This window comes from Cupriavidus sp. 2TAF22 (assembly GCF_052115045.1).
Taxonomy (GTDB): Bacteria; Pseudomonadota; Gammaproteobacteria; order Burkholderiales; family Burkholderiaceae; genus Cupriavidus.
In genome coordinates this window covers 228,515-411,237 of sequence record NZ_JBFRFX010000013.1, presented here as the reverse complement: position 1 = coordinate 411,237, position 182,723 = coordinate 228,515, and the positions used below count along the sequence as shown (strand labels likewise).

Sequence of the window (182,723 nt, the reverse complement as noted above, 5' to 3'; positions counted from 1 at the left end):
TGGCTTTTGATGGTCATGCGGGTCTTGTGGTGCGGAAGTTCGTAGGGCGGCAGCTGGTTCGATCTGTACGTGCGGCCGGTGATGACCGGCTGGTCCGGGTCGCCGTCCCAGAAGTCGACGATCACCTCCTGGCCGATGCGCGGGATGGCGATGTGGCCCCAGGTGGCGCCGGCCCAGTTCTGCGCCACGCGGATCCAGCAGGAGCTGTGTTCGTCGTGCCTGCCCAGGCGGTCCCACGGGAACTGCACCTTGACCCGGCCCCATTCGTCGCAGTAGATCTCTTCGCCGGCCGGGCCGACCACGGTGGCCGATTGCGGCCCCTCGATGCACGGCCTGGGCAACGGTTCGGCGCGCCATTCGGTCCGGTCGGGGACCAGTTCGGCGGTGTAGTTGTAGCGAGTACCTTGTTCGCTGCCGGCGCTCTCTTCGGCCTGGCTGGTGTGCTGCACGCCGTGGTGGCGCATGCGTATGGGGCGCCAGCCGTGGTTCATGTCGTCGCGGGGGTGGCCGGTGAGCTCGAAGGACAGGCCTGGCACGAGGCGCGGGTCGTCGCCCTCCACGCGGGCAAGGCGGGCGTCGCGGCGGTGGCCGCGCAGGCGCGCTTCGGTGAAGGGCTTGCCGGCTTCGTCGCGCTTGTAGCGACCGGGATAGTCGTAACGCGCGTAGGCGGACGCCTGGTGATCTAGGTCGGAGCCGAGGCGAGAATGCTCCTGGTCGTACTGTGGATGGGTGAACGTGTAATCGCGCTGGGTCTGGCGTGCCGTACGCACGTTCTCGGTGTAGGTGAAGCGGTGCAGGGCGGGCTCGGGCTGGTCGCCGCCGGGGGTGGGGTTGTAGCGCACGGGTCCGCCGGCGATGCGGCCCTGCACGAACAGGCGGTCGCTGTGGATCATGCGGTGGCCGTCGGCGTCATGGCGGAAGGCAAAGTAGAAGGCTTCCTCGCGGGCAATGCGTTCGAGGAAATGCAGGTCGGTGTCGCCGGCCTGCACGCAGTATTCGCGGGGCAGGTGCTCGGTGGTGACGATCTGCTCGTAGTGGGTGGTCAGGCCGTGGTCCTTGAGCACGTGCTGGAGGATCTCGGGCACGGACAGGGTCTGGAAGATGCGCCAGTCGGAGGACAGGCGCAGGCGGGCGAGGGCGGGCTCGACCACGGCGCGGTAGCGCGTGCGGCGAAAGCCGGTGTCGCCTTGCTCGAAGCGGCTGACCAGCCCATGGACATGGCGCACCGGTTCGTCGCCACGCCAGAGGGTGAGCAGGGCGGGCTGGTCGAGGATGGTGGCGAAGTCGAGGTCGGGGTCGGCATGGGCCAACTGCACGTCGAGGCGGAAGGTCTCGGAGAGGGCTTCGTCGAGATCGAACTCGATGACCTCGAAGTCCACCCCGCCGACGACGGCGAAGCTGAAGCGCAGGTCGGACTGGCGTGCCATGGTGTGCTCCTTGCCGATCGGGGCGCGAGCACCGATCGTTTACTGGCCAGAGGAAAACGCGGCCGGCGCGTGCCGCCGGCTGCATGGGTTCGCCCGGGCTGTCAGGCTTCCTGCGGCTTGCGCCAGTCGTCGGAGGCTTCGGTGCCTGCGATGGCATGCGTCCAGGTGATCTTGCGGTAGGCCATGGCGACCTTGACCAACTGGGTGTACTCCGCCTTGCTCGGGTCCTGCGCATGCGGCAGCACCTGGTTGATGTCGACGATGGTGGCGTCTTCGAGCTTGGTGGTGAAGAAGTGCTCCTGCTTGCCTTCGGTGGAGGTGCGGTACCACTTGATTTCCACGGTCGGCAGCATCTCGCCGGTGGCCAGGGCCTGGTACAGCAGCGGCGTGGACTTGTTCAGCGGGCTGGTGAAGGTGAAGGGCTTGTGCACGCGCTGGCCCGAGGGCTGGCCGCTCTGCGGATCGGTCGGGGTGGCGATGCGGTGTTCGATTTCCTGGACCAGGATCTGGTCCTCGTGGCCTTCGACGTAGACGTTGCCGACCGAGTCGGCGGTGAAGGCGCCCTGGGTGATGTTGCCCTGGGTCTTGCCCTGGATGCTGATATAGGCGGGTGTAGGCATGACAGACTCCGTTGTCGTGAAAATGGCCTGATGGGCCGGGATGCCATCGCTGATGACAGAGGGTCTATCGCAAACGCCATGCCAATCTCCTTAGTGGCTTAAAGACACTTTAAGAAACAACGAGTTATGTAGTAATTTCGGAATTGGCCGAGCGGCCCAGGGTTCCCGCAGGCTCCGCCATCCGCGGTTTTCGGGGAGGATTGAGCCAGGATTGGCTTGATGACTCATATTTTTTGGGGGAATTGAGCCAAGGTTGACCCGGTTGTCTTCTAACGTGCTGATTTTACGAATAAAAAATCCAGCCAGAAATGGCCCGCACGCCCTTGTCGGTGATGCGGTAGGCGTCGCATGAGCGCATGCGATAACCCACGAAAAAAAGAGGTTCATCTAGGCGATCGCAGCCGTCGCGGCTTCGGTACCGACAGTCTTCCAGGACATGGAAACGAACGCCCCGTCATTCTCGCTGACCTTTCCAACAAGCGCTGAAGCAATGATCTGAAATGAAAAGGCCGCGATCAAGTTGGCACGGGCTGCCGTCAGCGGCGGAAGAATTGAGCCAAGGGAGGCGCGATATTGAAGGTAGATATGCCGTCGACCGAGAGTGCCTATCTGGCTCAATGCCGCGGATTTCACGCGAGGATCGGACAAGACCTTATGCAACGGTTCATCACGGCAAAACCCTTTCACCAATGCATCGACAAGCGCGAGCACCAGGCCTCGGATATCGGTGAACTGTTCGTTTTGCAGTCTTTCGATGACGGCCCGCTCGATCCGGTCGGTTACTTCCTGCTTGATGGCCGCCAGGATGTCTTCCTTGGCGCGAAAGCGGCGGTAGATATTGGCTACCGGCAAGCCCGATCCTGCTGCGACGGCGGCAATCGAGAAGCCGTCGATTCCTTCGGTTCGCAAGCGGGCTGGCGCATGGCCTGGCCGGCACGGTGGACATTGGCGCGACGGAGCTGGTGACGCACTGCCGGGCAGTACGGGCGGCCCGCGAGCAAGGCGAGGTCACGCTGGCGCACATTGCCCCGTCCAACAGGCGCTGGCGCAGTTCCAGGCGCAATTGCGCCAGTGGCTGGCTGTGGCGCAGGCCTGGGGACTTGCAGCCGGAATGCAATTCATGAGAGTCTCGCCCCGGCGCCGGGCCGTGTTCCGGTGCCTGGGCCGCCGCGCTCATCCAATTATCGGCGGTACAGCAGAGAAGGCAGTTCAGTTTTCCGGCATTCCCGTATTCCCGTATTCCAGGATTTCATCGTGACCATCCGCAGCTTCCAGGGCAAAGCCCCCCAACTCGGCGACCGCGTGTTCGTCGATGCCAGTGCCGTGCTGATCGGCGACATCGAGATCGGCGCCGACAGTTCCGTCTGGCCGCTGGTGACCATCCGCGGCGACATGCACCGCATCCGCATCGGCGCGCGCACCAGCGTGCAGGATGGCAGCGTACTGCATATCACGCATGCGGGGCCGTTCAATCCGGATGGTTTCCCGCTCACGATCGGCGACGATGTCACCATCGGCCACAAGGCGCTGCTGCATGGCTGCACGGTCGGCAGCCGCATCCTGATCGGCATGGGCGCCATCGTGATGGACGGCGCGGTGATCGAGGACGAGGTGATTCTCGGCGCCGGCACCCTGGTGCCGCCGGGCAAGGTGCTCAAAGGCGGCCATCTCTACGTCGGCAGCCCGGCGCGGCAGGCGCGGCAGCTCACCGGGAAGGAGCGCGCCTTCTTCAGCTACACGGCGGCCAACTACGTGAAACTGAAGGACCAGCATATCGCGGAGCAGGGCGACGCCTGAAGCGCGCCCTGTCCGCGGTGCGGCTTAGATGACCTTGCCGGGATTCATCAGGCCTTGCGGGTCCAGCGCTTGCTTGATGGCCCGCATCATGGCCAGTTCCACCTCGCTCTTGTAGCGGCGGTTTTCCTCGCGCTTGAGCTGGCCCAGGCCATGCTCGGCGGAGATCGAACCGCGGTGGGCGTGCACGCTGTCGTGCACGATCGCGTTGATGGCCTTGCTGTTGTCGAGGAAGGCGTCGTGGTTTTCGCCCACCGGTGGCGACACGTTGTAGTGCAGGTTGCCGTCGCCGAGATGGCCGAAGGTGACCATGCGCGCGCCCGGAAAGGCCTGCTGGATGAGCGCGTCGGTGGTGTCGATGAAATCGGCGACGCGCGAGATCGGCACGGCGATATCGTGCTTGATGTTCTTGCCTTCCTCCACCTGCGCCAGCGGAATGTGCTCGCGCAGGTTCCAGAAGTCGCGCGACTGCTGCACGGATTCGGCGACCACCGCATCCGCGGCCACGCCGGCTTCGAAAGCGGTCTCCATCATCGCCTCGAAGATGGCGCGCGCGTGGTCCTCGCTTTCGCTGTCGGACAGCTCCAGCAATACGACCTGCGGGTGCGGCCGGTCGAACGGGTAGCGCAGTTGCGGGAAGTGCGTGGTGACGAGCGACAGGCATGTCTGCGACATCAGCTCGAAGCCGGTCAGCAAGGCGCCGCCGCGCTGCTGGGCGATGGCCAGCAGGGCCAGCGCGGCGCGCGGGCTGGCCACCGCGGCCAGCGCGGTCACGCGCGCACGCGGCAGCGGATAGAGCTTCATCACGGCGGCGGTGATGATGCCTAGCGTGCCTTCGGCGCCGATGAAGAGGTCGCGCAGGTCATAGCCGGTATTGTCCTTGCGCAGGCCGCGCAGGCCGTCCCAGATCTCGCCGGCGGGCGTCACCACTTCCAGCCCCAGGCATAGCTCGCGCGTATTGCCATAGCGCAGCACCCCGGTGCCGCCCGCGTTGGTGCCGAGGTTGCCGCCGATGGTGCAGCTGCCTTCGGCCGCCAGGCTGAGCGGGAACAGGCGGCCGTGCTCGCGCGCGGCATCCTGCAGCTGCTGCAGGATCACGCCGGCTTCCACGGTGACCGTGTTGTTGAGCGGGTCGAGCTGGCGCACGCGGTTCAGCCGCTGCAGCGAGATCACCACCGATTCCGTGCCCGCCGCCGGCGTGGCGCCGCCGCACAACCCGGTATTGCCGCCCTGCGGCACCATGGCGAGCTTGTGCGCGTGGCAGGCGTGCACGGCGGCGGCCACCTCTTCGGTGTTGCCGGGGCGCAGCACCGCGACTGCTTCGCCGGTATAGCGCTTGCGCCAGTCGGTCAGGTAGGGAGCCTTGTCGGCGTCTTCGGTCAGCACATGCTGGCTGCCCAGCGCGGCGCGGCAGAGCGCAAGGAAGGATTCGAGCTGCGTGGCGTTCATGGCGGTGGGTCCGGTGCGGCTACTTGCGAGCCTGTTTGCGCGGCTTGCCCGGCTGCAGCGCCTTGGCGCGGCGCTTGTACGGGCGCAGGTAAAGGATGGTGGCGAAGAAGAACAGCAGCGACAGCGCCACCTCGATCCACGCGAGCGTGGAGGAGGGCGAGCGGTCGCTGGTGGCGCGCACGATGCCTTCGGTAAAGAACAGCAGGATCAGCATCGACGACCACTGCATGGTGTAGCGGTTGCGGGCGAGTACGCCACGCAGCGGCAGCAGCAGCGGCAGGAATTTCAGGATCAGCCACGAGCCGCCTGGGCGCAGCGGGGCAAGAAACCATTCCCAGCCGATGCACAACAGGATCAGCGCGATCAGGCTGCCGGCGCTCAGGCGGAACAGCGCGGCGCTGTGCAGCGCGCCGTCGGCGCCCCCGGCGCCGGCCGTCTCGGCGGCGCTCATGCGCGGCTCCCGGCGGCCAGCCGCACGGCAGTCTCGGCCAGGCGGCGGCCCATGGCGCGCGCCAGCACGGCTTCGTCCTCGGAGACCGGTGCGCTGTTGTCCACGCGTGCATGGTGGCTCGGGCCATAAGGCGTGCCGCCGCTGGTGGTGGTCATCAGCGCGCTCTCCGAATAGGGCAGGCCCATCAGCAGCATGCCGTGATGCAGCAGGGGGAGCATCATCGACAGCAGGGTGGTTTCCTGGCCGCCGTGCAGGCTGCCGGTGGCGGTGAACACGCAGGCGGGCTTGCCGCTGAGCGCGCCCGACAGCCATTGCGCCACGGTGCCGTCGAGGAAGTACTTCATCGGCGCGGCCATGTTGCCGAAGCGGGTGGGGCTGCCCAGCGCCAGGCCCTGGCACTCTTCCAGGTCGCGCAGTTCGGCATAGGGCGGGCCTTCGCCGGGAATGTCGGGGGCGGTAGCCTCGCTGACGGTGGAAACCGGCGGTACCGTGCGCAGCCGGGCATGGGCCCCGGGTACGCTGTCGATGCCGTTGGCGATCAGTTCGGCCAGCTTGCGGGTGCTGCCGTGGCGGCTGTAGTAGAGGACGAGGATTTCGGTCATTGACGAGGCTGCGGCGTGCCGCGCCGGGCGGCGGCGGCTCTGGTGCCGGGTTGGTGCCCGGCGCGGCGCGCAGGGCAATGCGCGTATTATAGTTGTGGCCCCGGCGTGGCCCGTCCAGGGGTGCCGCCAGGGCTGCCGCCGCAGTGTGCCGGCGCGCTTTCACTGAATCAGGTAAGGAGTTAGTCCCCGCATGTTCGCCGCCCGCATCGTTCGCCTGCGCAGGGAATGGAATCTGCAGAAACTGCGCGCGCTCACCCGCTACGCGCTGCGTCGCGCGGGCGAGGACCGGCTGCCGCAGGTATCGGCCAGCCTCACCTTCACCACCGTGCTGGCGGTGGTGCCGGTGCTGACGGTGGCATTTGCGCTGCTGGCGGCGTTCCCGGTGTTCCGCGAGTTCCGCAGCGCCATCGAGACCTTCCTGTTCCAGAACCTGATTCCCGGCAACGTCAGCAATTCCATCACCAGCTATCTGGGCCAGTTTGCCAAGAACGCCAAGGGCCTGACCGCGGTCGGCCTGGGCGGCCTGATGGTGACCTCGGTGCTGACCATGCTGACGGTCGAAGACGCGCTCAACGCGATCTGGCGCGTCAAGCAGCGGCGCCCGCTGGCGCAGCGGGTGCTGGTGTTCTGGGCGGTGCTGACGCTGGGGCCGGTGCTGATCGGCGCGAGCCTGTCGATCAGTTCCTACCTGATTTCTGTCTCGGCCGGCTACGTGGGCACCATGCCGCTGGGGCTCGGCCTGATGGTGAGCCTGACGCCGGTGGTGCTGTCCGCGCTCGCCTTCGCCCTCCTGTACATTGCCGTGCCCAATGCCAGCGTGGAATGGCGCGACGCCATCACCGCCGGCCTGGTCGCCGCCCTGGCCTTCGAATGCGCCAAGCGTGGCTTTGGCTATTTCGTCATGCATATCCCGACCTACACGGCGGTCTATGGCACTTTTGCGGCACTCCCCACCTTCTTGCTGTGGATCTACCTGAGCTGGCTCGTCACGCTGCTGGGCGCCACCATCGCAGCCAACCTGCCGGTGATCCGCCAGGGCTACTGGCGGCGCCGCACCTTTGCCGGCAGCGAGTTCTTCGACGCGCTTGGCGTGCTCTACCTGCTGTATCGCGCGCGCGAGGACGTGCCACGCTGCATCGGGGAACTGGATCTCGGGCGCAAGCTGAGGGTGGAAGCCGACTATCTGGCTGGCCTGCTGGGCAAGCTCAAGGCGATGCACCTGGTCGGCAAGCTGGCGCAGGATGGCGGGCAGGCCCATTGGGCGCTGTTGTGCGATCCCGCCCAGGTGACGCTGAGGTCGCTGCACGACAGGCTGGTGCTGAACCTGCCGCGCCTGCCGCGCACGGCGCTGGCGCAGCAACTGGAGGGTGCCGACGTGCTCAAGCAGGTGCTGGACAACCCGCGCCTGGACCAGCCACTGGAGGCCGTGTTCGGGCGCCGGCAGGCGGAGCAAGCTCAGCAAGTGCAGCAGGAAGTGCAGGAAGCGCGGGAGGCGCGGGAAGATGCGTCCGCCTCATCGCCGGCAGCGGGCGCGCGCCGCACGCTGGAGGTGGTGCCGCCGGGCTGGCACGGCCAGATCTGATGGCCTGCGCCGATGGCCTGCGCCGATGGCTGGCGTCGGCTAGAGCGGGATCCTGCCGCGCCAGATGTCGGCGTACATCACCCAGTCCCCCATGAGGCTGTAGAGCGGATGGCGGAACGTGGCGGGGCGGTTCTTCTCGAAGACGAAGTGGCCGACCCAGGCAAAGGCGTAGCCGGAGACCGCCGCCGCGGCCAGCCACCACCAGTTGCCGCTGAGCACCAGCGCCAGCAGGCACAGCAGCGCCACCGTCGACCCCGCGAAATGCAGCCGGCGGCAAGTGAGGTTGCGATGCTCGTTCAGGTAGAACGGGTAGAAGGCGGCGAAGTTCTCGAACTCGCGGGCATGCGCCTGGGACATATCAGGCTCCTTGCTGGGATTCTCGGGTGCTTCCAGTCTAGCCGGGGCGCGGGAAGTGTCCAGAGAGGATCTTCCCGGTCCCCGCGCCCAGGCCGCGGCCCGCTCAGGCCGCCGCCACGACCTTGCGCGCGAACGCAGCCAGCGCGTCCAGCACCTCGTCGGGCCGCTCGCCCATCAGCGCGTGCCCGCACGGCACCGTGACGGTGCTCGCCGACGCCATCCTTGCCGCCAGCGCCTGCGCAGCCTTGGGCGAGGTCATCATGTCCTTGCTGCCGCTGACGAACAGCGCCGGGCAACGCACCGCGGTGGCCGCGGCATCGCCGTTGGCGTAGGCGTTGCAGGCCGAGAAGTCATTGTGGAAGACATGGCCCTGCGGGTTGCGCTGCGCCACGCGCTCCATCAGGCGCTGGCTGCCGCCCTGCATCCACGAGCCCGGCCCTGGCGATGACGGCTTGTTGGCGAGGCTGGAGTGCGACCAGTCGTTGACCATGGCGATGGCCTGGTCCACCTGCTTGAGCGACGCTTCGAGCAGCGCGTCGGACACCTTCATCGGAAAAGCCGTGGCGAGCAGGGCGATGCCGCGCACCGCATCCGGGTGGCGCGCCGCGGTTTCGAGCGCGATCAGCGATCCCATGCTGTGGCCGAACACCAGGGCCGGCGCGGTTACGCCGGCGGCGCGCACCAGCTCCGCCACCCAGTCAGCCATGGCCTCGATGGTCTTGAGCGGCTCGCCTTCGCTGCGGTTGTGGCCAGGCAGGTCTACCGCCAGCACGCCGAAGCCGTGGTGGGCGAACCAGCGCGTCTGCAGGGCCCACACGCTGTGGTCGTTCTGCGCGCCGTGCACGAACACGGCGCACGGCAGGGCCGGGTTGAAGGGTTTGCCGCCGGTATAGGCGTAGGCCTTGCGGCCCGCGATCGTCAGTTCCATCAGGCTTGCCCTCCCTTGCCGCTCATGGCGCGCTCGGCGGCCTTGAGGCCGCGCTTGAGATCGTCGATCAGGTCGTCCGGGTCTTCCAGGCCGACCGACAGGCGGATGGTGCCTTCGCCGATGCCCGCGGCCTGCAGCGCCGCGGCGTCCATGCGGAAGTGCGTGGTCGAGGCGGGATGGATCACCAGCGAGCGGGCGTCGCCCACATTGGCCAGGTGCGAGAACAGCGCGAGGCTTTCGATGAAGCGCTGGCCCGCGGCGCGGTTGCCCTTGAGGTTGAAGCTGAACACGGCGCCCGCGCCACGCGGCAGCAGGCGCTTGGCGAGTTCGTAGTCGGGGTGGGACTCGAGTTCGGGGTAGGCCACTGACTCGACCATCGGGTGCGAGACCAGGAACTGCACCACGCGCCGGGCGTTTTCCACGTGGCGGGCCATGCGCAGCGGCAGGGTCTCGATGCCCTGCAGCAACTGCCAGGCGGCCATCGGGTTGAGGCAGGCGCCGAAATCGCGCAGGCCTTCGCGGCGGGCGCGCAGCAGGAAGGGCGCCACCGTGCTTTCCTCGGTAAACACCATGTTGTGGAAGCCGGCATAGGGCTCGGACAGCTCGGGGAAGCGCCCGGACGCCTCGAAGTCGAAGGTGCCGCCTTCGGCCAGCACGCCGCCGATGGTGGTGCCGTGGCCGCCCAGGAACTTCGTGGCCGAGTGATAGAGCAGGCCGGCGCCGTGGTCGAATGGCTTGAGCAGGTAGGGCGTGGTGAAGGTGGAATCGACCAGCAGCGGGATGCCGTTGTCCCGGCCGAGCTCGGCCAGGGTCGGGATGTCGAGCACGTCGAGGCCGGGATTGCCCAGCGTCTCGCCGAACAGCAGCTTGGTCTCGGGCCGGATGGCCGCGCGCCAGGCGTCGATGTCGCGCGCCTGCACGAAGGTGGTCTCGATGCCGAAGCGGCGCAGCGTGTAGTGCAGCAGGTTGTGCGAGCCGCCGTACAGCGCGCTGGACGCCACCACGTGCGAGCCGGCCCCCATCAGGGTGGCCACCGCCAGGTGCAGCGCGGCCTGGCCCGAGGCCACGCCGATCGCGCCGGCACCGTTCTCCAGCGCCGCGACGCGCTCCTCGAACACCGCCACGGTGGGGTTCGAGATGCGCGAGTAGACATGGCCGGCGCGTTCCATATTGAACAGCGAGGCGGCATGCTCGCTGTCGCGGAAGACGAAGGACGTGGTCAGGTGGATGGGCGTGGCCCGCGCGCCGGTGGCGGGGTCGGGGGCGGCGCCGGCGTGCAGCGCCAGGGTGTCGAAACGGGTACCGGACATGGCTTCCAGGGCAAGAGTTGTCTCCGGTGCGCATCGTAGCATCCGCTGCCGCGCCCCGGGGCGCGGCAAACGAAGCGCCGGGGCGGGTTTCGAGGCCCGCGCGCTTTACTTGGGCGGCCGGTTTCGGCTAGCATCGGCCCATCCGGCGGTGCCGCTCCACGTCCGTGCCGCGCCCGTGCGGGTCGCGGCCGGCAGCGAACCGGCAGCGAACCGGCACGATAGCGGCAGTACACCAGCATATACATACAGTAGATTCAGCAAGCGGAGACCACCATGAAAGTCAGCGACATCCTGCAGATCAAGGGCAATACGCTCTTTACCGTGACGCCTGACACCTCACTGCTGCTGGCGGTCAAGACCATGGCCGAGCACGACATCGGCTCGCTGGTGGTGATGGAGTACGGCGAGCTGGTCGGCATGCTGACCTTCCGCGAAATCATCAATACGCTGGCCGCCAACAACGGTTCGGTGGGTACCTTCAGCCTGCGCAAGGTGATGGACGACGCGCCGCTCACCTGCACCATGGAGACCGACGTCAACGAAGTGCGCCGCATGATGCTGGAGCGCCACACCCGCTACCTGCCGGTGCTGGACAACCGCACCCTGATGGGCGTGATTTCCTTCTACGACGTGGCCAAGGCCGTGGTCGAGGAGCAGAGTTTCGAGAACCGCATGCTCAAGGCCTATATCCGCGACTGGCCGGAAGAAAAGACGGATTGAGATCGGGGGCTGGTGCGCGGCCGCAGTACCGCGGGGCGCCGGACGGGCGGCGCCGCGGCGAAACAAGCGCAAGCAAGCGCCGCGGGCATGCCCGCGGCGGCAGGGCATTGCCAGCAGTGTCGCGGGGGCCTTACCCGGGCTTCCGGTTCGCCGGGGTCACCTTTTTCCTGTCTACATGAGCCAACAAAACCAATTTCGACTGCTCCGCTCGCGCCGTTTCGCCCCGTTCTTCTGGACCCAGTTCCTCGGGGCCATGAACGACAACCTGTTCAAGGTTGCCTTCACTTCCCTCGTCACCTACCACACGGCCCTGTTCGAGGGCGTCGACGCCAAGAGCGCGGCGTTCCTGATCTCCGCCATCTTCATCGCGCCCTTCGTGCTGTTCTCCGCCACCAGCGGGCAGATCGCCGACAAGATCGAGAAGTCCAGGCTGATCCGGCTGGTGAAGACGCTGGAGATCGGCATCATGGCGCTGGGGCTGGCCGGCTTCGCCTGGCACAGCGCGCCGCTGCTCTACCTCGGCACCTTCCTGATGGGCCTGCATTCGACGGTGTTCGGTCCGGTCAAGTTCGCCTACCTGCCGCAGCACCTGGACGAAACGGAGCTGGTGGGCGGCAACGGACTGGTGGAAATGGGCACCTTCGTCGCCATCCTGCTCGGCACCCTGCTGGGCGGCGAGCTGGCCGGCCTCGCGCATGACGGCAAGGTGGTGGGGCCGATCTACGTGGGCGCTGCCTGCGTGCTGCTGGCCCTGGCCGGGCGCATGGTGTCCGCGCGCGTGCCGGATTCGCCGGCGCCGCAGCCGGACCTGCGCATCAACTGGAACCCCTTTACCGAGACCTGGCGCAACCTCGGGCTGGCGCGCACCGACCGCACGGTGTTCCTGAGCCTGCTGGGCATCTCCTGGCTGTGGTTCCTGGGCGCGACCTTCCTGACCTCGTTCTTCAGCTTTGCCAAGGACGTGCTGGGCGGCGACCAGAACGTGGTGACGCTGCTGCTGGCGGTGTTTTCGCTGGGCATCGGCACCGGCTCGCTGCTGTGCGAGCGCCTGTCCGGGCGTCACGTGGAGATCGGGCTGGTGCCGTTCGGCTCGATCGGCATGACGGTGTTCGCGCTGGACCTGTTCTTCGGCAGCCGCGGCGAGCACCATGCCGAGCTTTCCGGGCTGGCCGGCTTCGTCGCCGATCCGGGCCACTGGCGCGTGCTGGTCGACCTGTTCCTGCTGGCAATGTTCGGCGGCTTCTACAGCGTGCCGCTGTACGCGCTGATCCAGAGCCGTTGCGCGCCCACGCACCGCGCCCGCATCATCGCGGCCAACAACATCCTCAACAGCTTTTTCATGATTGCCTCGTCGCTGCTGGCGGTGGTCATGACCCAGGCTGGCTACAGCATCCCGCAGCTGTTCCTGGTGGTGGGGCTGCTCAACGCGGTGGTCGCCATCTACATCTACAGCCTGGTGCCGGAATTCCTGCTGCGCTTCGTCGCCTGGATACTCGTGCACACGGTGTACCGCCTGCAGCAGGTCAACGCCGAGCGCATCCCGGCCGAAGGGCCCGCGGTGCTGGTCTGCAACCATGTCAGCTTTGCCGATGCGGTGGTGCTGATGGCTGGCAGTCCGCGTCCGGTGCGCTTCGTCATGGACTACCGCATCTTCAAGGTGCCGCTGCTGTCGTGGTTCTTCCGCCAGGCCAAGGCGATCCCGATCGCGCCCGCGCACGAAGATCCGCAGATGCTCGAGCGCGCCTACGACGAGGTGGCGCGCGCGTTGGGCGAGGGCGACCTGGTCTGCATCTTCCCTGAAGGCAAGATCACCGCCGACGGCGAGATCAATCCCTTCAAGCAGGGCGTGCAGCAGATCATCCGCCGTACCCCGGTGCCGGTGGTGCCGATGGCGCTGCGCGGGCTGTGGGGCAGCTTTTTCTCGCGCAAGGGCGGTGCGGCCATGTCCAGGCCGTTCCGGCGCGGCATCCTCAACCGGCTCGAACTGGTGGTGGGCGACCCGATCGCGCCGGAGCAGGCCACGCCGGAAAGCCTGCAGCAGGTGGTGCAGGGCCTGCGCGGCGAGTGGCGCTAGGCCGTCGCCAGCCTCCCGCTCAATCCGCCGAAAGGAATCACCAATCGTGATTACGCTCTATACCTTCGGGCCGGCGTTCGGCCTGCCCGACGCCAGTCCCTTTGTCACCAAGGCCGAGATGCTGCTCAAGCTGGCCGGGCTGCCCTACCGCACCGCCCAGGGCGGCCTGCGGCGCGCGCCCAAGGGCAAGCTGCCCTTTCTCGACGACGAGGGCAGGGTGGTGGCGGATTCCACGCTGATCCGCTGGCATCTCGAAAAGACCTACCACGTCGACTTCGACGATGGCCTCTCGCCGGCCGACCGCGGCACGGCCTGGGCCGTGGAAAAGATGCTCGAAGACAACTTCTACTGGGCGGTTGCCGATGCGCGCTGGAACCACGACGGCAATTTCGCCAAGGGTCCGGCCATGTTCTTCCGCGCGGTGCCCTGGCCCCTGCGCGGGCTGGCGATGCGCTTCGTGCGGGCCCGTATTCGCCGCATCCTGTGGGCACAGGGCCTGGGCCGCCATAGCGCGGCCGACCTGGCGGCCATTGCCGCGCGCGACGTGGCCGCCGTGTCCGACCTGCTGGGCGACAAGCCCTTCCTGCTGGGCGAGCGGCCCTGCGGCGCGGATGCCACCGTCTTTGCCTTCATCGCCGGCGCCTTGTGCCCGGTATTCGACACGCCGATCCGCGCGGCGGCGGAGTCGCATCCCAACCTGGTGGCCTACGTGGCACGGATGCGCGGGCGCTACTACCCGGAAGCCGCGTCCGCATAGCGGAATCGGAGGCGCCAGGCAGGGGCGGGGCCGGATGGGCGGCAAAGGCCTTACAATGTAGCCCGTCCTCCAATTTTCACGCGCTGTCGCGGATCTCCATCATGTCCGGCAATACCCTCGGCCTGCTCTTCACAGTCACCACGTTCGGCGAATCGCACGGCCCGGCCATCGGCGCGGTCGTGGACGGCTGCCCGCCGGGCATGGCCCTGACGGAGGCCGACATCCAGATCGACCTGGACCGCCGCAAGCCGGGCACGTCGCGTCACGTCACGCAGCGCCAGGAGGCCGACCAGGTCGAGATCCTGTCCGGCGTGTTCGAAGGCAAGACCACCGGCACGCCGATCTGCCTGCTGATCCGCAACACCGACCAGCGCAGCAAGGACTACGGCAATATCGTCGAGACCTTCCGCCCGGGCCACGCCGACTACACCTACTGGCAGAAGTACGGCATCCGCGACCATCGCGGCGGCGGCCGCTCGTCGGCACGCCTGACCGCGCCGGTGGTGGCGGCGGGCGCGGTGGCCAAGAAGTGGCTGCGCGAGCAGTACGGCACCGAGATCCGGGGCTATATGTCGCAACTTGGCGAGATCCGCGTGCCGTTCACGGACTGGGCCGAGGTGCCGCAGAATCCGTTCTTCGCGGCCAATGCCGAGATCGTGCCGGAGCTGGAAACCTATATGGACGCGCTGCGCCGCGACGGCGACTCCGTCGGCGCGCGCATCGAAGTCGTGGCCAGCGGCGTGCCGGTCGGGCTGGGCGAACCCCTGTTCGACCGCCTCGACGCCGATATCGCGCACGCCATGATGGGCATCAATGCCGTCAAGGGCGTGGAGATCGGCGCCGGTTTCGACAGCGTCAGCCAGCGCGGCAGCGTGCATGGCGACGAACTGACCGCCGAGGGCTTTCGCACCAATAACTCCGGCGGCGTGCTGGGCGGCATCTCGACCGGCCAGGACGTGACCGTCTCGCTGGCGATCAAGCCCACTTCCAGCATCCGCACCCCGCGCGAGTCGATCGACAAGACCGGCCAGCCGGCCACCGTGGAAACCTTCGGCCGCCACGATCCCTGCGTGGGCATCCGCGCCACGCCGATCGCCGAAGCCATGCTGGCGCTGGTGCTGATCGACCATGCGCTGCGCCAGCGCGCCCAGTGCGGCGACGTCAAGGTCGACACGCCGCGCATCCCCGCCCAGGCGCCGCAGTCCGGCCAGCCGCGCTGAGTTGGCGCAGGCCCGGCCGCAGGCCAAGGAGAAGGCCGGTAGCGCGCAGGCCGCGCGCGTCTCCGAGACGCGCTTCGGCTTGTTCTATCTTGGCTACTATGGCTATGTCGGCGTTATCTCGCCCTATGTAAGCCTGTTCTTCGCCGGGCGTGGCTTCACGCCCGTGCAGATCGGCGTGCTGATGGCATGCTTCCAGGTCAGCCGCATCGTCGGACCGTACTTCTGGGGCTGGCTGTCCGATGTCATGCATACCCGGGTGCGGCTGCTGCGCCTGGCCGGCGTCACCGCCTTGCTTGCCTTCCTGATGGTGCCCGGCATTACCAGCTATGGCGGCATGATGGCGATGATGATCGGGCTCAACCTGATCACCAGTGCCATGTCGCCGCTGGGCGACGCGCTCACCATTTCCACGCTGCGCCGCTACGGCGCCTTCGATCACCGCTACGGGCGCATCCGCATGTTCGGTTCGGCCGGCTTTATCGCGGCCGTGCTGCTGGGCGGGGCACTGTTCGAGCGGCTCGGCATGGAAGCCTTCCCGTGGCTGGCGAGCGCCATGCTGGCGCTGTTCCTGGTGGTGGTATTCGGCATGCGCGACGCCGTCGAGGAGGGCCCGCGCGTGAAGCCGCCGCCGGCGCTGCCGCTGCTGCGGCGTGCCGATGTGCGCTGGTTCTTCGGCTCGGCCTTCCTGATGATGTTCGCCCATGCCGCGCTATACGTGTTCTATTCGCTCTACCTGGAGCAGCTCGGCTACAGCAAGTTCGCCATCGGGGTGATGTGGACCATCGGAGTGGTGGCGGAGATCGTGTTTTTCTTCTACCAGGGCCGGCTGTTCGCCGCGCTGCCGCTGCGCGCCATCCTCGCCGGCACCTTCGTGCTGGCCGCGCTGCGTTTCGGGCTGACCGGCTACCTGGCCCGGCTGGCGTGGCTGATGGCGCTGGTGCAGGTGCTGCACGCGGCCACCTTCGGCGCGCATCACAGCGCCAGCCTCAAGCGCCTGCAGCGCTGGTTCGGCGGTCCCTTGCAGGGGCGCGGCCAGGCGCTCTACACCGGGATCTCCTACGGCCTGGGCGGTACCTTGGGCGGCCTGGCGATGGGCTGGACCTGGAAGGCGCTGGGGCCCTCCCATACCTTCGGCCTCGCCGCGCTGGCGGCCGCCGGCGGCGCGTTGTGCGCGCTGATGACTTTCCGGGCCGAGGCCGCCGAGGCTGCCGAGAGCGCCGGCGCCGGAAGCTAGGCGCTCAAAGCAGGCTCGCCACGCGCTCGGCCAGCGCCAGCGATGAGGTGAGCCCCGGCGACTCGATGCCGAACAGGTTGACCAGCCCCGGCACGCCATGGGTGGCCGGGCCGTCGATGCGGAAGTCGGCGGCCGGCTCGCCGGGGCCGCTGATCTTGGGGCGGATGCCGGCATAGCCCGGCTGCAGCGCGCCATCGGCCAGCGCGGGCCAGTAGCGCCGCACTTCGTCGTAGAAGCTGTCCGCGTCGGACGGATCCACGCCGTACTCGATTTCGTCGATCCAGCGCACATTGGGGCCGAAGCGCGCCTGGCCGCCCAGGTCGATGGTCAGGTGCACGCCCAGGCCGGCGGCTTCCGGTACCGGGTAGATCAGCCGCGAGAACGGCGCGCGCCCGGCCAGCGTGAAATAGCAGCCCTTGGCGTAGTACTGCGGAGGAATGTGCGCGGGCGGCATGCCTTCGATGCTGCGCGCCAGCGCCGGTGCCGTGAGCCCGGCGCAATTGATGACAGTACGGGCCAGCAGCGTGGTGTCGGCCGCGCCGTCCGCGCCGCCGACCTCCAGCCGGATGCCGTCCGGCGTGATCGCGCCGCGCGCCACCGGCGACTGTACCGCCAGCATCGCGCCGGCATTCTCGGCGTCGCCCAGCAGGGCCAGCATCAGGCCATGGCTGTCGACGATGCCGGTGGAGGGCGAGAGCAGGGCGGCGTGGCAATGCAGGTTGGGCTCCAGCGCCTGCGCCTCGGCCTGGCTGATCAGCTGCAGGTCGTGCACGCCGTTGGCGGCGGCCTTGGCGCGGATTCCTTCCAGCGTGGCGACCTGGCCCTGCGTGGTCGCCACGATCAGCTTGCCGCAGCGCTGGTGGCTGACGTGGTGCGAGGCGCAATAGTCATAAAGCATCGCCTTGCCACGCACGCACATTTCCGCCTTCAGCGAGCCCGCCGGATAGTAGATGCCGGCGTGGATCACTTCGCTGTTGCGCGCGCTGGTGATGGTGCCGAAGGCATTCTCGGCTTCCAGCACGATTACCTCGCGGCCCTGCATGGCCAGCGCCCTGGCGATCGCCAGGCCCACCACGCCCGCGCCGATCACCACGCAATCTACCTTTTCCATCGTCCTCCCCTTGTGTCGTTGCTTGTGCCGCCGTGCATCGCGCGCCTGGCGGCGGATTCTCTGTCGTCTCGCGGTCGCGTCAGGACTGGCCGAGCTCCAGCCCCATGCGTTTTGCCGCCGCAGCCAGGTGCCGGCGCGCGGCCTGGCGTGCGGCGCTGGCGCTGCCGGCGGCGATGGCTTCGACCAGCGCCGCGTGTTCTCCGTCGGCACCCAGCGAGCCGCCACGAAAGCGCGCGGCGTTTTCCCACGCGGTTTGCCGCGCCGACAGCAGATGCTGGCCGACGAAGTCCGTCAGGCCGGTAAAGCAGGGGTTGTGCGCGGCCTGGGCGATGGCATGGTGGAAGGCTACGTCGGCCGCCGCGGCGCTGGCGAAGTCCTGCCCGTGCTCGCGCATGGCGGCCAGGGCCGCGCGGATGGCTTGCAGGTCGCTCTCCGAGCGGCGCAGGGCAGCCATTTCGGCGCAGGCGCACTCCACCACCATGCGCAGTTCGAACAATTGCACGAGCGTCGGGCCGCCCTGTGGCGCGCTGGGCATGCGCCATACCTGGCCGCCAGGGGTCTGCGAGACATAGGCGCCGGAGCCTTTGCGGGTGACCAGCACGCCGTCCGCCTTCAACTGCGCGATGGCTTCGCGCACGATGGGGCGGCTCACGCCGAAGGTCTCGCCCAGCGCGGCCTCGGCCGGCAGGCGGGCGCCGGCGGCGAAGCGGCCGGTGGCGATGTCGGCGCGCAGGGCATCGGCAATGCGGGAGGCCAGCGATTCGGGGCGGTTCAGGATTGTCATGGTTATCTGTAAGGCTGTCAGACAGCTTTACGGCATTCTCGGCGGAAAGCCGGCCGGCGTCAAGGCGCAAGGCTGATGCGGTGCAAGCCGGTGCTCAAGGTTTTCCGGCGGCGGCCGATAGCAAGTCAGATGAGATGCGCTATTCACCTGGGACATCGCGGACGCCTGCATGGCGGTCCGCCCGCGCGGTTTGGCGGCGGCCCCGGGCAGCCGCATCACGCGCTGAGCGCTTCGCTAGGTGGCGGCCGGGGGGCATGCGTCCCGCCGGCTTGCCGTTGGATCTGTCACGTCCCACAGATGGGCGTCTACCGCTGCTTCCCATGATTGCACTTACTCCTGACGATCTCCCGGTTGGCCAGCCGTTGCCCTGGTCCTTGCTGGACGAAAGCGGAAACCTCGTGCTCGGCAGCGGCAGCGTGATCCCCGAGGATCGCGACGTCGCGCTGGTGTTCCGCCACGGCGCGGTCTGCCGGCCCGCGGACGAACCCGGCGAACCCGCCGACAACGAGCGCCAGGCCAGCGCCGGGCCCTTTGGCCTGCAGGTCGGCACGCTGCTGCAGATCAAGACCCAGGGCCATGTCGGCCGCGCGGCGGCCAGCCGCCTGATCGGCTTTGTCGACCAGGGCATGTTCGTGACCTGGCCGCAGCTGGGCGGCAAGGAGCTGCAGATGAAGCCGGGGGAAACCGTGCTGCTGCGTGGCTTCTCCGGCCACGCCATTCTCAGCTTCGAATGCACGGTGACCGCGATCTGCCGCAGTCCGTTCCGCTATCTGGTCTTGTCCGCGCCGGCGCAGATGCAGCAGTTGCCGGTGCGCAAGGCAACCCGCGTGCCGACACGGCTGGCTGCCTATATGGTGGACCCGGGGAGCGCAGAGGAGGGCGCCGCTGAAGAGGCCGGCGCGCCGCACGAGCGCAAGGCGTCGCGGCTGGTGATGCTGACCGACCTCAGCACCGGCGGCGCGCAGATCGAGGCCGCCGATGCCGTGCCCGCGCCCGGCACGCCGGTGCGGCTGTGCTTCCACTTGCGGACCGCCGCGCTCGACAGCGAGATCATGGTCGATGGCGTGGCGCGCAACGCGACCCCGATCTCCGCCGCTTCCGGCTTCCCGGTGTTCGGCGTGGCCTTCGACGTGCTGGGCGAGCGCGAGCTGACCCTGCTGCAGTGCTATATCTACGAGCAGTTGCTGACCAGCGCCAGCATGCAGGTCCCGGCCTGATGGCGCAGTGCCGCCGGCCCGTTCATGCCGGCGTTTGGAGTCAACCGCCTAACGCGCCATCTTGCCGCCAACGCGCGCTTCGTCTTTACTGCTCGCAGCAGAAAAACAGGGGCGCGGACGGGCCTGCCGGCCTTGGTCGTCGCCGCGCCCGACAGGAGACCGTATGAAGCGCAATATTCGTTGCGGCGCGCGCCTGTGCGCGCTTGCCGCGGCTTGCCTGTTTGCCGTTGCCATGCCGGCGGCCGGTGGCGTGATTGCCATGTCGCCGGACGAGGTGGCGACGCGTACCGCGATCGGCGCGCAAGGCCGTGGTGGTGTGGCCGAGGCGGTGCTGGAGTTGATCGACGGCATCGGCCAGGTGCCGCTGGCCGGCCCGGCTCTGGTGAGCCTGATCGCCGGCGTGGCGGATGTGATCGGGTGGATGGGGGAAGCCTCCGAGGACAGGCCGCTCTTCCACGATTCACTGACGTTGCCGCAGACGCAGGCATCGAGGGCCTGAGGCGGCCGGGCCAGTTATCCCGCCAACAAAAAACGGCACCGGGTTACGGTGCCGTTTTTTTGTTGCCGCGCCCCGGGGCCCGAAGGCAAGGGGGCGCCGCGCTGGCTTACATGCCCACGTAGTTCGGGCCGCCGCCGCCTTCCGGCGTCACCCACACGATGTTCTGCGTGGGGTCCTTGATGTCGCAGGTCTTGCAGTGCACGCAGTTCTGCGCATTGATCTGCAGGCGTTCCTTGCCGTCGTCGTTCTTGACGAACTCGTACACGCCGGCCGGGCAGTAGCGGCTCTCAGGGCCGGCGAACTTGTCCCAGTTGACGTTGACCGGCACGCTGGCGTCCTTCAGCGTCAGGTGGGCCGGCTGGTTTTCCTCGTGGTTGGTGTTGCTGATGAACACCGAGCTGAGGCGGTCGAAGGTCAGCTTGCCATCCGGCTTCGGATAGGCGATCTGCTCGCATTCGGCGGCTGGCTTGAGGTAGACGTGGTCCGGCTTGGTGCGGTGGATGGTCCAGGGCGGGTTGCGGATGCCAAGCTTGGGCAGCAGCCATTGCTCGATGCCGGTCATCAGCGTGGCGGTGGTGCGGCCCTTCTTGAACCACTGCTTGAAGTTCTTGGCCTGCAGCAGTTCCTTGTGCAGCCAGCTGTTCTCGAACGCCACCGGGTAGGCTGTCAGCTCGTCGTGCTGGCGGCCGGCCTGCAGGGCGTCGTAGGCGGCTTCGGCGGCCATCATGCCGGTCTTGATGGCGGCGTGGCTGCCCTTGATGCGCGACGCGTTCAGGTAGCCGGCGTCGCAGCCGACCAGCGCGCCGCCCGGGAACACGGTCTTGGGCAGCGACAGCAGGCCGCCGGCGGTGATGGCGCGCGCGCCGTAGCCGATGCGCTTGCCGCCTTCGAAGTACTTGCGGATCTCCGGGTGGGTCTTGAAGCGCTGGAATTCCTCGAACGGCGACAGCCAGGGATTGGTGTAGTCCAGGCCGACCACGAAGCCGACCGCCACCTTGTTGTCTTCCATGTGGTAGAGGAAGGAGCCGCCGTAGGTGGCCGGGTCCAGCGGCCAGCCGGCGGTGTGCACCACCAGGCCGGGCTGGTGCTTGGCGGGATCGATCTCCCACAGCTCCTTCAGGCCGATGCCGTAGCTCTGCGGGTCCTTGCCGTCGTCGAGCTTGAAGTGGGCGATCAATTGCTTGCCGAGGTGGCCGCGCGCGCCTTCGGCGAAGATGGTGTACTTGGCGTGCAGCTCCATGCCGAGCTGGAAGTTCTCGGTGGGCTCGCCGTCCTTGTCGATCCCCATGTTGCCGGTGGCCACGCCCTTGACCGAGCCGTCCTCGTTGTAGAGCACTTCGGCGGCCGGGAAGCCCGGGAAAATCTCGATGCCGAGCGCTTCGGCCTGCTGGCCGAGCCAGCGCACGAAGTTCGACAGGCTGACGATATAGTTGCCGTGGTTCTGGAAGCAGTCGGGCAGCAGCGGGGCGCCCTTGGCGCCGGTTTCATCGAGGAACAGGAACTTGTCCTCGGTCACGGGCTGGTTCAGCGGCGCGCCCAGTTCCTTCCAGTTGGGGAACAACTCGTTCAGCGCGCGCGGGTCCATGATGGCGCCGGACAGGATATGGGCGCCGGGCTCGGAGCCTTTTTCCAGCACGCATACGTTGACGTCGTTGCCTTTCTCCTGGGCGAGTTGCTTCAGGCGGATGGCGGTTGCCAGGCCGGCGGGACCGCCGCCGACGATGACAACGTCGTATTCCATGGCCTCGCGGGGGCCGTATTGCTCCAGGAGCTGCTGCTGATTCATTGTCTCTAACCCTCTATTCTTGGCAACTTGCGCGCAATTGTGGGAAATCCGTGTGCGGTGATTCGGGGAATGCGGTGGCCGGGCCGGTCAAGGCGACGCGGAAAGTGGTGGCGCAGAGCCAATCGCGGCCATCTGCGCGTTTTTCCTCTTTCCCTTTGAGGCCCGAGTTCTTAGAATCTCCGGCATTGTCCGGGACTCGCCATGGTCAGGCAAGATTTTTTTTGGAACGACCGTTCTTTTTTTTGATATGCTGCCTTTCGTTTTGCCAGGCAGTTTTCGTGAGGAGCGCCCCCCGGCCCGGGCCATGGCAGGTGACGGCGGGGGCTCCGAATATAGAGGTCATCATGGGTTTGTCGATCAATCTGGAAGGCAAGGTTGCGCTGGTAACGGGCGCTTCGAGCGGTCTGGGCACGCGCTTTGCCCACGTCATGGCGGCCGCGGGCGCCAAGGTGATACTGGCATCGCGCCGTACCGAGCGTCTCAAGGAGCTGCGCGCCGCGATCGAGGCCGAAGGCGGCAGCGCCCATGTGGTGCGGCTTGACGTGACCGATCCGGACAGCATCCGCGCCGCGGTGGCGCACGCCGAGACCGAGGCCGGCGCGATCGATATCCTGGTCAACAATTCGGGCGTCTCCACCACGCAGAAGCTGACTGATGTGACGCCGGACGACTTCGATTTCGTCTTCGACACCAACACGCGCGGCGCTTTCTTCGTGGCGCAGGAAGTGGCAAAGCGCATGATCGCGCGCGCCAAGGGCGCCGAGAAGAACGGCAATCCGCTGCCGCAGTCGCGCATCGTGAACATCGCCTCGGTGGCGGGGCTCAAGGTGCTGTCGCAGATCGGCGTGTACTGCATGAGCAAGGCGTCGGTGGTGCACATGACCAAGGCCATGGCGCTCGAATGGGCGCGCCACGGCATCAACGTCAATGCGATCTGCCCGGGCTATATCGATACCGACATCAATCACCATCACTGGGATACCGATGCCGGCCAGAAGCTGATCCAGATGCTGCCGCGCAAGCGCGTGGGCAAGCCGGAAGATCTCGATGGCCTGCTGCTGCTGCTGGCCTCCGACCAGTCGCAGTTCATCAACGGCGCGGTGATCACCGCCGACGACGGCATGGTGTAAGCGGACGCGGGCGGCTTCGCCCGCGTCCTGCCAGGCCGGTCCCGCTGCGCGCCAGAAGTGCGGGCGGGACGCGCGTTTTCCCGGCCCAGGGCTTATCCGGTCCCCTTGGGCGCGAGGCGCGAATGGCCTGGCGGCAGCCCGGCCTGCGGTCGCTGGCGGGCGTAAAAATTCCCCCATGTTGCGCAGACTTGGCATAATCCGCCATGTCTTGAGATTAAGTCTTTACATAATTCAGAAGAAAATCCGCAAGCGGCCGGCGTGCCGCGCGGACCGGACCGGAGGCCGGGGAGATGCAAGCAGACAGGGAGGGGCGGCGCGATGCCGGCCCGCAACACGTCACGGCCGTGCCGGACGAAGCTGGTGCCAGCCAGCCACTGGAAAACACCACGGACGGCGGCGACATCGGTTTCAGGGTCCCGCCGCGCATCGAGGACTGGATCGGCGTGATCGTCATGGCGCTGCTGGTGTGCATCACGTTCGCCAATGTGGTGGTGCGCTATTTCACCGACGAATCGTTTGCCTGGACCGAGGAATTCTCGGTCTTCCTGATGATCGTGCTGGCCCTGGTGGCCGGCAGCGCGGCGGTGGCGCGCGACCGCAATATCCGCATCGAGTTCTTCTTCGAGCGCGGCAGCGCGGCGCGGCAACGGCGCCTTGGCGTGTTCTCGGCACTGATGGTGGCGGTCATGTTCGTCGCGCTGGCGGTGCTGGGCGCGCGCGTGACGTGGGACGAGTACGCCTTCGGCGAAACGTCGCCCGGCATCGGCATCCCGAGCTGGTGGTACTCGGTCTGGCTGCCGGTGCTGTCGGGGGCCATCGCATTGCGGGCGTTGGGCCTGGCGGCGCGCAACCTGCGCGCGCTCAGGGCGCTGCATGCGCAGCGCGTCAATGGCGCGCCGGCGTCGGAGTCCGCGCCATGACTCTCGTTGCGATTACCTTGTTCGTGGTGTTCCTCGGGCTGATGATGCTCGGGGTGCCGATCGGCGTCTCGCTGGGCCTTGGCGGCCTGGTGGCGATCGGCCTGTCCAACCTCGACACGCAGATGTTCGGCCTGCTGGCCGTGCCGCAGAATTTCTACGCCGGGCTGGCCAAGTATCCCTTGCTGGCCATCCCGATGTTCGTGCTGGTCGGCTCGATCTTCGACCGCTCCGGCGTGGCGCAGCGGCTGGTCACCTTCGCCATTGCCATCGTCGGCCGCGGCCCCGGCATGCTGCCGCTGGTGGCGATCCTGGTGGCGATGTTCCTGGGCGGCATCTCGGGCTCCGGCCCGGCCAACGCGGCGGCGGTGGGCGGCGTGATGATCGCGGCGATGTCGCGCGCGGGCTATCCCGGCGCGTACAGCGCGGCCGTGGTCGGCGCGGCCGCCGCTACCGACATCCTGATCCCGCCCTCGGTGGCCTTCATCATCTACAGCGTGCTGGTGCCCGGCGCCTCGGTGCCGGCACTGTTTGCCGCCGGCATGATCCCCGGCATCCTGGCCGGCTTGGCGCTGATCGTGCCGGCGGTGTGGCTGGCGCGCAAGCACAATATGGGCGCCATCGAGGCCGGCTTGCCGCGCCCGCCGTTCTGGAAGAGCCTGCGCGAGGCGGCCTGGGGCCTGGTCGCGCCGTTCCTGATCCTGGGCGGCATGCGCGCGGGCTGGTTCACGCCGACCGAGGCCGCCGTGGTGGCGGTGGTGTACGGCCTGTTCGTCGGCATGGTGATCTACCGCAGCATCGGCATGCGCGACCTCTTCGTGATCTTCCAGGAGGCGGCGGAGACCTCCGCGGTGATCTTGCTGGTGGTGGCGCTGGCCGGCATCTTCGCCTATGCGCTGTCCACGCTCGGCGTGATCGATCCGCTGGCCAATGCCATCGCGCATTCCGGCCTGGGCGAGTACGGCGTGCTGGCGCTGATCGTGGCCTTGCTGATGACGGTGGGGATGTTCCTCGACGGCATCTCGATCTTCCTGATCTTCGTGCCGCTGCTGCTGCCGATCGCCAACGCCTTCCACTGGAACCCGGTGTGGTTCGGCGTGGTGCTCACGCTCAAGGTGGCGCTGGGGCAGTTCACGCCGCCGCTGGCGGTGAACCTGATGGTCTCGTGCCGGATCGCGCGCGTGCGCATGGAAGAGACCGTGCCCTGGGTGGTCTGGATGCTGCTGGCCATGTTCATCGCCATGCTGATGGTGCTGGCCTATCCGCCGCTGGCGACCTGGCTGCCGGACCGTCTCGGTTATTGAGCGGCATTGACCGTGTTGCGACGGGGCGGCGATGCTGCCCCGGCCGCCATCCGCGGGCAGTGCTGGAGCAGTACATAAGAAACGCACAACACATCCTGAGAGGAGAGAACAGATGAAACGTCGTGCCCTGATGCTGTCGCTGGCAGCCACCATCGCCGCCGCTGCCCTCGCGCCCGCTGGCGCCATGGCGCAGAGCTACAAGTCCGAATACAAGATGTCGCTGGTGCTCGGTCCCGCGTTCCCGTGGGGCAAGGGCGGCGAGATCTGGGCCGACCTGGTGCGCCAGCGCACCAGCGGCCGCATCAATATCAAGCTCTACCCGGGTACTTCGCTGGTGGCCGGCGACCAGACCCGCGAGTTCTCGGCGATCCGCCAGGGCGTGATCGACATGGCGGTAGGCTCGACCATCAACTGGTCGCCCCAGGTCAGGGAACTGAACCTGTTCTCGCTGCCGTTCCTGATGCCGGACTACAAGGCGCTGGACGCGCTCACGCAAGGCGATGTCGGCAAGTCGATCTTCGCCACGCTGGACAAGGCCGGCGTGGTGCCGCTGGCCTGGGGCGAGAACGGCTTCCGCGAAGTCTCCAACTCCAAGCATGAGATCCGCAAGCCGGAAGATCTCAAGGGCATGAAGCTGCGCGTGGTGGGCTCGCCGCTGTACATCGAGACCTTCAACGCACTGGGCGCCAACCCGACGCAGATGAGCTGGGCCGATGCGCAGCCGGCCATGGCTTCGGGCGCGGTGGACGGCCAGGAGAACCCGCAGTCGGTGTTCGCCGCCGCCAAGCTCTACACCGTGGGCCAGAAATTCGTCACCACCTGGGGCTACGTGGCCGACCCGCTGATCTTCGTGGTCAACAAGCAGATCTGGGAAAGCTGGACCCCGGCCGACCGCGAGATCGTCAGGCTTGCTGCCATCGACGCCGGCAAGCAGGAGACGGCACTGGCGCGCAAGGGCCTGGTGGAAGCCGGCGCCCCGGCCTGGAAGGACATGGAGACCCATGGCGTGAAGGTGACCCAGCTGACGCCGGCCGAGCACGACGCTTTCCGCAAGGCGACCGCCAAGGTCTACGACAAGTGGAAGAAGCAGATCGGTACCGACCTGGTGGCCAAGGCGGAAGCCTCGATCGCCAAGCGCTGAGCGCAACGGTCGTTCATGCTTGGTCCAAAGGTTTGGTCCAAAGGGGGGGAGGCTGACGCTTCCCCCCTTTTTTGTTGCGAGGTAAGGCTGCATTTGCTATCAAGCGTGACAAAACGCGGCCGTTAATACACATGCTTGCTAGAATTCGCCGGTGACCGTGTGCGCGTGGCGCATCATCGCGGTCGCGACGGTGTCCTTGGCATGCTGCCGTGGCTTTGCCGCCATGGTTATGTCCCAGAACCCGAACCCTCGCCCAGTCCAAGCCGGAACGCCATGTTGAACAACTCCCGCCGCGCCCCCTTGCTAGCCAGCCTGATCGGCCTGGCGTTGTCGATGTCCGCCGCTGGCGTGCTGGCGGCCGTCGAGCCCGTAACGGCATCGGCAGCGTCGCTGGGCGCGGGTGCGGCACCGGCCGACAACCTGCAGGCGTCGTCTGCCTCGCTGGGGCTGGTGTCCGAACTGCAGCAGCGCTTGCGCGACCGCACCGTGCGCGAGCTGCGCACCAGCTACAACGGCGACTACGGCACCACCCTGATGCTGGCCGACGATCAGGTGGTGTGCTACGTGGCGCTGTTCTATCAGAAGAATCTGTGGCGGGTCTTCCGCTTCGAGTCGATCGGCGCCGCCGAGCAGGCTTACCGCCAGGTGACCAGGCAGAGCGCGGCCTGGGCCAGCGATGATATCCGGCGCCAGGTGCTGGCATCGCAGAAGCGTGCCTATGACCGTGCCTTGCAGGACACCGAGGCGCGTGCCAACGCCCTCAATGAAGACCTGCGGGTGATGCAGGCCCAGCGCCAGCGCATTGCCGAAGAGCAGCAGGCCAACCGTGCCGAAGTGCAGAGCGCCGAAGTCGAGAGCCGTGCTTCGCGCGTCCGTCTGGATCAGTTGCAGCAGCAGATCCGCCGCATGGAGTCTTCGCTGGTGGATTCTGGCCTGGCCTCGCCGCCGGCGCACGGCAGCCGCCAGCCGCGCCACTGAGCGGCCGGGCCGCCCGCCACCTGTGGCGCGGGCTGCCGGCAGTTCGTCCCGATCCGCCGGACTTGCCGCCGGTGGCGCCGCGGGTGGAGCCCATCCCGCCTCCCCTGCGGCTGATGCCGAAGCCGTCCTCCGCTGGCGGCGTTTTCCGAATTTTCCCCAGCCAGAATGCGTTTCGTCCGAATCGCATGCCGTCGTCGCGGGCCTAAGATCCTGCGCTGACAGTTTCTTCCGGACGGGCCGGCGAGACTGTGTCGCCATCGCGCTCCAGGGGGTACGCCGTGTCCCGTTCCAGCTCTCTCGCCAGATCTGTCACCAGTCCAGCTGCCAACCGAGCTTCCAGCCCGGCTTCCGGCGCCTCGCCGTTGCCGGCAAGCCATGACGTGCCGCCGCCGTGGGGTACGAATTTCGCGGTGCGCGAGTCGCTTGAGGCCATGCGCACCGCCGCCGTCAGGCGGCATCTGGCGGAAGCCGGACCGCGCCAGGCACGCGTGCTGCGCCTGGCGCGGCAGCGCAGCCTGGTGGCCGGCACCCTGGGCGGGGGCATGCTGGTGCTGGTGGCCTGGCTTGCCAGCGTGGCGTTGCGCGACGAAGCCTCGCCGGCCGTCCTGACGAAGCAGGCGCCGGCTGTGGCTGCCCCGGAGACGCCGGCTGTGGTTGCCCCGCAATCGCCGGTGCCGGTGCCCGTGGCGCAGGGCGAGCCGGAAGCTGTCCCGTCCTTCGTCCCCGAGGCCGTCGCGGCCGTTGCGGCCGTGTCGCCGCTGGTTTCGGCATTTGCCGCCGCCGCCCGGCCTCCCGTCCCACTCGGTGCCGCCGCCCCCGCCGCGAATGCGCCGCAGGTCGAGCCCCGGTTGCCGATGCGGCCGCGGCCGGTGCCGGCGCGAGCCGTGGCCAGCCGCAACGATTTCGGGCACTACGGCGTTGCCGTCGATCCGGCCGGCGACGACGAGGCGCCGGAGTCCGGCGCCTTCGAGGGCTGGCCACGTCCCAGCGCGTCTGCCTACCTGCCGCCCGATACGCCATTCGAATTGCCCGCGCACACCCGCCTGAGCGGCGGCTGAGGCCTGGAATCATCGCTTTGGCCGATGGAAGCAACGCGCCACGGGTGGTAGGCTAGCGGCCATGAAACCCGTATTCACTCTGCGCATGCCCATCCGGTGGGGCGACATGGACGCCATGGGCCATGTCAACAACACGGTCTACTTCCGCTACCTGGAACAGGCGCGCATCGCCTGGTTCGAGTCGCTCGGGCATGGCGGCAAGGATGCCGCCGGCCACGGCCCGGTCATCATCAATGCGCACATGACCTTTATCCGGCAGCTGCGCTATCCCGGCGACATCGAGTGCCGCATGTCCGCCGGCGAACTGGGCCGCACCAGCTTCGAGACCCGCATGGAGATCCGCCGCACGGACCAGCCTGACGTGGTCTACGCCGAGGGCGGCGCCAAGGTGGTGTGGTGCGACTACGAGGCGGAAAAATCGGTTCCGGTACCGGCGGCGATCCGGGCGCTGATGGCGTAGGGCCGGGCGGGGCGCTACCGCGCCGCTCAGTGGTTGACCAGGCGCTGCACCAGGTCCACCGCGGTGTGGGCCCCGTATTTCTTCATCAGGCGCGCACGGTAGATGTCCACGGTGCGCGGGCTGATCGACAGCAGCTTGCCGATCTGCTTGCTGGTCTTGCCGTCCACCAGCTGCGCGGCAATATCGCGCTCGCGCGCCGTCAGTTCGGCGGTGACGGGACGCTTCTGCGAGAGATCCTCGAAGGTCCAGATGCCCGCGCCAAGCGGAGTCTGTCGGTCCAGCGAGCGGCCGGTGACGTGGCACCAGAACAGTTCGCCTCCGGCGCGCTTCATGATGCGCTCGTCCGAGTAGGCTCCCTTTGCGTTCATGATCGGCACGATCCGTGCGCCGGTGCGCTCGAATTCGTCGGCGGTGGGGTAGAGTACCTGGAACGATTCCCCGAGCAGTGCCTGCCGCGTGGTGCCGAAGATGCGGCACAGCTCGTCGTTGCAGTCCTCTATCACGCGCTCGCGCGACAGCACGAGTCCGACGGGGGCGAGCTGGAAGGCGGTCTGGTAGTCGATGGCGGACATTGGCTTATGTAGTTTTACGTATTGGCGCGGGATGCCGCCCATGCGTATGCTGTCGGACGTTGGGCAGCGGGCGATCTCCGCCCGATTGTACCGTTACAATTTCCCTGCGTGGCTCGCCGGCGGCACTCCGGAAGGCGGGCGCAGCGACAGGAAAATCACCGAGGAAGGAGATAAAGATGAACAAGGTCTACGCCAGCGCCGCAGAGGCGCTCGCGGGCGTCGTCCGCGACGGCCAGACGATCGCGGTCGGCGGCTTCGGTCTGTGCGGCATCCCCGAGGCTCTGATCGAGGCGCTGCGCGACAGCGGCGCCAAGCAGCTAACCTGCATCTCGAACAACGCCGGCGTGGATGGCTTCGGCCTGGGCATGCTGCTCGCCACGCGCCAGATCAGGAAGATGATCTCGTCCTACGTGGGCGAGAACAAGGAGTTCGAGCGCCAGTACCTGGCCGGTGAACTGGAGCTGGAATTCACGCCGCAGGGCACGCTTGCCGAGAAGCTGCGCGCCGGCGGCTCGGGCATCCCGGCTTTCTTTACCAAGACCGGCGTCGGCACCATCGTCGCGGAAGGCAAGGAAATCCGCGAGTTCGACGGGCAGCAATACGTGATGGAGCGCGCCCTGACTGCCGACGTGGCGCTGGTCAAGGCCTACAAGGCGGACCGCGCAGGCAACCTGGTATTCCGCCGCACGGCGCGCAACTTCAACCCGATGTGCGCGATGGCGGGCAAGGTCACCCTGGTCGAGGTCGAGCACCTGGTCGAGACCGGCACGCTGGACCCGGACGAGGTCCATACGCCGGGCATTTTCGTGCAGCGCATCGTGGTGAACGCCACCCCCGAGAAACGCATCGAGCAGCGCACCGTGCGTGCCGCCAGCTGAGGAGAGACATCATGGCATGGACACGTGACGAAATGGCGGCGCGCGCCGCGACCGAACTGCAGGACGGCTTCTACGTCAACCTGGGTATCGGCCTGCCGACCCTGGTGGCAAACCACGTCCCGGCAGGGATGGAGGTGTGGCTGCAATCCGAGAACGGCCTGCTTGGCATCGGCCCGTTCCCGACCGAGGCGGAAGTCGACGCCGACATGATCAACGCCGGCAAGCAGACCGTGACCACGCTGCCGGGCTCGTCGATCTTCTCCTCGGCGGACTCGTTCGCGATGATCCGCGGCGGTCATATCAACCTGGCCATCCTGGGTGCGATGCAGGTCAGCGAGCGCGGCGACCTGGCCAACTGGATGATCCCGGGCAAGATGGTCAAGGGCATGGGTGGCGCGATGGACCTCGTTGCCGGCGTCGGCCGTGTGGTGGTGCTGATGGAGCACACCGCCAAGAAGAAGGACGGCAGCGAAGACATCAAGATCCTGAAGTCCTGCAACCTGCCGCTGACGGGCGTGGGCGTGATCAACCGCATCATCACCGACCTCGGCGTGATCGACATCACCGATGCAGGTCTCAAGCTGGTGGAAACGGCGCCTGGCGTAAGCCGCGAAGAGATCCAGAGCAAGACCGGCGCGACGCTGCTCTGATCTGCCGATGGCAGCAATGCCATGTGTAGTCTCCCCGTTCCCGCTTGCGGGAGCGGGGAGCATACCAGCGCGGAGATGGCGCTCGCACGGGCCTCGCCCGCACCCCGGAATGGCCGCGACGCGGCCATTCTTGCCTTATGCGCTGCGCCGGTTGTAGCTGGCGAAGACCGAGGCTGCGCCATCCCTGCGGATCAGCAGGACGTCGAACGGGTCCTTGCGCGGGCCTTGTTCCATGCCCGGCGAGCCGACCGGCATGCCCGGCACCGCGAGGCCCGCGGCATCAGGCTTGGCGGCCAGCAGCCGCTTGATGTCGGCCGCGGGCACATGCCCCTCGATGCCGTAGCCGGCGATGCGCCCGGTGTGGCAGGATCCGAAGCGCGCGGGAATGCCGGCCCGCGCGCGATGCGGTTCCGTATCGTCCACATTGCGCACCGTGACGGCGAAGCCATTCGCCCGCAAGTGCTCGACCCAGCCTTCGCAGCAGCCGCAATCCGGGTTCTTGAAGACTTCGATGGCCAGCACCGGCGCGGCCTGGGCGCCGCGCAGCGCAAGCGCGGCGGTGGCGCCCGTCGCCAGGGCCCCGATGAAGCGGCGTCTTTGCATGGCGGCTCCCTGCGCTTACTGCGCCACCCAGCCGCCGTCCATGTTCCAGGCCACGCCGCGCACCTGGCGCGCGGCATCGCTGGAGAGGAACACCGCCAGCGCGCCGAGCTCCTCCGGCGTGACGAACTGGCCGGACGGCTGCTTCTCGATGACCAGGTCCTGCTTGGCCTGTTCCACCGGGATGCCGTCCTTCTGCGCGCGCGCTTCCACCTGTTTTTGCACCAGCGGGGTCAGCACCCAGCCCGGGCAGATCGCATTGGCGGTAACGCCGGTCTGCGCGGTCTCCAGCGCGGTCACCTTGGTGAAGCCGACGATGCCGTGCTTGGCGGCCACGTAGGCCGACTTCTGCGCCGACGCCACCAGGCCGTGGACGGAGGCGATATTGATGATGCGGCCCCAGTCCTTGCGCTTCATGCCGGGCAGCGCCAGGCGCGTGGTGTGGAAGGCGGAGGTCAGGTTGATGGCGATGATGGCATCCCAGCGCTCGGGCGGGAAATCCTCGATATTGGCGACGTGCTGGATGCCGGCGTTGTTGACGAGGATGTCGGCACCGCCGAATTCCGCCTCGGCGTAGCGCATCATGTCCTCGATCTCGGCGGACTTGCTCATGTCGGCGCCGTGGTAGCCCACGCGGATGCCCGCGCCGGCTTGCGCGCCGGCTTGCGCGATTTCGCGCTTGGCGGCCTCGGCGTCGCCGAAGCCGTTGACGATGATATTGGCGCCTTGGGCGGCGAGCGCCTGCGCGATGCCCAGACCGATACCGCTGGTCGAGCCAGTGACCAGTGCCGTCTTGCCTTCAAGCATGGATGTCTCCGTCGGAAAATGTAATGGACGCGGGAGTGTGGTTGTCCGAAGATCGCGGCTGCGCGCGCTGGCAGCGCATGCGTGGCGGCGCCAGCCCGATGCTGTGGCATTGTAACTGCTGCAGCGTACAATCCAGCTTTGCCCAATCGCGCGCCGCCTGCCGGCGGCGCTGCTTCGATAACGTCTTGCCAGGGAGTTCAGATGTCAGCCAGTCCGCGCCTCGGCTTCGTCCAGTGCATCAGCCCGGCGGGGCTCCACCGCATGGCGTATCACGAGTGGGGCGACCCCGCCAATCCCCGTGTCCTGATGTGCGTGCATGGCCTGACGCGCACCGGCCGCGATTTCGATACCGTGGCGGCCGCGCTGTGCGGTGAGTACCGCGTGGTCTGCCCCGACGTGGTCGGGCGCGGCCGCTCGGACTGGCTGGCCGATCCGCGCCGCTATGTCGTGCCGCAGTACGCGTCGGACATGATCACGCTGATCGCGCGGCTCAACGTCGAGCAGGTCGACTGGTTCGGCACCTCGATGGGCGGGCTGATCGGCATGGGCCTGGCCGGCCTGCCCAAGTCGCCGGTGCGCAAGCTGCTGCTCAACGACGTGGGCCCGCGCCTGGCGGCCTCGGCGGTGGAGCGGATCGGCGCCTACCTGGGCCTGCCGGTGCGCTTCAAGACCTTCGAGGAAGGCCTGGCCTACCTGCAGACCATCAGCGCCTCGTTCGGCCGGCATACGCCCGAGCAGTGGCGCGAGCTCAACGGCGCCATCCTCAAGCCGGTGCAGGGCGCCGAAGGCCTGGAATGGGGCTTGCATTACGATCCGGCGATGGCGCTGCCGTTCCGCGAGACCACGCCCGAGCAGGTGGCGGCGGGCGAGGCGGCGCTGTGGCATATGTTCGAGGCCATCCAGGCGCCGACGCTGGTGGTGCGCGGCGCCCAGTCCGACCTGCTCACGCGCGAGACCGTGGCCGAGATGGTGGCGCGCGGGCGCAATGTCAGTGCCGTGGAGGTGCAGGATGTGGGCCATGCGCCGACCTTCATCGATCCGGCGCAGGTGGCCATCGCCAAGCAGTTTTTCCTGGGCGCGGCCTGAGGCCGGCCGGGGCCGGCCGCCTTTCAAGCGAATGAACCAAGCATCAGAGACCAGAGTATTGCCATGAGTACCGATGAACTGAAGCGCGCCCACGTGGGCAAGCGCCTGTCCGAATACGCGATCTACAACGGCGTGGTCTACCTTGCCGGCCAGGTGCCGGAAGTCGATCCCGCCGCCGACCTGCGTGGCCAGACCCGCGAGGTGCTGGGCCATATCGAGCGGCTGCTCAACGAAGCCGGCAGCGACAAGAGCCGGATCCTCTCATGCCAGATCTTCCTTACCAATGTGGACAACATCGGCGAGATGAACGAGGTGTGGGACGAGTGGGTGGTGCAGGGCCACACGCCGCCGCGCGCTACGGTGGAAGCGCGCCTGGCCAATCCGCAGTACCTGATCGAAGTGGTCGTGACCGCCGCGCTCAAGTGAGGGCTGGTGCTGCAAGATGGTGACGTCGACTGACCTGACCGGGCAGGTTGCCGGTACGCCCGATGCCGGACTGGTGGAGCGGGCGCTGGCCTATGTGCGCGAGCGCGGCAGCGCCGCGCTGCTGCCGACCGGGGAGCCCGTGCTGACGCATGCCGAGGGCATGCTGAAGGTGCTCGACGGCCTGCGCGTCGACGATGCCGCGCGCGCCGCCGCGTGCCTGTTTGCGGTGGCGGCCTTCGTGCCTGGCTGCGAGGCGGAAATCGAGCCACGCTTCGGCGAGGAAGTCGCGCGGCTGGTCAAGGGCGTGCGCCAGCTGCTGCGCATCGGCGCCATCGCGGTGGGCCACAGCGGGGCGCCGGAAACGACCAAGGACGAGATCGCCGCGCGCCAGGAACAGGTGGAAGCGCTGCGCAAGATGCTGCTTGCCTTCGCGCAGGATATCCGCGTGGTGCTGGTGCGGCTGGCCTCGCGCCTGCAGACGCTGCGCTGGCTGGCGCAGGTCAAGGCGCAGCCGCTGCCCGGGGTGGCGCGCGAAACGCTGGACATCTACGCGCCGCTGGCCAACCGGCTCGGTATCTGGCAGATGAAGTGGGAGCTGGAGGACCTGGCATTCCGCTTCGAGCAGCCCGATACCTACAAGCGCATCGCCAGGCTGCTCGACGAGAAGCGCATCGAGCGCGAGGGCTATATCGCCAGCGCCATCGCGCGGCTGCAATCCGAGCTCGAGACGGCCGGCATCCGCGCCGAGGTGACGGGCCGGCCTAAGCATATCTACAGCATCTGGAAGAAGATGCGCGGCAAGGAACTCGACTTTGCCGACCTCTACGACGTGCGCGCCTTCCGCGTGATCGTGGACGACATCAAGGATTGCTACACCGTGCTGGGCATCGTGCACCATATCTGGCAGCCGATCCCGCGCGAGTTCGATGACTATATCTCCCGGCCCAAGTCCAACGGCTACAAGTCGCTGCACACGGTGGTGATCGGCGACGACGGGCGCGCCTTCGAGGTGCAGATCCGCACCCAGGAGATGCATCATTTCGCCGAGTACGGCGTGGCGGCGCACTGGCGCTACAAGGAGGCCGGTTCCAAGGGCTATAGCGGCCAGTTCTCGGCCAGCGAGCGCTACGACGAGAAGATCGCCTGGCTGCGCCAGCTGCTGGCCTGGAAAGACGACGCCGACCACTCGGTGGCGCACGATGAATCGTGGGAGCAGCTCAAGCACGCCGCCATCGACGACCACATCTACGTGCTGACGCCGCAGGCGCGCGTGGTCGCGCTGCCGCAGGGCGCCACGCCGGTGGACTTTGCCTACTACCTGCATACCGACCTGGGCCACCGCTGCCGCGGCGCGCGCGCGGACGGCACCATGGTGCCGCTCAATACGCCGCTCAAGAACGGGCAGACGGTGGAGATCATCGCCGTCAAGCAGGGCGGGCCGTCGCGCGACTGGCTCAACGCCGAGCTCGGCTATCTTGCCGCGCCGCGCGCGCGGGCCAAGGTGCGGGCCTGGTTCAACGCGCTCGACTCGCAGGAGACCATTTCGCAGGGGCGGGCGCTGATCGACAAGTCGCTGCAGCGCGAAGGCAAGACCGCGGTCAACCTCGACGACCTGGCCACGCGGCTTGGCTTCAAGACGCCGGACGACCTGTTCGCTGCCGTCGCCAAGGAAGAATTCAGCCTGCGCCATGTGGAGCAGGCCCTGCGCCATCCGGAAGGCGCGGGGCCCGTCACCGCGCTGAGCGAGGAAGAGGCCGTCACCAAGAAGAGCCGCGCCACCAGCGTGGCGCGTGGCGCCAAGAGCGGCGTGCTGGTGGTGGGCGTGGACTCGCTGATGACGCAGATGTCCAGGTGCTGCAAGCCGGCGCCGCCGGACGATATCGTCGGCTTCGTCACGCGCGGGCGCGGCGTCTCCATTCACCGCCGCAACTGCCACACGTTCTGCCAGCTTTCGGCGCGCGCGCCGGAGCGCGTGATCCAGACCGAGTGGGGCAAGAAGAGCGATGCGGTGTATCCGGTGGACATCCACGTGGAGGCAGTCGACCGGCAAGGCCTGCTGCGCGATATCTCCGAAGTGCTGTCGCGCGAGAAGATCAATGTTACCGGCGTGAAGACGCTGTCGAGCAAGGGCGTGGCGCGCATGCAGTTCACGGCCGAGGTGTCGGAGGCGACGCAGTTGCAGCGCGCACTCGGATTGATAGAAGACGTGGCAGGGGTCTTGCAGGCGAAAAGAAAGTGATGCTATACTCGCGCTTTCGCTAGGCTCGTAGCTCAGCTGGTTAGAGCACCACCTTGACATGGTGGGGGTCGTTGGTTCGAGTCCAATCGAGCCTACCAATGAATTCGCAGTGGTAAGCAATTCTGGTAGTGCACTAGCGTGCAGCAGAAAAAGAAGTAATGAAGTAATGAAGTAAGGCGGCAGTAGTGTGGCAGTAGGCTCGTAGCTCAGCTGGTTAGAGCACCACCTTGACATGGTGGGGGTCGTTGGTTCGAGTCCAATCGAGCCTACCAAAAGCATTGCAGCAAGAAGTAGCTTGGCAGTAAGCAGCAGCAAACGCAGTATCGCAGTACCCGGTTCAACCCGTTCACAGGAATGGAAGGCGCCATGATGAAGACATCGCGAACTACTACCGCTAATTAGCGACAGTAGTCGAGGTGCGCCTTGATCCCGGATCGTCCGGGGTTGAATTGAGAATAACGCAGCCTTGGCTGCGTTTTTTTTCGTCTGTCGCTCGTTAGCTGCCTGATATGCTGCCCGGTCCCCGGTGGATCCGACCGGGTGAAAGTCCCCGCTGCCTGGCCCGTGCCGATGCATGGTCGCCCGGTGCTACAAGATGCTTTTCATCCGCTTGCCGAGACAACGAGACCGGCGGGCGGATTCCTGATGAGGTGCAAGATGATCGCAATCACGCTGCCGGATGGTTCCCGCCGCGAGTTTCCCGGCCCGGTGACGGTCGCAGAAGTGGCGCAGAGCATTGGCGCCGGCCTGGCCAAGGCGGCCCTGGCCGGCAAGGTGGACGGCCGCATGGTCGACACGAGCTACCTGATCGAGCAGGACGCCGGCCTGGCCATCGTGACTGACAAGGACGCCGACGGCGTCGACGTGATCCGCCATTCGACGGCGCACTTGCTGGCCTACGCCGTCAAGGAGTTGTATCCGGAAGCGCAGGTGACGATCGGTCCGGTGATCGAGAACGGCTTCTACTACGACTTCGCCTACAAGCGCCCCTTCACGCCCGAGGACCTCGTTGCCATCGAGAAGAAGATGGCCGAGCTCGCCAAGAAGGACGAGAAGGTGACGCGCGAGGTCTGGAGTCGCGACGAGGCGGTGAAGCTGTTCGAGTCGATGGGCGAGAAGTACAAGGCCGAGATCATTGCCTCGATTCCGCAGGACCAGGAAATCGGCCTGTACCGCGAAGGCGAGTTCGTCGACCTGTGCCGCGGCCCGCACGTGCCTTCCACGGGCAAGCTCAAGGTCTTCAAGCTGATGAAGGTGGCCGGCGCCTACTGGCGCGGCGACGCCAAGAACGAGATGCTGCAGCGTATCTACGGCACGGCCTGGGCCAAGAAGGAAGACCAGGAAGCCTACCTGCACATGCTGGAGGAAGCCGAGAAGCGCGACCACCGCAAGCTGGGCAAGCTGCTCGACCTATTCCACCTGCAGGAAGAGGCGCCTGGCATGGTGTTCTGGCACCCGAAGGGCTGGCAGGTGTGGCAGGCGGTGGAGCAATACATGCGCGGCCGCCTGACGCAGGCCGGTTATGAGGAAGTGCGCACGCCGCAGGTGATGGACCGTTCGCTGTGGGAGAAGTCGGGCCACTGGCAGAACTACAAGGAGAACATGTTCGTCACGGAGTCGGAGAAGCGCGACTACGCGATCAAGCCGATGAACTGTCCCGGCCACGTGCAGATCTTCAACCACGGCCTGCGCTCCTACCGCGACCTGCCGCTGCGCCTGGCCGAGTTCGGCGCCTGCCACCGCAACGAGCCCTCGGGCGCGCTGCACGGCCTGATGCGCGTGCGCGGTTTCGTGCAGGATGATGCGCATATCTTCTGCACCGAAGAGCAGATCGTCGCCGAGGCCAAGGCTTTCAACGAGCTGGCCTTCTCCGTCTACGACGACTTCGGCTTCAAGGACGTGGCGGTCAAGTTGTCGCTGCGCCCCGAGCAGCGCGCCGGTTCGGACGAGGTGTGGGATCACGCCGAGGAAGGCCTGCGGCTGGCGTTGCGCGCCTGTGGCGTGGAGTGGGAAGAACTGCCGGGCGAGGGTGCCTTCTACGGCCCGAAGGTCGAATACCACATCAAGGATGCCATCGGCCGCTCGTGGCAGTGCGGTACGCTGCAGCTCGACCTGGTGCTGCCGGAGCGCCTGGGTGCGGAATACGTCTCCGAGGACAATTCGCGCAAGCGTCCCGTGATGCTGCACCGGGCCATCCTGGGCTCCTTCGAGCGCTTCCTGGGCATCCTGCTGGAAAACCATGCGGGCGCGCTGCCAGCCTGGCTGGCGCCGGATCAGGTCGTAGTGCTGAATATTGCCGACTCACAGGCAGAATATGCCGAAAACGTCGTGCAACTTCTGCAAAAACAAGGATTTAGGGCTAAGGCGGATTTGCGTAACGAGAAAATTACGTATAAAATCCGCGAGCATTCCCTTCAGAAGATTCCCTACCTGCTAGTGGTGGGCGACAAGGAGCGGGATGCCAATCAAGTGGCCGTGCGTGCCCGTGGCAATGCGGATCTGGGTGTGATGCCTGTTTCCGCGTTTGTGGAGCGTCTGCAACAGGACGTTGCCAGCAAAGCCTGATGGGATGAGCACGGCTTGTTTTTTGTCTTCTTGAGGTAACGCAACATCGCTACAGACAAAGGTCATCGCATCAATCGCGAAATCAGCGCACCCGAATTGCGCCTGGTCGGGGTTGATAATGAGCAACTCGGCATCGTCAAGTTCATGGACGCGCTTCGCCTGGCTGAGGATAAGGACTTGGACTTGGTGGAGATCGCGCCGACCGCGGTGCCTCCGGTTGCCCGTATCATGGACTACGGCAAGTTCAAGTACGAGGAAGCCAAGCGCGCGCACGACGCCAAGTTGAAGCAGAAGATCATCCAGGTCAAGGAAGTCAAGTTCCGGCCGGGTACGGATGATGGCGACTACAACGTCAAGCTGCGCAACCTTAAGCGCTTCCTTGAAGACGGCGACAAGACCAAGATCACGCTGCGTTTCCGCGGCCGTGAGATGGCGCACCAGGAAATCGGCGCGCGTGTGCTCGAACGCCTGAAGGCGGATCTGGAAGAAGTCGGCCAGGTCGAGCAGATGCCGAAGATGGAAGGGCGCCAGATGGTGATGGTGCTGGCTCCCAAGAAGAAGAAGTAAGATTCTGCGCGTTGCCGCGGCCCGGTGGAGAATTCCGCCGGGCGTGGCGGCGTGCGAATGCAGCGCAGATGGCCGCTCGCGGCCTCGCGCAACAATAAGTGGATGCGGGTTATGCAAGCGTCGGCGCTAGCCGGCCACCTGCATGCATGTCAAAGAGCTGGAGTTTTTCATGCCGAAGATGAAGACCAAGAAAAGCGCTTCCAAGCGCTTTACTGCGCGTCCGAATGGTTCGTTCAAGCGTGGCCAGGCCTTCAAGCGTCACATTCTGACCAAGAAGACCACCAAGAATAAGCGTCAACTGCGCGGCACCCAGGACGTCCATGAGACGAACCTGAAGTCCGTTCGCGCAATGATGCCTTACGCATAACCCCTAACGAAAACGAAAGGAGCATTTCATGCCTCGAGTAAAGCGTGGGGTCACTGCACGGGCCCGCCACAAGAAAGTCATTGACGCTGCCAAGGGTTACCGCGGCCGTCGCAATAACGTCTACCGTATCGCCAAGCAGGCGGTCATGCGTGCTGGCCAGTACGCGTACCGCGATCGCCGCAACAAGAAGCGCGTGTTCCGCGCTCTGTGGATTGCGCGTATCAATGCTGCTACGCGCGAGCATGGCATGACCTACAGCGTGTTCATGAACGGTCTGAAGAAGGCCTCGATTGAACTGGACCGCAAGGTGCTGTCGGACATGGCTATCCATGACAAGCCTGCCTTTGCCGCCATCGTCAACCAGGTGAAAGCCTCCGTTGCCTGATGCCGGCTCCGGCCTGCCGCGCTAACCGCGTGGCAGGCCGGGGGCAAGCACCGACCGCAAGGTCGACAGCATCTCCACCGGACTCGACTTCCGGCGGACCTGCAAGAAACGGGGCTCCTCACCGAGCCCCGTTTTTATTTCGAATGCCGTTTTTGCGTGTGCTACGCCGGGCTGCGAAGCGCGGTGGGCAAGACGGCATCCGAAACGAGCTCCGCGCCGCCCGGTGCCGCGCGGGGCCCGGCATCTACATCGCACTTAGTGCCAACCCCACGCCCGGGCCCCGCGTGACCCGGACGCCAAATCTATCGCCGACCGCCGCCATGTCTCTGGATCCGGATCAAATCGTCGCCGACGCCCAGGCCGCCTTCGCCGCCGCCAACGACAACGCCACGCTGGAAAACGAGAAAGCCCGCTTTCTCGGCAAGACCGGCGCGCTTACCGAGTTGCTCAAGAGCCTCGGCAAGCTCGACCCGGAAACGCGCAAGAGCGAAGGCGCGCGCATCAACCAGGCCAAGCAGCGGGTCGAAGCCGCGCTGAACGCGCGCCGCCAGGCGCTGGCCGATGCACTGATGAACGCGCGGCTGGCCGCCGAGGCCATCGACGTGACGCTGCCCGGCCGCGCGGTGGCGCGCGGCAGCCTGCACCCGGTGATGCGTACCTGGGAACGCGTCGAGCAGATCTTCGGCTCGGTCGGCTTTGACGTGGCCGACGGCCCCGAGATCGAGACCGACTGGATGAACTTCACCGCGTTGAACAATCCGGACAACCATCCGGCCCGTTCGATGCAGGACACCTTCTACGTGGACGGCCGCGACAGCGAGGACAAGCTCCTGCTGTTGCGCACCCACACCAGCCCGATGCAGGTCCGCTATGCGCGCATGCACGTGGAGAAGTACAAGGGCCGCGACATGCCGCCGATCAAGGTGATCTGCCCGGGGCGCACCTACCGCGTCGACAGCGACGCCACGCACTCGCCCATGTTCAACCAGGTCGAAGGCCTGTGGATCGGCGAGGACGTGAGCTTTGCCGACCTCAAGGGCGTCTACGCAGATTTCCTGCGCAAGTTCTTCGAGCGCGATGACATCCAGGTGCGCTTCCGCCCGTCGTATTTCCCGTTCACGGAGCCGTCGGCGGAAATCGACATGGCCTTCGAGGAGGGGAAAAATGCGGGCAAGTGGCTGGAGATCTCCGGCTCGGGCCAGGTGCACCCGAACGTGCTGCGCAACATGGGGCTGGACCCCGAGCGCTACATCGGCTTCGCCTTCGGCTCCGGCCTCGAACGCCTGACCATGCTCCGCTACGGCATCAACGACCTGCGCCTGTTCTTCGAAGGCGACGCGCGTTTCCTGCGCCAGTTCGCCTGAGGCCGCGCACGCGTCCGAGCATTACGTCACCGACTCAACAGAACAGAATACTTACCGGATCAGAAGCGCCATGCAATTCTCGGAATCCTGGCTTCGCAGTTTCGTCAATCCCGACAAGATCTCCACCGATGCGCTCTCGCACAGCCTGACCATGGCCGGGCTCGAAGTGGAAGAGGTCGGTCCGGTCGCGCCGCCGTTCGACAAGGTGGTGGTGGCCCGCGTGCTCTCCACCGAACGCCATCCCAACGCCGACCGCCTCAATGTCTGCCAGGTCGATGCCGGCACCGGCGAGACGCTGCAGATCGTGTGCGGCGCGCCCAACGTGGCGCCCGGCATCCTGGTGCCGTGCGCGCTGGTCGGCGCGGTGCTGCCGCCGTCCGAGGCGGGCGGCAAGCCGTTCGAGATCAAGGTGGGCAAGCTGCGCGGCGTAGACAGCTTCGGCATGCTGTGCTCCGCGCGCGAGCTCAAGCTGTCGGAAGACCACGGCGGCCTGATGATCCTGCCCGAGGATGCAAAGATCGGCCAGGACATCCGCCAGTACCTGGACCTGGATGACCAGGTCTTCGTCATCAAGCTCACGCCCAACAAGGCGGACTGCCTGTCGATCCACGGCGTGGCGCGCGAAGTCGCCGCGCTCACCGGCGCGGCGCTGACGCTGCCGGAGATGAAGCCGGTCGCAGTGACGCTGGCCGACAAGCTGCCGGTCAAGGTGTCGGCGCCCGACCTGTGCGGCCGTTTCTCCGGCCGCGTGATCCGCGGCGTGAACGCACGCGCGGCCACGCCGGCATGGATGGTCCAGCGCCTCGAGCGCGCCGGCCAGCGCAGCATCTCGGCGCTGGTGGACATCTCCAACTACGTGATGCTCGAACTGGGCCGCCCGTCGCACGTGTTCGACCTGGACAAGATCCACGGCGGGCTGGACGTGCGCTGGGCCCGCAAGGGTGAACAGCTCAAGCTGCTCAACGGCAATACCGTGGAACTCGACGAGCAGGTCGGCGTGATCGCCGACGACAAGGAAATCGAGAGCCTGGCCGGCATCATGGGCGGCGACAGCACCGCGGTCACGCTCGACACCACCAACATCTACCTCGAAGCCGCCTTCTGGTGGCCGGAAGCGATCCAGGGCCGCTCGCGCCGCTTCAATTTCGCGACCGATGCCGGACACCGCTTCGAGCGCGGCGTGGACTACGCCACCACGGTCGAGCACATCGAGCGCATCAGCGCGCTCATCCTCGACATCTGCGGCGGCCAGGCCGGCCCGGTCGACGACCAGGTCGTCAACCTGCCGCAGCGCAAGCCGGTGCATCTGCGCGTGGCGCGCGCCGAGCGCGTGCTCGGCATCGAACTGTCGCCGGCGGAAATCGCCGACGTGTTCCAGCGCCTGCAGCTCTCCTTCACGCGCGAGCAGGGCGCGGATGGCGAGGTGTTCGTGGTGACGCCGCCGAGCTACCGCTTCGACATCGAGATCGAGGAAGACCTGATCGAGGAAGTGGCCCGCATCTACGGCTTCGAGCGCATCCCGGCACGTCCTCCGGTGGCCGAGAGCGAGATGCGCCCGACCGACGAGGCGCGCCGCTCCACCCACGTGGTGCGCCACGCGATCGCCGCGCGCGACTACCAGGAAGTGATCAACTTCGCCTTCGTCGAAGAGAAGTGGGAACGCGACTTCGCCAGCAACGACAATCCGATCCGCCTGCTCAACCCGATCGCCAGCCAGCTTGCGGTGATGCGCTCGACGCTGATCGGCGGCCTGCTCGACAAGGTGCGCTACAACCTCAACCGCAAGGCCGCGCGCGTGCGCATGTTCGAGGTGGGCCGCGTGTTCCATCGCGATGCATCGGTGGCGGACGGCGGACTGACCGTGGCCGGCTATCGTCAGCCGATGGTGGCAGGTGGCATCGCCTATGGCCCGGCCTCTGAAGAGCAATGGGGCGTGGCAACGCGCCCGGTGGACTTCTTCGACGTCAAGGGCGATGTCGAGGCGCTGCTGCATCCGCGCGTGGCGCGCTTCGAGCCGGTCTCGCATCCCGCGCTGCATCCGGGCCGGGCCGCGCAAGTGGTGATCGACGGCAAGGTGGCCGGCGTGATCGGCGAACTGCATCCGCGCTGGCTGCAGGAGTATGAGCTCAGCCAGGCGCCGGTGGTGTTCGAGCTGGACCTGCAGGCGCTGCGCGAAGCAGGGCTGCCGGGCTACACCGAAATCTCCAAGTTCCCGGCCGCCGTGCGCGACCTGGCGCTGGTGGTGAAGCAGCCCGTGCGCGTGCAGGACCTGCTCGACGCCATGCGCGATGCCCTGGAAAAACAAGGCTACGGCCGCTACTGCCAGAGCCTCGTGCTGTTCGACGAATTCCGCCCGAAGGCGGCTTCGGCGGCCATCGGCGCGGACGAGAAAAGCCTTGCGTTCCGCCTGACCTTGCAAGATACTGGGGCGACCCTCCAGGACGAAACCGTCGACAGCGCGGTGCGTTGCATGGTCGAAGCCGCAGGCGCCGCATTCCAGGCGCGGCTGCGCGGCTGATCCACCAGCTGACATGACAATGGAGCGCCCGGACCTCCGCATCCGGGCGGATCGCACACTGAATGACAATGAACGATCGACACGCGCATCTCATGGCCGCAGCAATGGGTGAGGCAGGCGACCGGCAGGCAGCATCTCTCGATGACGAGGCCTCCGACGCCCGCGCAGCCGAGGTACCCACGCTCACCAAGGCCGAACTCGCCGAAATGCTGTTCGACCAGGTCGGTCTCAACAAGCGCGAATCCAAGGACATGGTCGAGGCCTTCTTCGACGTGATTCGCGAAGCGCTGGAACATGGCGACAGCGTCAAGCTGTCCGGCTTCGGCAACTTCCAGTTGCGAGACAAGCCGCAACGCCCCGGGCGCAATCCCAAGACCGGCGAGATCATTCCCATCACCGCACGGCGCGTGGTGACCTTCCACGCCAGCCAGAAGCTCAAGGGCCTGGTGGAAGAGCGCGCCGGCCTGGCGGTGCCGGGCTGATCGTTTGCCAGCAGCACGGCCAGTCGCTATCCTGTCCAGCTATCTGCCGATCCGCATCGGCTCGCACGTCCGCGTGCCTGCCTGCGCGGACACCACAACCACTGCCGGCACGGCCTGAAGCCCGCCCATTCACCGTATGTCGGAAAGACCCAGCGAACGCATTTCGTTGCCGCCGATTCCCGCCAAGCGCTACTTCACCATCGGCGAAGTCAGCGAGCTTTGCGCTGTCAAGCCGCATGTGCTGCGCTATTGGGAGCAGGAGTTCACGCAGCTCAAGCCCGTCAAGCGGCGCGGCAACCGGCGCTACTACCAGCATCACGAAGTCCTGCTGATCCGTCGCATCCGCGATCTGCTGTACGAGCAGGGCTTCACCATCAACGGCGCGCGCAATCGCCTCGACGAAGGCCGCCAGCAAAGCCATGCGCCCGCCGAAGACGAGCAGGAAGTGGTCGCAGCGGTGCCGGCCGACGAGGCACCGGTCTTCTCGCTCGACATCAACAACCTGCGCAATGAGCTGGTGGAAGTCCAGCACCTGCTCGCGCAACTCAGGCAGATCGCGCGGCACGAATAAAAAGTGCATTAAGGTCTAGCCAGCTGAGAATTGCTTCTGCTATAATCTTTTTCTTTCGGGGCGTAGCGCAGCCTGGTAGCGTACCTGCATGGGGTGCAGGTGGTCGGAGGTTCAAATCCTCTCGCCCCGACCAGTATTAAGAAGGCCTAGCGGGTTTTACTCGCTAGGCCTTTTGTCTAACTTGAGCAGCGTTGTCTAACTTGGCTGCCAACGAGCCATCCCGGCCGTCCGGTTGGCTGACGTATGGGTTGGTTTGCGGCGATCTGTTATGTACTGCATATAGCAGGGGTACTCGATGTCTTGGACCGACTACACGCACGCGAAAGTCTTTGGTACCGTTGTCTTTCGTCCCTACTCGGACACCCTCGCCGAAATCGAACGCCATCTGGATCAAATGCTGGGTGGTCACCCGGATATAGCGCGAGGCTACATTCCCCTCCATAAACGGGATCTGATCTTTTGTTTTGGTGATCAAGGTTCTCTCCTCGTCGTTTCGGGCGGTTCATCACGTCATATTCCGACGCATATTGCCGGTCCGCTGGCAGAGATCGGCCTAGCCGATGCGTGTCTGGGTGTGGTAGATGACGCTGCTACGCTGCTCGGAGTAGGGGAACTGCCCGAGGATTTCCTGCGGGTCATGCAGCAAATCTCATTCATCGTACCTAAGGTCATCGCTTTGCCGGGCATCGAGTTTTCAGTGCAAGGCGATGGACGGGCGGTCCGTGTGGTTCAAGAGGCTGCTGCAATCTTGTTCGAAGCAGAAAAGGAGAGATACGTGGCAGAAGTTGAGCAGGATCGTCCGAAGCGGATCTTTCTTAGCCATAAGTCTATCGACAAGGGGATCGTCCGGGACGTAGCGAAGACGCTTAGGGAGATTGGACTAGACCCCTGGCTTGATGAGGACATGATGCCCGCCGGAGCGAATCTCGAGCGCGCAATCAAAGAGGGTATGGTGTCTTCATGTGCTGCAGTGTTTTTCGTGACTCCGCATTTCCAAGATAAAGATTGGTTGGCGACGGAGGTTGACCATGCAATGGCCGAGAAGCGAAAAAAGGGTGATCGCTTCGCCATAGTTCCATTGTTGATGCAAACTGAAGACGGGAAGAAGGGGGCAGTGATCGAAATGATGGAGCAGTACCTCCATAAAGATGTTCAGTACCACCAGATCATCAACGAGATCCTGCGAGCCATTCCTATAAAGATGGAACGTGTAGCCTGGAAGGCAGGTCGTTGAGCCCTAGTTCATTCGAGTTCTCGATACCGGCGTGACTCGCTCTAGTGTCCGAGCCTTCGTGTAGTGCGCCGTCATCTCAGCCGTAGTGTGCCCACCGAGTGCTTGGGCCGCTGCGGCACCCTCCGTTCTTCCCTTGTCAGTTAGTGCCTTGGCCCGCAGGTCATGGAAATGCATACCCGTCAGGTGTAATGCATCAGGCTCTTTCCCCACATTCTTGCAGCTAGCCTCATAGCTCTCCAGCGCCCGCTGGCATGCTCGCTTCCAGGCCGTCTGGGCGCCGCTATAGGTGAATTTGCCGCCCGTCTGGGTGCTGATCACGGGGCCGATCGCCTTCACCTTGCCGCCCTTGGCCATGTTCAGCGTGGCTTGTAACTCGGGAGTCATCTCTACGAGCATCCGCACGCCGCTGCTATTCACCGTCTTGGCCGGGTGGAATAGGATGCCTTCGTCGCTCACGTCTGACCACTTCAGCTCGAGCAAATCCCCGATGCGCTGGGCCGTTTGATATGCCAGGTCGATCAGCGCCATGATGGCCAGGCCGGATGGCGTCGACTTCCCGTCCTTGCCAATCTGCGCCGCGGCCCGGACAGCGTCCAGCTCGGCGTCCGTGATATAGCGATCCCGCTTGCCTTCGCTGGCTCCGGCCACCTCCCGAACCGGGTTTCGATCGCACAGCCCCTTGCGCACGGCATAGGTGAAGATCACCGAGAGCAGGGCGCGGTACTGTTGCTGGCGTTCGGCTTGGTGGAAAAGTGCTTATCGAGGAATCGCGCCACATGCCGCGGCTTCACGTCCTCAGGCATCCACTCTCGGTCGAATTCGGCCTTGAGGAAGGTGGCCATGCGCCGATATTCCTCGCGCGTGCCCAGAGCATATTTCGGCAGTTTCTGCACCAGCCATTCATCGATGAGCGCCGGCATGTTGTTCGTCGGCTTGGCATCGGCCTCCCGGCTGAACCGCGCCAGCTCCGTGTAGAGCTTGGTTAGCCCCTCCTCGACACGGCACAGTTTGTGCCACTTCCGCTTGATGTCCACGAACCACCAAGATCCGTGCTTCTCATAGACGCGCGAGGGAAGCGGCGAGGCCTTTTTCCGGCGACCGATCATGCTGCCTTCCTATCCGACGCGAGTTCGGGGCCGCGGCGGCGTTGTTGCTTCTGCGCCGGCTGGCTGCCGACACCCATGATGTGGTGGCGCCAGACGCGCACGCTGCCATCGGGACGGCGGTCCGCCGGGATACCGGCCTTGTTGAGCGCCTCCAGCTGCTCGGCGGCGCGCCGGTAGCCGGTGGCCTCGATGATCTCTTCTTTGCTTAGGGTCAGTGATTCCATCCGCTTCTCCCAGTCCTGCCGGGTTGTTTCGATAATAGAGCGCGCTGCTGCTTCCATACTCACTTCATTGGCAGATACGCATGTGGTTGCTAATTATCGATTTTGAATAATTCGGGATAAATGGCGCTTACTACATCTCAAGTATTCGGGAATGCGGCCGTCAACGGATGCATGACTTCCAAGCCGCTCCATGAACTCCCCTACGACCATCCCCTTCGGGAAGAGGCCCGCAACTTCGAAGACTCCGTTCGCGCGATCCGCAAGGCGAAGGGGTTGAAGAACCCAGAGGACTGCGTGCGTGGCACGCCTGAGTACGATGATGTCGAGGAAGCGTTCCTGACGGAGATGCTCTCGTACCTTCCGCCCGCACCTGGTGAAGACAAGCGGCCTTGAATGAGTAGCGCGCGTCATGCGATCAATTCCATCTGCGCACGCTGCCGCTCGATCGCGGACGAGCATGCCGGGTTGAGCCAGACCACTTCGGTGCGCGCGCGGCCGCCGTCGGCCATATGCCGGCGCTCGTGGCGCTCCCAGTCGGGAAACAACTCGTCGTCGTAGAGGCTGCTGGGGTAGCCGGACAGCACTACCATCGCGCTCGAGCGGCGGAGTACTGCGGCCAGTCGGCGATGGTCGTCGTCGGTCATTTCGTGCCGGTACCCGTGCGTCTTCGCCGATCTGCCCTGGATTGCCGACCTGGTGGTGTGCGCATAGGGCGGGTCCGCGTAGATCAGCGTGCCAGGGTTGTCCATGCGGGCGACCACCTCGATCGCGTCTCGGTTCTCCAGCAGTACTCCCTGCAGGCGCCGCGTGAAGGTCGGGATGGCATCGGGCCAGCGCATCCACTCTGCCGACGGCAGGCCGCGGCCGTCGGTTAGTTTCGACCGAAAACCGGTGCGGCACCCGCGCGTGGCGCTGTCGGAGCCGTGGCCGAAGAACGAGCGGACGATCAACTTGTGCGCGCTGTCGATGTCGTCGACGGCCGGCTCATAGGACCAGTCGAATTCCTCGCGCGAGAAAGGTGTAAGCGACACCCGTCGCTGCAGCTCGAGCGCCTTGTCCTGGTCGCGTAGCACGCGGAACACATTCACCACTAAGCCGTCGAGATCGTTGTAGCACTCGGCCGGCACGCGCTCTTTCTGCAGCAGGATGCCGGCGCCACCACCGTACGGCTCAACATAGCAACTGTGCGCCGGGAAGAAGCTCATCACCCACGGCGCCAGGCGGAACTTGCTGCCGTGATACCGGAGGACGGGGCGGGTTACCGTCATGCTACGATGCCCTCCAAAAAATGGAGGGGTGATCGTGAACCTGCGTGACGATAGCCGTGTGATCATCGGCTGCCTTCTGGGTGGCCTCTTTGGCGGCATCGCTATTGCCACCGCATGGAAGTTCACTTTCAAGCCGGAGAAGGATGCTTGGGACATCCTCACGGCATTGGGCACTATTGGCGCTGTGTTCACAGCCCTCGCTATATCCCTTCTTGATGGGAAGCGGAGGCGCCGAGCAGCGGCCGATCAGGCCAATCTGGTTGCTGCGCGTGCCAGTGTGAGCATCTCGGTTGCTATTCGAGAGATTTCCTTCGCGACTGCACTTCTGGACTTCTATGACGATCCCAAGGACAAGTACAGCAATACCTACGACGTCATCAAAGAACACATCCAGTTGGCCCATATTGATCTCACCCACAGCGATCTCGCAGCCCTGGTTGCGCTTCCAAATCGCTGCGCTCACAGGATTGCACGGGCGGGGGCTCTGTTGCGATATGTCGAGCGAGACATGGGGCGAAACGCGTGGCTCTTCGACCGTTCCGCGCACGCGCTTGCGCAGAGTCCGAGCGGCCGGGTTGACCGCATTGAGCATTGGGCAAATGCGGCACATGATGCTGGGAATTTGCTGGCGGTGGCAAACCGAGAATGTGAGGCGGCTTCGGAACTGAGTGCCCCTATGCCGGATGGTCAGGAGGTCTGGGGAGATCTTGATTGAACCGAATGCGGCATGCATCTTCATACAACCTCCGATTGCTGCGACACCGACAGCGCCACAGCCACCGAGCGCACCCACACCGGCGTGGCCGACAGCATGAACGTCTCGCCCGTCTCTGCCAGCAGCAGAGTGGTGCCCATCACCTCGGCGATCGCCTGCGCGGCGTCCGGCGGCACGGCGTTGCCGATGCGCTCGCGCCAGGCCTGATCGCTCAGACCATCCAACTCGAGATATTCCTCGGGCTCGATCAGCGACTGCAGCGCAGCGAGCTCCAGCGTGGTGAACGGGCGGTGCCACGTGCCATCCAGCGCGCGGATGATCGCCACCAGCTTGTCGTTCACCGCGGGGATGCGCGGATCCGCCACCGACCAGCGGCCGTTGTCGTGGCCGGCAGCTGCTGACACTGCACCGCTCGGCTGTTCCCACGCCACAACGCCGTAGTGCCCGCCGGTCAGGTAGTGGTCGCCCGACTCGCGGCGCATGCCTGGGCGCGGGTCGGCCACGGCATATGCGCCCTGGCCGGTGTCGCTGCGCGCGATGACCGTGCCGGCCGGCTCGTCGAAGCCTGTGATCCGGTACTTGCCCTTGCCTTCGAAGCCCGTCGACGCGCGCGGATCCTGCACGCACTGGCCGGTGCCGTGCGCGCTGGTGACCGCGCCGGCAGCGTCAGCCCACGGCACGATGCGGAACTCGTTGTTGTGCTTGGCCGGGCCTGCGTGGCGAGGATCGGCGACGCTGAACGTGCCCTGGCCAGGGTTCGTGCCGGCAGTGATGGCGCCGGATGCTTCTGCCCAGCGCAGCACGCCGTACTGCTGGTATTGCGCAGCGTTCGCCGGGCCGCGCGGATCCGCGATCGAGAACGTCCCATTGCTGGGCAGCGATTCGCCCGCCACCGCGCCGGCGTGCTCTTGCCAGCCAAGCACACCCAGCGCGCCGTTGCGGCGCTCCGGCATGATCAGGTAGTCGCGCAGGTGGCCGTCTTGCACCTCCAGCTTGTTCAGACTGCGCCAGTCGCTACCGGCCTCCACGAATGCCAATCGCACCCAGGTCTTCCACTGCAGCGACGGAACGCGATGCATCGGGCCACCAGGCTGCGCGCCAGGCATCGGCATGCGGCCGAGCACCGTACCGACACCCTGCAGGCGCTTCAGCGGGGGCTCGTACAGGAATGCCGGGACCTTCTCCATGTGCCGCGCGACCAGCAAGAACCGCTTGCGGCTCTGCGCCAGACCGGCCAACTGGCCACAGTCGTGCGTGGTCTCGTTCACGGCATAGCCGTAGTGGCGCAGGATCTGGTTGATCTGGTCGAGCAGATGCCGGCCACGCGTCGCCAGCCGCGGCACGTTCTCGAACACGATCAGCTCGACCGGATCATCCTTCCATGCCTCGCACATCAGCCAGACGCAGCGCAGCGTCAGCTCGTTGAGCGCCTGGTACTTCGGCGTGCGGCTCAGCGCTTCCGACAGCAGGCCGGACGCGCCTTTGCACGGCGACGAGATGAACACGCAGTTCGGGCGCTCGTGTCCCGCTGCGCGCTTGATGTCATTCGGCGTCGCCTCACGCCAGCCCGCCGGCGGCTCTTTGCCGTGGAAGGCGGTGAACATCTCGCGCGTGAAAAGGTCCATCACCGTGCACGGCACGCCCACTAGCTTCTCGAAGTCGCGGGCAGCTGCCGGGTCGACATCGATGCCGCCGATGCACTTCCAGGTGGCGACCATGTTGCCGACCTGCGAAGCGGCCTTCTTGAAACCCTTGGCGCCGCCGCCGAGGCCGCAGCAGAAACCGAATGTCTTGTACTCGCGGCGGATCATGCCTTGTCCTTGTTGTTCGTTGTGAGCGTTGCCAGCAGCTCCGACTCCGGGCCGTGCTTCACCCAGCGCGAGAGCGCCTGCATCGGGTTCTTGGCCGCGCCGGCCTTCAGCGAGTGCGCCAGGCGCTCGATCTGCTGCATGCGAGTGCTCAGCACCAGGTTGCGTTCGCGCGCCACGTCGAGCAGCGATCGCGTCTCGGCCAGCTGCTGACGCAGCTCGGCGTTCTGGCGCTTCAGGTCGGACGAGTCGCGCGCGAGATCGACGACGTCGCCGTTCAGTCGGTCGGCCGCGCGGACCGGGGTGCGTAGGGGCCAGTTCATGGTTACGCCGCTTCCTTCAGCTCTTCGGGCTCGTCGTAGGAGAGGCTCATGTGCACCTCTTGGCCGAGCAGCTGGAGAATGCGCGCGGTGGTCGTCTCGTCGGGGTGTGCCTGCACGCGGAAGTTGATGAAGACGGTGCCGCCCTCTTGGAAGTCGAACGACAGCTTGTTGACCTTGGCGTCGTCGAGTTCGATGTCATCCTCAGCGCGCACGCCGCTCAGGATGGTCAGCTTCTGGTGCTCCCAGTTGCCGTCCCACTTCACCGTGCCCAGCGCCGGATTCTTCAGGTTCGGCAGGTAGCCGGCATCGGTCACCAGGCTGCCCTGCACCGACTCTTCCTTGTGATAGAACGAGGCCTTCAGCGTGGGCGAGAACTGCGCGAGCAGGTCGTTCGATACGCGCGCCTGGAGCTTCAGGTCCACGCCCAGCACGTTGTCGTCGCCGTGCTTCTCGTTGCGCGTGTTGATGTGCAGGATCTTGGTGAGTTGGTTTTCGAGTTCGAGCATGCTGGGCTCCGGTGGTGGGAGGGAAGGGCCGGGAACGCGCCGGCCAAAGGGGGCGTTTAGGCTGCTTGGAACGTGAGCCGCTTGTAGACGGAGCGAGCGCGCGCGACGTCGTCGGCGCAGTACTCAACCACCTCGGGCAGACGGCCGGCCTTGACGTAGTCCCAGACCTTGGAGCCGTCGATGTCGCCCTTGCCTGAGAAGCCGAAGACCTGGCACAGCTTGTCCAGCTTCACCGTGCCGCGCGCGCCGGCCCAGCGCGTCATCGTGTCGAACACGGTCTCATCCCACGGCTTCGCGTGGAAGGGAATGAACGCTGGCGGGCGCTCGCCGAAGACCACCGCGCGCTGGAAGATGAAGCGCAGATCGAACTCAGTCACGTAGTGCCCGACGAAGCACGGCGGACGATTGCGGCTCGGATCGTAGTTCTCGTTCAGGTACTTGAAGAACGCCTGCAGCACGGTCCTCTCTTGCGCCACCACGGCGTCGACGGTCGGCTCCGACGCATGGAACGTGGCGGGCGGGTAATCGTCGAACGCGACGCTGATCACAGCCAGGTGGCCGAGGGCGCCATCGAACGACGTCTTGCGCCAGGCTTCTTCGACGGCAGCCGGCTTGCTTTCGGCTTCCCACTTGGCGATGGTCTCCGCGCTCTTATAGTTGCCGGGCGGCGTGATGTCCTTGGCAATGGCTGCGCGCACGGCGGGGTGCTGCGCGGGGATGGTCTCGATGTCGATGGTGATGATCATGGTTCTAATCCGCTGACTTGAGGGGAAGGGTTACGCCGCTTCGGCGTGGGGTTCGAGTTCGGCCTTGCGCTTGTCGTAGGACGCTTTGATGTCGTTGCGCTGGACTGCAGTAGCCTTGGGCCAGAGCGTGCCGAAGACGGTCTTCAATTCGTCCAGGTTGGCGCACTCACGCAACGTCAGGAGTGCGTCATCGAGGTCGACGGTGTCCTGGGGCAGCGCGGCATCTGCGGACGGCTCCGGCAGCTCGACACCGCTTTCCAGCCACTCAACGAGCACCTTCCCTGTTTCCTCGCTGATAGGCTTGGCGTCGCCGCGGAACAGGCCCGTTCGGTCCTTGGATGCATTGGCGTAGTGACCGTCGTGCACGATGTCGAGGACCACGGTGAACTCGTATTCGAAGCCGTCGCGCTGCTCGGTCTTCATCCCGAGCTTCGCCACCTTCTTGCGGCCGTTCTCTTCCACCTGCGCGGTCTCGGTCTTGCTGCGGCCTGTCGCGATGATGTGCATGCGGGACTGCAGCATGGCGTCGATGAAAGCGCGGTGGCGGGGCGTCAGCTCGTTCCAGGCGCTCCACGAGTTGCCGCGGAACTTTGCCGATGCGACCTGATCGACCAGCTCCAAGATGCCGCCGGAACCGCTCCACTCGTGTGTGGTGGAGTCGACGATCAGCACGTCATATCCTGCTTTCTCGGCTTCGCGGATGGCGGCGATGTAGCGCTCCGGGGTGAACGGCGGTGCGAGTTCCATCACATCGAAGTCGGCGACGTGGCTGTAGAGCGACGCGCTACCGTTCTCGGTGTCGATGCATGCGACGCGTCCGCCCAGGCCACGCGCGATCATCAGCGCGCCGAGCGTCTTACCCGAGCCCGAGGGGCCGGTCAGTGCCAGGCGAAGCTTCGCCTTCTTCCGCACTGCTTTCGTGAATGCCATGATTGGTCTCCTGGTTGGATTGGGTGGGAGCTGCCTCTGCCTCTTCTTGCTGGCCGAGGGACTGCCAGTACTGGATGCCGCCGTCGTCCATGTCAGCCTCCTGCAGCGAGCGCGACGGTGAGCCACCACACGATGCCGGCGGCCAGGCCGAAGCCGATGGCACCGGCCCATTGCTTGCCGCTCGAGCACTTCGCGACCGCCAGCAGTGCGTTTGAGCGAGGGTCGTAGATCACGCCAGCAGCTCCTTCGCGGCCATCACCGTGGCGTAACCGACGGCAAGCCAGAAGGCCACGGCCAGCGCGCGGTTGTTGCGGTCGATGCGGGCGCGATCCATCAGAGCGGGCTCGCGACGGACTCGGCCGGCGTGTACTCGATGGCCTGCAGCGACTGGATCTGCTCGTTGATTTCCTTGATGCGCTTCGCCAGTTGCGCGCGGATCTTGTCGCGCTGGCGCTCGAGCATCCGGATCTGCTCGGTGATGACGTCAAAGCCGTCCGGCAGATCGAACGTCAGCGTGTGGCGACCGATCGTCATGTAGCCGTGTTCGATCATTTCGACGGTCGACCACGTGTAGTCGATCTTGTCGCTCCACGAGTTCTTTTGTCCGAGGATGAAGCCCTGCACTTCGATGGTCTGGGTGGTCATGGAGGTCTCCTGGCCCGCGTCGCGCGGGCGGGTAGGGTTACGCGGCGAGGCGGTCTCGGCCTTCGATGGCGCTCAGCAGCTGGTACGCGTGGCCAAGAACTTCGGCCTTGTCGATCGAGTTCCAGACGACACGCTTGGCCGATGCGGCGATGTAGTTGCGCAGCAGGCGAGCGGCTTCCGGCTTCTTCGCCAGCCCATCGAGATATGCGCGCTCGGCCTGTGTGCCGTAGGCGATGTTGTCGGTGTCGGTGCTCATGCGACGCTCCGGGCGGCATCGATCCGGTCGCACAGGTCCTGCTCGGCGTGCGACTGGCGGATAAAGGCGCGGGCTTCTGCGCGCTCTTCGGCCAGCGACTCGGCGGCCTGCAGTTCGAGGTGCTGAACGAAGTTCGAATCGAGGTAGTCCAGCAGCTCACCGTTCTCGCTGCCGTCGTCGTTGACCGCGCGGATGCTCGCGGCTGCGAAACGAGGGGTCTGGCCGAAGCCGGGCGTGGTGAGCTCGCCGGACACGGACCATGCGTAGCCGGCGGCCGTCACGATCACACGTGCTTCATCGGTACGCTGCGTGCCTGGAAAGATCCGGGCGAAGGATTTGAGGGTCGGCATGGCGGCTCCTTAAGCGATGGCCAGGAGACCGAGGTCGTGCAGACGCTCGGCAGCTTTCGAGCCGGCGGTGACGAACTCGCAGAACGTGTTCAGGACTTGCTCGTTCCGAGCGCGCAGGGCGCAGGCGACGTCCGGAGGCGACATGCCGAGCTTCTCAGCCGTGGCTTCCACGGCTTGCTCTCGGATCAGGTCTGCCATCTGGGGCAGGGTGAGGGTGCGGGTCACTGTCGTCTCCATCGGTTGGGGTGTCGATGGAGATCATTCTACAAATAAGTTTGTAGTTAGCGCAAGGAGAATCTACAAATAAATATGTAGTCCTACAAACGAAAAGACGCGCACCGAAAGAGGGCGCGGGTGGTGGGGCAAATTGAGGTGTAAAAAAAGCCCACCGCAGAGGGTGGGCTCGACTTGATTGCGCGATGGTTACTGCGCAAGCACGGCTGGCTCGCAGCTCTTAATCGTAGTCATCCAGGCTTCGTTGAAGCCGATGGTCGAGTAGACCTTCATCTCTGTCGCCTGCGGGCCCGTCGCCGAAAACATGAACGTGGCGAAGGTGCCAAGGTCATGGTTCCAGGTGATGAGTGCCTCTTTGCGCGCCTTGTCGTTCGATAGCTTGATCTGGCCCGGCTGGCCCGCACGGATCTGACGCGCCTCGATGCATTGCGCGACCTCTAGGTAATCCCCGCGCAGCGTTTCGGTGCGCACCGGGGTCTGCTTGTCCAGGTCGTGCATGGTCATGCAGCCGGCCGCGCCAGCCGCAACGATGGGAAGTAGCAGAAGTGCTCGCATGTGGGTCTCATTGTCCGCGCTTTACAGGCGCGTCTTGATCTTTCGCGCGGGAACGGGGTGCGCGATGTAATAGACCCAAGTCACGTCTTCCAGGTCGTAGGTCAGAACTTGGGGGTCGTTATAACTGCCCAGGCGAAGGCCGGCGCGGCGTGAGAGTAGGCGCTTGATCATCGTCTCGCCGGTAGCCAGACGCACGAGCACATCGTCCTCAATCTCTGGCTCGGTGCCGGGTTCGACAAGTGCAAATTCGCCGGGATTGAACCGCGGCACCATCGATGTCCCGACAACTGGCGTCAGGAATGCATGGGGGTCCGGACTTGCAATCTCTGCGTACTGATCTGTTGCTCCCACTGGGTAATCACCATCCGTCCAAATACGATCAGGAAGGCCCCCCGTTGCCCTCCCCACAACAAACACGCGCCTGAACTTCGCTGTGTCCGCCGGGTAGCTGAGCGGAGTCGGCTGGGGTGCACTTGAAGGCTCATTGTAAGCCTCGGTTGTCACAGGATTGTCACCCGCCTTTGGAGGGGTGCTCCTCACCTTCGGCTTATTCGGGCCGCCGTAAGCGAGCCAGTTGACGTCGCAATTGAGCACCTCTGCGAGGCGGACGGTGTACTTGCTGGACCGGGCGTTTTTGTTGGGGTCCAGCAGGTGCTGGATGTTCTGAGGCTTGCATCCATGACCGACTCGGCGTGCGAGTTCGCTTTGATCGGTGTGAGGGTCGAGGCCCGCGCATTTCATAGCCCAGGCGAGTCGTTCGGCGTACGTGTTCATAACAAGGCATTTTGTAGCCTTGCCTTGCAAAAAGGTTTGTAGAGTGCTACAAATACGTTTGTAGACAACGCGCTCACTCACCATGACCGAAGCCCTCTCTGGCCCGCTCGACATCGCCATTTCAATTGCTGGATCGCAAACGAAGCTCGCAGCTGAGCTCGGCGTCTCCCAGCAAAACATTTCCAATTGGGTGAAGTCTGGCATCCCCCAAGACAAGCGACCCGTGATCGCACGGAAGCTGGAGCGACTCACCGGCGGCCGAGTGACCCGCCAGATGGTCTGCCCCGACGACTGGGCGGAAATCTGGCCGGAGTTGGCAGATGTCCCAGCCCATCCTGCCTGACGGGGAGACGACGATGCAAAACCAGAGGGTCGTTGCGTGCCTGCTCAGTTCGGCTGATCCGGATTCTGAGGGGCGAGATTCGCCATCGCCTGAAGTTGTCCGGCTTGTTTGGAAAGGTCTTCTAGCAAGGCGGGAAGCAATTCTCGCGGGATCGCAATCCACGGCGTTGCGTACAGATCGTCGTCGCCAGGGGTCGGAGTGAATTGGATCCTGAGTTTGACCGAATCGAGCAGTGGCTCCAGTTCGGTCTGGAAGTTTGAGTAATAGGTAACGGTGTTTTGGTCCATACGTCGCCTCCAAGGCTGTCAATCGGTGTGTGAGAGCTTCGATTGTAGCCACGGCGACGGATGGGCCTCCTAACTCTCCGGGTCCTCTTTGGCGACCTGAACCATGGCCTGCGTCCCGATCAGCTCTTTTCTGAACGCCGTCATCCAGGGATCGCCAACGACGATCGGTCCGCTGCACAAGCGGCAGGTCTTGGCAGCGGCGGGGACGTCCGTCTGGTTTCCGCAGCTCGCGCAGTGCGGGATCTCGATGGGCTTGGATTTGGGCATGGCCGGGTTCCATGTGGTGACGTAGGGAAAGTTTAGCGGGCATCGCTCTGATGCCTTTCTTTTTACGCAATGCCCAACCGGTTATTCAACCGGTTACGCGATGAATTTTCACTAAGGAGGCTGTGTGGACGAACTCAGGCTGCTGGGCGGTGTGGTCAACGGGCCGGCGTTCCTGCCAGCCGAGATCATCGACGGGTGCGCCTCGTATCGCCAGGCGGTGCGGGCGTCATGGCTGCATCGCCGGATCAACGCGATGACCCAGCGCACGCTCGCCGAGCGGACCGAGTGCTATGCGTCCCACGTCTCCGACTACCTGCATGCCGACGACCGGTCCACCCGCCGCAACCTACCTGCCGAGAAGCTGAACTTGTGGGCGGCTGCCGTCGGGAACTGGGGCGTCCAGCAGTGGCTGATGCATCAGGCGAAGTTGACGCTGATGGAAGAGGTGATCGCAGCTCGCGCTGCGGCTTGAGCCTGGAGCGCCTCAAGGCGCCCGGGATGCGGTAACGGCAGTACTTGAACCGGACATCCGGGGGAATCATGGAACAGCTCTCTGGCCAGCAATGGCCCAGGCGGCGCGCCAGCGGCAACGGCCGGCGCCGCGTCATCACAGCGGCCGCGCTGACCGCGGCGGATCGCCTGAAGTCTCACATCGACGAGCTCTGCCACCGCATGACCGTGGCCGACTCGCGCGCCGTGCGCATGCAGCTCTGCGTCGAGCTGAAGCAGGCCATCGCTGAGCACCTGGCATTGTCCCGGAGCACAGCATGACCAAGGACGGGCAAAAGAGTGCGCCGAAGAACCGCTATCGCAAGATCGAGGTCCGCATGTGGGGTGACGAGCGATTCCGCGCGTTGTCACCTTTGCAGCCTTGCGGTCAAGGCCTGTGGGTATTCCTGCTGACGGGCCCTCATACCGGGCCGATCCCCGGCCTATTCCGAGCCGGCCGGGCAGCCATGGCGGAGGAACTCGACTGGGACGTCGAAGCCTTCGAGGAAGCCTTCGGGGAAGTCTTCCAGCAAGGGATGGCGAAAGCTGATTGGAAGGCTAAGGTCGTGTGGATTCCAAAGGCGATCCAGTGCAATCGCCCGGAGTCCCCCAACGTGGTGCTGTCCTGGGGCGGAGAGTGGGACCTGATTCCCGAGTGCGACCTCAAGCGGGAAGCCTATGAAGCGCTGAAGGCCAGTATTTACGGGCTTGGAGAGAGTTTCGCCAAGGCTTTCGATAAGGCTTTCGGTAAGCCTTCCGAGAAGCCTTTGCCTATGCCATACGGTAAGACATGCGCTAATCAGGAGCAGGAGCAGGAGCAGGAGCAGGAGCAGGATAAAAGAAGTAACCCTGACGGGTTACTCGTCGACAGCGAGTCCGCTGCCGACTTGACCCTAATCGCCGGCGGGGCAAAGACCACCCGCCCTGACTGCCCGCATCAGGAAATCATCGGGCTCTACCACGAGCTGCTGCCGATGGGCCGTGCGGTTCGTGACTGGACGCCTGCTCGAGCTGCCCATCTGCGCACCCGGTGGAACGAAGACCCCAAGCGGCAAAACCTCGAGTACTGGCGCCGGTTCTTTGGCTATGTCGCCGGCTCTGCATTCCTGACCGGCAAGGTTTCGCCGCGCGATGGCCGAAAGCCCTTCCTGGTCAGCTTGGACTGGATCGTCAAGGCTGAGAACTTCGCCAAGATCCGCGAGGGGCAGTACCACGAGGACGCAGCAGCATGAACACGCCCGAGGACTTCCCCCAGGCGCGCGCGCTGTTCAGCGTGGAAGCCGAGCAGGCGGTGCTGGGCGGCCTGCTGCTCGACAACAATGCCGTCGACCGCATCAACGGCCTCGACCCGGCGCACTTCTACCGCGAGGACCACCGCGCCGTCTTCGTGGCCATCCTGCAGCTCGTTGTTTCGAACCGTCCTGCCGACGTGGTGACCGTGTTCGAGCGCCTGCAGTCGGAAGGGCGGGCCGAGCGCGTGGGCGGCCTGCCGTACCTCACCGAGCTGGCGCATCGCACGCCCAGCGCCGCGAATATCTCGCGCTATGCCGAGATCGTGCGCGACCGCGCCATGCTGCGCGAGACCGCCAGCGCAGCGCGCAAGGTGCTCGAGATGGTCGAGACCCCGAGCGCATTGAAGGGCGCGGAGATCCTCGATCGCGCACAGGCACTGCTGTCCGGCCTGGCGCAAATCGGCGTGCGCCGCGAGCCCAAGATGCTGCGCGAGCTGATGGCCGAGTTCTGCGATGCCGTCGACGCCCGCGCTCACGGCAGCGGCGAGACGGCGATCTCGACCGGGCTGGATTCGCTCGACCGTGCACTGAACGGCGGCCTGCGCCGGGGCAACCTGGTGATCGTCGCCGGCCGGCCTTCGATGGGCAAGACGGCGCTGACCACCGACATCGGCCTGAACATCTCGACCGACTACGGCGTGCTGCTCCTGTCGATGGAGATGTCCGACCAGGAGATCGTCGCGCGCTCGGTGGCCAGCCGCGGCGACATCGCGCTGTCGCACCTGTTGGGCCGCCTCAACCCGAACGACACCACCTCGTGGCAGAAGCTGACCGCATCGATCCAGCACATCGACGGGCTCAACTTTGCGGTCGACGACTCGCCTGCGCTGACGCTGCTCGAGGTGCGGATGAAGGCGAAGGCCCACCAGCGCAAGCACGGCCTGGACGTGCTGATCGTCGACTACCTCGGCCTGATGACTGGCGGCGAGGAAAAGATGCGCACGCAGCAGATCGGCGCCTACTCGCGCGGGCTGAAGGCGCTGGCCAAGGAACTGAACGTGCCGGTGGTGGCGCTCGCGCAGCTCAGCCGCAAGAACGAAGACCGCCCGGACCGGAAGCCGATCCTGTCCGACCTGCGCGACTCGGGCGACATCGAGCAGGACGCCGACGTGGTGATGTTCGTGCACCGGCCGGAGATGTACGAGCCGAACAACACCGAGCTGAAGGGCTACGCCGAGGTGCTGATCCGCAAGCAGCGCAACGGCGCGCTCAGCGACGTGCCGTTGCTCTACCGCGGCGCCGTGACCAAGTTCGAAGAATGGACCGGGCCGCTGCCGATGCTGTCGGCGGGCCCGGCCGTGCGCAAGCGCGGCATTGCCGCAGACCTGTGAGGAAACCATGACCCAGATCATCCTGACCCTGCCGTATCCCGTGAGCGCCAACCGCTACTGGCGCACCTACATGCCCAAGGGCTTCAAGGCGCCGGTGACGACGCTGAGCCAGGAGGCCAAGGATTACAAGACCGAAGTGGGCTGGCTGGCCAAGGCCGCCGGCGTCCGCGCGCCGCTGGCCTGCCGCGTTGCCATCGCCTACAGGCTGTTCCCGAAGCGCCCGCTGGACTGGCAGAAGCGCATGGCCAAGGACCCGCTGCATTGGGACGACGGCGTGCAGTGCATCGACTTGGACAACGCGCAGAAGGTGCTACTGGACGCGCTGAAGGGTGTGGTGATCCAGGACGACGGCTGGCAGGTGCGCCGGATCTCCGCCGAGCGGGCAGAGCCGGACGGCGACGCGCGCCTGGTGGTTACGATCACGCCGCTCATGACGGACTCGCCGCAGGCTGGACTGTTCGGGGAGGCAGCGTGATGGACACCGAACCGAAAGCCACTGTCGCGGAGCTGCTGCACGCCGCCTTCCTCCGCGGCGAGAAGATCGCGCCGCCCGAGTTCGCCAAGCGCATCGGAGTCTCCCGGGTGGCGGTGTGCAACGCTCTGAGGGAGCACTTCGCCGGGCTGCTCCGGGAAGAACAACCCAACGGCACCAGGATCGGCGGACTGCTGGTTTGCATCAGCATGGAGGAAATGCGGAACTGGAAGCCGCGTTCGCGGCCGGCACCAGCACAGTCCGCGCCGGCCGTGCCGCTCTCCCAGGCGCTGCGAGCCGCCTTCCTGCGTGGCGAGAAGGTGGTGGCCTCAACGTTCTCCGAGCGCGGCGGCTACACGCGCCAGGGGACGAGCGATGCACTCAAGCGGATGAGCCAGCGCGGGATGATCTCGTTCGAAATGGTGCGTCCCAATGGGCGCGGCAATGCGGCCATGGTCTGGACGTGCATTGATGAGAAGGCGATGCAGGCCTACCAGCCGATGGAGCCAGGGAAGCACGTTCGCTTTGTGGGTGGTGGCGCAGGATTCTCCGCGCTGCTCGACGTGTGGGGCATCGAGCTGGTCGACATCGCGCTGCCCTGTGTGCAGCACCGCATCGATGTGCCTGAAGACGAGATGGAGGTGTCCTGATGGACGATTACATGATGGGCTGGGTTGTCGTGGTGCTGGTGCTCATGGGCGGGCTGCTGCTCTGGTCGTGGGGGAGGAAGGGCTGATGAGCACCCTGTACCGCGAGTTCACGCTGAAGAGCCCGGGCATCTGGCCGACGGTTCTGGCGTTCATCAAGGCCAACGCGGCGGCGTTCGCCGAGAAAGGCAAGCCACTGCGGATCATCGTGACGGCCGAAGAGCGTCGGCGCACCACGGAGCAGAACGGCTTCTACTTCGGGCCGGTGCTACGCGACGTCGAGGAACAGGCTTGGATCGATGGGCAGCAGTTCAAGCGCGCCACCTGGCACGAGTACTTCGCCGACCTGTTCGCGCCGAAGGTGGAGATCGCGCTGCCCGACGGCCGGCTCTTCACGCGCCGCAAGTCGACATCGGAATTCTCGGTGGCGGAGTTCAGCGAGTACGTGACTAAGGTCCAGGCTCATGCGGCGAATGAGTTCGGGGTCAGCTTTGACGGGGTCCACGGATGACCCTGCCGGCCCACATGTTCCGGGACCCGGCCGAGGTCTACGAGCGCAACGAGGCGCGCAGCTGCAAGGGCTGCGTCTACGAGAAGACTGCGCGGCTGATGGGCACGACGCACACGGTCTGCACGAAGCTGCTGCGGGGCGGCAAACGAAGGAACCACGGCAAGCGTTGCCAGTTCTACGGGGAGAGGGGATGACGGAAGCGATTTTCAAGACGACGAGCCAGGCGCTCCATGTGGCCTACCTGGTGCTGTCCATGCCGCCGCGGCAGGGCGCGCCATTCCGGAACATGCTGATCCGGCTGCTGGAGGACCTGGACCACCCGACCCGCCAGCAGGATGTATGGCTGCAGCAACTGCGCGGCGTGGCCAGCGGCAGCACGATCAACTTCAGCGGGCTGTCGCCGGACGAGATCCGCGCGCAGTGCAGCATGATCACGGCGGCCGTGCGCGACCGGTTGCCGGAGCCAGAGCGCAACGTCATCTGGGCGCGGTATGCCTACCAGCTCGAGCGCGCCGCCGGCGTGCGTGGCCTGGCCGGCTACTACCAGGGCCTGATCGGCGTGGGCAACGACTTGGCCATGCTGGCGCTGGTCTGGCGTCGGTACGCGGGGCGGGAGAGGGCGGATCAGGATTTCTCGTTCCGGCAGATCGCGGCCGAGTGCGGCGGAAGCAAGAGCACCTATGAGCGGGCGAACAAGGTGTTGGTCGCCCACCTGCGGGCGCTGGAGCAGCGGGCCGACGAGACGCTGACGGACAGTTTCCGGGCTCACGGCGTGATCGAGGACGATTCCTTACAGGCAGCTTGAGTTTCTGGGACAGTTGGCATAGTATTTGTCCAGACTCGCCACCAGAGTCACAAAAGCCCGCATGGCTCGCCCAGCGGGCTTTTTCAATTGGGCGGTCCTATCGCGGGTCGACTGGACTTCGCTGGGCGCACGCGTTCGTTCCGCTAGAATCTTTCCTCCGACAAATGAGGAGAAGACCTGGTGGGAACATTCGAATCAGCAAGAACTAGCCTAGGCTACGCCGTGACCAAAGCGGCAAAGACGATTGACGACCTCCGAAGCCAAGCGGAGGAGGTGAGGAAGGCAGCAGCTGAGGCTCTCGATGTTGCGCCTGAACTCGTCTTCCTGGCAAACAACGAGAGCGGCAGCGTCCACAAGGTCAAATCGAGGCACGAACTTACCGAGTTCAGGGGTGATGGCGGACTCGATTTCGCTATCCTTGTCGAATGCTATATTCAGAGCGTTGGCACCGTTGAAATGACGGTCGATGTGAGCCTAAAAGAGACTCGGTACGGTATCGAGGTTACATGCTCGGGCGAGAGTTATGCTGTTCCCAACGGTGGAGTCGAACACACTGCGCAACGGATCTCATTTCTTGTGAATAGGGCCGCTTTAAGTTGGACCCCTTCCCTTTCTGAAGTCGCAGAGAAGAAGTTCAAGCAGGTCAGAGTCTGAGACACTCGCAAGCAAATAGAAGCCCGTACTAGCGGGCTTTTTCTTTTGGAGCGGCCATGTTCTCACCTCTTGCATTCGCCTTGTGGCTCGGCGTCTGGGTGCGGGCGTGCTGCCCGGCCATCGCGGCAGAACCGCATCCCCTGGGCGACAGCACCGAGCCCCAATCCTGAATTCGTGTCCCTGCGGGCACAACCGTCTCGATAACAGTCGAGGTCACCCCCGGCCGGCGGTGGGGCAAAACACCGGCAGCCGCTGACGTGAGCGTAAGCCATGTCTCCTCCCCCGCAGTGGGGCTTTCTGGCGACGGGCAGCGGCACCCCCCCAATCTCACACACGCGGAGTCGATGCCGGCGGCGTCGTTCCCTGAGGGACCGCGCATATGGCAAGACCTTCCAGTTTCAAGCCGGAGTTTGCTGAGCAAGCCCGGAAGCTGACCCTACTCGGCGCCACCAATGACGAGCTCGCCGACTTCTTTGGCGTGAGCACCGCCACCCTGCGGAAGTGGAGCGCCGACTACCCCGAGTTCCTGCTCGCCATAAAAATGGGCAAGTCGCTGGCCGACGCCAACGTGGCGGAGCGGCTCTACCAGCGCGCATGTGGCTTCGAGCACGACGATCTCGACATCCGGGTGGTGGGCGGCAAGATCCGCAAGACCAAGATCCGGAAGTACTACCCGCCTGACACCGCGGCGGCGTTCATCTGGCTGAAGAACCGCCAGCCGGCGAAGTGGCGCGACAAGACGGACCCGAAGGATGGGGACGACGTGCCGCCGCCGGTATCGGTCACGGTCAACGTGCACGACGCCAGCAAGCCCGAGCCCAATGCCTAGCCTCAACGTCCCGCAGTCGCGCTTCCTGGCGCTGCCGCACAAGTTCAAGGCGTTCGTGGCGGGCTTCGGCTCGGGCAAGACGTGGGTGGGCGGCGCCGGGCTGTGCCGGCATGCATGGGAGTTCCCGCGCATCAATGCCGGCTACTTCGCGCCGACCTACGGCCAGATCCGGGACATCTTCTATCCCACGATCGAGGAAGTGGCGGCCGACTGGGGCCTGATCGCGAAGGTGAACACCTCCAACAAGGAGGTTCACCTGTACAGCGGGCGCCGGTACCGCACCACGATCATCTGCCGGTCGATGGACGACCCGGGCAAGATCGTCGGCTTCAAGATCGGTAAGGCGCTGGTCGACGAGCTCGACGTCATGCGCAAGATCGAGGCAGAGACGGCGTGGCGCAAGATCATCGCGCGGATGCGCCAGGTCGCGCCCGGGCTGCTGAACGGCATCGACGTCACGACGACGCCCGAGGGCTTCAAGTTCGTCTACGAGCAGTTCGTCAAAGCGGTGCGGGAGAAGCCCGAGCTGCGCGCGCTCTACGGTCTGGTGCAAGCCAGCACCTACGAGAACGCCAAGAACCTGCCGGACGACTACATCTCGTCGCTCCGCTCGTCCTACCCGGCGCAGCTGATCGCGGCCTACCTGAAGGGACAGTTCGTCAACCTGACGGCCGGCAGCGTCTATGCCGAGTTCAACCGGCGCTGAACCACACCGACGAGGCGATGGCGGAGGGCGAGCCGCTGCATGTGGGCCTCGACTTCAACGTGCTGAAGATGGCCGCGATCATCTACGTTATCCGTGGTGGCCGGCCCCGCGCGGTGGCCGAGCTGACTGGCGTGCGCGACACGCCGGAGATGGCGCGCCTGCTGAAGGAACGGTACCGGGACAAGGGCCACAACGTGGTGATCTACCCGGACGCCAGCGGCCGCGCCACCAGCAGCAAGAGTGCCAGCGAGTCGGACCTGTCCATCCTGCGCGCGGCTGGCTTCCTGGTGCGCGTGGGCACGACCAACCCGGCGGTGAAGGATCGCGTCTCGTCGGTCAATGCCCTGATCCTGAACGACCAGGGCGAGCGCCGGTTGCTGGTCAACACGCACCTGTGCCCGGTCTACACCGAGGCGCTGGAGCAGCAGCCCTACGACAAGAACGGCGAGCCCGACAAGACTACCGGGCACGACCACCCGAACGACGCCGGCGGCTATCCGCTGGTCAACCTGTGGCCGATCGTCAAACCGACGGCCCAACGCACGAAGCTCCAAGGCGCCTGACATGCCCGTTGACACCAAGCACCCCGACTACACCGCGGCCCTGCCCAAGTGGCAGAAGTGCCGCGACCTGGTCAAGGGCGAGGAAGCCGTGCATGCCAAGGGCGAGGTCTACCTGCCGAAACTGTCGGGCCAGGACGACGACGCGTATGGCGCGTACAAGATGCGCGCCATGCTCTACAACGCCACTGGCCGGACGCTGGAGGCGCTGACCGGCCTCGTGTTCCGCCGGCCGCCGACACTGGAGCTGCCCGCTGGCATGGCCGCGGTGCAAGACGACGCCGACAGCGCCGGCACGCCGCTGCTGACGCTCTGCGAGCGCGTCGTGGACGAGCTGCTGCAGGTGGGCCGCTTCGGCCTGCTGGTCGACTATCCGACGCAGCAGAACGGCGCGATCACCGTCGGCCAGGCCGAGAGCATGGGCCTGCGCCCGTTCGCGGCGGTGTACACGACCGAGGCGATCATCAACTGGTCGACCGGCCGTGTAGGCAACCAGACCGTGCTGACCCAGGTGGTGCTGGTCGAGTCGGTCGAGGTGCGGACCGACGAGTTCACGGTGGAGTCCAAGCCGCAATACCGCGTGCTGGACCTGCTCGACGGCGTCTACCGCGTGCGCTTGTACCGTCCCGACATCGCACAGAACGTGCCGGTGAGCGAGATCTTCCCGCTGATGCAGGGCAAGCCGATGGGCTTCATCCCGTTCGTGATCTGCAACCCGAACGGCATCAGCTGGGTGGTGGCCAAGCCGCCGATGCTGGACCTGGTCAACGTCAACCTGTCGCACTACCGCGGCACGGCCGACTATGAGCACGGCCTCCACTTCACCGGCCTGCCGACCGCTGTCATCACCGGGCACTCGTCGCAGGGCGTGAATGACGACGGCACGGTCAGCAATGAGATGTGGTCCATCGGCTCGGGCGAGGTGTGGGTACTGCCCGAACAGGGCGCCAATGCGTTCTACCTCGAGTTTCAGGGCGCCGGCCTGACGCAGCTGAAGGACGCGCTGCAGGGCAAGATCGAGATGATGGTGACGCTCGGCGCGCGCATGCTGGCGCAGGAGAAGAAGCAAGCCGAGGCCGCGCAGACAGCCGAGATCCACCGATCCGGCGAGAACAGCGTGCTGGCCTCGGTGGCCAACGCGGCCAGCGCGGCGATCACCCGCGCGCTGGAGTGGATGCGCGACTGGATGGGGCAGGGCGGTGACGTCGGCGCGCGCCTGAACACCGACTTCCTGCCCACCGGCCTCACTGCGCAGGAGATCACGGCGCTGGTGGCTGCGTGGATGCAGGGGGCGATCAGCTGGGAATCGCTGTTCGACAACCTGGTGCGCGGTGAGGTGGTGGCCGACGGCACCACGGCGGACGACGAGCGGGCGCGGATCGATGCCGGCATGCCTGCGCTGGCGCCGCGCTCGGCCACGCCCCCGGCTGGCGGGGAGTAACCCATGCCGCGCAACCTCTCGGAGATCCTGGCTGCGCAAGCTGTCTCCCGGCAGCTGGACCTGAATCGTGTGATCGGCCACGAGTCCAACCTCGTGCTGACGGTGATGGAAGGCCTGCTCGCCGACGTCGAGAAGAAGATCGGCGCCCGAGCGCTGACCGACTTCCAGAAGGACCGGCTGAATCGCCTGCTCTCCGATGTGCGCGGGCTGGTGTCCGACAGCTACGACCAGATGCAGGGCGACCTGTTCGGCGATCTGAAGGATCTGGGCCAGCAGGAGACGAAGTGGGTGCTGTCGAGCACGAACGGCGCCGTTGGCGTCGACCTGATGCAGTCGCTCGCGCCCACGGTCACACTGCGCGCGCTGGTGGATACCGGCCTGTTCCAGGGCGCGCCGCTGGGCGATTGGCTGGCGCGGCAGGCTGGCGACACCGCGTTCCGCTTCGTCAACGAGATCCGCATGGGCGTGGCCGCTGGCGAGACCAACGCCAAGATCGTGCAGCGCATCGGTGGCTCGACGCGCAAGGGCCTGACCGGCGTCATCGAGACCAGCCGGCGCAATGCGGAGGCGCTGGTGCGCACGGCGGTGCAGACGGTCAGCAACCGTGCGCGCGAGCTGACGTGGGCAGAGAACGACAGCCTGGTGAAGGGCAAGCAGCAGGTCAGCACGCTGGACGGCCGCACGTCGGACATATGCATCGCCTACTCGGGCGCGTCGTGGGACCTGCAAGGCAAGCCAATCAACGGCACCGTGCTGCCCTACAACGGCGGGCCGCCGCGGCACTTCAACTGCCGGAGCACGATCATCCCGCTCCTGCGGTCGTTCCGTGAGCTGGGGCTGGATGCGGACGAGTTCTCGCCCAGCACGCGCGCCAGCATGGACGGGCAGGTCGCTGCCGACCTCTCGTTCTCGGACTTCCTCGCCGGCAAGGGCAAGGCGTTCCAGGACGAGGCGCTCGGCAAGGGCCGCGCCGAGATGTGGCGCACTGGAAAGATCACGCTGGCGCAGCTGCTCGACCAGCGCGGCAATCCGCTGACGCTGGTGCAGCTGCGCGCCAAGTACGAATAACCGACGCCCGCCGGCCGAGCCGCGCGGGCGTTTTTCATTGGGGCCGAGCCCCGCAACCCATCCCTGAGGGAAACCATGCCACTGGACCGCAAAGACCCCGAGGTCATCGCACTGATCGAGGAAGTGACGGCTGCCGCGACCGAGGCGCTGAGCGCCAAGAACCGCGAGCTGCTGGGCGAGGTCAAGACGCTGAAGGTGAAGGCCAAAGGCGCCGAGATCGACCCGGCAGAGCACGCCGCTCTACAGCAGCAGATCGAGGACCTGACGGCCAAGCTGGACAAGGCCGTGAAGGACGGCGCCAAGACGGTCGAGAAGCTGACGCAGGACCTGGCCACGAAGGACGGCGCCCTGTCGCAGCACCTGATCGACGGCGGCCTGACCGACGCGCTGGCGAAGTCCGGCGTCGCCCCGCAGTTCATGGACGCGGCCAAGGCCCTGCTGAAGGGCGCGGCCACGATCAAGGACGGCGCGGCGGTGATCGGCGACAAGGCGCTCGGCGATCACGTCAAGGAGTGGGCGGCCAGCGACCAAGGCAAGCACTTCGTTGCGGCGCCTGCGAACGGTGGGGGCGGTGCCCCCGGTGGCAACGGCAACAACAATCCCCCGGCGGGCAACATGGGCGGCACGCGCGAAGAGCGCAAGGCAGCCCTCGCCGCCAAGTATCCCGAACTTCAGAAATAGCGAGGTCTTGAATCATGTCCCTGTCGCAAATGCAGGTCTTCAACAAGTACTTCATGCCCGCGATCATCGAGACGCTGGCGCAGGAAGTCGACAAGTTCAACGCCGCATCGCGCGGCACCATCCGGCTGACCACGGACGGCTTCGAGGGCGACTTCCTGCAGGAATCGTTCTTCGCGTCGATCCACTCGGCCCGCCGCCGCGTGAACCGCTACGCCGCGCAGGCCGCCGCCACGGCGACCGACCTGACGCAGCTCAAGCGCTCGTCGGTGAAGATCGCCGGCGGCTTCGGCCCGATCCGCTACGAGCCGTCGCAGATGACGTGGCTGGAGAAGCCGAGCGCCGAAGGCATCGAGGTGGCCAGCCGCAACTTCGCCGAGGCGCTGCTGCAGGACCAGCTCAACACCGCGATCGCGTCGCTGGTCGCGGCCCTGAGCAACGTCGCTGCGGTCACCAACGACGTGAGCGCGACTGCCGGCATCAGCCAGGGCGTGCTGAACAGCACCTATGCCAAGTTCGGCGACCGCTCGCCGCTGATCCTGGCCAACGTGATGACCGGCGAGGTCTATCACAAGCTGATCGGCCAGAACCTCACCAACGCCCAGAATCTGTACGCGGCCGGTGGCGTGCAGGTGATCGACATCCTGGGCCGCGCGCACATCGTCACCGATGCGCCGGCGCTGTACCAGGCAGGCACGCCCAACAAGCAGAAGGTGCTAGGCCTGGTGGATTCGGCCGCGATCGTGCATGACGGCAGCGACGTCATCACGAACATCCAGACCACCAACGGCCAGACGCGCATCGAGACCACGATGCAGATCGACTACTCGTTCGCGCTGGGCCTGAAGGGCTTCACGTGGGACGAGGCCAACGGCGGCAAGTCGCCGTCGGACGCGGCGCTGGCCACTGGCACCAATTGGGACCAGATCGTGACCAGTATCAAGGACGTTGCCGGCGTGATCGCCATCGGCGACCAGTCCAAGAACTGATGACCCCGGGCCCTTCGGGGCCTGGCCATCGCACTGACGAGAGCGACCATGGAAAAAGAAGTGAACGACATCTGGTATCTGGCGGGCCCGTTCTTCCGCTACGAGCAGGACGTGAAGGCCGAGGCGCGCCGCGCTGGCCTGCGCATCATCGACGCCAACGTGACCGACGACCGCACCGGCGAGGCCGACAAGGTGCCGAAGGTCACCCTGAAGCCGGAGTACCGACCGGCCAAGCCCGAGGCCGACAAGGTGCTGAAGGATCCCGCCTGATCAGCGTCTGCTGACCATTGCCGCTTCTGACGGGGCGGCTCTGGTGAGCTGATGAAGGAACGAACATGGCAATCGTTGTCGAAGACGGCACCGGCAAGCCCGATGCTAATAGCTACGTGAGCGTGGCCGAGGCTGACGCCTACCACGCGGATCGCGGTAATACCGCCTGGGCCAGCGCCACGGCCAAAGAGGCCAAGCTGATCAACGCCACCGCCTACGCGGACAGCATGTATCGCTTCCAGGGGCAGGCGGCCGGCACCACGCAGGCGCTGGAATGGCCGCGCGCTGGCGTGACTGGCATCCCGAAGCGCGTGAAGGACGCAGTGTGCGAGCTGGCGCTGCGCGCGCTGGCCGGGCCGCTGGCTGCGGACGTCAAGCCCGACCAGGTCACCGAGACGACTGTCGGCCCGATCACCAAGAAATACGGCGCCCAGCGCAACGACGGCCGCGTGCGCTATCCGCTGGTCGACGGCCTGCTGCGCCCGCTGCTGCTGGTGACGGGCGGCAATGTCCCGCTCCTGCGCGTATGACGATCTACGATGAAATGGCCGCGATGGCCGACGAGCTGCTGCGCGAGTTCGGCAAGGCGCTGGTGCTGCGCCGCGTGACGGCCGGCACCTATGACCCGGGCTCGAGCTCGGCCCAGCCGGCAACCGCCGACTATCCCGCGACCGGCGCTCTGTTCGACTATGCGCTGCTGGCCGCCGGCCAGACGTTCCTCGCCGACACGGTGATCCAGGTGGGCGACAAGCAGTGCCTGATGTCGCCCGCCGCCGTGCCGCTGCCTGTCACTGGCGACTTGGTGATCGACGGCGCCGACACGTGGCAGGTGCAGAACGTGAAGGCGGTGAACCCGGCCGGCACCCCGGTGCTGTACGAGTTGCACGTGAGGCGCTGACCATGGCCCAGAACGACGAGTTCCGGCGGAAGTTCGCCGCCTTCGTGGAGCGCGCCAAAGGCAATCAGCAGCAGGTGGTGCGCAAGGTCGGGCTGGACCTCCTGAGCAGCCTGGTGCTCAAGTCGCCAGTCGACACGGGGCGCTTTCGCGGCAACTGGCAGGTGCAGTACGCGCTGGCACCCAAGACGCTCGATCTGGTGGACCGCGCCGGCACGTCGACGATCTCGGCCGCCGCGCTGGACCTCTCGCATCTCCAGGTCGGCGAGACGGTCTACCTGATCAACCATCTGCCGTATGCCGTGCCGCTGGAGTACGGCCATTCGCAGCAGGCGCCCGCCGGCATGGTGCGCATCACCCTGACCGAATTCGACCAGTACCTGACCCGCGCGGTGGGAGATCTGAAGCAATGAGCAATGCACTGGTGCGCAAGGGCCTGGAGACGCGGCTGAACGCCATGGCCCCGGCGCTGGCCACCGCCTGGCAGAACGTCTCGTTCAAGCCCCCGCCGGGCACGCCGTATCAAGAGGTGCACCTGCTATGGGGCGCGCCTGAGAATCCAGCCTTCGGCAGCTATTACCGTGAGGTGGGCGTGTTCCAGGTCTCGCTGATGTATCCGCAAGGCACTGGGCCGGCCGCCGCAGATGCGCGCGCCGCCGCGGTCCGTGACTGGTTCAAGCGCGGCACCACCATCCACGTCTTCCCGGACGGCGCCTCGATGGTGCTCGACTTCGTGAACCAGGTGTACCAGCTCGATCCGGGCCTCGACGTCATCATCGAGCGCACGCCGGCCATCGCCGACGGTTACCAGGACGGCGACCGCTGGCGCGTGCCGATCAGCATCCCATTCTTCGCCAGCGTCTCGGGTTGACGCCGGCCAGCATCATCAACGCCTCGCCTCGCGCGGGGCATTTCTTTTTTGGAGCAAGAAAATGCCCAACGCAAAGGGGTTGTTCAAGCAGCTGCGCTACAAGGTGCAGTCCGGGCAGGGCGTGGCGGCTGGCACGAGCGGGGGGCAGATCCTGCGCCGCGTCACCTCGGACCTGTCGCTCACCAAGGACACCTACCAGTCCAACGAGATCCGGTCCGACCAGCAGATCTCCGACTTCCGGCACGGCGTGCGCCGCGTGGGCGGCACGGTCAACGGCGAGATCTCGCCCGGCACCTACGCCGACATGCTCGCAGCCATCCTGCGCCGCGATTTCGCCGCTGTGACGGCCATCGCCGGCGCCAGCATCACCATTGCGCTGGGCTCGGTGTTGGGCAACGTGCAGACCTACACGGTCACGCGCGCGGCCGGCTCCTACCTGACCGATGGGATCAAGGCTGGCGACGTCGTGCGCCTGACCGCTGGCGGCTTCAACGCGGCCAACATCAACAAGAACCTGCTGGTGCTGTCGCTGACCGCGCTGGCGCTGACTGTGATGCCGCTGAACGGCGTGGCGCTCGTCGCCGAGGGCCCGATTGCCAGCGCCACGGTCACCGTGCCGGGCAAGAAGACTTTCGTGCCGACCAGTGGGCATCTGGACAAGTACCTGACGTTCGAACACTGGTTCGCGGACATCGCGCAGTCCGAGCGCTTCGTCGACTGCAAGCTGGCGCAGCTCGACATCAACCTGCCGGCGACCGGCATGGCCACGGTGGCAGCGCAGGTGCAGGGCCTCGACATGGTCGCGGGCACCTCGGCCTACTTCACGGCGCCCGCGGTGGAAACAACGGCCGGCACGGTCGCGGCGGTGAACGGCGTGCTGCTCGCCTCGGGTGCGCCGGTGGGCCTCGTCACCGGCCTGAGTGCGTCCATCAATGCGAACCTGACCGGCGACCCGGTGGTCGGCCAGAACACGCTGCCGGACCTGTTCCCGGGGCGTGTGGTGGTGACTGGCCAGTTCACGGCCTACTTCCAGGATGGCGTGCTGCGTGACGCCTTCGTGAATGAAACCGAGATGGCCATCGGTGCGGTGTTGACCACCAGCGGCGCGGCCGCCGCCGACTTCATCGGGCTGAACATGGCGCGCGTGAAGCTGGGCAGCGCAGGCAAGGACGACGGCGAGAAGGCGCTGATCCAGACCTTCAGCTACCAGGCACTGCTGGCCATCAACGGCGGCGCCGGCACGTCCAGCGAGAAGACCACCATCTCGGTGCAGGACTCGCTCGCGTAAGACGAGCGGTCGGGACAGAGCTCCCACCCATGGGCAGTTCGCGGGCCGGCAATTGTGCTGGCCCGCATCTTTTTGGAGCAATGGAACATGGAACAGAACACGACCGCGCCGTCGCGCTCGATCGCATCCCTCAACCTGGTCAAGGCGAGCGAAACAGGCTTCGAGTTCGAGCTGAAGAGTTCCGGCGGCGAAGGCCTGGGGGTCTTCATTACCGTGCGCGGTGACCACTCCGACACGGTGAAGGCGGCCAACCGCAAGCAGATCAACGAGCGGCGCGAGCGCGCTTTCGTGGCGGCCAAGAAGGGCGAGGCCCTCGGGCCCGATCCGGTGGAGGACGACGAGGCCCGCGCGATCGAGGGCGCCGTGCTGCGCACGATCAGCTGGCGCGGCCTGGACGAGCCGTGCACGCCCGAGAACGCGCGTCTGCTGCACACCGTCAACCCGGAGGCGCGCGCGCAGGTCTACGCCGCCGCGGCAGAGTCGGGAAATTTTTTGAAGGCCTGACGACCGAGATCGTTGAATACGCGAAGCATCAGGCGGCGCTGGACGAGCGCTTGCCTGATGGGTCGACCGTCAGGCAGAACCTCGAATCGGTGGCGCGCCAGATCGGTCGCCGCCCCGAGGGGCTGGACGGCCCCGTGCTCCCCCCGGCTGGATTCCAGGTCTGGGAATGGTTCATGGAGCTGAACAACACGCGCCAGGCCGGCATGGGGCTGCCCCCCATCACCTACCCCGACATGCAGGCGTTCTTCAGCATGATCGGCGAGCACCCGGCGCGCTGGCAGATCACGGCGATCCGCCGCCTCGACGCTGTGGTGCTGGCCGCCGCAGCAAAACGCACCAAGGCATAGAAAAATGGACATCGCATCCCTCGGCATCGCCATGGATACCGCCGGGCTGAAGCGCGGGGAAGATGCGCTCAACCGGGCGACCCAGACGGCGGGGCGCACGGCCGATGCCATGGACAAGGTCGGCACCAGCGGCAGCAAGGCGTCGGACGGCATCGGCGGCACCGGTGCGGCAGCCGACGGCGCGCGCGTGTCGCTGGACCGATACGACCAGTCCGCGCGCCAGGCCGGCCGCTCGATGGACGACCTGCAGGAGAAGAACCGCTCGTTCACGGACTCGCTGAAGGACTTCGCCATCGGCGCCACGGCGCTCAACGCCGTCGGCCAGGCGGTGCGCGGGCTGATCGACGGCCTGGCCGAGATCCCGAAAGGCGTGTTCGATTCCGTCCGCGCCATGGCGGAGCTGCAGGCGCAGGTCGACAAGATCACCGTGGGCCTGAAGTTCTCGAACGGCGGCGACGCGGCGACCGGCGCGCGCGATCTGTCATTCCTGCGGGACGAGGCCAACCGGCTCGGCCTGGACCTGAACGTCGCGGCCAATTCCTTCGTGAAGCTCTCCGCCGCTGCGCGCGAGACGACGCTCGAAGGGAAGGGCGCGCGGGACATCTTCCTCGCCATTAGCGAGGCGTCGGCGGTCATGCACCTGTCGGCCACTGAGTCGGAGGGCGCGCTGCTGGCCATCAGCCAGATGATCAGCAAGGGCACGGTGCAGTCCGAAGAGTTGCGCGGCCAGCTCGGCGAGCGCTTGCCTGGCGCGTTCCAGACCGCGGCGCGCGCGGTGGGCGTCACGACGGCCGAGCTGAGCAAGATGCTCGAGCAGGGGCAGGTGATCTCGTCCGACTTCCTGCCCAAGTTTGCCGCCCAGCTGCGCAAGGAGCTGGCCGGCTCGGTGGAGGAAGCGGCGAACAGCACGCAGGCCTCCCTCGGGCGCATCGACAGCGCATGGACGGACCTGAAGCGCACGGTGGCCGACTCCGGGCTCGGCCAGGCCGCCGCTGCCCAGCTGAACATCCTCACGGACGCCATGAACGACGTGACGTCGTCGATCCGGCGCGCGAAGACGGAAGGCGCAGGCTTCTGGGGGCAGCTCGGCGCCGGCACAGGCGCTGTAGGCCGCTTCCTGAACCCGGTCAACGCGTTCGGCTATGACGCGCAGTCGCTGAAGGGGTTGCAGCAGCAGCGCGACCAGCTGATGGCCGACCTGAAGGATCCCAGCCTGGACGTGTTCCAGCGCGGGCAGAAGGGCTACAACCTCCAGCAGCTGCAGAAGCGCCTGGCCGAAGCGCAGGCGGTCGCTGAACAGCAGCGAGTGACGAACACGCCGAATCTGTCCGACGTGATGGGCCTGGGCGTCGACCAGCGCAAGCAGGATGAGGCGGAGGCGCGTACGCGCAAGTTCCTGACCGACGGGAAGAACCTCACGAAGGCCGAGAACCGCGACAAGGACCTGAAGGAAGTCGACGACGGCTTTAAGACGGCCACCGCCGGCATCGAGAAGGGCAGCGACCTGTACGACAAAGCCGTCGCAGCGGCGGCCGCGCGCAAGCAGGAGATCTGGGACAAGTACAACAAGGCGGGCAAGTCCGCCAGTTCCAGCGCGCAGCAGAATGTCCTGGGCGGCGAGATCGCGCAGCTCGAAGGCAGGGCCCGGCAGCGCGAGGCCATCCTGAAGGGGGAGCTGACCGACCTGGAGACGCTGCGCAACCAGGGCCTGCTGTCAGAGCGCGAGTACATCGAGAAGAGCTTCGACGCCAAGCAGCGCGCGCTGATCGACGAGAAGGTGATCGCCGAGAAGCAGGCCGACGTCGCCGGCGGCCGGAAGCAACTCGCCGAGCGCGAGCGCTATGCCGCCAAGGTCGAAGAGATCGAGGAGAAGCTCGCCAACAGCGAGAAAGAGCGCGCGAAGGCGCTCAGCGAGGTCTACAAGAAGCTGGAGGACTCCCGCAAAGAGGTGATGCTCAATGTGGCGGCCTACGCCGCGTCACGCGACCGGGAGGCAAGCCGGGATCTCGGCAGCCTCGGGCTGGGCGATAACGCGCGCGAGCTGAACCAGATCCTGGCGCGCACGGAAGAAGAGTTCCGTCGCCAGCGCGAGACCCTGACAAAGCGCGCGTCCAAGTCCGGCCTGCTGGATACGCAGGAGTACAAGGATTCTCTCTCCGAGCTGGATTCGGCCATGCAGGCGCAGCTGGAGCGCGAGCGCGGCTACTTCCAGCAGCGCCTGGACATGCAGTCGGATTGGACCATCGGCGCGTCGCGCGCGTGGGAAAACTACCGCGATTCGGCTGCCAACGTGGCCGGCCAGGTGGAAAGCCTGTTCTCGCGTGCGTTCTCGTCGATGGAAGACGCACTGGTCAGCTTCGCAATGACCGGGAAGCTCAACTTCAGCGATTTCGCCAAGTCGGTGATCTCGGACCTGATCCGGATCCAGACGCGCGCGGCGCTGTCGGGGCTGTTCCAGATGGGTCTGAGCGCGCTGGGCAATTCGGTGCTTGGCGCCTATGGCGATGCGACGGGCACGTCGGTCGGCGGCGTCTACGGGCCGGAAACGCAGGCCGGGCTGGACAACCTGGTCGCAAGCGCGAGCACGCGCGCGGGTGGCGGCGGCATGCAAGAGGGGCTGCCGTACCTGGTGGGCGAGCAAGGCCCGGAGATCGTCGTACCTACATCTTCCGGAAATGTCGTTCCGAATCAGTTGCTTGCAAAGCAGGCTGCGCCAGCCGCCGCGCCGTTGTCGATCGAGTTTCACAACACCTACAACATCGACAGCCGGACGGACCGCGCGGACGTGATCGCCGCGATCCAGCAGAGCCAGCAGCAGACGAAGGCCCAGATTCTGGACAGCATCAATCGCGGCGGGCAGTTCGCGCCCAAACGGTAACCCATGGCAATCCTGACCTTTCCAGACGACATCCTGCCGTCCAGTGCCATGTTCGGCCTGCAGTCCAACACCGAGAGCTTCACGTCGCCGCTGAACCGGGCGACGCAGACCGTGGAGCGGCCGGGCGCGCTGTGGAAGGCGCGCCTGACCTTCACCACGATGAACCTGCAACAGCAGCGACGCCTGAAGGGGCTGCTGGCCGCGCTCAATGGCATGGCGGGCCGGATCTACCTCTGGCCCCACGGTTCGCCGGTGGCGGACATCGCCGCGACGCCGCCGGCCGCGACGATGATCCTGGACTTCATCAACCAGTCCTACCAGATCAACGGCAACCCGGTGGTGAACGGCGCGCTCTCCGACTTCCGGCTACTGCCGACGAAGTACTGGCCGGCCGCCACCATCGTGCTGCGCGCGGGCGAGTTCCTCGAAGTGGGCGGTGAGCTGAAGATGGTGACGGCGGACGTCACGAGCGACGCGGCCGGGCTGGCGTCGGTTCCGGTGGCGCCGCCATTCCGCAAGGCGCCGGCCAACCTGGCGGTAGTGACTCTCGACAAGCCGAAGGCACTGATGCGGCTCGCCAGCGACGTGTGGGAATTCGTGAGCACGCCGGCCTGGCGGCATGAATCCTTCTCCGTGGACTTCATCGAGGTTCCCTCATGACGCGCGCGCTCGACATCGCGACCGCGGCCGCGGTCACGGCGGGGCATGTTCCGCACCTGTTCTTCGCGCAGATGGATTTCACGCAGCCGCTGCGCGTTTGCAGCGCCGGCTACAACGTCGACTGGAACGGGTACACGTGGCTCGGTGCTGGCATGCTGGGACGCATCGAGCCGATTCAGGAGCAAGCCACTTTAGAGGCGACGGGCGTGCGGATGACTATCTCGGGTGTCCCGACCGAGGTAATTGCTATCTCGCTCGCGGAACAGTACCAAGGTAAGCCCTGTCAGGTCTGGTTCGCGCCATTGGGCGAGGACTTGCAGATTGCCTATCAGCCCATGCGGATCTTTAGCGGCCGTATGGACACCATGTCAACCGAGGTGGGCGACACCGCGACGATCACGGTGACGGCGGAGTCAAGGATGGTGTCCTGGGACAAGGCGCGGGTGCGGCGGTACAACAACGAGGACCAGCAGAGCCGGTATCCCGGCGACCGGGGACTCGAGTACACGCCGCAGATGGTTGAGAAGCAGCTCATGTGGGGACGTTGATGGTGCGATTGGAAGACTGGCCGCGGCGCCTCGCTGCATTCATTGAAGCCCGCCAAGCGCGGGCTTTTTCATGGGGCGACAGTGACTGCTGCCTGTTCGTGTGCGACGCGATCGAGGCAATGACCGGCGCCGACCCCGGCGCGCGGTGGCGCGGCCTCTATGCGAGTGAGAAGGGGGCGCGTCGCGTGCTGCGAGACAACAGCGGTGTGACTGGTATCGCAACCATGGTGCTGGGAGCGCCGCAGCCGCCTGCGCTGGCGGGGCGCGGCGACGTGGTGCGGATCGATACACCCTACGGGGAAGCCCTCGCCGTGTGCCTCGGAGGCTTGATCGCGGCACAAGGTCTGAACGGCATCGAGTTTCTTGCGGCGTCCGAGGCGAAAGCCGCGTGGAAGGTATAGGGAGAGCACATGCCACCGGCAATCATTCCTGCTATCGCAGCGGCAGTCGGCGTGGCCGCGGGGACGGTCGCCTACTACGCAATCACCGCGGTTGTGTACTTGGCCTTCTCGCTTGCCATGGGCGCCCTGATGGGGGCCATCTTCAAGCCGCGCTCCAACAACGGCTTTGCGGCGGAGGCACAGGGACGCACGCAGATCGTTCGATCCAACGTGCAGCCTCGCAACATGGTGTACGGCCGCGCGATGACGTCGGGCCCGCTGGTGTTCGCCGGCAGCACCGACGGCGATGGTAAGACGAACCAGTTCATGCACCTGGTGATTGCGCTGGCCGACCATGAGTGCGAGGACATCGAAGAGGTGTACCTCGGCGAGGACCCGGTGGGCGACCTCAGCGCCGGCTACCCGACCGGCGGGAAGTTCCTGAAGACGTGGGGGGTATCCAGGACGTTCAGCGTGCCGATCGCTCCCAACTCGACCACTGCGACGTTCTCGGTGGGAGAGGCGATTCGCAGCATCACGTCCATCGCCGGGGTGATCCCGCCGATCGAGGGCGATACATTCGGCCCGACGCACCAGCCAGTGAGCGACTACACATGGTCGCCGGGCAGCGATACGGTCACTGCGCGCGGTATCGCTGCGGGTTGCACGAGCATCGAGATCACCTACGAGGCGCAGCGGTCGAAGCCGTTGGTGCGGATCAAGAAGCATCTTGGCTCGATCAATCAAGCAGCAGACGGCGATCTGATCGGCGAGATGCCAGACTACTGGACGCCGGCTCACCGGCTATGCGGGGTGTGCTACCTGTATATCCGGCTGGAGTACGACGCCGACATTTTTCCGAACGGCCTGCCCAATATCAAGGCCGTGGTGAGGGGGAAACGCGTCTACGACCCGCGCAATGGCATCACTGTATGGTCGGACAACTGGGCGCTTTGCGTCTACGACTACCTCCGCGACGAGCGCGGATTCGGCTGTACCGACGACGACATCGACCTGAGCGCGGTCATCGCCGCGGCGAACGTGGCCGACGAGTCCGTGGCGCTGGCGCCGGGCCGATACGACCGGCGTTACCGGTGCAACGGCATCGTCATGTCGGACAAGTCACCGCGCGACAACCTCACGGAGATGACAACGGCCGGCGCTGGCGCGGTGGTGATCTCCGGCGGCGTGTTTCGTGTGTTCGCAGGAGCCTACGACATTCCGACCGTGACGCTGACCGAGTCAGATCTGCGCGGCCCAGTGAAGGTCCAGCCGCGCATGTCGCGCAAGGATCTATTCAACGTAGTGAAGGGCACCTTTGTCGACCCGGCGAAGTACTGGCAGCCTGGCGACTTCCCGCCAATAGGAAATACGCTCTACGCGCAGCAGGACGGGGAGGTGATCGAACGTGACATCGAGCTGCCATACACCACCGACACGGTGATGGCGCAGCGCCTCGCGAAGATCATCCTGGAGCGATCGCGGCAGGGCATCGTGGTCGACTTCCCGGCGAAGCTGACGGCGTTCCAACTCTCGGCCTACAGCACGGTGAAGCTGTCGCTGGCAAAGTTCGGCTGGAGCGAGAAGGTCTTTCGCGTCATGTCGTGGAAGATGAGCGACGACGGTGGAATCGACCTGGTGCTCAACGAGGAAGCTGCTGCGGTCTATGACTGGAACTACGGCAACGCAACCCTCGTCGACCCAGCCCCCGACACCAATCTCCCGAACCCGTTCAAGGTGGAGCTGGTGGGGCAGATCGGCATGGACTCGGGCGAGGATCAGCTGCTCCTGAGCCAGACCGGCACGGTGGTCTCCCGCATCCTCGTGACCTGGCCGCCGCCGGCGGAAAGCACGCTGCTGCAGCGCGGTTCGGTCGAGGTGCAGTACCGGCGACTGCAGGATGCCGAGTGGACCAGCCTACAGCCGATGTCGGCCGGGACGACCCGGACCTACCTGACGCCGGTGGAGGACGGCGGTTACTACTACGTGCGTGCGCGCTTTGTGTCGAGCCTCGGGGTGCGCAGCCCCGACTGGACCTATACCTACGGGCACAGGGTCATCGGCAAGTCGGCGCCGCCGCGCAACCTGACGGGCTTCTCGCTGTCGGTGCTCAACGGGTTCGCCAACCTGACGTGGGATGCGTCCCTGGACCTGGACGTGCGCAACGGCGGCCAGGCGCGAGTCCGGCACACGTCGGACACGCTACAGCCCACGTGGGGCAGCGCAGTGGATTTCGGCGGCTACATTTCCGGCGCGGCCAACAGCGCGCAGCTTCCGCTACTCGAAGGCGTCTACCTCGCGAAGTGGGTCGATTCCAGTGGCAATGAATCGCCGCTGGCCGCGCAGGTCGTCACCACGGCACCCTCGCTGGTCGATCTCAACGTTGTCGCTGCCATCGTGGAGCAGCCGGCATTTGCGGGCGCAAAGGCGGGCATCGTGCGGGACCCGGCACTGAACGGCATCAAGCTGATTGGGCGAGGCCTGATTGACGATCAGGGAATGATCGATGCGACGGGCCAATGGGACGACCAAGCGGCCATCGACGGGCTCGGGCCTATCGACTCGGTGGTGGGCTCGGGCGGCTGGGGGCTGATCGATTCGCTGGGCGGCCTGGTCAGCAGCGGCACCTACGACTTCGCCGGCTCGCTGGATCTGGGCATCGTGGAAAAGTCGCGGCTCACGGCGACGATCGATGCCGTCTCGTTCGACACCGGCGACCAGATCGACGCCCGAGTCGATTTGATCGATACCTGGCAGTCCGTCGACGGCGATCGCATCAACGACACCGCCGTGACGCTCTATGTGCGCACCACAAGCGATGACCCGGCCGGCACACCGGCCTGGAGCGATTGGCAGCGCTTCACGCTGGGGGACTACGAGGCCAGGGCGTTCCAGTGGCGGGTGGTGATGGAGTCGGGATCTGCCACGCACAACGTGGTGGTGACCGGGCTCAGTGTGACGGTGGACATGCCTGATCGGCGCGACGCCGGGCGCGATGTCATGTCGGCGGCCGGGCCGCAGAACATCACCTTCAGCAAGCCCTTCCGCGTGGTCCCGGTGCTGGGCATCACGGCTCAGAACATGGCGCAGGGCGATTACTTCACCGTGACGGGGAAGAGCGCGAGCGGCTTCACAGTCAACTTCTTCAGCAGCGCAGGCGCGGCAGTCTCCCGGCGGTTCGACTGGGATGCCGTCGGCTACTAACTTCGAGAGGGCCACATGTCTCAAAACGATCTGGTGATCGACAACCAGGCCGGGGCGTCGTTTCGCGCCGACCTGAATGGCGCGCTACAAGCGCAGGCGTCGCAACAGTCCGGCTCGTCGGCGCCCACAACGACCTATCCCTACCAGTTCTGGGCGGACACGGGCGCGGGCCTCATGCGCATGCGCAACGCCGGGAACACCGCTTGGGTGACCATCGGGCTGTTGGGCGTGCAGAACTTCGGGCACCTACTGCCCGGCTCGATCGTCTTCCATTCGAAGAGCGCGGCGCCCTCGGGCTTCCTGAAGGCGAACGGTGGTGCCGTGTCGCGCAACACCTTCGCGGACCTGTTCGCGGAGATCGGCACGACGTTCGGCGCCGGGGACGGCTCGACCACCTTCAACCTCCCCGAGCTGCGGGGCGAGTTCCTGCGCGGGTGGGACGATGGCCGCGGTGCCGACTCGGGCCGCACGTTCGGCAGCTGGCAGGACATGCAGCTGCGCGACCACAACCATCTGTTGCCGCTCGCGATGGACGGTAGTGGCGTCTACCCGCTGTATGCGAGCGGCGCAGGCGTGTCGCCTCTGTACGGCACCGCCGTGCTCAGCGCGACGTTCCGCACCGCAGCTGTCGGCACTACCGCTTCCGGCTCTGTTGGCTCGGCGCTCTCCGGCGGCGTGCAGGGGTTTGTGGGTGCCGGCAGCGAAATCCGGCCGCGCAACGTTGGCCTGCTGGCCTGCATCAAGTACTGAGGAACCCATGGAAATCTTCAACTATCACCCCGCCACGGGCGAGTTCCTGTGCAACGGCCTGGCCGACGAGAACCCTCTCGACAAAGACGATCCGATCGTGTCGGGCTGGGCTACGCCGACCCCGCCGCCGGCGCGCACCGAGCGCGCGGTACCGATCTACCGTGACGCCGCCGGCCACGCGCCGCAGAACTGGCCGGAAGGCAGTTGGACGCTGGCGCCCGACTATCGCGCCGTGCCGCTGTATCGCACGGCCGACGGCTCGCTGTTCCAGCTGGGCGCCGAGTATTCCGGCCTGGGCGATCTACCGCCGTTCCTGACCGACGGGCCGCCGCCGTCGCCCGCGCACAAGTGGGTGGACGAGGAATGGACTCTCGACGTTGCGCTCGAGACGGAGCAGCTGGCCGCCGCCGCGCGCGCCCAGCGCGATGCCCTGCTGGTCGAGGCGGATGGCCGGATCGCGCCGCTGATGGATGGCTTCGTGCTCGGCGAGCTGGAGCCGGCGGACGAGACGCTGCTGAAGGCGCTGAGCCAGTACCGCAAGGCCCTGCGCGCGCTGACGGCGCAGGCCGGCTTCCCGCGCGACACCGTCTGGCCGGTGAAGCCCTGACCCATGGCGAGGATGTCTCAGGCGCAGCGAGAGCGCGCGGCGGTGCAGATGATGCAGCGTCGCGCGGCACAGGGGCTCGCACAGTTGAACGCCGAGGGCTCGATGTCCCTCGACTTCGTGAATCAGCTCTACAAGATCTGGAACGGCACCATGCTCGGTAACGCACCCCTCTCTGATGTCGTCGCTTTCACTCGCGCGTCGGCCGGCTGGAGTTTCAGCGCCGGCGGCTTGCTGGTGCAGTCGGCCGCCAACGCCCCGCGCTTCGACTATGACCCGATCACGCTTGCCGCGCGCGGGCTGTTGATGGAAGAGCAGCGGACGAACGCGATTCGCAATAACACCATGGCCGGTGCCGTGGCTGGCTCGCCCGGAACGCTGCCGACCAACTGGAACACTGCTGGCCTGTTGGGCCTGACGCGAACGATCCTTGGCACGGTTGTCGAGGATGGTATGGCGTGCATCGACATCCGTTGGCAAGGGACCACAGGCGACACAATCGGCGCGTTCTATCCGGACAACGCGAACGCTGCGGCCATCAACGGCCAGTCCTGGGCAGTATCCGGCTTCATGCGGTTGATCGCGGGCTCTCTCAGTGGAATCGGCGTCAAGTACGGGCTCTATCAGCACAACTCGGGCGGATCGTTCCTAGGGACCGTCGACGGCCCGCTGTTCACCGTCCCTACAACGGGGACCGTTGGACAGGCCGGGCAGGGGACCGTGCGCGTGACGAATCGCTCGGACATTGGCTTCGTGCGTCATGGTACCGTGTTCACATATTCCAGCGGGCTCGCCGTTGATTTCACGCTGAGGATTGGCTTGCTCCTATTGGAGCAGGCCGCGTCCGTGGGGTCCCCGATAGCGACAGCTGGCGTCGCCACGACGCGCGCCGCCGACAGTGCGATCAGCACCGTTCTCTCGGCGGTCGGCATCAACCCTGCCAGTTGCACGGTCATTGCTGAATTCATCGTGCCTCCGCTAGTCAGCGGGAAATGGCCGGGGCTCTTCCAGTTCGACGCTGGAACTTCGGCAAATCGAGCTGGGCTATTCGTGAACAACACCAATGGTCGCCTGACTTTCCAGCCGCGTACGGCAGGCGTCGATGGTCCGGGCCTGAGCTATTTCCCGGTGCTCCCTGCAGCCGGCTCGTTTGCAAAGGTCGCAATGCGTCTGAGTGCTACCGATGTGGCGATGTCCGTCAACGGTGCGGCCACTTCGTCGATCGCCTACACGCCTGTGCCGGGCCTGTCCCGGTTGGTGCTCGGGAAGTTTGATGACGCGCTCGGCTCGTGTATGCGTCGACTCACCATCCTGCCAACGCCGGGGGCCGATGCTGCCCTGCCGTCCTTGTCCATCTGAGGTGCCCATGTTCCACGACTACTACCTGCGCGGCCCCGACCGCGACACCACGCGAGCCGCGCTGCTGGCAGCTGGCCTGACGATCGAGATCGAGGACGAGGACGACGAGCCGCGCCGCGTCCCGGCCGAGGGCGTCAACCTGTCGACCATCGGCAGGATCTACGAGGGTGGCGAGTGGGATGCCGAGGGCAACGTGGTCACGCCGCCGACGGCGCTGCCCGGCTGGCATGTGAATCTGCGGCTGGAGCGGCCACTGACCGTCGGCGAGCAGGCAGCGCTGGCCGGATTCGTTGTTACCCCTGTGCCGGGGACGCCATATCGGGTGTGGGCGTAGCTTCTTCCTTTCGCCCTGCGGTTCGGGCCAGTTCGAGCATTTCCAGCTTTGGGGGAATGCCGTCCCTTGTGAGTTCCTCAACGGGGCCCTCAGTCGCAACAAAGATGGGGTGGCGTTTGTTGAAGACCTTTATATAGGCAATAGCTAGCCACATCATTACAGCGTTGCATTCAGGCGGATGGCGCCCGTTCAATGACTGAAGGGATTGAGAGCACTCGACCAAGAGAAGAAAAGTCATGTCGGGGTTGTAGTCAAGCAACTCGTCCGCGTCACGGTCGGCGTGCTTTAGATAATTCGCCGGGTGGTTCAGTACGTCCGCAATTTCGGTTTGCTCGGCTTTGGATTTCCCGAGTGACACCAGCGCGTCGCGGGCACCTACGAACCCCGTTTGCCGATGTTTGTTCAGCTTGCGCAGGATGTGGTAGGCCGCTGACGCAAGGGTGTGGACCGCGAGGATGTCTCTATCGTGAAACCACAAATCGATTGCCATCACGAGCTGCCGCTCAGCCGCTTCCGCCTTGGTTACCGTAATCCTCTCGGAGTGCAACTTCGGTGTGGATTTTTTGTGCTCGTTCACTCCATATCTCCCATCCATTTGTCTGCGGTTGATCCGGGCCCGTTACATCGCAATTCTAACTAGCCTTCAATCGCTTTCTTCATTCCGCTGTTAGGGCGGTTTTTTTCATTTCCGGGGATCCATATGTCCGAACCAATCAGCGGCAGTGCCGCAGCGGGCGCGGCGGGCGCCGCCGCATTCAAGGCCATCGGTGGCACCGCCGGCGTGGCCGCAGGCGCGAGTGGCCTGGCGACCATCGTCGTCATGATCATGATGCGCCCGCGCAGCACGGCGGAATGGGCCGTCGCCCTCATCTCGACCGTGGTGTCGAGCGTCGGCGGCGGGGCGGCGGTGGTCCAGCACTTTGGCCTGCATGCCTGGACTGGCGACTACATTGGCCTGGTGGCGCTGTTCGGCCTCGTCTTCGGCTGCGGGCTGCCGGGCTGGGCGGTGGTACGTTGGCTGTTCAACTTCATTGAGCGTCGGCGCGACAAGGATCTGGCCGAGGTGGTCGATGACGTGCGCGACGCAGTAGCGGGGGGAAAGCATGGCTGACATGGACACTCCGAACATCAGGCCATTCCTCGACACCCTCGCCGTGTCCGAGCTGGGCCGCAGGCTGCTGGCCAAGTCCGACAACGGCTACAACGTGCTGGTGGGCAGCACGCCGGCGGCGCCGATGCTGTTCAGCAGCTACGGGGATCACCCGCGCCGCCTGGTGCAGATCCGTCCAGGGCTGTCCTCGACGGCGGCCGGCAGGTACCAGCTGCTGGCGCGGTACTTCGATCCGTACAAGAAGCTGCTAGGCTTGCGGGACTTCAGCCCGGCGTCGCAGGATCGCATCGCCGTGCAGCAGATTCGCGAGCGCCTGGCGCTGCAGCTGATCGCTACCGGCCGCTTCGACGAGGCAGTGTCGCGCGTGCGGAACATCTGGGCCAGCCTGCCGGGCGCGGGTTATGGCCAGAACGAGCACTCGCTCGACTATCTGCGCGGAGTGTATGTCCAGGCGGGCGGGGTGCTGGCATGAGCGTGCAAACGAAAGTCCTATGTGCCGTAGCGGCGATCGCGCTGGCGCTGGCCGGCGGGGCGGTCTGGGTCTACAGAGGCGAGCGCGACACGGCGCGCGCTGAGCTGGCGGAGGTGCGTCTTGATGCGGCACGCGCCCAGGTCAAGGCAGTGGACGACGCGCGCATCGAGGAACAACGCCGCACCGCGGCACAAACGGAGATTGCCAATGCTGCGACGAAGGATCTGGAGAGCGCGCGCGCTGACGCTGCTGCTGCCAACGATGTTTCTAGCCGCGTGCGCCAGCGGGTCGCCGAGCTACTCGCCGCCAGTCGCGCCACCGGCAATTCCGCCGCTGCCGGCGCAGGCTCGGCAGCCGACTATCCCCTCGGAGTGCTTGCCGACGTGCTCAGCCGGGCTGACCAGCGCGCGGGAATCCTGGCTGGGTACGCTGACGCCGCCCGGATCGCAGGGCAGGCCTGCGAGCGCGCCTATGACTCGCTGAGAGCGACACTACAGCTGGCGCACTAAGTTGGGTTGCCCTTGAGAGCGTGGTGCCGTGATGGATTGCCGTGGCGGCACTTTTTCGCTTGCCAGGAGGGCGGTCATCGTCATCATCAGGCAACGGTTCGGCTAGTTGTGTCGTCAGCGATCTCTCGGACTCTATGCCCATCGGTGTTTGATCTTTCTAGATCAAACGCTTTCCGGACCATCATGGAAAGGTTGACCTCCGGAATCAAGATGCTTCCCCAATATGATCGCGATGTGATGCTCGCAAGCATTTCTCTGATTGCAGCTAGGAGGGGGCGTACGCCGCGCTCCTGAGCGAAGCGAATCTTCTCGTCTTCTGAGGTCTCATCCGCTTCAAATAGCACAAAGAGACCGGATGCCTGAATTGAAAATTGATATGGGAACTGACTCTCGCTTTTCGGTTTCCCCTCAATCAGCAAGTCGACATCGATCGGGATATGATGCTCGTCGAAACCCTTCCCCGCATCTTCCATTTCAAGAATGCGCGCGCTGAATCCAAAGTGAATGTCCGCGCCTTCGAAGTCATTGGCGAGAGGTGCTCGATGACGTCCGCCCTCATACGCCTCGCGGTCAAACTCATCAGAAAGTTCGACGCTTACCTTATCAAAGGCTAATTCCTTCAGGCGTAATTTCATACAATTTCCTACGTGTGACAGAGACTCGCTGCTTACGGAACTGTGCGCTCCACACAGAGCGTTGACTTGATTCTCCGCGGTTCTGCGCTGTTGGTTGAGCTAGGTGGCGGATGCGATCACTAGTCTTTTCCTCAGCAGCAACCGGCTGGTGCGACACACTGGCGCTTGCCTCCAGGCCTTCGACAGGTAAGTCAATTTCATAGCGGGCCGCTAACTTCTGTACAGCAATGTCACTCTGAGTGACAAGATACAAAAGTCGGGCTGTTGGGGCGGAGGGAACAAGATCATCGTTCTCGTACTTCGAGAATGCTGTCGGTCCGACGCCTAGCAACTCTCCCGCTTGCCGCTGGTTAAGCCCCCATTTTTTCCGCCAATTTCTGAGTGCTAGAGTCGACGGAATTCGAAGGGCCGCAGATCGTGCGGCAACCACCGCTCGCTTATTCGTCTTCGACTGCTCATCATCGACGAATTCGAGGCCGCAGGTTTGGCACTCAGTTGCAAGGCTGCAGTATGCGAGCGCCTTGCCCTCAAACTCAAACGACGCGTGCTGCCGCAGTTCTCGAAGGGCGTGTTCGCCACACGCGGGGCATTCGTGCTGTTTCATGTTTGTCCTAATAAATTGCTGGATGACATGACACGACTAGCAATAGTTTACCGGTTGGACCCAGGCCAAATTTTAGATAAACGTCTTTATACTGCCCCTCGTTTCCAGTCTCGCATTGCTTCACGACGTATGCGTCGCAGGGACACCACCACTTCGAGCCAGTCTGACACCAGGCGGAGTTCACATACTCACCAGAGACTAGTCCAAGTAACTCCCGATGAACGTCTGTTACCGTCCACAAAAGCTCTGCAGCCACGTCCTCTCTGCATTTTCGAGTGGCCAAAACAAGATCTCTAGGTGACTTAATTGACTCTTGTAAGGCCGCGAGCTTGTAGATGGGGGTGTGTCCAAGGGCACGCTGCGCATCGGTAACCGGCGCAACCGTGGGTTGCTCTGGCCAGTAATTTACCACAGTGGTAAGTTGCGGGGGTATTTTGGTGGTTGTCATGGGCGTGCGCAAGGGGTGCCGCAATGTTACACCACGTTACAAGTTGGGGGGCTACGCCCGCGGCGCCGCCTCCGCAACCATCAGCTCCGGCGGGTAGGGCCGCATGAAGCTGCGCTCCCGCTCCGGATATCGGCAGGTCAGCCAGTCATCCCACTCCGAGCGGGGCACAATCACGATCATCCGTTTTTCCTTGCCAGGGGCGTGGAAGCGGTTCATCAGCGGGTGCTTGTCCGAATAGATGGTCAGCATGGTGAAGCTGAACAGCTGGCTGCCGCCTTCTTCGACCCAGTCGCGCCACAGGCCGGCGATCGCAAACTCGGGCTCGTCTGCCGAAAATCGAGCGAAATCCGTCTAACTTGCCCCGGATTCCACCCGGAAAGCCGCATGCCGTCATGCCAAAAATTTAAGCAGATAGTTAGACGAAATCGCCTAACCCATTGATCCGTAATGTTTGCGTATAGAAATGGGGTGCAGGTGGTCGGAGGTTCAAATCCTCTCGCCCCGACCAGTATCAAAAAAACCCGCTAGATTAACGTCTAGCGGGTTTTTTCTTTTCTGCGCAGGGCAGCGATTTCCAGCGGCTTATTTGGATGACATCCAATATCACGCGGCAGGAAGGTGAAGGCGGACCTTGGAAACCGGGACGTCGCGCTGCTTGATTAGCCCTCGGTGGTCGCACGGTCGGCATGCGCGCCTGCCACCTGCAGGGCTCGATGTCCGGTCGCGAATATCCGGCATGCACGTCGGATGCGTTGGATGGAGTGTGCGCAGCCCTGGGGCTCGGTATGCCGGATGCAGAGAGATCGTGGCCCGCCCTCGGCGCGGCGCGAACGCGTTCCGCTTTGGTGGACTTGCGATCTGCGGGGTGGAGCTTCATGCCGCTGGCTGCCCGAAGCGAGTCTCCGATACCGTTTGCACATGCTACGATGGTCTTGAACGACCGGAGAAGGCAATGGATCTCCAAGGCTTCACTTACTACAGGGATCACTGGTATGACGCGGCCGCGACGTCGCTGGGAATCGGCGGGCCATGGCAGGGCGAAGTGACGATCTGCGCGAAAGCGCCCGATGGCACCGCGGTGAAGATATTCGAGCATGAACGCGTGCCCGGGCAGTACTTCTCCGAAGGCGAAGCGTGGCACCACGCGCGCGACTACGCCGAGAAGCTGATCGACGAAGGCCGGGCAGATCCCGGTGCCGGCGACCTGGCTGGCAGCGTCAAGGCCGGCAATCCCTGAGATCGTCCCGGGAGCCGCCTGTGTCTGGCTGCTGGACGCCCGCGGGCTGGCCAACGGCGCATAGGGCGATCGTCAGGCGATCGTCAGGCGACCGTCAAGCGATCGTCATCGTCGTGCTCGATTGTGAAATGCCGGCAGCCGGGACAGGATCACCCCCTGACGCTCCTGGGGTCGTGGCCGTAGCTGTTGCGCATGCGGATCTGGCCGTCCTGGCCGTGTACCAGCAATTCCACTTTGTCTCGCTTTGCGATCTCGGTGGCCGCATCCACGGCTTCTTCCTGGCTGAGGAAGTGCGCTCTTTCGCCCTTTGCCCCCTCATGGACCACGTCCCATCCGTCGGCATGCGGGATGACATGTACGTTGCGTTGCGGCTTTGAATCCATGGCAGTCTCCCAGTGCGGTACTGCCGTTGTAGGCGATACCTGGCAAGAGCGATAGTAGGCCGCACCCGACAACGGCACCAGCACAGGTGGCTAACAAGCCTGGAACGGGCGCCTGCGTGCCAGCGCACCGGAAAAGAAAAGCCGCCGGGCCCTCGCAAGCCCGGTGGCGTCAACAGCGTGCCGGGATTGGCTGACACCCGGCATCAGTTCATTGTGCTTCGCAGCATCTAGTGGGCGGAATCGGGTGTAACCCTTCTTTCGCCGCGGCGGAGCGTGCCGGTCAGTGCCTCGACGGGGCGCACTGTTCGGGGGACCAGCCCAGCACGCGCCTGGCCTTGTCGTTGCTGACTTCCGGGTTGTCTTCGGTGATGTTGAAGATGCCGCCCGGCGACTGCCGCAGCGCCAGCAGCGCCGCGCTGGCCGCCGCTGCGACGTGTAGCGGACTGGTACCCCATGGTTCTCCGGCGCCCGTGCCGGGCCCGTAGAGCTGGCCGTAGCGCAGCACCGTGCCGGTGAGGCCGGACGCCTCCAGCACGTGCTTTTCGAGCGCTGCGACGCCGCGCACGCTGATGCGCCGGTTGCCTTGCGCGTCGGTGTCGAGCGGATGGTCTTCGCCGCAGGGGCGGGTGCCGGGCCGGTAGGCCCACGCAATGCTTTGCGCGACCAGGCTGCTGCTGCCGGCTGCCCTGGCCGCCGCCACGAGGTTGCGGGTGCCTTCATCGCGGATGCGCGCGTTGTTGACCACGGCCTGCGCCATCTGCGATGGATCGAGACCGCGCGGCAGGTCGGTGAGCTGGTGGATCACGCCGGCGGGGCGGATGCGCTTGAACGCTGCGCTCAGCGCCGCCGCGTCGAAGACATCGACGATCACCGGGATCACACCGGCCGCTTCAAGTGCCTTGGCGCGGTCCGCGCGCCGCGTGCTGCCATGGACGATGTATCCGGCTTCGAGCAGCAGTGGCGCGAGTACGGTGCCGATGACGCCCGTGGCGCCAGCCAGGAATACGCTTTGGGTCATGGAGATGCTCCAGGGATGGGTCTTGCTGCAGGAGCATAGGAGTGATATTGGTCTGGAGAAAGATCCATTCTCGGGATTTTTAACTGTACCAATTCAAACCAAGGGGGGAGCTCTTGCGACACGCGAAAGACATCGAGCTGGCAATCGCGGCGCGTCCCGAGGGTGCGTCGCTGCAGCGCTGGCTGTACACCGAGATCAGCAGCGCGATCCTGGCGGGCAGGCTCGCACCCGGTGCGCGGCTGCCGCCCACGCGTGACATCGCGAGCCGCTACGGCGTGTCGCGCGGCACGGTGATCGGCGTGTTCGCGCAGTTGGCCGCAGAGGGCTATCTGTCGGCCCGGGTCGGCAGGGGCAGCTTCGTTGCGGCCGAGCTGCCCGAGCGGCGCCCGGCGCCGGCCGTGCGCGCGGACGACCTGCGCCGCCGCTCGGGCGGTGCCGGTGCGCCGGCATCGTCCGCGCCGCTGCCCGCCGCATTGTCGATGCGCGGCGAACGGCTTGCGCGCAGCCCGTTTCGCGTGGAGGGGCGTGCGCTGCAGGCGCCCGCGTTCCGGCTGAGTCAACCCGATCTCCGCGCTTTTCCGTCCGAGATCTGGGCGCGCATTGCCGCCAAACGCGCGCGCCAGGGGCACGGTGCGCTGCTGGGCGATGGCGAAGCACAGGGCTATCGGCCGCTGCGCGAGGCCATCGCCGACAATCTGCGCGTTGCCCGGGGGATTGCCTGTACCGCCGACAATATCCTGATGGTGGGCAGCGTCCAGCAGGTGCTCGACCTCGCCGCCCGGCTGCTGCTCGACCCCGGCGACGCGGTGTGGATGGAGGACCCGGGATATCCCGGCGCGCGCATGGTGCTGGAGGCTGCGGGCGCGGCCGTGGCCGGCATACCGGTCGACGCGGGCGGCCTGGATGTCGCCGCCGGCCGGGCAAGCGCGCCTGGTGCCCGCATGGCCTATGTGACCGCGGGCCGGCAGGCGCCGCTCGGGCCGCCGCTCGCGCTCGAGCGGCGCCTGGCGCTGCTCGCCTGGGCAGGCGCGGCCGGAGCGATCGTCATCGAAGACGACTACGACAGCGAGTACCGTTTCGAAGGCCCGCCGCTGGCGGCATTGAAGAGCCTCGACCAGGCCGGCTCCGTGATCTACTGCGGCACCTTCAGCAAGCTCCTGTTTCCGGCGTTGCGCATCGCCTATGCGGTGCTGCCCGATCACCTCGTCGCGCCGTTTGCGCGTGCGCTGTCGCTGACCGCGCGGCATATTCCCTTGGAGCCGCAGGCCACGCTCCACGCGTTTATCGCGGACGGGCATTTCGGGCGGCACATGCGGCGCATGCGCTTGCTGTACGGCGAACGCGCGCAGGCGCTGCGCATCGCGGCCGACCGCCACCTGCATGGCGCGCTGCATCTGCCCGCGATCCTGGCGGGCCTCGATGCGCCCGCGTTCCTTCCGCCCGGCACCGATGACGCGATGGTGGCGCGGCTGGCCGCCGAAGCCGGCCTCGAAGTGCGTCCGATGTCGTACTACGCGGTCGAGCGGCCCGCGCCGCCGGGCCTGGTCCTGGGGTTCGCCTCGGTCGATGCCGCGAAGATCCACGCCGGCGCGCGCACGCTTGCGGCGGTGCTGGCGCGCATGAAGCCGGGCCGGACGTAGTGCCGCGACGCGACGGCCCGCCCCCCCCACGCTATCGCGAGAACCCGTCGAAGATCAGTTGCCGCAGCCACTGGTTTCCCGGCTCGCGATTGTTCTTCGCATGCCATAGCACATTGATCACGATGTCCGGGATCTTGACCGGGCTGGGCGCGGTTTCCAGCCCGAACGGCTGCAAGGTGCGGTTCGCGTAGGCTTCGGGCACCACCGCCACCATATCGCTCGTCTGCAGGATATGGCCGAGCGCGACGAAGTGCGGTACGCGCAGGCGCAGCTTGCGCGCCACCCCCGCGCGCTGGATGACTTCGTCGACCACGCCGTGGCCGGTCCCGTCGGCCACGATGGCCACGTGCTCCGCGTGGCTGAACGCGCGCAGCGACATGCCTTCGCGCGCGAGCGGATGACCTCGGCGGAACAGGCAGACATAGCGCTGCCGGAACAGGCGCCGCTGGAAGAAGCCGGCCTTCAGGTCCGGCAGGAAGCCGATCGCCAGGTCGACTCGGCCGCTTTCCATTTCCTCGCGCAGATTGACCGTGTGATTGCGCACGGTGCTGATGGTGACGCCGGGCGCGACAGCGGACAGCGTCTTCATCAGTTCGGGCAGGAAATAGATCTCGCCGATGTCGGTCATCGCCAGCGTGAACGCGCGCGTGCTCGAGGCGGGATTGAACGTGGTCCTTGCATTGAGCGTCTGGTGGATGGCGGCGAGCGCGTCGCTGATCGGTCCGGCCAGGCTCTCCGCATAGGGCGTGGGCACCATGCCCCTGGACGTGCGCAGGAACAGTTCGTCGCCCAGCAGCTTGCGCAGGCGGTTCAGGGCATTGCTGATGGCGGGCTGGGAGGTGCCGAGCGAATCCGCCACCGCCGATACCCGGCGCGCCTGCAGCAGTTCGTTGAAGACCACCAGCAGGTTCAGGTCGATTTCCCGCAGGTCCATGGGTGTGTGTTGGGGTGTGGGTGGGTGGGTGTGTTTCAGTCTTATCACTGCAGGTGATATCGCATATCACCTTTCTTCCATTTATTAATATTACCAGCGGCGGCAAGATACCCACAAACAACGCGACCCCACCATGGAGACAAAGCGATGAGCGAGCAACCTCTCGTATTCAGCAAGGCGGGATGGCAGGACGACGGCTCGAGCCGCGTGCCGTTCCAGGCCTATACCGACGACGCCATCTACCAGCGCGAACTCGAGCGCTTTTTTTACTCGGGCCACTGGTGCTATGTCGGGCTCGAGGCCGAGATCCCGGCGGCGGGCGACTTCAAGCGCACGGTGATCGGCGAGAGGTCGGTGATAGTGAGCCGCACCGCGGACGGCGAAGTCCATGTGGTGGAGAACGTCTGCGCGCATCGCGGCGTGCAGTTCTGTCGCGAGAAGTTCGGCAACCGGAAGGACTTCACGTGCCCGTATCACCAGTGGAACTACGATCTGAAGGGCAACCTGGTCGGCGTGCCGTTCCGGCGCGGGGTGCGGCTCGACGGCAAGGTCAACGGTGGCATGCCGCCCGACTTCGATCCGAAGCAGCACGGCCTGACCAGGCTCAGCGTGGCGCGCCGCAACGGGGTGATCTTCGCCTCGTTCGATCACGACATGCCCACGCTGGAGGCGTATCTCGGCCCGACGATCCTCGCGTACTTCGATCGCGTCTTCGATGGCCGCAAGCTGACCATCCTCGGGTACAGCCGCCAGCGGATTCCGGGCAACTGGAAGCTGATGCAGGAGAACATCAAGGATCCCTACCACCCCGGGCTGCTGCACACGTGGTTCGTCACGTTCGGGCTCTGGCGCGCCGACAACCGGTCCCAGCTGAAAATGGACGAGCATTTCCGGCATGCCGCGATGATCTCCACGCGCGGCAGCGCCGGCAAGAGCGACGTCACGGCGGGCGTGTCGAGTTTCAAGGAGCAGATGAGCCTGCACGACGACCGCTTCCTCGACGTCGTGCATGAAGCATGGTGGGGCGCGCCGACGGCGGTCATGATGACCCTGTTTCCCAGCCTGATCGTGCAGCAACAGGTCAACTCGGTATCCACGCGGCATATTCAGCCCGCCGGGCACGGCGCATTCAACTTCGTCTGGACCCATTTCGGTTTCGAGCACGACGACGCCGAGATGACGCGCCGCCGCCTGCGGCAAGCCAACCTGTTCGGTCCCGCCGGCTTTGTGTCGGCCGACGACGGCGAGGTCATCGAGTTCTCGCAGGAGGGCTTCGAGCAGAAGCCGCAGCAGCACACATTGGCGGAACTGGGCGGCCGGGAGATCGGAGATACGGAGCACATGGTGACCGAAACGCTGATCCGCGGCATGTACGACTACTGGCGCCGCGTGATGGAGGCCTGAACCATGCTCGACTTCGAAACCTATGCCAAGGTACTGGCGCTCTATGCGGACTACGCCGCGGCCCTCGACAGCAATACGTGGGAAGCCTGGCCGGAGTTCTTTACCGAGGATTGCGTGTACAAGCTCCAGCCGCGCGAGAACCACGAGCGAGGCCTGCCGCTGGCCACGCTGTCGTTCGAGAGCCGCGGCATGCTCAAGGATCGTATCTATGGGGCCACCGAGACCATCTTCCATGATCCGTACTACCAGCGGCACGTCGTCGGCATGCCGCGCATCCTCAAGGCTGACGCGCAGCGGATCGAGTCGGAGGCCAACTATGCGGTGTTCCGCACCAAGCCGGACGGCTTGTCGACGGTGTTCAACGTAGGCCGCTATATCGATGTGATCCGCCTGACCGGCGCGGGGCTGAAGTTCGAATCGCGGCTGTGCGTGTTCGACAGCGAGATGATCCCCAACTCGATCATCTATCCGATCTGAGCTGGCGGGCCGGGAAGCGAGGGCCCGCCGCCATCCCGGAGCCTGCATGCGGGCTCCGTGTATTCACTCTGTGTATTCATCCTGAGGGAGACATTCAATGACCCAGTGGTATGCCGTCGGCTCTCCCGACGATTTCGTCGAAGGCGAACCCGTTGCCGTAGTGGCGGGGCAGCAGCCTGTCGCCGTGTTCCGCCTGGCGCAGGGCCTGTTCGCCATCCATGACCTCTGCACGCACGGCCACGCGCGGCTGTCGGAGGGCTTCGTCGATGGGGATTGCGTCGAGTGCCCGCTGCACCAGGGCCTGGTCGACATCCGTACCGGTGCGCCGCGCTGCGCGCCGATCACCGAAGCGGTGCGCACCTACCCGGTGCGCGTCAACGAGGGGAGCGTCGAGATCCATGTCGAATGAAGCGATGGTGATCGTGGGCGCCGGGCACGCGGCGCGGCGCGCGGCGGAGTCGTTGCGGCAGATCTCGCCCGGCGTGCGCGTGCTGATGCTCGGCGACGAGCCGGAACTGCCGTATGACCGCCCGTTGTTGTCCAAGGATGCGCTGACCAGCGACGCTGGCGAGCAGCGGGCCTTCATCCGTGCGGCGGACTGGTATGTGCAGCAGCGCATCGAAATGCGGCTCGGCGTGCGTGTGCAGGCGATCGACCGCGCCGCGCGCGAAGTGCGGCTCGACGACGGCTCGCGGATCGGCTACGCGCGCCTGCTGCTGGCGACGGGGTCGCGCGTCAGGCGTTTTTCCGGCCCCGTGGCCGGCGATGCGCCGGTGCACTACGTGCGCACGGTTGCGGACGCGCGCGGATTGCGCGCGGCGCTGGCGGCGGGGCGGCGGATTGTCGTCCTGGGCGGCGGCTTCATCGGACTCGAAGTGGCCGCGGCGGCCGTGTCGCGCGGCTGCAAGGTAACGCTGGTCGAGCCGGCCGGCCGCTTGCTGCAGCGCTCGATGCCGCCGCAGGTGAGCGCCTTCATGCTTGCCCTGCATGCGGCGCGCGGGGTGGAGATGCGCGTGGCAACGCAGGCGCTTGGCATCCGGTGCGGGGCGCGCGGCACGGCTATGGTCGAAACCGATCGCGGCGAGATCGAGGCAGATGCGGTCGTGGTCGGCATCGGCGTGGTGCCGAACCTGGAACTGGCGCAGGCCGCGGGGCTTGCCGCCGACAATGGCGTGCTGGTCGACGCGCAATGCCGCACCAGCGATCCCTCGATCTTTGCGGCGGGCGAGGTGACGAACCACTTCAATCCGCTGCTGGGCCGGCACATTCGCATCGAGTCCTGGCAGGTCGCGGAAAACCAGCCGGCCGTCGCCGCGGCGAACATGCTGGGGGGCGAGGCAAGCTACGCCGAAACGCCGTGGCTATGGTCCGATCAATACGACTGCAATCTGCAGACGCTCGGCGTCTTCGGCGCTCGCCAAACCATCACGGTGCGCGGTAACCCGGCCGGCACGTCGTTCAGCGTCCTGGCGTTCGGCGAAGACGACAAGCTCGAAGCCGTCGCCAGCGTGAATGGTGGCCGCGATATTGCCGCCTGCCGCCGCCTGATCGCCGCGGGAAAAGTGCTGGACAGGGCCCGCATCGCCGACGCCGCCACGCCATTGCGTACCTTGTTGTGAGGCCGTGCGCGGGCGGGCTGCGCCATTGCCCGGCCACGCATGCGGGCCGATCGGGTTTGTAGTGGCAAGGCGCTGACTCTACAATCAACTCTGGCGCCAGGCCGCTTCATTGTCTTGTCGATGAGACGTTTGTGCCCTGGCGCTTACGCGGGTTTTGCGTTTTTCCACGTGTTTTTACGTTTTCCACGTTTTCCACGTTTTCCCGCGTTTCCCCGATTTTTTTCCCAGGCGCAGTGACAGGAGTGGACAATGGCCAAACGCGAGCGCGCCGCGCGCGCCTTGCAAGATGAGGTGAGCCGGCGCATCCAGCGCATCGACGACATCATCGAGGACGGCGCGAAGATCCGCGTGCCCGCGCCGCAGCCGCACGCGCGCGATGCGCGCGGGCGCAACTGGGACATGAAGGGATTCGGCAACGCCGCGGGGTACGAGAAGGGCATCCGCGCCGTGGTGGACAAGGCGCGCGACGAATTCGACCTGGCGGAACTCCCGGCCCGGGCCGAAGCCGATCCCTTTGGCGGCGATTCGTGATCCGGCCGGAAACGGCCTTGTTGGAGTAATGCATGCAGGCTTGCGATCCCTGCCATCTGCTCGTCGGCGCGCCGGTCTCCGTGCAGCCGCATGAAAACCTGGCCGCGTCCGGCGCGGGCGCGCTGGGCATGGAGATCAATTCGCGCTGGGTTGACCGGCCCTGGCGCTGTACGGTGTGCGGCGCGTGGATGTTCCAGAATGCCGCCCATGGCGATCCGCCCAATGTCTGGCGCATGGGCCGGCGTCCGCACGACCGGCCGCAGGAGCGTGCCTGAGCCGGAGCCTCCCTGTGCGGGGTGTCGTCGCTGCGCTGCGGCATGCTACGATGGCTGCAACGGGGGAGACATCATGAGTGAATCGAGAACGCTGCACTATCGCGGCTACGTGGTCCTGATTTCGGTGCAGCAGCAGGAGCGCGATTGCCTTGTGAGCGCTTCGATCGTGCGCGAGGGCAAGGGCGAGGTGCGCAACCCCTCGCCGCTGCAATCGTGGGTGGGGCATGAACAAGGCGGGCTGCTGGAGGTGGCGGACCGGGCCCAGGCGCGCGCATGCCGCCTGATCGACGCGACGGTGGACCATGTTGCCTATGCGGCGGATTGAGCGCCGGCGCACCAGTCGCCAGAAGTTTTGCGTCATGGCCTACATGGCGGCGTCTCGCGGTCGTTAATGCGGGTATGAACTCATTCGATGCTTCCGAAGACGGTGCGGCCAACTCCGACGCCATGGGCTGGGGTTCTTCGCCGCCCAACGTGCTGGCGGCAGTGCTCAATTCAGCCCTGGCCGCCGAAGACTTGCACGGCTTTGCCGCGCTCCTGTCCGATATGGCGCGCGACCGCGGCCTGAAGGGCACGCGCGGTGCTCACCAGTCTATCTATGACATGCCCTATGCCAGCCTCCTGCCGCGCCAGCAGCATCTGCTGGCCGACGCGTTCGAGCTGCTGATCCGTCTAGGGCTGGAGCTGCAGCCTCGCCGCCCACGCGTGCTGGGCGACGGCCCGGACGATCTCCTGGCACGCGGCACGCACGATATCCCGGCGGCCTGAGAGGCGTCGCAACGGTTGTCCGCAGGCGGCCGGCGCGGTGGCAGAAGGCCCGCGCCGCGTGCTAGCATCACGCGAAAACCGGGGGCGCTGTGGCCCTGCACGAACAGTTCGCCGCATGACGGCGACGCATTGCCCGCGCCGGAGCCGATTCCGTCCGGGCGACGCCGGCACCGGCCGCATGCGCAGGCCACGGTGTCCGAGGGGAGCGATCGCGAGCAGTGGAGGTATGTGTGATGGACGAAGACGAACCTTTCGGGGTTGTGTTCGAGGATTTTCGCGTCATCTGGGTGGCCGAGCGCCTGCAGGACGGCACCTGGACTGCACGCTATTGCTGGAGCCCGGGTACGTCCGGAGCCTCCGGAAAGGCGTTGCAGGCGGCCGTGCTGAGCGGCAAGTCCAAGCGCCTGCTGGGCGATTTCAAGACCGAGGAAGACACCGTCGCGGCGATCAAGGCGGCGGTATTGCTCGAGGCGAAATGGGGCCGCTGAAGCCTAGGGCCCGGGCTTGGCGAATTCCGGCAGCGCGATGCTGCTCCATTTCCAGGTCCAGGGCCCCGTGCGCGTCAGGCCGATGACGATGCGTTCGCCGTTGTCCTTGGTGGCCGATGCCTCGACGGCGTTCAGGCCGCGGTAGGACAGCGCGTACCTGAGCGCATCCTTGGCGGCATCCGGCTTTTCCTGCTTGCCCGTCTCGCCTGGTTGCGGAGCGGGCGCGGATGCGGAGGGCGCGGCGCGCGGCGGCGCGGCGGCTGGTTTTTCGCCGGCCATCAGCGCCATCACGCCGGCCGGCGACACCATCGTGTCGATCATGGTGTTGATGACGGCAAGGCCGATGGCCTGGCCGATGCCGGCCAGCGGCGTATCGCGCAGCACAGGCGCGTTGCCGAGCTTCTGCTGCAGCGAGGCGGTCAGCTGCCCCTTCAGGCTCTCGCGCAGGGCAGGATAGTCCACGTAACGTGAGAATTTGTCGGCGTCGCGCGTCTCGATGGCGGTGCGCATCTGGTAGAGCGTCCAGTACGGGCTGGCATAGCTGGTGGCGGCAACGGCGATCGCCGCAACGATCGCCGCCTTGAGGGATCTGTTCATCGCGTATCCGGTTGGCGCCTCCGCGGTGGCGATTGCCTGATTCCCTGATGGCCTGATGGCGACCGTGGTCCCCGGACGCCGGCGCATCGCTCCAGTTCCCTTATCCAGCCCCCGTGCTCGCCACCGCGTGCCGTGATCTCCTGTCGCCTAGCAGACGCCAGCCTGGCTGCGCTCGAGCAATCCGATCTCGCGTATGGCCACGGACAGCATCGACAAGCCGGCCGCGCCCGACGCGCGCTGGTCCGCCAGCATGCGCGAGAAGCGCTCGATCTGCCCCTGCCGCCCGCTGCGCCATGCTTCGACCAGCTTCTCCACGGTATCCAGTTCGATCGGTTGCGCCAGCACGCTTACGGTCAGCGCGCGCTTGAGGCGGCCCAGGTCTTCCAGCGCGGTGGTGCGCGCCAGCAGGTCCCAGTGGCTGTCGGCTGGCAGGGCCTGGGCGCGCTCGCGCAGCCAGCCGAAACTGAATTCCGTATCGAGCGCGAAATAGACGGCGGCCACCAGCGCCAGGTCGCGTTGCGTGGTGGCAGCCACGTCCGCAATATCCAGCGCCGCGGCGGAGATTTCTCCGGCGGCCACGCGCAATGCCAGTGCGTCGTCCACGCCGGCCTGGCTCAGGCCCTGGCGCCGTTCGGCCAGCGCCGCCGCTTCCGGCGCGGCCAGCAGCGCCGGCAATTGCGGCGTGAGCCAGGCGGCGGCCTGGGCGTAGCCGGCGCTTTCGCCGCCGCCCACACGGGTGGCTTGCGGGTGGCGCAGGAACCACAGGCTGGCGAGCTCCAGGAGTCGGCCAACGGCAGCGAACATGCGCGCCTGCACCTCATCGTCGACGCGGTTGTCGAGCGCATCGATCTCGGCCCACAGCGGATCCAGGCCGAAGACATCGCGCGCAATGAGGCAGGCACGCACGATGTCCGCGGGGCGCGCGTCGGTTTCTTCCAGAATTCGGTGCACGAAGGTGGCGCCGATGCGGTTGACCAGGGTGTTGGTCAGGTGCGTGGACAGGATCTCGCGCCGCAGCGGGTGGCGCAGCATGGCTTCGCCATGCCGCGCGCGCAGCGGCTGCGGGAAATACGCGGGCAGCAGGCTCGCCACCAGCGGATCCTCGGGCAGGGCCGAGGCCAGCAGTTCCTCGTACAGCCACATCTTGCTGTAAGCCAGCAGCACGGCGCGTTCGGGCGATGTCAGCCCCAGTCCGGCTGCCTTGCGCTCCACCACTTCGTCATCCGTGGGCAGGAATTCCAGCGCGCGCTTGAGGCGCCCGGCGCGTTCGAGCCAGCGGATCAGGCGCGCTTCCTGGTCGAGCAGCGCGGCGGCGCAGCGGCCGGCCACCGACAGCGCCTGGGTCTGGTAGTAATTGTCCTCCAGCACCAGCAGGCCGACCTCGTCGGTCATTTCCGCCAGCAGCTTGTTGCGCTGCTTCTCGGTCATCTCGCCATCGGCTACCACCAGCCCCAGCAGGATCTTGATATTGACCTCGTGGTCCGAGCAGTCCACGCCGGCGGAGTTGTCGATGGCATCGGTGTTGATGCGCCCGCCGTTCAGGGCGAACTCGATGCGGCCGAGCTGGGTGAAGCCGAGGTTGCCGCCTTCGCCCACCACCTTGCAGCGCAGCTCGGCGCCGTTGACGCGCACGGGATCGTTGGCGCGGTCGCCCACCTGCAGGTGGGTCTCGTGGCTGGACTTGACGTAGGTGCCGATGCCGCCGTTGTAGAGCAGGTCGACCGGCGCCAGCAGGATCGCGTGCACCAGCTCGGCCGGCGACAGCGCCGTGGCGCTGATGCCGAGGCAGGCCTGGACCTCGGGCGTGAGCGCGATGGTCTTTGCCGTGCGCGGGAACAGGCCGCCGCCGGCGGAGACCAGGCTCATGTCGTAATCGGCCCAGCTCGAGCGCGGCAGCGCGAACATGCGCTGGCGCTCGCGCAGGCTGACGGCCGGGTCGGGCGAGGGATCGAGGAAGATATGGCGATGGTCGAACGCCGCCACCAGCTTGATATGCGGCGACAACAGCATGCCGTTGCCGAACACGTCGCCGGACATGTCGCCGACGCCGGCCACGGTGAAATCGGTGGACTGGATATCGACGCCCATCTCGCGGAAATGGCGCTTGACGGATTCCCAGGCGCCGCGCGCGGTGATGGCCATCTTCTTGTGGTCATAGCCGACCGAGCCGCCCGAGGCGAACGCATCGCCCAGCCAGAAGCCATACTCGGCGGAGATGGCGTTGGCGTAGTCGGAGAAGCTCGCGGTGCCCTTGTCGGCGGCCACCACCAGGTAGGGATCGTCGCCGTCCTCGCGCACCACTTCGGGCGGCGGCACCAGCGTGCCGGCGACGCGGTTGTCGGTCACATCGAGCAGGCCGCGCAGGAAGGTCTGGTAGCAGGCAACGCCTTCCTGCAGCACCGCGTCGCGGTCGGTGGCGAGCGGCGGGCGCTTGACCACGAAGCCGCCCTTGCTGCCCACCGGCACGATCACCGTGTTCTTGACCATCTGGGCCTTCATCAGGCCCAGTACCTCGGTGCGGAAGTCCTCGCGCCGGTCAGACCAGCGCAGGCCGCCACGGGCCACCGGGCCGCCGCGCAGGTGCACACCCTCGACGCGCGGCGAGTAGATCCAGATCTCGAACATCGGGCGCGGCTCCGGCAGGCCTGGCACCCTGGACGGGTCGAACTTGAACGACAGGCAGGGGCGCGGACCACCGTCGGCGCCATGGCGGAAGTAGTTGGTGCGCACCGTGGCGTTGATCACGCCGAGGAACAGCCGCAGGATGCGATCTTCGTCCAGGTTCGGCACCTGGTCCAGCGCGGCGCCGATGGCGTGCAGCAGCTTCTCGCAGCGCGCCGCCCGGCCGGTTTCCGTGGCGGGGTCGAAGCGCGCCACGAACAGTTCCACCAGTTGTGCGGCGATCGCCGGATTGCCGGTCAGGGCACGCTCGATATAGGCGTCGCTGAAGGTCGAGCCGACCTGGCGCAGGTAACGCGCATAGGCGCGCAGGATGGTCACGTCGCGCGCGGCGAGTTCGGCGCGCAGCACCAGGCGGTTGAAATCGTCGTTCTCGATCTCGCCGCTCCATGCACGCGCGAAGGCGTCCTCGAACAGCGCCTTGATGCGCGCGATGTCCGCGCCCAGGTCGACGCCGGCGGCGACGCCGTCGGCCATCTCGAGCCCGAAGTCGTGGACCCACACCGGCGACGCGCCGCTCGGCTCCACCAGATAGGGGCGCTCTTCGTCCACGCGCACGCCGAGGTGTTCGAGCATCGGCAGGCTGAGCGACAGCGCGATGGGCTCGCGCGCGCGGTAGACCTTGAAGCGGAACGCGCCGGGCGCGGCCTCGATCGGCCGGTACAGGTTCATTGCCACGCTGCCGCTGGCCTGGGCGGCTTCCATCAGTTCGATGTCGCGCACCGCGGTGCGGGCTGGGTAGTCCTCGCGGTAGCCGGCCGGGAACGAGTCGCCGTAGCGGCGCAGCAGCCGGTTGCCCTGTTCTTCGCCGTTGCTGTCCAGCAAGGCCGCGGCGAGGTCGTCCTGCCAGCGGCGCGCGGCCTGCACGATGCGCGCCTCCAGTTCGTCCGGGTTGACCTCGGGCATGGTGCCCGGCTCGCCGCGCACGATCAGCTGGATGCGCGCCAGCGGCGACTCCGACAGCTGGGGCGTGAACTCGCAGCTATTGCCGTGGAAGGCGGTCATCAGCAGCTTCTGGATGCGCTGGCGCAGGTCGGTGTTGTACTTGTCGCGCGGCACGAACACCAGGCAGGAGACGAAGCGGTCGAAGCGGTCGCGGCGCACGAACAGGCGGATGCGCTGGTGTTCCTGCAGGCGCAGGATGCCCAGGGAGATGTCGAACAGCTCGTCTTCGTCGGCCTGGAACAGCTCGTCGCGCGGGTATTGCTCGAGGATGGTCACCAGCGACTTGTAGAGATGGCCCTTGGTCAGGAAGCCCGCGCGCGCCAGGATATTGGCGAACTTGCGGCGCACCAGCGGGATCTCCGCGCTGGAGGTCATGTAGGCGCTGGAGGTGTACAGGCCGATGAAGCGGCGCTCGCCGGTGATCTTGCCGCTGGCGTCGCTGAGCTTGACGCCGACGTAGTCGAGGTAGCCGGGCCTGTGCACGGTGGCGCGCGAATTGGCCTTGGTGACGAAGATCGGCGAGCTGCCTTCGATCACGCTGCTGGCGGCCGCGGGCAGTTCGGTGAGCGCGCCGGCTTCTTCGGGGCGCAGGCTCTCGCGCAGGATGCCGGCGCCGGAGCCGGCCACGCCGCGCAGGTAGAAGCGGTCGTCCCGGGTGATCAGTTCGTAGTCGCGCTGCCCGAGGAAGGTGAAGTGATCGTCCAGCATCCATTGCAGGAAGGCGCATGCCTCCTGCGTCTCCGGCTGCCTGCCTTCGGGGCCCTGCGCCAGCATCTCCACGGTGGTGCGCGCGGTGGCCGCCATGCCGGGCCAGTCCTCCACCGCGGCACGCACATCGCCCAGCACGCGCGCGATGCCGCTGCGCAGGGCTTCCTGCGTGGCGGCGTCGCCGCAGCGGTCTACCTCGAAATGAATGAAGGATTCCAGGCGCGGGCCGGAGGCGGCGCCGTTGCCGGCGGCGAGGTCGCCGGCGTCGCCTTCGCCGCCGAGGCCGACCCTGGCAATGGTGCCGTCGGCGCTGCGCCAGATCAGGAATACCGGATGGATGGCCGAATGCAGGGCCAGCCCGAGCCGGTTGATCTCCATGGTGACCGAGTCCACCAGGAAGGGCATGTCGTCGTTGACGATTTCGACCACCGAGTGGTCGGAGTGCCAGCCGTGCTGCTCCAGGTTGGGGTTGTACACCCGCAGCCGGGCATTGCCGGGCACGAAGCGCTGCGCGGTCTGCCAGTGCGCCATCACCGCGCCGTAGAGATCGGCCACGTCGCGCTGCAGCAGGTCTTCGGTGTCGGTCAGGTCGTAGTAGTGCCGCAGGAAGGGCTCCACCTTGACGAACATCTCGCCGGGCAGGCGGCCCTGGGCGAATTGCATCAGGTCGGCCAGCAACTGGGCCAGTCGCGTTTCGCTTTCCGCCAGCATGGTGTCTCCCCCAGACGGCTTGAGTTTTGGCAGGTCCATGCCGGCGGTATCCCGCGCGGCGCCATTCTGGCGGCGCCATCTGCGGGGCGGCATGAGCTTGCTAACTACTGTAGAGCATAAAGAAGCGGGCCGCGCGCCAAGTGCGAGGCACATGCGCGATGATCGGACAAGGTCCGGCGGCGCTGGAGGTTCTATGAATTTTGCGACTGGTTTTCATGATTTTATATCGGTGATGGAATATGTCTGCTCTGGCTACACTGCTTATCTGCACCTTACCGGCCGGTAGGAGACGCTAGCAGGGCAGGGCGCCAGGTCCTGCCGCGGCTAGTGCCACGCCGCAATCTGCCGGGACAGGTTTCATGGAGACATAAGATGTACAAGGAACGAATCCGGCTGGACAGCCTCCTCGGCAAGGTCATGCCGGCGCAAGCCGCGGCAGCGATGATCCGCGATGGCATGACCGTCGGCATGAGCGGCTTCACCCGCGCGGGCGACTGCAAGGCCGTGCCCGAAGCGCTGGCCCGGCGCGCGCAAACCGAGCCGCTTCGCATCACGCTGATGACCGGCGCTTCGCTGGGCAACGACACCGACAAGATCCTGTCCGAGGCCAATGTCCTGGCGCGGCGCCTGCCGTTCCAGGTCGATCCGACGCTGCGGCGCAAGATCAATGCGGGCGAAGTGATGTTCATCGACCAGCATCTGTCGGAGACCGTGGAGCAGCTGCGCGGCCGCCAGATCGCGCCGGTGGACGTGGCGGTGGTGGAAGCCGTCGCCATCACCGAAACCGGCGGCATCGTGCCGACCACTTCGGTGGGCAATTCGGCCAGCTTTGCCATGCTGGCCAGCAAGGTCATCGTCGAGATCAATCTCAATATGCCGGCCGGGCTGGAAGGCCTACACGACATCTACCTGCCCACGCCGCGCCCGTACCGCCAGCCGATCCCGCTGATCGCGGCCGAGCAGCGCATCGGCCTGCCGTATATCCCGGTGGACCCGGCCAGGATCGCGGCGATCGTGATCACGCAGAAGGACGACAGCCCGTCCAACGCCTTGCCGCCCGACCAGGAAACCCGGCAGATCGCGGGGCACCTGAACGATTTCCTCCTGCATGAAGTTCGCGCGGGCCGGCTGGCGCCGGCGCTGCAGCCGCTGCAGGCCGGCATCGGCACCATTGCCAACGCGGTGCTGCACGGCCTGATCGATTCGCCGTTCCGCGACCTGAAGATGTATTCGGAAGTGCTGCAGGACAGCACCATCGAACTGCTGGACGCCGGGCGGCTGAGCTTTGCTTCGGCATCGTCGGTCACCTTGAGCAGCCCCGTCTATGCGCGCTTCCTGGCGGACCTGGAGCGCTACAAGGCGCGCGTGATCCTGCGCCCGCAGGAGATCAGCAACCATCCGGAGGTGCTGCGCCGGCTCGGCCTGATCACCATCAACACGGCGCTGGAGTGCGACATCTACGGCAACGTGAATTCCACCCATGTGGGTGGCACGCATATGATGAACGGTATCGGCGGCTCGGGCGATTTTGCGCGCAACGCGCATATCTCGGTGTTCGTCACCAAGTCCGTGGCCAAGGCCGGTGCGATCTCGAGCATCGTGCCCATGGTCTCGCATGTCGACCACACCGAGCATGATGTCGACATCATCGTGACCGAGCACGGCCTTGCCGACCTGCGCGGCCTGGCGCCGCGCGAACGGGCCCGGCAGATCATCGCCAACTGCGCCGATCCGCTCTACCGCGATTTGCTGCAGGACTATGTGACGCGTGCCGGACGGCGCGGCGGGCATACGCCGCACCTGATCGAAGAAGCGCTGGCATGGCACGCCCGCTTCCGCGAGGAAGGCACCATGGGTGGCGTCGGCACGCGGGCAGCAGCGTGATCCGGCGGGAAGATGCGCGCGCCGCCTCCGTGCCTTCCCCATCTGCCGCCGGCCCCGCGGGGCCGGGAATTTCCCGAAGTATTCCTATCCCTTGAAGATCAGTACCGCCAGCACCAGGGAGGAAGCCATGAGTATCAGCACGTCTAGCATGATGGTCTCCGAAAGGAGATGGGTGCAATAACTGGCAAGCAATGAAAGGCGGTACCGGAAGCATGAAGCCGCGCAGCGCCCGAGGCTGTCGGCGGCTATCTGTTTCATGCCGGGATATATCCCGCGTTTCCCCGTGCGGCGTCTTCCGCATGGCGGCGTTTCAAGCGGGCGTTGCAGTTGCGGTGTGCTGTACCGATGCTGCTGCCGGCAGCGCGCGCGGACGGTGCGCTAGCGCACCAACCGCGGCAATGCCCGCCGGAGGCGGGCAGGCAGGCTTACTGCTTGGGCGCGGCGTTCGCGCCGTCGGTGTAGGGATCGGGCTTGCCCGACTTGGCACCATCCGAGTACGGATCGAACTTGCCGGACTTGGCGCCATCGGTGTAGGGATCGGCCTTCTTCTTGGCGCCCTTGGTGCCGTCCGCGTTCAGGCTGGACTTGGTCGACTTCTTGGCGCCATCGGTATAGGGGTCGAACTTGCCCGACTTGGCGGCGCTCTTGTTGGGGTCCACCTTGTTGGTATGGCTGCCGCCATACAGGTCGCCGCCATCGGTGTAGTTCTTCTGGGCATGCGCCAGTTGCGCGCCGCCAAAGGCGGTCATGGCTGCAATGATCAGGGCGGATACGGTCTTGTTGCGCATTTTCATCCTCGTGAGTATTGGCCACGGGCAGGGGGCATGGCCGTAGAACTGCTTGTCTGACCCGGCTACTTTACCGACTCGGGAGGACCCTGCGAAGTCAATCTTTCTTCCCCCTGTATTGAAACATCGAATACAGGCAGGAATCGTGCGCTAGATCAAGCGCGGACAGGTATGGCAGGGAGGGCGGGCGTGGCAGGGCGGCGGAGGCGGCGGAAAGGCCACCTCGCGGGCCCGCACGGGCCCGGGCGCAGAGCGGGCATGCAGCGAATCCGGCCGGGGATGGCCGGATTCGCCCGGTGCTTACTCGAGCGTGATGTTCTGGTCGTGCGCGATCTTCTTGCGCAGTTCCAGTTCACGCTTGATCTGGGCGGCATATTGCTGCGGCGTATTGCCGTCGGGGTAGGCCCCGCTTTCAGCCAGGCGGCGCTTGACGTTGGGATCCTGCAGGGTCTTCACGGCGGCGTCATGCACCTTGGCGACGATGGCCGCAGGCGTGTTGGCGGGCGCCACCAGGCCGTACCAGGCCATATTGTTCATGTCCTTCATGCCGGCTTCGGCGAAGGTCGGCACTTCAGGCAGGCCTTCCACGCGCTTGGGCGCGGCCACCGCCAGGGCACGCAGCTTGCCAGCCTGGATATGGGGCATCGAGGACGGCAGGTTGTCAAACTGGCCGCTGACCTGGCCCGCCAGCGTATCGTTCAGGGCAGGGCCCGATCCACGATAGGGAACGTGGACCATGTCCGTCTTGGTCAGGAACTTGAACAGCTCGCCGTCCAGATGCGAGATGCTGCCCTTGCCTGCCGAGGCGTAGCTGTACTTGCCGGGATTGGCCTTCACCAGCGCGACGAATTCCTGCAGGGTCTTGGCCGGCACCTTCGGATTGACCGTCAGCACGTTCGGCACGTTGACCAGGTTGGTGATCGGCGCGAAGTCCTTGAGCGGATCGTAGGGGTTGCGGGCGTTGGTGGCCGGGTTGGTCGCCATGGTGCTGACCGTGGCGATGCCCAGCGTGTAGCCGTCCGGTGCGGACTTGGCCAGCGCGTCGGCGCCGATCACGCCACCGCCGCCGCCACGGTTTTCCACGACCACCGGCTGGCCGAGCTCGCGCCCGATGCCGTCGGCTACCGAGCGTGCCACGATGTCGGTGGTGCCGCCCGCGGCGAACGGAACAATCAGGCGGATCGGCTTGGTGGGGTAGGTTTGTGCAAAGGCGCCCTGGCACAGGCCAACGAGGACCAGACAAGCTGCGCTACTGACTTTCAAGACTGCTTTCAAGAGAGGCTCCGAAGATTCTAGGTCTGCTTGCGGTCCGGCCAGGGTGCGGGCGTGGCGGTCTGCGCCGGCTGTCCCGTCGTTTTTGTTTGCTGCCCTGCCGGCTTGCCGCGAGGTCCCGGGCAGCGGGCGCAAGCTGCCACGGGTTTTGCGAAGCGACCGGAATGGTTCCGTAATGCGGAACCATGTTCCGCGATGTGCTTCAGGCGCAATTCAACCGTGAAAGCGTGGCCGGCGGAATCGGTATCAACCCGGTATCAGCTTGCCATCCGGGCATCCGGCATGCGAGGCGCATGCGCCTGGCGGGCGATGCGAACAAGGAAGAATGGGGAAATGTGCGAGCGAGGAGCGAAGGGAGGGGCTCGAAACAATGCCAGGGGTGGAAATGAAAAAAGCCGGAAGCATTTCTGCTTCCGGCTTTTTGAATTCGCTGGTGGGGCGTGAGTGACTCGAACACTCGACCTACGGATTAAGAGTCCGCTGCTCTACCAACTGAGCTAACGCCCCAACGAAGAAAGAGATTCTATCATCGTTTTTGAGTTTGTCAAACGTTCGATGATTTTTTGTCTCGGGTCTCATTGCAGGCGCAGTTGCGGATCGCCCCGCCTGGCCTCGCCGTGTCCCGGCGCGCGGCTCGTCGACGGCGGCGACGCGCGTGCTCAGGCGCGCGTGGCCTGATCGAGTGCGAACATGCGGCAATGCTCGAGGTAGCCCACCTCGTGGCTGGCGATCAGATCCAGCACGCTGGTCCACAACCATGATGGCGCATCGAGTTGCTTCGAGCGGTTACGTGCGAGTTCGGCCAGCCAGGCGCGCTGGGTGGAGAGGTCCATCTGCCGCGCGTGGGCGTTGCCTACCACCTCGCCCAGGTACATCGCCACGCGGCTGGCCTCTTCCTGTGGCAGGGTGTCGATCTCCAGCTTGAGATCCTGCGGCAGCAGTTCGCGCATGAAGACCGATCTGTCGAGCAGGGTCGAACAGGCGATGCGGTCGCCCAGCGCAGGCGACAGATGTCGCGCGCCTTCGGCCACGCGCTCGCCGTTGCCGCGCGGCATGCTGACCTTCGGGTAGCTCGGTGCCGCTGCCTTCACGGCTTCCTTGATATCGATGAGGCAGACTTCGGGGCTCGGGCTGTCCTGGCTGCCTACCGACAGCAGCACGGCGTAGCGCAAGCGTCCCAGCGAACTGCAGCCCTTGACCCAGTAGGCCGCGTCTACCATCTCCACGCGCGCGCCCTCGTCGCGCGAGGTCAGCAGCGTGGCGAGGTGCGCGATCTCGCGCCGTTCGAACAGTGCGCGGATCGCTTCGCGCTCGTCCTTTGCGAGCGGCCAGAACCGTTTGCCGAGCGGGATGGCCGGCGTGGTGTCCTGCAGGCGCTCGCGTGCGAGATGCTTCCACTTGCGCCCGAGCGCCAGGCGCATCACGGTGCGCACCGCGGCGGGCCGGCGCGATACCAATCCGGCCGCGGCGTCCGGATTGTCGAAGGCGCTCTCGTATCCGACCACCAGGCTCTCCAGCATGCGCGCGGTGATCACGCCGGGCAGGTCGGAGCCGCGCGCGGCGGTGGCCAGCGACAGCGCCAGGCGGATCAGGTCGTGCGCCGGGTTGCCGATCACGGTCTGGTCGAGATCGCGGATCTGGATGGCGACGTCGCCCTGGATGTCCGCGACCGGGCCGAGGTTGCCGACGTGGCAGTCGCCGCAGATCCAGATCGCGGGGCCTTCGGGCAGCGTGTGCGGCTGCTTGGCTTCCAGCCATTCGTAGAACTTGCGCGTGTTGCCCCGCACGTAAGCGTGGGCGGAGCGCGCCATCTTCAGGTTCCGGCAGCGCAGCAAGACGTCTTCGCGCTTGTCGGCGGCGGGAGGCCGGGGCTTGGCGGGCTTGGCCGCGGGTTTCCGCGCTGTCTTGCGCAGCGCCTTGGCAGCCGGCTTTGCGTTGTGCTTCGCACCGGCCCCGTGGGCGGATTTCGGCTTGCTGGTCTTGGCGGTCATGGCGGTCGGCGCACCGGGCGCCGCAGGAGTCGATCGGGCGGAGCGGGCCGCACCTTTGCGCCGGCGGCCGGCGCCGGCATCCGTATCCTTCAAGGCAGCGTACTCCATGCCGCCGGGATGCGCAGCCATTGTCCCGTGCGCAGCCGCCCCTGGCATGCGGGCGCTGTCCGACAAACGTGTCAGCGCAACGCCGACGGAGTGGGGGGGGCGCCCTGCCGGCGATGCCGGGGAGCGGGAGGGCCAGCGGCTACAATGCGCTCGTTCCCGCCTTCCCGCCCAGATCCAGACCGGAGAGTCCTGCATGCACGCCAGAGTCCTGCGCTACCTTGACGAGGTGGTGAGCCGCGGCTCGATCCGCCAGGCCGCGCTGCACCTGCATGTGGCGCCAAGCGCGATCAACCGGCAGATCCTGGACCTGGAGGCCGAGCTGGGCGCGCCCCTGTTCGAACGCATCAACAAGCGCCTGCGGCTCACGCCGCTGGGAGAGATGGTGCTGGCGCACGTAAGGCAGACGCTGCGCGAACACGAACTGCTTCGCAGCCGGATCGAGGCCGTCAAGGGCGTGCGCCAGGGCGAAGTCACGGTTGCCACCACGGCGGGCCTGGCCGGTTCGCTGATGCCATCGCTGGTGCATGGCTTTCGCCAGCAATATCCGGGCATCCTGGTGCGCTTGCTCGATCTTCCGGTGGCGGAGATCGTCGGCGCCGTCGAGCGTGGCGATGCCGATCTCGGCCTGGGCTACGACATGCCGGATGTGGCGGCGTTCCGCATCCTCGCCGGCAGCGACTGGCCGATCGGGGTGGTGGTGCAGCCCGGCCACGCGCTGGCGGCGCAGCCGTCGGCGCTACTGGCCGAATGCCTGGCCTGGCCCGTGATCCTGCCGGCGCCGTCGATGTCGCTGCGCGGCATTCTCGACGAGGGCTTCGCGCGCGCGGGGCTGGCGGTGTCGCCGGTGACGGAGACCACGTCGACGGCGCTGATGCGCAGCCTGGTCATGCTCGGCGCCGGCATCGCCTTGCTCAACCCGCTCGATGTGCTGGACGAGCGGGCACGCGGCGCGCTGGCATGGCTGCCCTTGCGCGATGGCAACCTGCCGCGCCAGACCTTGCGGCTGGTGGCGCGCGCGCGCAATCCGCTCGGCGCGGCAGCCGGCCTGATGGCGGACTGCATCGGCGCGGGCCTGGCGGCCGTGTTCGACGCTGCGCGCTAGCGCCTTCAGGCATTTTCTGGTGCCTTCCCGGGCGCGGCCGGCGCTGTGCTCTTTTTGCGCACAGCGTGGGCGAAATTCGATGCTTTGCCGGGCGCGGCGCGCGCCGTAGACTGCGCGGGCCTGCCTTGTTCCCGAACCGGAGATTGCGCCATGACCCTGATCCTGCTCCACGCCGATGTGCTCGTCACCATGGACGCTCAGCGCCGCGAGATTGCGGACGGCGCGCTGGTGGCGCAAGGCCCGGCGATCGCATGGGTGGGCGCCAGCGCGGACCTGCCGCCGCAGTATCGCCAGCTGATCGACCAGGGGCGCGCCGAGGTGCTCGACATGCGTGGCCACGTCGTGACGCCCGGCCTCGTCAACACGCACCACCACATGTACCAGAGCCTGACCCGCGCCGTACCGGCGGCGCAGGATGCCGAGCTGTTCGCCTGGCTCAGCAATCTCTACATGCTCTGGTCGCACCTGACGCCGGAGATGATCGACGTCTCGACGCGCACCGCGATGGCCGGGCTGATGCTGTCGGGCTGCACCACGACCAGCGACCATCTCTACCTCTACCCCAATGGCGCGCGCCTGGATGACTCGATCGCCGCCGCGGGCGAGATGGGCATGCGCTTCCATGCCGCGCGCGGCTCGATGAGCGTGGGCCGCAGCCAGGGTGGCCTGCCGCCCGATTCGGTGGTGGAGGATGAGCGCGCCATTCTCGCCGACAGCCGGCGGCTGATCGAGCAATATCACGATGCCTCGCGCCACGCCATGCTGCGCGTGGTGGTGGCGCCGTGCTCGCCGTTTTCCGTCTCGCGCGACCTGATGCGCGAGTCGGCGCTGCTGGCGCGCAGCTATGGCGTGTCGATGCATACCCATCTGGCCGAGAACGACAACGACATCGCCTACTCGCACGAGAAGTTCGGCCTGACTCCCGCGCAGTACGCCGAGGAGCTCGGCTGGGTCGGCGCCGACGTGTGGCACGCGCACTGCGTGAAGCTCGACGACGAGGGCATCGCACTGTTCGCGCGGACCGGCACCGGCGTGGCCCATTGCCCGTGCTCCAATATGCGGCTGGCCTCGGGCATTGCCCCGGTGCGGGCGATGCGCGACGCCGGGGTGCCGGTGGGCCTGGGCGTGGACGGCAGCGCCTCCAACGACGGCGCGCACATGCTGGGCGAGGCGCGCCAGGCGATGCTGTTGCAGCGGGTAGGCTACGGGCCGGCGGCCATGGGCGCGCGCGAAGCGCTGGAGATCGCCACGCTGGGCGGCGCGCGGGTACTGGGCCGCGACGATATCGGCGCGCTGGCGCCAGGCATGTCGGCCGATTTCGTGTCCTTCGACATGGATGCGGTGGCCTATGCGGGCGCGGGCCACGATCCGGTGGCGGCGCTGGTGTTCTGCACGCCCGGCAATGTCGCCACCAGTGTGATCAACGGAAGGGTCGTGGTGCGCGGCGGAGAGCTGCTGAGCGTCGAGTTGCCGCGCGTGCTCGCGCGGCACCGCAGCCTGGCGCGCACGCTGTTCGAGCGCGCGGGCGAGGCGGCCTGAGCCTGTGCCGCAGGCGCGGCGCGACACACGCCGGATTGCCGGGTGCGCGCGACCCCACTCGAGTGGGGCAGCGCCATGTCTCCAATGTATTCAAACTTGTCACCGGGACGTTCCCCGAACGCCCCTGACCCTTCCCGAGCCTGCGCTGATGCGCGGGCTTTTTTTTGCCCTTCGGAATGGCTCTTCGGGAGGATGGCGTGCACGGATGCCCTGGCGGCCGATGGTGCCGATGACAGGTGTCACATTGATGCGATATCAATACGGGTGGCCATCACCGGATGGACGGACCACGCGGGCAGCATCCGCCGGGTGGGTGTCCGCCGAGTCGTATCCGCCGAGTTTGATCCACCGGGTTGTATCGACAAATGAAAAAAGCCGGGAGCATTTCTGCTTCCGGCTTTTTGAATTCGCTGGTGGGGCGTGAGTGACTCGAACACTCGACCTACGGATTAAGAGTCCGCTGCTCTACCAACTGAGCTAACGCCCCAACGAAGAAAAAGATTCTATCATCGTTTTTGAGTTTGTCAAATGTTTGGTGATCTTTTCCTGCGTGCGGACCGCATGCGGCCTTCATGCGATCGATTCGGCGCGACGTGAGCGGGCAACGCTGGCCAAAGAGGCCCGCGCATGGCACGGGAACTCCTCGCGGGCTCTTCAGTCTTGCTTGGGGGCGCGCTAAGCGTAGGCCTTTGCGGACGAGTCGGGCCGACCCATGTTAGGATGGATTATCACTTGCAATGGAGGGCTTTACCGATGGATATCAAATTCCAAGAGCAAGAGCGTTACGATATCAACAATGAAGGCTTGCTATTTCACGCCATGGTCGATGGCCAACCGGTGACTTGCGTGGTGACGCGCGAGGCGCTGTGGGAAGGCTTCAGCGCCGACCAGGTGCTGTCGCTGGAAGAGGCTTTCCGCGCCGGGCGCGAGACCATCGAACGTGCCGCGGTGGTGCTGATCGAGCAGGGCGCTGCCCAGCCGGTGGTAGTCAAGCGCGCCCATGTGGCGCCGCTCTGAAGCGGGTTTCAGTCCGGGCCGGTCATCGGTCCGATCCCGGGCGCCCGCTTCACGTGTTTGCGGCTTCTAGCCGCCTGGCGCCGGGTTCTCTCCGGCGTTTCTCTTTCCATCCCCGATCGTCGTCAAGCTGCGCGTTCCCGCGCTGGTTCTGGTGTGTCCTCGCGGTTCATGCCGGCTCTCCCCTGGGTAAGCGACCCGCCCGGGCGGCTTGCGCATTCTTCGAAGACGCGCGCGCGGCATTCACGGCACACCGCCGGATCCAGCCGCGCGATGATGGTGTGCAGGGCCTGCCGCTTGGTGGAGAAGATATGTTCCTCGCCCAGCTTGGCCGCGAATCCGGTCTGGTCCCAGGTCTGTAGCACCTGCGTGCGCGGACGGTGGAAATACAGGTCGCCGCCGGCGGCCCGCCGCTCGGTGAGCTCGCTCTCCCACATCTCGGCGCCAGCAAGGTCGATGAAGTTCATGCTCTTGGTCATGGCCAGCAGGTGGACCTGGCCGGGATGCGCGGTGCGCGCATGGTGCAACCTGTCGGTGACGTACTGGACGGCGCCGAAGTAGATCGCGCCTTCCATGCGCAGCAGCTTGAGCTGCGGGCACTCCGGCTGCGGGCGACGCAGTTCGTCGAGCGGGGTGAAGCGGCGGTCGGGATCATCCGCGTCAGGCACCAGGCTGCGCACGGCGGGCCGCGAGGTGCGGTACAGGTAGGCCACCAGCGACAGGATGGTGCCGAGCAGGACCGCCATTTCCAGGCGGATGGCGAGCGTGGCGGCAAAGGTACTGATGGCGATGGCGAACTCGGCGCGGCTCAGGCTGGCAATGCGCCGCAGGCGGGCGAAATCGAACAGGCCCCATGCGACCAGCAGCAGCATGGCGGAGATCGCCGCCAGCGGAATCTGCGCGAGCAGCGGCGCGCTGGCGCTCACCAGCACCACCAGCAGCAAGGCCGAGAACACGCCTGCCAGCGGGGTTTGGGCGCCGGCCTCGTAGTTGGGCATCGAGCGGTTGAGCGAGCCGCAGGAGATATAGGCGGAGAACAGGCCGCCGGCGATATTCGACAAGCCCTGGCCGATGAATTCGCGGTTGGCGTCGATATGCTGGCCGGAGCGCAGTGCCACCGCCTTGGCGATCGAGATCGACTGCCCGAGCGCGACGATGGTCAGCGCGGCGGCAATGCCCAGCAGGTCGGGGATGGCATGCCAGTCGATGCCGGGAAGATGGAAGGACGGGATTGCCGACGGGATCGGCCCCACCACATTGACATGGCGCGCGCCCTGGCTCCAGTCCGGCATGTTGAGCAGCAGCGCGACCGCGTAGCCCGCCAGCAGGCCTAGCAGCATGAAGGGCAGGCGGCGCCAGACCCGCTTCACGGCGACCGTGACGGCCAGCGTCACCATGGCCACGGTGAACGCGCTCCAGTTGATGGTGGCGGCGTTGTCGAACAGGAAGCGCACCACGCCGAAGGCGCTGGTGCCCGTGGGCACGGCCAGGCCGAACAGGTCCTTGAGTGCATAGAGGCCGATCAGCGTCGCCGCGCCGCAGGTAAAGCCGAGCAGCACCGAAGGTGAGATGAAGTTGGCCAGCGTGCCCAGCCGCAGCGTGCCCACGGCCAGCTGCAGGACGCCAACCATGATGGTCACGGCCAGGGCGAGATTGATATACGCCGGGCTGCCGGCAAATGCCACCGGGCTCAGCATGGCGAACAGCGCCAGCGAATTGGCGTTGGTCGGGCCGGACATCACGTGCCAGCTCGAGCCGAACAGGGCCGCGACGATGCAGGGGATGACCGCCGCGTAGATGCCGTACTGCGGTGGCAGGCCGGCCAGCGTGGCGAAGGCCACGCCCTGCGGCAGCACCAGCACGGCGCCCAGCAGGCCGGCCACCAGGTCGGCGCGCAGGGAGGCGGTGCTTACGCGGTGGCGCCACGCCGGCAGCAGGCGTGCCAGCCTTCCCTCCGGGGCCGCGATGCTCATGCGCGCGGGTCCTGGTCGCTGAAGCTCTCCAGCAGTTCGTCGATCGCACCGTAGACCTTGCCCAGCCGCTCGGCGCCGATCATGCGTTCGAGTTCCTCGTAGCGGCGGTCGATCAGTGGCTCCATCTCGGCGATCAGGGCGCGGCACTTGTCCGTCAGCGAGATCTGCTGGCGGCGCTGGTCCGTGGTGGAGCGCGAGCGCAGGATCAGGCCCGCTTCCTCCATGCTCGACAGCATCCGCGTCAGGCTCGGGCTGAGGATGAGGCAGGCATCGGCGAGCTGGTTCGGCTCCATCTCGCCTTGCTCGTTGAGCGTGCGCACCACGCGCCATTGCTGCTCGGTCAGGCCGTGCTGGCGCAGGATGGGCCGGAAGCCCGCCATCAGCGTTTCACGGGCCTGCAGCAGCAGGTGGGGAAGATTGCGGTGGCGGAAGGTGGCCGGTTTCATGGTCGCAAGTGTAGCCGCGCGGGCGCCTTCACGCGAGCCGGTGGCTTCCCCGATAGCCTGAATCCTTCCGCCGGCCCCGCTATCCGGAAAGGCGCCCCGGGGTTGCCCCCTCAGCCCAGCGTGGCCACCACCGGCGTGTGGTCGGACGGCTGCTCCCAGGTGCGCGGCACCCGGTCGATCACGCAGGCGCTGCACGATTCGCGCAAGGCCGGCGACAGCAGGATGTGGTCGATGCGCAAGCCGGCGTTGCGGCGGAAGGCGAACATGCGGTAATCCCACCAGGAAAAGCTCTTTTCCGGCTGCTCGAACATGCGGAAGGCATCGGTCAGGCCGAGTGCTTCCAGCGCCCGGAAGGCTTCCCGCTCGGGCGGGGAGACCAGGTTCTGGCCTTCCCACTTCGCCGGGTCGTGCACGTCGCGGTCCTCGGGCGCGATGTTGAAGTCGCCCAGCAGCGCAAGCTTCGGGTACTTCGCCATCTCCCCGCGCAGCCATGCGGTCATGGCCTGCAGCCAGTTCAGCTTGTAGGTGAACTTGTCGGAGTCGGGGGCCTGGCCGTTGGGGAAATACGCGCACACCAGGCGCACGTCGCCATAGGTCGCGGCCACCACGCGCTGCTGGGCGTCCTCGAAGCCGGGGATATTGCGCACCACGTCGGCGGGCGTGGCCATGGTCACGTTGCGCGCCAGGATCGCCACGCCGTTATAGGTCTTCTGGCCGGTGAAGACGCTGTGAAAACCCGCGCTCTCCAGTTCGGCCAGCGGATACTTGTCGTCCGGCATCTTCAGCTCCTGCAGGCACAGGGCGTCGATGGGGGTATCCGCTTTTTCCTGCTCGATCAGCCAGTCCAGCACCTGCGGCAGCCGGACCTTGAGCGAATTGACGTTCCAGGTTGCGATTCTCATGGTTTATCTTGTTCTATGATGGGTAAGGCTTTCCGGGTTGATTATTCTGAAAAATGTCTTCTGGCTACCCATCTAGCTACCCAACTTCATTCTGCTAGCCTTTCGACCCCTGCAGGAGCGCCTCGATGCTCTCTGCCGTGATGCCGCTCGAGCGTGGGCCGATCTTTACGAGGCGGAGTGTACCAGCGGCCACCATGCGGTAGACCGTTGCCTTGGAGATGCTAAGCTGGCCCATCACCTCGCGGACGCGGTAAAGGCGCTGCGTTTTGGGCGCCACTGCCGGCGCCGTGCCTGCCTTTTGTTCAATGTTGGTGACGACGTTCACTTTTCGCTCCAATTCGCCAAGCCTGGCGGGGTCAATTCGATGATTCGTTGTGCTGTTACTTCCATACTCACTTCATTGGTAAATCGCGGATACGGGTGGATATCCGCTTGGTAGCGGTCGGTCATGCCGCCACCCGCTGTCTCTTGGCGTCCTTTGGTTCATGCGACGGCCCTCATGCAGCCAAGCTCGCGCCAGGTGGCCAGCCGCGCGTGCGCGCGAATCCGGCCTTTCACGGCGAAGTTGTTTTCGAGCGCGCAGGACTTGGCTGACTCAGCTGTGCGAGCCCGTACATACATGACGTGCCGAGCGGTGGGCTTCTTCTCCGGGCCGGTCGTGAGCGTCACGGCCCATGCCTTGAATTCGCGCGTCGACCAGTAGGCGTGGCTCTCTTCTTCGTCGGGAAACAGAAACGTGGTCATGCGTGTGCGCTCTCTTCGTTGGTAATGGTCTGGTCGGTGGCGGAGTCCAGGGCGGAGCCGCCAATGCGGAGTGCGGCCTGCAGCTCGGCGCTGTGATCGAGGTCGCGGATGGCCTGATAGCGGCAAGCGTTGACGCGATCCTCGGCGCAGGCCTCGCGGTTGCCCCGCAGCAGCGCACGCGCGGCGTGCTCGGCAACGACCTGGTGCGCCGCGGCGCGGGCATGCAGCATCGCGGCGAAGTTGGCCACGTCGATGGGGTCGCCCTTGCATACGGCTTCGGCCATCATCTGGGCGAGTCGCTCCACCGAGCACTCCAGCGGGTTGTCCCAGCCCGCCCGGCCTTTGCTACGGCATGCGGCGAGCTTCGCCTTCATGGCGGTGGCGAGCTGGTCCACGGCAAGGTCATCCGTGTGTGGGCGGATCGAGCGGATAGCGCCGCGTGAGGGGGCGGCGAGGCGCAGGCCGTGATCGGCCGGAAGGCGCTCGCCAATGCTGGTGCCGAACCTCTCGGCGTTGCGGCGTGCCTTCGCGTTCATTGCGCGTCTCCTGCCTTGAGGTAGGGGCGAAGCAGGGCGGCATCTTCGGTGGTGGCTGGCATCGGTTCCACGTCATCGCGGCCGTCGACGGGGACGCCCACAAAGGTTACGGCTTCGTTGTGCGTCCAGACCGGGGTAAGCGTGCGCGTTTCTCCGGGGCGCAACGGTTCCTTCTCGTCGGGCTGGTAGCCGTACCACTCGCCGTCGAGCCAGTAGCCGTAAGGCTGCGCAATGCGCTCCTCCAGCTCGGCGCGCTCGAGCTGGGCGATCTCGCTTCGGATGACATTGAGCAGCGGCGCTACCGCGTGCGTGGCTAGCGCTTTGCGATCCATCCCGCGGCTGTGCAGGAGCATGGCGAACAAGCCAACATCGACGGCGTCGCTGTGGCCAATGCTCTCCACCAGGCGGCGCGCCAGTTCGTGATCGGGCAGGTCGTGCAGCGGCACGATGGACTTGGCAAGGCGCTCGGAAATAGCAGCGCCGAATGTCGACAGCAGGGTGATATTGCGAAGGTGTGTGGACATGGAATCCTCTTGCGGCGGCGGGGTCAGGCGGTGGTGAGATGCACGCCGAGGCGTCTGCGCTCTGCGGCGGTCTCGGCGCGGGCCATGACAAACGTGTCGTAGCGGCAGCGTTTGATGGCTGCCTCGATGAATGACGCGCCCGCAGCGAGCGTGGCGCGTTCCTGCTGGGTGATGTTGACGTCCGTCCCATCGGCGCAGCGATCCACGATGCTGCAAAGCGCGCGCTTGACTGAGCGGATGTAGGGATCAAACTCGGCGATTCCCTGGGCGTGAACAGCGCGTTCCGTGGTGGCAACCATGGTCACCACGGTGTTGTAACCATCGGCTGTTGGCGTGCGCAGAAAGCCGTCCAGGTGGACGTACCACTGCAGTTCGAGCTTGGCCGTGTTCTCCGCTGTCATCGGCACGCGGAGCTGGCGAGGTCGATAGGGCTTGTTGCGGGATTTGCGCATGGTTCAGCCCTCCATGAATTCAGCGTCGCCGACCAGCGCGTCGAGCGCATCGCAAGCCCGGCAGATGTCGAGCGCGGCGTTGATTTCGCGGTCGATGGGTCGCAGCTCAATGCCGTTGTCAGGGCCGAAGTTCGGCAGAGCCGGGTCGACCAGGTGCACGACGATGCCGCCGCGCACGCGCAACTCTTGGGCGTCTTCGGGGCCGGCGAGATCCAACACCAGGACGTGGTGGGCGCTGAGTTCGTCGACGAGAGCGTCAGTTACAGAGGGGGCGGCGACAAAGGCGTGCGTGCGCGCCAGATAGTCGGCGGCGAAAGCCCGGCCGGCACCGCGGCCGGTGAGTCCGATCAGCATGGTGGGTCCTTCAATCGAGGTCGTTGGCCTGGCGGCGCTTGAAGTCGTCGGCGGGTCGCGTGCGCCGGCGAGCGGCGCTGCGCTTCGTGGCCTCGGCCCGCAGGCGCGTCTTCACAGACGCGATCAGGGCGAGGCGGGTAGGGGTGTGTTCGAGCGCCTCCTCGGGGACGCCGCTCCACTTGAGGCGGCGAAACTCCTTCAGCAGGGCGACTTTTGAGAAAGGCAGCGGCGGCATGTGCCTAAGCCGCGCTGGGAGCGCTCTTGACGGCTGTGGGTGCGCGCTCGTCGTGTTCAAGAGCGCAGGCATGGACTGCGTAGACGGCCACCGCCAGGGCGGCGTGGGTAAGCCAATGTAGGCCACCATGAAAGCCGCGGCGGGCGGTCACGGTCTTGAGGCGATTCCTTCGGGTCATGAACTCTCCATCGAGGGGCACCTGCCGGTGCCGTCGATGGCGAGATTACCAAGTAGTAATATTACAGGTCAACACCGTTTGGTAATATTTTCGCCCGTGCGACGTCCTGGAGGCATTCTCCAAGCGCAGACGGTATTGGCCAGCTCCCTTGGTCAGGTCCGTTTTGAGGTGAAAAGCGGTGCTCCGCGGCCGGCTCTACTGGGCGGCTAATGCGGGCCGCTTAAGGGACGGTGTGCCCTGCGAGTTACAGCTCAAGTGTGGCGGTCATGATGACGCCACAAATGTGATCGTCCTTTTGCAGGCGCAAAAAGCGGTTGGGCCACTCCGGATTGAGGGCCTCGAGAAAGAGCTCCCCGTCGACCAGGGTCAGCTTTTTGAACGTTGCCTCGTTGCCGTTCCGGCGCACGATGACGAACTTGCCAGGCTGTGCTTCGACGTCCGGATTGACGAAGAGCAGCATGCCTTCCGGGAACGACGGCGACTGACCCGCCGGCGCTGTCATTGAGTAGCCCTTGACTCTCAAAACGAAGCCTTGCGGCCCGAGATCCTTATGGCAGTAGTGATAGGCCTGCGCAGTAGCAGGTTCAAAGTTATCCGCGATTTCTGTCCACATCCCCGCTTGTACCCATGATATCTCGGGGTATGCCCGGGACCTCATGTCAGGTCCGGTTTCGAAGTTGTTCCCGAGAGAAGGGAAATTGTAAGCGTCTGCCGGAGAGTCCGCACTTCCAAAAAGCGGCAAGTCTCCGCTCCCGGTTGCCTGATCGAGCCAGCCGGGAGGGATGTGCGCCAACTCCTCAATACGTCGCGCCTTCTTCTCGCCAAAGCTCTTGCTGCCGCGCGAAAGGCCGGAAATTTCCCCCTGATTCATGCCGGTCTGCCGGATGAATTCAGCCTGGGTGCCGTACTTCTGCGAGATCAGGAGTTGAAGGCGCTGGCGCCGGATGTCAACGATGGTCATAGGCCACAATTATCCCTACCAATTACTTTAAGGTAAAACACCAAAGAGTGTTGTTCGGAAATTACAATATGGTAATATCCGGCGTCATGGACAAGCTACTGGCCTACCTGAACAGCCTCGATAGGGCGCAGCGCGCTGCCTTCTGTAACGCGCTGGGAACCTCTGAGGGCTACCTGCGCAAAGCGATTAGCGCGGGCGGGAGATTCAAGTGCGAACTGTGTGTGTTGATTGAGCGACACGCGGAGGGGCGGGTCACGCGCAAGGATTTACGGGCCGATTGGCCGCGAGCCTGGCCAGAGCTTTTCTATGTCGAGCCGCGGCTCTGGCTCATTCCTGTCGAGGAATGGCTGAGGCTATTGGCAAGCTAAGGGCCGCACCATGCGCGACGCGGAAGCGCGCCGAATGACGTCGAGGGGTACTCCGCCGCCTCTCGACGGTATTCAAACGGCGAAGAAATTTGGGCTTGGGTTGGAACACGTTTTCTTCCTGAGCGCGCGGTCGTAGCGCCGCGCTTTGACGAAGAGTATCCGATTGTGCTGCTTAAGCGACACGATCAATTTTGCGGGGGGTTACCGTGACTTACGAGTATTCCGACATCGATCCATTGGAGTCGATGTACAACTTGGCGCGCCGCTACCCCGGCAGCGTCGAGGGATTGGCGGTGGCGCTGGGTCGGCGCATGGACAAGCACGTGGTTCCTTCGGTCCTGCGCAACAAGCTGCGGCCGAACATCTATTCTCATTTCCTCACTGCCGAGGAATTCAGCCTCATCATGGAGTTGTGCCAGGAGGCCAACGTACTGCGGCCGTTCGCCCCGTTGCAAGCGATGAATCTGCGGCACGGCATGGTGGCGGTTGACATTCCCGCAGGGCCTACGGCAACGCAGGACATCATCCGAAAAGTCGGCGTCCTCTCGAAAGAATTCGCGGAGTTGGTGGCCGTGGTCATGGAAGACGCGAGCGATGGCGTCATTGATGCGAAGGAGTGCGAGCGCATCAAGAAAGAGGCGTTTGACGTCATGCAAGCGGTGGTGCAACTGACAACGGCTGTCGAGGCCGCGCAGGTCCAGCAGCCGGGGGCGCGCGACGAATGACCCGGGTTGATCTGTTGCCGGCCTCGCTGTCCTCGGCGCAGGCCGGGCGCCAGCGTGCGCTGTTGCGCAAGCGCAAGCCTCTCACGCGGCGCGAGTTGCTCTCTGTCTTTGCGCGCATCAGAAAGCGCATCCTCAAGGGTGGCGAGCCTTTCGGCGTCTTTGCGATCAAGCATGGTCGTGGCCGCGTCTTTCGTCTCATCAGCATCCGGCATGCCGACTACGAGGCGCAGTTGCGCGTCGACAAGGCCATGCAGCATTGGGTCGCCACCTACGACGGCAGCGCAGATCTTGCGCTCGTGTGGGACGACCTGTGCGATTTCGACAAGCCGCTAGCCGCGGCAAACAATGCCATGGCGGCGCAAGTCCGCCAGTAAGACCTCATCATGTCTGCTACTTCAATCAAGCTCACTATCGCCGAGTTGCAGGCTCTCGCCGGCGCCGGCGCGGATGCCGTCAATGTCTACGTCATGGGGATTCGCCCGCGCATGGACTACCGCACGGGTGTGGTGGGCCGTACTGTCGCGATCTCCTACCAGGCAATCAAGGAATGGACCGAGCGCCTTGCGCGGCCTGGCGTGCGTTTCTTCGCGTATAGCCGGGATCAGATTCGCCGTCTCGTGGACCAGCTGGTGAACCTTGGCCTGGTGCGAAAGGAGGGCGGCCATCGTGAGCTGGTCCTGCGTTGCCTCCTCGCTGACACGGATAATTGCGCGCAAAAAAAAGCCGCCAAGGGTTCGCCATACCCGGCAGGTGCCAGCCAAGCCAGTCAGGACAAGGGAAAACAGGCTGTCGGGAAAACAGCCCGAACCGCGAAAGCCGCCCCACATCCGGAGTCCGGATTAAAAGCCTCTTCCCCTACCCCTTCTCGCCTACGGCGCGAAAGGGATGGAAAGGCCATCGACCCTCACGCACCTACGGTGCGAGAGGACGATAAAACCCAAGGCGGCGAAACACAGGCCGGGTCAGAAGCGCAGCGGCTCTCAGAGGAACGCCACGAGCCGGCAAAGCGCGGTGGGAAAGGGCCTGCGGCCCCGAAATCAGAGAAGGGGGCTAGGTCCCTCGTTCGGTGGCAGGCGCATCTGGCGTGGCCGGTGGACATGACGGGCCAGCAGCGGGCCTACCTTGCACGAAGGCTGCGCCCGCTAGGCGCGAAGCTCGGCCAGCTTGTTTTGGACGAGTGGCGGGGCGAGTGTGCGACCGGCGGCATCCGCGCGCCGTGGCGCTATCTCAGCTGGCTGATCACGCAGGCGCAGCTGGACGGCTGGGAGCCGGTCCACGCAGCGGAGGTGGCAAGGAGGCGTGAGTTGGCGCGGTTGAATCACGCTGCAAACGAGGCGGTGCACGCGGCCAAGGTGGCGAGCGTGCCGCCGCTGCCGCTGCCTCGCGGGAGGCTGGCAACGCTCGTCGCGCCGCCGCCGAGCAAGCGAGCAAACTGGAGCAGGGCATGATGGTAAAGCGCGCAGAATCGGGTACGGGCAACGAGCCACCGGCATGGGTGGTGGAGCGGCTGGAGTCGTGGGGCGAGTGGGCGTCGAGCGGTGGCCAGCGCAACGGCTATGGCGCAAGCTGTCTCACCCTTGAGGAGATCCGTTCCATGCCGGTGCGCGCCTACGTGCCGGTGTCGGAGCCGGTGTGCGACCTCACGCACGAGGCGCTGCGCAAGATGCCGCTGGAGTGGTTCCAGTTGGCCGGCAAGGTCTACATTGAGCGCATGCCCGTGCGGCTCGCTGCGGAAGAACTCGGCATGAGCCGCGCCAAGGCATTTCGCGTGCATTTGCTGGTTTTCAAAGCGCTCGAATTTTTCATTAAGAATCCGAGGGTTAAGGACCCACCCTTGCACCTGCTCTTGAAATCGTGAGATTCCTTAGGTAGATTTCGGCTACGCTGTGGTTTCAGTGCGTGCAGCGAAACAAGCCCGATCCGGTTCTTACCTGGTCGGGCTTTTTGCTTTCCGGGCGAGTGGGGGCTCCGAACGGTAAGCACGCAGGCGCACTGTTGTCGTGGTGTCTCCTTGGCCCGCCGAAAGCGGGCCTTTTCGTTGGGCCGGTCGTGCATGGTTGCGACCGGCCCAATCTTTTTGGGGTGTTCATGGAGCGTAAAGACTGGCGCCGCATGTACGGCACCAAGCAATGGTTTCGGCTCCGGCACCACCAATTGAAAGATCACCCGTGGTGTGCGTTCTGCGCGCAGGTTGGGCGCCGATCGTTGGCCACCATCGTCGACCACAAGACGCCGCATCGTGGCGACGAACAGTTGTTCTACGACGAGCGGAACCTGCAGTCGCTGTGCAAGCCCTGTCATGACGGCGCGAAGCAGCAGCTGGAGAAGAGCGGGACGCTGCGGGGCTGCGGTGTCGACGGCCTGCCGCTGGACGGCAATCACCACTGGAACCGAGGGGGCTAGGCCCCGTTTTGGTGCCTCCCGAGGGGGTGGGGGGGTAAAAAACTTTTGGCGCCGCCCCTTCCACACCGCGTGCCTCCCTTTCTTTGTACGACCGGGAAATATGGGAGGGGGGTATAGCAAACAGGGGAGGTAGCGATGGCTGGAAATTCAAACTCCGGGCGCAAGGCGTTGCCCGCGACGGTGCATCTGATCCAGGGCAACCGAAGCAAAAAACCGCTGAGCGAAATCACGCAGTCCGGCGTGCAGTGGGAACTGGTGGCGGATGCGCCCGAATGTCCCGAGGTGCTCGACGATGCGGCGCGCGAAGTGTGGGACGAGCTGGCGCCGGACCTCTACATGCTCGGCCTCATCAACAAGCTCGACCAGGGCGAGCTGGCCGTGTACTGCCAGGCGTATGCCGACTGGAAGCACGCCCGCGGCATGATCCAAGAGGTGAAGAACAGCGCGCGCGGCAAGTCGGCGAAGCGGGACGCGGGCTACATCGAGTCCACGCCGAGCGGCTACAAGCAAATCAGCGTCTGGATGCAGATCGCCAACCGAGCGGAAGAGCGCATGCGCTCCTCCGGCGCGTTGTTCGGCCTCAACCCTTCGGCGCGTGCGCGCGTGCAGCTGCCGGCGGGCGGCCAAGGGGAGTTGTTCCGTGGTGACGAAAGGGAAAAAGCCAGCAAGTACTTCGGTGGATGATGACCGCACGACCGCATACGCGCATGCGGTCGTGGCCGGTGAGATCCTGGCTGGGCCGCATGTGCGCGCCGCGTGCTCGCGGCATTTGCGCGACCTGGTGGAGGGGCCGGCTCGCGGGCTGGTGTGGGATCTCGCCGCGGCCCAGCGCGCCATCGGCTTCTTCGAGGATGTACTCTGCCTGAACGGTGGCGATTACGAAGGCAAGCCGTTCGACGTACAGCCGTGGCAAGCGTTCATCATCGGCTCGCTGTTTGGCTGGAAGGGGTCCGATGGTTACCGGCGTTTCCGCGTCGCCTACGTCGAAACGGCAAAGGGCAGCGGCAAGTCACCGCTGGCCGCTGGCATCGGGCTCTATGGGCTGACCTCCGATGGTGAATCGCGCGCCGAGATCTACGCGGCGGCGACGAAAAAGGACCAGGCGCAGATCCTGTTCCGCGATGCGGTGGCCATGGTCGACCAGTCGCCGCTCCTGGCCAGTCGGATCGAAAAGTCCGGCGGCGCCATGCGGGAATTCAACCTCTCGTATCTGCCCACGTCGTCATTCTTCCGGCCGGTCAGCGCCGACGATGGCCAGTCGGGGCCGCGCCCGCATATCGCGCTGCTCGACGAGGTGCACGAACACAAGGGTCCGCACGTCGTCGAAATGCTGCGGGCCGGCACGAAGAGTCGGCGCCAGGCGCTGATCTTCATGATCACCAATAGCGGCACCGACAAGCGCACGGTGTGCTGGGATTACCACGACTACGGCGCCAAGGTCAGTGCCGGCTCGTTGTCCGACGACAGCTTCTTCGCGTTCATCTGTGCGCTCGATGAGGGCGACGATCCGTTCAAGGATGAGGCGTGCTGGGGCAAAGCCAATCCCAGCCTCGCGTATGGCATCCCGGGCATGAAGTACCTGCGCGAACAGGTGACGCAGGCGCGCGGCATGCCGTCCAAAGAGGCGACCGTGCGGCGCCTTTGCTTCTGTGAATGGACGGAGGCCGCTTCGCCGTGGATTGGTGCCGATCTGTGGTTTGCCTGCCAGCCCAAGCCGCCGCCGACGCTTGCGTCGCTCTACGGTCGCTCCGGCGTCGCCGGACTGGACCTCTCCAGCACGCAGGATTTGACCTCGCTCGTCGTGGCGCTGGACCCGACCGACGATGACCCGATCGCGCGGATCATCCCGTACTTCTGGCTTCCGGGTGATGGTCTCCACGAAAAGGCCGAGCGCGATCGCGTGCCGTATCTGGCCTGGCGGGATGCTGGGTATCTAGAGGCGGTGCCGGGCCGCGCCATCAACAAGCTGTTTGTGCTGCGCCGGCTCGCCGAGGTCAGTGCGATGTTCGATCTGCGCGAGATCGCGGCGGATCGGTGGCGTGTCGAGGATTACGAGGCGCTCATCGAGCAGGAGGGGCTGAGCCTGCCGCCGTTCTACAAGTTCGGGCAGGGCTTCAAAGACATGGGGCCGGCTGTCGACGAGTTCGAGCGGCTTCTGCTCGACCAGCTGCTGGCGCACGACGGGAATCCGGTGATGACATGGAACGCCGCGAATGCGGTCACCGAGGAAGACCCGGCGGGCAACCGGAAGTTGTCAAAGCAGCGCGCGACCGGGCGCATCGACGGCATCGTGGCCGGCGTGATGGCTGTCGGCCGACTCGTCGGTGTGACGGAATCCAACGAAATTGAGAGCGGCTACGCCACCTTGGACTGATATGGGCTTCTTTGACTTTTTGCGCGGCGCCAGCGTGGCGTCAGATTCCCCGCCGGCCGACGAGCCGCCGGCGGGGCGGGTGGAGCCGACCTTTCACAATCAGTCGGTCATCGTTCAATCGTCGGACCCGACGCTCATGGAGTACTTTGGCGGCGGCGGGCAACCCTCGGCGGCGGGTAAGGCCGTGACCGAAGACACGGCCGCGCGCGTGGCGATGGTGTTCGCCTGCACGCGGCTCATTGCCGGCGCCATGGCGTCCCTGCCTCTGCATTTTTACGAGCGCACCGCCGGCGGCGGGCGGCAGCGATGGGAGACGCCGCTGTGGTGGCTCTTCAACGAGCAGCCCACGCCGCGCTTCTCGGCCGCGACGTTCTGGGAGTACATCATCAAGTCGATTCTGTTCCACGGGGACGGCTTCGCCACCCTGCGGCGCAACAGCGCCGGCACGCCGGTTCAGGTCGTGCCGCATCATCCGGCTGATGTGCTGGTCGAGCGCAAGGGAGACCGGCTCGCGTACTACGTGCAGGATCTGGGCGTGCGCCGCGGCTACGACCAGGACGACGTGCTGCATTTCCCCGGCTTCGGCTTTGACGGGCGCCGAAGTCTCTCGGTGATCCAGTACGCGGCCAAGCAGCAAATCGGTTTCAACCTGACCACGGACGAATTCCGTGGGCGGTTCATGAGTCAGGGGCTGCACACGCCATTCTTCTTTCAGACCGACAAGAAGATGGATCCGGACAAGCGCGAAATGATGCGCAGCGAGTTTGAGCGCAAGTATCGCGGCTACCAGAACGTCGGGGCGCCCATGGTGCTCACCGAGGGCGTGACGCTCAAGACCATCCAGATGTCGATGGCCGACGCGCAGCTCATCGAGCAGCTGAAGATGTCCAACGCCGACATCTGCCGCTCGTTCGGCGTGCCGCCCTTTATGGTCGGCGATCCGGAAGGGGCCACCAACTGGGGCAGTGGGATCGAGCAGCAGGGGATCGGCTTCGTCATGTACACCCTGCAGCCCTACACCAATCGGAACGAGCAGGAAGTCAATCGCAAGCTCTTCCGCACCAGCAAGTACTTCGGTGAATTCAATGTCGATGGCCTGCGCCGTGGCGATCAGAAAAGCCGTGCCGAATTCTTTAAGACCGCGCTCGGTGGTACGCAATCACCAGGCTGGATGGTGCCGAACGAAGTCCGCGCGATCGAGAACATGCCGCCCATCGTGGGTGGCGACAAGCTCTTTGCCCCTGTGGCGAAACCCAACGGAGATAAGCCAAATGAAGGCACTCAAGAACCGGCTTAGTCAGCTGCTGCGTAACGAAGCCAAAGCCGGCCCAGGCATTCGCGCCGAGGGCGACACGCTGTATCTGTACGACGTGATCGGCGACTGGGGCGTGCCCGCTGATGGGTTCGCCAAGGCGCTGGCCGCCATGACGGCCGACGTGGTGCATCTGCGCATCAATTCGCCCGGCGGCGATGTGATGGACGGGCGCGCCATGGCCACCGCGATCGCCAACTATCCGGGCAAGGTCATCGCGCACATCGACGGGATCGCCGCCAGCGCGGCCACCTACGTTGCCCTGGCCGCCAGCGAGGTCGAGATCAGCGAGGGCGCGTTCTTCATGATCCACAACGCCTGGGCGGTGGCCATCGGCAACAAGGCGTCCATGACGGAAATGGCTGCGCTGCTCGATAAGGTCGACGGCACCATCGTGGCCGACTACAAGCGCAAGACGGGCAAAGACGAGGCCCAGATCGTCGCGTGGATGGCCGCCGAAACGTGGTTCACCGCCGATGAGGCCAAAGAACATGGCTTCGTCGACCGCGTCGTGCCCGCGGCGAAGTCGGGCGGCGACGCCAAGGCATGGAACCTCGCCGCCTACCAGAACGCACCGGCAGCGCTCACTGCGCCGCCGGCCAACGAGCCGGACCTTGCCGAGATCGCCGCCAGCAACGCGCGGCGACTTCGGTTGCTCGAAGCCGCGTAACGCCTCTCGCGTTGCCAAACCGCCCGCCCTGGGAAACCACGGCGGGCTTTTTCATTTCCATCTCTGGAGAACACATGATCCAAGCACTGCGCGAGAAGAAAGCGGCACTGGCCCGCGACGCTCGCAACATCCTGGCCAGCAAGGGCGACGCCAAATGGTCCACCGATGACCAGAAGAAATACGATGACCTGCTGGCGCAGATCGAGGCCGTGAATGCCGAGATCGAGAACCACCAGCGGCTGCTGGACATCGAGGCCGACAACGCCTTTAACGAGATCACCGGCCAAGAGCCCGGCCGTGGCGGTGCTGCGCCGCCGGCAGCGGCGGTCGACCCGCAAACCGCCAAGGCACGTGCGCTCTTCGACAAGTGGCTGCGCAATGGTCCGACCGCGCTGACGTCTGACGAATGGCAGCTGGTGCGCAACACCATGTCCACCACCACGCCCGCCGAAGGTGGCTACACCGTGCAAACCGACGTGGCAACCCGCTTCATCGATGCGATGTCGGCTTATGGTGGCATGCGCGATGTGGCGGAGACCATCCGCACGGCTACCGGCAACCCGATGGGCTTTCCGACCACGGACGGCACCACCGAGGAAGGCGAAATCGTCCCCGAGAACACCCAGGCGGGCACGGCCGACATTTCCTTCGGCACGCGACCGCTCAACGTGTACATGTTCGGCTCCAAGATCATCACGGTGCCGATCCAGCTGCTGCAGGACAGCACGCTGAATATCGAGTCGCTGGCGTTCAATCGCATGGCCACCCGCATCTCGCGCGCGGCCAACCGCAAGTTCACGGTGGGTACCGGCACCGGCGAGCCGACGGGCCTGATCACGGCGGCCGCGGTGGGCAAGACCGGCGCCACGGGCAGCACCACCTCGGTGGGCTTCGATGACCTGGTTGACCTGCAGGAGTCGGTCGACGAGGCGTACCAGGCCGGCGCCCGCTGGATGTTCGCGCAGAGCACCCGCAAGGTGGTGCGCAAGCTCAAGGACGCCAACGGTCGCCCGATCTGGACGCCCGGTTACGAGGGCGGCATCACCAAGGGCGCGCCCGACGAGCTGCTCGGCAAGCCTGTGACCCTCAATAGCCACGTACCCGCGATGGCGGCGAACGCGAAATCGATCTCGTACGGCCAGCACGACAAGTACATGATCCGCGACGCGCTCGAGGTGACGCTGTTCCGCTTTGCCGATTCTGCCTATGCGTCGAAAGGTCAAGTTGGCTTCCTGGCCTGGGCGCGCAGCGGCGGCAACCTGATGGACCTGTTGGCCGTCAAGGCCTACCAGAACTCGGCCACCTAAGCCGAGGCGATCGCGCTGGATGGCCCGGCTGGGCCGTCCCTACCAACCCAGCTTTAGGAGTCGCAATGAGCGATCTAACCAACGAAGACAACGGCGGTACCGTGGGCGGTGTCGAGGATAACGGCGCCGAGGCGGCGCGCATCGCCGCGGAGCAGGCTGCTGCAGCGGAGGCTGCAGCCAAGAAGGCGGACAGGGCTGCGGTGCCCGTCAAGGCACGCGTGCTGGTGGACTGCGAGCACGGTGCGCCCAATCAGGTGGTGACGCTGCCCAAGGCCGTCGCTCTCGCGGCAGAGAAGGCCGGCGTGGTCGACACCGCGAAAGAGGCGGTCGCCTACGCCGAGTCGATCGCCCAGGGCTGACCATGCGTTACGAGACCGTGACGGAGCCTGCCGACGAGCCGGTCTCGCTGGCGCAGGCCATGGAGCAGGCGAGGATCGACGGCATCGACGCTGATCCCAACCTGCAGGCTCGGCTCGCGGGTGTTCGGCGGGCGACCGAAACCTACCTGCGTCGGCCGCTGCGTGCACAGCAATATCGGGCGCTGCTCGACGATGACGAGCAGCTCGGCGAGATCCTGGTGCGCGGCTACGGGCCCGCGACGGTCACGTCGGTCTCGTATCTCGACGCCAGCGGCGCGCGGCAGACCGTGCCGCTGCTGGCGTACCGCACCGAGGAGGTCGCGCGCGGGCTGCTGGTGCGGCCCGTCAAGGCGTGGCCGGCGGGATCCGGCTTCCAGATCGAGTTCGATGTGGGCTTCGCGACCGTGCCCGAGGACATCTGCCTGGCGATCCTCATGCTGTTCGCCGAGCTGTATGCCAAGCGCGAGGTGTCGGCCACCACCTTGTCCGAGTCCGATTTCAACATGTACGACTGGCTGCTGGCGGATTACCGCTGCGGCATTGGGCTCTAGGAGGGGCGATGCTCAGTGAAGTCACCATTTTGCGGGAGCCCGGCGCAGGGGAGCTGGATCGGCGGGTGCAGATCCGCCGGCGGCTGGATCTGCCGGTCGGCGTCGTCGACGTGGAGCAGACCTTTCCGGCCACGATGCCGCGCTGGGCCAAGGTCGTGCCCGTCAGCGCGGCGACGTACATGGAAAGCGCCGCCACCGACTCGGCCGTCACGCATCGCGTGATCGTCCGCTACCTCGATGGGCTCACCGACGCGCACGAAGTCGTACACGGTGACGCGGTCTACCGGGTCAAGCGCGCGGCCCATATGAACGGCGCCAAGCGCTTCACCATGATCGAGGTGGAGGAGCTGCGCCATGGCTAAGTCCGGCTTTTATGTGCACGTCGAAGGCTTCGAGGGATTTGATCGCTCGATCGACTTCGACAAGAAGCAGATTCGGCGCGCCATGCGCCAAGCGGGCGCCCTGGTCGTGAAAGATGCCCGTGGCCGCGTGACGAAGCAGGGCGCATCCAAAGGGGGCGGCTACCCGTCCAGGCGGACGGGGCGCCTGGCCAAGTCCATCCGGGCCAAGGTCAGCCGATCCGGCTTTCTGGTGCGCATCGAGCCAAAGACCGGCAAGGACGTGCCGGCGAGCGATCCCTACTTCGCCTATCTGTATTACGGCGTCCGCAGGGGTGCGACCAGGCGAAAGGACCACAAGGCCCAGTCCAGCGGCCCGTACCGCGTCCAGCCCCGTGCCAACTACATGGCGGATGCCTTGGAAGCCCAGGCGGGGCCGGTGCGGAATCTCTTGAGTGCTGCGCTCGCGGCTGGTCTGCGGGTGAAGTGACAACGCCACAACCTCTCACCAGCCCCGCCGCGCGCGGGGCTTTTTCTTGCCATGAAACTCTCCCCGGTAATCGACCAGCTACGCCGTTACGCGCCGACGTTTGGCGGCCGCGTGGCCGGTGGCTTGGAGTTCGAAGTGGTGCGCGACAGCGCGCTGCTGTCGATGCCGGCCGCCTATGTCGTGATGACGGCCGACGATCCCGGTGACAACGCCGAGCAGACCGGCATCCGCCAGGCCATCGTCGACGAGTTCGACGTGGTGGTGGCGCTCAAGACGGGCGACGAGCGTGGTCAGTCCGTCGCCGATCCACTGCATGACATCCGCGCCGAGCTGCTGCGCGCGCTGGCCGGCTGGAAGCCGTCCGACGACTACGAACGCGTCATGTACGACGGCGGCCAGCTGCTGCTGATCGACCGTGGCCGGGTGTTGTACCGCTTCACGTTTCGGTGCGAGTGGACCCTGGGCCATGGGAGTGCGCCGGAAACCTTCGAGGAGCTGGAGTTGGCGGGCCTGCCTCCTATTGAGGGCATCACGATCAATCTCGACGCCATCGACCCGATGGCGGATCCCAACCTGAACAAGCCCGGCCCCGATGGCCGGATCGAAACCGTGCTCCGCGTGGAGCTAGACGAAGGATGACCATGAACGCTGACCGCAAGACGGTCCACGTGACCCCGGCTGAGGGGCGCGTGGTGCCGGATCCGCAATACCGCGACAACCTGCCGCCCGAGGGGCGCGCCGTGGTCCGCACTCCTTACTGGGTGCGTCGCATCAACGATGGCGACGTGACGATCGAGGGCGAGCCGGGGGCCGCCGTCGAAAGCGTGGCCGAAGTCCAGGGCCAAGCCAGTGAGGCCGAAGTGGCCCCGGCCGGCAAGACGGGTAAGGGGGGCAAGTAATGTCCGTGCCATTCAGCAACATTCCGAACGACCTCCGCGTCCCGCTGTTCTTCGCCGAGGTCGACAACTCGCAGGCCGGCGGCGGCTCCGCCACAATGAAGCGCCTGCTGATCGGGCAGGCCAGCGACGACGCGACGGGGGTGGCCGGCAAGCTGTATCTGGCGACGCGCCAGGCGGACGTCGATGCGATCACGGGCGAGGGCTCCATGCTCTCCGCCATGTACCGCAAATTCCGCCTCGGCGATCCGATGGGGCAGATCTGGATGCTCCCGGTCAAGCTGGCGTCCGGCGTGGCCGCGACGGGCAAGTTCGCGATCGCCGGCACTGCCACCGAGGCGGGCATCCTGTCGGTGTATGTCGCGGGCCGCCGGCTGCAGGTGACGGTGGCCAGTGGCATGGCAGCAGCGGCCGTCGCCACTGCGCTGGCCAACGCCATCAACGCGGCGCTCAACATGCCCGCCAAGGCAGTGGCGGCGACCGCCGACGTGACAGTCACCTGTAAGTGGAAGGGTGCCACCGGCAACGACATCCGTCTGGAGATGAACCGCGCCGGCCTGACCAATGGCGAGCGCACGCCGGCGGGCCTGACCGTCACGGTGACGGCGATGGCGTCAGGTGCCGGCAATCCGGACATGGACGCGGTGCTGGCGGGGGCGGGTGACGAAGAGTTCGAGTTCGTCTGCCAACCGTGGACCGACTCCACCACACTGAATGCCTGCGCGGACTGGATGAGCGACATCTCCGGGCGCTGGGCATGGATGGCGCAACTCTACGGCCACGTCTACACGGCGATTCGTGGCGCGGTCGGCGCGCTGGTTGCGGCCGGTTCGGTGCGCAATGATCAGCACATGACCATGGGCGGCATCGAGGCCAATGTGGCCTCGCCCGTATGGGAAGTGGCGGCGGCGTTCGTCGCGCGCCAGGCGGTGTTTATCTCGGCGGACGTGGCTCGCCCCACGCAAACCGGCCAGCTGCTTGGCATCGACGCGGCGCCGGCCGGCGAGCGGTTCCTGTTGCAGGAGCGTCAGGCGCTGCTCAACAATGGCATCGCCACCTTTGCCTCGGGCGATGGCACCCTGCGCATCGAGCGCGCCATCACGACGTACCAGAAGAACGCCTACGGGCAGGCCGACGACTCGTATCTCGACAGCGAGACGATGCACACCACGGCCTACGTGGTGCGCTACCTGCGCTCAATCGTCACCAGCAAGTTCGGGCGTCACAAGCTGGCCAACGATGGCACGCGGTTCGGGGAAGGGCAGGCCATCGTCACCCCGTCCATCATCCGCAACGAGCTGATCGCCGCGTACATGCGGCTGGAGCGTGACGGCATCGTGGAGAACGCCGATCTCTTCGCGCAGTACCTGGTGGTGGAACGTGACGCGAACAATTCGAACCGGGTCAACGTGCTGTTCCCGCCGGACTATGTGAACCAGCTGCGTGTCTTCGCGCTGCTCAACCAGTTCCGCCTGCAGTACCCCGACCAGGCCGCCGCGTAAGCACCGGCTGTCTCAACCTCGCGGCCCGCCATCGTGCGGGCCGTTTGCATTTTAGGAGACCGATATGGGTCAAAAAATTGCCGGTACCGTCTACGTCAAGGCGGACGGTACGCAGTTCGATTGCCAGGGCGCGGGCGAGGCGCCCATCACGAAGTACAAGCGCGAAAGCATCCGCCCCGGGATGATCAAAGAGGAGGATCTGGTCCCCTACATCAAGGCGGACATGTCGTTCACCAAGGACTTCCCGCTCACCAAGCTGCAGGACGCGATCGACATGGTGGTCACGATCGAGTTCAAGAACGGAAAGACTTACGTGCTCACCGGCGCTTACGTGGTCGGCGAGCCGTCCGCTGCTGGCGATGACGGCAAGGTGTCGCTCGAGTTCAATGGCGTGGAGGGCAAGTGGCAATGACGACAACCACCATCAAGCTCACCAAGCCCGTCAACGCGCACGGTGAGGCGATCGACGAGATCGTGCTGCGCGAGCCCAAGCCGGCCGACGCCCGGGTCATCAAGGCCATGCCGTACTGGATCGACAAAGACGAGAACGTGCAGCTCAACCCGACCGCCGCGGCGCAGTACCTGGTCAAGTGCGGCGGCATTCCGATGTCGGCTGTCGACGAACTCGATCTGTCCGATTTCAATGCGCTGTGCTGGGCGGTCGCCGGTTTTTTCTTCAAGGGCAAGTCACCGACGCCGACGACCTGATCCGCGTCGCGTACGACCTTGCCAGCTTCTGGAAGGTGGATCCCGAGGTGGTGCTCGACCGGCCGGTCAGCATCATCGCGGAGCAGTACGACCACGCCATGCGCATCAACCGGCAAAGCGTGCCGGACACGGAGTAGGGGATGGCCGATAAGTTTCAACTCAAGGCGCTGATCACCGGCGTCGACAAGCTGTCGCCCACGCTGGCAGGCATCCGCAAGAACCTCGCTGGTTTCCGGAAGGGGCTCAAGGCCGATGGCATGGGCAGCCTTTCGTTCGGCGACGTGCTGGCGGGTGGCGCCCTGGCGGCGCCGGTGATCGCCGCGACCAGGGCGGCGATCGACTTCGAATCGGCGATGGCCGACGTGCGCAAGGTGGTCAACTTCGAGACGCCGGGCGAATTCAAGGAAATGGGGCAGGACATCGTCAACATGTCCAAGCGCCTGCCGATGGCCGCCAAGGACATCGCGGCCATCACCGCCGCCGGCGGCCAGGCCGGATTCGCCAAGTCTCACGAGGAGCTGCTGCAGTTCTCCGAGGACGCCGTCAAGATGGGCGTGGCGTTCGACCAGAGCGCTGCGACGGCCGGCGAGATGATGGCCACCTGGCGCACGTCGTTCAAGCTGGGGCAGACCGAGGTGGTCACGCTGGCCGACCAGATCAACTACCTCGGCAACACGGGGCCGGCCAAGGCGAACAAGATCTCCGAGATCGTGACGCGGATCGGCCCCCTGGGCGAGGTGGCCGGCTTCGCGGCCAGCCAGATCGCCGCCATGGGTGCAACGCTGGCGGGCATGGGGGTGCAGGAGGAGATCGCCGCGACTGGCATCAAGAACATGATGCTCACGCTCACCTCGGGCACCAGTGCGACGAAAGAGCAGCAGCAGACGTTCAAGGCGCTGCGACTCGATGCCAAGCGGCTCGCCGTAGATATGCAGAAGGACGCGCAGGGCACGATGCTGCGCGTGCTGACGGCCATCGGCAAGGTGGACAAGTCGAAGCAGGCATCGGTGCTCGACGGGCTGTTCGGCAAGGAATCCATCGGGGCGATCGCGCCGCTGCTCACCAACATGGATCTGCTCAAGGCCAACTTCGAGAAGGTGGGTGACGCCTCGAAGTACGCCGGCTCGATGCAGGCCGAATACGCGGCCCGCGCGGACACCACGGCGAACAACATGCAGTTGATGCAGAACCGGGTCGCCGGTGTCGGCATCGCGGTCGGCAACATCCTGCTGCCGCCACTCAATAACTTCCTCGCGGTGGCTGGCCCGCTGGTCGATGGCGTGGCTGCATTCGCCAATGCCAGCCCGGGCGTGATTCAGGGCGTCCTGGGCGCTGCTGCGGGCCTCTTGGTGCTCAAGCTGGCGGTGGTGGGGGTGTCGGGCGCCATGGCGCTGCTTAACGGCATCCTGAGTCTGTCTCCGGTCGGCCTGGTGGTGCGCGGCATCGCGCTGGCGGCTGGCCTGTTGATCGCCAACTGGTCGACGGTGGCGCCGTTCTTCGCGGGCATCTGGTCGGCGATCAAGGGTTACGCCGAGGTCGCATGGGGCTGGATCAAGGTCGCGCTGGACTGGACCGTGCTGGCGCCGATCATCCGCAACTGGGAGCCGATCAAGGAGTTCTTCGGCGCGCTTTGGGGCGCGGTGGTAGCGGTCACTGGCGTCGCGTGGCAGGGCATCAAAGCCCTGTTCTACAACTTCACGCCCCTCGGTCTGATCATTTCCAACTGGGAGCCCATCGTCGCGTGGTTCCGCGGCCTGTGGGACCGGGTCCGGCCGTACATCGAGCCGCTGATGAGCGGCGCGCAGTGGGTCGGTCAGAAGGTCGGCGCGCTGTTCCAGGACTCGCGCCCGGCCGCCACCGAGGCACTCGGCAACGGGGTGCGCTCCGGCACGCAGGGCTTGCGGGACTGGACGGCATCCCTGTCTGGGCAGACGGCCCAGGCGCAGCAGCTGCGCGGCGACATGGTGGTGCGGTTCGAGAACGCGCCGCCGGGCACCCGTGTCGATCCAGGCAATACCAATCAGCCGGGGCTCACCATGACCCCGCGCGTCGGCTTCCGGTCGCTGTCCGGGGCATCCTAAAGGAGAAAGCATGGCCAGCTGGCGCGACAAGTTGCGCCCGGCGTCATTCCGCGGCGTCCCGTTCCAGGTGGATGGGGACAAGGTGCCCGTGGGGCGACGCACGGTCACGCACGAATACCCGGGCAAGAACGTGCCCTATGTCGAGGACATGGGGCGGGCAACGCGGGCGTACAAGGTCACCGCCTTCGTCATCGGCGCGGACTATATGGACAAGCGCGATGCCCTGCTCAAGGCGCTTGAGCAGGAGGGGCCTGGCGAGCTGGTGCATCCGTGGCTGGGCACGATGCAGGTCGCGGCGGGTGAGGGCGAAATGTCCCACGCTTACGCCGAGGGCGGCATGGCCCGCTTCGATCTGACCTTCACCGAGTCGAGCGAGCTGCTCAACCCGACCGCCAAGGTCAACACCGGCAAGGCGGCCTCCGCTGCCGGCGCGGCGCTGGCCGAGGGCGGGCTGACACGCTTCGAGCAGGCCATGGCCGCGGTCAACACGGCGCAGGTCAATGTCGCGCAACTGTCCAAGGCCGCCGCCGGCACGTTCGGCGCGCTGCAGCAGTACGCCGCGCCGCTGGCCGCGGCGATCGGGACCGCGCAGAACCTCGCCAGCCTGGTGCTCAACGCGCCGGGCGAGCTGACCGGCACGATTCGCGGCGTGATGGCCAACCTGCCGGGCGCCTTCCATGCGTTCGATGGCTTCGGCAGTGGGCTGGGTAGCCTGTTCGGCAAGGCCTCGGCGGTATCGTCGCTCGCGGCAATCGTGCCGCCGCAGGGTGAGGCAGCGGCGGCGGTCCACGATGCCACGGTGAAGCTCACGCAGGATCTGCTGATCGCCGACACCGTCAAGGAGGTGGGCGAGATGCCGGTGGCCACCGCGCCGGCGCCATTGCCGACAGCCCCGTCTGTGGACGTGCAGGTGCAGCAGCCGATCGAGCGGCCGGAGATCCCGGTGGCTGACGACGTGCTCGACGTGCGCGAAGAGGTCACAGAGGCGATTTGGGGGCAGGCGCAGGCCGCACCGCAGTGGCACTACCAGCTGCTGACCGATGCGCGGATTCAGGTGTCGCGGCACCTGGCGGCCGTGGCGCGGCCGGCGGTGAGGCTGACGACCGTCACGCCTGGCCAGCCGGTGCCGGCGCTGGTTCTCGCGTATGCGCGCTTTGGCGACGCCACGCGGGCCGACGAGATCGTGGTGCGTAACCGTGCGTCGCATCCCGGCTTTCTGCCGCCGGCGCCTCTGCAGGTGGCCATGAAATGAGCGATGCGAGCGAGGTAACGCTGACCGTCAACGGCATGGACTACGGCGGCTGGAAAGACGTGCGGATCGGGGCGGGCATCGAGCGCCAGGCGCGGGACTTCTCGGTCGGCATTACGTGGAAGTGGCCGGGCGGCGGTGACCGGCCGCGCATGATCCGGCAGGGCGATCGCTGCGAGGTCCGCATCGGTGGCGAGCTGATGCTGACCGGCTGGGTCGATGCGACGCCCGTGCGGTGGGATAGCCGGGAGATCTCCACCTCGGTGACTGGCCGGTCGCTGACGGGCGATCTGGTGGACTGTGGCGCTGACAACGCGCCCGGCCAGTGGCGCAATCAGGGCGTGCTGCGCATCGTGCAGGCGCTCGCGCAACCGTTTGGCATCACGGTGCGCAGTGAGCTGCAGGACAACGCGGCGCTCGCCGACCACACGATCCAGCCTGGCGAGACGGCGTTCGAGTCCATTGATCGGCTGCTGCGCCTGTCTCGGCTGTTGTCCACCGATGACGCGCAGGGGCGGCTTGTGATCGCCCGGCCGGGTAGTGCTGGCCGGGCGGTCGATCGCCTTGAGCGCGGCGTCAATCTGCTCAGTGGTGACGCGCCGCTGGACTTCGCGAATGTGTTTTCCGAGTACGTCAGCAAGGGGCAGCGGGCCGGGACGGATGAGGTCTATGGCCTGGCGGCCAGCGAGGTCGAGGCGCGAGCGACAGACGCGCGAATCCCGCGCAAGCGCGTGCTGGTGCTCCACGAGCGTGGGCAGATGACGCCCGAGCTGGCACGCCAGCGCGTGGCGTGGGAGCGCGAGAACCGGATCAGCAAGGCGCTGCAGGCCACTTATGAGGTGCGAGGCTGGCGGCAGTCCAACGGGGCGCTATGGCGGCACAACCAGATCGTGCGCGTCGTCGATCCGCTGGTGGGCTTCGACCGGGATCTCCTGATCACCGAGATCGAGTACAGCCTGAGCAACCAGGGCGGCACTAAGGCAAAGCTCACGGTGGCGCCGCCGGATGGTTTCGAGGCTGAGCCGCCGGATCCAAGCAAGCGCCGAAAACGGGACAAGACCGGCAAGGGGAAGGATGACTTCGAGTACCTGCTGCCGGCCGATTGGGAAAAAAGGAAATGAACCAGTTTGTGACAGGCATGCTCGCGCGTGGCGGGGTGGTGCTGGCCAACGCCGGCCGCAAGCTGCAGACGCTGCAGCTGCGCCTCACCGCGCGCGAGGTGAAGGACAACGTGGAGCACTTTGAGCCGTATGGGTTCACCAGTTGCCCGACAGAGGGTGCCGAGGCGCTGGTGGCGTTCCTGGGCGGCGATCGCTCGCACGGTGTCGCCCTCATGGTCACCGATCGCCGGGCGCGCTTGCAGGGCCTGCAGCCCGGTGAGGTGGCGATCTTCACCGGCGAGGGGCAGGCGCTGGTGCTCAAGAACGGCAAGATCGCCGAGCTGACCACGGGCACCTTTCGCGTCAACGCCGAGGTGGCCATCGAGCTGAATGCGCCCAAGGTGACAACGCAAAAGGACTTCGAGGCCGGCGGAAAGGTCAAGGCGGCGGTTGACGTGGAAATCGCGGGCAAGCCGGTGCTGCACCACAAGCATCCCGAAACCGGCGCGATCACCGGGGAGATGCAGCTATGACGACGACCGCGCAGCAGGCGCTGCTCTATCGCGCGGCCGAGATCAGCCTGTTCACCTGGCGGCGCGCAGGGGCCGACGACCAGCTCGACGACGACCAGCGTATGGGCTGGTGGGGCGACACCTTCCCGGCCGTGGCCGGCGACCGGATCGGCTCGCGCCTCTGGCTTCTGCGCCGCAAGACGGTTGTGCCCGAGGTGCTGCGCGCGGCCGAGGCGTACGCGCGCGAAGCGCTGCAGTGGATGATCGACGACGAGCTGGTGCGCACGGTGGACGTGCAGGTGACCACGCCCGACCGCACGCGCGTCAACCTGGTGGTGACGCTATCCGACGACGGCGGTCCGCTGCCGCCGTTCAACTTCGATGACATTTGGCAGGTACAGCATGGCGTTTAGCACTCCGACACTCCCGCAACTCGTGCAGCGCGCCGATGCGGATCTGACCGCCAAGGCGGTCGATGCGCTGCGCCGCTCCGACCAGGTCGTGATCAGCCGCGTGCATGCCGGCGCCACGTCCGGCCTGCATGGTCATATCAAGTGGGCGGCCGACCAGATCCTGCCGGATACCTGTGACGAGGAGATGCTGCTGCGCATCGCCAGGCTGCGCCTCAAAACGCCGCGCGGCGAGGCGATCGCCTCCACCGGCCCGGTCGCCATGAATGGGCAGGCGCCGGCCGTCATCGATGCGGGAACGATCCTGCAGACGCCGGACGGCCGGCGCTACGCGGTGGTCACGCCCGTCGAATTTGCCGGCGCGCAGGCCACGGTCACGGTGACGGCGGTGGATCCCGGCCGCGGCGGGGACGTGGCCGAGGGGGCGGCGATGGAGCTGGTGTCGCCCGTGCTTGGCGTCGCGGCTGCTGGTGTGGTGGGGGTGGGCGGGATCGTGGGCGGCACCGATCAGGAAACGATCGAATCGCTGCGCTCGCGCGTGATCCGCTCCTACCAGATCGTGCCGCAAGGCGGCGCAGCGGACGACTACGTGACATGGGCGCTGGAGGTCACCGGCATCACGCGCGCCTGGTGCATTCGCAACTACATGGGGCCGGGCACCGTGGGGCTGTTCGTGGTGCGCGACAACGATGCGAGCCCGATCCCGGTGCAGGCCGTGCTCGACCAGGTCAAGGCGCACATCGAGGCGACGCGCCCGGTCACGGCCGAGCTGTATGTGCTCGCGCCGGCGGCCAAGGTGATCGCCTTCCAGATCAAGGCGATTCCCGACACCACGCAGACTCGTGCGGCCATCGAGCAGTCGCTGCGCGATCTGCTCAAGCGCGAGGGCGATCTCGGGGTCACGGTGATCCGCACGCACCTGGGTGAGGCGATCAGTCAGTCGCCCGGCGAGAACGATCACCAACTGGTCGCGCCGGCGGCCAGCGTGGTGCTGGCGGTCAATGAGATCCCGACCTTCGGAGGCATTGCATGGCTGCCGTAAGGACCGACGCGGAATACGCGCAGCAGTTGAGCGCGCTGCTGCCACCGGGGCCGGCATGGGAAGTCGAGCAGGCGGCGGCGATTCACGCGCTGCTCGCCGGCCTCGCGCCCGAGTTTGCGCGCGTCGATGCGCGGGCCGGCGACATGATCGAGGAGGCGGATCCGCTCACCGTGCGCGAGCTGGTGCCGGATTGGGAGCGCGTCATGGCGCTGCCGGATCCGTGCATGGGGGCGACGCCCTCATTCGAGGATCGGCGCAAGGCGGTTCGGGCCCGGCATGTCGCGGTGGGTGGCCAAAGCATTCCCTATTTCCTGTCGATCGCGTGGGGGCAGGGCTATCTCGACGCCACGATCACCGAGCATCGCGCGCCCCGCTTCGGGCGGTCGCGCTTCGGGCGGGACCGCTTTGGCACCTGGGGAAAGCAGTTTTTCTGGACAGTGAATCTCGGGCGCCGCATTGAGGGCGGGCGGCGCTGGGGTGTCACGCAATGGGGTGAGCGGTTCGGTATGAACCAAAACGAGGGCATTGAGTGTCTGCTGAAGCGCTACGCGCCGGCCCACACGATCGTCCTGTTCAACTACGAGGAGTGATATGGATTACCCGAAAAGTGTCCCGGGCGTCGGGTTGGTCGACGGCAAGTTTGTCGACGAGGACGCCACGATTGGCCGGATCGGCTCGCTGATCCCGGCGAGCTGGGGCAACGCGATCACCGACGAGGTGTTGGCAGTCTGTGCGCAGGCCGGGATCGCGCCGGATGAAACGAAGCGCAACCAGCTGGTGCAGGCGATCATGGCGCTGCTGCCGCGTGGTGGGCATGGTCAGTGTCGCCTATCGGTGGTGAGTGGCACGCAGCTCAAGCTGTCGGCGTTCGATGGCAATGGCCTGATCATTGCCGGGGCGCCGCAACAGATCCCGGCGGCCGGGGTATCGATTGACAACACCGGGCTGGCGGCAAGCACCAACTACTACGTGTATGCGTACATGACGGCGGGTGGTGTGATGGCGCTGGAACCGTCGACGACGGTGCGCGCCACGGATACGAATGGTGTGCAGATCAAGAATGGGGATCCCTCGCGGACGCTCGTCGGCCTGATCCGCACCACGGCGGCCAAGAACTTTGTTGACTCGGCGCTGCAGATGTTTTGCCTGAATTGGTTCAACCGGCGGCTTAAGCGAGGCATTGCGACGCTGCTGACCGATGTCGCTTTCACGAACACCGCGCTGGCCGAGGTGACGAGCGCGCTGCGCGTCGAGTTCCTGGTCTGGAATGAGCTGCTCAGTGGCAGCGATGGCGGGACGTTTCAGGCGATGGGGCGCCTGTCAAATAACACGTCGGGCGGGCTCACCACGGCGGCCACGTATATCGATGGTGCGCTGGCCGGGGCGGCCTCCGAGATCAGCATTTCGGGGACCACATTCCTGCGTCAGCAGTTCATCAGCGGCTCTCTGGTGAACGGGATGGCGGAGGGGAATCACACTTCGACGCTGTACGGCTCCACCTCGTCGACATCGCAAGCCACCCTGCTCGGTGGTGCCAACAACACCGTGATGATTCACGGCTAAGGAGGGGTCATGCCTGAAAACCAAAGCAACGAAAAGAAGCCGATCGGCCCGACCTTTTTTGATGAGCTGAAAGCCTATGGCGGGCTGATTGGCGAGCATTTTTCGTGGACGCCGCTCGGCAACATCGAGTTCTTCGACGACACGCCCGAGGCGGTAAAGGTGGGGGTGCAGGCCGTGTACGCGGCGCATGACCCAACCGCGCTGCTGCCTGAGGTGTAAGCCTCGGCGGTTCGCTCCACCTTCACAAAAAAAGCATTGTTCAGCCCGCCGCGTGCGGGCTTTTTCTTTTCCGGGGAACAGAAGTGATTCAAGCCGAAATGGCATCAGAGGTGGTGAAGGTCGCTCCGGCGGCGCCGGTGACGGTGATGTCGTTCATGGGGTATGGGGTGGCCGATTGGGCGAGCGCGGCCACGCTGCTTTACGTACTGGGGTTGATCGCGCATTCGCTGTGGGCCAGGGCCATTCGGCCGTGGTGGCGCGCACGCACGCGGAGGGGCTGAGATGGGCATCCAGCAGAGGATTGCGGCGGCGCTCGCCGGCGGCGCGGTGGCCATCGCGACGGTGGTGGTGGGCTTCTATGAGGGCCGCAGCAACGTGGCTTATCTGGATCCCGTCGGGATCCCGACCATCTGCAGCGGCATCACGGCCGGCGTGAAGCTCGGCCAGCGCAAGAGCGACGCCGAGTGTGAGGCGCTAATGCGCGGCGAGCTGGGCAAGGCGCTGGCCGTGGTCGACGGGGCGGTGACAGTGCCCCTGCCGCCCACACGGCGCGCGGCGCTGGCCTCGTTCGTCTACAACGTCGGGCCGGCCGCGTTTCGTAGCAGCACGCTGCTGCGCAAGCTCAATGCCGGCGACGTGGCCGGGGCCTGCGCTGAGCTGTCGCGCTGGGTCATGGCCAAGGGGCGCGTGCTGCCGGGGCTGGTGACCCGGCGTCAAACGGAGAAAGAGCTATGCCTGATGTGAGACGGGCCATTGCTGCCGGCGTCGTGCTGGTGGCGGTCTTCGGCGCCGGCTGGGTTGTCAACGGCTGGCGCAAGGATGCGCAGCTCGCCGAGCTGACAGCCGCCCGCGCGCAGGCCGACCTGGGCAGCGCCAACCTGGCGCTGCAGGACCTGCGCGAGGCCGGCGCACTCATCCATCAAAAGGCCGGCGAGTTTGCCGGCATCCAATCCATCCTGGGCGCCAAGCTGGACGCCATCCGCAAGGACTTCAAGAATGCATCGCCTTTGCCTGCTGGCTGTCGCCCTGATGATTTCCGCGTGCGCAAGCTCGCCGAAGCCGTTGCCGCGACCCAACAAGCCGCCGCCGCTCGATAGTGCGCTCGCTGCACCCTGCGTCGTACCGGACGCGCCGGCGGCGGCCGCCTATGACGCTTGGCAGGAATGGGTTATGGGGGACTTGCTGGGGGCGTTGGGGGAATGTGCGGTGCGGCACCGGAAAACGGTGGAAGCGTGGCCTGACTAATGCACTGAACGAAACGACCAGCCGAAAAGGCGGGGCGAGTCGATGTTGGTGGCGATTGCCTAGTCATTGAGAAGTCCTATCAGACGCTCCATTCTGGCTTCCGCTTGTGCAAACGCCTCAGCTTCCTCCGTGGTCGATCTTCCCGCTCGAAAGACCGTCTGAACAATGCCAGCGAGTGTGTGGTGCTTCACCAGGACGAACCTCTGATGCTTCCCGGAGGACAGGAGCTGCGTATAGGCTGTCAGATCGTGATACCCCACGCGTTTCTGGCTCTCCATTGCGCCCCCGTTTCAACGAGGAAAAATCGTAGCATGGGGCCAGTGTTCAGTGCGGCCTTGGACTGCCGCCAATGCGAGCGGAAAGGTATTGCCTATAGGCGTATTCAACGTCAGCATCCGCATCGTTACGGGCATCAAGCGGGTTGTCTCGGCACTTTGCGCAGGTGTGCCGTGTATCGGCTTCATCACCTCCGGATAGGGTCAAGAATCCCCGGTATCGCCCCGAAGGCAACTCCTCTACGGACGTGACTATAAATAGGTTGCCGCGCTGGAACGTTGTCATGATTTGCCTTCTAGCCCGGGCGAAAATAAGTCTAGCAGTGGCGTACTGAATCACAAGCGAAGGCCGGCGCCGGGGAGGGGCACGATGCAGGACGACCGTTCCGCTGGCCTTGCCGTGCAAAGTGAAGGCGCTAGCAGGTCCCCGGCTGCGTACCTCCACGAAGGGGCGGACGGCGCTGGTGGCGAGGCAGCAGCGCTCGGCGTACGAGATCAGGCTGGAGGCGGCGGTGGCGGCCTGCCGGTAGTCTCGATGCTATGGCTGTCGATACTCTCCTGTTTCAGCAACGCCGGACGTCGTTCGCGCTCGGCGATCCACGTTCCACGGTGCTCGAAGCCCGGGCTTGACGAGTTCACCGACCTTTGAGAGCACGCGGGCCAGGGATTCCCGGAGCGCCGCCAACGTGGCGTGTTCGCTGGAGATTTCTGATACCCGACCACCATTGGCAAGGATCATTATGGCGTTGTCATCGGCTGAGGTCAGTGGATCCAGCAATGCCAACACCGGAGCTTCGGGGAAAAGAACCGGCACGAGGTCTTCGACAATCTTGCGTGACTCGAAGGGGCCGAAGCGATAGACGGCTATCCCGTCAATCTCTGCGAAGTACCAACCATCCGCCGCGTCGGAATAGAGGACCACACTCTGATTCTGGGCTTGCATACGCCCTCCAAACAGGCTGTTTGCGACGGGTCCCTCAGCAGTTCGGTAGTGGATGCGGTGCGGCCGGCCTTCGCTTGGAAGGCACATCCTTCGAACTGGGGGACCACGTCTGCCGCAACTATAAGGCGGCGCCTACAGTCTGTCGGTACGGTACCGTGCCGGTCCGACCGCTTTACATTGGATCCGGTCCGGGTTCCGCTTGCCGCAGGCGTAGCCGCTGCCCGCGCGCTTCCCTACGATGCCCTCCAGCTTGAGCGCGAGGGCGTTGTCATAGAGCCACTTCCAATCCTCACCGCTGAATAGGTACAGCAGGCTTTCCGGCGGATCGGTCAACAGCTTTTTGAGCGCTGCCCTGCACTCCTCTTGTCCGCTCAATGGTCCTGCGTTCCTTCACCACACCCTCGGCAATCGTGAGCAATTCGTAGCGCTCAAGCAGGAACCCTTCTTCCAGATGCCAATTCCTGCGCCTCGTGGTCATGGGAATCGTGAGGTCGCCAGAGAACCAGGTAGCCTTCAAAGGTGCCGCTGCATCAGGAATGACGGTGCCGATCGGCACCTCCCTGGGGTCGTGACAGGGCGAAGTGTTGAGCTTAACCAGATACAAGGCATCGTCCCGGATCTCCCAGGTTCCCTGATAGCCGCGCCAGCTAGCGGTGCATAGGCTGGTACCCACCTGACTGCGTAGGCCGCTCGCGACCTCCGGTCGATCGAGCAGTGGAGCGAGTGGCTCGGCGAGCAGCGCGGTCGGCTCGCCGTCGATAATCACGACCTCCGCCATCTGCAGGGTGGCCCAGGCCATACCGGACATGGCCATCAGCGCTACAGCGAGGATTCGCTTCATCCGCATTCCGTTGTTGGTCATTGTGATGGCGCAACCATAGCACGGTGCTAGGCGGCCATCGGGTTCCGTGCGGGACCTCTACTCGGCAGCCTTCGCCCGTAGCTCGCGTGGCGCCGGATCGGCATCCATGAGCTCGGGCGGGTCGCATGAAGCTGCGCTAGGTGGCCCTATCGGAACGCTTGCCGACGTGCTCAGCCGGGCTGACCAGCGCGCGGGAATCCTGGCTGGGTACGCTGACGTCGCCGGCATTGCCGGCCAAGCCTGCGAGCGGGCCTACGACTCGCTGACGACGCATTAATCCCTGCCTATGAGGGAAGGCGCGCTGAGGCGCCCTTGATACACTGTAAGCGCGCGCTGGAGGTGGCTGGGGTGAAGGCCCGGACGGAACAGTCATTGACCGCCGCCGGGGGCGCCTAAGGGCGCCCTTTGTCGCCGAGAAGTCGGTGCAGCGCGATCTTACGCTTCTCGATCGGCTGCGCGCGGAAGTCCCGGTCGCCGGCCACGAGCAGATCGAAGACGCAGTAGGCCACCAGGTCGGCGCCCACGTGCCAGCGGCGGCGTGCCGCGCGCCGGTGCAGGCGGTCGAAGTCGCTGATGCCAAGGTCGTTCAGGACGCACACCTCACCGTCCACGACGTTGCCGGGTGGCAACTTGCACAGCGCCTCGGCGATCTCCGGAAACCAGCGTGTCGCGTCCGAGCCACCGCGCGTCTGCAGCGTCGGCGTGCCGGTGGTGGCCAGAAGACGGTAGCCTTCGTACTTGATCTCCCAGTGCCATTCGCCAGTGCTCGGTACCGCCTGCCGGTCGGTGAGCAGCATCGGTGATAGGTCTGCTAGGGTAGGGGCAGGCTGGCGCGACTGCATGGTGGTCTCCCGGTGGGCGCATGCCTTCGTTGTAGGCCTGCGGCGCGGCGGGCGCCATACGACGACGGCCCACAGGCTACGGCCAAGGTGACAGGCCCATTGTCGTGATAGAGCCTCCCCCGGTCACCAGTTTCTGCAGTGCCACCTTGCGTTTCGCGATAAATAGAAAGTGCCGCGACCGAGGGGAGGAAAGTCGCGGCACTGCGTGTGATCGGGGGATGATGCCCCCTCGCCACACGCGTGCCTCAAGCATAGGAGAGGTCCCGTAGGGTTGGTAGTAGCCTTTGAGTTGAAGGGACTCTATACCCGCATTGAAGGGACTTTCAACCCCGGCGGCAGGGTCGGGAAATCGGCGCAGGCTCCTGATCAGCTTTGAAAAGAAAAGCGCCCTGTCGATGCCGGTGGATCGACGGGGATGGGCGGGTTAAAGGAACTGGCCCTTGGGGATTTCAGCATACGAGCGGTACCAGCACTGCGGATGTCTGTCTCCGCACTTAATCCTGGTGGCCTAGCGACGGGGGTGATCAGTTGCCAAGATCACTACGAGAGCGAATTTGGCCTTCACTGTCGTGCACCAGCAACTCGACCTTTTCGCGCTCGGCAAGTGCGCTCCCAGCCTTGATCGCATCTTCCAGGGTCTCATAGTGGAATCGTGCCCGCACGGCACCCTCCTGCCTAACGTCCCAACCTTTGCCATGAGGGATGACGTGGAAATTTCCCCTATGTGTCACGACGACCTCCCAGGATGGGACTCCGGCTATGCCGCCAACGGCAGTGACGAACTCTGTTCCTCGAGCACTAAGTCGACCCCCTTCCTGACTGCTATGGCGTTTCCGAAGCTCATCGCTTCGTCTCGACTTTCAAATTCGAGGATGGCGGTGACTGCGCCACATACCTTTAGCACCCAACCGGCACGGTTGGCACAGACTACAAAGTCCTTATGCATCTCAGTTTCTCCTGAAGAGACTTCTTAATCCTAGGCCAGGGCGGCCGAACGCGCCGTCGGGAATCGTCCTACCGCGCAGGCGCGTCCCCGGCATAGTCCGGCCAGGTCTCCGCGGGATAGTGGAGCGCAGGCGGCCCGACGCCATCCAGAAGGTACTGAAGAATGCGAAGCCTTTGCCTGAGGATTGCCGCCCTGATGATTCCGGGTGCGAAAGCTCGCCGACACCTTCGACGCAGCCAAGCAAGCTGCCTGCGCTTGATAGTGCGCTGGCTGCGTTTTGTGTGGTGCCTCACGCGCCGGCCACGGCCGATTATGACGCGTGGCAGGACGGGGTTATGCGGGACTTGGTGGGCGCCGGGAGCATGGGCTGCCAGGCATCGTAAGTCCACGGACGCGGCTGACAGACCTGGGGGAACGAGGTGAGGGCTCAGCGTCGATGAAGTGGTTGGTGATTCACTCGAACAAAAAAACCGCCGCTGCTTGAATCGGGAAGAGCGGGAATGGCAGCGGCGGGGCCGTCCATCAAAGTAATGCAGATAGGAGGGTAGTGGAGCGTACGAAGCGTTGCTATTGGCCGTTTGGTTGAATGCCTCCGCTCCGTGTCTGCGCGCGCCTTAAGGCCGGGGCATCATGCCGTCGGCTGATCTTCGCATTGTCGGAGATGGGTGCGAGTGAGTCCGTCGGCGGGGGTGAGGGTCAGGATCAATTGTGTCAACAGGCCGGCCCCTCCGGGCCTGTCCATAGGGTGGAGCTGGAGACGAACACGGTTGCCGTCTGCATCGGTGTACGCGTACTGCTCCGCCCCTGCATCGGGCAGCCGACCACCGCTCAATCCCTGCGCCTGCGCGGCGAGGACGGCAGATCGGGCGCAGTGCTGCTGACAGGCTTGGTCTACCACCCCGCATAGCCGCTGGAAGACGGCCTTGGCAGGCGGTTGGGGGGCTGCAAGAACTTCGATCATAGTGATTCCGGGCGCCAGCGGCGCGCTGGGGGAAATAAGCCTGTAGCGTAAATGGCCCTGAAGACGCGTACTTTCAACTCTCGCAAGCATATTCCTGCTGGATGGAGATCGCCTCCTAGGCGCTCCCACTCATCCGCCCTTGACATTGCTCGCGCGCCCAAATCGCGCGGGCGACCCGCTCAAGGCGATCGGCTTCCCGCTTGGCCGCCATTACCTGGTGTTCTAGCTCACGTTCTGCGAGGCTGCCCGCCTTCGCGTCGAGCAGCCGGTAAAACAGCTCTGTCCAATGGCTCTCGGCCACCTCCCAGGCGGAAAATTCGTCCGGCACGACGCGAGGCGCGTCAATCAGGAACCAGTCAACGGTCATGGATGGTGCCCTCAAGGGAGTCGGGAAAGCACTGTGGCAGAAGTATTGGATTGCGTCCATCAGGCAAATGGGTTAGTCGGCACACCGCTGCCCGTCATGACGAGGAGCTGCGTAGTCCCACTACATGACAATACGAAAAAATGCCCGCGCCCACCGGTCAAGCCGAGGGGTTTCCCTTAATAAGCAGGAAAGAGCTTGAAGATCCGGAATGGAGTGTGTTGAATGCATTGGCGCCTGGCGGTCAACGATCTCATAAGTTGCAACCTAGGCGGCAGAGCGGGAGACCGGTCTCGATCAATGGTTGCAATCTACGTTCCCCGCTGCCGTTCAAAAATATAAGAGGCAAGCATGCTGAGCCCCCATGAAGTAGCGACACTCATGCTAGTCCAAGGCGCCCTGGATCACACTGGACTGGATCGCGCGGATTTGGAAGCGCTCCGCGAGCACCAGCTTATCTACCTGGGGGAAATCGCTTCAGGGCGCCGACCCTGCATCACGCCCAAGGGCGGCGCTGTCCTTGAAGCCATCACACGGACACGCTGACCACTGCCCGCGCGCTTGCCCCCCAGCTTGAGCGCGAGGGCTTTGTCATAGAGCCGATTCAGGACTAATCCTCCTCGCGTGGATCTTCAGGACGGCCCGCTTGTCTATTGCCATCTGCAAGCCGGCGGAGATCGCCTCTCCGCGAGAGGCGTATTTGATGCGGACCCCATCGTTATCACTGGACTCTACCGCCCAATGTGACTCTTCGGTTAGCACTACGCTGACAGTCGCGATTGACATTTGGTCACCTCATGCCCTTGGTCATGCGTTCGTTCTAGTTGTGCTATGCGGACTCCGATGTCGGGCACCGGCCTACCTTCGCGGATTGCGTTAGCAAATGGATGCTCGGGGGCGCTTTCGCGAAAGGGGGAGGATGCTGAGAGCCGCCTGGATACGGGGAGGTGACGAAAACGCGCGCTGCACATGCGCGCCGTGGTGACACTTGGGGCGCTCTACGCGATGGTTTTCGCCCGCGGTTCGCGCGGCGCCGGCTCGGCTGCCATCAACTCCGGCGGGTAGGGGCGCATGAATCTGCGCGCGCGTTCGGGATCCCGACAGGTCAGCCAGTCATCCCACTCCGCCCGCGGCACGATCACGATCATTCGTTTTTCCTTGCCCGGGGCGTGGAAGCGGTTCATCAGTGGGTGCTTTTCCGAATTGATGGTCAGCATGGTGAAGCTGAACAGCTGGCTGCCGCCTTCTTCGACCCAGTCGCGCCACAGGCCGGCGATCGCAAACTCGGGCTCGCCTTTCAGCCAGATGCGCCAGCGCACGGACTTGGGCCCTGACTCGTAGTTCGGCTCGAAGAAGCTGGTGGCCGGCACCAGGCAGACCTGTCCTTTCTTCCACGGCCCCGAGAACGAGCGCTTCTCGCCGACCGTCTCCGATCGCGCATTGGTTGTGTCGAACTTGGCCACGCCCGATGGTATCCGCGACTTTGGCACCATGCCGAACGTGCCCATCAGCGCCTGGCGCGCGCCGTCGCTGTTGCCCACGATGATCGGCGCGGCATAGTCCGGCCAGGTCTCCGCGGGATAGTCGAGCGCAAGCGGCTCGACGCCATACACGTCACGCAGCAGCTGGCGCTGCACCGGGGCGTAGTTGTTGCACATGGGTGGGCTCCCGTGGGCTTGGGCTCCTAGTATCTCACTCGGCGCCGTCGACTGGCTCGGCCCGGTAGGCAGCCCAGAAGCAGTGCGAGTGCTTGCCGCGGCGCGCGATCATGCGCCTGAAGAAGATGCGCACGAGGCCCGCCTGTCCGCCGAGGATTACCGTCTCGCCCTCGGTGGGACCGTCATAGCTGGGTGGTGGCAGCTGCTTGCCAGCATCGGAGATGTAGTTGCCCGGAACCCGGGCGAGGATGCCATTTTCCGACGGCCCGGCAGGCTCGGCACTGTCGGGCTCGTGGATCTGGCAGCCAGCGGAGAGTTTGCTGTTACCCATGACGAGCCTCAGGTGCGTGGAAAGTACGCGCGCAGCGGCGGCTTCACTGCCGGCCGGCCCACCTTGATCCGGTGTTGCTGGCCGTCCTGCTCGAACGACAGGTAGTCGGCCGTCCACCACATCTTCTCAATGTGGCGCGTTTCGATGCCGTGCACGGTCACCGCGCTGGCCGTTACGGTGACGCCTTCGCAGTCGAGGCGCAACTCGGCCGTATCGCCGGGCAGGAAGTGGGTTTCCAGGAAGATCGATGCCGCGTCGTAGGTCACAGGGAACATGCCATCTCCTGCGGGGTGGCATAGTGGCGCTCGCCGCGGGTGCGCAGGCGGATCGAGCGGGGGCCGGTGAACTGGATGCTGTTGGCGAGCTGGAAGCTCAGTGAAGCGCCCTGGTAGTTGACCGCCAGGCGGTCAAGGCTCCAGGGCAGCGTCACGATCGCCGCGGTATCGACTCCCGTCAGGGTGATCGTCGCGCTCGCGGCCTGGGCAGCGGCCTCAACCTCAGGATTCCAGGTGTCAGCGGTGAGCAGCGGATCCTCGATGGCCAGGTGGAGGCAGCGAACGGCCAAACGCGCCGCTCCGTGGGAGTGGCTGTATAGGTAGACGGTACCGGGATCGCAGGTGAACATGGGCGCACTCCGAAAACACTGTATGGATATACAGTGTAAAAGTCGTCCGAAGCCAAGCGCGGATAGTTGAGTTAACTGTATGGATATACAGTATGGTGCGGCCGGCCCGCAGCGCCCGAATCAGGCCGCGCGCGTTCGTGCCGAGGGCAGTTGCACGACGTCTGCCACTGTCCCTTCCGCGCATGCCGCGATGAATTCCGACCACCTCTCCAGCGCTGCGCGTCGCTCCGGGATCTCCTCGCGAACGTCGTAGATGGCCTCCATCCCCTTCAGCGCGTGGTTGAGCGCCAGCTCGGTGATCTCCTTCGCGATCCCCATGTTCATCATGTGGCCCTTGGCCGTGCTGCGGGTGTCGTGGGGCGTGAACCGGCGGATCTTCAGCCCCCCGCGCTCGAACGCGCGGTCGATGGCCGCCCATAGCGTGCTATTGCCGATGTGCGTGTCGCCATGCCGCGCGACACGGTCGGCCCGGCGTGCCGGCAGCAGCCACTGCGAGCCACCGGAGAGGGCGATCAGCTCTTCAAACCATTCGGTGACGATGGGTGTCAGCGGGACGAGGAAGCCGCGGCGCGTCTTGACCGTTTCATCCCGCACGAACCAGGCGCGGCGGTCCAGGTCGACATCGTCCTTCAGCGTCTTCACCAGTTCGTTCGTGCGCACGCAGGTGGCCAGCAGGATTCGCAGCGACAGCCCATTCTCCCGCCCGATGGTCTCGTCGATCCCCGGCAGGATAGACGTCAGCTCCTCCGCCGTGAGCATTAGCCGCTTGCGCACCGGGGGCCGCGGACCCATCAAGGCGGTCAGCTTGACGCCAGCACACGGGTTCGCGACGATGATGCGGCGCCCGCAAGCGTGGTCGAATACCTGCGACAGTGTGGTCAAGATCCGCTTGCTGACGGTCCAAGATCGGTTGGCACCCTCAATGGCCGCGACGATGTCGGTCGGGGTTACTTTCCGCACCTCCATGCTGCCCAGTTTTGGCAGCACCACGTTGTCGAGATCCCAGTTCCGGTAGTAGACGGTGCCCTCCGCAAGTGGGTGCCCAACATCCTGGGAGAGGCGCTTTTCTCGGAAGTCCTGCACGAGGGTGCGGACCGACCAGGCGGCGGCGGTCTTGGCCTTTTCCTGGCGTTTCTCGGCTGCTGGGTCCATCCCGTTGTCGATGGCAACGCGGTGCGCGCGAGCAGCTTTGCGCGCCGCCGCGAGCGATAGGTCTGGGTAGTTGCCGAGGGTGAGTTCCTTGCGCCGGCCGCCGGGAATGCGGTACCGCAGAACCCAGGCGGCAGTCCCTGCGCCAGATAGGGTGAACGTCAGCCCGTCGCCATCCGCCTTGGCAACGGGTTCGCCGGCCGCGACCCAGCGGCGGAGTTGGATATCGTCAAGGGCGTAGGTGATACGGGGCATGGGATCCTCGTTGGGTAGCCAGCGCATTATAGCGATTCTAGCTACCCAACCAGCTACCCAAAAAAGACGCGCCAATACGATGCGCAGTGAGACTGTGTGCGCCTAAAACCCTTGATGAGCCCTAGTTTTCGGCGGAAAGCTGAGCCACTGAGAATCGTCCGGAGTCGCTAATGAAGATTGCAGGTTGCGATTCTCATGAAAGCTGGGTATCCCTTTGGTGGAGGTTCGTAGGCGGCCAGGGCAAATGCGCGTGGCCATCTTCAGGGCTTGAACGAACCCTCTATGGTATAGCGCGAGCCCGGATGCACCAGGCGCGCCAGCGTGATCGGCGAGCCCTGGCTCTCGGTGCGGCGTACCACGACCAGGCAGGGCTCGCCGGGCTTGATGCCGAGCAGTTGCGCTTCTTCCGCGGTGGGCAGTTGCGCTTCGATGGAATACTGCGCCTCCCACAGCGGCGCCACCGTCAGCAGGTAGTTGGTCGGCGTGGTCCTGGTGAAGTCCACGCCGAGATAGTCCGGCGCACGGGCAGGGTTGACGTAGCGGTCTTCGCACAGCAGCGGCACGCCGTTCTCGCTGTGGACGATGAGCGTGTGGAAGACCTTGCTGCCGGCCGGCAGGCCCATGCGCGGGGCAAGGGTGTCGCTTACCGTTTCGGCCCGCGCCAGGTGCACCTCGGAGCGATGCTTGTGGCCACGCTCGGTGATTTCGTCATGGAGATCGCGGATCGTCAGCGTGGAGGACGCGCGATAGGGCTGGGTGGCAAAGGTGCCGACGCCCTGCACGCGCTCGACCAGTCCCTCGGCCTGCAGCTCGCGCACGGCGCGGTTGGCGGTCATGCGGCTGACGCTGAACTGGGTCACCAGCTCGGACTCCGACGGCATCAGGGTGCCTGGCGGCCAGCGTCCGGCGCTGAGGCCCTCCTTGAGGTAGTTCTTGATGTGCGCGTAGGCGGCGGCAGGCGGCAGGTAGCTCATGGCCCGCATCTTACTTGACTGGGCCTGTCTAGCCAATTCGGAGTGGTCTGGGCCGTCACCTTGCGGCTTTTTGATTGCGGGTGCCGGACATGCCTCTCCATGCGAGGACAAGGTCCCTGCCGGCAAAGCCGCGCGCGGGCGACGCCGGGCAAGGAGAAACGGCGGACAAGGAGAAACGGCGGGACGGCGCGCACCGAGCCGCCCGTCCGCTCCCCCGTGTTCCTGGCCGGCTGCGCTATGCGCGGGCCCGGGCCAGTGCCGCGGGGCTCACGCCAGTGCCATGCCGCCATGGCGCAGCAGCGCATCGATCTGCGGCGCGCGGCCGCGGAACGCGGTGAAGGACTCCATCGCCGGGCGGCTGCCGCCCACCGACAGGATCTCGCGGCGGTAGCGCTCGCCGGTTTCGGCGTCCAGCACGGAGCCCGACAGCTTGGCGGCATCCTCGAAGGCCGCGTACACATCGGCCGACAGCACTTCCGCCCACTTGTAGCTGTAGTAGCCGGCCGCGTAGCCGCCCGCGAAAATATGGCTGAAGGTGTTCGGCCAGCGCGACAGCGGATGCTGCGGCACCACGTGGGCGCGGTCGTTGATCTCGCGCGACAGCGCCAGCACGGACTTCTCGCCGGCGGGGTCGAAGTCGGTATGCAGATGCATGTCGAACGAGGAGAACACGATCTGGCGCAGCGTCATCATGCCGTTTTGGAAATTCTTGGCGGCCAGCATGCGCTCGAACAGCGCGCGCGGCAGCGGCTCGCCGCTGTCGGCATGCGCGGTCATGCCGGCCAGCACTTCGTATTCCCAGCAGAAGTTCTCCATGAACTGCGACGGCAGCTCCACCGCATCCCATTCCACGCCGTTGATGCCCGACACGCCCAGTTCGCCCACCTGGGTAAGCATATGGTGCAGGCCGTGGCCGAACTCGTGGAACAGCGTGATGACTTCGTCGTGCGTGAACAGCGCGGGCTTGCCGCCCACCGGCGCGGAGAAATTGCAGGTCAGGTAGGCCACCGGCGTCTGCACGCGGCCGTCAGCGAGCAGCTTGCGCCCGCGCGCGTCGTCCATCCAGGCGCCGCCGCGCTTGCCTTCGCGGGCATAGAGGTCGATATAGAACTGCGCCAGCAGGTTGCCACCGGGCGATACCACGCGGAAAAAGCGCACGTCCTGGTGCCAGGTCTGGGCCTGGTCGGCTTCGATGCTGACCGAGAACAGCTTTTCCACCACGCCGAACAGCCCCTTGAGCACCTGGGGCTCCGGGAAGTATTGCTTGACCTCCTGCTCGGAGAACGCGTAGCGCTGTTCGCGCAGCTTTTCCGAAGCGTAGGCCACGTCCCACGGCGCCAGTTCGGCCAGGCCCAGCTCGCTGGCGGCAAAGGCCTTGAGTTCGGCCCAGTCCTGCTCGGCGAACGGGCGGGCACGGGCAGCCAGCTCGTCCAGGAAGCGCAGCACCTCCGCCGGCGATTCCGCCATCTTGGGCACCAGCGAAACTTCGCCGTAGGAGCCATAGCCGAGCAGGAGGGCCTCCTCGCGGCGCAGCGCCAGCTGCTCGCGCATATTGGCGGTGTTGTCCCATTCGGACTTGCCCTGGCCGTATTGTCCGGCCAGCTCCGACGCGCGCGTGACGCTGGCTTCGTACATGGTCTGGCGCAGCGTACGGTCGTCGGCGTACTGCAGCACCGGGAAATAGGAAGGGAAGTGCAGGGTGAACTTCCAGCCCGCCTTGCCGTCCTTCTCGGCCGCGCCGCGCGCGGCTTCCAGCGCGTCCGCGGGCAGGCCGCCCAGCCGGCTTTCGTCCTCGATCACCAGCGCATAGCCGTTGGTCGCGTCGAGCACGTGATCCGAGAAGGCCTTGGACAGCTGGGCCTGCTGTTCCTGGATGGCGGCGAAGCGCGGTTTCTTGTCTTCGGGCAGTTCGGCGCCTCCCAGGCGGAAGCCGCGCAGTTCATTCTCCATGAGCTGGCGGCGCGCCGCGCTCATGGTGGCGAATTCGGGGCTGGCGGCGAGGGCCTTGTATTTCTCGTACAGCGCCAGGCTCTGCCCCAGCGAGGACCAGAACTCGGTCATGCGCGGCAGGTTATCGGCGTGCGCCTGGCGCAACGCGGGCGTGTCTGCGACCGCGCTCAGGTGCCCGACCACGCCCCACGCGCGGCCGAGCGGCTCGGTGGCGGTCTCGAGCGCTTCCACGGCATTGGCCCAGGTGGCTTCGGTGGCGGGCGCCTCGGCACGCTCGACGGCGGCCTGCGCGGTGGCCAGCAGCACGTCCAGCGCCGGCCCGATATGCTCGGGGCGGATATCGGAGAAACGGGGCAGGTCGGTGAAATCCAGCAGCGGATTGGCGGCGTTAGCGTTGGCGGCTTGGTCCATGACGTCTCTCTTGGCAGAGCCCATAAAGGCAATACCCCGCACATTGGGGCGGGGTGGCAGGTTTTCCAGTGCCGCGATGGCGGCGGGCGGCCTCAGCCGGCGGCTCGCTCTGCGGCTTCCAGCGTGTTGATGAGCAGCATGGTGATGGTCATCGGGCCCACGCCGCCGGGCACCGGCGTGATATAGCCGGCCACTTCCTTGACGCCGGCGAAGTCCACGTCGCCGCACAGCTTGCCATTGTCGTCGCGGTTCATGCCCACGTCGATCACGGCCGCGCCGGGCTTGACCATGTCGGCGGTGATGATGTTCCGGCGTCCCACCGCGGCCACGATCACGTCGGCGTCGCGGGTATGGGCGGCCAGGTCGCGCGTCTTGCTGTTGCAGATGGTGACCGTGGCGCCGGCCTGGAGCAGCAGCATCGCCATCGGCTTGCCGACGATATTGGAGGCGCCCACCACCACGGCGCGGGCACCGCGCAACGGGAACTGCACCGATTCCAGCATCTTCATGCAGCCGTACGGCGTGCAGGGGCGGAACAGGGGGGCGCCCGTCATCAGGGCGCCGGCATTGGCTACGTGGAAGCCATCCACGTCCTTCTCCGGGGCAATCGCTTCGAGCACTTTGTGGCTGTCGATATGCTTGGGCAGGGGCAGTTGCACCAGGATGCCGTGGATGTTCGGGTCGCGATTGAGGGCGTCGATGCGCGCCAGCAGGTCGGCTTCGCTCAGGTCGGCCGGATAGCGGTCCAGCGAGGAGTGGAAGCCGTTGTCGTCGCAGGCCTTCACCTTGTTGCGCACGTAGACCTGGCTGGCCTGGTCATCGCCGACCAGGACCACGGCCAGGCCCGGCCGGTGGCCGCGCTCGGTAAGGCGGGCGGCGCGCTGGGCGGCTTCCGCGCGGAGTTGCTTGGCAAGGGCGTTGCCGTCGATGAGTTGGGCTGGCATGGGATCGGAGGGGAAGGTGGGAAGAAGGGATAAAGCGGAATTATAAAGGTTGACGCAACCGGGGGCGATGCCGCCAGGGGCACTGGTAGCATCCCTGCATGCACGCACTGACCTATTTCCTCGCGCCCGGCGGGCAGGGCGCGCAAGCCTTGCTGGCGGCGCTCAGCCTTGCCGGGCTGGCCTGGGCGCTATGGCGCCGGCCCTGGCAACTGCTCCGGCGCGACGAACTGCAGCACGGCTGGCTGGGTGCGCTGCTGTTCGTGACGCTGCTGTGGACGGCCAGGGTGGCGCTGCCGGGCGCGCTGGCATTCCAGCTGTCTGGCGCCACGCTGATGGTGACGCTGTTCGGGCTGCCGCTGGCGCTGCTGTCGCTGTTGGTGGCGGATCTGGTATCGCTGCTGGGCCTCGGCTACCTGGCAGGGGAGACCTGGAGCGGCATCGACTGGCCATCCTTGTGGCCCCGCTATGCGTGGATGGGTTTGCTGCCGGCGCTGATTTCAGCGGCGCTGCAGGGCGCCATGCGCCAGCTGCTGCCACGCCACCCCTTTGTCTTCATTCTCGGTCATGGCTACTTCGCGGCCGGGCTGGCCGCGCTGGGCGCCGGGGCGGCGCAGGCCGCATGGCGCAGCCTCAGCATGGGCGACGGCGTGCTGACGCTGTCGGACACGCTGACGGCGGTGCTGATCCTGGCGTTTGGCGAGGCCTTCCTGACCGGCATGCTGGTCGCGGTGTTCGTGGTCTACAAGCCGCAATGGGTCGTGACCTTTCGCGACGAGGAGTATCTCCGGGACCCGGAGGCGTGAGCGGGAGGGGTATCAGGGCCACAGTGCGCCTCCCCGCGCGGGGAAGGCAAGGTGGCCAGATGGCCATATGGCCATCTGGCCATATGGCCATGTAGCGGGCCCCCGGGCGGGACCGCGCTACGGGCGCATGCCGCTTGCGCTCAGCTGTTCTTCGACAGGGCCAGGCGCAGCAGGTCGGCCACGGTGTTGACGTTGAGCTTTTCCATGATGTTGGCGCGGTGCGCCTCCACGGTCTTGATGGAAATGCCCAGGTCGTCGGCGATCTGCTTGTTCAGGCGGCCTGCGACGATGCGCTCGAGCACCTGTTGCTCGCGCGTGGTGAGCTTGCCCAGCAGGTCCTTGGCGGCGCGCTGCTCGCGCGCGGCGGAATGGTCGGTGCGCGCCTTCTGCAGCATGCGTTCGACCAGCGAGCGCAGTTCGGACTCGTCGAACGGCTTCTCGATGAAATCGATCGCGCCCTTCTTCATCGTAGAGACCGCCATCGGCACGTCGCCGTGGCCGGTGATGAAGACGATCGGGATATTGATGTTCTCCGCGATCATGCGCTCCTGCAGCTCGGGCCCGCTCATGCCCGGCATCCGCACGTCCAGGATCAGGCACGAAACCTGGCCGGCGTCGTAGGCGGAGAGAAACTGCTCGGCGCTGGTAAAGCTGCGAACCTGGTAGCCATTGCCCTCCAGCAGCCAGGTCAGCGAGTCGCGCATGGCTTCATCGTCGTCGACGATAAAGACGGTCTCGCCGCGGTGGGAGGTAGGGTTTGGCGTCACGTTCATGAAGTCTCCTGGGACAACAAAGTCATTTGTCGCCAAGTGTAACCGCCCCGGCCGGCTAGCGACAGGGGCCCGCGGGGGTTACCCCCCGGCGAGGGCCGCCTGGCTCGGGTCGTGTCGCGCGCAGCCTACTGGTCGATCAGCGCCGGTTGCAGCGGCAGCATGATCTTGAAGGTGCAGCCGATGCCGTCGACATTGTTCTCCACCCATAGCCTTCCCTGGTGGGATTCGATGATGGAGCGGCAGATATTCAGGCCCATGCCCATGCCGTCGGACTTGGTGCTGAAGAATGGTTCAAACAGGCGTTCCTTGGTGGCCTCGTCCACGCCGGGGCCCTGGTCGATCACGTCGATGCGCATATTGTTGCCGAACTCGCCGGGTTCCACGCGCGCATGCAGGCGCACCACGCCGGTCGAGCGCATGGCGGGCAGGCCGGCCATGGCCTCGACGGCGTTCTTGAGTAGGTTGACCAGCACCTGCTCGATCAGCACCGGATCGACGAACAGCAACATCGGCGGCGCCGGCAGGCGCGTGAGGATGGTCACGCGGCGCCGGGTGGCTTCCAGGTCGGCCAGGCCCACCGCATCGGCCACGATATCGTGCAGGGCCGCCTCGCGCCGCTGGGGCTGGCTGCGTTTCACGAAGCCGCGGATGCGGCTGATGATGGTACCGGCGCGCACTGCCTGCGCAGAGGTCTTCTCCAGGATCGGGATGAGGTCCTCGGGCGTGCTGCGGCCCGAGCGCAGCCTGGCCACGGCGCCCATGCAGTAGTTGTTGATGGCCGCCAGCGGCTGGTTGAGCTCGTGCGCCAGCGACGACGCCATCTCGCCCATGGTGGTCAGGCGGCTGGTGAACTGGATCCGCTCTTCGTGCTGGCGCGCCATTTCCTCGGCGGCCTTGCGCACGGTGATGTCGGTGGCGATCTGCATCTGCGCCAGGTGGCCGTCCACCCACTGGATATAGCGGCGGCGCACCTCGAACCACTTCTGCATGTCGGGCACGAAGACCTCGCGCGCGTCCGACGAGTAGGGCATCAGCTCGGACGCGGGCAGCCCGGCATAGGCGTCGATGAAGTCAGTGGCGTCGCTCGACACCTGTTCCTTGTCGACCTCGCCGCCGGCCAGCTTGAGATGGCCTTCGGCTTCCCAGCCGAACAGCTGGCGGTAATAGCGGTTGGCGAACAGCAGCTCGGGCTTGTCCGTGGCCAGCACCGACACGGCCGCATCCAGGCTTTCCAGCACCGTGGTGAAACGGTCGTGCGCGGCGGCGAGTTCCTCGCGGGCGCGCTTGGGCTCGGTGATATCCGTCATCGAGCTCATCCAGCCGGTATGGCGGCCGCGGCCGTCCACCAGCGGCGAGACATACATGCGCGCATAGAAGCTGCTGCCGTCGCGGCGCATGACACGCATCTCGTAGCCGCCCGCCGGCGACTTGCCTTGCAGTGTCAGGTCGATCTGCTTCTGCATCTCCGGCTGGTCGTTGGGCGGCCAGTAGGGGAAGGGCGGCACGCGGCCGACCAGGTCGGCATCCTGCCAGCCGGTCATGCGGCAGAAGGCGGGGTTGACGTAGGTGATGCGGCCGTTCAGGTCGAGCGCGCGCAGCCCGATCAGCATGGAGTTTTCCATCGCCCGCCGGAACGAAGTCTCGGCCAGCAGGGCACGCTGCGCCTCGGAGCGGCGGCTGGTGTGCCGCCACATGCTCCACAGGCTCCACAGCAGGAAGCACGACAGTCCCACCACCAGCCACAGCAGCATGTTGTTGGGCAGGTTGGAGGCGGGCGGGTAGGCGTCGGCGCGCAGCGACAGCGAATGCCCGGGCGGGTCGAGCAGCACCTCGTAGGACAGCGCATTGCCCGGCACCGGCCGCAGCGAGGTGCTGGCGCGGATCTGGTTGTTCTTGTCGATCAGCGAAAAACGGTAGCGCTCGGTCAACTCCGGCGGCAGCAGGTGGGTCAGGATGCCGTTGATCGAGTAGAGCGCGCCCAGCGTGCCGAGGAACTCGTTGTCCCGCACGATCGGCACTTCCATCAACATGAAGCTGTCGCCGCGGTCGTTGACCAGCGGGCGCGAGTACACCACGCGCTGGGTTTCGCGGGCGGCGTCGAAGGTGTCGAGCACCTCGGGTTCGAGCGGCTGGTCCTGGGTCTCGCGCAGCCGGTTGGCGAACTCCGAGGTGGAGGGCAGCGACCAGCGTCCGCGGTGGGTGGCGTCGAGCCAGTTGACGAAGACGATCTCGGGGTTCTCGCGCAGGATTTCCTGGGCGGCGGTGCGATAGGCGCCCTGGTCGAGCTGCGCGGCGGCAATGTCGCGCGCCAGCGACGCCAGCTGGTCCTGGTTGCTCAGCAAGGACAGGCGCACGCGCTGCTGGGCCCAGGCGGCATCGCGATAGAGCGCGTCGCGCTGTTGCTGGCGCTCGGTTTCATGCAGCGACCACAGGATCACGCCCATCGCCACGGTGAACAGCACGATGGCCACCAGCGGAATGAACATGAACCAGCTGGTTGCCACCAGGTTGCGCCAGCGCAGCCACCAGAGGCCGCGCGGCGGCCCGTTGACGGCAGGCGACTCGTCCGTGTGGCCCAGCGAATCGAGCTGTGCAAGGGGCGTGAGCGGGGCCGGCGGGGCGGCCGGCGCCGGGTCGCCGCCACCTGGCTTGGCGGTGCCGGAAGCGGAGGGCGGCACGACGGCGGCGCGCAGGTGGGACAGAAAATCTTTGAGGGAAGGCATGGCGGGATTGACGACTGACCGGCCAGTGTAGCGGGATTGCTACCCCGCGTCGCTTGGGGTAAGCGCCAATGCGGCAGTGCGTCATCGGTGCCGAAGGGGAGCCGCGCCGGAAGCGTTCAGCGGCAAGGGCCGGCGCCGATTTGTGATGCGGCGCCGCAATATTCCGCATTATGAGAAACAATATCGCAATTTGAAAATTTGGCTTGTCTTGCCCAATCTGCTTCCATAAAATCGGACCGACCCAAAAGTGCGGACGGAGGGGCTGTGTCTGCCGCTGGCGAAAGCGCCAGGCGGTGTGTTTGCAGCCCGGGCACCGTACCGTAGTCATACCGTCAGGACGGCGTTTCCGCGACAACCATGCGGGAGCGCCGCGGCACGCATTTACCAGGAGACAGTCATGTCAGCTGTACCAGAGCAGATCCTCGGCGCCAGCAGCGCCAACGACGCCGACCCCCAGGAAACCCATGAGTGGCTCGACGCCCTGCAAGGCGTGATTGCCGCCGAAGGCACCGACCGCGCTGCCTTCCTGATCGACAAGCAGATCGAATACGCACGCGTGAACGGCGTTACCCAGCCGTTCCACGCCGAAACGCAGTACATCAACACCATCCCGGTAGAGCAGCAGGCCCGCATTCCCGGCGACCAGGACGTCGAGCACCGCATCCGCTCGTACACCCGCTGGAACGCCATGGCGATGGTGCTGCGCGCCAACAAGCACACCAATGTCGGCGGCCACATCTCGTCGTTTGCCTCGGCGGCCACGCTGTATGACGTCGGCTACAACCATTTCTGGCGCGCGCCGTCGGAGCAGAGCGGCGGTGACCTGGTCTTCGTGCAGGGCCACTCGGCCCCGGGCGTGTATTCGCGCGCCTTCCTGCTCGGCCGCCTGACCACCGACCAGCTCGATAATTTCCGCCAGGAAGTCGACGGCAAGGGCATCTCGTCCTACCCGCACCCGTGGCTGATGCCGGATTTCTGGCAGTTCCCGACCGTGTCGATGGGTCTGGGCCCGATCATGGCCATCTACCAGGCCCGATTCATGAAGTACCTGGACAGCCGCGGCCTGGCCAAGGCCGGCGACCGCAAGGTCTGGGCCTTCCTGGGCGACGGCGAGACCGACGAGCCGGAATCGCTCGGCGCGATCGGCATGGCCGGGCGCGAGAAGCTCGACAACCTGGTCTTCGTCATCAACTGCAACCTGCAGCGCCTGGACGGCCCGGTGCGCGGCAACGGCAAGATCATCCAGGAACTGGAATCCGAGTTCCGCGGCTCGGGCTGGAACGTCATCAAGGTGGTGTGGGGCAGCCGCTGGGATTCGCTGCTGGCGCGCGATACCAAGGGCCTGCTGATGAAGCGCATGATGGAATGCGTGGACGGCGAGTACCAGACCTTCAAGGCCAAGGACGGCGCCTACGTGCGCGAGTTCTTCTTCAACACGCCGGAACTCAAGGCGATGGTGGCCGACTGGTCCGACGACGACATCTGGCGCCTGAACCGCGGCGGCCATGACCCGCACAAGATCTACGCCGCCTACAAGGCAGCCAGCGAACACAAGGGCCAGCCGACGCTGATCCTGGCCAAGACCATCAAGGGCTATGGCATGGGCGATGCCGGCCAGGCCATGAACGTGGCTCACCAGCAGAAGAAGATGCCGGTGGAGTCGATCCGCGCGTTCCGCGACCAGTTCAACATTCCGGTCGCCGACGACAAGATCGAGGACGTGCCCTACCTCACCTTCGAAGAAGGCTCGAAGGAACTGGAATACATGCGCGCCCGCCGCATGGATCTCGGCGGCTACCTGCCGGCCCGCCGCCTCAAGGCCGAGCCCTTGCAGATTCCCGAGCTGTCGGCTTTCGATGCCCTGCTCAAGGCCACCAGCGAGGGCCGCGAGGTGTCCACCACCATGGCCTTCGTGCGGATCCTGAACACGCTGCTCAAGGACAAGCAGATCGGCAAGCACGTGGTGCCCATCGTGCCCGACGAGTCGCGCACCTTCGGCATGGAAGGGCTGTTCCGCCAGGTCGGCATCTGGAACCAGGAAGGCCAGAAGTACGTGCCGCAGGATCATGACCAGCTGATGTTCTACAAGGAATCGCAGACTGGCCAGGTGCTGCAGGAAGGCATCAACGAAGCCGGCGCCATGTGCGACTGGATCGCGGCCGCCACGTCGTACTCGACGCACGGCGTGCAGATGATCCCGTTCTACATCTACTACTCGATGTTCGGCATCCAGCGCATCGGCGACCTGTGCTGGGCGGCGGCGGACATGCGCTCGCGCGGCTTCCTGCTGGGCGGCACCTCGGGCCGCACCACGCTCAACGGCGAAGGCCTGCAGCACGAAGACGGCCATTCGCACGTGTTCCACGCCGTCATCCCGAACTGCATCTCGTACGACCCGACCTTCCAGTACGAACTGGCGGTGGTCATGCAGGACGGCATGCGCCGCATGTACGTCGAGCAGGAAGACGTGTACTACTACCTGACGGTGATGAACGAGAACTACGAGCACCCGGAAATGCCGGCCGGCTCGGAGAAGGACATCGTCAAGGGCATGTACCAGTTCCGCAAGGGCGTGGAAAACAGCAACGCGCCGCGCGTGCAGTTGCTGGGCTCGGGCACGATCTTCCGCGAAGTCATCGCCGCGGCCGATCTGCTCAAGAAGGACTGGGGCGTGGAATCGGACCTGTGGAGCTGCCCGAGCTTCACCGAGCTGGCCCGCGAAGGCCACGACGTCGAGCGCTTCAACCTGCTGCACCCGACCGAGACGCCGCGCGAGTCGTTCGTCGCGCAGAAGCTCAAGGGCGTGCGCGGCCCGGTGATCGCCTCCACCGACTACATCCGCGCGTTCGCCGAACAGATCCGTCCGTTCGTGCAGCGCCGCTATGTGGTGCTGGGCACCGACGGCTTCGGCCGCTCGGACACCCGCGAAAAGCTGCGCCACTTCTTCGAGGTCGACCGTCACTGGGTGACGCTGGCGGCACTGAAGGCGCTGGCCGACGAAGGTGCGATCGGCCGCGACAAGGTGGCCGAAGCCATCAAGAAGTACAACCTCGACCCCAGCAAGCCGAACCCGATGTCGGTCTAAGCCGGCTGACCGCACGAACCCCCGCAGGAAGGCAACCGCGCCGCCGGCGCCCGGACCCCGATCCGGCGCCTTGCGGCGTGGCGGCGTGACAGATTCGGGCGGTGAGGGTAACCTCGCCGCTTGTGCTTGTCGTGCCCGTTGTCCTGCCCAGGAGACACTGAATGAGTCAAGCGATTGAAATCAAGGTGCCGGATATCGGCGATTACGACGCCGTTCCCGTCATCGAAGTGCACGTGAAACCGGGCGACACCATCAAGGCGGAAGACGCCCTGGTGACGCTGGAATCGGACAAGGCCACGATGGACGTGCCGTCGCCGCAGGGCGGCACCGTCAAGGAAGTCAAGATCAAGGTCGGCGACAACGTTGCCGAAGGCACCGTGCTGGTCATGCTGGAACCGGCCGGCCAGGCCGCCGCCACGCCGGCAGCAGCCGCACCGGCCCCGGCGGCCGCCGCGCCCGCTCCCGCCCCGGTGGCGGCACCGGCCCCGGCAAGCGCTCCCGCGCCGGCCGCCGCGTCTTCGGGCCCGATCGAAGTCAAGGTGCCGGACATCGGCGACTATGATTCCGTGCCCGTGATCGAAGTCCACGTCAAGCCGGGCGACACCATCAGCGCCGAAGACGCACTGGTCACGCTCGAGTCCGACAAGGCCACCATGGACGTGCCTTCGCCCGCCGCCGGCGTGGTCAAGGAAGTCAAGGTGAAGATCGGCGACAACGTGGCCGAAGGCACGCTGATCCTGATCCTCGAAGGTGCAGGCGCCGCGCCTGCCGCGCCTGCAGCGGCTCCCGCCAGCGCGCCGGCTCCCGCGGCCCCGGCTGCCGCCGCACCGGCTCCGGCGCCGCAGGCCGCGCCGGCTGCACCCGCCGCCGCGCCGTCCTCCGGCGTGACTGGCAGCGCCGCCCACGCCAGCCCCTCGGTACGCAAGTTCGCGCGCGAACTGGGCGTGGACGTGTCGCGCGTGGCGGGCACCGGTCCCAAGGGCCGTATCACCCAGGACGACGTCCAGGCCTTCGTCAAGGGTGTGATGAGCGGCCAGGCCGCGGCGCCGGCGCAAGCCGCGGCTGCCCCGGCCGGCGGCGCAGGGCTGAACCTGCTGCCGTGGCCGAAGGTCGATTTCAGCCGCTTCGGCGAGGTGGACAGCAAACCGCTGTCGCGCATCAAGAAGATCTCGGGCGCCAACCTGCACCGCAACTGGGTCATGATTCCCCACGTCACCAACAATGACGAGGCGGACATCACCGAGCTGGAAGCCTTCCGCGTGCAGCTGAACAAGGAAAACGAGAAGTCCGGCGTCAAGGTCACCATGCTGGCCTTCATCATCAAGGCCACCGTGGCGGCGCTGAAGAAGTTCCCGAACTTCAATGCCTCGCTCGACGGCGACAACCTCGTCTACAAAAAGTACTTCAACGTCGGCTTCGCGGCCGATACGCCGAACGGGCTGGTCGTGCCGGTGCTCAAGGACGCGGACAAGAAGGGCGTGATCGAGATCAGCCGGGAAATGGGCGAACTCGCCAAGGCCGCGCGCGACGGCAAGCTCAAGCCGGACCAGATGCAGGGTGGCTGCTTCTCGATCTCGTCCCTGGGCGGCATCGGCGGCACGCATTTCACGCCGATCATCAACGCGCCGGAAGTGGCCATCATGGGCGCCAGCAAGTCGGCCATGAAACCGGTCTGGGATGGCAAGCAGTTCGTGCCGCGCCTGATCCTGCCGCTGTCGCTGTCGTACGACCATCGTGTCATCGACGGTGCCGACGCGGCGCGTTTCAACGCGTATATCGGCCAGCTGCTGGCGGACTTCCGCCGCATCATCCTTTAAGGCGGGCAGGGCGCGCGCGGTTCGCCGCGCGTGCCTTCCAACCGCCGGACTACTGTCCGCCGACCCCTGATCGCCGCCAACAGGAAGCGAAATCCATGACCACCTGCGTTGTCGTCAAGAAGGCCGGTGAAGTGGCGATTGCAGCCGATGCGCTGGTGACGTTCGGCGACACGCGGCTCACGCGTGCCTATGAGCGCAACCAGAAGGTGTTCCCGGTGGGCGAGAGCTTCGTGGCGCTGGCCGGGACCACCGCGCATTTCCCGGTCATGCGCAGCCTGCTGGCCGGGCTGGGCGAGGACTGCCGGCTGGGCTCGCGGGACGATGTCTTCCGGACTTTTCTCAAGGTGCATGAAAAACTCAAGAACGAGTATTTCATCAACACCAAGGAAGACGAGGACGACCCCTACGAGTCGTCGCAGATCGTCTGCCTGATCGCCAACCCGGCGGGTATCTTCGGCGTCTATTCGTACCGCGAAGTGTTCTCCTTCGATCGTTTCTGGGGCATCGGCTCGGGGCGCAACTATGCGCTCGGCGCCATGCACGCGGTATTCGACCGGCCGGAGCTGAGCGCGGCAGACATTGCCGGCATCGGCGTGGACGCGGGGGTGGAGTTCGACAAGAGTTCGGCGGGGCCGATCGAAGTACAGGTGGTGCAGTTGCGCGACATGCCCGGCGACGGGGCAACCAATAACGACGACGCGGCCCACATCTGAGGCGGGGCGCGTCCTTGAGGAGCAAAGCATGAGTGTGATCGAAGTCCAGGTGCCGGATATCGGCGATTTCGACGCGGTGGAAGTCATCGAGGTGCTGGTCAAGGCCGGCGATACGATCGAGGTGGAGCAGTCGCTGATCGTGCTCGAGTCCGACAAGGCCAGCATGGACGTGCCGGCATCGGCGGGTGGCAAGGTGGTCGAGGTGCGCGTCAAGGTGGGCGACAAGGTCGCCAAGGGCGCGGTGATCTGCACGGTGGAAAGCAGCGCCGCGGCCGCGCCGGCCGCACCGGCCGCTGCGCCGGCACCGGCTGCTTCGGCGCCGGCCCCCGTAGCTGCCGCCGCGCCGGCACCGGCTGCCGCCACGCATGCGGGCAGCGCCGATATCACGTGCGACATGCTGGTGCTGGGTGCAGGCCCCGGCGGCTACTCGGCCGCCTTCCGCAGCGCCGACCTCGGCATGAACACCGTGCTGGTCGAGCGCTACGGCACGCTCGGCGGTGTCTGCCTGAATGTGGGCTGCATCCCGTCCAAGGCACTGCTGCATAACGCCGCCGTGATCGACGAAGCCAAGGCGCTGGCTGCCCACGGCATCCTGTTCGGCGAAGCCAAGATCGACCTCGACGGCCTGCGCCACTACAAGGAAACCGTGGTCGGCAAGCTGACTGGCGGCCTGGCGGGCATGGCCAAGGCACGCAAGGTGCAGGTCCTGCGCGGCATCGGCAACTTCCTCGACCCGCATCACCTGGAAGTGCAGGAGACCGAGGGCGACGGCAAGGCCACCACCGGCAAGAAGACCGTGATCCGCTTCGAGAAGGCGGTGATCGCGGCCGGCAGCCAGGCGGTCAAGCTGCCGTTCATCCCCGAAGACCCGCGCATCGTCGATTCCACCGGCGCGCTGGAACTGCCGGAGGTGCCGAACAAGATGCTGGTCATCGGCGGCGGCATCATCGGGCTGGAAATGGCCACCGTGTACAGCACGCTGGGTGCGAGCATCGACGTGGTGGAAATGCTGGATGGCCTGATGCAGGGCGCCGACCGCGACCTCGTCAAGGTCTGGGACAAGATGAACAAGCTGCGCTTCGACAAGGTCATGCTCAAGACCAAGACGGTCGGCGTGGAAGCGAAGCCCGATGGCATCTACGTCAAGTTCGAAGGCGAGCAGGCGCCGGCCGAACCGCAGCGCTATGACCTGGTGCTGGTGTCCGTGGGCCGCGTGCCGAACGGCAAGAAGATCAGTGCCGAGAAGGCCGGCGTGGCCGTGACCGACCGTGGTTTCATCGAGGTCGACAAGCAGCTGCGCACCAACGTGCCGCACATCTTTGCGATCGGCGACATCGTCGGCCAGCCGATGCTGGCGCACAAGGCCGTGCACGAGGCGCACGTCGCCGCCGAGGCCGCGCACGGCGAGAAGGCCTACTTCGACGTCAAGCAGATCCCGTCGGTGGCCTATACCGATCCGGAAGTGGCCTGGGCCGGCCTGACCGAAGAGCAGTGCAAGGAGCAGGGCGTCAAGTACGCCAAGAGCGTGTTCCCCTGGGCTGCCTCCGGCCGCGCCATCGCCAACGGTCGCGACGAAGGCTTCACCAAGCTGATCTTCGACGAGGAAACCCACCGCATCATCGGTGGCGGCATCGTCGGCATGCATGCCGGCGACCTGATCAGCGAAGTCTGCCTGGCCATCGAGATGGGCGCGGATGCCGTCGATATCGGCAAGACGATCCACCCGCACCCGACGCTGGGCGAGTCGATCGGCATGGCCGCGGAGATCTACGAAGGCGTCTGCACCGACGTGCCGCCGCCGCGCAAGCGCTGAGCAACCGGCCAGCAAGATGAAAGCCCACCCTTCGCGGTGGGCTTTCTTTTCTCAAGCTTTGCAATTAACGGCCAAGCGTTTTAAACCACAATCCTGCGCGGCTCTGCCGCGAGAAAAACCTCGCTGCCAGAGGTGGGGCGGCATGGAATCGGGGGAGGGGGCGAACCCGGGCGGTGTGCCGGTGGCTGCGCGCCGCGCGCACAAAAAAACCCGGCGCATGGCCGGGCATTAACGGTACTGGAATACAAGGAAACCGGGATACCGAGGAGACATCGGTCGAGGGCAGGGGACTTGGGGGGCTGGTTGCCTCACCGGGTTCCTGAGTCCCTTCGTTGGCAAAACGCACTGGACGGTCCAGCGGCGCTTTGCCAACGAACCGGCCGAAGCCGGTTCGTCTACCGTGCGCGCTGCTTAGGCGGCGGTCGGAGCCTTCTTGGTCGCGGTGCGAGCCGTGGCGCTGGCTTGCTGGGCGGCCTTGGTGGCGGCCGAAGCGGCTGCCTGGAAGTTGCTTTCAGCAATTTCAACAGCCTGCTTGGTGGCCTTCTGGACCGACTCGTAGGCGTTGTTGGCGGCGCTGATCGCCGACTTCACGATGGCCACGGTCGATTCCGAACCGGCCGGTGCATTCTTGGCGAGGTTCTCGACCAGGGATTGCACCTTCTTCGAGTTTTCGGCCAGTTGGGCTTCAGCCACCTTGGTGAATTCCGACTGGGTTTCCGAAGCGATTTCGTACAGGTGACGGCTGTAGGCCAGGGTCTTTTCTGCGACCGGCTGCACCAGCGAAGCCTGGATGGCCAGGAATTCCTGGGGGTCCTTGGCGGACAGCGCCTTCTTGGCGTTGTCGACGTTTTCGGCGAAAGTGGCCTTGACCACTTGCAGGTTCAGTTCGACCAGCTTTTCAACGCCTTCGAAGGCCTTGGTGGTCAGGCCAACCAGGGTTTCCAGATTAGCTTTTTGCGCCGCGGCGACTTGTTCCGGGGTGAAGTTCATGCGAGTCTCCAAAAATGAAGTTCAAGATCATGCAAAATTAGGCCGCCCAGATGTCAAAGCCATGACGAACAACAACTTTTCGTCTGCCAGCCCCAGGCGTTGGGGGTTATCGGCGCGTTCCGTTTGCCTGGCAAACTCGGATGGTGCGCCGCAACAATTCCTATTCTAGGGGAAAGAAATCGGGTGTCAAGCGCTTCTTGTGCATTGCACAAAGAAGTTTCGCTGAACCCATCGGCAAGTAGCAGAAGGGTCACGCCGGCTGGTCATATCGTGAGGTGCTGCCGCCACTTGCCGATCGTTCTGCGCGGACGCCCGGGGCGGGGCGGTGCTACCATCGCGGTCTGCCGGAATCGCTGCCTGTGTCGATGCAACCGGTCGTCCGCCGCCGGTTTCCCTTCATGCTTGCCTTCTACGCTGATCATTTCGTCCTGCCCCTGCCCGAGGGCCACCGCTTCCCGATGTGCAAGTACAGCATGCTGAGGGAGGCGGTCGTGCGCGACGTTGCCGGGCTGGCGCTGGTCGAGGCGCCGCGTGCCGGGGACGACGCCCTGTTGCTGGCGCACACACGCGAATATGTCGATAGCGTCTCGCGCGGGCAGCTCGATGCGGCGCGCCAGCGCGAGATCGGCTTCCCATGGTCGGAGGCGATGGTGGAGCGTTCGCGGCGCTCGGCCGGCGCCACCATCGAGGCCTGCCGCACCGCGCTGCGCGAGGGCATTGCCGTCAACCTGGCCGGCGGCACGCACCATGCCTATGCCGACAAGGGCGGCGGATTCTGCGTCTTCAACGATGCCGCCATCGCCGCGCGCCAGCTGCGCCGCGATGGCCTCGTGACACGCGTGGCGGTGGTGGACCTGGATGTGCACCAGGGCAATGGCACCGCCTCCATCCTGCGTGATGACCCTTTCGTCTTCACGCTCTCGCTGCACGGCGAGAAGAACTACCCCTTCCGCAAGGAAGCGAGCGACCTCGACGTGGGCCTGCCAGACGGCTGCGACGACGACGCCTATGCCGAGGCGCTGCAAGGTGCGCTCGATACGCTGTTCGCGCGCTTCGCGCCGGACCTGATCATCTATCTCGCCGGCGCGGATCCGCATGAGGGCGACCGTCTCGGCCGCCTCAAGCTGACGCTCGCCGGCCTGGCCCGCCGCGACACCCTGGTGTTCGATGCCGCCCTGCGACGGGGCCTGCCCGTAGCCGTGGCCATGGCCGGCGGCTACGGCAACCATATCGAGGACACCGTGGCGGTACACGCACAAACCATCGGGCTGGCGGCCCGGTATCAAGCGCGCTATGCGGCGCGCCCGAACCCGGCCACCGCCGGTGGCATTGCGCAGGCGGTCTCCCGATGAGCGCCGGCAGCCAGGCCGGCGCGCTGCGCGGCACATTGTGGGTGGCGGCCATGCCTTGGCTGTTCGTCGTCATCTGGAGCACCGGCTTCATCGTGGCGAAATACGGCATGCCGCATGCGGAGCCCATGACCTTCCTGTTCCTGCGCTTTGCCGGCGTCCTGGTGCTGATGGTGCCCTTCGTGGTGGCGGCGCGGGTGCGGCTGCCGCGCCGCGGCGGCGCCACTGACTGGCGCATGGTGGGGCATATCGCGCTGGCCGGCCTGTTCCTGCAGGCGGGCTACCTGGGCGGCGTATGGGCTGCGGTCAAGCTGGGCATGCCGGCGGGGGTGTCGGCGCTGATCGTCGGCATGCAACCGGTCCTGACCGCGGTGGCGGCCGCGCGCATGGGCGAGACCATTCGCCGGCGGCAATGGCTGGGGCTGCTGCTCGGCCTCGCCGGCGTCGGCCTGGTGGTGGCCAACAAGCTCACCGCCACCGGCTTGTCCGTGCCGAGTCTGCTGCTGGCGGTGGGGGCGCTGTTCTCGATCACCTTCGGCACGCTCTACCAGAAGCGGTACTGCCCGGTATTCGACCTGCGCATGGGTTCCGTGATCCAGTTTGCCGCGGCTGCGCTGGCCTGCCTGCCGTTCATGTTCCTGACCGAGACGCGCCATGTCGATTGGAATGCCGAGATGATCTGCGCGCTGGCCTGGTCGGTGGTGGCGCTGTCCATCGGCGCCATCTCGCTGCTCTTCCTGCTGATCCGCCAGGGCGCGGCCACCAAGGTGTCGAGCCTGATGTACCTCACGCCGCCCACCACGGCCGCCATGGCGTGGCTGCTGTTCGGCGAGAGCTTTCCGCCGCTGGCCGCGCTTGGCATGGCCCTCGCCGCCGGCGGCGTAGCCCTGGTGATCCGCCGCTAATCCCTCCATACCGTGCCCCGATGAAGCCGAACGCCGATCTCCGCAGCGCCTATCGCCACTTCCAGCCGATCACCACGCGTTGGATGGACAACGATGTCTATGGCCACGTCAACAACGTCATCTACTACAGTTATTTCGATACCGTCGTGAACACCTACCTGATCCGGCAGGGCGTGCTCGACATCGAAGCTGGCGAAACCATCGGGCTGGTCATCGAGACGCAGTGCAATTATTTCTCCGCACTGAGTTTCCCCGACACGGTGGTGGCCGGGCTGCGCGTGGCGCGGCTGGGCAATTCGAGCGTGCGCTACGAGGTCGGCCTGTTCCGCAACGACGAAGAGATTGCCGCCGCGCAAGGGCATTTCGTCCATGTCTATGTGGACCGCGCCACGCGCCGCCCGGTGCCGTTGCCGGCCGCGCTGCGCAATGCCCTGCAGGCGCTGGTGGACGAAGCGCCTGCCGCGGCGCAGTGAGACGAGGCGCAAAGGAGCCCAGGTGTATGGATTCGCAGCAGAAGCGGGATGCCATGCTGGTCGACCAGGCCATCGTCACGCGGCGCTCGGTGCGCGCTTTCCTCGATACGCCGGTGCCGCGCGAAGTGGTCAACGAGATCCTGGCCGTGGCCAGCCGCGCCCCTTCCGGCACCAACGTGCAGCCGTGGAGGGTGTACGTCCTGACCGGCGACGCCAAGCTCAGGCTGTCGGCCGACGTGCTCGCCGCCTATGACGATCCGCAGCGCGACAGCAAATACCGCGAGGAATATCCGTACTATCCGCGCGAGTGGGTCACGCCCTATATCGACCGCCGCCGCAAGGTCGGCTGGGACCTGTACAGCCTGCTGCAGATCAGCCGCGAGGACAATGCCCGCATGCGTGCGCAGCATTCGCGCAACTTCACGTTCTTCGGCGCGCCGGTGGGCATGATCTTCACCATCGATCGCATCCTGGAGCAGGGCAGCTGGCTGGACTACGGCATGTTCCTGCAAAGCATCATGGTGGCCGCGCGTGCGCGCGGCCTGGATACCTGTCCGCAGGCTGCGTTCACCCAGTTCCATGCGGTCATTGCCCGCCACTTGCGGCTGACGGCGGACGAAATGGTGGTCTGCGGCATGTCGCTGGGCCATGCCGACCCGGCGGCCATAGAGAATACCCTTAGTACGGAGCGTGAACCGGTAAGCGAGTTCGCGCGTTTTCTTTCTTGAGGAGCAGATAGCAGAGTAACCGTCGTGTATCGATGCAGTGCGCAACCCGTTTTTTCCGGTCGCCGGATGCCTTCTCGATCCGGGCTGGCGTGGTGCGTGCTTGCGGTGGAATTACCACAGTCCGAGTCGGGCGAGCGCCACGTGTTGTGTGATGTCTGACCCGCTTTTTTCATAATGTGGAATTGTTTGCAAATCGAACTTTAAAGAGGCTTCGTAAGTCTTTAATCTTGCTAACAATTTCTTTTTTTCCTAAACTGGCGCCATCCTAGCTGCGCGCTGAATGAATCATGTTCCGGTCTGATTCCACCCTATTCTCCAGATTCTTCGGCTCTGTCCCTCTGACGACGGTAGCGGCTTCCATGCTGCTGACCGTCTCCATGCTGGCCGCCCCCACGGTCGATGCCGCCACCAAATCGGAAACGGCACAATCCAGCAAAAAGTCGACAAAAGTCTCCAAGTCCGAAAAAAAATCGGCAAATTCCTCTAAATCCAAGCAGGCTGCCAGCACTGCCGAGCGCGTTACCACGCGCAAGGTGGTCGTGCTCAGGAACGGCAAGCGCCATGTGATCGCACAACGCCAGGCGATGCCGGTGCATGCGGCGTTCACGCCGGCCAAGCCGTCGCTCGGCGAGGCGCTCGGCCTGCGCAACACGGAAGATGCGCTGGCGCTGCGTTCCAGCGTGGCGCTGGTGATGGACCAGAGCACCAACGAGGTGCTGTTCCAGAAGAATTCCGCTGCGGTCCTGCCCATCGCCTCCATCACCAAGCTGATGACGGCACTGGTCGTGATGGACTCGCACCTGCCGATGGATGAAGTCCTCACCATCAGCGAAGACGATCGCGACAACGAGAAGCACAGCAGCTCGCGCCTGCGTTTCGGCACGCAGCTCAGCCGCCAGGAACTACTGCTGCTGGCGCTGATGTCTTCCGAGAACCGTGCTGCATCCGTGCTGGGCCGCAGCTACCCGGGCGGCTTGCCGGCCTTCGTGCAGGCGATGAACCGCAAGGCGCGCGAGCTGGGCATGAACGACAGCCACTTCGTCGATTCCAGCGGTCTGTCGAGCAGCAATGTCTCGAGCGCGGTAGACCTGGTGCGCATGGTCAACGCGGCCTACCGCAATCCCACCATCCGCGAGTACTCCACGCAGACCGAGCATGAAGTCAATGTGCTTGGCCGCACCCAGCACTACGTCAGCACCAACCGCCTGGTGCGAGGCGGCAACTGGGAGATCGGCCTGCAGAAGACCGGTTTTATCTCCGAGGCTGGCCAGTGCCTGGTGATGCAGGCGCGCGTGAACGGCCGCAACGTGGTGATGGTGTTCCTCGATTCGGTGGGCAAGCTCTCGCGTTTCGCCGACGCAACCCGCGTGAAGGACTGGCTGGAGCATTCGCCCTCCAGCCCGGCCCGCCCTTTCCCAACCTCGCCCAACCTGACGCAAGGGACGCCCAACAGCCCCCAGGCGGTTCTGGCCGCCCAGCAGCCTCGTGGCATCTGATGGCGGCCCCGGAGTGAGCGGCCAGGCGGCGAGCCTGGCCATCGGTCCGCGCAATTCGAAGAACAAAAAACGCGCCGGTGACGGCGCGTTTTTTGTTGGGTAGCGCACGCGGGCAGGGCGCTCAGAGCAGCTTGCCGGGATTCATGATGCCGGCCGGATCGAGCAACTGCTTGATGCCCTGCATCAGGCGCAGCTCCAGCGGATCCTTGAGGCGCAGGAAATCATCGCGCTTGAGCTGGCCGATGCCGTGCTCGGCGCTGATGCTGCCGCCGTAGCGCGCCACTTCGTCCAGCACCTCGGCGCTCAGCGCCTTGCCGTGCACGGCCGCCCAGTCGCGCTCGGCGCCGGCGGGACGCGACAGGTTGTAGTGGAGGTTGCCGTCGCCGAAGTGGCCGAAGATAAACGGGCGGATGCTGGGGCTGAGCGCCTTCAGGCGCGTCTCCATCGACACCATGAACGCCGGGATCTGTTCGATCGGCAGCGAGACATCGTGCTTCAGGTGCGGGCCGTCGGCACGCTGCGCCTCCGAGATTTCCTCGCGCAGTTTCCACAAGCCTTGCAGCTGCGCGAGCGAGGCCGAAACCGCCGCGTCCAGGCACAGTTCGCGCTCCAGCGCTTCGCCAATCACGCGTTCGAGCAGCGCGTTGAGCGCCTCCTCGTCGGTGGTGTCCGCCAGTTCCACCAGCACGTAGGCCGGATAGCGCTGGCCGAACGGTTCCTGGACGCCTTCGGCATGCCTGAGGACCAGGTCGACGCAATCGCCGGTGAAGAACTCGAACGCCTGCAGGCGCGCGCCGCATTGTTCAAAGAGCAGCTCGAACAGCGCGAGCGACTGCTGCGGCGACGCCACCGCGGCCAGCACCACTGAGCGTGCATCGGTGCGCGGGAACAGTCGCAGCGCGGCGGCCGTGATCACGCCGAGCGTGCCTTCCGAACCAATCAGCAATTGCTTGAGGTCATAGCCGGTGTTGTCCTTGCGCAAGGCGCGCAGCCCATGGAAGATCTCGCCGTTCGGCAGCACGGCTTCCACGCCCAGCACCAGCTCGCGCGTCATGCCGTAGCGCACCACGTTGACGCCGCCGGCGTTGGTCGCGAGGTTGCCGCCGATCTGGCAGGAGTCCTCGGCCGCCAGGCTGAGCGGCAGCAGGCGATGGGCCTCGGCCGCCGCGCGCCGCAGGTTGCCGAGAATGCAGCCGGCTTCGGCCACCATCGTGTTGGCGATGGTGTCGATCGAGCGGATTGCATTCATGCGGTCCAGGCTCAGCACGACGTTGGCGGGGCTGCTGTCCGGCGCGGCGCCTCCGCACAGCCCGGTATTGCCGCCGCGCGGCACCACCGGCACCGCCGCCTGCTGGCACAGTGCCAGGCAGCGCGCCACGTCATCCGCCGAGCGCGGCCGTACCACGGCCTGAGCGTTGCCACGGTAGAGGCCGCGCCAGTCGGCAAGCCAGGGCGCTACCTGGTCAGGCTCGGTGGCGACCACGTCGGGGCCCAGGGCTTCGACCAGGCGGGGCAGGAAAGCGGGATTTTGCATGGTGGTTCAATCCGGTAGGACGGCGCGGCTCAGGCCGCTGGATGGGATGGATTCGGGATGCGCGATGCGATCGGCAGGCCCAGCCGTACGGCCGCGCCTTGCAGGTGCGATACCGCGGCCGCGCACGCGCGCCCGGCGTCGCCTGCGCGGATGGCATGGAAGATGGCCAGGTGTTCCTGGTGGACCTGCTCCGACAAGCCTTCCTGCTGGCGCGTATTGAGCCGCGCCGCGTGCACGGCCTGGTGCAATTGGAGGTTCAGGTATTGCAGCAGCTGCAGGTAGTAGGGATTGTGCGTGGCCGCCGCGATTGCCACATGGAAGGCCGTATCGGCTTCTACGCTGCGGTGCGGGTCGTGCAACTGCGTGGCAAGCTGGTCGAGCAGCGCCTGCATGTGCGTCAAGTCTGCCGCGGTGCGCCGCTGCGCGGCCAGGGCCGCGGCGGCGCTCTCCAGGTCGAGCCGCAGCTCGTAGATGCTGGCAAGCTCGTCGCGGTCCATGCCGATTTCCTGCGGCAGCCGGAAGCCGGCGTTGCCGACACGGGACAACACCGTGCTGCCGAGCCCCTGACGGCTTTCCACCAGTCCCTGCGAGCGCAGGTGCTCCGTGACTTCGCGAATCACGGCGGGGCTGACGCCGTAGCGCTCTGCGAGCTGCTTGCCCGAGGGCAGGCGGGCGCCGACGGGATGGATTCCGTCCGCGATCTCCGCGCGCAATTGCTGGGTGACCTGTTCGGTAAGCGTAATGGCCTTGGTTCGCATGCCCCGCAGCATACGGCTATTCAGGTTATCTGAAAACCACGGGTAAACCCTTTAAAGACGCGAGGCAGTGCTTCGGGAGAACCCTCGCGCCGCCCGGGATCAGGCTGCCACGTCGGTTGCGTAGCCCATGCCGCGCGAGATCTGCAGCGCGGTGTCCTTCAGGTTCTGCAGCCAGCTGTCCTGCAGGCGGTCGGCGGGGGCCGACAGCGACAGGCCGGCGACCAGCCGGCGCGAATCGTCATAGATGCCGGCTGCGATGCAACGCACGCCGAGCTCGAGTTCCTCGTTGTCGCGTGCGTAGCCGTTGGTGCGCACCCAGTTGAGCTCGCGCTCGAGCTTGACCGGGTCGGTGATGGAGGTACGCGTATGGCCGGCCAGGCCAGTACGGGTGGCATAGTTGCGCACCCGGCTAACCTCGTCGGCCGCCAGGAACAGCTTGCCGACCGAAGTCAGGTGCAGCGGCGCGCGTCCGCCAATGGCGCGCACCACCTGCATGCCGGAGCGTTCGCTGTAGGCGCGCTCGATGTACACGATCTCGTCGCCCTGGCGCACCGACAGGTTGACGGTCTGTCCCGTCACGCGATGCAGCGCGCGCATCGGTGCCAGCGCCGCGTCACGTACCGACAGGCGTGCCTTGACCAGGTTGCCAAGTTCCAGCAGCCGCATGCCGAGCCGGTAGCTGCCGGGATCGGAGCGATCGACGAAGCGGCAGGCCACCATATCGTTGAGGATGCGGTGCGCGGTGGAGGGATGCAGGCCAGTGGCCAGCGACAGCTCCTTCAGGCTCACGGGATCGGCATGCTGCGCCAGCGAGTCCAGCAGGGTCATCATGCGCTCGATGACCTGGATGGACGTCTTGCCGGGTTCTTTCTCTGCTTCTGCCATGGGGAAATGTTGCCGTGCGGCAAATTAAGCGGTTGCCTGATTCTATCTCGCATTGTGAAAATTTCAATAGGTGAAATGCGATTGCCGCACGAAACCTCGCATTCCGCGGCCGGCGCGCATCGCCGCAGACGTTTGCGCAAGCTGGCAAATTTACCCGCGTGCCATCCAGCCGAGGGATGCGCCGCGGTGCGCGAAAGCGCATAATTGCGACGTTTCGGGGTCTGGAAAAAAGGGAAACAATGCGAGTTGGCCTGTTCGCCACCTGTCTGGTGGACCTCATGCGTCCGGAGATCGGCTTTTCGGTGCTGAAGCTGCTGGAGAAGGCGGGATACGAAGTGATGGTCCCCGAGGCACAGACCTGCTGCGGGCAGCCTGCCTACAATTCTGGCGAGCGCGCCGTGGCGCGTGACCTGGCGGAGAAATTCCTGCGCGAGTTCGAGATGTTCGACTACGTGGTGATCCCGTCCGGCTCGTGCGGCGGCATGGTGCTGCATCACTATGCCGACCTGCTGCGCGACGACCCGGAGCTCAACGGCCGCTACGAAACCCTGCGCGCCCGCGTGTTCGAGCTGACCGACTTCCTCGTCAACGTCGCCCGGCTGGGCGAGTTCGATTCGAAGTTCGCCGGCCACATCACTTACCACGATTCCTGCTCCGGGCTGCGGGAGCTGGGCGTCAAGAGCCAGCCGCGCGCCTTGCTGGCGCAACTGCCCGGCGTGCAGCTCAGCGAGATGAAGGACTGCGAGGCGTGCTGCGGGTTCGGTGGCACCTTCTCGGTCAAGTACGGCAACATCTCGACCGCCATCGTCGACGAGAAGTGCGCCAATATCAAGGCCAGCGGCGCCGATGCCGTGGTGCTGGGCGACCTGGGCTGCATCCTGAATATCGAAGGCCGCCTGCGCCGCACGGGCGATACGCGTACCCAGGTCCTGCATATCGCGCAGGTGCTGGCCGGCGACGCCTGAGCGCCGCCGCCTGACGACAGACCTCAGACCGACCTCAGACCGACCTCAGACAGACTTCAGCGAGATCCCCGCTATGCAAGTTCGCAGCATGGAATTCAAGGCGCGCGCGGGCCAGAAGCTGGCCGACCAGCGCCTGCAGCAGAACCTCAAGAAGCTCTCCACCAAGTTCGTCACGGCGCGCGCCGACGCGATCCGCGACATCGACTTCGATGCCACGCGCGAAGCGCTCAAGGAGCGCCGCAACCGCGCGCTGGACAACCTCGACGTGTGGCTCGCCACCTTCGAGGAAAACGCCACCCGCCGCGGCGCTACCGTGCTGTTTGCCGAGACCACCGCCGACGCCGCGCGGCTGGTCGCGGAGATCGCGCAGAAGCACGGCGTGAAGAAGGTCATCAAGAGCAAGTCGATGGTGACCGAGGAGATGCGCCTGAACCAGGTGCTCGGCGAGATGGGCGTGCAGAGCATCGAGACCGATCTTGGCGAGTACATCCTGCAGATCAACGATGCCGAGCCGCCCTCGCACATCATTGCGCCGGTGGTGCACAAGGACAAGGAAGAGATCGCCGACCTGTTCGCCCGGGTCCACCACAAGCCACGCCTGACCGATATTCCCGAGATGACGCGAGAGGCGCGCGAAGTGCTGCGCCCGGAATTCCTCTCGGCCGACATGGGCGTGACCGGCGGCAATTTCATCATCGCCGAGACCGGCTCGGTGGCCGTGGTGACCAACGAGGGCAACGAAGGCATGTGCACGGTGATGCCGCGCGTGCACGTGGCCGTGACCGGCATCGAGAAGGTGCTGCCCACGCTGGAAGACCTGGCCACCGTGATGCGCCTGCTGCCGCGCTCGGCCACCGGCCAGGCGATCTCCAACTATTTCTCGCTGCTCACCGGCCCGCGCGCCGAAGGCGAGCGCGACGGCCCGGAGCATATGTACTTCGTGCTGGTCGACGGCGGGCGCAGTGGCCTGATCGGCGGCGAGTTCCAGGAGATGCTGCGCTGCATCCGCTGCGGCGCCTGCATGAACCACTGCCCGGTCTACCAGAAGATCGGCGGGCATGCCTACGGCTGGGTCTACCCCGGGCCGATGGGCAGCGTGCTGACGCCTAGCTATGTCGGGCTGAACAATGCGCTGGACCTTCCGCAGGCGGCTACGCTGTGCGGCGAATGCAACCGCGTTTGCCCGGCCTCGATCCCGCTCTCGGACCTGCTGCGCAAGCTGCGCGAAAAACAGATGGAGCGCGGCCTGCGGCCCTGGCAGGAGCGGCTCGGCCTGAAGGCCTGGGGCTACGTGGCCAGCCGGCCAGGCCTCTATGCTTTCGCCACCCGCATCGGCGCGCGCTTGCTGGCGCGCATGGGCGGCAGCAACAAGCTGATCGCCAGCCTGCCGATGGCTGGCCGCGGCTGGACCGAAACCCGCGACATGCCGGCCCCCGGCGGCCGCACGTTCCGCGAACTCTACAAGGAAAGGAGGGCGCGCCGATGAGTGCTTCTACAGGAAATTCGACAGCACTGGCGGGCATGCGCGCGGCGCTGGAGCAGCATCTGGGCGGCTCGCTGGGCGCCGACGCACTGGTGCGCGCCTGGCGCGAAGCCGCGCCCGCGCTGACGCTGCCGCCCGTGTTCGGGCAGGCGATGGAAGAACTGCTGCGCAGGCTGGAGATGTCGGCCGTGTTCGCGCAGGACAGCTGCTCATTCTCGAGTTCGGCGGTGACCGACCAGATGAAGCGGTGGCTGGACAAGGCGGCTACCGTCTGAGCATCGGCGTCGCCGACCCTGCCATCGCGCACCGGAAGGGAAAAAGCAAAAGGCCCCCGCCGGGAATGGCGGGGGCCTTTTGCATTCGTGCCGGAGCGGGGATCAGCTCAGCAGCAACGCATC

At 65.8% G+C, this 182,723-nt stretch carries 209 protein-coding genes, 5 tRNA genes and 3 pseudogenes (1 of these 217 cut by a window edge); 135 read left to right on the top strand and 82 right to left on the bottom strand.

Translation table 11 applies throughout. From position 1 onward, the window contains the following. The 3 genes from AB4Z48_RS18510 to AB4Z48_RS18500 form a co-directional block, all read right to left on the bottom strand. Window positions 1-1,427: type VI secretion system Vgr family protein (locus tag AB4Z48_RS18510; RefSeq protein ID WP_441616492.1), on the bottom strand; the 1,427-nt coding region annotated here is incomplete at its 3' end. A 101-nt stretch (window positions 1,428-1,528) separates the two neighbouring features. Further along, window positions 1,529-2,047: an Hcp family type VI secretion system effector gene (locus AB4Z48_RS18505; RefSeq protein ID WP_441616490.1), complete on the bottom strand. Its 519-nt coding sequence runs from the start codon at window positions 2,045-2,047 to the stop codon at window positions 1,529-1,531. Between the two features lie 387 nt (window positions 2,048-2,434). Then, window positions 2,435-2,956 (bottom strand): TetR/AcrR family transcriptional regulator, encoded by a 522-nt coding sequence (locus AB4Z48_RS18500; protein ID WP_441616488.1) that lies wholly within the window; start codon window positions 2,954-2,956, stop codon window positions 2,435-2,437. 345 nt (window positions 2,957-3,301) lie between these two features. On the opposite strand from AB4Z48_RS18500, the gene AB4Z48_RS18495 reads away from it, so the two are divergent. Then, a complete protein-coding gene (locus AB4Z48_RS18495; protein ID WP_441616486.1) occupies window positions 3,302-3,844 on the top strand; it encodes a gamma carbonic anhydrase family protein in 543 nt (180 codons plus the stop codon). Window positions 3,845-3,868: 24 nt separating this feature from the next. On the opposite strand, the gene AB4Z48_RS18490 is transcribed toward AB4Z48_RS18495, so the two are convergent. From AB4Z48_RS18490 to wrbA, 3 genes are read right to left on the bottom strand one after another with little or no spacing between them, the layout of a single operon-like run. Continuing rightward, window positions 3,869-5,290: an FAD-binding oxidoreductase gene (locus AB4Z48_RS18490; RefSeq protein WP_441616484.1), complete on the bottom strand. Its 1,422-nt coding sequence runs from the start codon at window positions 5,288-5,290 to the stop codon at window positions 3,869-3,871. A gap of 19 nt (window positions 5,291-5,309) precedes the next feature. Then, window positions 5,310-5,741 (bottom strand): DUF2069 domain-containing protein, encoded by a 432-nt coding sequence (locus AB4Z48_RS18485; RefSeq protein WP_441616482.1) that lies wholly within the window; start codon window positions 5,739-5,741, stop codon window positions 5,310-5,312. Next, window positions 5,738-6,343, bottom strand: coding sequence for an NAD(P)H:quinone oxidoreductase (wrbA, locus tag AB4Z48_RS18480; protein ID WP_441616480.1), 606 nt, complete (start codon window positions 6,341-6,343; stop codon window positions 5,738-5,740). The genes AB4Z48_RS18485 and wrbA overlap by 4 nt, the downstream gene beginning before the upstream one ends. 190 nt (window positions 6,344-6,533) lie before the next feature. Between wrbA and AB4Z48_RS18475 the strand changes: the two genes are divergently transcribed. Then, window positions 6,534-7,925 carry a YihY family inner membrane protein gene (locus tag AB4Z48_RS18475; RefSeq protein ID WP_441616478.1) on the top strand — a complete coding sequence of 464 codons (1,392 nt, stop codon included), beginning with the start codon at window positions 6,534-6,536 and terminating at the stop codon, window positions 7,923-7,925. A gap of 39 nt (window positions 7,926-7,964) precedes the next feature. Here the strand turns inward: AB4Z48_RS18475 and AB4Z48_RS18470 are convergent, their stop codons facing one another. The 3 genes from AB4Z48_RS18470 to AB4Z48_RS18460 all read right to left on the bottom strand — a co-directional run bounded on the left by AB4Z48_RS18470 (window position 7,965) and on the right by AB4Z48_RS18460 (window position 10,520). Continuing rightward, complete coding sequence (locus AB4Z48_RS18470) at window positions 7,965-8,282, bottom strand: Mpo1-like protein (protein WP_441616476.1); 318 nt, start codon at window positions 8,280-8,282, stop codon at window positions 7,965-7,967. 103 nt (window positions 8,283-8,385) lie between these two features. Continuing rightward, on the bottom strand, window positions 8,386-9,210 hold the full coding sequence (locus AB4Z48_RS18465; protein ID WP_441616474.1) for an alpha/beta fold hydrolase: 825 nt from the start codon (window positions 9,208-9,210) through the stop codon (window positions 8,386-8,388). Next, window positions 9,210-10,520: an O-acetylhomoserine aminocarboxypropyltransferase gene (locus AB4Z48_RS18460; RefSeq protein ID WP_441616472.1), complete on the bottom strand. Its 1,311-nt coding sequence runs from the start codon at window positions 10,518-10,520 to the stop codon at window positions 9,210-9,212. Before AB4Z48_RS18460 ends, AB4Z48_RS18465 begins: the two co-directional genes overlap by 1 nt. 273 nt (window positions 10,521-10,793) lie before the next feature. Between AB4Z48_RS18460 and AB4Z48_RS18455 the strand changes: the two genes are divergently transcribed. From AB4Z48_RS18455 to AB4Z48_RS18435, 5 genes and pseudogenes are all read left to right on the top strand, one after another. Beyond that, the gene (locus AB4Z48_RS18455) at window positions 10,794-11,240 is read left to right on the top strand and encodes a CBS domain-containing protein (protein WP_441616470.1); all 447 of its coding nucleotides are present in this window, start codon (window positions 10,794-10,796) and stop codon (window positions 11,238-11,240) included. 175 nt (window positions 11,241-11,415) lie between these two features. Continuing rightward, the gene (locus tag AB4Z48_RS18450) at window positions 11,416-13,314 is read left to right on the top strand and encodes an MFS transporter (protein WP_441616468.1); all 1,899 of its coding nucleotides are present in this window, start codon (window positions 11,416-11,418) and stop codon (window positions 13,312-13,314) included. A gap of 46 nt (window positions 13,315-13,360) precedes the next feature. Next, complete coding sequence (locus AB4Z48_RS18445; protein ID WP_441616466.1) at window positions 13,361-14,071, top strand: glutathione S-transferase C-terminal domain-containing protein; 711 nt, start codon at window positions 13,361-13,363, stop codon at window positions 14,069-14,071. A gap of 101 nt (window positions 14,072-14,172) precedes the next feature. Further along, window positions 14,173-15,291 (top strand): chorismate synthase, encoded by a 1,119-nt coding sequence (aroC, locus tag AB4Z48_RS18440; RefSeq protein WP_441616464.1) that lies wholly within the window; start codon window positions 14,173-14,175, stop codon window positions 15,289-15,291. Between the two features lie 79 nt (window positions 15,292-15,370). Continuing rightward, window positions 15,371-16,602, top strand: a pseudogene (locus AB4Z48_RS18435) (MFS transporter); the annotation flags it as partial. On the opposite strand, the gene AB4Z48_RS18430 reads toward AB4Z48_RS18435, so the two are convergent. Next, on the bottom strand, window positions 16,530-17,636 hold the full coding sequence (locus tag AB4Z48_RS18430) for an NAD(P)/FAD-dependent oxidoreductase (RefSeq protein ID WP_441616462.1): 1,107 nt from the start codon (window positions 17,634-17,636) through the stop codon (window positions 16,530-16,532). The pseudogene AB4Z48_RS18435 and the gene AB4Z48_RS18430 overlap by 73 nt on opposite strands. A 79-nt stretch (window positions 17,637-17,715) precedes the next feature. Beyond that, window positions 17,716-18,420 carry a FadR/GntR family transcriptional regulator gene (locus AB4Z48_RS18425; RefSeq protein WP_441616460.1) on the bottom strand — a complete coding sequence of 235 codons (705 nt, stop codon included), beginning with the start codon at window positions 18,418-18,420 and terminating at the stop codon, window positions 17,716-17,718. Window positions 18,421-18,740: 320 nt separating this feature from the next. On the opposite strand from AB4Z48_RS18425, the gene AB4Z48_RS18420 reads away from it, so the two are divergent. Both AB4Z48_RS18420 and AB4Z48_RS18415 read left to right on the top strand, forming a co-directional pair. Then, complete coding sequence (locus AB4Z48_RS18420; protein ID WP_441616458.1) at window positions 18,741-19,637, top strand: flagellar brake protein; 897 nt, start codon at window positions 18,741-18,743, stop codon at window positions 19,635-19,637. Window positions 19,638-19,800: 163 nt separating this feature from the next. After that, window positions 19,801-20,136 (top strand): hypothetical protein, encoded by a 336-nt coding sequence (locus tag AB4Z48_RS18415; RefSeq protein ID WP_441616456.1) that lies wholly within the window; start codon window positions 19,801-19,803, stop codon window positions 20,134-20,136. Between the two features lie 106 nt (window positions 20,137-20,242). Here the strand turns inward: AB4Z48_RS18415 and AB4Z48_RS18410 are convergent, their stop codons facing one another. Beyond that, window positions 20,243-21,922: a 4Fe-4S dicluster domain-containing protein gene (locus tag AB4Z48_RS18410; protein WP_441616454.1), complete on the bottom strand. Its 1,680-nt coding sequence runs from the start codon at window positions 21,920-21,922 to the stop codon at window positions 20,243-20,245. A gap of 344 nt (window positions 21,923-22,266) precedes the next feature. Between AB4Z48_RS18410 and AB4Z48_RS18405 the strand changes: the two genes are divergently transcribed. The 7 genes from AB4Z48_RS18405 to AB4Z48_RS18375 all read left to right on the top strand — a co-directional run bounded on the left by AB4Z48_RS18405 (window position 22,267) and on the right by AB4Z48_RS18375 (window position 28,910). Continuing rightward, window positions 22,267-23,052, top strand: a complete 786-nt coding sequence (locus tag AB4Z48_RS18405; protein WP_441616452.1) for an SDR family oxidoreductase — start codon at window positions 22,267-22,269, stop codon at window positions 23,050-23,052. 290 nt (window positions 23,053-23,342) lie between these two features. Next, window positions 23,343-23,972 carry a TRAP transporter small permease gene (locus tag AB4Z48_RS18400; RefSeq protein WP_441616450.1) on the top strand — a complete coding sequence of 210 codons (630 nt, stop codon included), beginning with the start codon at window positions 23,343-23,345 and terminating at the stop codon, window positions 23,970-23,972. Next, window positions 23,969-25,273: a TRAP transporter large permease gene (locus tag AB4Z48_RS18395; RefSeq protein ID WP_441616448.1), complete on the top strand. Its 1,305-nt coding sequence runs from the start codon at window positions 23,969-23,971 to the stop codon at window positions 25,271-25,273. The genes AB4Z48_RS18400 and AB4Z48_RS18395 overlap by 4 nt, the downstream gene beginning before the upstream one ends. Before the next feature lie 112 nt (window positions 25,274-25,385). Beyond that, window positions 25,386-26,414 carry a DctP family TRAP transporter solute-binding subunit gene (locus AB4Z48_RS18390; RefSeq protein WP_441616446.1) on the top strand — a complete coding sequence of 343 codons (1,029 nt, stop codon included), beginning with the start codon at window positions 25,386-25,388 and terminating at the stop codon, window positions 26,412-26,414. 273 nt (window positions 26,415-26,687) lie between these two features. Then, the gene (locus AB4Z48_RS18385) at window positions 26,688-27,392 is read left to right on the top strand and encodes a DUF2968 domain-containing protein (protein WP_441616444.1); all 705 of its coding nucleotides are present in this window, start codon (window positions 26,688-26,690) and stop codon (window positions 27,390-27,392) included. A gap of 410 nt (window positions 27,393-27,802) precedes the next feature. Further along, window positions 27,803-28,450, top strand: coding sequence for a hypothetical protein (locus AB4Z48_RS18380; protein ID WP_441616442.1), 648 nt, complete (start codon window positions 27,803-27,805; stop codon window positions 28,448-28,450). Window positions 28,451-28,511: 61 nt separating this feature from the next. Further along, entirely contained in the window at window positions 28,512-28,910 is a 399-nt protein-coding gene (locus AB4Z48_RS18375; RefSeq protein ID WP_441616440.1) for an acyl-CoA thioesterase, read from the top strand. A gap of 26 nt (window positions 28,911-28,936) precedes the next feature. Here AB4Z48_RS18375 and AB4Z48_RS18370 read toward each other — a convergent pair whose 3' ends face one another. After that, window positions 28,937-29,482 (bottom strand): LuxR C-terminal-related transcriptional regulator, encoded by a 546-nt coding sequence (locus tag AB4Z48_RS18370; protein WP_441616438.1) that lies wholly within the window; start codon window positions 29,480-29,482, stop codon window positions 28,937-28,939. A gap of 176 nt (window positions 29,483-29,658) precedes the next feature. Here AB4Z48_RS18370 and AB4Z48_RS18365 point away from each other — a divergent pair, with 176 nt between their 5' ends. Together AB4Z48_RS18365 and AB4Z48_RS18360 are read left to right on the top strand one after the other, a co-directional pair. Further along, entirely contained in the window at window positions 29,659-30,360 is a 702-nt protein-coding gene (locus AB4Z48_RS18365) for a CoA transferase subunit A (protein ID WP_441616437.1), read from the top strand. Window positions 30,361-30,371: 11 nt separating this feature from the next. Beyond that, window positions 30,372-31,010 carry a CoA transferase subunit B gene (locus tag AB4Z48_RS18360; protein ID WP_441616435.1) on the top strand — a complete coding sequence of 213 codons (639 nt, stop codon included), beginning with the start codon at window positions 30,372-30,374 and terminating at the stop codon, window positions 31,008-31,010. A 135-nt stretch (window positions 31,011-31,145) separates the two neighbouring features. Here AB4Z48_RS18360 and AB4Z48_RS18355 read toward each other — a convergent pair whose 3' ends face one another. Together AB4Z48_RS18355 and AB4Z48_RS18350 are read right to left on the bottom strand one after the other, a co-directional pair. Continuing rightward, window positions 31,146-31,613: a DUF411 domain-containing protein gene (locus AB4Z48_RS18355; RefSeq protein WP_441616433.1), complete on the bottom strand. Its 468-nt coding sequence runs from the start codon at window positions 31,611-31,613 to the stop codon at window positions 31,146-31,148. A gap of 15 nt (window positions 31,614-31,628) precedes the next feature. Then, complete coding sequence (locus tag AB4Z48_RS18350; protein WP_441616431.1) at window positions 31,629-32,417, bottom strand: 3-hydroxybutyrate dehydrogenase; 789 nt, start codon at window positions 32,415-32,417, stop codon at window positions 31,629-31,631. Window positions 32,418-32,618: 201 nt separating this feature from the next. Here AB4Z48_RS18350 and AB4Z48_RS18345 point away from each other — a divergent pair, with 201 nt between their 5' ends. The 15 genes from AB4Z48_RS18345 (at window position 32,619) to AB4Z48_RS18275 (ending at window position 46,221) form a co-directional block, all read left to right on the top strand. Further along, a complete protein-coding gene (locus AB4Z48_RS18345; protein ID WP_441616429.1) occupies window positions 32,619-33,503 on the top strand; it encodes an alpha/beta fold hydrolase in 885 nt (294 codons plus the stop codon). A 63-nt stretch (window positions 33,504-33,566) separates the two neighbouring features. Next, window positions 33,567-33,929, top strand: coding sequence for a RidA family protein (locus AB4Z48_RS18340; RefSeq protein WP_441616427.1), 363 nt, complete (start codon window positions 33,567-33,569; stop codon window positions 33,927-33,929). 16 nt (window positions 33,930-33,945) lie between these two features. Beyond that, entirely contained in the window at window positions 33,946-36,168 is a 2,223-nt protein-coding gene (locus tag AB4Z48_RS18335; protein ID WP_441616425.1) for a RelA/SpoT family protein, read from the top strand. A 21-nt stretch (window positions 36,169-36,189) separates the two neighbouring features. Then, window positions 36,190-36,266: transfer RNA gene (locus AB4Z48_RS18330), tRNA-Val, on the top strand. Window positions 36,267-36,363: 97 nt separating this feature from the next. Further along, window positions 36,364-36,440: transfer RNA gene (locus AB4Z48_RS18325), tRNA-Val, on the top strand. 385 nt (window positions 36,441-36,825) lie between these two features. Beyond that, window positions 36,826-38,733, top strand: coding sequence for a threonine--tRNA ligase (gene thrS / locus AB4Z48_RS18320; RefSeq protein ID WP_441616423.1), 1,908 nt, complete (start codon window positions 36,826-36,828; stop codon window positions 38,731-38,733). Between the two features lie 45 nt (window positions 38,734-38,778). Next, window positions 38,779-39,300 carry a translation initiation factor IF-3 gene (infC, locus tag AB4Z48_RS18315; RefSeq protein WP_081651578.1) on the top strand — a complete coding sequence of 174 codons (522 nt, stop codon included), beginning with the start codon at window positions 38,779-38,781 and terminating at the stop codon, window positions 39,298-39,300. Between the two features lie 169 nt (window positions 39,301-39,469). Next, window positions 39,470-39,667, top strand: a complete 198-nt coding sequence (rpmI, locus tag AB4Z48_RS18310) for a 50S ribosomal protein L35 (protein ID WP_006575466.1) — start codon at window positions 39,470-39,472, stop codon at window positions 39,665-39,667. A gap of 28 nt (window positions 39,668-39,695) precedes the next feature. Further along, window positions 39,696-40,052, top strand: a complete 357-nt coding sequence (gene rplT, locus AB4Z48_RS18305; RefSeq protein ID WP_092595867.1) for a 50S ribosomal protein L20 — start codon at window positions 39,696-39,698, stop codon at window positions 40,050-40,052. A gap of 320 nt (window positions 40,053-40,372) precedes the next feature. After that, a complete protein-coding gene (gene pheS, locus AB4Z48_RS18300; protein ID WP_441616420.1) occupies window positions 40,373-41,416 on the top strand; it encodes a phenylalanine--tRNA ligase subunit alpha in 1,044 nt (347 codons plus the stop codon). Between the two features lie 70 nt (window positions 41,417-41,486). After that, window positions 41,487-43,934: a phenylalanine--tRNA ligase subunit beta gene (gene pheT, locus AB4Z48_RS18295; protein WP_441616418.1), complete on the top strand. Its 2,448-nt coding sequence runs from the start codon at window positions 41,487-41,489 to the stop codon at window positions 43,932-43,934. Window positions 43,935-44,002: 68 nt separating this feature from the next. Then, complete coding sequence (locus AB4Z48_RS18290) at window positions 44,003-44,416, top strand: integration host factor subunit alpha (protein WP_441616416.1); 414 nt, start codon at window positions 44,003-44,005, stop codon at window positions 44,414-44,416. A 136-nt stretch (window positions 44,417-44,552) separates the two neighbouring features. Further along, window positions 44,553-44,987: a MerR family transcriptional regulator gene (locus tag AB4Z48_RS18285; RefSeq protein WP_441616414.1), complete on the top strand. Its 435-nt coding sequence runs from the start codon at window positions 44,553-44,555 to the stop codon at window positions 44,985-44,987. 56 nt (window positions 44,988-45,043) lie between these two features. Then, window positions 45,044-45,120 (top strand) — tRNA-Pro (locus AB4Z48_RS18280). 162 nt (window positions 45,121-45,282) lie between these two features. After that, window positions 45,283-46,221 carry a toll/interleukin-1 receptor domain-containing protein gene (locus tag AB4Z48_RS18275; RefSeq protein ID WP_441616412.1) on the top strand — a complete coding sequence of 313 codons (939 nt, stop codon included), beginning with the start codon at window positions 45,283-45,285 and terminating at the stop codon, window positions 46,219-46,221. 3 nt (window positions 46,222-46,224) lie between these two features. Here the strand turns inward: AB4Z48_RS18275 and AB4Z48_RS18270 are convergent, their stop codons facing one another. Genes AB4Z48_RS18270 through AB4Z48_RS18260 form a run of 3 tightly spaced genes read right to left on the bottom strand, consistent with a single transcriptional unit; the run spans window position 46,225 to window position 47,551 of the window. Beyond that, window positions 46,225-46,926: a tyrosine-type recombinase/integrase gene (locus AB4Z48_RS18270; RefSeq protein ID WP_441616410.1), complete on the bottom strand. Its 702-nt coding sequence runs from the start codon at window positions 46,924-46,926 to the stop codon at window positions 46,225-46,227. After that, on the bottom strand, window positions 46,923-47,327 hold the full coding sequence (locus AB4Z48_RS18265) for a hypothetical protein (protein ID WP_441616408.1): 405 nt from the start codon (window positions 47,325-47,327) through the stop codon (window positions 46,923-46,925). The genes AB4Z48_RS18270 and AB4Z48_RS18265 overlap by 4 nt, the downstream gene beginning before the upstream one ends. After that, window positions 47,324-47,551 (bottom strand): DUF4224 domain-containing protein, encoded by a 228-nt coding sequence (locus AB4Z48_RS18260; RefSeq protein ID WP_441616407.1) that lies wholly within the window; start codon window positions 47,549-47,551, stop codon window positions 47,324-47,326. Before AB4Z48_RS18260 ends, AB4Z48_RS18265 begins: the two co-directional genes overlap by 4 nt. Window positions 47,552-47,722: 171 nt before the next feature. Here AB4Z48_RS18260 and AB4Z48_RS18255 point away from each other — a divergent pair, with 171 nt between their 5' ends. Beyond that, on the top strand, window positions 47,723-47,944 hold the full coding sequence (locus AB4Z48_RS18255) for a hypothetical protein (protein ID WP_441616405.1): 222 nt from the start codon (window positions 47,723-47,725) through the stop codon (window positions 47,942-47,944). A 14-nt stretch (window positions 47,945-47,958) separates the two neighbouring features. On the opposite strand, the gene AB4Z48_RS18250 is transcribed toward AB4Z48_RS18255, so the two are convergent. Then, complete coding sequence (locus AB4Z48_RS18250) at window positions 47,959-48,819, bottom strand: DNA adenine methylase (RefSeq protein ID WP_441616403.1); 861 nt, start codon at window positions 48,817-48,819, stop codon at window positions 47,959-47,961. A gap of 34 nt (window positions 48,820-48,853) precedes the next feature. Here AB4Z48_RS18250 and AB4Z48_RS18245 point away from each other — a divergent pair, with 34 nt between their 5' ends. Further along, window positions 48,854-49,534 (top strand): hypothetical protein, encoded by a 681-nt coding sequence (locus tag AB4Z48_RS18245; RefSeq protein WP_441616401.1) that lies wholly within the window; start codon window positions 48,854-48,856, stop codon window positions 49,532-49,534. Between the two features lie 20 nt (window positions 49,535-49,554). Here AB4Z48_RS18245 and AB4Z48_RS18240 read toward each other — a convergent pair whose 3' ends face one another. The 12 genes from AB4Z48_RS18240 to AB4Z48_RS18185 form a co-directional block, all read right to left on the bottom strand. Continuing rightward, on the bottom strand, window positions 49,555-51,345 hold the full coding sequence (locus AB4Z48_RS18240; RefSeq protein WP_441616399.1) for a DNA cytosine methyltransferase: 1,791 nt from the start codon (window positions 51,343-51,345) through the stop codon (window positions 49,555-49,557). After that, entirely contained in the window at window positions 51,342-51,665 is a 324-nt protein-coding gene (locus AB4Z48_RS18235; protein WP_441616397.1) for a hypothetical protein, read from the bottom strand. The genes AB4Z48_RS18240 and AB4Z48_RS18235 overlap by 4 nt, the downstream gene beginning before the upstream one ends. Window positions 51,666-51,667: 2 nt before the next feature. Then, complete coding sequence (locus tag AB4Z48_RS18230) at window positions 51,668-52,171, bottom strand: hypothetical protein (RefSeq protein ID WP_441616395.1); 504 nt, start codon at window positions 52,169-52,171, stop codon at window positions 51,668-51,670. A gap of 56 nt (window positions 52,172-52,227) precedes the next feature. Next, window positions 52,228-52,917 carry a hypothetical protein gene (locus tag AB4Z48_RS18225; RefSeq protein WP_441616393.1) on the bottom strand — a complete coding sequence of 230 codons (690 nt, stop codon included), beginning with the start codon at window positions 52,915-52,917 and terminating at the stop codon, window positions 52,228-52,230. 30 nt (window positions 52,918-52,947) lie between these two features. Continuing rightward, a complete protein-coding gene (locus tag AB4Z48_RS18220; protein ID WP_441616391.1) occupies window positions 52,948-53,847 on the bottom strand; it encodes an ATP-binding protein in 900 nt (299 codons plus the stop codon). 92 nt (window positions 53,848-53,939) lie between these two features. Further along, window positions 53,940-54,080: a hypothetical protein gene (locus tag AB4Z48_RS18215; RefSeq protein ID WP_441616389.1), complete on the bottom strand. Its 141-nt coding sequence runs from the start codon at window positions 54,078-54,080 to the stop codon at window positions 53,940-53,942. Between the two features lie 100 nt (window positions 54,081-54,180). Continuing rightward, window positions 54,181-54,492: a hypothetical protein gene (locus AB4Z48_RS18210; protein ID WP_441616387.1), complete on the bottom strand. Its 312-nt coding sequence runs from the start codon at window positions 54,490-54,492 to the stop codon at window positions 54,181-54,183. 37 nt (window positions 54,493-54,529) lie between these two features. Next, window positions 54,530-54,748 carry a hypothetical protein gene (locus tag AB4Z48_RS18205; RefSeq protein ID WP_441616385.1) on the bottom strand — a complete coding sequence of 73 codons (219 nt, stop codon included), beginning with the start codon at window positions 54,746-54,748 and terminating at the stop codon, window positions 54,530-54,532. Then, window positions 54,745-55,098: a hypothetical protein gene (locus AB4Z48_RS18200; RefSeq protein ID WP_441616383.1), complete on the bottom strand. Its 354-nt coding sequence runs from the start codon at window positions 55,096-55,098 to the stop codon at window positions 54,745-54,747. The genes AB4Z48_RS18205 and AB4Z48_RS18200 overlap by 4 nt, the downstream gene beginning before the upstream one ends. A gap of 9 nt (window positions 55,099-55,107) precedes the next feature. Next, entirely contained in the window at window positions 55,108-55,323 is a 216-nt protein-coding gene (locus AB4Z48_RS18195) for a hypothetical protein (RefSeq protein ID WP_441616381.1), read from the bottom strand. A gap of 198 nt (window positions 55,324-55,521) precedes the next feature. Then, window positions 55,522-55,887 (bottom strand): hypothetical protein, encoded by a 366-nt coding sequence (locus tag AB4Z48_RS18190; protein ID WP_441616379.1) that lies wholly within the window; start codon window positions 55,885-55,887, stop codon window positions 55,522-55,524. A gap of 21 nt (window positions 55,888-55,908) precedes the next feature. After that, a complete protein-coding gene (locus tag AB4Z48_RS18185; protein WP_441616377.1) occupies window positions 55,909-56,661 on the bottom strand; it encodes a S24 family peptidase in 753 nt (250 codons plus the stop codon). Between the two features lie 82 nt (window positions 56,662-56,743). Here AB4Z48_RS18185 and AB4Z48_RS18180 point away from each other — a divergent pair, with 82 nt between their 5' ends. Beyond that, window positions 56,744-57,004, top strand: coding sequence for a transcriptional regulator (locus AB4Z48_RS18180; RefSeq protein WP_441616375.1), 261 nt, complete (start codon window positions 56,744-56,746; stop codon window positions 57,002-57,004). Window positions 57,005-57,048: 44 nt separating this feature from the next. On the opposite strand, the gene AB4Z48_RS18175 is transcribed toward AB4Z48_RS18180, so the two are convergent. Together AB4Z48_RS18175 and AB4Z48_RS18170 are read right to left on the bottom strand one after the other, a co-directional pair. After that, window positions 57,049-57,291, bottom strand: coding sequence for a hypothetical protein (locus AB4Z48_RS18175; protein WP_441616373.1), 243 nt, complete (start codon window positions 57,289-57,291; stop codon window positions 57,049-57,051). A 69-nt stretch (window positions 57,292-57,360) separates the two neighbouring features. After that, on the bottom strand, window positions 57,361-57,558 hold the full coding sequence (locus AB4Z48_RS18170; protein WP_441616371.1) for a hypothetical protein: 198 nt from the start codon (window positions 57,556-57,558) through the stop codon (window positions 57,361-57,363). 124 nt (window positions 57,559-57,682) lie between these two features. On the opposite strand from AB4Z48_RS18170, the gene AB4Z48_RS18165 reads away from it, so the two are divergent. The 33 genes and pseudogenes from AB4Z48_RS18165 to AB4Z48_RS18005 all read left to right on the top strand — a co-directional run bounded on the left by AB4Z48_RS18165 (window position 57,683) and on the right by AB4Z48_RS18005 (window position 84,922). After that, window positions 57,683-58,030, top strand: a complete 348-nt coding sequence (locus tag AB4Z48_RS18165; protein WP_441616369.1) for an XRE family transcriptional regulator — start codon at window positions 57,683-57,685, stop codon at window positions 58,028-58,030. 68 nt (window positions 58,031-58,098) lie between these two features. Next, window positions 58,099-58,329, top strand: a complete 231-nt coding sequence (locus tag AB4Z48_RS18160; RefSeq protein WP_441616367.1) for a hypothetical protein — start codon at window positions 58,099-58,101, stop codon at window positions 58,327-58,329. Continuing rightward, on the top strand, window positions 58,326-59,279 hold the full coding sequence (locus AB4Z48_RS18155; protein WP_441616365.1) for a hypothetical protein: 954 nt from the start codon (window positions 58,326-58,328) through the stop codon (window positions 59,277-59,279). Before AB4Z48_RS18160 ends, AB4Z48_RS18155 begins: the two co-directional genes overlap by 4 nt. Continuing rightward, window positions 59,276-60,670: a replicative DNA helicase gene (gene dnaB, locus AB4Z48_RS18150; RefSeq protein ID WP_441616363.1), complete on the top strand. Its 1,395-nt coding sequence runs from the start codon at window positions 59,276-59,278 to the stop codon at window positions 60,668-60,670. The genes AB4Z48_RS18155 and dnaB overlap by 4 nt, the downstream gene beginning before the upstream one ends. A 7-nt stretch (window positions 60,671-60,677) precedes the next feature. Then, window positions 60,678-61,145 (top strand): RusA family crossover junction endodeoxyribonuclease, encoded by a 468-nt coding sequence (locus AB4Z48_RS18145; RefSeq protein WP_441616361.1) that lies wholly within the window; start codon window positions 60,678-60,680, stop codon window positions 61,143-61,145. Further along, entirely contained in the window at window positions 61,145-61,792 is a 648-nt protein-coding gene (locus tag AB4Z48_RS18140) for a hypothetical protein (RefSeq protein WP_441616359.1), read from the top strand. The genes AB4Z48_RS18145 and AB4Z48_RS18140 overlap by 1 nt, the downstream gene beginning before the upstream one ends. Window positions 61,793-61,877: 85 nt before the next feature. Then, entirely contained in the window at window positions 61,878-62,300 is a 423-nt protein-coding gene (locus AB4Z48_RS18135; RefSeq protein WP_441616357.1) for a recombination protein NinB, read from the top strand. Then, on the top strand, window positions 62,297-62,494 hold the full coding sequence (locus AB4Z48_RS18130; protein ID WP_441616355.1) for a hypothetical protein: 198 nt from the start codon (window positions 62,297-62,299) through the stop codon (window positions 62,492-62,494). The genes AB4Z48_RS18135 and AB4Z48_RS18130 overlap by 4 nt, the downstream gene beginning before the upstream one ends. After that, complete coding sequence (locus AB4Z48_RS18125; protein ID WP_441616353.1) at window positions 62,491-63,105, top strand: hypothetical protein; 615 nt, start codon at window positions 62,491-62,493, stop codon at window positions 63,103-63,105. The genes AB4Z48_RS18130 and AB4Z48_RS18125 overlap by 4 nt, the downstream gene beginning before the upstream one ends. Before the next feature lie 180 nt (window positions 63,106-63,285). Further along, window positions 63,286-63,759, top strand: coding sequence for a hypothetical protein (locus AB4Z48_RS18120; RefSeq protein ID WP_441616351.1), 474 nt, complete (start codon window positions 63,286-63,288; stop codon window positions 63,757-63,759). A gap of 379 nt (window positions 63,760-64,138) precedes the next feature. Then, a complete protein-coding gene (locus AB4Z48_RS18115) occupies window positions 64,139-64,588 on the top strand; it encodes a terminase (RefSeq protein WP_441616349.1) in 450 nt (149 codons plus the stop codon). After that, window positions 64,581-65,857, top strand: a pseudogene (locus tag AB4Z48_RS18110) (terminase large subunit domain-containing protein). The gene AB4Z48_RS18115 and the pseudogene AB4Z48_RS18110 overlap by 8 nt, the downstream one beginning before the upstream one ends. A 1-nt stretch (window position 65,858) precedes the next feature. Next, the gene (locus AB4Z48_RS18105) at window positions 65,859-67,295 is read left to right on the top strand and encodes a DUF4055 domain-containing protein (protein WP_441616347.1); all 1,437 of its coding nucleotides are present in this window, start codon (window positions 65,859-65,861) and stop codon (window positions 67,293-67,295) included. A 3-nt stretch (window positions 67,296-67,298) separates the two neighbouring features. Next, the gene (locus AB4Z48_RS18100; RefSeq protein WP_441616345.1) at window positions 67,299-68,363 is read left to right on the top strand and encodes a phage minor head protein; all 1,065 of its coding nucleotides are present in this window, start codon (window positions 67,299-67,301) and stop codon (window positions 68,361-68,363) included. A gap of 75 nt (window positions 68,364-68,438) precedes the next feature. After that, complete coding sequence (locus AB4Z48_RS18095) at window positions 68,439-69,044, top strand: hypothetical protein (protein WP_441616343.1); 606 nt, start codon at window positions 68,439-68,441, stop codon at window positions 69,042-69,044. A gap of 14 nt (window positions 69,045-69,058) precedes the next feature. Beyond that, on the top strand, window positions 69,059-70,030 hold the full coding sequence (locus AB4Z48_RS18090) for a major capsid protein (RefSeq protein ID WP_441616341.1): 972 nt from the start codon (window positions 69,059-69,061) through the stop codon (window positions 70,028-70,030). A gap of 48 nt (window positions 70,031-70,078) precedes the next feature. Beyond that, window positions 70,079-70,300 (top strand): hypothetical protein, encoded by a 222-nt coding sequence (locus AB4Z48_RS18085; protein ID WP_441616339.1) that lies wholly within the window; start codon window positions 70,079-70,081, stop codon window positions 70,298-70,300. Between the two features lie 65 nt (window positions 70,301-70,365). Further along, the gene (locus AB4Z48_RS18080; RefSeq protein WP_441616337.1) at window positions 70,366-70,830 is read left to right on the top strand and encodes a DnaT-like ssDNA-binding protein; all 465 of its coding nucleotides are present in this window, start codon (window positions 70,366-70,368) and stop codon (window positions 70,828-70,830) included. Beyond that, window positions 70,827-71,198, top strand: coding sequence for a hypothetical protein (locus AB4Z48_RS18075; protein WP_441616336.1), 372 nt, complete (start codon window positions 70,827-70,829; stop codon window positions 71,196-71,198). Before AB4Z48_RS18080 ends, AB4Z48_RS18075 begins: the two co-directional genes overlap by 4 nt. Window positions 71,199-71,200: 2 nt before the next feature. Next, window positions 71,201-71,608 carry an HK97 gp10 family phage protein gene (locus AB4Z48_RS18070; RefSeq protein ID WP_441616334.1) on the top strand — a complete coding sequence of 136 codons (408 nt, stop codon included), beginning with the start codon at window positions 71,201-71,203 and terminating at the stop codon, window positions 71,606-71,608. Further along, complete coding sequence (locus AB4Z48_RS18065) at window positions 71,605-72,066, top strand: phage tail terminator-like protein (protein WP_441616332.1); 462 nt, start codon at window positions 71,605-71,607, stop codon at window positions 72,064-72,066. Before AB4Z48_RS18070 ends, AB4Z48_RS18065 begins: the two co-directional genes overlap by 4 nt. Window positions 72,067-72,127: 61 nt before the next feature. Further along, a complete protein-coding gene (locus AB4Z48_RS18060) occupies window positions 72,128-73,354 on the top strand; it encodes a phage tail tube protein (protein ID WP_441616330.1) in 1,227 nt (408 codons plus the stop codon). A gap of 54 nt (window positions 73,355-73,408) precedes the next feature. Beyond that, window positions 73,409-73,858 carry a hypothetical protein gene (locus AB4Z48_RS18055; protein WP_441616328.1) on the top strand — a complete coding sequence of 150 codons (450 nt, stop codon included), beginning with the start codon at window positions 73,409-73,411 and terminating at the stop codon, window positions 73,856-73,858. A 50-nt stretch (window positions 73,859-73,908) separates the two neighbouring features. Then, the gene (locus AB4Z48_RS18050; RefSeq protein ID WP_441616326.1) at window positions 73,909-74,205 is read left to right on the top strand and encodes a phage tail assembly chaperone; all 297 of its coding nucleotides are present in this window, start codon (window positions 73,909-73,911) and stop codon (window positions 74,203-74,205) included. A gap of 4 nt (window positions 74,206-74,209) precedes the next feature. Then, entirely contained in the window at window positions 74,210-77,083 is a 2,874-nt protein-coding gene (locus AB4Z48_RS18045) for a phage tail tape measure protein (RefSeq protein ID WP_441616324.1), read from the top strand. A 3-nt stretch (window positions 77,084-77,086) separates the two neighbouring features. Beyond that, window positions 77,087-77,743, top strand: a complete 657-nt coding sequence (locus tag AB4Z48_RS18040) for a hypothetical protein (protein ID WP_441616322.1) — start codon at window positions 77,087-77,089, stop codon at window positions 77,741-77,743. Continuing rightward, complete coding sequence (locus AB4Z48_RS18035) at window positions 77,740-78,291, top strand: hypothetical protein (RefSeq protein ID WP_441616320.1); 552 nt, start codon at window positions 77,740-77,742, stop codon at window positions 78,289-78,291. Before AB4Z48_RS18040 ends, AB4Z48_RS18035 begins: the two co-directional genes overlap by 4 nt. Next, complete coding sequence (locus tag AB4Z48_RS18030; RefSeq protein WP_441616318.1) at window positions 78,291-78,692, top strand: DUF6950 family protein; 402 nt, start codon at window positions 78,291-78,293, stop codon at window positions 78,690-78,692. The genes AB4Z48_RS18035 and AB4Z48_RS18030 overlap by 1 nt, the downstream gene beginning before the upstream one ends. 9 nt (window positions 78,693-78,701) lie before the next feature. After that, a complete protein-coding gene (locus tag AB4Z48_RS18025) occupies window positions 78,702-81,875 on the top strand; it encodes a phage tail protein (RefSeq protein ID WP_441616317.1) in 3,174 nt (1,057 codons plus the stop codon). A 15-nt stretch (window positions 81,876-81,890) separates the two neighbouring features. Then, a complete protein-coding gene (locus AB4Z48_RS18020; RefSeq protein ID WP_441616315.1) occupies window positions 81,891-82,625 on the top strand; it encodes a phage tail protein in 735 nt (244 codons plus the stop codon). Window positions 82,626-82,632: 7 nt separating this feature from the next. Beyond that, window positions 82,633-83,232: a phage tail assembly chaperone gene (locus AB4Z48_RS18015; RefSeq protein ID WP_441616313.1), complete on the top strand. Its 600-nt coding sequence runs from the start codon at window positions 82,633-82,635 to the stop codon at window positions 83,230-83,232. A gap of 12 nt (window positions 83,233-83,244) precedes the next feature. Next, the gene (locus AB4Z48_RS18010; protein WP_441616311.1) at window positions 83,245-84,588 is read left to right on the top strand and encodes a phage head spike fiber domain-containing protein; all 1,344 of its coding nucleotides are present in this window, start codon (window positions 83,245-83,247) and stop codon (window positions 84,586-84,588) included. A 1-nt stretch (window position 84,589) separates the two neighbouring features. Then, window positions 84,590-84,922, top strand: coding sequence for a hypothetical protein (locus AB4Z48_RS18005; protein ID WP_441616309.1), 333 nt, complete (start codon window positions 84,590-84,592; stop codon window positions 84,920-84,922). Here AB4Z48_RS18005 and AB4Z48_RS18000 read toward each other — a convergent pair. After that, window positions 84,882-85,499: a hypothetical protein gene (locus tag AB4Z48_RS18000; RefSeq protein WP_441616307.1), complete on the bottom strand. Its 618-nt coding sequence runs from the start codon at window positions 85,497-85,499 to the stop codon at window positions 84,882-84,884. The genes AB4Z48_RS18005 and AB4Z48_RS18000 overlap by 41 nt on opposite strands. 123 nt (window positions 85,500-85,622) lie before the next feature. Between AB4Z48_RS18000 and AB4Z48_RS17995 the strand changes: the two genes are divergently transcribed. Genes AB4Z48_RS17995 through AB4Z48_RS17985 form a run of 3 tightly spaced genes read left to right on the top strand, consistent with a single transcriptional unit; the run spans window position 85,623 to window position 87,014 of the window. Continuing rightward, entirely contained in the window at window positions 85,623-86,033 is a 411-nt protein-coding gene (locus AB4Z48_RS17995; protein WP_441616305.1) for a hypothetical protein, read from the top strand. 1 nt (window position 86,034) lies between these two features. Further along, window positions 86,035-86,505 carry a glycoside hydrolase family 24 protein gene (locus AB4Z48_RS17990; RefSeq protein WP_441616303.1) on the top strand — a complete coding sequence of 157 codons (471 nt, stop codon included), beginning with the start codon at window positions 86,035-86,037 and terminating at the stop codon, window positions 86,503-86,505. After that, window positions 86,502-87,014: a DUF2514 family protein gene (locus tag AB4Z48_RS17985; protein ID WP_441616301.1), complete on the top strand. Its 513-nt coding sequence runs from the start codon at window positions 86,502-86,504 to the stop codon at window positions 87,012-87,014. The genes AB4Z48_RS17990 and AB4Z48_RS17985 overlap by 4 nt, the downstream gene beginning before the upstream one ends. Window positions 87,015-87,100: 86 nt before the next feature. On the opposite strand, the gene AB4Z48_RS17980 is transcribed toward AB4Z48_RS17985, so the two are convergent. The 3 genes and pseudogenes from AB4Z48_RS17980 to AB4Z48_RS17970 form a co-directional block, all read right to left on the bottom strand. After that, window positions 87,101-87,649, bottom strand: a complete 549-nt coding sequence (locus AB4Z48_RS17980) for a hypothetical protein (RefSeq protein WP_441616299.1) — start codon at window positions 87,647-87,649, stop codon at window positions 87,101-87,103. Further along, entirely contained in the window at window positions 87,618-88,253 is a 636-nt protein-coding gene (locus tag AB4Z48_RS17975; RefSeq protein WP_441616297.1) for a type II TA system antitoxin MqsA family protein, read from the bottom strand. Before AB4Z48_RS17975 ends, AB4Z48_RS17980 begins: the two co-directional genes overlap by 32 nt. Before the next feature lie 499 nt (window positions 88,254-88,752). Next, window positions 88,753-89,019: pseudogene (locus AB4Z48_RS17970) on the bottom strand (SOS response-associated peptidase family protein); the annotation flags it as partial. A gap of 634 nt (window positions 89,020-89,653) precedes the next feature. On the opposite strand from AB4Z48_RS17970, the gene AB4Z48_RS17965 reads away from it, so the two are divergent. After that, window positions 89,654-89,938: a hypothetical protein gene (locus tag AB4Z48_RS17965; protein WP_441616295.1), complete on the top strand. Its 285-nt coding sequence runs from the start codon at window positions 89,654-89,656 to the stop codon at window positions 89,936-89,938. Between the two features lie 149 nt (window positions 89,939-90,087). Here AB4Z48_RS17965 and AB4Z48_RS17960 read toward each other — a convergent pair whose 3' ends face one another. Continuing rightward, on the bottom strand, window positions 90,088-90,321 hold the full coding sequence (locus AB4Z48_RS17960) for a DUF2188 domain-containing protein (protein ID WP_441616293.1): 234 nt from the start codon (window positions 90,319-90,321) through the stop codon (window positions 90,088-90,090). A 280-nt stretch (window positions 90,322-90,601) separates the two neighbouring features. Continuing rightward, the gene (locus AB4Z48_RS17955) at window positions 90,602-91,339 is read right to left on the bottom strand and encodes an NAD-dependent epimerase/dehydratase family protein (protein ID WP_441616291.1); all 738 of its coding nucleotides are present in this window, start codon (window positions 91,337-91,339) and stop codon (window positions 90,602-90,604) included. A gap of 113 nt (window positions 91,340-91,452) precedes the next feature. Between AB4Z48_RS17955 and pdxR the strand changes: the two genes are divergently transcribed. Beyond that, window positions 91,453-92,979 (top strand): MocR-like pyridoxine biosynthesis transcription factor PdxR, encoded by a 1,527-nt coding sequence (pdxR, locus tag AB4Z48_RS17950; protein WP_441616289.1) that lies wholly within the window; start codon window positions 91,453-91,455, stop codon window positions 92,977-92,979. Between the two features lie 31 nt (window positions 92,980-93,010). On the opposite strand, the gene AB4Z48_RS17945 is transcribed toward pdxR, so the two are convergent. Beyond that, window positions 93,011-93,913: a LysR family transcriptional regulator gene (locus tag AB4Z48_RS17945; protein WP_441616287.1), complete on the bottom strand. Its 903-nt coding sequence runs from the start codon at window positions 93,911-93,913 to the stop codon at window positions 93,011-93,013. 147 nt (window positions 93,914-94,060) lie between these two features. Here AB4Z48_RS17945 and AB4Z48_RS17940 point away from each other — a divergent pair, with 147 nt between their 5' ends. From AB4Z48_RS17940 to AB4Z48_RS17900, 9 genes are all read left to right on the top strand, one after another. Continuing rightward, window positions 94,061-95,317 carry an aromatic ring-hydroxylating dioxygenase subunit alpha gene (locus AB4Z48_RS17940; protein ID WP_441616285.1) on the top strand — a complete coding sequence of 419 codons (1,257 nt, stop codon included), beginning with the start codon at window positions 94,061-94,063 and terminating at the stop codon, window positions 95,315-95,317. 3 nt (window positions 95,318-95,320) lie between these two features. Continuing rightward, window positions 95,321-95,794 (top strand): aromatic-ring-hydroxylating dioxygenase subunit beta, encoded by a 474-nt coding sequence (locus tag AB4Z48_RS17935; RefSeq protein ID WP_441616283.1) that lies wholly within the window; start codon window positions 95,321-95,323, stop codon window positions 95,792-95,794. Between the two features lie 97 nt (window positions 95,795-95,891). Then, the gene (gene andAb, locus AB4Z48_RS17930; RefSeq protein ID WP_441616281.1) at window positions 95,892-96,203 is read left to right on the top strand and encodes an anthranilate 1,2-dioxygenase ferredoxin subunit AndAb; all 312 of its coding nucleotides are present in this window, start codon (window positions 95,892-95,894) and stop codon (window positions 96,201-96,203) included. Then, the gene (andAa, locus tag AB4Z48_RS17925; RefSeq protein ID WP_441616279.1) at window positions 96,193-97,413 is read left to right on the top strand and encodes an anthranilate 1,2-dioxygenase system ferredoxin--NAD(+) reductase; all 1,221 of its coding nucleotides are present in this window, start codon (window positions 96,193-96,195) and stop codon (window positions 97,411-97,413) included. The genes andAb and andAa overlap by 11 nt, the downstream gene beginning before the upstream one ends. Window positions 97,414-97,662: 249 nt before the next feature. Next, the gene (locus tag AB4Z48_RS17920; RefSeq protein ID WP_441616277.1) at window positions 97,663-97,944 is read left to right on the top strand and encodes a hypothetical protein; all 282 of its coding nucleotides are present in this window, start codon (window positions 97,663-97,665) and stop codon (window positions 97,942-97,944) included. Between the two features lie 32 nt (window positions 97,945-97,976). Continuing rightward, the gene (locus AB4Z48_RS17915) at window positions 97,977-98,219 is read left to right on the top strand and encodes a hypothetical protein (RefSeq protein ID WP_441616275.1); all 243 of its coding nucleotides are present in this window, start codon (window positions 97,977-97,979) and stop codon (window positions 98,217-98,219) included. Between the two features lie 73 nt (window positions 98,220-98,292). Further along, window positions 98,293-98,544, top strand: a complete 252-nt coding sequence (locus AB4Z48_RS17910; RefSeq protein ID WP_441616273.1) for a hypothetical protein — start codon at window positions 98,293-98,295, stop codon at window positions 98,542-98,544. 74 nt (window positions 98,545-98,618) lie between these two features. Further along, complete coding sequence (locus tag AB4Z48_RS17905) at window positions 98,619-98,987, top strand: hypothetical protein (protein WP_441616271.1); 369 nt, start codon at window positions 98,619-98,621, stop codon at window positions 98,985-98,987. A 233-nt stretch (window positions 98,988-99,220) separates the two neighbouring features. Continuing rightward, window positions 99,221-99,475, top strand: a complete 255-nt coding sequence (locus tag AB4Z48_RS17900; protein WP_441616269.1) for a hypothetical protein — start codon at window positions 99,221-99,223, stop codon at window positions 99,473-99,475. A 3-nt stretch (window positions 99,476-99,478) separates the two neighbouring features. Here AB4Z48_RS17900 and AB4Z48_RS17895 read toward each other — a convergent pair whose 3' ends face one another. Together AB4Z48_RS17895 and AB4Z48_RS17890 are read right to left on the bottom strand one after the other, a co-directional pair. Then, a complete protein-coding gene (locus AB4Z48_RS17895; RefSeq protein WP_441616267.1) occupies window positions 99,479-100,072 on the bottom strand; it encodes a DUF2939 domain-containing protein in 594 nt (197 codons plus the stop codon). Window positions 100,073-100,219: 147 nt separating this feature from the next. Then, a complete protein-coding gene (locus tag AB4Z48_RS17890; RefSeq protein ID WP_441616508.1) occupies window positions 100,220-105,115 on the bottom strand; it encodes an NAD-glutamate dehydrogenase in 4,896 nt (1,631 codons plus the stop codon). A gap of 372 nt (window positions 105,116-105,487) precedes the next feature. Here AB4Z48_RS17890 and AB4Z48_RS17885 point away from each other — a divergent pair, with 372 nt between their 5' ends. Beyond that, complete coding sequence (locus AB4Z48_RS17885; RefSeq protein WP_441616265.1) at window positions 105,488-106,999, top strand: acetyl-CoA hydrolase/transferase family protein; 1,512 nt, start codon at window positions 105,488-105,490, stop codon at window positions 106,997-106,999. Window positions 107,000-107,083: 84 nt separating this feature from the next. Here the strand turns inward: AB4Z48_RS17885 and AB4Z48_RS17880 are convergent, their stop codons facing one another. The 5 genes from AB4Z48_RS17880 to AB4Z48_RS17860 form a co-directional block, all read right to left on the bottom strand. Then, window positions 107,084-107,257, bottom strand: a complete 174-nt coding sequence (locus AB4Z48_RS17880; protein WP_441616263.1) for a hypothetical protein — start codon at window positions 107,255-107,257, stop codon at window positions 107,084-107,086. A gap of 167 nt (window positions 107,258-107,424) precedes the next feature. Next, window positions 107,425-107,787 carry a hypothetical protein gene (locus AB4Z48_RS17875; protein WP_441616262.1) on the bottom strand — a complete coding sequence of 121 codons (363 nt, stop codon included), beginning with the start codon at window positions 107,785-107,787 and terminating at the stop codon, window positions 107,425-107,427. A 300-nt stretch (window positions 107,788-108,087) separates the two neighbouring features. Further along, on the bottom strand, window positions 108,088-109,062 hold the full coding sequence (locus tag AB4Z48_RS17870) for a Bug family tripartite tricarboxylate transporter substrate binding protein (protein ID WP_441616260.1): 975 nt from the start codon (window positions 109,060-109,062) through the stop codon (window positions 108,088-108,090). Between the two features lie 428 nt (window positions 109,063-109,490). Then, window positions 109,491-109,566, bottom strand: a tRNA-Lys gene (locus AB4Z48_RS17865). 152 nt (window positions 109,567-109,718) lie between these two features. Next, window positions 109,719-111,050: a DUF2252 family protein gene (locus AB4Z48_RS17860; protein ID WP_441616258.1), complete on the bottom strand. Its 1,332-nt coding sequence runs from the start codon at window positions 111,048-111,050 to the stop codon at window positions 109,719-109,721. 301 nt (window positions 111,051-111,351) lie between these two features. Between AB4Z48_RS17860 and AB4Z48_RS17855 the strand changes: the two genes are divergently transcribed. Beyond that, complete coding sequence (locus AB4Z48_RS17855) at window positions 111,352-112,260, top strand: LysR substrate-binding domain-containing protein (RefSeq protein WP_441616256.1); 909 nt, start codon at window positions 111,352-111,354, stop codon at window positions 112,258-112,260. A 150-nt stretch (window positions 112,261-112,410) separates the two neighbouring features. Further along, the gene (locus tag AB4Z48_RS17850) at window positions 112,411-113,799 is read left to right on the top strand and encodes an 8-oxoguanine deaminase (protein WP_441616254.1); all 1,389 of its coding nucleotides are present in this window, start codon (window positions 112,411-112,413) and stop codon (window positions 113,797-113,799) included. Window positions 113,800-114,210: 411 nt separating this feature from the next. Here the strand turns inward: AB4Z48_RS17850 and AB4Z48_RS17845 are convergent. Then, window positions 114,211-114,286: transfer RNA gene (locus AB4Z48_RS17845), tRNA-Lys, on the bottom strand. A 266-nt stretch (window positions 114,287-114,552) separates the two neighbouring features. On the opposite strand from AB4Z48_RS17845, the gene AB4Z48_RS17840 reads away from it, so the two are divergent. Next, window positions 114,553-114,816, top strand: a complete 264-nt coding sequence (locus AB4Z48_RS17840; protein WP_441616252.1) for a DUF1488 domain-containing protein — start codon at window positions 114,553-114,555, stop codon at window positions 114,814-114,816. A gap of 122 nt (window positions 114,817-114,938) precedes the next feature. On the opposite strand, the gene AB4Z48_RS17835 is transcribed toward AB4Z48_RS17840, so the two are convergent. The 12 genes from AB4Z48_RS17835 to AB4Z48_RS17780 form a co-directional block, all read right to left on the bottom strand. After that, a complete protein-coding gene (locus AB4Z48_RS17835; RefSeq protein WP_441616250.1) occupies window positions 114,939-116,786 on the bottom strand; it encodes a SulP family inorganic anion transporter in 1,848 nt (615 codons plus the stop codon). Further along, a complete protein-coding gene (gene hpaR, locus AB4Z48_RS17830; RefSeq protein ID WP_441616248.1) occupies window positions 116,783-117,232 on the bottom strand; it encodes a homoprotocatechuate degradation operon regulator HpaR in 450 nt (149 codons plus the stop codon). The genes AB4Z48_RS17835 and hpaR overlap by 4 nt, the downstream gene beginning before the upstream one ends. 110 nt (window positions 117,233-117,342) lie before the next feature. Further along, complete coding sequence (gene xth / locus AB4Z48_RS17825; protein ID WP_441616246.1) at window positions 117,343-118,134, bottom strand: exodeoxyribonuclease III; 792 nt, start codon at window positions 118,132-118,134, stop codon at window positions 117,343-117,345. Window positions 118,135-118,228: 94 nt separating this feature from the next. Next, window positions 118,229-118,459, bottom strand: coding sequence for a helix-turn-helix transcriptional regulator (locus AB4Z48_RS17820; RefSeq protein WP_441616244.1), 231 nt, complete (start codon window positions 118,457-118,459; stop codon window positions 118,229-118,231). Continuing rightward, on the bottom strand, window positions 118,456-118,584 hold the full coding sequence (locus tag AB4Z48_RS17815) for a hypothetical protein (protein WP_441616242.1): 129 nt from the start codon (window positions 118,582-118,584) through the stop codon (window positions 118,456-118,458). Before AB4Z48_RS17815 ends, AB4Z48_RS17820 begins: the two co-directional genes overlap by 4 nt. Window positions 118,585-118,617: 33 nt before the next feature. Then, window positions 118,618-118,878 (bottom strand): hypothetical protein, encoded by a 261-nt coding sequence (locus AB4Z48_RS17810; RefSeq protein WP_441616240.1) that lies wholly within the window; start codon window positions 118,876-118,878, stop codon window positions 118,618-118,620. Continuing rightward, window positions 118,875-119,414, bottom strand: a complete 540-nt coding sequence (locus tag AB4Z48_RS17805) for a hypothetical protein (protein ID WP_441616238.1) — start codon at window positions 119,412-119,414, stop codon at window positions 118,875-118,877. The genes AB4Z48_RS17810 and AB4Z48_RS17805 overlap by 4 nt, the downstream gene beginning before the upstream one ends. Further along, complete coding sequence (locus AB4Z48_RS17800) at window positions 119,411-119,938, bottom strand: hypothetical protein (protein WP_441616236.1); 528 nt, start codon at window positions 119,936-119,938, stop codon at window positions 119,411-119,413. Before AB4Z48_RS17800 ends, AB4Z48_RS17805 begins: the two co-directional genes overlap by 4 nt. A 23-nt stretch (window positions 119,939-119,961) precedes the next feature. After that, complete coding sequence (locus tag AB4Z48_RS17795; protein ID WP_441616234.1) at window positions 119,962-120,390, bottom strand: hypothetical protein; 429 nt, start codon at window positions 120,388-120,390, stop codon at window positions 119,962-119,964. 3 nt (window positions 120,391-120,393) lie between these two features. Further along, the gene (locus AB4Z48_RS17790; RefSeq protein WP_441616232.1) at window positions 120,394-120,744 is read right to left on the bottom strand and encodes a hypothetical protein; all 351 of its coding nucleotides are present in this window, start codon (window positions 120,742-120,744) and stop codon (window positions 120,394-120,396) included. Between the two features lie 10 nt (window positions 120,745-120,754). After that, on the bottom strand, window positions 120,755-120,979 hold the full coding sequence (locus AB4Z48_RS17785) for a hypothetical protein (RefSeq protein ID WP_441616230.1): 225 nt from the start codon (window positions 120,977-120,979) through the stop codon (window positions 120,755-120,757). A gap of 422 nt (window positions 120,980-121,401) precedes the next feature. Continuing rightward, the gene (locus tag AB4Z48_RS17780) at window positions 121,402-122,118 is read right to left on the bottom strand and encodes a LexA family protein (RefSeq protein WP_441616228.1); all 717 of its coding nucleotides are present in this window, start codon (window positions 122,116-122,118) and stop codon (window positions 121,402-121,404) included. Window positions 122,119-122,204: 86 nt separating this feature from the next. Between AB4Z48_RS17780 and AB4Z48_RS17775 the strand changes: the two genes are divergently transcribed. The 33 genes from AB4Z48_RS17775 (at window position 122,205) to AB4Z48_RS17615 (ending at window position 145,394) form a co-directional block, all read left to right on the top strand. Beyond that, window positions 122,205-122,486: a Cro/Cl family transcriptional regulator gene (locus tag AB4Z48_RS17775; RefSeq protein WP_441616226.1), complete on the top strand. Its 282-nt coding sequence runs from the start codon at window positions 122,205-122,207 to the stop codon at window positions 122,484-122,486. A gap of 206 nt (window positions 122,487-122,692) precedes the next feature. Next, window positions 122,693-123,211, top strand: a complete 519-nt coding sequence (locus AB4Z48_RS17770) for a phage regulatory CII family protein (protein WP_441616224.1) — start codon at window positions 122,693-122,695, stop codon at window positions 123,209-123,211. After that, the gene (locus AB4Z48_RS17765; RefSeq protein ID WP_441616222.1) at window positions 123,208-123,585 is read left to right on the top strand and encodes a hypothetical protein; all 378 of its coding nucleotides are present in this window, start codon (window positions 123,208-123,210) and stop codon (window positions 123,583-123,585) included. Before AB4Z48_RS17770 ends, AB4Z48_RS17765 begins: the two co-directional genes overlap by 4 nt. Before the next feature lie 9 nt (window positions 123,586-123,594). Continuing rightward, window positions 123,595-124,659: a hypothetical protein gene (locus AB4Z48_RS17760; protein WP_441616220.1), complete on the top strand. Its 1,065-nt coding sequence runs from the start codon at window positions 123,595-123,597 to the stop codon at window positions 124,657-124,659. Beyond that, window positions 124,656-125,069 (top strand): hypothetical protein, encoded by a 414-nt coding sequence (locus AB4Z48_RS17755; RefSeq protein WP_441616218.1) that lies wholly within the window; start codon window positions 124,656-124,658, stop codon window positions 125,067-125,069. The genes AB4Z48_RS17760 and AB4Z48_RS17755 overlap by 4 nt, the downstream gene beginning before the upstream one ends. Before the next feature lie 230 nt (window positions 125,070-125,299). Continuing rightward, entirely contained in the window at window positions 125,300-125,614 is a 315-nt protein-coding gene (locus tag AB4Z48_RS17750; RefSeq protein WP_441616216.1) for an HNH endonuclease, read from the top strand. A 135-nt stretch (window positions 125,615-125,749) separates the two neighbouring features. Further along, window positions 125,750-126,298 carry a P27 family phage terminase small subunit gene (locus AB4Z48_RS17745; RefSeq protein ID WP_441616214.1) on the top strand — a complete coding sequence of 183 codons (549 nt, stop codon included), beginning with the start codon at window positions 125,750-125,752 and terminating at the stop codon, window positions 126,296-126,298. Beyond that, the gene (locus tag AB4Z48_RS17740) at window positions 126,255-127,988 is read left to right on the top strand and encodes a terminase large subunit (protein WP_441616212.1); all 1,734 of its coding nucleotides are present in this window, start codon (window positions 126,255-126,257) and stop codon (window positions 127,986-127,988) included. Before AB4Z48_RS17745 ends, AB4Z48_RS17740 begins: the two co-directional genes overlap by 44 nt. A 1-nt stretch (window position 127,989) precedes the next feature. Further along, on the top strand, window positions 127,990-129,285 hold the full coding sequence (locus AB4Z48_RS17735) for a phage portal protein (RefSeq protein ID WP_441616210.1): 1,296 nt from the start codon (window positions 127,990-127,992) through the stop codon (window positions 129,283-129,285). After that, complete coding sequence (locus AB4Z48_RS17730; RefSeq protein ID WP_441616208.1) at window positions 129,260-129,970, top strand: head maturation protease, ClpP-related; 711 nt, start codon at window positions 129,260-129,262, stop codon at window positions 129,968-129,970. Before AB4Z48_RS17735 ends, AB4Z48_RS17730 begins: the two co-directional genes overlap by 26 nt. Window positions 129,971-130,044: 74 nt before the next feature. Next, on the top strand, window positions 130,045-131,277 hold the full coding sequence (locus tag AB4Z48_RS17725; RefSeq protein WP_441616206.1) for a phage major capsid protein: 1,233 nt from the start codon (window positions 130,045-130,047) through the stop codon (window positions 131,275-131,277). Window positions 131,278-131,342: 65 nt separating this feature from the next. After that, the gene (locus AB4Z48_RS17720) at window positions 131,343-131,636 is read left to right on the top strand and encodes a hypothetical protein (protein ID WP_441616204.1); all 294 of its coding nucleotides are present in this window, start codon (window positions 131,343-131,345) and stop codon (window positions 131,634-131,636) included. A gap of 2 nt (window positions 131,637-131,638) precedes the next feature. After that, window positions 131,639-132,187, top strand: a complete 549-nt coding sequence (locus AB4Z48_RS17715) for a head-tail connector protein (RefSeq protein ID WP_441616202.1) — start codon at window positions 131,639-131,641, stop codon at window positions 132,185-132,187. 8 nt (window positions 132,188-132,195) lie between these two features. Further along, window positions 132,196-132,549: a phage head closure protein gene (locus tag AB4Z48_RS17710; protein ID WP_441616200.1), complete on the top strand. Its 354-nt coding sequence runs from the start codon at window positions 132,196-132,198 to the stop codon at window positions 132,547-132,549. Further along, on the top strand, window positions 132,542-133,015 hold the full coding sequence (locus AB4Z48_RS17705) for an HK97 gp10 family phage protein (RefSeq protein ID WP_441616198.1): 474 nt from the start codon (window positions 132,542-132,544) through the stop codon (window positions 133,013-133,015). The genes AB4Z48_RS17710 and AB4Z48_RS17705 overlap by 8 nt, the downstream gene beginning before the upstream one ends. A 51-nt stretch (window positions 133,016-133,066) precedes the next feature. Then, a complete protein-coding gene (locus AB4Z48_RS17700; RefSeq protein ID WP_441616196.1) occupies window positions 133,067-133,654 on the top strand; it encodes a phage tail terminator protein in 588 nt (195 codons plus the stop codon). A 2-nt stretch (window positions 133,655-133,656) separates the two neighbouring features. Continuing rightward, the gene (locus tag AB4Z48_RS17695; RefSeq protein WP_441616195.1) at window positions 133,657-133,914 is read left to right on the top strand and encodes a DUF2635 domain-containing protein; all 258 of its coding nucleotides are present in this window, start codon (window positions 133,657-133,659) and stop codon (window positions 133,912-133,914) included. Then, window positions 133,914-135,413, top strand: a complete 1,500-nt coding sequence (locus AB4Z48_RS17690; protein ID WP_441616193.1) for a phage tail sheath subtilisin-like domain-containing protein — start codon at window positions 133,914-133,916, stop codon at window positions 135,411-135,413. Before AB4Z48_RS17695 ends, AB4Z48_RS17690 begins: the two co-directional genes overlap by 1 nt. Before the next feature lie 64 nt (window positions 135,414-135,477). After that, window positions 135,478-135,825, top strand: coding sequence for a phage tail tube protein (locus tag AB4Z48_RS17685; protein ID WP_441616191.1), 348 nt, complete (start codon window positions 135,478-135,480; stop codon window positions 135,823-135,825). After that, on the top strand, window positions 135,822-136,121 hold the full coding sequence (locus tag AB4Z48_RS17680) for a phage tail assembly protein (protein WP_441616189.1): 300 nt from the start codon (window positions 135,822-135,824) through the stop codon (window positions 136,119-136,121). Before AB4Z48_RS17685 ends, AB4Z48_RS17680 begins: the two co-directional genes overlap by 4 nt. Beyond that, complete coding sequence (locus AB4Z48_RS17675) at window positions 136,064-136,258, top strand: hypothetical protein (protein WP_441616510.1); 195 nt, start codon at window positions 136,064-136,066, stop codon at window positions 136,256-136,258. The genes AB4Z48_RS17680 and AB4Z48_RS17675 overlap by 58 nt, the downstream gene beginning before the upstream one ends. 3 nt (window positions 136,259-136,261) lie before the next feature. After that, window positions 136,262-138,202 (top strand): phage tail tape measure protein, encoded by a 1,941-nt coding sequence (locus AB4Z48_RS17670; protein ID WP_441616187.1) that lies wholly within the window; start codon window positions 136,262-136,264, stop codon window positions 138,200-138,202. Window positions 138,203-138,212: 10 nt separating this feature from the next. Continuing rightward, complete coding sequence (locus AB4Z48_RS17665) at window positions 138,213-139,454, top strand: DNA circularization protein (RefSeq protein ID WP_441616185.1); 1,242 nt, start codon at window positions 138,213-138,215, stop codon at window positions 139,452-139,454. Beyond that, window positions 139,451-140,572 (top strand): phage baseplate assembly protein, encoded by a 1,122-nt coding sequence (locus AB4Z48_RS17660; protein WP_441616183.1) that lies wholly within the window; start codon window positions 139,451-139,453, stop codon window positions 140,570-140,572. The genes AB4Z48_RS17665 and AB4Z48_RS17660 overlap by 4 nt, the downstream gene beginning before the upstream one ends. Then, a complete protein-coding gene (locus tag AB4Z48_RS17655; protein WP_441616181.1) occupies window positions 140,569-141,084 on the top strand; it encodes a phage baseplate assembly protein V in 516 nt (171 codons plus the stop codon). The genes AB4Z48_RS17660 and AB4Z48_RS17655 overlap by 4 nt, the downstream gene beginning before the upstream one ends. Beyond that, window positions 141,081-141,476 (top strand): phage GP46 family protein, encoded by a 396-nt coding sequence (locus AB4Z48_RS17650; RefSeq protein WP_441616179.1) that lies wholly within the window; start codon window positions 141,081-141,083, stop codon window positions 141,474-141,476. Before AB4Z48_RS17655 ends, AB4Z48_RS17650 begins: the two co-directional genes overlap by 4 nt. Then, entirely contained in the window at window positions 141,466-142,515 is a 1,050-nt protein-coding gene (locus AB4Z48_RS17645; RefSeq protein ID WP_441616177.1) for a baseplate J/gp47 family protein, read from the top strand. Before AB4Z48_RS17650 ends, AB4Z48_RS17645 begins: the two co-directional genes overlap by 11 nt. Continuing rightward, window positions 142,503-143,105, top strand: coding sequence for a YmfQ family protein (locus AB4Z48_RS17640; protein ID WP_441616175.1), 603 nt, complete (start codon window positions 142,503-142,505; stop codon window positions 143,103-143,105). Before AB4Z48_RS17645 ends, AB4Z48_RS17640 begins: the two co-directional genes overlap by 13 nt. Window position 143,106: 1 nt before the next feature. Then, entirely contained in the window at window positions 143,107-144,078 is a 972-nt protein-coding gene (locus AB4Z48_RS17635) for a hypothetical protein (RefSeq protein ID WP_441616173.1), read from the top strand. A 9-nt stretch (window positions 144,079-144,087) separates the two neighbouring features. Continuing rightward, window positions 144,088-144,297: a hypothetical protein gene (locus AB4Z48_RS17630; RefSeq protein WP_441616172.1), complete on the top strand. Its 210-nt coding sequence runs from the start codon at window positions 144,088-144,090 to the stop codon at window positions 144,295-144,297. 83 nt (window positions 144,298-144,380) lie between these two features. Next, window positions 144,381-144,578, top strand: a complete 198-nt coding sequence (locus AB4Z48_RS17625; protein ID WP_441616170.1) for a hypothetical protein — start codon at window positions 144,381-144,383, stop codon at window positions 144,576-144,578. A 1-nt stretch (window position 144,579) separates the two neighbouring features. Then, window positions 144,580-145,041 carry a lysozyme gene (locus tag AB4Z48_RS17620; protein WP_441616168.1) on the top strand — a complete coding sequence of 154 codons (462 nt, stop codon included), beginning with the start codon at window positions 144,580-144,582 and terminating at the stop codon, window positions 145,039-145,041. Window positions 145,042-145,064: 23 nt separating this feature from the next. Beyond that, window positions 145,065-145,394, top strand: a complete 330-nt coding sequence (locus AB4Z48_RS17615) for a hypothetical protein (RefSeq protein WP_441616166.1) — start codon at window positions 145,065-145,067, stop codon at window positions 145,392-145,394. 961 nt (window positions 145,395-146,355) lie between these two features. Here the strand turns inward: AB4Z48_RS17615 and AB4Z48_RS17610 are convergent. Continuing rightward, entirely contained in the window at window positions 146,356-146,760 is a 405-nt protein-coding gene (locus AB4Z48_RS17610) for a hypothetical protein (protein ID WP_441616164.1), read from the bottom strand. Window positions 146,761-147,049: 289 nt separating this feature from the next. Beyond that, window positions 147,050-147,601 carry a hypothetical protein gene (locus tag AB4Z48_RS17605; RefSeq protein WP_441616162.1) on the bottom strand — a complete coding sequence of 184 codons (552 nt, stop codon included), beginning with the start codon at window positions 147,599-147,601 and terminating at the stop codon, window positions 147,050-147,052. Window positions 147,602-147,728: 127 nt separating this feature from the next. Here AB4Z48_RS17605 and AB4Z48_RS17600 point away from each other — a divergent pair, with 127 nt between their 5' ends. Continuing rightward, entirely contained in the window at window positions 147,729-147,899 is a 171-nt protein-coding gene (locus AB4Z48_RS17600) for a DUF2514 family protein (RefSeq protein ID WP_441616160.1), read from the top strand. 115 nt (window positions 147,900-148,014) lie between these two features. On the opposite strand, the gene AB4Z48_RS17595 is transcribed toward AB4Z48_RS17600, so the two are convergent. The 4 genes from AB4Z48_RS17595 to AB4Z48_RS17580 form a co-directional block, all read right to left on the bottom strand. Beyond that, the gene (locus AB4Z48_RS17595) at window positions 148,015-148,419 is read right to left on the bottom strand and encodes an ATP-dependent DNA ligase (protein ID WP_441616158.1); all 405 of its coding nucleotides are present in this window, start codon (window positions 148,417-148,419) and stop codon (window positions 148,015-148,017) included. Between the two features lie 569 nt (window positions 148,420-148,988). Beyond that, window positions 148,989-149,195 (bottom strand): DUF2188 domain-containing protein, encoded by a 207-nt coding sequence (locus AB4Z48_RS17590; protein ID WP_441616156.1) that lies wholly within the window; start codon window positions 149,193-149,195, stop codon window positions 148,989-148,991. Between the two features lie 26 nt (window positions 149,196-149,221). After that, window positions 149,222-149,410, bottom strand: a complete 189-nt coding sequence (locus tag AB4Z48_RS17585; protein WP_441616154.1) for a DUF2188 domain-containing protein — start codon at window positions 149,408-149,410, stop codon at window positions 149,222-149,224. Between the two features lie 1,076 nt (window positions 149,411-150,486). Continuing rightward, complete coding sequence (locus AB4Z48_RS17580; RefSeq protein ID WP_441616152.1) at window positions 150,487-150,738, bottom strand: hypothetical protein; 252 nt, start codon at window positions 150,736-150,738, stop codon at window positions 150,487-150,489. Between the two features lie 348 nt (window positions 150,739-151,086). On the opposite strand from AB4Z48_RS17580, the gene AB4Z48_RS17575 reads away from it, so the two are divergent. Continuing rightward, a complete protein-coding gene (locus AB4Z48_RS17575; RefSeq protein ID WP_441616150.1) occupies window positions 151,087-151,281 on the top strand; it encodes a hypothetical protein in 195 nt (64 codons plus the stop codon). 45 nt (window positions 151,282-151,326) lie between these two features. Here the strand turns inward: AB4Z48_RS17575 and AB4Z48_RS17570 are convergent, their stop codons facing one another. From AB4Z48_RS17570 to folD, 9 genes are all read right to left on the bottom strand, one after another. After that, complete coding sequence (locus AB4Z48_RS17570; RefSeq protein ID WP_441616148.1) at window positions 151,327-151,521, bottom strand: DUF2188 domain-containing protein; 195 nt, start codon at window positions 151,519-151,521, stop codon at window positions 151,327-151,329. Window positions 151,522-151,733: 212 nt separating this feature from the next. Then, window positions 151,734-152,393, bottom strand: a complete 660-nt coding sequence (locus AB4Z48_RS17565; protein WP_441616146.1) for an SOS response-associated peptidase — start codon at window positions 152,391-152,393, stop codon at window positions 151,734-151,736. Window positions 152,394-152,427: 34 nt separating this feature from the next. Further along, a complete protein-coding gene (locus AB4Z48_RS17560) occupies window positions 152,428-152,724 on the bottom strand; it encodes a hypothetical protein (protein ID WP_441616144.1) in 297 nt (98 codons plus the stop codon). Window positions 152,725-152,732: 8 nt separating this feature from the next. Next, entirely contained in the window at window positions 152,733-152,999 is a 267-nt protein-coding gene (locus tag AB4Z48_RS17555) for a hypothetical protein (protein ID WP_441616142.1), read from the bottom strand. Next, the gene (locus tag AB4Z48_RS17550; protein ID WP_441616140.1) at window positions 152,987-153,349 is read right to left on the bottom strand and encodes a hypothetical protein; all 363 of its coding nucleotides are present in this window, start codon (window positions 153,347-153,349) and stop codon (window positions 152,987-152,989) included. The genes AB4Z48_RS17555 and AB4Z48_RS17550 overlap by 13 nt, the downstream gene beginning before the upstream one ends. Window positions 153,350-153,469: 120 nt before the next feature. After that, on the bottom strand, window positions 153,470-154,753 hold the full coding sequence (locus AB4Z48_RS17545; RefSeq protein WP_441616138.1) for a tyrosine-type recombinase/integrase: 1,284 nt from the start codon (window positions 154,751-154,753) through the stop codon (window positions 153,470-153,472). Between the two features lie 260 nt (window positions 154,754-155,013). Further along, complete coding sequence (gene hutC, locus AB4Z48_RS17540; RefSeq protein WP_441616136.1) at window positions 155,014-155,727, bottom strand: histidine utilization repressor; 714 nt, start codon at window positions 155,725-155,727, stop codon at window positions 155,014-155,016. A gap of 267 nt (window positions 155,728-155,994) precedes the next feature. Continuing rightward, the gene (locus AB4Z48_RS17535) at window positions 155,995-158,088 is read right to left on the bottom strand and encodes a M3 family metallopeptidase (RefSeq protein WP_441616135.1); all 2,094 of its coding nucleotides are present in this window, start codon (window positions 158,086-158,088) and stop codon (window positions 155,995-155,997) included. 92 nt (window positions 158,089-158,180) lie between these two features. Next, entirely contained in the window at window positions 158,181-159,032 is an 852-nt protein-coding gene (gene folD / locus AB4Z48_RS17530) for a bifunctional methylenetetrahydrofolate dehydrogenase/methenyltetrahydrofolate cyclohydrolase FolD (RefSeq protein ID WP_441616133.1), read from the bottom strand. A 98-nt stretch (window positions 159,033-159,130) separates the two neighbouring features. On the opposite strand from folD, the gene AB4Z48_RS17525 reads away from it, so the two are divergent. Next, a complete protein-coding gene (locus tag AB4Z48_RS17525; RefSeq protein WP_441616131.1) occupies window positions 159,131-159,835 on the top strand; it encodes a hypothetical protein in 705 nt (234 codons plus the stop codon). A gap of 140 nt (window positions 159,836-159,975) precedes the next feature. On the opposite strand, the gene AB4Z48_RS17520 is transcribed toward AB4Z48_RS17525, so the two are convergent. Together AB4Z48_RS17520 and AB4Z48_RS17515 are read right to left on the bottom strand one after the other, a co-directional pair. Continuing rightward, complete coding sequence (locus AB4Z48_RS17520) at window positions 159,976-160,608, bottom strand: response regulator transcription factor (RefSeq protein ID WP_441616129.1); 633 nt, start codon at window positions 160,606-160,608, stop codon at window positions 159,976-159,978. Window positions 160,609-160,733: 125 nt separating this feature from the next. Then, window positions 160,734-163,331: a PAS domain S-box protein gene (locus AB4Z48_RS17515; protein ID WP_441616127.1), complete on the bottom strand. Its 2,598-nt coding sequence runs from the start codon at window positions 163,329-163,331 to the stop codon at window positions 160,734-160,736. Window positions 163,332-163,728: 397 nt separating this feature from the next. On the opposite strand from AB4Z48_RS17515, the gene aceE reads away from it, so the two are divergent. The 4 genes from aceE to lpdA all read left to right on the top strand — a co-directional run bounded on the left by aceE (window position 163,729) and on the right by lpdA (window position 170,759). Further along, window positions 163,729-166,416, top strand: a complete 2,688-nt coding sequence (aceE, locus tag AB4Z48_RS17510; protein ID WP_441616125.1) for a pyruvate dehydrogenase (acetyl-transferring), homodimeric type — start codon at window positions 163,729-163,731, stop codon at window positions 166,414-166,416. 161 nt (window positions 166,417-166,577) lie between these two features. Beyond that, window positions 166,578-168,233: a dihydrolipoyllysine-residue acetyltransferase gene (aceF, locus tag AB4Z48_RS17505; RefSeq protein ID WP_441616123.1), complete on the top strand. Its 1,656-nt coding sequence runs from the start codon at window positions 166,578-166,580 to the stop codon at window positions 168,231-168,233. A 95-nt stretch (window positions 168,234-168,328) separates the two neighbouring features. Then, window positions 168,329-168,946, top strand: coding sequence for an MFS transporter (locus AB4Z48_RS17500; protein ID WP_441616121.1), 618 nt, complete (start codon window positions 168,329-168,331; stop codon window positions 168,944-168,946). Between the two features lie 28 nt (window positions 168,947-168,974). Next, window positions 168,975-170,759, top strand: coding sequence for a dihydrolipoyl dehydrogenase (gene lpdA, locus AB4Z48_RS17495; protein ID WP_441616119.1), 1,785 nt, complete (start codon window positions 168,975-168,977; stop codon window positions 170,757-170,759). 411 nt (window positions 170,760-171,170) lie between these two features. Here the strand turns inward: lpdA and phaP1 are convergent, their stop codons facing one another. Next, window positions 171,171-171,749, bottom strand: a complete 579-nt coding sequence (phaP1, locus tag AB4Z48_RS17490) for a TIGR01841 family phasin PhaP1 (protein WP_441616117.1) — start codon at window positions 171,747-171,749, stop codon at window positions 171,171-171,173. A 398-nt stretch (window positions 171,750-172,147) separates the two neighbouring features. Here phaP1 and AB4Z48_RS17485 point away from each other — a divergent pair, with 398 nt between their 5' ends. The 5 genes from AB4Z48_RS17485 to pbpG all read left to right on the top strand — a co-directional run bounded on the left by AB4Z48_RS17485 (window position 172,148) and on the right by pbpG (window position 176,700). Next, a complete protein-coding gene (locus AB4Z48_RS17485) occupies window positions 172,148-173,101 on the top strand; it encodes a histone deacetylase family protein (RefSeq protein WP_441616115.1) in 954 nt (317 codons plus the stop codon). Next, window positions 173,098-174,003: a DMT family transporter gene (locus AB4Z48_RS17480; RefSeq protein ID WP_441616113.1), complete on the top strand. Its 906-nt coding sequence runs from the start codon at window positions 173,098-173,100 to the stop codon at window positions 174,001-174,003. Before AB4Z48_RS17485 ends, AB4Z48_RS17480 begins: the two co-directional genes overlap by 4 nt. A gap of 20 nt (window positions 174,004-174,023) precedes the next feature. Beyond that, entirely contained in the window at window positions 174,024-174,476 is a 453-nt protein-coding gene (locus AB4Z48_RS17475) for an acyl-CoA thioesterase (protein WP_441616111.1), read from the top strand. A gap of 26 nt (window positions 174,477-174,502) precedes the next feature. Beyond that, complete coding sequence (locus tag AB4Z48_RS17470; protein ID WP_441616109.1) at window positions 174,503-175,204, top strand: nitroreductase; 702 nt, start codon at window positions 174,503-174,505, stop codon at window positions 175,202-175,204. Window positions 175,205-175,491: 287 nt separating this feature from the next. After that, window positions 175,492-176,700 (top strand): D-alanyl-D-alanine endopeptidase, encoded by a 1,209-nt coding sequence (pbpG, locus tag AB4Z48_RS17465; protein ID WP_441616107.1) that lies wholly within the window; start codon window positions 175,492-175,494, stop codon window positions 176,698-176,700. A 121-nt stretch (window positions 176,701-176,821) separates the two neighbouring features. Here pbpG and AB4Z48_RS17460 read toward each other — a convergent pair whose 3' ends face one another. The 3 genes from AB4Z48_RS17460 to AB4Z48_RS17450 all read right to left on the bottom strand — a co-directional run bounded on the left by AB4Z48_RS17460 (window position 176,822) and on the right by AB4Z48_RS17450 (window position 179,877). Further along, complete coding sequence (locus tag AB4Z48_RS17460) at window positions 176,822-178,234, bottom strand: FAD-binding oxidoreductase (RefSeq protein ID WP_441616105.1); 1,413 nt, start codon at window positions 178,232-178,234, stop codon at window positions 176,822-176,824. Window positions 178,235-178,263: 29 nt separating this feature from the next. Further along, window positions 178,264-178,992, bottom strand: coding sequence for a FadR/GntR family transcriptional regulator (locus tag AB4Z48_RS17455; protein ID WP_441616103.1), 729 nt, complete (start codon window positions 178,990-178,992; stop codon window positions 178,264-178,266). Window positions 178,993-179,091: 99 nt separating this feature from the next. Next, the gene (locus tag AB4Z48_RS17450; protein WP_441616101.1) at window positions 179,092-179,877 is read right to left on the bottom strand and encodes an IclR family transcriptional regulator; all 786 of its coding nucleotides are present in this window, start codon (window positions 179,875-179,877) and stop codon (window positions 179,092-179,094) included. Between the two features lie 239 nt (window positions 179,878-180,116). Between AB4Z48_RS17450 and AB4Z48_RS17445 the strand changes: the two genes are divergently transcribed. From AB4Z48_RS17445 to AB4Z48_RS17435, 3 genes are all read left to right on the top strand, one after another. Next, window positions 180,117-180,842, top strand: a complete 726-nt coding sequence (locus AB4Z48_RS17445) for a (Fe-S)-binding protein (RefSeq protein WP_441616099.1) — start codon at window positions 180,117-180,119, stop codon at window positions 180,840-180,842. 73 nt (window positions 180,843-180,915) lie between these two features. After that, window positions 180,916-182,328 carry a LutB/LldF family L-lactate oxidation iron-sulfur protein gene (locus AB4Z48_RS17440; RefSeq protein WP_441616097.1) on the top strand — a complete coding sequence of 471 codons (1,413 nt, stop codon included), beginning with the start codon at window positions 180,916-180,918 and terminating at the stop codon, window positions 182,326-182,328. After that, window positions 182,325-182,600 carry a hypothetical protein gene (locus tag AB4Z48_RS17435; RefSeq protein ID WP_441616095.1) on the top strand — a complete coding sequence of 92 codons (276 nt, stop codon included), beginning with the start codon at window positions 182,325-182,327 and terminating at the stop codon, window positions 182,598-182,600. The genes AB4Z48_RS17440 and AB4Z48_RS17435 overlap by 4 nt, the downstream gene beginning before the upstream one ends. A gap of 102 nt (window positions 182,601-182,702) precedes the next feature. Here AB4Z48_RS17435 and AB4Z48_RS17430 read toward each other — a convergent pair whose 3' ends face one another. Next, a protein-coding gene (locus tag AB4Z48_RS17430) for an ABC transporter ATP-binding protein (RefSeq protein ID WP_441616094.1) crosses the window boundary here: on the bottom strand, window positions 182,703-182,723 show its 3' portion. The gene runs 774 nt beyond the window's last position; 21 of the gene's 795 nt are visible here — the last part of the coding sequence; the start codon falls outside the window, past its right edge; it ends in the stop codon at window positions 182,703-182,705.

Coding starts and splice junctions, on each gene's coding strand:
- AB4Z48_RS18505 (WP_441616490.1), bottom strand. CDS start 2,047: ATGCCTACACCCGCCTATATCAGCATCCAGGGCAAGACCCAGGGCAAC.
- AB4Z48_RS18490 (WP_441616484.1), bottom strand. CDS start 5,290: ATGAACGCCACGCAGCTCGAATCCTTCCTTGCGCTCTGCCGCGCCGCG.
- AB4Z48_RS18485 (WP_441616482.1), bottom strand. CDS start 5,741: ATGAGCGCCGCCGAGACGGCCGGCGCCGGGGGCGCCGACGGCGCGCTG.
- wrbA (WP_441616480.1), bottom strand. CDS start 6,343: ATGACCGAAATCCTCGTCCTCTACTACAGCCGCCACGGCAGCACCCGC.
- AB4Z48_RS18475 (WP_441616478.1), top strand. CDS start 6,534: ATGTTCGCCGCCCGCATCGTTCGCCTGCGCAGGGAATGGAATCTGCAG.
- AB4Z48_RS18470 (WP_441616476.1), bottom strand. CDS start 8,282: ATGTCCCAGGCGCATGCCCGCGAGTTCGAGAACTTCGCCGCCTTCTAC.
- AB4Z48_RS18465 (WP_441616474.1), bottom strand. CDS start 9,210: ATGGAACTGACGATCGCGGGCCGCAAGGCCTACGCCTATACCGGCGGC.
- AB4Z48_RS18460 (WP_441616472.1), bottom strand. CDS start 10,520: ATGTCCGGTACCCGTTTCGACACCCTGGCGCTGCACGCCGGCGCCGCC.
- AB4Z48_RS18455 (WP_441616470.1), top strand. CDS start 10,794: ATGAAAGTCAGCGACATCCTGCAGATCAAGGGCAATACGCTCTTTACC.
- AB4Z48_RS18450 (WP_441616468.1), top strand. CDS start 11,416: ATGAGCCAACAAAACCAATTTCGACTGCTCCGCTCGCGCCGTTTCGCC.
- aroC (WP_441616464.1), top strand. CDS start 14,173: ATGTCCGGCAATACCCTCGGCCTGCTCTTCACAGTCACCACGTTCGGC.
- AB4Z48_RS18430 (WP_441616462.1), bottom strand. CDS start 17,636: ATGGAAAAGGTAGATTGCGTGGTGATCGGCGCGGGCGTGGTGGGCCTG.
- AB4Z48_RS18425 (WP_441616460.1), bottom strand. CDS start 18,420: ATGACAATCCTGAACCGCCCCGAATCGCTGGCCTCCCGCATTGCCGAT.
- AB4Z48_RS18420 (WP_441616458.1), top strand. CDS start 18,741: ATGATTGCACTTACTCCTGACGATCTCCCGGTTGGCCAGCCGTTGCCC.
- AB4Z48_RS18415 (WP_441616456.1), top strand. CDS start 19,801: ATGAAGCGCAATATTCGTTGCGGCGCGCGCCTGTGCGCGCTTGCCGCG.
- AB4Z48_RS18410 (WP_441616454.1), bottom strand. CDS start 21,922: ATGAATCAGCAGCAGCTCCTGGAGCAATACGGCCCCCGCGAGGCCATG.
- AB4Z48_RS18405 (WP_441616452.1), top strand. CDS start 22,267: ATGGGTTTGTCGATCAATCTGGAAGGCAAGGTTGCGCTGGTAACGGGC.
- AB4Z48_RS18400 (WP_441616450.1), top strand. CDS start 23,343: ATGCAAGCAGACAGGGAGGGGCGGCGCGATGCCGGCCCGCAACACGTC.
- AB4Z48_RS18395 (WP_441616448.1), top strand. CDS start 23,969: ATGACTCTCGTTGCGATTACCTTGTTCGTGGTGTTCCTCGGGCTGATG.
- AB4Z48_RS18390 (WP_441616446.1), top strand. CDS start 25,386: ATGAAACGTCGTGCCCTGATGCTGTCGCTGGCAGCCACCATCGCCGCC.
- AB4Z48_RS18385 (WP_441616444.1), top strand. CDS start 26,688: ATGTTGAACAACTCCCGCCGCGCCCCCTTGCTAGCCAGCCTGATCGGC.
- AB4Z48_RS18375 (WP_441616440.1), top strand. CDS start 28,512: ATGAAACCCGTATTCACTCTGCGCATGCCCATCCGGTGGGGCGACATG.
- AB4Z48_RS18370 (WP_441616438.1), bottom strand. CDS start 29,482: ATGTCCGCCATCGACTACCAGACCGCCTTCCAGCTCGCCCCCGTCGGA.
- AB4Z48_RS18365 (WP_441616437.1), top strand. CDS start 29,659: ATGAACAAGGTCTACGCCAGCGCCGCAGAGGCGCTCGCGGGCGTCGTC.
- AB4Z48_RS18360 (WP_441616435.1), top strand. CDS start 30,372: ATGGCATGGACACGTGACGAAATGGCGGCGCGCGCCGCGACCGAACTG.
- AB4Z48_RS18355 (WP_441616433.1), bottom strand. CDS start 31,613: ATGCAAAGACGCCGCTTCATCGGGGCCCTGGCGACGGGCGCCACCGCC.
- AB4Z48_RS18350 (WP_441616431.1), bottom strand. CDS start 32,417: ATGCTTGAAGGCAAGACGGCACTGGTCACTGGCTCGACCAGCGGTATC.
- AB4Z48_RS18345 (WP_441616429.1), top strand. CDS start 32,619: ATGTCAGCCAGTCCGCGCCTCGGCTTCGTCCAGTGCATCAGCCCGGCG.
- AB4Z48_RS18340 (WP_441616427.1), top strand. CDS start 33,567: ATGAGTACCGATGAACTGAAGCGCGCCCACGTGGGCAAGCGCCTGTCC.
- AB4Z48_RS18335 (WP_441616425.1), top strand. CDS start 33,946: ATGGTGACGTCGACTGACCTGACCGGGCAGGTTGCCGGTACGCCCGAT.
- thrS (WP_441616423.1), top strand. CDS start 36,826: ATGATCGCAATCACGCTGCCGGATGGTTCCCGCCGCGAGTTTCCCGGC.
- rpmI (WP_006575466.1), top strand. CDS start 39,470: ATGCCGAAGATGAAGACCAAGAAAAGCGCTTCCAAGCGCTTTACTGCG.
- rplT (WP_092595867.1), top strand. CDS start 39,696: ATGCCTCGAGTAAAGCGTGGGGTCACTGCACGGGCCCGCCACAAGAAA.
- pheS (WP_441616420.1), top strand. CDS start 40,373: ATGTCTCTGGATCCGGATCAAATCGTCGCCGACGCCCAGGCCGCCTTC.
- pheT (WP_441616418.1), top strand. CDS start 41,487: ATGCAATTCTCGGAATCCTGGCTTCGCAGTTTCGTCAATCCCGACAAG.
- AB4Z48_RS18290 (WP_441616416.1), top strand. CDS start 44,003: ATGAACGATCGACACGCGCATCTCATGGCCGCAGCAATGGGTGAGGCA.
- AB4Z48_RS18285 (WP_441616414.1), top strand. CDS start 44,553: ATGTCGGAAAGACCCAGCGAACGCATTTCGTTGCCGCCGATTCCCGCC.
- AB4Z48_RS18275 (WP_441616412.1), top strand. CDS start 45,283: ATGTCTTGGACCGACTACACGCACGCGAAAGTCTTTGGTACCGTTGTC.
- AB4Z48_RS18265 (WP_441616408.1), bottom strand. CDS start 47,327: ATGATCGGTCGCCGGAAAAAGGCCTCGCCGCTTCCCTCGCGCGTCTAT.
- AB4Z48_RS18260 (WP_441616407.1), bottom strand. CDS start 47,551: ATGGAATCACTGACCCTAAGCAAAGAAGAGATCATCGAGGCCACCGGC.
- AB4Z48_RS18255 (WP_441616405.1), top strand. CDS start 47,723: ATGACTTCCAAGCCGCTCCATGAACTCCCCTACGACCATCCCCTTCGG.
- AB4Z48_RS18250 (WP_441616403.1), bottom strand. CDS start 48,819: ATGACGGTAACCCGCCCCGTCCTCCGGTATCACGGCAGCAAGTTCCGC.
- AB4Z48_RS18240 (WP_441616399.1), bottom strand. CDS start 51,345: ATGATCCGCCGCGAGTACAAGACATTCGGTTTCTGCTGCGGCCTCGGC.
- AB4Z48_RS18235 (WP_441616397.1), bottom strand. CDS start 51,665: ATGAACTGGCCCCTACGCACCCCGGTCCGCGCGGCCGACCGACTGAAC.
- AB4Z48_RS18230 (WP_441616395.1), bottom strand. CDS start 52,171: ATGCTCGAACTCGAAAACCAACTCACCAAGATCCTGCACATCAACACG.
- AB4Z48_RS18225 (WP_441616393.1), bottom strand. CDS start 52,917: ATGATCATCACCATCGACATCGAGACCATCCCCGCGCAGCACCCCGCC.
- AB4Z48_RS18220 (WP_441616391.1), bottom strand. CDS start 53,847: ATGGCATTCACGAAAGCAGTGCGGAAGAAGGCGAAGCTTCGCCTGGCA.
- AB4Z48_RS18210 (WP_441616387.1), bottom strand. CDS start 54,492: ATGACCACCCAGACCATCGAAGTGCAGGGCTTCATCCTCGGACAAAAG.
- AB4Z48_RS18205 (WP_441616385.1), bottom strand. CDS start 54,748: ATGAGCACCGACACCGACAACATCGCCTACGGCACACAGGCCGAGCGC.
- AB4Z48_RS18200 (WP_441616383.1), bottom strand. CDS start 55,098: ATGCCGACCCTCAAATCCTTCGCCCGGATCTTTCCAGGCACGCAGCGT.
- AB4Z48_RS18190 (WP_441616379.1), bottom strand. CDS start 55,887: ATGCGAGCACTTCTGCTACTTCCCATCGTTGCGGCTGGCGCGGCCGGC.
- AB4Z48_RS18185 (WP_441616377.1), bottom strand. CDS start 56,661: ATGAACACGTACGCCGAACGACTCGCCTGGGCTATGAAATGCGCGGGC.
- AB4Z48_RS18180 (WP_441616375.1), top strand. CDS start 56,744: ATGACCGAAGCCCTCTCTGGCCCGCTCGACATCGCCATTTCAATTGCT.
- AB4Z48_RS18175 (WP_441616373.1), bottom strand. CDS start 57,291: ATGGACCAAAACACCGTTACCTATTACTCAAACTTCCAGACCGAACTG.
- AB4Z48_RS18170 (WP_441616371.1), bottom strand. CDS start 57,558: ATGCCCAAATCCAAGCCCATCGAGATCCCGCACTGCGCGAGCTGCGGA.
- AB4Z48_RS18160 (WP_441616367.1), top strand. CDS start 58,099: ATGGAACAGCTCTCTGGCCAGCAATGGCCCAGGCGGCGCGCCAGCGGC.
- AB4Z48_RS18155 (WP_441616365.1), top strand. CDS start 58,326: ATGACCAAGGACGGGCAAAAGAGTGCGCCGAAGAACCGCTATCGCAAG.
- dnaB (WP_441616363.1), top strand. CDS start 59,276: ATGAACACGCCCGAGGACTTCCCCCAGGCGCGCGCGCTGTTCAGCGTG.
- AB4Z48_RS18145 (WP_441616361.1), top strand. CDS start 60,678: ATGACCCAGATCATCCTGACCCTGCCGTATCCCGTGAGCGCCAACCGC.
- AB4Z48_RS18140 (WP_441616359.1), top strand. CDS start 61,145: ATGGACACCGAACCGAAAGCCACTGTCGCGGAGCTGCTGCACGCCGCC.
- AB4Z48_RS18135 (WP_441616357.1), top strand. CDS start 61,878: ATGAGCACCCTGTACCGCGAGTTCACGCTGAAGAGCCCGGGCATCTGG.
- AB4Z48_RS18130 (WP_441616355.1), top strand. CDS start 62,297: ATGACCCTGCCGGCCCACATGTTCCGGGACCCGGCCGAGGTCTACGAG.
- AB4Z48_RS18125 (WP_441616353.1), top strand. CDS start 62,491: ATGACGGAAGCGATTTTCAAGACGACGAGCCAGGCGCTCCATGTGGCC.
- AB4Z48_RS18115 (WP_441616349.1), top strand. CDS start 64,139: ATGGCAAGACCTTCCAGTTTCAAGCCGGAGTTTGCTGAGCAAGCCCGG.
- AB4Z48_RS18105 (WP_441616347.1), top strand. CDS start 65,859: ATGCCCGTTGACACCAAGCACCCCGACTACACCGCGGCCCTGCCCAAG.
- AB4Z48_RS18100 (WP_441616345.1), top strand. CDS start 67,299: ATGCCGCGCAACCTCTCGGAGATCCTGGCTGCGCAAGCTGTCTCCCGG.
- AB4Z48_RS18095 (WP_441616343.1), top strand. CDS start 68,439: ATGCCACTGGACCGCAAAGACCCCGAGGTCATCGCACTGATCGAGGAA.
- AB4Z48_RS18090 (WP_441616341.1), top strand. CDS start 69,059: ATGTCCCTGTCGCAAATGCAGGTCTTCAACAAGTACTTCATGCCCGCG.
- AB4Z48_RS18085 (WP_441616339.1), top strand. CDS start 70,079: ATGGAAAAAGAAGTGAACGACATCTGGTATCTGGCGGGCCCGTTCTTC.
- AB4Z48_RS18080 (WP_441616337.1), top strand. CDS start 70,366: ATGGCAATCGTTGTCGAAGACGGCACCGGCAAGCCCGATGCTAATAGC.
- AB4Z48_RS18075 (WP_441616336.1), top strand. CDS start 70,827: ATGACGATCTACGATGAAATGGCCGCGATGGCCGACGAGCTGCTGCGC.
- AB4Z48_RS18070 (WP_441616334.1), top strand. CDS start 71,201: ATGGCCCAGAACGACGAGTTCCGGCGGAAGTTCGCCGCCTTCGTGGAG.
- AB4Z48_RS18065 (WP_441616332.1), top strand. CDS start 71,605: ATGAGCAATGCACTGGTGCGCAAGGGCCTGGAGACGCGGCTGAACGCC.
- AB4Z48_RS18060 (WP_441616330.1), top strand. CDS start 72,128: ATGCCCAACGCAAAGGGGTTGTTCAAGCAGCTGCGCTACAAGGTGCAG.
- AB4Z48_RS18045 (WP_441616324.1), top strand. CDS start 74,210: ATGGACATCGCATCCCTCGGCATCGCCATGGATACCGCCGGGCTGAAG.
- AB4Z48_RS18040 (WP_441616322.1), top strand. CDS start 77,087: ATGGCAATCCTGACCTTTCCAGACGACATCCTGCCGTCCAGTGCCATG.
- AB4Z48_RS18035 (WP_441616320.1), top strand. CDS start 77,740: ATGACGCGCGCGCTCGACATCGCGACCGCGGCCGCGGTCACGGCGGGG.
- AB4Z48_RS18030 (WP_441616318.1), top strand. CDS start 78,291: ATGGTGCGATTGGAAGACTGGCCGCGGCGCCTCGCTGCATTCATTGAA.
- AB4Z48_RS18025 (WP_441616317.1), top strand. CDS start 78,702: ATGCCACCGGCAATCATTCCTGCTATCGCAGCGGCAGTCGGCGTGGCC.
- AB4Z48_RS18020 (WP_441616315.1), top strand. CDS start 81,891: ATGTCTCAAAACGATCTGGTGATCGACAACCAGGCCGGGGCGTCGTTT.
- AB4Z48_RS18015 (WP_441616313.1), top strand. CDS start 82,633: ATGGAAATCTTCAACTATCACCCCGCCACGGGCGAGTTCCTGTGCAAC.
- AB4Z48_RS18010 (WP_441616311.1), top strand. CDS start 83,245: ATGTCTCAGGCGCAGCGAGAGCGCGCGGCGGTGCAGATGATGCAGCGT.
- AB4Z48_RS17995 (WP_441616305.1), top strand. CDS start 85,623: ATGTCCGAACCAATCAGCGGCAGTGCCGCAGCGGGCGCGGCGGGCGCC.
- AB4Z48_RS17990 (WP_441616303.1), top strand. CDS start 86,035: ATGGACACTCCGAACATCAGGCCATTCCTCGACACCCTCGCCGTGTCC.
- AB4Z48_RS17985 (WP_441616301.1), top strand. CDS start 86,502: ATGAGCGTGCAAACGAAAGTCCTATGTGCCGTAGCGGCGATCGCGCTG.
- AB4Z48_RS17980 (WP_441616299.1), bottom strand. CDS start 87,649: ATGAAATTACGCCTGAAGGAATTAGCCTTTGATAAGGTAAGCGTCGAA.
- AB4Z48_RS17975 (WP_441616297.1), bottom strand. CDS start 88,253: ATGAAACAGCACGAATGCCCCGCGTGTGGCGAACACGCCCTTCGAGAA.
- AB4Z48_RS17965 (WP_441616295.1), top strand. CDS start 89,654: ATGGATCTCCAAGGCTTCACTTACTACAGGGATCACTGGTATGACGCG.
- AB4Z48_RS17960 (WP_441616293.1), bottom strand. CDS start 90,321: ATGGATTCAAAGCCGCAACGCAACGTACATGTCATCCCGCATGCCGAC.
- AB4Z48_RS17955 (WP_441616291.1), bottom strand. CDS start 91,339: ATGACCCAAAGCGTATTCCTGGCTGGCGCCACGGGCGTCATCGGCACC.
- AB4Z48_RS17945 (WP_441616287.1), bottom strand. CDS start 93,913: ATGGACCTGCGGGAAATCGACCTGAACCTGCTGGTGGTCTTCAACGAA.
- AB4Z48_RS17940 (WP_441616285.1), top strand. CDS start 94,061: ATGAGCGAGCAACCTCTCGTATTCAGCAAGGCGGGATGGCAGGACGAC.
- AB4Z48_RS17935 (WP_441616283.1), top strand. CDS start 95,321: ATGCTCGACTTCGAAACCTATGCCAAGGTACTGGCGCTCTATGCGGAC.
- andAb (WP_441616281.1), top strand. CDS start 95,892: ATGACCCAGTGGTATGCCGTCGGCTCTCCCGACGATTTCGTCGAAGGC.
- andAa (WP_441616279.1), top strand. CDS start 96,193: ATGTCGAATGAAGCGATGGTGATCGTGGGCGCCGGGCACGCGGCGCGG.
- AB4Z48_RS17920 (WP_441616277.1), top strand. CDS start 97,663: ATGGCCAAACGCGAGCGCGCCGCGCGCGCCTTGCAAGATGAGGTGAGC.
- AB4Z48_RS17915 (WP_441616275.1), top strand. CDS start 97,977: ATGCAGGCTTGCGATCCCTGCCATCTGCTCGTCGGCGCGCCGGTCTCC.
- AB4Z48_RS17910 (WP_441616273.1), top strand. CDS start 98,293: ATGAGTGAATCGAGAACGCTGCACTATCGCGGCTACGTGGTCCTGATT.
- AB4Z48_RS17905 (WP_441616271.1), top strand. CDS start 98,619: ATGAACTCATTCGATGCTTCCGAAGACGGTGCGGCCAACTCCGACGCC.
- AB4Z48_RS17900 (WP_441616269.1), top strand. CDS start 99,221: ATGGACGAAGACGAACCTTTCGGGGTTGTGTTCGAGGATTTTCGCGTC.
- AB4Z48_RS17895 (WP_441616267.1), bottom strand. CDS start 100,072: ATGAACAGATCCCTCAAGGCGGCGATCGTTGCGGCGATCGCCGTTGCC.
- AB4Z48_RS17890 (WP_441616508.1), bottom strand. CDS start 105,115: ATGCTGGCGGAAAGCGAAACGCGACTGGCCCAGTTGCTGGCCGACCTG.
- AB4Z48_RS17885 (WP_441616265.1), top strand. CDS start 105,488: ATGTACAAGGAACGAATCCGGCTGGACAGCCTCCTCGGCAAGGTCATG.
- AB4Z48_RS17880 (WP_441616263.1), bottom strand. CDS start 107,257: ATGAAACAGATAGCCGCCGACAGCCTCGGGCGCTGCGCGGCTTCATGC.
- AB4Z48_RS17875 (WP_441616262.1), bottom strand. CDS start 107,787: ATGCGCAACAAGACCGTATCCGCCCTGATCATTGCAGCCATGACCGCC.
- AB4Z48_RS17860 (WP_441616258.1), bottom strand. CDS start 111,050: ATGACCGCCAAGACCAGCAAGCCGAAATCCGCCCACGGGGCCGGTGCG.
- AB4Z48_RS17855 (WP_441616256.1), top strand. CDS start 111,352: ATGCACGCCAGAGTCCTGCGCTACCTTGACGAGGTGGTGAGCCGCGGC.
- AB4Z48_RS17850 (WP_441616254.1), top strand. CDS start 112,411: ATGACCCTGATCCTGCTCCACGCCGATGTGCTCGTCACCATGGACGCT.
- AB4Z48_RS17840 (WP_441616252.1), top strand. CDS start 114,553: ATGGATATCAAATTCCAAGAGCAAGAGCGTTACGATATCAACAATGAA.
- AB4Z48_RS17835 (WP_441616250.1), bottom strand. CDS start 116,786: ATGAGCATCGCGGCCCCGGAGGGAAGGCTGGCACGCCTGCTGCCGGCG.
- hpaR (WP_441616248.1), bottom strand. CDS start 117,232: ATGAAACCGGCCACCTTCCGCCACCGCAATCTTCCCCACCTGCTGCTG.
- xth (WP_441616246.1), bottom strand. CDS start 118,134: ATGAGAATCGCAACCTGGAACGTCAATTCGCTCAAGGTCCGGCTGCCG.
- AB4Z48_RS17815 (WP_441616242.1), bottom strand. CDS start 118,584: ATGACCGACCGCTACCAAGCGGATATCCACCCGTATCCGCGATTTACC.
- AB4Z48_RS17810 (WP_441616240.1), bottom strand. CDS start 118,878: ATGACCACGTTTCTGTTTCCCGACGAAGAAGAGAGCCACGCCTACTGG.
- AB4Z48_RS17805 (WP_441616238.1), bottom strand. CDS start 119,414: ATGAACGCGAAGGCACGCCGCAACGCCGAGAGGTTCGGCACCAGCATT.
- AB4Z48_RS17800 (WP_441616236.1), bottom strand. CDS start 119,938: ATGTCCACACACCTTCGCAATATCACCCTGCTGTCGACATTCGGCGCT.
- AB4Z48_RS17795 (WP_441616234.1), bottom strand. CDS start 120,390: ATGCGCAAATCCCGCAACAAGCCCTATCGACCTCGCCAGCTCCGCGTG.
- AB4Z48_RS17790 (WP_441616232.1), bottom strand. CDS start 120,744: ATGCTGATCGGACTCACCGGCCGCGGTGCCGGCCGGGCTTTCGCCGCC.
- AB4Z48_RS17785 (WP_441616230.1), bottom strand. CDS start 120,979: ATGCCGCCGCTGCCTTTCTCAAAAGTCGCCCTGCTGAAGGAGTTTCGC.
- AB4Z48_RS17780 (WP_441616228.1), bottom strand. CDS start 122,118: ATGACCATCGTTGACATCCGGCGCCAGCGCCTTCAACTCCTGATCTCG.
- AB4Z48_RS17775 (WP_441616226.1), top strand. CDS start 122,205: ATGGACAAGCTACTGGCCTACCTGAACAGCCTCGATAGGGCGCAGCGC.
- AB4Z48_RS17765 (WP_441616222.1), top strand. CDS start 123,208: ATGACCCGGGTTGATCTGTTGCCGGCCTCGCTGTCCTCGGCGCAGGCC.
- AB4Z48_RS17760 (WP_441616220.1), top strand. CDS start 123,595: ATGTCTGCTACTTCAATCAAGCTCACTATCGCCGAGTTGCAGGCTCTC.
- AB4Z48_RS17755 (WP_441616218.1), top strand. CDS start 124,656: ATGATGGTAAAGCGCGCAGAATCGGGTACGGGCAACGAGCCACCGGCA.
- AB4Z48_RS17750 (WP_441616216.1), top strand. CDS start 125,300: ATGGAGCGTAAAGACTGGCGCCGCATGTACGGCACCAAGCAATGGTTT.
- AB4Z48_RS17745 (WP_441616214.1), top strand. CDS start 125,750: ATGGCTGGAAATTCAAACTCCGGGCGCAAGGCGTTGCCCGCGACGGTG.
- AB4Z48_RS17735 (WP_441616210.1), top strand. CDS start 127,990: ATGGGCTTCTTTGACTTTTTGCGCGGCGCCAGCGTGGCGTCAGATTCC.
- AB4Z48_RS17730 (WP_441616208.1), top strand. CDS start 129,260: ATGAAGGCACTCAAGAACCGGCTTAGTCAGCTGCTGCGTAACGAAGCC.
- AB4Z48_RS17725 (WP_441616206.1), top strand. CDS start 130,045: ATGATCCAAGCACTGCGCGAGAAGAAAGCGGCACTGGCCCGCGACGCT.
- AB4Z48_RS17720 (WP_441616204.1), top strand. CDS start 131,343: ATGAGCGATCTAACCAACGAAGACAACGGCGGTACCGTGGGCGGTGTC.
- AB4Z48_RS17715 (WP_441616202.1), top strand. CDS start 131,639: ATGCGTTACGAGACCGTGACGGAGCCTGCCGACGAGCCGGTCTCGCTG.
- AB4Z48_RS17710 (WP_441616200.1), top strand. CDS start 132,196: ATGCTCAGTGAAGTCACCATTTTGCGGGAGCCCGGCGCAGGGGAGCTG.
- AB4Z48_RS17705 (WP_441616198.1), top strand. CDS start 132,542: ATGGCTAAGTCCGGCTTTTATGTGCACGTCGAAGGCTTCGAGGGATTT.
- AB4Z48_RS17700 (WP_441616196.1), top strand. CDS start 133,067: ATGAAACTCTCCCCGGTAATCGACCAGCTACGCCGTTACGCGCCGACG.
- AB4Z48_RS17695 (WP_441616195.1), top strand. CDS start 133,657: ATGAACGCTGACCGCAAGACGGTCCACGTGACCCCGGCTGAGGGGCGC.
- AB4Z48_RS17690 (WP_441616193.1), top strand. CDS start 133,914: ATGTCCGTGCCATTCAGCAACATTCCGAACGACCTCCGCGTCCCGCTG.
- AB4Z48_RS17685 (WP_441616191.1), top strand. CDS start 135,478: ATGGGTCAAAAAATTGCCGGTACCGTCTACGTCAAGGCGGACGGTACG.
- AB4Z48_RS17680 (WP_441616189.1), top strand. CDS start 135,822: ATGACGACAACCACCATCAAGCTCACCAAGCCCGTCAACGCGCACGGT.
- AB4Z48_RS17670 (WP_441616187.1), top strand. CDS start 136,262: ATGGCCGATAAGTTTCAACTCAAGGCGCTGATCACCGGCGTCGACAAG.
- AB4Z48_RS17665 (WP_441616185.1), top strand. CDS start 138,213: ATGGCCAGCTGGCGCGACAAGTTGCGCCCGGCGTCATTCCGCGGCGTC.
- AB4Z48_RS17660 (WP_441616183.1), top strand. CDS start 139,451: ATGAGCGATGCGAGCGAGGTAACGCTGACCGTCAACGGCATGGACTAC.
- AB4Z48_RS17655 (WP_441616181.1), top strand. CDS start 140,569: ATGAACCAGTTTGTGACAGGCATGCTCGCGCGTGGCGGGGTGGTGCTG.
- AB4Z48_RS17650 (WP_441616179.1), top strand. CDS start 141,081: ATGACGACGACCGCGCAGCAGGCGCTGCTCTATCGCGCGGCCGAGATC.
- AB4Z48_RS17645 (WP_441616177.1), top strand. CDS start 141,466: ATGGCGTTTAGCACTCCGACACTCCCGCAACTCGTGCAGCGCGCCGAT.
- AB4Z48_RS17640 (WP_441616175.1), top strand. CDS start 142,503: ATGGCTGCCGTAAGGACCGACGCGGAATACGCGCAGCAGTTGAGCGCG.
- AB4Z48_RS17635 (WP_441616173.1), top strand. CDS start 143,107: ATGGATTACCCGAAAAGTGTCCCGGGCGTCGGGTTGGTCGACGGCAAG.
- AB4Z48_RS17630 (WP_441616172.1), top strand. CDS start 144,088: ATGCCTGAAAACCAAAGCAACGAAAAGAAGCCGATCGGCCCGACCTTT.
- AB4Z48_RS17620 (WP_441616168.1), top strand. CDS start 144,580: ATGGGCATCCAGCAGAGGATTGCGGCGGCGCTCGCCGGCGGCGCGGTG.
- AB4Z48_RS17610 (WP_441616164.1), bottom strand. CDS start 146,760: ATGCAAGCCCAGAATCAGAGTGTGGTCCTCTATTCCGACGCGGCGGAT.
- AB4Z48_RS17605 (WP_441616162.1), bottom strand. CDS start 147,601: ATGAAGCGAATCCTCGCTGTAGCGCTGATGGCCATGTCCGGTATGGCC.
- AB4Z48_RS17600 (WP_441616160.1), top strand. CDS start 147,729: ATGAGCTCGGGCGGGTCGCATGAAGCTGCGCTAGGTGGCCCTATCGGA.
- AB4Z48_RS17595 (WP_441616158.1), bottom strand. CDS start 148,419: ATGCTGCTCACCGACCGGCAGGCGGTACCGAGCACTGGCGAATGGCAC.
- AB4Z48_RS17585 (WP_441616154.1), bottom strand. CDS start 149,410: ATGCATAAGGACTTTGTAGTCTGTGCCAACCGTGCCGGTTGGGTGCTA.
- AB4Z48_RS17580 (WP_441616152.1), bottom strand. CDS start 150,738: ATGACCGTTGACTGGTTCCTGATTGACGCGCCTCGCGTCGTGCCGGAC.
- AB4Z48_RS17575 (WP_441616150.1), top strand. CDS start 151,087: ATGCTGAGCCCCCATGAAGTAGCGACACTCATGCTAGTCCAAGGCGCC.
- AB4Z48_RS17570 (WP_441616148.1), bottom strand. CDS start 151,521: ATGTCAATCGCGACTGTCAGCGTAGTGCTAACCGAAGAGTCACATTGG.
- AB4Z48_RS17565 (WP_441616146.1), bottom strand. CDS start 152,393: ATGTGCAACAACTACGCCCCGGTGCAGCGCCAGCTGCTGCGTGACGTG.
- AB4Z48_RS17560 (WP_441616144.1), bottom strand. CDS start 152,724: ATGGGTAACAGCAAACTCTCCGCTGGCTGCCAGATCCACGAGCCCGAC.
- AB4Z48_RS17555 (WP_441616142.1), bottom strand. CDS start 152,999: ATGTTCCCTGTGACCTACGACGCGGCATCGATCTTCCTGGAAACCCAC.
- AB4Z48_RS17550 (WP_441616140.1), bottom strand. CDS start 153,349: ATGTTCACCTGCGATCCCGGTACCGTCTACCTATACAGCCACTCCCAC.
- AB4Z48_RS17545 (WP_441616138.1), bottom strand. CDS start 154,753: ATGCCCCGTATCACCTACGCCCTTGACGATATCCAACTCCGCCGCTGG.
- hutC (WP_441616136.1), bottom strand. CDS start 155,727: ATGAGCTACCTGCCGCCTGCCGCCGCCTACGCGCACATCAAGAACTAC.
- AB4Z48_RS17535 (WP_441616135.1), bottom strand. CDS start 158,088: ATGGACCAAGCCGCCAACGCTAACGCCGCCAATCCGCTGCTGGATTTC.
- folD (WP_441616133.1), bottom strand. CDS start 159,032: ATGCCAGCCCAACTCATCGACGGCAACGCCCTTGCCAAGCAACTCCGC.
- AB4Z48_RS17525 (WP_441616131.1), top strand. CDS start 159,131: ATGCACGCACTGACCTATTTCCTCGCGCCCGGCGGGCAGGGCGCGCAA.
- AB4Z48_RS17520 (WP_441616129.1), bottom strand. CDS start 160,608: ATGAACGTGACGCCAAACCCTACCTCCCACCGCGGCGAGACCGTCTTT.
- AB4Z48_RS17515 (WP_441616127.1), bottom strand. CDS start 163,331: ATGCCTTCCCTCAAAGATTTTCTGTCCCACCTGCGCGCCGCCGTCGTG.
- aceE (WP_441616125.1), top strand. CDS start 163,729: ATGTCAGCTGTACCAGAGCAGATCCTCGGCGCCAGCAGCGCCAACGAC.
- aceF (WP_441616123.1), top strand. CDS start 166,578: ATGAGTCAAGCGATTGAAATCAAGGTGCCGGATATCGGCGATTACGAC.
- AB4Z48_RS17500 (WP_441616121.1), top strand. CDS start 168,329: ATGACCACCTGCGTTGTCGTCAAGAAGGCCGGTGAAGTGGCGATTGCA.
- lpdA (WP_441616119.1), top strand. CDS start 168,975: ATGAGTGTGATCGAAGTCCAGGTGCCGGATATCGGCGATTTCGACGCG.
- phaP1 (WP_441616117.1), bottom strand. CDS start 171,749: ATGAACTTCACCCCGGAACAAGTCGCCGCGGCGCAAAAAGCTAATCTG.
- AB4Z48_RS17485 (WP_441616115.1), top strand. CDS start 172,148: ATGCTTGCCTTCTACGCTGATCATTTCGTCCTGCCCCTGCCCGAGGGC.
- AB4Z48_RS17480 (WP_441616113.1), top strand. CDS start 173,098: ATGAGCGCCGGCAGCCAGGCCGGCGCGCTGCGCGGCACATTGTGGGTG.
- AB4Z48_RS17475 (WP_441616111.1), top strand. CDS start 174,024: ATGAAGCCGAACGCCGATCTCCGCAGCGCCTATCGCCACTTCCAGCCG.
- AB4Z48_RS17470 (WP_441616109.1), top strand. CDS start 174,503: ATGGATTCGCAGCAGAAGCGGGATGCCATGCTGGTCGACCAGGCCATC.
- pbpG (WP_441616107.1), top strand. CDS start 175,492: ATGTTCCGGTCTGATTCCACCCTATTCTCCAGATTCTTCGGCTCTGTC.
- AB4Z48_RS17460 (WP_441616105.1), bottom strand. CDS start 178,234: ATGCAAAATCCCGCTTTCCTGCCCCGCCTGGTCGAAGCCCTGGGCCCC.
- AB4Z48_RS17455 (WP_441616103.1), bottom strand. CDS start 178,992: ATGCGAACCAAGGCCATTACGCTTACCGAACAGGTCACCCAGCAATTG.
- AB4Z48_RS17450 (WP_441616101.1), bottom strand. CDS start 179,877: ATGGCAGAAGCAGAGAAAGAACCCGGCAAGACGTCCATCCAGGTCATC.
- AB4Z48_RS17445 (WP_441616099.1), top strand. CDS start 180,117: ATGCGAGTTGGCCTGTTCGCCACCTGTCTGGTGGACCTCATGCGTCCG.
- AB4Z48_RS17440 (WP_441616097.1), top strand. CDS start 180,916: ATGCAAGTTCGCAGCATGGAATTCAAGGCGCGCGCGGGCCAGAAGCTG.
- AB4Z48_RS17435 (WP_441616095.1), top strand. CDS start 182,325: ATGAGTGCTTCTACAGGAAATTCGACAGCACTGGCGGGCATGCGCGCG.